A 227,255-nucleotide genomic window follows, 5' to 3' on the forward strand; every position below is an offset into this window, starting at 1 on the left:
CACCTACCACCCCGACCGACATAACGCGCTCCAACGCGTCCTGAACCAAACACCACCACAAGCCGCATGAAACACAGCGAAGGTTGACACAGGGCAACTCGTCGCACCTCAACCAGCGGGGCGGGTGGGCGCGAAGTGCTCAACCAGCAGGGCGGATACCCTGCGCGGGTGCCTGCTGCCTCTGATCCGCTGACCTGGTTGCTCTCTCTCGAGGGCGTGCCGTCGGCGTACGCCGCTGCCCGCGACGGCATCGACGTGCTGCTACGGGACCGGGGCCTGCGGCGTACCTCCCCGGAGATGACGGCCGAGTCGCTTGTCCGTGGTGCTCACGCCTCGGCGGTGTTGGAGGGGTCGACCTCCACCCTCGCGCAGGTTCGCACCGGGGAGTGCGACGAAATCGCCCAGGACTCGCTGCGGCTGTCGACCCAGATGCTCGGCCAGGCCACCGTCTTGATGAAGAGCCCGTTGCAGGCGCTGGCCCGACTGCACTCGCTGGCCGCCACCGGCTCGGTGGACGACACCCGACTGGGGCGTCCCCGCGATGCCGAGTCGGCGGCTCGCCTGCGCGACATCGCCGGGTTGCTGACCGCCCCCACGGATGCACCGGCACTGCTGGTCGCGGCGCTCGTGCACGGCGAACTCCTCACTGCCGCTCCGTTCCCCTCCCACAACGGGCTGGTCGCCCGCGCGACTGAGCGGCTGATCCTGGTCGGCCGCGGCGTGGACGAGAAGTCGTTGGTCGTTCCGGAGGCCGGGCACCTGGCGGTGAGAGCGGCGTACGAGTCGAATCTGCGGGGGTACGCCGAGGGCGGTGCGGCGGGTGTTCACGCCTGGACGCTCTACGCCCCGGAGGCCTACGTCGCTGGCGCCGAGGCGAGCCCCTTGCGTCGCGAGGCGACTGAATAGGTCCGCACATGCAGGTGGCACCCCGGTCGGCATGCGACCTGAGTGCCACCGCTGACACATGAGTCGTTGGCTACCAAGCGTGCACTATCTAATTGCTGCCCCGGGAGAATCCCGGGAGCGTAGCGCCCTCTACGAAGGGAGATCGCCGCGTGGGTACCTGGCTCATGTGTTGCTTGTGAGGTGTTGAGTTGTGGTCTTGCTGAGGTCAGTTCTACGCCGCAGTAGTCCGCGGTTCAAGGCTTGACAAGCGGCTCGAATCGCGGTGCGTCGGGCGTCATAAGGGTCGGGGTCGGAGGCAACAGGCCGTTCTGCGCGCCTTCCGAACACGATGTCCGATAGTCGGACGCAGGGGCCGGTGATGACCCGAAGAAAGATTTCGCGAGTGTTCGAACCGCCCCCGGGAACGGCTCAGACGTCGGTGTTGGAGCGGCGCGACTGGTAGATCAGCGCGCCACCGATGGCGGCCGCGCCACCCAGGGCCAGAGCGGCCAGCGTGGGCTTGGCCGGGGGCATCGGGACCCGGGGTCGCAGGGCCACCGGACGGGTGAACTCGAGCACCGGCCAGCCGCGGGCCGCCGACTCGCGGCGGAGATCGCGGTCGGGGTTCACCGCGTGCGGGTGGCCGACGACCTCCAGCATGGGAACATCAGTGACCGAGTCGCTGTAGCCGTAGCAGTTCGCGAGGTCGTATCCCTTGGCGGCGGCGAGCTCGGTGATCGCGCGGGCCTTCTCGGTGCCGTAAGCGTAGTAGTCGATCTTGCCGGTGTACTGGCCCTCCACGATCTCCAGCCGGGAGGCCACCACCAGATCGGCGCCGAGCATCTGTCCGATGGGTTCGACGACCTCGGTGCCCGAGGCCGAGACGATCACCACATCACGGCCGGCCAACTGGTGTTCGGCGATCAGGGTGACGGCCTCGGCGTACACGATGGGGTCGACGACCAGGTGCAGCGTCTCCGCCACGATCTCGCGCACGGTGGCAACGTCCCACCCGGCGATCATCTGCGACATGAACTGGCGCAACTTCTCCATCTGGTCGTGATCGGCCCCGCCGATGACGTAGAGGAACTGGGCGTACGCCGAGCGCAGTACCGCGCGACGGGTGATGAGACCGCCGGCCTGGAAGGGCTTGGAGAAGGCGAAGGTGCTCGACGTCGCGATGATCGTCTTGTCGAGGTCGAAGAAGGCTGCCGTCGGTCCGGCAGATGAGGCCGTGGGGGAGGTCATGACCCCTCTACTCTAGGTCCCTCCCCGTCATCGTGCCCACTTGTTACCCCCAATGACCGCCGTGGCCGGCTGTCTTCACAGGTGGGCGTGATCCCGCCGAACCGCCGTCGCATTTCGGACACGGTGGGACCCATGACCTCTCCCCTGCTCGTGACCCGCGACGACACCCTGCACGAGTCGATCTCGCGGCTGGCCGCGGCCAGCGGGGCGAGCCCTCAGGTCGTCGGTGACGCTGCGGCGGCGTTGCGAGCCTGGGGTGCCGCCGACCTGGTCCTGGTGGGAGTCGATCTGTTGCACGAGGTCGAATTCCTCGGACCACCGCGGCGCGAGCGGGTGCACGTCGTGTCGTCGGGTCCGCCACCGAGTGACGTCTGGCGAGGAGCCCTCGCGGTCGGGGCCGAGAACGTGGTGGACCTTCCTGCCGGGGAGACCTGGTTGACCGAGACGCTGACCGACCTCGCCGACGAGGGCTCTGCTCGGGGCCTGACCATCGCGGTGATGGGAGGTTCTGGAGGCGCCGGGGCGACCACCTTGGCCTGTGCGCTGGGTCAGCGGGCCGCCGACTCAGGATCCGCAGTGGTCATCGACTGTGATCGGCTCGGACCGGGGGTCGACCGGGTTCTGGGACTCGAGGATCGCCCCGGCTTCCGGTGGGATGCACTGACCCAGACGACGGGACGCCTGAGCTCCCGGTCGCTCCGTGGTGCCCTGCCGCGGCGGGAGGGACTCGGGGCGCTGACCTGGCGGGCGGGAGCCGAGGAGCCCCTTTCGGCCGCCGCCGTGCGCGAGGTGCTCTCCGCGGCCCGGCGAGGACACGACACTGTCGTGCTCGACCTGCCGAGGGGGTCCGATCCCGTGGTGGACGAGGTGGTCTCGCGCTGTGATCTGACTCTGCTGGTGTTGAGATCCACCGTGGTGGGCGTGGCGTCGGCGGCGCGGCTCCGGTCCCGTCTCGGCGACGGGGTCCGGGTCGGCCTGGTGGTGCGCGGACGAGGCCCCTCGCCAGGCGACGTCGCCAGGACGGTGGGCGCCCCCGTCGCCGCGGAAATGCCCGATCAACGCGGCCTGACCGAAGCCATCGACCTCGGGCTGGGGCCGCTGCGCGGTCGACGCGGACCGCTGGCCAGGGCGTGTGCCGAGTTGTTGGCCTGGCCGATCCGTTGACGATCGGCCAGGTGGGTGTGGTGGGTGCCGAGGTCCTCGACGATCTGCGGGACCGCCTGTCCCGGCGTCCCGGTGAGCTGACCCCGCAGCGGGTCGCCGAAGCCCTGCGGGAGGCGGGCCGACCGGTCGGGGACGCGATGGTGCTCGCGGTGTACGAATCCTTGCGGCGGGACGTGGTGGGTGCGGGTCCACTCGAGCCGCTGCTACGCACCCCGGGAGTGACCGACGTACTGGTCAACGGGCCCGAGCAGGTGCACCTCGACCGAGGCCAGGGACTCGAGGCGACCGGGGTCCGCTTCGCCGACGAAGCCGCCGTACGCCGCCTGGCTCAGCGACTGGCCGCCCAAGGAGGCCGGCGACTGGATGACGCGACCCCGTACGTCGACGTCCGCCTGCGCGACGGCACCCGACTGCACGCCGTGCTCGCGCCTTTGGCCCGTCCCGGGACGGTTCTTTCGCTCCGGGTGCCGCGGCGCGAGGGCTTCGACCTCGCGGCCCTGGTAAGCGGGGAAGCACTCGACCTGGTGCGAGGTGTCATGGAGGCCCGGCTGGCCTTCCTGATCAGCGGGGGCACCGGCTCGGGAAAGACCACACTGCTCTCCGCGATGTTGTCGCAGGTCGATCCGAAGGAGCGACTGGTCCTGGTCGAAGACTCCTCGGAGTTGCGCCCCGCGCACCCACACGTCGTGGGTCTGGAGGCGCGACCACCGAACATCGAGGGCGCCGGCGAGATCACCGTGCGCACCCTGGTGCGTCAGGCCCTGCGGATGCGACCGGACCGTCTCGTGGTCGGTGAGGTGCGGGGCGGGGAGGTCGTCGAACTGCTCGCCGCTCTGAACACCGGACACGAGGGAGGTTGCGGGACTCTGCACGCCAACTCGGCTGGCGACGTACCCGCTCGGGTCGAGGCGCTGGCGTTGGCCGCCGGGCTGGGACGCGAGGCGGTTCATGCCCAACTCGCCTCGGCCGTCGACGTGGTCCTTCACGTCCAGCGCACGGCGGGCGGGCGGCGGCACCTCTCCCAGGTGGCCCTGTTGGAGCGCGGCGAACGGGGGTGGGTCGTCGCGGTGCAGGCGCTGGAGATCGATCCGGAGGGCAGTGTGACCAGGGGTCCCGCGGCTGGTCGGCTGCTGCGTCGACTGGAGGCTCGACATGTCTGAGGCCTGGTCGGTGACCGCGTTGGTGGCCACGGCCCTCGCCGTCTGGTTGGCCTGGCCCCCGGTGCTGACGAGTGGCCCGAGGTTCGCACGCCGGACCAGGGGAGTCGGCGTCGCCGCTGGGATGGCCGCCTCGCTGGCTGCGGGCTTCTCTGTGGGAGGAGTCCTCTCCTGGCGGGTCACCGTGCTGGCCTCGCTCGCGGCGGCTGCCGGGGGTGTCGCCTACCGGCTGATGGCCGCCCGACGCCGTCGGCTGATGGCGGCCGGCACCCGAGGTCGAGTGCTGGAGGTCTGTGAGCAACTCGCCTCGGAGCTCGGGGCCGGGCAACCACCGGGCCAGGCCTTGGAGCGGGCAGGCCGTGACTGGACGCCGTTGGCTCCGGTGGTCGAGGCGTTTCGCGTCGGCGCCGACGTGCCGTCCGCGTTCCGCCGGCTGGCCGATCAGGACGGTGCCCTGGATCTCCGACTGCTGGCTGCTGCCTGGCAGGTGTCCCATCGGACCGGCCACGGTCTGGCGGGTGCGGTGGATCAGGTGGCCGCGGACATCCGGGCAGCCCATGCCACGCAGCGCATCGTGGATGGAGAGCTGGCCTCGGCCCGCGCGACCGCGCGCCTGGTGGCGGTCCTGCCGGTGGTGGCTCTGGGCATGGGGTCGGGTGCGGGCGGGGACCCGTGGGGCTTTCTGCTGGGTGAACCGCTCGGCCTGGCTTGTCTGGGTCTCGGTCTCGCCTTCGGTGCGGTGGGGTTGGCGTGGATCGAGGGGATCGCGGCTCGGGTTGGAGCAGCAGCGTGAGTCTGGTCGTGATGGCTGCTCTGCTGTCGGCGATGGTCGTGGGTTTCGCCGTTCCCGGCTCCGGAGATTCGCTGGGACGGGTGGAGCCACCGGACACGTCCTCGGGGGAGCGGGGCCCCGATCCGGGTCCGCTCAAACGGTTCCGGCTGCCGCTGAGTTGTCTGGCCGGTGCGTCCGGGGCGATCTTCGTCGGCGGCCAGGCGGGATGGGTGGCAGCGCTAGCCGTCGGTGCGATCACGTGGAGCATGATCGGGCGGATCGAGCCGCCGGGGGTGCGCCGCCGTCGCGACGCGGTCGCCCGGGATCTCCCTCATGTCGTGACGCTGCTGGGGGCCGCCCTGCGCAGCGGGGTCGCTCCCGGTGAAGCGGCGTACGTGGTGGCGGCGGCCCTCCCCGGGCCCGCTTCCGACCGTCTGGCCCTGGTGGGCAGCCAACTGGAGCTGGGTGTCGACCCGACCACGGCCTGGCTGGCGCTGCGCGACGAGCCAGCGATGAGTCCGCTCGGTCGGTGCCTGGCAAGGGCGCAGGAGACCGGGGCGCCCGTCACCGCTGCGGTGGACCGGCTGGCCCAGGAGCTGGCCCGCAACGCCCGAGCCGACGTGGAGGACCGGGCCCGCGCCGTGGGGGTCAAGGCGGCGGTGCCCCTCGGGTTGTGCCTCCTGCCCGCCTTCCTGCTGATCGGCATTGTGCCGCTGGTCGCGGGGTTGATGTCGACGCTGGCGTGGTGAAACGCGCAGATCGAGGCGGCTCTAGATATGCGGCAGAAGTTGGGACAGGATGCCGGTAGGAAATACGAGACCGGCGTATCCGTGCTGCGTCTCATCAACCGGGGGGATTCTCATGCGTAGAAAATCATCGATAGTCATGGCCGGAGCGCTTGCGGCCGCACTACTCGCCAGTGGTGGCGCCGCTGTGGCGGCTCATGTGGACGAAGTGGACGTGCGAAAGGACGGAGACTCGGGATGGGCCTTCAACCGTGATCCCCGAACGGCGACTCCGTACGAGTTCAACAGTGACACCGCCACTACTGGAGCAGGCAGCCTCTACGTCTTGTCCATCCAGAACGACGAGCCGAACGCGGCGGCCGCACCAGGTAGGTGGGACAAGTTCGTTGCCGAGAAGATCCTGAACGTGGATGTCGCCGACCTCAACTCGATCGATTACGACTATTACGTCGACACGGCTGACATCACCGACACCGAGGAGTTCTACCTCAACGTCTACGCCAACCTGCCGGGGTCCTCGACCTACTACGACTGTCGCTACAACTACGTACCGCAGGACGGTCCGACGGGAGTCTGGGGGACCATGTCGACCGATGAGGGCGCCAACAGCGTCGCGTCCAGTGGCGGCGGTTCGGAGGCACTGTGTGGCAGCACGCCCGCGGCTATGCCGTCGGGTAGCACCATCTCGTTCATCGCCCTCAACGTCGGCGACACCAGTACTGGTGATCAGGACGTGGCTGGCTACTTCGACAACGTCGTGATCGACCTCGATTCCGGTGCAACGGCGTACGACTTCGAGCCGTCCGCGACGACGAAGGACGACTGCAAGAAGGGCGGCTTCGCTGACTACGGATACAAGAACCAGGGTGAGTGCGTTTCCGATGTCAACAAGGCCGACAAGCCCGCCAAGGCCGAGAAAGATAAGGAAGACAAGCCCGAGAAGGACAAGCCCGAGAAGGACAAGAAGGAGAAGGGCTGATCGACCGCTGAACCAGCCGTAGATCGACCTCCGCTTACGCCCTCCTCGCACCTCGGTGCGAGGAGGCTTCGGCGTACCCGCCCGCGCAACGGCCCACGAACTCTCCCATCTCGGCGTGCCGACCTGGCACTCCACAGAGTGGCCGACGACCCGTCCGAACCGGGCTCGAAAGAGCGCAGAGTTCGGGCAGCGGGCCGCATCGGGCGGCCCACTGAGCGGAGGAGACTTCATGCACGATCTACAGCGACTGCCCACGCACCTGGCCCTGGTCGAGGACGTAACGGATGTCGTCGACGTCGATCACGTCGAGGACGAGCGGGGCATCACCACGGCGGAGTACGCCGTAGGCACAGCAGCCGGAGCAGGGCTGGCCGGACTGCTCTACAAGATGCTGACCGGGGGCTTCGGGGACAAGATGCTCAAGACGCTCTTCGATCACGTGCTCGGGCTGCTCGGCGTCGGATGAGTCAGCGTCGCCGCGGGTCGGCACCAGCACCGGCAGTGGGGCCGGCGGAGGGCGGAGCGGCGACCGCTGAGCTCGCGGTCGTGCTGCCGATCCTGATGGCGGTGACCACCGGGTTGGTCTGGTTGCTGAGCGTGGGACTCGCCCAGGTCCGCACGGTCGATGCGGCCCGGGAGGTCGCTCGGGCCGTGGCCCGCGGCGACGACGCCCGCGCGGCAGTGGCGCGCGGTGAGCAGGTGGCGCCCGAGGGGGTCAGGTTCTCGATCGGCACCGCCAACGGGATCGTGACAGTGAGCGCAGCCGGTCGGGTCTCGGGGCCGGGCGGGATCTTCGACCACCTCCCCGGCGCCCGAATCACGGCGGAGGCCACCGCCCTACTGGAGGATCCGTGAGGCGCCCCGCCGCAGCAGACTCCCGAGCGGGGACCAGCGGGGCCGGTTCGGAGCGTGGATCGGCAACCCTGATGGCCGTCAGCGTCATCGGGCTGCTGCTCACCCTGGGCGCGGGGTTGGGGGTGGCCACGGCCCTGTTCGTCGATCACCGGGTCGCCCAGTCGGCCGCCGACCTGGCGGCGCTGGCGGCCGCGGACACAGCGCGGATGGGAGGTGTCCCCTGCGCCGTGGCGGCAGCCATCGCGGAGGCCAACCGATCGCGACTGGTCGACTGCGCGGTGAGCGGTCGCGAGGTGCGGGTGACCGTCCTGGTCGAGGGTCCACGCTGGCTGGGTCAGACCGGTGACCTCACCGCGCAGGCCCGAGCAGGGCCGGTGCCATGAGGCACGACTGCCCATGAGGCGGGACGGCACCTTCGCGACCGCTCGCCAGGTTTCGAGGCTCAGGCCTTGACGGCCTTCGCACCTCAACCACCGAAGGTGGCTGGGGAACTACCGGTCGTCGTCGTCCAGATCCTTGCGGCGCTCGGCCTCAACCTCGTCCAGCTGCTCGGAGAGTTTGTTGAGCTTGCGCTTCTCCTTGCGTTCCTTGACGCTGCGTCCGAAGCCGAACTTGGTGATCGCCAGACCGAGCATGATCGCGATCCCGGCGAACAACCCGACCAGGAACAGGGCGCTGGGCGACATCCCGATGCCGAGCAGCTCCACGTTGCCGAGGTTGGCGTCCGCGGTGAAGACGGCGGAGACGATGAGCAGGGCAGCCACCACGATGAGCACCAGACCGAAGATCAACATGGGCTGAGGTTACTCATCTCAGGCCGGCGGTGACGACGACCCGGCGAGCAGCACGTCCAGCAGGTCGATGGCCCCGGCCTTGTCGAGCGGGTTGTTCTGGTTGCCGCACTTCGGTGACTGGATGCAGGAGGGGCAGCCGATGTCGCATTCGCAGGACCGGATCGTCTCGCGGGTGGCGCGCAGCCAGGACTCGGCCGTCTCGTAACCGCGCTGGGCGAAACCGGCGCCGCCGGGGTGACCGTCGTGCACGAAGACGGTGAGCTCGCCGGTGTCGGCGTGACGCGCGGTGGACACCCCGCCGATGTCCCACCGATCACAGGTGGCGAACAACGGCAGCAGCCCGATCGAGCAGTGCTCGGCGGCGTGGGCCGCCCCCGGCAGATCGATGTCGCCGAGCCCGGCGTCGAGCAGGGTCTGCTCCGGCACCGTCCACCACACCGCGGTGGTGGTCAACGTCCTCGGGGGGAGGTCGAGCGGGGTCTCGGCGCGGACCTCGCCACCGGGCACCGATCGCTCCAAGAAGGACACGACCTGAGAGGTCACCTCCACCTCACCCACGCTGAGCCGACACGACCCCCACATCCGGTGTTCGCGCTCCCCGCGGACCGTGATGTCGGTGACCTCTCGGGCGGAGGTCGAGTAGTCCACCGAGGTTTGGGTCATGGTCGCGACGTGGCCCTCGAGGTCGAGGGACTCCACCAGCCAGGTCTCCCCCCGGTGCACGTAGACCGCGCCATCATGGGCCGTTCCGTGGGCCCGGCCGCCGTCCACGGTGCCGATCACCCGACCCGTGCTGTCTTCGATCAGCTGCACCTGTTGACCGGCCCCGGACCGGATGTCGGCCAGGTCGCAGGCCCGCCGCCGGTCGGTCCAGAACCACCCGCGCGGACGCTTGCGGAGCAGCCCCGCCTCGACCAGCGCATCGACCACCTCACGCGCACCGGGACCGAACGTCGGCAGATCGGCCACCACCAGCGGGATCTCCTGAGCCGCGGCGCACAGATGCGGCCCCAACACGTGTGGGTTGCCGGGGTCGAACACCGAGGCCTCGACCGGGGCGCCGAGCAGGCTCTCCGGGTGGTGGACCAGGTAGGTGTCCAACGGGTCGTCCCGGGCGACGAAGACCCCCACCGCGTCCTGCGCCTCCCGCCCGGCGCGCCCGATCTGCTGCCAGAAGGCGGCGCGGGTGCCGGGGAAGCCGGCCATGATGACCGCGTCGAGACCGCTGATGTCGATGCCCAACTCGAGGGCGTTGGTCGCGGCCAGTCCCAGCAGGTCCCCACTGCGCAGTCGCTGCTCCAACTCACGCCGCTCCTCGGGGAGGTAGCCGCCACGGTAGGACGCCACCCGACGACTCAACCCCGGGTCGACGTCGGCGAGGAGCCCGGCCGTGGTCGAGGCGACCTGCTCGGCCCCACGGCGCGATCGCACGAAGGCCAGGGTCCGCACCCCCTCGACGATCAGGTCCGCCAACAGATCGGCGGTCTCGGAGGGGGCCGAGCGGCGTACGGGCGCGCCGTTCTCGCCGGTGATCGAGGTCAGCGGCGGCTCCCACAACCCCAGGGACAGCTCGCCACGAGGAGACGCGTCATCGGTGACCGCCAGGGTCGGTCGGCCCGTCAGCCGCTGCGCCGCCACCGCCGGGTCCGCCACGGTCGCGGAGGCCAGGACGACCGTGGGACTGGCCCCGTGGTGAGCCGCCACCCGCAGGAGACGGCGTACGACGTGGGCGACGTGGGCGCCGAAGACCCCGCGGTAGTGGTGGCACTCGTCGATGACGATGTAACTCAAGGAGCCCAGGAAGCGGGACCAGTAGTCGTGGGAGGGCAGCAGCGAACGATGCAGCATGTCGGGATTGGTCAACACGTAGTCGGCGTAGTCCCGGGTCCAGTCGCGCTCCTCGCGGCTGCTGTCACCGTCGTGGGTGGCGGCGCGTACGTCGAGCCCCAGGCCGGTGACGGCGCTGAGTTGGTCGTGGGCCAGGGCCTTGGTCGGCGCGAGGTAGAGCACCGTGGGGCCCCGGCGTTGGCGGGGACCGCGGCCCTCGAGGATCGAGGTCAACGCGGGGAGTTGGTAGGCCAACGACTTGCCCGACGCGGTCCCGGTCGCGACCACCACATCTTGTCCCGCGTGGGCAGCCTCCGCAGCCGTCACCTGGTGCCGCCAGGGACGCTCCACGCCGCGGGTTCGTTGGGCCTCGATCACCGGCTGCGACACCCAGTCCGGCCAGGCGGCGTACCGCGCCTCGCGGGCAGGCAGGTGCTCCACGTGGGTCAGCCGGCCCTCGCGGCCCGGGACGTGGGCCAGTCGGGCCAGGGTGGGGGACACAGCCACAGTGTGACAAGGGGTGCCGACAGTGCGCGTCCTGCGAGTCCCATCAGAAGGCCTCGTCGCGGGGCCTCATCCGGGGCCGGATATGGGGCCTCATCACGAGACCAGAGGTCCGTATTGGGCGCGCACCCTCGCATCACCGCGCCCAGCGTGGTTTCATGTTCCCGGCTGAGTCCCCCACCTGCCGCACGGGAGTCCCAGTTCGGTATGCATTGGCCCTTCTTCGGGAGATTTCGTGGACTTGAGTCTTGAGACGAGCGACGTCGATGGCTGCGCTGTGCTCGCGGTCGGCGGCGAGATCGACGTCTACACCGCCCCGAAGCTGCGCGACAAGATCACCGAGGTCGTCGCGAGCGGCACCTACCGGATCGTCATCGACCTGCAGGCGGTCGAGTTCCTCGACTCCACGGGCCTCGGGGTCCTGGTCGGCGGACTCAAGAAGGTGCGCGCTCACGACGGCAGCCTGAAGTTGGTCTGCAGCCAGGAGCGACTGCTGAAGATCTTCCGGATCACCGGACTGTCGAAGGTCTTCGAGATCCACGACACCACCGCCGCAGCGCTGGCCTGAACCGGCCCGAACGAACTCCGGTTCGACCTACAGCGTGCGCAGCACCGCCACGGCGGCGATCTCCTTCGCCAGGGTGCCGCTGATGGCTTTGACGGTCACCTGAGCACCCTTTCGGGGCGTCACCGTCACCGTCACGCTCTCCCCCGAGGCCAGCGACACCGCCGCAGGGGAGACCTGCCCGGCGCTGCTGGGCGTGATCCGAAGGAAGTAGTCGTCCTGGCCCAACCCGGTGTTGGTGAGCACCAGCGAGCCGTCGACGTAGGTGAGGGTGGCGGCGTACGGCTCCGTCGGCACGAACGGGGCGGCCGAGGACGTGCCGGGTCCGGCGACGGAGCGGCGTTCGCCGGGATCGATTGCCGTGAGGGGGCCGTCACTGGCACACCCGACCAACCCGCCCGTGAGCAGGAGCAGGCCCGACAGCGCGGCGAGTCCCAGGCGCGTCGTACGTCGCACGGCGCTCTCCCTCCCCTGGACCCAGCGTCGACGGCAAGACTAGTGGTGCTGCTACCCCGTCGGGCTGTCGCGAGGGGCCACTACAGTCGGCGGCATGGATGACCTGCCTGCCCGACTACGCCGTGCCCTGGTTTCCGCCGACTTCACCTATGACCGGGTGGCCGAGATCCTCGGACCCGAGGCGCACGCCGCCCTGGGACGCAACGAGACGACCCCGGGGCTGTCCCGGACCGCCGGGGGCACCGCCGCGGACACGCTGACCCGGCTCTTTCTGCTCCAGACCCCGGTACCGCTGCCGAAGGCGGAGGCGGCCCTGCCGGGCCTCATCGACGCGATGGCCGCCCAGGGCCTGCTCGAGCAGAGTGTCGGCCAGGTGGCCGCCAGACTCGACGTACGCCCCTACGGCACCGATGAGTCCACCCACCCGCTCTGGGTCGTCAGTGACCTGACTCCCGGCCTCGATGGAGGCCCTCAACGGGTGGGCGGGGAACACGTCCTCGGGATCAGCTCGGCCTCCACCTCCCTGGCCCAGCTGACGCTGCGTCATGACGTCGACTCCGCCCTGGACCTCGGCACCGGTTGCGGCGTGCAGGCCCTGCACCTGTCCCGGCACGCGACGAGGGTCGTGGCCACCGACGTGAACCGCCGAGCCCTGAATGCAGCGCGCTTCACCGCCGCCCTCAACGAGGTCGACGACTGCGTCGAGGTGCGTGACGGCTCCTACTTCGAGCCGGTTGCCGGGGAGACCTTCGACCTGATCGCCACCAACCCGCCCTTCGTGATCTCACCGGGCACCGGTGAACGCCTCGTCTACCGCGACTCCGGGCTCCCCGGGGACCGCGTCGTCGAGGACATCGTCCGGGCCGCGCCGAGCCACCTCAACGAGGGCGGCTGGTGTCAGGTCCTGGCCAACTGGGTCATCCAGCGCGACGTCCCCTGGGAGGAACGGCTCGGCTCCTGGTTCGAGGGGGACTGTGATGCGCTGGTCGTCCAACGCGAACGCATCGACCCCGCGTCGTACGTCGAGTTGTGGCTCAAGGACGCCGGGTTGCACGGGGCGACCGACTACCTCGACCGCTACGACACGTGGCTCGCCTGGTTCGAGGACCAAGGCATCGAGGGGATCGGGTTCGGTTGGATCAATCTGCGCAAGCGCCCGGCCGACGCAGACCCGGCCGAGAGCACCGTGCGCTTCCTGGACTGGCGCTACGACGTCGAGCAGCCCATCGCCCCGGCCATCGCGGCCTGGGGTGTGGCGGTGGACGCCTTGCGCGAAGGCGTGGACGAGACCTCGCGCCTGGTCTGCCCCGCCGAGGTGATTCAGGAGACCTTCGGCCCGGTCGGAGCCGAGGACCCCGAGAGCATCGTGCTGCGCCAACAACGCGGCTTCCGTCGGGCCCGACAGGTCGACACCGTGACCGCCGGACTCGTGGGCGCCTGCGACGGCGATCTCACCGTGGGTCAGATCCTCGAGGCGCTGGCGGACCTTCTGGACGAGTCGTCCGAGGTGCTGCACAAGAGCCACCTGCCCATCGTGCGGGAACTGGTCGAGGAAGGCTTCCTCGTCCCGGCTGACGGCACAGAGTCGTGACCGCCTACCCGGACGGTGGCCAGGCCCTCGATCCCATGGAGCAACCACCCGTGGCCCTGCTCCACTGGATCGAGGGACGGCTGCCGGCGATGGCCCGCTCGGCCACCGACCGGATCTGGGTCGAGGTGCCCAACTACCAACGCTCCGAGTTGCATTCCGACGTGGCCCATCACGTCGCACGCATCTACGGGGTCTTCCTCACCACGGTCCGCGAGGGACGCGCCCCGTTGGTCGACGACTTCCCCTGGACCGCGGAGCACGCCCAGAAACGGGTCGACCATGCGATCCCGCTGGTGGACTTCCTCAAGGCGTTCCGGATCGCCCAACTGGAGTTGTGGGACCACCTGCTCGAGTGGGCGTTGGCCGGCCCCGAGGCCGAGCAGACCGTGCTCGCTCTGGTTTCCCACGTGATGCGCACCATCGAGGCGGGCAGCTCGGCTGCGGCCACGACGTACCTCGAGGCGCAGCAGTACGACCTGGCCGACCAGGAGAACGTGCAACGCGACGTGGTCGAGGACCTGCTCGCCAAACGTCGCCCCTCCCACGCCCGCCAGCTGCAGGTGCTGCGCGAGGCAGGCCTCGGGGAGGACCGGTACGTCGTGATCTCGGCCGAGCTCGGCGACGCCGACGTCACCCAGGGCCAACACATGCTGACCATGTCGGCGCGGACCCACCTCTCTCGGATCGCGGGGGGTGTCTTCGCCGTGCGCCAGTCCGAGCTGGTCGCCCTGTTGCCTCTGCGGGCGAAGGACGAGCGCTCGCTGAACCAGCGGTTGTCCCGCATGGTCGAGGAGCTGTCCGGCCGTGGGATTCGGTTGCGTGTGGGCATGAGCGCGGTGCACGCGGATCTCGACGACGTCCCTGACGGGCACGCCGAGGCGCGCCTGGCCCTCGGCAGTATCCAGGGCCCGCACGGCGTGGTGGGTCTGGCGGAGTTGTCCACCCTCGACTACCTGGTCCGCCGACCCGACGACACGGTCCGCCGGCTGATCCGGCCCCGGGTTCGAGCGTTCCTGGCTGAGGACCTGGCCGGTGACGGCATCTACGCCGCCTCGCTCGAGGCCTTCATCGACCACGACCTCAATGCGCGAGAAGCAGCGCGCGCCCTGCACGTGCACGTGAACACGATGTACTACCGCCTCGAGCGGATCAGCGAGCGCACCGGCTGCGACCTGCGGCGGGTCGACCAGATGATCGAACTGCTGCTCGCTGTGCGCGTCCTCGCCGCCGAATAACCGCGAGTCGGCGCAACTTGACGCCCGCAGAGGTCCGAGTCGGCGCTAAGTGTGTCAACACGCGCCGACTCGCCGATCACCCCGAACACGCAACCTCGGGGAACGCATCAGCGCCCGCCCCGCGAAGCGGGACGGGCGCTGACGTTGACCCGCCGAAGCGGGTCGATCAGGTGCTACTGCTCAGCCGGAGCGACGTACTCTTCGGCGTCGGTGGAGGTGAAGAGGTCACCGATCTGGTTCGCACCGCCGGGGGCGTCCTGCGACGCCTGGGCGATGTAGACCTCACGCGTGGCCGGGCTACCGGGCTGGGTGAGGTCGAGGTCGGCGACCAGGCTGTCGGTGGTGATTTCCGAGCTGTCGGCCAGCGCGGCCTGAATGCCGTCGCGGGTCATGTCGCCGTTGTCGCAAGCGGTCTGGAGCAGCTGGCCCCAGATCTCACCGATCGCGTAACCGTAGGGGATACCACCGTTGGGGACGTCGTCCTTGCCGAGGGCCTCGTACGCCGTGGCGACGGACTTGGCCGCCTCGATGTCGGCGTTGTACGGCGCGGAGGAGGCCACGAAGAAGTAGTTCTCCAGGGCCGGCGCGGTCTCCGGGGTGACGATCGCCGGAGCGAAGGTCGGGTTGTTACCGACCAGCGGCACGTTCAGCTTCAGCTGCGCCGAGACGGTCGCGACGGAGAGCGTCTGGGCGGGGGTGGTGGTCAGGCCGATGCCCTTGACGCCAGCACCCTTCAGGCCGGTGACGACGTTGCGCAGGTCGGTGTCGGTCGGGAGGACCTTGACCTTCTCGAGCTTCAGGTTGTGCTTCTCCGCGAAGTACTCCGCTCCGAGAAGGCCGTTCTCGCCGTACTCACCTTCGAGGTAGATGTAGCCGAGCGTGTCGCCCTCGGCGATCTGACCCTCGTCGAGCAGGTAGGACAGGCCGTTGATCATCTCGACGTCGTAGGTCGTGCCCGGGATGACGATGTAGGGGTTCTTCAGGATGAACGACGACCAGGACAGGGCCACACCGGTGGCCTTGGTGTCCATGAGCGGCTGGTCGAGGGCCGCGTTGATCGGGGAGCCCAGGATCTGCATGAAACCGAGCACGTTGGGCTCGATCTCCTGGAACTGCACGACGCCGGTGTCGGCCTTGTAGCCGTGGTCGCGTACGACGAGCTCGATCTGACGGTCGCAGATGCCGCCGTCGGCGTTGACCTCGTCGACCCAGATCTGGTGGCCGTCGACCACGCCGGTGCCGAGCTGCACGAACGGGCCGCTCATGTCGGTGAGGACACCGAGGCTGATCGTGTCGCCGGTGACGCCCTTGTCGGTGGCGAGATCACCGTCTCCGCCGCCTCCACCGCCTGAGGTGGACTTGTCGGAGCAGGCGGTCAGGGAGATGGCTCCGGCGACCGCGAGGGTGACGAGTGAACGGCGTACGTTCATGAGTGTTCCTACTTTCATTTTCGGGATGATCAGTGAGATGAACGGGTCGACATGCGAGCGGTGAGGTTGCCGCGCACGCGTCGGGTGATGGCGGCCAGGCCGCCTGGTTCGAAGATGACGACCAGGACGACGAGTCCGCCGTAGACGAAGGCGGTCAGGACCACGGGGGTGAAGCCCCCCGATCCACGGGAGAGTTCTGCGAGGAAGTCCACGCTGGGGACCAGCAGTTGGAGGGCCAGCGGCAGACCGAAGATCAGGCCGCTGCCGAAGACGGCGCCCCACACCGAGCCGAGTCCACCGATGAGGATCATGGCGAGCAGGCCGATGGCGACGGTGATCGACCAGGAACCGGTGAACTCGTTCTCGTCGGGCTTGAGGATGCCGAACCACATGATGGTCATGACTCCGGCGAGACCGGCGTACGCCGAGGAGACGGTGAAGGCGCCCGCCCGGGCCCAAGCGACGTTGACGCCCATAGCGGCTGCGGAGGCCGGGTTGTCCCGTACGGCGCGCCAGGCACGACCCGGACGCGAGTTGATGGCACCGACGGCCAGCACGATGGAGATCGCGGTGAAGACCAGGAAGAGGTACCACGTGCGCTCGGCGGCGAACAGGGGAACGCCGAGGAGCGAGAAGTCCGGGTCCTGACCGGTGAAGGAGAACCCGAACACCGTGAACTTCGGGGCGGGTCGTCCGGTGGCCGCGCCGCCGGTGTACTCGCCGAACCGCTGACCGAGGTAGAGACCGACGTAGACCAGGGCGAGGGTGGCCACCGACAGGTAGATGCCTCCGACCCTGCCCGAGACAGGTGCGAAGGCCAGCCCCGCGAGCCCGGCGATGACGACCGCGCCGACGAGGGCCACGAACGGCGGGAGCCCGAGGGCCACCAGATCGGAGCCGGGCGCCGACTCCGCAGCCAAGGTGGCGTAGGCGGTGCCGCCGATGAGCATGAAGAACGGCGTGCCGAGGGAGAGCTGGCCGCAGTGACCGGTCAGCAACGTCAGGCCGATGGCCGCGACGGCGCCGACCATGACGTACTCGCCGACCCGCAACCAGGCAGGCGTGGCGGTCAGTGGCATGTAGAGCAACACCAGTACGGCGGCGATAGCCAGGAGGATCTTGATGACCTTGGCGACCGTGAACCTGGGCTCATCGGCCGGGACGGGTGTGGGTGAGGGCGAGGCCGAGGGCTCGTCGATGACCTGAGTGTCAGACACGATTGACCTCCTTGCTCCCGAAGAGGCCGGACGGCCGGTAGATGAGCACGATCAGCATCACGATGAACACCGCACTCTTGGAGAAGTCCAAGGCGATGTATTGGGAGGCGTAGGCCTCGGTGAGCCCGACGATGAAGCCGCCGAGCACCGCGCCCCCGACTGAGTCGAGACCTCCGATGATCGCTGCCGGGAAGGCGACGAGCGCCAGGGCGTGGGTGCCGCGCGAGACACCGGATCCGGAGAAGTCGGAGGTGGCGATGAACAGCACGGCGATGCCGGCCAGGAGTCCGGCCACCACCCAGGCGGCTGCGGTGACTTGGCTGTTGCGTACGCCCATCAGGGCGGCCGCCTCACGGTTCTCGGCCTGAGCGCGCATGGCCAGACCCCAGGAGGTGTATCGGAAGAGCAGCAACAGTCCGGTGATGAGGACGGCGCCGACGATCAGGGCGACCAGTTGGCCGCGCAGGATGAAGACCCCGCCGATGTCCATCGGGCTGCCGACCCAGGGAGCCTTGAGGAACGGTACGTCGGTGCCAAGGCGTCGGGCGACCTCCTCGGTGACCACGACGTCGACCCCGATGGTCAACAGGACCAGGGCGATCGGGTCGGCGTTGCGGCTGCGGGCGATCAGGACCCGCTCGACGAACAGGGCCAGCGCGCCGGCGGACAGGATCCCGATGATCGCGGCCGGGATGAACCCGACGTTGTCCGACATGGCGAAGGTGACGTAGCCACCGACGAAGACCAGGGACCCGTGGGCGAAGTTCACCACGCCGGTGGCGCGGAAGATGATCACGAAGCCCAGCGCGAGCAGGGCGTAGACGGCGCCCTTGCCGCCGCCGTTCATCGTGAGTTGAAGGAAGGTATCCACTAGATGTTCTCCTTCTTGTCCAGGGATGGGCTCGTGGTGGGGGACTCGGAGTCCTCGTCGTCGTCCGAGCCGCCGAGGTAGGCGCGAATGACCTCAGGGTCGTTGCGCACCTCCGCGGGGGTCCCGTCGGCGATCCGCTTGCCGAAGTCCAGGACGGTGATGTGATCGGCGATCCCCATGACCAGGGACATGTCGTGCTCGACGAGCAGGACCGAGATCCCCAGGGCGTCGCGGATGTCGGTGATGGTCTGAGCCATCACCGAGGTCTCCGCGTCGTTCATCCCCGCGGCGGGTTCATCGAGCATCAACAGGTTCGGCTCGGTGGCCAGGGCACGGGCGACGTCGACCCGCTTCTGGACGCCGTAGGACAACATCGAGACCGGCTTGCCCAAGTGCTCGTCGAGGTTGAGGAAGTGGCAGATATCCCGCACACGGGTGGTGTGCTTGGCCTGCTCCTTGCGCATGTTGGGTAGCCGGAGGCCGGCGCTGAGGAAACCGCCCTTGGTCAGGCTGTGTCGTCCGAGCATGACGTTGTCCAGGACGGTGACGTGGCCGGAAAGGGCGACGTTCTGGAAGGCCCGTCCGATGCCGTGCTTGGCCAGTTGGTGCGACGGCATGCCGGTCAGGTCGTTGTCGCCGAACATCACTCGGCCCGAGGTGGCGGTGTAAAGACCGGACACGACGTTGAAGCACGTCGACTTGCCGGCGCCGTTGGGTCCGATCACGGCGTGGATGGTGCCGGGGGCGACCTCGAAGGAGACATCGTCCAGGGCGGTCACGCCGCCGAAGCGCATGGTGACGTTCTCGACGCGCAGGGTGGGGATCATCCTTCCCACCTCGCCAGGGTCGGCCGGGCGGCTTTGATCGTCTCGGCGGACTCGTCGTGGTGCCCGGCGTGTCCGCCGAGGTAGAGCGCCTGGATGTCCTCGGAGTTCGCGAGGTTCTCGGCGGTGTCGGCCATGGCGACCCGGCCCACCTCGAGGACGATGGCGTCGTGCGCCACTCGTAAGGCCATGGCGGCGTTCTGCTCGACCAGGATCACCGGGGTGCCCTGGGAGTTGATCGCCTCGACGATGTCGCCGATCTGCTCGATCAGCTTGGGCGCGAGGCCCAAGGACGGTTCGTCGAGGAGCAGGACGGCCGGTTCGGCCATCATCGCTCGACCGATGGCCAGCATCTGCTGCTCACCGCCGGAGAGGAGACCCGCACGTTGTTCGCTGCGCTCGCGAAGCACTGGGAACAGGTCCAGGACCCGGTCCCGGGCCGCCGTACGACGGTTGCGGGCGGTGGTGAGGGCGCCGACGCGCAGATTCTCCTCCACCGTCATCCGGCTGAAGACCTGTCGGCCCTCGGGGGACTGGACGATCCCGGCGCGGGTGACCGCGGCGGGACTCAACTTGTGGATGGCGACCCCGTCGAGCTCGATGGTGCCGCCGTAAACGGCGCCACCGTGCATCGGAAGGGTTCCGGAGATCGCCCGGAGCAGGGTGGACTTGCCGGCCCCGTTGCTGCCGAGGACCGCCACGATCCGTCCGTCGGGCACGGGTAGGTCCACCGAGTCGAGAACGGACTTGTTGGCTCCGTATCCCGTGGTCAGGCCTGCGACGTTCAGCATGGGGTCTCGCGACCCGTAACGACCGAACTCCGCGTGCTGGTGTGACGCATGCGACTCCTGATCTTCGTACGTGAAGTGGGTGTGGCGTGCGGTCGGTGACCCCGCTCACACATCAACCTATCGAGAATGAGTGACGCGCAACACATGGGGATAGTGAGTGACTCACAAACTCGCTTGGGTTTTTCGCCGAATTGGGGTCTGGGTCTTGTCAGATGTCTCCGTGCAGGCGGTGCGCAACGCCCACCCTCTCGGCCGTAGCGCTGTGCTCTCTGCACAACGTTATGTCACGGAACGGTTACGGCGTGGTGAGGCGTGGGGGGTGGACCTCCCTCCGTAGGGCGTCGCACCCGCGAGTCGCTCTCCTCCCGTGACGGAATCCGTACGTCGAGGCGAGAGCCGAGCAGGGCAGCGAGGAGCAGGCCACACCCAAGCCACTCAGCCCGACACGCTCCTCGAGGTCGACCAGGATGAGGAGCATGCCGATGCACGCCACGATCACCATCTGGGTCATGACGTCCTCGGATAGAAGCCGGGCGGCTCGACCTCCGGGTTCCCGCCGAGGAGCACGGCGATTCTGGACTCGTCCTCGCTGAGAACACGCTGCCCCATCGTCGATGGCCGCGGGGGGTTCTTGTCCGGAGGTCCTTCGAAGACCCGGTCCACCGATTTGTCGGCCGCCACCGCGACGACCAAGCCGGTCACTCCACCCACGACGGCGCCCACGACGGGCACGGGAAACAGCGAGCCCACTCCTGCTCCGGTGGCCAGGCCGGTGAACCACCCGGTCCCCTGGGAAACAACGGCCTGGGTGGCGGATTCGCCGTCCTGCATGTCGAGGGCGACGGCGTAGGCGCCGGTGATCAGACCCAGGGCCCCGCCGATCCTGCCGATCCCCCGGGGGGCTTCGTGGGTAGCCGTCGCGGAGTCCTGGGCCAGCGTCTGGGCGGTGTGGATGCGGTCCATGAGTTCGTCGTACTCGCCGAGGTCGATCCTCACCCGGCCGTCCCGGTAGCGGTCGATCTGAGCCGCGACCTGGGCGCGCAGCCGGAGGGCCTCGTCCCCGAAGTGCTCGGCGTGTCGGCGCAGAATGCTCGAGTTCAGTCCCACGAGATAGGTCGTGTAGGCGACCGACATCAGGTTGGCGGTGGCCAGGGTGAGGGTCTCGGCGTTGCGTCGCACCTCCACGGCGGTGAGTTCCAGGGCCTGATCCCAGGTGGACACCACCAGGTCGTGGCGTCGTTGCAGGGCGGCAAAGGTGGAGTCCGGACCGAAGGCCATGCCGACCGGAGCCTCGTTGAGCGGCGCTCGCACCACGGTCCCGGTGACCAAGAGGTGGGACTCGAGGGCTTCCCGGCGGATGGCGAGGAGAGCGGCCTGAGCGATTCGCAACCCGGTGGCCAGGGATTCCAGGGCGCGGGCGGTGCGTTCCGCGGCCGCGCCGAGATCGTCCCCGCAGGTCGAGAGGAGTCGGGCGCGATCACCGAAGGCGGTCCCGGCCTCGCCCTCCCAGCCGGAGGTGAGTTGATTGCGTTGCCGGGCGCTGCTGTCGGCCAGGCCCGTGGCGCCGCCGGCCACGACGACGCGGAGGAAGGTGGCGGCTTCCTCGATCTGTGCCGGGTCGCCCTCGATGGCGGTGTCGATCACGAGGCCAGCGCCGTCGAGGAGTCATCGACGGAGAAGAGGTCGAGGGCGGTCTGGGCGTCGACGACCTCCACGTCGGTGCGAGCGGCCTCGACGGCGAGACCCAGCACCCGCGCGTCGGACACCACTAGGGCTGCGGCCTCGAGGTGGGCCCCCAGGGCGAGCGCCACCAACGGGGCGGCGGGACCGGTGCCGGCGGGTGGCACGGAAGCGGCAGCGGCGTCGTACTGGGCCCCGGCCTGTTGTAGGTCTGCGGCGGCGCGTCGCAGCGCGTCGGGCTCGAGGTGGAGGCGGCTGGTCCGAGACATCTGAGGTCCTCTCCGAGAAGGGTGGGACCATCAAAAACCGAAGGCGCCGGGGCCGCAACCACCCGATTCGTAGCCTGTGGATAACCGGCCCGAGGGGGACGGCGCACGGACTGTCGGTGATCCGCGGTCGACAACACGCGCTACCGTGATCGGCCGTGAGCCCCTTCCGGTGGTTCGCCCCCTCGCACAGCAAAAGGATTGAGAACTACACGTGGCACACAAGTTGGTGATCGTCGAGTCCCCGGCGAAGGCGCGCACGATCGGTGGCTATCTCGGTAAGGGATACGTCGTCGAGTCGTCCATCGGGCACATCCGCGACCTTCCGAACAACGCGGCGGACACCCCGGCCAAGATCAAGGACAAGCCGTGGGGACGCCTCGCTGTTGACGTCGAGGACGGGTTCACTCCTTATTACGTGGTGCCGCGTGACAAGAAGGCCCACATCACCAAGTTGAAGAAACTGCTCAAGGACGCTGACGAACTCTTCCTCGCCACCGATGAGGACCGGGAGGGCGAGGCCATCGCCTGGCACCTCTTGGACGAGCTGAAGCCCAAGGGCATCCCGGTCAAGCGGATGGTCTTCCACGAGATCACCAAGGCTGCGATCCTCGATGCCGCCGACCATCCGCGCGAGATCGACATGGACCTCGTCGAGGCTCAGGAGGCACGACGCATCCTGGACCGGCTGTACGGCTACGAGGTCTCGCCGGTGCTGTGGCGCAAGGTCATGTCCGGGCTGTCCGCCGGCCGCGTCCAGTCGGTCGCCACCCGCCTGGTCGTCGACCGCGAGCGGGACCGGATCGCCTTCCGGATGGCGTCCTACTGGGACCTCGAGGGCACCTTCGATGCCGGCTCCAAGCACGAGCAGCGCATGTTCCCCGCCAAGTTGCACTCGCTGGACGCCGAGCGGGTGGCCCGAGGCTCCGACTTCGGTCAGGACGGCCAACTCAAGTCGTCGGCCGCCGGCAAGGTCGTCCACCTCGACCGCACGCGAGCCGAGTCCTTGGTCAGCGCACTGGCCGACACGGCGTACGACGTCCGCTCGGTCGAGTCCAAGCCCTACAAGCGTTCGCCGTACGCCCCGTTCCGGACCACCACCATGCAGCAGGAAGCCAGCCGCAAGCTTGGGATGAGCGCGTCGGTGGCCATGTCGGTGGCCCAGCGGCTGTACGAGAACGGCTTCATCACCTACATGCGAACCGACTCCACCACCCTGTCCGGTGGCGCGGTGAACGCGGCCCGCGACCAGGTGCGGGAGTTGTACGGCGCGGAGTACCTCCCCGACTCGCCTCGCACCTACGCCTCCAAGGTCAAGAACGCCCAGGAGGCGCACGAGGCGATCCGCCCCGCGGGGGAGTCCTTCCGGACCCCGGCGCAGACCGGCCTGACCGGTGAGCAGTTCCGTCTCTACGAGCTGATCTGGATGCGGACCGTCGCCTCGCAGATGAAGGACGCTGTCGGTCAGAGCGTGTCGGTGCGCATCGGCGGGGCTGCGAGCACCGGCGAGGACGTGGTGTTCTCCGCCTCCGGTCGCGTGATCACCTTCCACGGGTTCCTCAAGGCCTACGTCGAGGACACCGATGACGGGGGTGCGAAGGACGATGCCCAGACCCGCCTGCCGAACTTGACCGAGGGTGAGGCGGTCTTTGCCGCCGCACTGGAGGCGAGCGGTCACGAGACCAAGCCACCCTCGCGCTACACCGAGGCCACGCTGATCAAGGAACTCGAGGACCGCGAGATCGGCCGTCCCTCGACGTACGCCTCGATCATCAGCACGATCATCAACCGCGGTTACGTCTACAAGAAGGGCACCGCGCTGGTGCCGGCGTGGTTGGCCTTCTCGGTGACCCGGTTGCTGGAGGAGCACTTCCCCCGCCACGTGTCTTATGAGTTCACCGCCGGGATGGAACGGATCCTCGACGACATCGCAGGGGGTCGCAAGGACCGCGCCCAGGAACTCGGCGAGTTCTACTACGGCGTCGAAGGCATGCCCGGTCTGCATACCCTGGTCACCGGGCTCGGCGACATCGATGCGAAGGACAACGCCACGTTCCCGATCGGCGACCCCGAGCTGGGGATCAACCTGCGGGTGGGCCGTTACGGCCCCTACCTCGAGGGACCCGACGACGAGGGCAATCCGGCAGGGGTGCGCGCCAACGTCCCCGACGACCTGCCGCCCGACGAGCTCACGATGGAAAAGGTCAAGGAGCTCTTCGCGAACCCGGCCGGTGAGGAGATCGATCTCGGCGCTCACCCGGACACGGGCCTGCCGATCGTGGCCAAGACCGGTCGCTTCGGTCCCTACGTGACCGAGATGTTGCCCGAGGACGCACCGAAGAAGGACAAGCCGCGGACCGGCTCGCTGTTCAAGTCGATGTCGCTGGACACGATCACGCTGGCCGACGCGGTCAAGTTGTTATCGCTGCCTCGCGTGGTCGGTGAGGTGCCGGTGGAGGGCAGTGAGACCGGTGAGTTGGTCGAGATCACCGCGCAGAACGGCCGCTACGGCCCGTACCTCAAGAAGGGCACCGATTCCCGCTCGCTGACCACCGAGGACGAGCTGTTCACGATCACCGTCGAGCAGGCGCTGGCGATCTACGCCCAGCCCAAGCAGCGGGGTCGTGCCGCGGCCGCGCCGCCGTTGAAGGAGCTCGGTCCCGACCCCGTCTCGGGTCAGCCGGTTGTGGTGAAGTCCGGCCGCTTCGGCGAGTACGTCACCGACGGCGAATACAACGCCACCTTGCGTAAGGACGACAGCGTCGAGGCGATCACGATCGAGCGGGCCGCGGAGTTGTTGGCGGACCGACGCGAGCGTGGCCCGGCGAAGAAGGCGGCCAAGAAGGGCGCGAAGAAGGCTCCTGCCAAGAAGGCGGCGGCCAAGAAGACCACCAAGAAGGCTCCTGCCAAGAAGACCGCGGCCAAGAAGGCTGCAGCGAAGAAGGCCCCGGCTAAAAAGGCGGCCGCGAAGAAGAGCTGACCCGCGCATCCGACCTACTAGGTCGGATCCGCGGGCCAGCGCTGGCGACCGGTGCGGCTGATCTCGTGCGCCGGTCTCACCGCCAGGGAGGGCGACGATGAGCGACCACTATCGTCGGGGCGTGCCCCTCGACTCCAGTTCACCCGTGTACGCCGACCAGGGCGTCTTCGTCTGCTTCGAGGGTGGCGAGGGGTCCGGCAAGTCGACCCAGTCGCGTCTTCTGGCTCAGTGGTTGACCCAGGCGGGTCATGTCGTGGTGTCGACCTTCGAGCCGGGGGACACCCCGGTGGGCGCCGAGTTGCGGAGGATCGTGCTCAGCCCGGAGACCGGCGAGTTGTCCGACCGCACCGAGGTGTTGTTGTACGCCGCGGACAAGGCCGAGCACGTCGACACCCTGGTCCGTCCGGCGCTGGCGCGTGGCGAGGTGGTGATCACCGACCGGTACGTCGACTCGACGCTCGCCTATCAGGGGGCCGGTCGGGCCCTGGAAGTCACCGAGGTGGAGGCCGTGGCCCGATGGGCCACCGGGAACCTGCGCCCGCATCTGACGGTCGTGTTGGATCTGGCGCCAACCGCAGGGCTGGGGCGCTTCGAGGAGCGGGACCGGATGGAGGGCCAGTCGCTGGACTTCCACGAGCGGGTGCGGACTGCGTTCGTCGAGATGGCCGCGGCCGACCCGGAGCACTACCTCGTGCTCGACGCCCGCATGGAGGTCGCCCAGATCGCGGAGGCCGTCCGCCGCCGCGTCGAGTCGCTGCTCGACACCTCCGCCAGCTGAGGCCGCCTGTGACCGGACCTCCAGCAGTGTGGGTGGGCCACCCTAGGGTGATGCCATGACGGTCTGGGACTCGCTGGTGGGGCAGCGGCACGCGGTGACGACGCTGCAGCGCGCCGCGGGAGGCAAGGGGATGACCCACGCCTGGCTGTTCACCGGTCCGCCCGGATCGGGTCGATCCAACGCCGCGATCGCCTTTGCCGCCGCGCTGCAGTGTGAGCAGGGTGGGTGCGGGCAGTGCCACGCGTGCCACACCGCCGTCACCGGTTCGCACGCCGATGTGTCGGTGGTGCGCACGGAGAAGCTGTCGATCGGGGTGGATGAGGTCCGCGACCTGGTGCGCCGCGCCGCGCTCAGCCCGGCGGGCAAGCGCTGGCAGGTCCTGATCATCGAGGACGCCGACCGATTGACCGACCAGGCCTGCAACGCCCTGCTCAAGGCCATCGAGGAACCCACCCCGCGGATGGTGTGGATGCTCTGCGCCCCCACCGAGGAGGACGTGCTGACCACGATTCGGTCGCGGTGCCGCCTGGTGACACTGGCGACCCCGGCGGCCGCGGACGTGGCGCAGTTCCTGGTCCGGACCGAGAAGGTGAGCGAGGCGCTGGCGGCGTACTCCGCTCGGGCCAGCCAGGGACACATCGGGCGCGCCCGCGCTCTGGCGCGCGACGAGGAGACCCGCAACCGACGCCGCGAGGTCGTCTCGTGGCCGGCCCGGCTGACCTCCCTCGGAGCCTGCATGAATGCTGCGACCAACCTCGTGGAGGTCACCGCCGCCGAGGCGGAGGTGATCACCGGAGACCTGGACGCGCGAGAGAAGACCGACCTGGCGACCACCTTCGGGGTGGTCGAGAAGGGGCGGCGCCCGCGTGAGTACGGCCCGGCCCTGGCTGCGCTCGAAAAGGACCAGAAGAAGCGCGCCAAACGCAGACACCTCGATGTGGTCGACCGTGGGTTGATGGATCTGGTGTCGGTCTACCGTGACGCGATGGCGGTGGCGGTGGGGGCGCCGGGAGCCTTGGTGAACGAGGAGATCCGGGGTGACATCGAGAAGCTCTCACGCACCTCGTCGCCGGAGTTGAACCTGCGTCGCATCGGGTGGATCTTCGACGCCCGGGAGCAGATGCTCGACTTCAACGTGCCGATCGCGTTGGCGCTGGAATCCATGATGGTGGCACTGAAGGTGCCCGAGGGGAGCAACAGGTGAAGAAGGCCGTCGTAGCGTTGATCGTGCTGGCCATGGTTCTGGCCGCGGGCGGGACGGCGATCGGACTCCTGTTCGGCGGCGGCGGCACGGGCGACCCCCGGGTCGACTCGACGCCGACCTCCGAACCGAGTGACCAACCGCCGCCCGCCGACCCGGACGCGATCAAGCCCCCGTCCCCGGAGCTGGAGCCGTTCTACGCCCAGACCCTGCAGTGGGAGGCGTGCGACACCCACGAGTGCGCGACCCTCGAGGTGCCGATCGACTACGGCAAGGCCGACGGCGAGACCATCGAGATCGCGCTGCTGAAGGTGCCCGCCAGTGGCGAAAAGATCGGGTCGATGGTGGTGAACCCGGGTGGCCCCGGATCACCCGGCACGCAGTACGCCGCCCGGGCCGAGCAGGTCTTCGGCGACCCGCTGCGCGACAACTTCGACATCGTGGGCTTCGACCCCCGTGGCACCGGCGACTCCGACCCGATCGACTGCCTGAGCGACGAGCAGTTGGGTGAGTACCTTTCGGCGGACCCCGAACCGGACAGCGACGCGGAGGCGCAGGCCGTCGAGCAGGCGCAGGAGGACTTCTTCGCGGGATGCGTGGTCAACTCCGATTCGCTGATCGGGCACGTCACGACCGCGGAGACGGCACGCGACATGGATGTGTTGCGGGCTGCCCTGGGCGAGACCGAGCTGACCTACTTCGGGGCGTCCTACGGCACGAAGCTGGGGGCGACGTACGCCGAGCTGTTCCCCAAGCGGGTCGGGCGGCTCGTGCTCGACGGGGCGGTGGACGTTTCGCTGCCCGCGCGTGAGTTAAGCCTGGGCCAGGCCGCGGGATTCGAGACCGCGTTGACGGCCTACGTGCAGAACTGCGTCGACACCGCCGACAACTGCTTCCTCGGTGAGGATGCCGAGGAAGGGCTCGGCACGATCAAGTCGCTGCTGGCCGAGATCGACGAGAAGCCCTTGCCGACCAACCAGGACCGCGACCTGACCGTCGGCAACGCGTTCTACGGGGTGATTACGCCGTTGTACAACAAGGACTTCTGGTACATCCTCGATCAGGCGTTGGGCCAGGCCCTCGACGGCGAGGGATCGACCCTCCTGCTGTTGTCCGACCTCAACGCCTCGCGGGATGGAGACACCTACGCCGACAACTCGGCCGAGGCGATCCTGGCCATTAACTGTCTCGACGACCCGTACGCCATCGGGCCGGAGGAGGTGCCAGCGGAGTTCGCCGCTTTCGAGGCGGCATCGCCCACTTTCGGTCGTGTCTTCGCCTGGGGACTGATGGGGTGCCGCGGCATTCAGGTCGAGTCCAGCGAACCGGAACTCGACATCACCGGCGAGGGCGCCAAACCCATCGTGGTGGTCGGCACGACTCGTGACCCGGCGACGCCGTACGAATGGGCGGTGGGGCTGTCCGAGGAACTCGAATCAGGGGTGCTGGTCAGCCGAGACGGTGACGGTCACACGGCTTACAACTCCGGCAACAAGTGCATCGTCGAGGCGTTGGAGTCCTACCTCGTCGCGGGCACGGTTCCCGAAGACGGGCTTGAGTGCTGAATCGCCTGGACTGCGTTGCGGGCGTGCTCGTGATTTTGTGAATGTTCTGTTGGACCTAGTCAGGATGGTGTGAAGAAGGGTCTTGGGCACTATCCGTGCCCCGGTCGCTAGGTCACTCTCGAAGCATGAGCCCCTTCTCCGCCATCAGCACTTCGTGCAAGACAACGGTCGTCGACATGTCCGTTGGTGAGGGGAACTACTCGGCCTGGTGCATCACCTCCCAGTGTCGATGCGGATGGGCCGGGCCACGTCGGGCCCGCCAGTGGGAAGCCGAGCTCGACGGTCAGACGCACCTGAACTTCAGCAACCTGTAAGGGCCTCAGACCGGCTCCGCAACCGCCTGGATCCGTTTGGTGGCCAACTCGATCATCAGTTGCGAGGCTGGCGAGAGCGTCGCGCCCTGCCGGTGCACGATGGCCAACATGTCGTAGATCTTGGGTCGCAGTGAGACGAACCCCGTGTGGGGCGCGAGGCGCGGGATGAGTTGCTCGGCCGCACCACGAGGCAGCACTGAGTCGGCCAGACCCATGCCGACCAGCTCAACGGCGATCTCAGGGTCCTCGACCTCGATACGGGTCTGCGGGTTGAGGCCCGTCTCGTGCAGCATGTTGCGCAGCAGCACGCGCACCGAGTCGTTCGCGGCGAAGGTCGCGTCAGGAAGGACCAGCGAGGCACGTGCGAGTTGCCGGGCCGTGACGGGGGTGGTCAGCTTGTGGCGATCGGCGCTGACGAAGACCAGTTCGTCACGCGCGACCGGGATGACCTCCATGCCGGAGCTGGAGATCTGTGGAATGGCGATCATCGCGGCTTCGAGTCGACCGCGGCGAAGGTCCTCCTGCACGTCGGCCGAGTTCTGACCCACGAGCTCGACCCGGACGCCCGGGTGGCGTTCGAGGACGTCGGCGACCAGCCCGGCGCCGGCGTAGAGGCGGGCGATGCCGAACATGCCGAACCGGATGGTTCCGGTTTCGAAGCGTCGGACACTCTGGGCGGCGAGCCGGGTGTCCTCGGCGGCCGCGATGGTGCGCTCCGCGTGAGGGCGCAGGGTGTCGGCAACGGTGGTGGGTACGACGCCCCGCCCGACGCGTCGGAAGAGCTGCACGCCGAGGGACTTCTCGAGAGAGCGGATCTGCTCGGAGACCGAGGGTTGGGCGTAGCCGAGCTCCTCGGCGGCCTTGGTGAGCGAGCCATGCTCATAGGTGGCGAGGAAGCAGGTCAGCTGATGCAGGGAGAGCATGAATGAAGCATAGGCTAAGCCTATGGCAGCCACTGGAAAGAGAGGCTACCCCTATTGCTTGAGTTGCTCCAGAATAGGGAAGTCAGCATGTTTCAGCCCCTCTTCACAGGAAGGTCTTCCAGATGTTCACTCACACCTGCACCACCTGCTCCCGCCGTCAGTTGATCTTCCCGAGCCAGATCAACGGCATGGCCAACACCGACCGCGGCATCATCCTCGCCTTCACCTGCTGGTGCGGCGACGAGCAGACCGCTCTGACCGGCAAGCACGCCGAGGCCGACGCCCGCGACTGGGTTGCCGCATGAAGCACCGCCCCGTCAAGCCCCAGAGCACAGGCGCCCAGATGCTCGGCGCCGTCGTACGCGTTTGACCCCCAGCCCGAGAGGCCGATCCCACGGATCGTGACGCGAACCCTCTCGGGCACCAGGCGCCGGTTTCGCATGAGGTGTCTGGTCTCCGTATAGTGGCGCCGTTGCCCGGGCTTGGCTTCCATTCAAGTCCGGGTGACGTACGCCGCCTTAGCTCAGTCGGTAGAGCATCTCACTCGTAATGAGAAGGTCGTCGGTTCGATTCCGACAGGCGGCTCCGTTGTGGTCCTAGACCTGCGGTCGTCCCGTCCAGGCTTTGCGTCACCGCCTCAGGTGGGATGGGAGCACACATGAGGCCGAGCCGCTGGCAAGTCAGTTTGTATGTCGTCAGCGGCCTACCGGCTTCAGCGAAGGTTGCAGAACTTCTCGACCAGCTTGGTGGGGCCCGAGACGATGAAGTGGTCATGCCGGTGGACCATCGTTTCAGGGCGGCCGTAGGTGAAGTCCTCGCCGGTTCGCTTCACACCCACGATGGTGACGCCGTGCTTGCTGCGTGGTGCGGACTCGGCCAGCGTGTGGTCCCAGGTGAAGGACGGAGCCAGGGTGCGTGCGATCGAGAATGCGTCGTCGAATTCGATGTAGTCGATCATGCTGCCGGTGAGCATGTGTGCCACTCGCTCACCCATGGAGTGCTCCGGATAGACGACGTGATGGGCGCCGACCCGTTCGAGGATGGCCCCGTGTTTGCGGGTGATGGCCTTGGCCCAGATGTCAGGCACCCCTGCCTCGGCGAGCGCGAGGACCGTTAGGACGCTGGCCTCGATGTCGGTGCCGATGGCCACCACCGCGCGATCGAACTCGGCCACGCCGAGTTGCCGCAGCGCCTCATCATCCGTGGTGTCGGCCTGCGCCACATGGGTCAGCTCGTCGGCCCATCGGTCGACCAGATCCTGGTTCTCGTCGACCGCCAGCACCTGCTGGCCCAGACGGACCAACGACTCTGCCACGGCCGTACCGAAGCGACCCAGACCGATCACCATCACGGACTGGGGTCCGGCCTTCTTGAACTTAGCCAATGACGGGTCTCTCCTCGGGCAGATGGAAGTGGCGGTGACGGGAGCGCAGGGCGAGCGACGACGCAACGGTGATGGTTCCCACGCGGCCGACGTACATGAGGATCATGAGGGTGATCTCGGCGGCCGGAGGTAGGTCGGGGGTGATGCCGGTGGAGAGGCCGACGGTCGCGAAGGCGGAGATGGTCTCGAACAGGACCACGTCCAGGGTGTAGTCGGTGACCAGCAGGATCGCCATGGTGCCGGTGGCGATCGCAGCCAACGCCAACAGGACCACCGTCAGCGCCTGGCGCAAGGTCTGACTGCCGATCCTACGGTGGGCGATGTTGGTGTCGCGTTCACCGCGTACCTCGGACCAGATGACGAATGCGAGAAGAAAGAAGGTCGTCACCTTGATGCCCCCGGCGGTCCCCGCGGCTCCGCCGCCGATGAACATCAAGAAGAAGTTGACCGCCATCGTCTCCGGAGTGATCTCGGCGTAGTCGACGGAGTTGAATCCAGCCGTGCGGGGGACCACCCCACCCGTGATTCCACCGACGACCTTCCCCCAAGGCGTCAGTCCGCCCAGGGTTCCGCTGTTGGTCCACTCCAAGGCCAGGAACGCGCCCGTCCCGGCCACGAGGAGAAGCAGTGACCCGTACACGGTCAGCCGGGTGTGCACCGTCCAGGCCCGTGGTGTGCGCCACCGACGACGCAGCTCGAACAAGACGGGGAATCCGATGCCTCCTGCGATGACGGCAACGCAGATCGGGAACATGATCCAAGCGTCGTCCACGAACCCGATGAGGTTGTCGGAGTAGAGGGCGAAGCCAGCGTTGTTGAATGCCGAGATCGAATGAAAGATCCCGTGCCAGGCCGCGTCGCCCCACGTGTCGTCGTACCGGGACCGGAACCTTAAGGTCAGTATTGCCGCGAAAGCGACTTCGAAGACCAGCATGGTGATGGCTACGCGGCGGATCACGTGTCGTACGTCGCCGATGTTGAGCGCATGGGTTTCCGCTTGGGCGATGAGCGACGACTTCAGGCGCAGTTTCCCCACCACCAGCAGGCCGAGCATGGTCGCCAGAGTCATGATTCCGAACCCGCCCACCTGGATGAGTCCCAGAATGACGACCTGGCCGAAGGGCGACCAATAGGTCGCCGTGTCCACGGTCGTGAGCCCGGTGACGCAGACCGCCGACACGCTCGTGAACGCAGCAGTCAAAACCGGCGGACGGGTGGGGCCCGGAGTAGAGCTCGGCAACGAGAGGAGCACCGACCCGACCACGACCGCTGCGAGAAACGCCAACGGCACGATCCGCGCGGGATGCGAGATCCCGTCCCACCTACCGCGCACGCGCTCCCTCTCCCGGTCAGTGATCGGTCAGATCATGGCACGGCGGTTCGACTCTGGGGCCAAACGCCGGCGGGTCAGGCCCACAGATCGGTCCGGGAGTGCGTGCTCCTGCTCACAGTCTCCTGCCCCACGTCGCTGGTCGCGAGGAGAACCAGGGCGGTGAAGAAGCCGGCCAGCACCCCGAGAGCCAACCCGATCCATGCTGCGCCCGGATTCGTGGCCAGTCCACGGTCCACTCGGTTGATTCCGATCCAACCCGCTGCAATCGCCACCACAGCCGCTGGAGCGGAAACGAACTCGCCGACGATGGGGACCACAGAACAAGCGAGGGCGACGATGCCCGCGATCAGGGCGAATTCGCCGGCGCCGTTTCCAGCCGGTGCCATGGGCATGGCGTCACGGTACAGGCGCGGTCAACCGCACGGCATGGGCTCCATCCGGGTCGCGTGTGTCACAGAGTGCGCTGGAGCGCACGCGGAGACGCACGAGGCAGGCGGGTCAAACGGGCCCCTCGCGATTAAACGGCCGTTCGTGGAATGCAGCCGGAAAAAGAAAGCGAGGATGTAAGTATTCGCCTATGTCGCGAATCGTCCGTGGGGAATTCGTGAACGTTGTCGATGATCTGACGCCTCTCAATGGACCTCGGATCGACGTAAGCGTTCGGATCGGATGGGTGCTGCGCGCCGCGAGAATGACGTCGGAGTCGGCCCCAGGCCTGGAAGAGATGGCGCGACTGGTGACGTCTAACACCACTCGCCTGCATCGCCTCGAGACCGGGGTGGTTCGCGCCGGCGACCTCGTCGATGCCTACGAGGTGGCCCTCGGACTGGCTGGCGGTTCCCTCCGTGGGCCGATCGATGCCACCTGTCGCACCTTCCCGGAGGCCCCCGTCGACAGGGCGGGGGCTTCGTGCATCCGCACGGTGCGTGGCCTCTCGGACCTCACCGATCGGCTTGCCTCCGCAGAACCCGTCGCCGCGGACGTGTGGCTCACCTGGGCGCGAGCCCTTGCTCAACCAGGTGCGATCGGCCTGCAGGAATCCGTCGCCCTGGGCCTGATACTTCGACTGATCGATGAACTCGGTCGATCGGTGGGCCAGGCCTATCCAGCGCGATACGAGGCACTCGCCCTCCTGCGGTGCAGTAGCTATGGCCATCTCGTGCTGGAGGCTGCGCAGCATATGGTCGCCGACCCCCACATCCAGGTGCTGAACGACTTGATGAGCGCGGTCGGCGAGTTTCACAGTCCCGGCGCCGTTGATTGGTGCCTCGAGCTGCTCGTCGATCGCCGCGAGCAAGTGGTGGGCGGGGCGGCGATAGCGATAGAGAATCTCGGCCAGATCAGTTCGGGAACCCATTTCTGGGAGGGAATCGTCGACCGGCTGATCGAGGCGCACAACGCCTGTGGCAGCGACTCCCCGGGTTGGGAGTGGCGCAGTCATCTGCTTAGGCTCGTGCCCGACGAGGTGATCCGAACCCGCCATCGCACGGTGACCAGACCGCTGGCGCCAGCCGCCGTGATCGATGACTGGTCGAGGGAGGCCTCGAACGCGAACTGGCTCATGTGCCGCGAGGCGGCCTCGAGGATCGCCAACGCCCTCGGGATGGGGAGACAGCCGATTCTGGCCCGTTTGATGTTCGACATCGCCATCAGCCCCTACGAGTGCCGCGCCGTCACGTCCTACATGCTGCTCGGGGGCATCCCCGCCCTAGCGCCGGCCGTCACTGAATGTCTGGTGTCACTGACCGACGCTCACCTCGACCCGGTGGTGCGATCGAGGATTCTGCGGCGGCTCCCCGGCATGGCACACGGCCATTTCCCGGCGGCCGCAGAACACTGGTTGCACGAGACGGACCAACCTCGGTTCGAGGTCGCGCTCATGTTGGCCGGCGCCTCAGGACGAGCCATGTCCCGGGACGACCTCGCGGGCTACCTGAAACAAGGCGGTGCGGTGGCCCACCGAGCGTTGTACGCCGCCGCCATGTCGAACCCTGACGCGCTGTCCGTGGCCGCCGTCCCCGGGACGGCCCTGGAGGTCCAGTGCGCGGCCCGGTGGTGGCAGCAACACTGCGGTCGCATCACTCAGTAGGTCGGCTGGCCCTGCGGTCGATCTCAGCAGCCACGCGACGGGCCACCCGGCTGCGCGGATTCAACTCGAGGGCACGATCCAGGTCGGCCCGGGCTCCCGTCACGTCGCGCATCCCGAAACGAGCGATCGCCCGCTGGATGTAGGCGCCTGGCCGCATCGGGCAGTTGGTCACCGCATCGTCAAGGTGACGCCGAGCGTCCTCCACCCGATCCAACGACAGGGAACTGACCCCGGCCGCCACCAGCGCTGAACAACTGTCGGGAGTGCGGGACAGGCTCGACTCGGCGAGGCGTAACGCCTCCTCGGCGGCGTCCTGGTCACCGTTGCTCGCGGCGATAGCGATGGCCTGGGCGCCGATCATTTCGATGTCCGAGTCGTAGGGGCGCCATTTGCCTGCGGATGCGATCGCGGAAGTCGCCTCCGCGGTGTCGCCCTGCCTGGCGGCCTCGACACCGCGTTGCAGTTCGAGTTCAGCGACGCTGGCGGTCCCGGTGAACAGGAGAGCCAGGATGCTGACCCCACTCACCAATGGTCGATAGGCCACGCGGTCGGAGCCGGACCTCGCCTCGGAGGATGTCTCGGGCGCCGCCAGCAGGGCACCCGCCAGGACCGCCGCCAGACAGGCCGGTCCTGCGGCGGTGAAGTTGATCAGGAGCGACACCCCGTAGGCGAGGACTGCGACGTACACCCCCAGAAGCGATGGGGCGGCGCGGAGGCGCTGGAAGCCGACCACGACGACGTACGCCGCCATCGCCACGGCCAACAGCAGGAGGGGCAGCCCACCAGCCACGGCCGCCTGCAGCAGCCAACTGTGGGGTGAGTCGGGTACCTGACCGGCGCCAGCCCACGCTAACCACTGCGCGCTCTCGTAGCGGCCGAAGGCGTCCTCGTAGCCGCTGGGCCCCACCCCCGATACGAGATGGTCCCGGACCAACTGGCCGGTCAACTTCCATTGGATCAGCCGCCCCTCCAGGGTGCGTGTGCCCAGCACCCGTTCCCGGGTGCCCGGCAACGCAACCGCCAAGAGGATCAGCGCAGCCGCGGCGACAGCGATGATCTGGGCCGCACGGCGCCGAGCCGAAGTGAGCAACGGAATCACGATGACCACGATCAGGCTCAGGGCGATCCCGGTCCGGCTCCCCGACATCGCGACGGTCGCCAAGCCTCCGACCACACCCGCGAGGAGCCATCGGCGGTCGGCCTCTCCCACCGACGGGCGTAGCAACGCGCTCAACAGCACCGCAGCCAGCATCAGGCCGACCGCACCCTGATCGGTGGCGTTGCCCAAGAACGAACCGGGGCGGTCGATGCTCGACTCACCCAGTGGTGAGACGCCCAGTTGTTCCAGTGCTGATCCAGCGGCCAGGGCTACGCTCGCGATGGCCGCCCAGAGGTTGAGTACGCCGAGGTGTCGACCAGCCGCACCGACGCTGCGAGCGCCGAGCCAGGCGGCACCCACGTAGATCGCCAGCACCGGGAGCCCCTCGTAGCGGGGCCACCTCCCGACCAACGATGCCATGGGCGTCGGTCCGAAGACTGCGGCCAGCGCCAGGACCACGAACCCGGCCCCGGTCAGCGCGATCAGGGCGGGAGGGAGTCGGCCGCCCCGGCTCAGCCGCGCTGCGATGAGACCAGCGAGAGCGACGCACAGCAATTTCGGGAAGGTGAATCGGGTGAAGCCGCCAGGAATCCAGGCCAGGGGCGCCAGCATGAGGAGGGCGAGCACGACCGAACGTCGGACCCGATCAGGATCGACGACCGACTCGATCCGGGCCTTGGCGGTGACGGGCACGCCGTGATGATGGCACGCCCGTCCCTGCATTCCGGAACCAGAAGTTTTTGAAAACAGTTCCGTCCGGAACTAGGGGGGTGCCAGATTGACCTCACTCTGTGCTGTCCCGTGCTCTCATTTCCGAAGGACCACCCCCATGTCCGATCAGTACTACTTCCTGGGTGCCCGCCGCTTTGCGGTGCGTGCAGCACTTGTCGCCGTCGCCGCGCTCGTCCTCGGCCTCCTCGCTGCCAATCCGGCCTCAGCCGCTCGAGGGCTGGCGACGATTTCTGGAGAGGTCACGCTTCCCGAGGGTGCCTCGAGGTACCAGGACGGGCAGATCCGGCTGCGGGACACCCAGACCGGGGAGGTGGTGGCGAAGGCCTCGTTGCGCAGGGGCTCGAACTACACCTTCCGTGGTGTGCAGGCTGGCAGCTACCGGGTGACGTTCAACCGGATCAGCGGGCAGGCCTACGCGGCGGCTCAGTACTTCGACGGAGTAGCGGAGCACGAAGGCAGCGATGCAGCGACCCCTGTGGTGGTTCGCCCGGGTGAGGATCGCCTCGACGTCAACGCTGCATTGGTGGTCGGGGGCTCAGTGGTCGGCCGTCTCGTGGACTCCGACGGCCTGCCGATGGCCGGATGTCTGGCTCAGGCCCTGAGCCCGGACCGGACGCTCATCACCCGTTCAGACCGCACGAACAAGGAGGGCTACTTCTCGATCGGGGGTCTTTCCACCGGCGCCTACACCGTGCGCATCGCAGGAGGGACCGGCGGCTGCCGGTTCGGCACCCAGCACCTCGTCGCAGACGGAACGCCCCTGTCCCTCGAGCGCGACGACGCGGTGCCGGTCGACGTCACCATCGGGGAGGCGACCACCTTGACCTCCGACGTCGTCTACGCCACAGGTTCGGCCATCCGCGGCATGGTGTCGGTCCCCGAGGGGCACGGCGACTCGCGCGCCGGCGCCGTGGTGGTGCGTGACTTCGAGACTGGTGAGTTGGCCAGGCGCGTCCGGGTCAAGCGTTCAGGTGAGTACGCCGTGCGCGGACTCACTGAGGGCAGCTACCGGGTGACGTTCAACCGGATCAGCGGGTTCTCCTCGCTGGCTGCTCAGTTCTACCGGGACTCCGTCGAGAGCAACGGTCGCGGCGGGGCTACCCCGGTGACGGTCGGGGACCGCAGTGTCACCGGCATCGACGCCAGCCTTGCTACGGGTGGATCGATCTCGGGACGGCTCGTCGACGCGCAGGGCGGCAAAGTCCGTTACTGCCAGGTCCAGGCGCTGGACCCGCGGACGGTGCGTCGTACTCGTCCCGGCGCCAGCGGGCGGCAGCACCTCGTCACGCGTAGCGAATACGTTCAGCGCGACGGCACCTTCACCGTCGGCGGTCTGTCGACCGGTGCATACGTGCTCAAGGTCTCCGGCCGGCGCGGCGCCTGCCGTGAAGCTCGGTTCCTCGCCGACGACGGCACCCTCAAGACCGGGCCCGTCAGCGCTAGTCACATCGACGTCGTGCTGGGTGAGGACACCGAGGTCGGCGACGTGGAGTCGCCCGTCCAGTCCTCCGGGATCACCGGAACGCTCCCCACTCGGCTGTCCTACGACGAACGTGTGGTGGTCATCCGCGACGCGGCCACGGGGGCGCGCGTTCGCACCGCTCGCGCCAACTATCGCAGCGGTTACTACTCGGCCCGTGGTCTGGCGGCCGGTACCTACCGGGTCACGTTCAACCGACTCAGCGGGTACTCCCGCTACGCAGCCGAGTTCTTCGATGGCGTACCCGAGTCCGGTGGCCGGGGCGAGGCGAATCTGATCGAACTCGGTGAGCTGGAGGTGCGCAGCGGCGTCGACGCCACGCTGGCCCCGGGTGGTTCTGTCTCCGGGCGGCTCGTGAGCCCGGGCGGAAGCCCGTTGAGTCGCTGCTTCGTCCAAGCCGTCGACCCCCGCACCGTCGGCATCCGCAACCCAGGACACTCGGGCACACAGCATCTCGTCACGAGGATGGGGCGAACCAACTCTCGAGGCGAGTTCAGCATCGACGGACTCTCGACTGGCAACTACTTGGTGCGACTCACCCCCGGAGGGGGCTGTCGCAACGGCATTCAGTACTTCGCGGGAAGCGACCAGGTTGCGGTCGCCCCTGGGGCGGCGGGAGCAAGCCCGGTGGCGGTGCGACTGGGTGAGGAGACAGCCATCGGTGACATGTTGGCCAAGGCCGGCTCGACGCTGGCCGGGCGGATCCACAACTCACGGTCGAGCACGCGAGTGGTGGTGCGCGATGCCGCGACCGGTCAGGTCGTCCGGTCCAAGGCGGTGCGTCCACGCCGGGTCGCCAGCTACTCGTTCGGTGCTCTGCTTCCCGGGTCCTACCGGGTGACGTTCAACCGGGTCAGCGGGCAGTCCCGCAGCGCAGCCCAGTTCTACGACCGGGTCGCCGAGCAGGACGGTCGTGGCGCCGCGGACCTGGTGACGATCGGAGAGGATGAGCCCACGGTGGGCATCGACGCCTTCCTGGTCACCGGTGGAGTGCTCCGCGGGCGATTGGTCGATGAGTCCGGTGAGGGAATTCGATGCACGGTGCAGGCGGTCGATCCTCGGACCGCGGCCGCCGCTCACCCCGGCAACACCGGGCGGCAGCACCTCGTGACCCGCACCGGGACGAGCCGGGCGCATGGTGGCTTCACGATCAGGGGACTCAGCGAGGGGACCTACGCGGTCCGCGTCGTGCCGAGTCGCCAGTGCCGCAACGGCATCGGGTACGCGACCGGCGACGGACAATCCACCGACAAGGACCCCGCGCAGGCCGTTCCCTCTCAGGCGGTGCTCGGCTCCACGGTGAAGGTCGGCACGCTGGTTTATCCACGTGGTGGCGGCATCGCCGGCCAGATCGACCTGCCCGCTGGCGGGATCGGCAGTGACCTGCGGGTCATCGTTCGCGATGCCGAGGGCCGCTTCGTCGGCGCCGAACAGGCGGCCAACGACGGAAGCTACTCCGTTCGCGGACTGGGTGCTGGCTCTTATCGGGTGACCTTCAACCGCGTCAGCGGTGTGGCGTACTCGGCTCCTCAGATCTACGACGGAACCGGTGAGGGTGCCGGCGCCGACGGCGCGACCCGAGTCGTCATCGACGCCGACGGAGACCTCGTGCGCGACATTGACGCCACGCTCGTCGAAGGTGGCCGGATCACCGGGAAGCTCGTCTATCAGAGCGGTCGGTTGGCCAAGCGATGCGAGGTGCAGGCGTTCACCCGCAGCGACCGACTGGTCACCCGAACCGATCGGGTCAACCAGACGGGTCGTTTCTTCATCCGGGGCCTCTCCACCGGCAACTACCGTCTGCGCGTCATCGACTGCGCGGCCGGAGCCCAGTTCTACACCGGTGAAGAGGACGGCAGCCTCTCGAAGGTGCCCTCTGATCAGGCCCTCATCCCGGTCGTGGTCGGTCAACCGACCAGTGTGGAGACCCTGACCTACGACGAAGTGGGCATCGACTCGATCTCCAACGTCACCCGCCCATCGATCACCGGGCGCGCACAGGTCGGGTCGACCATGACCACCGACGGTGGTGGCTGGAACCCCCAGGACGTGGATCTCGCCTTCCAATGGCGTCGCGACGGCAGCCCTATCGCCGGGGCGACCAACGCGTCGTACGACGTCCTGGCCGCCGACCGCGGAACGAAGCTGTCCGTGAGGGTCGTCGCATCGGCCCCGGGTTTCCGGGACGGGGCCGAGACCTCGGCGGAATCTGCCGTGATCGGCAGTCCCGCGATCGCCAACGTGGTTGCCCCGACGGTGTCGGGCGCCCCGGAGGTGGGCCAGGTGCTCACCGCAACCAATGGCACCTGGGACCCGGCCGACGTGACGTTGACGTTCCAATGGCTTGCGGGTGGAGCGCCAGTGGTTGAGGCCACCTCGGCGACGTACACGCTGGTGCGCTCCGATCTGGGTAAGCGGATGTCGGTGCGAGTCACCGCTGCGAAGGATGGCTTCGACCCGGCTGCGAAGACCTCTGCGGAGACGGAAGCCGTCGCGGACACCACCGCACCAGATACGGCGATCACGTCCGGTCCGGACCAGGGTTCTGTTGTCCGGGAGAGTTCGGTGGTCTTCGCGTTCACCGGTTCACCGAGCGGAGACAGCGATCGATTCGAGTGTCGGGTCGATGCCGCGGCGTTCAGTGCGTGCACCAGTCCGACGAGGTTGACCGGATTGAGCGACGGTCTGCATGCCTTCGAGGTCCGCGCAGTCGACGCGGTGGGCAACGCCGACACCACGCCGGCAGCCCGGTCGTTCACGGTGGACACTCGGCCCGTCGTCCAGCCGCCGTCAGCCGCATGCACCCAAGCCGAGGCCGATTCGGCTGCCGCCCTGGGTCAGGTGTCGTCGGTCTCGAAGAAGCTGAAGGCTGCGAAGAAGCAGCAGTCGAAGGCAAAGAAGGCGGTGAAGAAGGCCAAGAAGTCCGAAGCCAGCTCGGCGAAGAAGGCCAAACAGGTCAAGAAGGCCAAGGCGAAGGTCAAGAAGGCGAAGGCCAAGGTCAAGAAGGTGATCAAGTCGCTGAAGTCTGCCGTCGCCTCCTTCAAGGACGCGCAGAACCGGGTCGACCAGAACTGCTGACCCGTTAGTCCTCTGAGTCGAGCGTCGACGAGCAACTAGCGTCGGCGCTCGGCTTCCGTGGTCGGGCCCGATCCCTACAGCAGGTCACGAAGCCGGTCGGCGAGCGAGTCTTTGACCGCCTGAGTGATGGCGGCCTCGATCTGTCGGTTGAGGTCGCCCTGATCATCGAGGTTGGCCAACACGCTCCGCAGATCCAGATCGTCGATGGCGCGGATCAGGACGTCGTCGGTCTTCAAAGCCGCGTCGATGAACGAGTCCGGCAGCGCACGGATCGCGGCCTCGAGGAACCGGTTGAGATCGGCGTTGTCGAGCGACTCCTCCACCAGTTCCGAGGCCGGAGGCAGTGAGCCGTCGGCCTCCATCTCCCGCACGGCGTCGGCCAACCCCTGACGTAGCGCGTCGATCTCATCGTCGGTTCGATCGGTGGATCGGGCGAGGTCCAGGGTGAGTGCTTCGCGGTTGACCCCCAGCAGGCAGGCAGCGTTGTCGATGCCCAGGAGCACGAGTCGCTCGGTGAGCCCATCAATGCCCTGGGAGCGCGAGACCACGACACGCTCCGCGCAGGGGTCTGCCGGGCGGAGTGGCTCGAAGGTCCCGCCACCGTTGGCGAGCTGCAGCGTCAGGACTCCGCCGACCAGGACCAGCGCGAGCGCGGGCAAACCCGCGGCACGAGAGCGGCTGCTCACGACGTCTCCCTGCGGCGGCGTGGGATGACAGTCATCAGGGCGAGCAGTGCCAGCCCAGCACCGATGAGGAAGGAGTCGCGGAAAGCGAAGGTGGCTGCTCGCTCGAACTGCTCGTCGAGGTCGCGCTCGAGTTCGGCCGCTACGGAACGCTCGTTCGGGGCGAGGTCCAACGTAGCGAACGCCCGGGACAGATCCGGGATCTGACCCTGCTGGGCTGACAGTTCCCGGCCGAGCGCCTCGGCAACGGCGATCTTGTCCTGGGCCTCCAGGGGTGCGTCGAGGACCAAAGCGGTGATCGCCTCCTCGGCGGGCCGCTGGGCGTCCTGCAGGTCGGCGGTGAACACGGGAGTCAGGAGGGCCAGGCCCACCACGACGCCCACGTGACGGGCGCTGATGGTCCACGCCGCGTGCTCGGATCGGGGTAGGCGCATCCGCATGGCCTGCGACGCGAGCCGGTCGACCGTGAGGCCCAGGCCGAACCCCACCAGCGCCTGCGGGCCGATGGTCCAGGCGAGGTGAGCGGACGGGAGGATCGCCAGACCGACCAGCCCGCCAGCGATCAGGAAGCAGCCCACCGCGACCTCGAGGTCGGCCGGGGCCCGCAGGAGGCGGGCCAGCGGGCGGGAGGCGAGCGCCGCGAGCGGTACGACGGACACCGTCACGGCGGCGGCTGCGGGCGACCGGCTCCAGCCCTGGACCAACAGGAGGACCAGCAAGAACAGGGCTGCGGTCAGCGCAGCCGACAGCAGGGCGAGGGTCAGGTTGGCCCGGAACGCCGGGCGATGACGATCACGCGCGAGGCCGGTCGCGTGCACGGCGCCCAGGGTCAGCGCCGCCGGCACCGCCAGCGCGGCGAACGGCACCTGCACCACGAAGATGGCCTGCCACGAGATTGCTTGGGTGAGCAGGCCTCCGGCGACCGGGCCGACCGCCGTACCGACCACCCCAGCGGCGACCCAGGCCCCGACACCGCGGCGCTCGCCCCACTGATCGACCATCAGCTCCAACGAACCGACCAGAGCCAGGGCGCCCCCGAGGGCCTGGATGCACCGGGCCGCGATCAGCACGTCGATCGATCCGGCCACGGCACACCATGCGGAGGCTGCGGCGAACACAGCGATTCCGATCGCGCTCACGACCCGTGGCTGAACCCGAGCGAGCCCGATGGCTGCGGGTACGACGACGACCCCCAGCACGAGGTTGTAGGAGATGAGCACCCACGCGACCTGAGCGACGGAGGCGTCGAGCTCGACCAGGATGTCGGGCAACGCGAGCGTCACCACCGCCGAATCGGCCAGGACCAGCGCCACCGTCACAGCGAGTAGGGGGGCCACGAGACGACGCACCCGTTCATTCTCACAGCAGGATGCACGGCGTACGCGCCAGACTGTCCCCATGCCCGACGACGACTCACAGCACGGCAAGGCCCACAACGAGGTCGAGGTGCTGCGGTACGCCGCGTTCACCGACCACGGCGGCGGGAATCCGGCGGGGGTCGTGCTCGACGCCACCGGACTCGACGACGCCCAGCGCCTCGCGATCGCGGCGGGGGTGGGCTACTCAGAGACGTCGTTCGTGGACGAGGAAGGCCCCGAGGGGCACTTCCGGTTGCGCTTCTTCAGCCCGCTTGGCGAGGTGTCCTTCTGCGGCCACGCCACGGTGGCGACCTCGGTCGCGTTGGCCGAACGGCGCGGTCCCGGACGGTTGTCCTTCGACACGCGCTCGGGGCAGATCGAGGTCGAGACCCGCTCCGAGGACGGTGGGTACGCCGCCACGTTGACCAGTGTGCCGACCAGCACCAGGGCGGCCTCGCCCGACGAACTCGCCGCCACGCTCGCCGCCTTGGGATGGGTGCCGGAGGACCTCGATCCTCGCTACCCGCCGCATGTGGCCTACGCCGGCAACGAGCACCTCATCCTCGCGGTGCGGTCCCGCTCACGGTTGTCGCGACTGGACTACGACTACGACCAACTGGCCGCCCTGATGGCCGAGCGCGGGTGGACGACGCTGCAACTGGTCCACGCCGAGACGCCTCTGTCCTTCTCCTCGCGCAACCCGTTTCCGCCCGGCGGGGTCGTCGAGGACCCCGCGACGGGTGCCGCGGCCGCCGCTTTGGGTGGCTACCTCCGAGCGCTACAACTCGTGGATCTACCCGCCCGGATCACGATCCTGCAGGGGCAGGACATGGGGAGCCCCAGTCGGTTGGTCGTCGACCTGACCGGCGATGATGACCGGGTGAGGGTCAGCGGCGCGGCGAGCGAGATCGGGTGAGCAAGCCAGCGCCGACCAACGTGTCGCTCCTCGAGCGCAGGCGACCTTCGTGACCGAGTCCGAAGTGAAACCATCTCGTGCTTGAGGCGTTGTTGCTGGGCCTCGCCGTCTTCGTACTGGCGGGTGCCGCCCAAGCCGTGGTTGGCTTCGGGTCGGCCATGGTGGCGGTGCCCCTCCTGGCCCTGACGCTGGATCCGGCTTCGGCAGTCGTATCGGCCGGGTTGGTCGCGATCGGGCTGACGGGTTGGGCGGCACTGCGTGAGCGGGAGTTCGTACGCCGAGATGCGGTCCGCACCATGACGGTCTCCGCGATGCTCGGACTTCCTCTCGGCCTCGTCGCGCTGGTGGGCCTGTCCGACCGAGGGTTGAGCCTCGTGCTGGCTGCCGTCCTGGCTGCGGCCCTGATCCTGATCGGGGCGCGGGTGTCCCTGCCCGAGGGCAGATCGAGCAGCCGAGCCGCTGGCTTCGTCAGCGGCGTCTGCCTTTCCTCGACCGGCATCAACGGTCCTGCGCTCGTGGTGGGTCTCCAGGCGCTTCGGCTGACGCCGAGGGAGTTTCGCGGCACGCTGCAGGCCGCCTTCTTCTTCCAGGCCGTTGTCGGTTCCCTCGCGTTCGTCGCGTTGGGGCAGGTCACGACGGTGGCTCTCACCGTTGCCGCGAGCGGCGTCCTGGGGTCCGTGGCGGGCTGGCGGATCGGGGATCTCATCTTTCATCGGCTGAACGCGGACACGTTTCGCCAGGTCCTTCTCCTCGGGTTGTCCGTGATCACCGGGGTCGTTCTCCTACGAGCTGCGACGGGGTGATCCCGGAGAGAGCCAGACCTCACCCCTGGGGGCGTGGCGCCTAGTTCGTTGATGGTAGAGATTGTTCGTACGAAACTTAAACACTCTGTTTAGTTTGACCGTACGAAAGGCCCCACCATGACCGCTGTCCTGTTCGGATCCATCAGCACCCTCGCCGACACCTCCGAGGTGCAGCGCACCGCCTTCAACGAGGCGTTCGCCGAGCACGGCCTGGACTGGCATTGGGATCGCGAGGAGTACGCCGCCCTGCTGGAGACCTCCGGTGGCAAGAACCGCCTGGCGGAGTACGCGAAGTCCCGCGGCGAGGACGTCGACGTCGAGGCCATCCACACCACCAAGTCGCAGCGCTTTCAGACCCTGCTCGCCGAGGGCGTCGACCCCCGCCCCGGTGTCATCGACACACTGAACGCCGCAAAGGCCGCCGGACTCCAGATCGGCTTCGTCACCACGACGTCGACCGACAACGTGGAGGCGCTCCTCTCGGCCCTGCGCGCCGGGCACGACCTGCCTGCCTTCGATGTCGTCCTGGACTCCGGTCAGGTCGACCAGCCCAAGCCGGACCCCACGTCGTACGAGAAGGCGCTGGCCGAACTCGGACTCGAAGCCTCCGACTGCGTGGCCATCGAGGACAACGTGGACGGGCTCCGTGCGGCCATCGCGGCGGGGATCCGCTGCGTGTCCTTCCCGAACTCCAACACCGCCGACCACATCTTCGAAGGCGCCGCTGCCCAGATGGAATCGCTGGACCTGGACGTGCTTCGCGCCGTTCTCGCCTGACCCCAACATCCCCATCACCATCCCCAGACGCAATCCCGAGTGAGGAATCCGAGCATGTCCAGCGTGAGTGCCCAACTGACCGCCACCGACGCAGCATTTCGCGTCGAGGGCCACGAGAAGATCGACTTCGAACTGGTCTACGCCCAAGGCATCTTCGGAACGGAGAACCCCCAACTCGCTGACGCCTACCGCCCCTACGGCCGGTGTCTGATGGTGGTCGACGAGATGGTCCACGACCTCTACGGCCAGCAGATCGAGGCCTACTTCACCCACCACGACCTGGACCTGACCGTGCACCGCGTCCGCATCGGGGAGAAGGCCAAGACCCTGACCAGCGTCGAGAGCATCGTGGACGCGTTCGCGGACTTCGGCCTCCTGCGCAAGGAGCCGGTGCTCGTCGTGGGTGGTGGACTCACCACCGACGTCGCCGGGTTCGCCTGCGCGTCCTACCGCCGCAGCACGCCCTACTACCGCATCCCCACGACCCTGATCGGCCTCATCGACGCCAGCGTCTCGATCAAGGTCGGGGTCAACCACGGCCGCTACAAGAACCGTCTCGGCGCCTACCACGCCTCCACGAAGGTGTTCCTCGACTTCTCCCTGCTCGCGACGCTGCCCATCGACCAGGTGCGCAACGGGATGGCCGAGCTCATCAAGATCGCCGTCGTCGCGAACGACGACATCTTCAACGACCTCGAGAAGTACGGTGAAGAACTGTTGCGCACCCGCTTCGGTCACCGGTCCGACGGTGACGAAGACGGCTCAGGCGGCGCCGACGACCAGTTGGTCGAGGTCGCCGATCGGATCACCTACAACGCGATCAAGACCATGCTCACCCTCGAGGTGCCCAACCTCCACGAGCTCGACCTCGATCGGGTCATCGCTTACGGCCACACCTGGAGCCCCACCCTGGAGCTGGCTCCGGACGTCCCCTACTTCCACGGGCACGCCATCAACGTGGACATGGCGTTCTCCGCGACCGTCGCCGAACGGCGCGGCCTGATCACGGCGGTTGAGCGCGACCGGATCCTCGGCCTGATGAGCAGCATCGGTCTGACTCTGGACAGCCCCTTCCTCACCCCCGAACTGGTCCGCAGCGCGACCGAGTCGATCAAGCAGACCCGCGACGGGCTGCTCCGCGCGGCACTGCCGAGCCCGATCGGCACCTGCGTTTTCGTCAGCGACCTGTCAGCCGACGAACTCGATGAACTCCTGGTCACACACCGGGAGCTCGTCCGGGCCTATCCCCGCGGCGGTGACGGCGTCGACATGTTCACGCCGAGCATGTCGCTGGCCCAAGCTGGATGAGGGGCTGGATGAGGGGCTGGATGAGGGGGGCTGGATGACAGAGGAGATGAGCGCGGGGGTGGCTCTGCGACCGGTCACGCCCCTGGGGATCCTGACTCAGCAATTGGAGCGTCTGCGCTCACGCCTTCACTTCGAGCGGGTGGATGCGGAGGTGCTCGTCGAACTCGACGAAGCGCTCGCACTGGCCCAGGGCCTCGATCCGTACGTCGCCCGCAGCACCACTGCGGAGTCCGCCGAGTTGGAGGCACTAGCTCGGCGTACCGCAGAGGCGACGTGGGGGAGCGGGGGTCTGGAGGCGGAGATGCTTTCGGGGCATGTGGAGGGACAACTCCTCAAGATGCTCGTCCACGCCACCAGGGCCAGTCAGGTTCTCGAGATCGGCATGTTCACCGGGTACGCCGCCCTGGCCATGGCCGAGGCCCTTCCCGGGGACGGCACGGTGGTCACGTGTGAGATCGACGCCGAGGTCGCTCGGAACGCTCAGGAATCCTTCGCCACGAGCCCGGTCGGAGGGCGCATCGACGTGCGTGTAGGTCCAGCCATCGACACCCTGGTCACCCTGGCCGCCGAGGGGCGGACCTTCGACTTCGTGTTCATCGACGCCGACAAGGCCGGCTACGTCGACTACCTCCATGTCCTACTGGCCCGCGGGCTGTTGAGCCCGAACGCCCTGATCGCGGTGGACAACACCCTCATGCAGGGGGAGGCCTACCTGTCCGGCGAGCGCTCAGCGAACGGGGCCGCGATCGCGCACTTCAACGAAGTGGTTGCCGGAGACCCACGCGTGGAACAGGTGATCGTGCCGCTGCGTGACGGAGTGACGCTCATCAGGCAGGTCCACCGGTGAGCCTCGCCGGACGGGGCCGGACCCTGGGTGCCCTGAGCCTGCTGGCCGCTGCTCTTCCGGTGAACCTAGCTGTCACCGGCGCGGTCGCCGTGCGCGGAGCGGTCCTGCGCTGCCGCCGAACCGAACCGCTGCCCGGGCCGCGGCGTACGGTCTTGGTCACCGGCGGCAAGATGACCAAGGCCCTCATCCTCTGTCGCGCGTTCCATGCCGCCGGTCACCGCGTGGTTCTCGTCGAGTCCGACCGCTACCGACTGACCGGCCACCGGTTCTCGCGGGCGGTCGACGTGTTTCGCACCATTCCCCAGGCCAGCATGGGCGTCGAGGAGGAGTACACGGAGGCCCTGCGCCGCATCGTCATCGACGAGGGCGTCGACGTCTTCGTACCGGTCTGCAGCCCGGCCTCCAGCGTCCCGGACGCACGGGCCAAGAAGACCCTCGAGCAGTACTGCCAGGTGCTGCACCCCGACGCCGACCAGGTCGAGCGGGTCGACGACAAGTACGCCTTCGCACGTTCCGCTGAGGCCGTGGGGTTGTCGGTGCCGGATACACATCTCATCACCGACCCCGGCCAGGTTCACGCCTTCGACTTCACCACCCCCGAGCGACGAGGTCGCACCTATGTCCTGAAGAGCATCGCCTACGACCCGGTGCATCGGCTCGATCTCACTCGCCTACCGATGGACGACCCGGACGACCTCGGTGCCTGGCTGAGCGGGAAACCGATCAGCGCCGACAACCCCTGGATCCTGCAGGAGTACGTCACGGGTCGGGAGTTCTGCACCCACGGCACCGCGCGTGACGGGCGCCTATCGGTCTACCTGTGCTGTGACTCCTCGGCCTTCCAGGTCAACTACGACATGGTCGACAAGCCAGAGATCCACGAGTGGGTCCAGCGGTACGTTGCGGCGTACGGGCTGACCGGGCAACTCTCCTTCGACTTCATCGAACGATCCGACGGGTCGGTTCTGGCCATCGAGTGCAACCCCCGAACGCACTCCGCCATCACCCTGCTCGACGGTCACCCCGACCTCGCCGACGCCTACCTGGGCGATGCATCGATCGATCGGCCCGCCCCTCGCACCCGGGCGACGTACTGGATCTACCACGAGGTCTGGCGGATGCTTTCGGACCCGCGACGGATCTGGGAGATCAGGCGAGGTCTGCACGCCGGACGCGACGCGATCCTCAGCCCGGGCGACCCCCTGCCCTTCCTGCTCGTCCATCACCTTCAGATCCCAGCCCTGCTCCTGCGCAGTCTGCGACACGACGAGGACTGGCTGCGGATCGATTTCAACATCGGCAAACTCGTCACCGCAGGAGGGGACTGACATGCCCACCCACCCGGCCAACGGCAAACCAAGACTGTTGCATCTCGTGGGATCGGCGGTCAGCGAGTTCTACGCCGATCTGTCCCGGCTCTACGCCGCCGACTGCCTGCGCTCGGCCGCCGACCCGGACCGCTATGACTCGGTCATCGCCCATGTCTCGCCCGACGGGACCTGGTCGTTCCCGGCGTCACTGGCCCCCGATGACCTGGCTGCGGCGGTCCGGTTGTCGCTTCCGGAGGCCGTTGCGTTCATCAGTGAGATCGCCATCGACGTGGTGATCCCCCAGATGTTCTGCCTGCCCGGGATGACCACCTATCGCAGCCTCTTCGACGCCTTGGGCATCGCCTACGTCGGCAACCCCCCGGAGGTGATGGCGCTCTCGGCCCACAAGGCCCGCGCCAAGGCGGTGGTCGCCGGGGCCGGAGTGCGGGTGCCGAACGGTCGCGTGATCGGACCCGGGCCGCTTCCCGCGGGGCCCACCACGCTCCCGGTCGTGGTCAAGCCGGTGGATGCCGACAACTCCGCCGGGATCACCCTGGTTCGTCTGGCCTCCGAGTGGGAGACAGCGATCGAGCAGGCCCGTGCCCACGCCGCGGACGTGTTGGAGGAGCGCTACGTCGAGTTGGGCCGGGAAGTCCGCTGCGGGATCGTCGACTTGAACGGGGCACTGATCTGCCTGCCCCTCGAGGAGTACGCCGTCGATCCGGTCAGCAAACCGGTCCGGTCCGCGGACGACAAACTGTCACGGGACTCCGGCGCCTTGCGACTGGTGGCCAAGACGGTGGAGCACGCCTGGATCGTGCCCGAGGACGACCCCGTCACCGAGGCGGTGTGGGAAGCGGCTCGGCGGTGCTACCGGGCCATGGGGTGCCGCGACTACGGACTGTTCGACTTCCGCATCGACCCCTCGGGTCGTGCCTGGTTCCTCGAAGCCGGTCCCTACTGCTCCTACGCCGAGCAGAGCGTGATCGCGGTGATGGCGAGGGCGGCCGGGATCACGCTCCCCGACCTCTTCGCAGCAGGGGTCTCCCGGGCGTTACCCCGTTCGGTCTAGGCGCTGGTGGCGTCGACGACGCTGGGCGTGATCGGCTGGTGCTCGTCGGCCTGAGCCCGAGGGAGGGTGAAGGAGAAGGTAGAACCGACCACCGGGTTGTTCTCGGCCCAGATGCGCCCACCATGGGCCCGGACGATGTGTTTCGTGATGGTGAGTCCCAGGCCCGCTCCGGAGTGAGTGCGGTCGTCGTCGTCGAGCACCTGGTGAAAGCGTTCGAAGATGGCATGAAGCTCGTTCGGCGGAATGCCGCGGCCTTCATCGGTCACGGCGATGGTGACCAGATCGTCGGTATGACCAGCAGGAACGGTCGCGTAGACCGTGACCCGACCACCTGATGGCGTGAATTTGAGGGCGTTGCCGACGAGATTCATCAGCGCCTGGACGATGCGATCGGCATCGCAGTGGGCCGACTGAGTGGTCGGTTCGAGGACGAGCGTGATCCCCCGGCTCTGGGCGATGGAGGTAAGTGGGCCGACGGCATCGGCGAGCAGCGGGGCAAGCTGCTCGGGTTGGGGATGGAAGCTGAACGTGCCGTGGTCCAGCCGCTCCAGATCGATGATGTCGTCGACCAGGCGGGCCAGGCGCTGGGTTCCGCGATGGGCCACCTCCACGACGCCCTGCGCGGGACCCGGAAGGGGTCCGGCGTCGCCGTCGGCGAGCATCTCGAGGGCGGCGTGGATCGCGGTCAGCGGTGTACGCAGCTCGTGGCTGACCCCGGACACGAACTCGGACTTCATCGCGTCGAGTCGGACCTGAGCCTCGGTGAGCTCCCGGAGTTCCTCGGTACGCACCGCGATGCGCTCCTCGAGATCGTTGCGCACCCGCTGACGATCGACCGTCAACGCCAGTTGCCGGCCACCGGTCAGCGCGAGAGCCGTCGCAGCCAGGACCCAGGAGGCGGAGGTGTTGTCGTGCTCGAGCGTGACGAAGAATCCGAGGGCGGCGATGGTGCTCAGGTCCGGGAACAGCGGGGCTACGATCCCGGTGAGGTGGCGTTGCAGGGTCCGAGCTTCCCGAGGTCGGGTTCCGGCACGGACCGCGGCCCACCCCAGAAGCAGCGGCGCGAGGATGTATCCGAGGTCCACGACGGTGCCGAGGGAGTCCTGACCCCGCACGGTGAGCAACGCGTAGCCGTTGTCGGCTACGGCGTAGGTCGCGAAGCACAGGCCGATGAGGATCAGGTCGGGACGGGGCTGGCCGACGCTGCGAATCAGAACCAGCAGCACCAGACACACGAGCGCCACATCGGTGACCGGGTAGACCAGGAGCAGAAACACGTCGCTCCTGCTCTCACTGAGACGGAGGACCTCGTCGAACACGAGCACGTAGCTGATCAGGAGCGCGGCGGCTCCCAGGACAGCGGCATCGAAGACGAGAGGCCGCAGGGTGCCCCTCCAGCCCCGCGCCGCCGGATAGAGCACCAAGGCGATGACGGCAGGGACGAGCGCGAGCAGATACAGCGCATCCGCCACCGACAGGATGGGCGGCATGCCTTCGGCTCCGCCGTAGACCAACCACAACGTGTCGGCCCCGGCGTACAACAACAACACGAGAGTGAAGAGAACCCAGGAGACTCGGGCGACGCGGGGACCACGGAGCCCGACGTACATACAGCAGCTCGCGCCGATGAGGTTGGTGTACACGGTGAGGTGGGCCCCGGCGGTCGTGGCCAACAGCTGTGACCCGAAGGCAATAACGATGTAACTCAGCGTCATCAGGGCGATGCCCCACACGGCATGCCGGAGACGGAGGCCACCGCGGAGCGCCGTGCGTAGGTCGTACCTCGTCAACGTCAGGCTCTCTTCAGTGCGGAACCAAAGACCAGATGGCCCGTGACCCCCCACGTGGCGCGGCGTACGCCGTGAGCAGCGTGACACGTCCAGAGACACTTCGGGGCGGAATGCGTCCGAATCGACACCGTGAGATGTCCGCCACCCCTGAGGGTGTTCTGCGGCCAACGAGTCTGTGACCTCCCTTGACGTGCGAGATGATCAAAAGTCGGACCTAAACGGTCACCCACCCACCCCCAGGAGATCCCCCATGACGGCAACGCCGACTCTGCGAGTGTTGGTGACGGGGGCGACCGGCTACGTGGGGTCCAGACTCGTTCCGGAGTTGCTCACCGCCGGGCACACGGTGCTGGCGGCGACACGGGACCCCCAGACCCTGGAGGACTATCCCTGGGCCGGCGAGGTGGAGTCGCGCGAGTTCGACATCGAGGACGACAGCCTGATCCGAGAGGCGGTCACCGGCTGCGATGCGGTCGTGTATCTGGTGCACTCCATGGAGTCCGAGGACTTCGTCGAGAAGGATCGAGCCGCCGCTGAGCGGATGGCGTCGGCCTGTGAGCAGGCGGGGGTCGGCCGGATCGTCTACCTCTCCGGCCTGGTGCCGGACGGTGAGTTGTCCGACCATCTGCAATCGCGCCTGGAGGTCGAGCAGATCTTCCTCGACTCCCAGGTGCCGACGGTCGTACTGCGGGCAGCCATGATCATCGGCGCCGGCTCGACGTCCTTCGAACTCCTGCGTCGCATCAGCGATCGGGTGCCCAGGGTGACCCCGGTGCCGCGCTGGATGAACCGGCGCCTCCAACCGGTGGCGGTCGACGACGTGGTCCACCTCCTGCGCCGCGCCCTCGAGGGTCCGGACCGCAACCGGCACTACGACGTAGGGGCTGACGACATCGTCACCTACCCGGAGCTCCTCGCGGCCTACGCCACGGCCGCAGGTCTGCAACGACGACAGATCCTGGTCCGCGGTCTGTCCGTCGCGGTGGTGGGCCGCGGTTGCGCACGGATCACGGGGATGCCGGTGAGCACCGTGGCCTCTCTGGTCGAGAGCCTGGAGCACGACATGGTCTGTAGCGAGGACGCGGTACGCCGCGACCTGCTCGAGCCCGGTTACCGGTTCACCCCCCTGGCCGAGGCCCTGACCCGAGCCCTCCAGCCTGAGACCAGGCCGGGCACAGCGGCCGATGTCGACGCTCTTACGGGTGCTCCCACAGACCCCTGAGGGACACTCCGGATGCGACCCGACCCAGGTCGGATCGGGGATATCACCCGTGCGGGTGGAGACCTATGCGGCTTCGCGTCACAAAATGGAGACATGCGCTCCCTCTCCCGAATCTTTCCCTTGGCCGTGGCCGCCCTGGCGGTCGGCTCCTATCTGCGCGCTCGGCGTACGCCGATCAGTGCGGCACCGGGCAGCGCCGCTCCCGACCTCAACGCAGGTCCGGGCTGAGACCGCTGGCGGTGGCAACAGTCCGGCGAGAGATGAGTGAGGAGGGGCCGCGGTAGCGGCCGAGCCTGATGGAACCGATTCCTGCGTCTCGCAAGGTCGACGACGAGTACGGCCCGTTCAGTTACGACGACAACGATCTGCTGCAGAGCCTGATCGAGAAGAGCGCCCGGATCCAGCAAGTCGTCCCCGAATGTGTGGGCCTGAGTCTCTCGCTTGTCGCCGAGGGCGTGACCTTCACCCTGGTGGCATCAAGTGTTCAAACGGCGTTGTTGGACGCCGCCCAGTACGTCGAGACCGGGCCAGGTCCCCAATCGATCCAGAAGTCCAGGCCGCTGGCCATCGTGGATCTGGAGGACGCCTCCCAGTGGCCGGTGTTCGGATCCGTGGCCTCAGCTGCGGGAATCAGGAGCACCCTGTCACTTCCGCTGGTGCGAGAGGCGCAGTCGCTGGGTGGGTTCAATCTCTACGCAACTGCCTCCGGGGCCTTCCGCGGCCATGACGACAGGATCGCCGAGATCCTCGACGTGCAGGGGGATGGGGCGACCGAGGACGACGACCTCGGATTCACCACCCACACCCTGGCCCTGAGAGCACCACAGATCATGCGCGACGAGACGAACCTCGCCGTCGCGGTGGCCATGCTGTCGAGGTGGCGGGGCCTGGAGGTGGATCGCGCCGAGGAGAGGTTGCGCGGAGCCGCCCTTCGGGCGGGCGTGGCCCTGGAGGACATGGTGACCGCATTGCTCGACGTACTCACCGACTACACATCCGACGGCAAGGGCGGGCCCGGCACGGCCTGACTCTCGGGGCCGGTTACTGGTTTCAGGCGTGGGGGCTCAGTGCGTGGTGAGCGCGTCGACCCGCCGGTTGTAGCGCTGACCGACCTTGCCGCCGAGCAGTGCGGCCAGGAGCGTGAACAGGAGGACGGCGACCGCCGTGATGACGGCGCCGATCCCCAACTCGTCGTTGCCGAGCGGGATGTTGGGCAGGTCGACCCGGTCCAGGACGTTGTACTCGTTGCCGAACCCGGCGCCGAGCCCGATGGCGATCAGCGAGACCAGCAGGCCGATGACCCAGGCGCCGACACCCTGTCGGCCGCCGTCGAAACGTGACATCCGGCTCGCGACGTACCCACCGGCGTAGTAGCCGGTGGCCAACACCAGAACCAACACCGAGGCGGCGACGATGCCGATCGTTCCGGCCTGTTGCTCGGCCTCGGACTGGGTGACCTCCATCGAGGAGGAGACCGCGGTCGCGACCGCGCCGATGACGCTCGTCAGGAGGACGGCGACGGCGATGGCGACCAGCCATCCGAAGAACGAGGCGCCCCAGTTGAGCCCGCCGAAGCGGTCGTGTGCCCGGGTTCGATCGGAGGGTGTGGCGGCGAAGGTCGCGGTGTCCTCGGTCGAGTCGACGTGCGGGTGGTGGTCGTGATCGCTCATGGTGTGCCCCCTGGGATGTGGTGCGGTTGTCGGCCGGCAGTTGTCGACCGGTACCCACTCGGAGGGGGAGGCACCGCACGGGACTGAAGCGTTGCCACGTCCCGTAGGTTCACTGCGTGCCCGCCAACCCCCGCAACGACACCCTTGCCCAGCAACTCCTCGACGCCCAGGTCGCTTTCCATCTGGCCCGCCTCGACGGGGACGATCTCGCCACGACCGTGGCCGGGCTGGCCGAGGAGGTTTTCGCGGCGGCCGGTTCGCACACCCTCAGCGAGGTCATGGATCGCGAGACCATCCAGGAGATCGTGGCGCGCTCCCTGATCACGGTGCCCGCGAGTGCCGCGGTCAATGACCTGCGTGATCTCGTCGCCGAGGTGGTGTACGCCGGTCCCGCCGAGTCCTACCCGCTGGGCGATCTGGTGGACCGGGCCCAGGTGGAACGGGTCATCGACGAGTTGCTGGAGTTGAACCCGATCCTCGAACGCGGCATGGAGCAACTGACCGCCAGTCCTCTGGTCGGCACCATGGCGTCTCGGTTCATGGGTCGGATCGTCGGTGAGGTCGTCGCGACCAACAACGCCATGGCCAACAAGGTCGTGCCCGGGCTCGGGTCGCTGATGTCGTTCGGTACCAGCACCGCGGCCAAGGCGATGGGGGCCGCCGACAAGCAGCTCGAGGGTCTGCTGGGCGACACCGTCGGAAAGGGCGGCGTCTTCGCCGTACGCCGGATGAATCGCATCCTCCTGGAGACCCTGCGGGACCCGATGACCCGCGAGGCAGTCCTTCAGGTGTGGGACCTCGTCGCCGAGCGACCGGTCGCCGGCTTGGAGGGAGAGGTGGATCGCACGGAGCTCGCCGGCCTGGGCGACGCCATCCATGACCTGACCGTGACCACCCTGGCGCACGAGCACGTCGCCGCGCTGGCCCACGCGGTCGTCGATGCGTTCTTCGAGCGCTTCGGGGACTTCACGCCCCCCCAACTCCTCGACCACCTGGCCATCGACCGGTCGGACATCGTCGCCGATCTCGTGCGCCTCGCACCGGGCGTCCTGGACGCCATGCGAGAGTCCGGCGACCTCGAACGCATCATCCGCTCGCAGCTGGAGCCGTTCTACGCCTCGCCGGAGGTAGCCGCCCTGCTGGGGTGATCCCGCCGGGCTCGATCAACAGGCTCGGTCTGTGGGTCGTTCGGTCAGTGGGTGGCCGACCAGGAGCGCAACCAGACGGTCTGCGGAGAGGCAGCGATCGCCGCGAGGGCGTCCTGCGAGAGCGGTGCGGCGACGTCGGTCACGACGTACCCCTGCTCGCCTGCGGTCGCGAGGTACTGCGCGATCACGTTGACACCCTGCTCGGCCAGGTGGGCGTTGACCTCGGCCAGGACCCCGGGGACGTTGACGTGGAGGTAGCCGATCCGCGAGCCGGCCAGTTCAGGCGCCTGAACCGCCGGGAGGTTCACCGACAGCTCGGTCCGACCCTCCAACGAGAAGGCGGCGAGTTTGCCGGCGACGAACCAGCCGATCTCCTCCTGCGCCTCCTGGGTGGAGCCGCCGACGTGCGGAGTGAGGATGACGTTGTCGAGGCCGCGCAGCACCGAGGCGAACTCCTCGCCCTGCTTCTTCGGCTCGACCGGGAAGACGTCCAGTGCCGCACCGGCGATGTGGCCGGAGAGGATGTGCTCGCGCAGGGAGACGTCGTCGACGACCATGCCGCGGGCCGCGTTGATGAACAGCGAACGGGGCTTCATCTTGGCGAACTGCTCGGGCCCGAAGAACCCGGCGTTCCCGGGCCGGCCGTCGACGTGGAGGCTCACCACGTCGGCCCGCTCGAGAAGCTCGTCCAAGGAGCGCATCCGCTGGGCGTTGCCGTGGGCGAGGCGGTCGGCCTTGTCGAAGAAGATCACCCGCATCCCGATGGCCTCGGCCAGGTTGGACAGCTGGGTGCCGATGTTGCCGTAGCCGACGATGCCCAGGGTGCGACCGCGCACCTCGTGGCTCCCGGCGGCGGACTTGTCCCACACGCCGTCGTGCATGCGCACGGTCTTCTCCGGAAGGCGACGGGCCAGGGCGATGATCTCGCCGATGACCAGTTCGACCACGCTGCGGGTGTTGGAGTACGGCGCGTTGAAGACCGCCACTCCGCGGGCGGCGGCAGCGGTCAGGTCGACCTGATTCGTGCCGATGCAGAAGCAGCCGACGGCGAGCAGATCGGGGGCGGCCCCGAGCGCGCGCTCGGTGAGGTTGGTGTTGGACCGCAGGCCCAGCAGGGAGACGCCGGGCAGGGCCGCGACCAACTCGTCCTCGGACATGGCCGACGTGCGCAGGTCGACCTCGAATCCGCGACGCTGCAGCGTCTCGACGGCGACCGGGTGGATGTTCTCCAGGAGAAGTGCCTTCACGGACACATCGTGGCGCTGGGTGGCACCTGCGTCCAACTTCTCGGCGGTGACCCTGCTCTCACCCGGGCGCTCAGGTGTGGCTCACCGACGGCCCCACCGCAGGCGGTCGTGGAGTACGGCGGCCCGGGCCGCGTTGGCGCCGGCGGCTCCGTGCACACCTCCACCGGGGTGGGCGGATGCGGAGGCGAGGTAGAGCCCGCCGATCCCCGTCTCGGGGCGGCCGCGCATCGCCGGCACCGGGCGGAACATCAGCTCCTGGTGGATCTGGGAGGTCCCGCCGTTGATGGCGCCCCCGATCAGGTTGGCGTCGCGGGCCTCCAACTCGTGGGGGCCCAACACCCGGCGAACGATGATCCGGGAGCCGAAGCCCGGCGCGAGATCCTCGATCCTGGCCTGCATCCGGTCGGCGAAGCGTTCGCAGTCGGCAGCATCCCAGGAGCCCCGGATCGAGCCGTCACCGCCGTCGCGCACCGAGGGGCCGGGTTGCGGTACGTGGGTGTAGGCCCACATCGACTCGGTGCCCGTCGGCGATCGCGTCGGGTCGCTGGTCGTCATCTGTCCGGCCAGTAGGAACGGCTTCTCCGGGATGGTCCGCGAGGCGACCTGGCCGAGCGCACGGGTCATCTCCTCCACCGAGGTGCCGACGTGGACCGTTCCCGCGGCGAACGGCGGGGGAACGGTCCACGGCACCGGGCCGGACAGGGCCCAGTCGACCTTCACCGTGCCGGGGTCGAGCTCGAAGCGATCCATGCCCTTGTCGAGTCGGGTGGGGAGGTGGTCGGTAGCGACGAGTCCGTTGAAGAGGCGCAGGGCCGAGACGTCGGCCAGGACCGCACGTTGTGCGCGGTGGTGGGTGCCGTCGGTGGTCACCACGGCCTTCGCCCGCCCGTTCTCGACCTCGATCACCGTGACCTCCGCGGCCGTCACGATCACCCCTCCGCGTGAGGTGAATCGTCGCGCCATGGCGGCGGTGAGTTCGCCGGCTCCCCCGACGGGGACCGGGAAGCCGACCGTCTGGCCGAGCATGCTCATCAGGATTCCGAACGCACCGGACCCGGGGGAGTCGAGGGGGAGATCGGCGTGAGCGGCGTTGCCCGCGATGAGCAGTCCGGGGCCGACCCCGCCGAAGACCTCGGAGGCGATGGAGGCGGCGGGCGTGGCCAGCAGGCGGGCCAGATCCAGTCCACCGGCGCGGCGTACGCCGTTGGCGACCCGCAACCCCGCCCGCACCGGGGGATAGGGGCCGGTGAGCGCCTCGATCAAAGGCTCGCCCACGACGTCCCAGGCCGCACACAGCTCCAACCAACGGTCGCCGTCGCCGGCGTGGAGGTCGTCGAGGGTCGCTGCGGTGATGGCGCGGTCCCGGTGCAGGGTGGCCCACCGGCCGTCCGGGAGCGCATGCCCCAACACCGCCGGTGCGTGGGACCAGCGCAGCCCGTGATCCTCGAGCTTCAAGGACGTGATGGCGCGCGACACGGCGGCCAACGGATAGAAGGCGCTGAAGGTGTCGCTCACGAAGTCCGGGTGCAGCTCGCGGTCACTGCGTACGGCGCCCCCGACGTCCGGTTGCGCCTCGAGGACCAGGACGGACCAGCCATGGTCGATCAGGTGGTTGGCGGCGACCAGACCGTTCGGGCCGGCGCCCACGACGATCGCGTCGTACCCCTGTCTCACGGGCGCCGCTCGGCGACGTAGGCCAACCGACGGAGGGTCTCGACATTGCGCCAAGCCAGCTGCACGTCCCGCGCCGGCTTGGGGATCAAGCGGCCGGGCCCGGACTCCACGTCCTCCTCGATGGTGACCCGGGTGTGGTTCGGCTCGGTCGGGTCGGTTTCGAGCGTCAGCACCACCCGGGCCGCACCCGAGGGCCACGCGTGGGCCCGTAGCACCAGTTGGCGGTGGGGATCGCACTCCAGGACCTCGGTCTTGTCGTTGATCAGCATCGGCCATGCCCCCACCGAGTGGTGCAGCTTCGCGCCTATTGCTGGCCAGGTCCTGTCCACCTCCCGCATCCGAGAGGCCCCGACGACGAAGAGGGGGTAGAGCCACCCGTCGGCGAGGACGTCCCACACCTCGCTGGGGCTGGCCTTGATCGTGCGCTGGTTCGTGCTCATGTTTCTCCTGGGGGTCTGTGCCGCTCAGCGAGCGGTGAGGGTGTCGTGCAGGAAGCGAGAAGTCTGTCGCTGGAAGGTGCGGCCGTGACGCAACATGGCGTGCTTGGCCCCGGGCACGGTGACGAACTCGACCTTCGCGCGCTGTGCCATTCGTTCTGCGATCCGTTGGGCGACCGCCGCTGATCGTTGCGGAGAGGCGATGCGGTCGCGATCCCCGTGCAGGACCAGTACGTCTCGTCCCTCGAGGTCGGGGTCGTCGTGGAGGTAGACCCAGGGGTTCAGCGCCACCACCGCCCGCACCGTGTGGTGGGCGCCGGCGAAGAGGGCGGCTCGACCCCCTAGCGAATGACCGACCAAAGCGGCCGGGCGATCGCCGACCCGTTGGCGGGCCTGGTCCAGAGCCCAGGTCGCGTCGGCCACCGGGGTGAGCTCGGCGTCCCAGCCTCTCCGGGAGTTGAGGAGGCGGAAGACCGCGGTCCTGCGCCCGGACCATGCGAGGTGCCAGCCGATCGGGATCATCCGCAGCACGGAGAGTTGGGTGGCGCTGACCGGCGCAGCGGACCCACGCGCAGCGCCACCGTGCAACACCACCGCTACCGACTCACATCTGCGCGGCACACGCACGGCGACGAGCCGGGCACCGCTGGGGGAGGTCACAGATCGCATGCCACGAGTCTGCAGATACGGGGGTCACCGCCACCAGACCCGAGCGGGTGAGGGGTGGTGGAACGGCCCCTGTTGACGGCGCCAAAAAAAGTGCTCAGCCCGATGGTGCTTGTTGAGGTTTCTGTGTCATAGTCACAGATATGAACTCGAAACTTCCACACATTGTCGAAGCGCCGCTCCGGGTGGCGCTGGTCGACGACTGCGAACTGGTCAGCGCGGGTCTCACCGCACTGTTGGCATCGCATGGGGAGAGCATCGTGGTGATGTCGCCGACGAGCTTCGGAGGAGACATCGACGTCGTGCTGTTCGACCCGTTGACCCCTCCTCGTGCGGGACGCGCGGACCTACGGCACTGGACATCGCGCGGCGCCCGGGTGGTCGTGTATTCCTGGGACGTGCGGGCCGCCGTACGCCAGTTGGGAGAGGTGCAGCCCAGCGGCTACCTGTCCAAGCGGGCGTCCGCCGATCAGATCGTCAACTGCCTACGAGCGGCAGCGCGGGGCGAGCGCTCAGTTGCCCCGGACGCGAAGCGTCTTCAACTGGTGTCCGAGACGCCGGGGCGAGCGGCCCTCACGGTGCGGGAGTCCGAGGTGTTGAGCATGATCGTTCAGGGCCTCAGCAACGAGGAGATCTGTCGACGGGACTACGTCACCAACAACACGCTCAAGAGCCACATCCGTAACCTCTACCGGAAGATCGGGGTCACGCGACGCTCGCAGGCGGTGCTGTGGGGTGCCCAGAACGGCTACCTGCCGCCGCTGAACGCCGCTGCGCGCGACGGGTTGTCCGTGGCGCAGTGAACCCTCGGGCGCATTGACCCGTTGGGTTTCAGCCACGTGACCTCCACCCTTTGGGGGGTCGCGAAACGAGACCGACTAGATCAGGCTCGGATCATGAGTGCCCGAAATGACCTGTTCCCCCATAGCCCCCACGCGTCGTCATCGGCCCCCTTCGGCACCCTGGTCATCGACTACGACACCCGGGTGCTGGAGCCGCGACCCTGGACCATTGTCCAGTCGTTATGGGCGGTGCAGCTATCGGCGGAGAGCGGTCCCGGTCGCCTCCTCGAGTTGTGTGCGGGTGCTGGTCAGATCGGGTTGCTGGCCGCCAAGGAGTCGGGGCGAGGCCTCGTCGCCGTGGACCTGAATCCGGTGGCCTGCCAGTACGCCCGCCACAACGCAGCGGCCGCCGGTCTGGCTGACCGGGTCGAGGTGCGGGAGGGCGACTTCGCCGACGTTCTCCAGGATGACGAGAGGTTCATCGGGGTCATCGCCGATCCGCCCTGGGTGACCTCGGGCCAGATCGAGGCGTTCCCAGAGGACCCGACGTTGGCCATCGACGGGGGAGAGGACGGCCTCTCGGTAGCGAGGGCTTGCCTGATCACCGCGGCGCACCACCTGGTCGCCGACGGGTTCCTGCTTCTTCAGTTGGGAGATGACGCCCAGTGCGACCGGCTGGTGTCCGAACTGAGTGAAGGTGCGGCGGACAGCGGGGCGGCCCGGTGGGAGGAGCGCGGCCGACGTGCCGGAGAGCGCGGCGTGATTCTGGGCCTGGGCCTGGGGCTCGCGGCCGAGTGAGGCTGCCCGGCGGATGAATCTGATGGCGCGGGTCAGGGGCGCTGTTTGGCGGGCAGGAGCTTGTGGGTGCCGTCGCACCATGGCGCACGAGCGGTCTTGCCGCACCGACAGATCGCCGACACGGGCCGGGTCGTGGCGTGGTTGACCCCCGCCGCGTCCTGCACGATCTGCGCGCCGCGCACCAGGATGGGACCCCCGGGACACAACACGACGTCGGGGGTCGGTGCGGGTGGTTCGAGTGGGCCGGGTTCGGAACTCACGCGGCCTCCCAGGTGCCCAGGAGCCGGCTCGCCGTCCGCGACTCCAGATCCAGGCAGGACCACGCGCCGTACAGCACGTCCTCGGCGAGGGCGGGCTCGTCCTCGACCAGGGCGCCGCAGATATCGCGCAGGGCCAGTTGCTCGTGCACCGCGTCGGCCTCGATGTGCTCGTCGTAGTAGTGCACCATCTCCTCGGTGAAACCCAGCCGACGCAGGCCTTGGCCCAACTGCCGCGACGGCAGGGAGCTGGTGGACTCGAAGGCCGCGAGGTGACCCAGGGCGGCGCCCCGTAGCCGTCGTTGGAGGCCGAACATGCTCAAGGCGTTGTTCTGCTCCAGGATCTCGAGAACCGCCTCGTCGATGTAGGCGCCGTATCGGTGATCCAGGCCGGACGTCGCCAGGCCCTGGGCGAAGAGATGGTGGTGTACGCGGGAAGGGTCGCCGTTGCCGTACTCGTCGAACTGCACCTCCATGAGGGCGGCCTTGCTGCGACCCTGGAGTCGGGGGAGAACCCAACTGGTGGGATCCGCCTCTTTGAGGTGGTAGATCGATCGTTGCCGAAGCAGGTGCTCGGCCTGGTCGCGCGTCGCGTGGTGTTGCACGTGTCGGGCCAAGGAAGGTCCGGAGTGATCCTCGATCAACGAGATCAGCTGATCGACGAAGTTCTCCGCGGGCCGGCGATCAACATCGCTCTCGTTCCAGCGCTCCCGCAGCCGCATTTCCAGGCCGCGTTCGAGGGAGTGGCGCAGCCGCAACAGGTCGGGCTGCCACTCCCAGCGCTCGTCCACCGAATCGAATCCGCGATAACTCAACTCGTGGAGGATCCACAGGCTGAGCGCGGCGTCCTCGGGGTCAGCAGGGTCGCCGGGAAGCAACTCCACCTGATCCCGGATCGAACCGGTCAACACGGACGTCAGCCACTGGCTGATGGCGCCCCGCGACTGGGGGAGGTTCATCGCTGGCTCGCTTCAGCAGACATGGGTCGAGTCTGTCGGGTGCGACACGCGGGGCAGAACCCCCTCAGGGGTGACACGATCGCGCGTCACCCCCGAGTGGGGCCGATGTTGATTCGGGGCTGCGATTCAGGCCTTCTCCTGCATGTCCGAGCGGGCCGAGTTCCCCTGCTCGCCGGCCTTCGGGTCCGTCTCGTCCTTCTTGTCGCGCACGCCCTGCTCTACGCGGGCGCCGAGGTCGGCATCCACGTTGCGCCAGTACTCAAAGGCCCGCTCGAGGATGGGTTCGGTGACCCCGTTGAGCAGGTGTCCCACGATGTTGTCGACCAGGCGGGCGCGAGCCGCGTCGTCCATGACCTCGTTGACCAGCGTGCGGGCCTGACCCCAGTCGTCGTCCTCAGCGTGATCGACGTAGGCGGCACGGGTGATGGCCCCGTCGGCGGTCCAGCTGGGCGGCTGACCGTAACGCTCGGTGTCCGCGGCCGGGCCGCCCTTGGAGTTCGGGGCGTAGACCGGGTCCGAGGTCTTGCGGTAGGCCATCTGGCCATCCTTGGAGTAGGTGTTCACCTCCGTGATCGGGGCGTTCACCGGGAGTTGCTGGTAGTTGGCACCGACACGGTGGCGGTGGCTGTCGGCGTACGCGAAGAGCCGGGCCAACAGCATCCGGTCCGGGCTGGGTCCGATGCCGGGGACCAGGTTGTTCGGTTGGAAGGCCGCCTGCTCGATCTCGGCGTGGTTGTCGGTGGGGTTCCGGTCCAGCGTCATGGTGCCGACCTTGATCAGCGGATAGTCGGCGTGCGGCCACACCTTCGTCAGGTCGAAGGGGTTGAACCGGTAGCCCTCCGCCTCGTCGTACGGCATCACCTGCACGTGCAGGGTCCAACTCGGGAAGTCGCCCTGTGCGATGTGCTCGAAGAGATCCCGCGTGTGGTAATCGGTGTCAGCGGAGACCATCTGGTCGGCCTCGTCCTGGGTGAAGAACTCCTGACCCTGATCGGTCTTGAAGTGGTACTTCACCCAGAAGCGTTCCCCCTCGGCGTTGATCCACATGTAGGTGTGCGAGGTGTAGCCGTTCATGTGACGCCACGTGCGCGGGATCCCGCGGTCGCCCATCAGCCACGCCACCTGGTGCGCCGACTCGGGGGACAGGGTCCAGAAGTCCCACTGCATGTCGTGGTCGCGCAGGTTGTTGTCGGCCCGACGCTTCTGGGAGCGGATGAAGTGCTGGAACTTCATCGGGTCCTTGATGAAGAAGACCGGGGTGTTGTTCCCGACCATGTCGTAGTTGCCCTCGGAGGTGTAGAACTTCAGCGCGAAACCGCGGGGGTCGCGCCACGTGTCCGGTGAGCCGCGCTCGCCCGCGACGGTCGAGAAGCGAGAGACCAGTTCGGTCTCCGTGCCGGGTTGGAACAAAGCGGCCTTGGTGTACTGGCTGACGTCCTCGGTCACCACGAAGCGGCCGAACGCGCCGCTGCCCTTGGCGTGGGGCTGGCGCTCGGGGACGCGTTCGCGGTTGAACTGCGCCATCTGCTCGATGAGGTAGGCGTCCTGCAGCAGGATCGGGCCGCCCGGGCCGACGGTCAGAGAGTGCTCGTCACTCTCGACCGGGATGCCTGCATCGGTGGTGGTCGGCTTGATCTCGCTCATTGGATGACTCCCTGGTCGGTGTTCGGGGATGGCGGGGGCGACGTGATGTGAGGGGCTGCGGTTCCATGCCTAGCACGTGACACACGCCGTCTGCTGTCCTGAGAGGCCACGGCAACGGATCTGGCCAAAAATCACCCCTCAGGGTGGGCGATGCTCCTGCCTCTCGCTCGTGACGGCACGCCCCGTAGGGTCACGGAGTCCGTGAGTCACAGGAGGCCCGCCCATGTCTGATGCCGTATCCCGCGAAATGATCCTGCCCGCGATCCGACTGGATGTGCCGCCCCGACCGACCGGGCAGCAGATCCAGGCCTTTGCCGAACGCAGTGCCGACCTGTGGGCGGTCAGCCCACGTGACCTGGTCACCCAGCACGTCACCCGACTCGCGGTGGCCGCAGTGCTCGAGGCGCGCATGGAGCAGGCGCTCGCGATGCCCTTGGAGGGGCACCCGCTTCCGAGCGAAGCCGGCCAGCCGACCCTGGCGCAGTTCGTGGCGTACTTCCGTCCCCACGTCGACCTTGCTGCCCAAGCGTTCCGACTAGGGGTCGTGGAAGCCGTCAACGCCCGGGTGCCTGCTGTGGTCGACCCGTTGCGTGACGGTCTGCGGCGGGTCGGAGTGACGGGTCGTGACCCCCTCAAGATGGTGGCGCTGGGCCTCGAGAAGGTCCCCGAACGCGCTCGAGCCGACTTCTGGCGCAGCGTGAAGAGCTCACCGGCTCTCACTGCGTTGGTCGACGGGTTGTCGGGCCCGGGCTCGCGCGACGTCAGCGGCCTGGACCGAAGTCACCTGGCGCGCGCCGACGTGGCCATCCTCGGCGGCGGCCGCGCGACCGCGGCGTACGTCGGGACCCGACCCCGAGCCGGCGAGAAGTCGTGGCTGTCGGTGCCCCTGGGACTGACGCAACGTGCTGCGCACGCGGGGCACTCCGGGGAGAGCCAACGTAGGGGACGCGGTGACGAGCCGGTCGAGGTGAGCCTGCGGGCATCGAGTTGGCTCGAGGTCTTCGAGACCGCGCTGGACGCGGTGGGCAGCGCCATGGCGCAGATCGACGCGGGAACCAAGGGTCGCTCCGGTGGATCGAATCACCTCGCGACGACCGTGGCCCACCGCTTGGCCGCCGCCAAGGACCGACCTGTGGCCGACGTGATCGCCTCGTTGCGCGCGATCGATCCCTTGGCCCTGGAGATGTTCGATCATCAGGTCACCACGACCAGCGTGCGGATTGCCGTACCGGTCATCGACGACGAGATCCTGACCCAGCTCTGGATGCCGACCTCTGCGCTGGCCGGCCCCCTCTTCACCGGCAGCGCCGATCTCTTCATGGGCGAGGGCGCCGAGGTCCGGTCTCCCTCCGCCACCAAGGGGTCTGCGGCCAAGCGGCCCCAGAAGTCCGGACAGTCCGGTCAACGATCGGGTCAGAGGTCGGGGCAACAATCGGGTCAGCAGTCGGGTCAGCAGCCGGGTCAGCAGCCGGGTCAACAGTCGGGTGAGCAAGACGTGCCGAAGCCGAGCCGTTCCTCTCGGCGCGGCAGGGGCCGAGGGAACCGTCCGGCCCCGGTGGTCCCGTCCACCGAGACTGCGCCGACCGCGCCGACCGCGCCAACCGCGCCGACCGCGCCGACCGCGCCAACCGCGCCGTCGGAGCCGTCGGTGCCTGCGGCTCCCACCGAGGCCGCGCCGCAGCCCCCCGTATCTGCTCCCCCGGAGACTCCATCGGCGCCAGTGGAGAACCGAACTACTGACTGAACGGCCCGATCTGTGCTCTGAGAAGGCGATTTCGGCATGTTTCGGCTTGTTCTGTCAGTAGTTCGGCGAGCATCACCACTGGACAGCCCGGGCCGAGCGCACGAGACTCCGACCCATGCCCGCCGCTGACGCTTCCGAGCAGGACACCGCACGACGGGCGGCCCAGACCATGTGGGCTCAGGACGCGGCGAGCCGCGCGCTCGGCATGCGCCTGATCGAGGTCGGGCCGGGCCGGGCCGTGGTGTCGATGACGGTGCGCGAGGACATGATCAACGGCTGGGACTCAGCGCACGGCGGCATCATCTCCGCGTTGGCGGACAGCGCCTTCGCGGTGGCCTGCAACTCCTACGGCACCGTCACCGTGGCCAGTGGGTTCGAGGTGACCTTCCTCGAGGCCGGTCGGCTGGGGGACGACCTGACGGCCACGGCGGTGGAGCGGGCGCTGAGGGGTCGCTCGGGTCTGTACGACGTCACCGTCACCCGCGATGACGGGGTGGTGATCGCGGAGTTCCGCGGGCGAAGTCGATCCCTGGGCCGCCCGATCGGAACGGTCGACTGACGACGTCTCACACGGCCACTAGTCTCGCGGGGTGAACCGAGGTGCGCGCGTCCTGAATGCTGGTGTGTTGGCTGCGTGGCGCTGGGTCGAGAGAGTCGGCGAGGTGGTGCCTGGGACCCGCACCGGCGACCGGTTCGGCCACCTCGGGACCGGGAGTGCCATCGGATTTCCCGCCGCCACCCTGATGAATGTGGAATCCATCCGCATCGGAGCCGACACCCTGATCGGCCGCCAGGTCACCCTGTCCGCGGGGTACGGCCCCGGAGACCCCAACATCTCCGACCGGGCCCTGATCATTGGTGACCGCTGTGTCATCGGTGCGCGCAGCAGTCTGACCGCCCACTCCTCGATCATCCTCGGCGACGACGTGTGGTGCGGGCAGGACGTCTTCGTCTCCGACGCCGGTCACGGCTACCAGGAAATCCACACGCCCATCGGCCAGCAACTCGGCCTGCACCACCCCGTCACGATCGGCGACGGGGCGTGGATCGGCCACGGAGCAGTCATCCTGCCGGGCACGGTCATCGGCGCCCACGCCATCGTCGCCGCCGGAGCGGTGGTGCGAGGTGTCGTCGAGGACCGGGCCATCGTCGGTGGGTCGCCGGCCCGGGTGCTGCGCACGTTCGAACCCGAGATCGGTTGGGTCACCGCCTCCGGCGACGTGCGACCGATCTTGCCGCCCCTCGCTGAGCTGTGACGGGTGAGGCCGTGCTGAGCGACGTCTGGGGGTACGCCGGATTCGCCGCCGGTCTCCTCACGATGACCGGGCTGACAGTCGGCCTGGGTCGGTGGGCCCGGATCGGCCTGGGCTGGTTCCCGCTCTGGGCGATCCTGCGCGCGGTCGTCCAACTCAGCGTGATCGCCCTCCTCCTCCGGGGGATCCTGTCGGTCCCCTGGACGGTCGCGGCCTTCATCCTGCTCATGCTGACCACCGCATCCTTCACCGCCGTCGGGCGTCTCAAGGAGCTTCACCGCGGACGTCGTACGGCGGTCGTCAGCGTCCTGGCCGGGGCGGCTACCACGCTGGCCGCCATCTTCGCGCTCCAGTTGGTCGACTTCCAGGTCCGCTATCTGATCGCCGTCGCCGGAATAATCATCGGCAACTCGATGACCGCAGCCACCCTCTCAGGACGTAACTTCCTGCGCGGGGCGCGAGCGCGCAGCAGCGAGGTCGAGGCCTGGCTCTCCCTGGGGGCAACGCCGTCGGTGGCCCACGAGGACATCGGCCGCGAGGCCGTACGCGAGGCACTCCTGCCGACCCTGGACCAGACCAAGTCGACCGGCTTGGTCACCCTCCCCGGGGCCTTCGTCGGAGCGCTCTTCGGTGGGGCGAGTCCCGCCGAGGCTGCGGCGTTCCAACTCGTCGTCCTGGCCGGCATCGCGCTGACCATGACCGTCACCGGCATCGTGGTGACCCGGTTGTCGGGGCGGACGCCGTACGTGTCCGCGGGCAGCTAGCTGCCCGGGACGTCAGCCCTTCTCGTCCTTCTCCTTCTCTGTTTCCTTCTCGGCCTTCTCGCGTTCTTTCTCGGCCTCCTTGTCCGCTTTCTCCTGCTCCTTCTCGGCCTTCTCGCGTTCTTTCTCGGCCTCCTCGTCTGCCTTCTCTTGCTCCTTCTCGTCTTCCTCGGGGTCCTCGGCCCCGGAGGGTGGACTCTGGGTGGACTCGGACGGGCTCGGCTCAGGAGTCGGTTCGGGGGCGGGCGTGTTCGCGCCCTCCTGGGCGGCATCGATCTGCTTCAGCAGCGCGGTGCCGGCGGAGGTGATCGCGTCCTCGTCGCTCGGCTCGAGATCGGCCTGCGCGGCCTCCTCCAACAGCCCGGTCACCTCGTCGCGGGCCAGCTCGTAGTCCTCGTCGACGATGGCCTGGTCGACGGCGCCGAGGCGTTGGTCGAGGTCGGTCGACGGCGAGCCGCAGGCACTCAGCGAGACCGTCAACGCGACCACGACCAGAGTTCGAACCGTGGAACGGAGTCGCCCGGTCACGACGCGTCACCGACCGCGTCGTGCAGATCCTGGAGGGGCGCCACGAACTCGGTGGGTACGCCGCTGGGCACCGGCCGCTGCGGCTGCGCCTCGTCCTGACCTCCGGAAGCGACCAGGGCCGCCAGCAGGATGATCAGGACCGCGACGGCGATCAGGCCGCTGATCATCCAGGGGTGTAGCCCCCTGCCACGCGCCGGTGACGGCAACGACACGGGAGCCACCGGGGACGTGGCTAGGTCGGTCAGGTGGGTCATCACCGCGGTGCTCGCTGGCGTCGGACCGGACGGTTCGAGCGGTGTGGGTGCGGTGGCGGGTGGTCCGGCGAGGATCGCGGCGACCTCGGCTGCGCTCGGCCGATCCATCACCTCGGCGCTGGTCATCGAGGCGAGCAGTTGGCGCCACATGGGGGGGAGATCGGCCGAGATCACCGGGGGCCGGGACAGCCGCGCAAGGGCCGCTTCGGTGGCGGGCCCCGGGAACGCACGCTCGCCGGTCAGGGCCTCGAGGAGGACCAGGGCCAGGGAATAGACGTCAGCGGCAGAGGTGAGTTCCTCTCCGCGCACCTGCTCCGGGGCCAGGTAGGCGGCGGTGCCGATCGCCTGGCCGGTCTGGGTGTGACGTGTGGTGTCACCGATCAGGCGCGCGATCCCGAAGTCGGCCAACTTCACCCGTCCGGTGGCGGTGATCAGGACGTTCCCGGGCTTCAGATCACGGTGGATGATGTGGTGGCGGTGGGCGAAAGCAACCGCCTGAGCCAGCTGGACGCCGATGTCGGTGACGGTCTTCGAGGGGAGGCCGCCGGCAGCGCACTGCTGGGCCAGGGTCTCGCCGCGCACCAGCTCCATCACCAGGAACGGGTGGGTGGTGGTGATCCCGGCGTCCAGCACGGTGACCAGACCCGGGTGGGTCAGGCCGGCGAGGGTGCGGGCCTCACTGGCGAAGCGAGCGCGGTCGGTCTCGGTGTCGGTCGATTCGCGCAGCAACTTCACCGCTACCTCGCGGTGCAGGATCCGGTCCTCGGCGCGATACACCTCCGCCATCCCCCCGGAGCCGATGATCTCGCCGAGGAGGTAGCGCTCGGCGAGCAGGTCACCGGTGGTCAGGGGCACGACGTTCTCCTGCAATCAGGTCTGGAAGGTGGGGGGATGGGGGGCGAAGATCTGCGCCGACCCTACGGATCAGTAGCCCCGTTCCCAACCCCAGACCACGGCTTGAGAGCGCCGGGTGGCGCCGATCTTCTGGTACAGCGTGCGGATATGGCTCTTGACCGAGTTCACGCTGAGGAACAAGGTCGCGGCGATCTCCTGGTTGGTCTGACCGGCACAGATGAGGCCGAGGATCTCACCCTCGCGGGGTGTCAGACAGATCTCGGAGGTGGACTGATTCCGAGAAGGCGTCGCAACGGGTTCGGGGCGAGCCGCCTCGAGCGCTTGCACCAGGCCGTCCGCGTTGACACTCATGGCGATCCACCGACCGGGGGAGAGATAGCGCTCGACGTTCTCGTCCACGGCGACCCCGTCGGGCCTCAGTCCGACGATGCTCGGTGGTGGCTGGAGGTGCCGGATCCGACTGCCTAGTCGTCCCCGTGCTGCGATGCCGTCCACGAGGATGACGTCGCAGTCGCTGCGCAGCAGCGGAACGACCTCGATGGAGGGGACCGACTCGAGCAATCGGCGTACTCCGATGTCGATCACCTCGGAGCCGATGGCCAAGAAGACCCTGAGCCGAGCCTGGGACCCGAGCGGGGCCGGTGGTGGTGGAGCCAGCTGCGACACGGCGAGGAGCCCCCAGAGAGTAAGCACCAGGACGGGTCGCTGATGTGGCCCGATCGTAGCCACAGCATATACACAGGTTCGCTGAGGTGGAGGTCAGAGGTCCTTGCGATGCCGGACGTGGTCGGGACTGAACCCGTGCTCGACACCCCACAGCACCGCCTGCGAGCGACGGCTGACCTCGATCTTGCGATAGAGGCCCCGCACGTAGGTCTTCAGGGTGTTGTTGCTGATGAAGGTTCGCTCACAGATCTCGAGGTTGCTGTACCCCTGCGTGATGAGGGCCAATACCTCCGCTTCTCGGTTGCTCAGGCCGTACTGGTCCCCGGGCCACCGGCCGAAGTCCTCGGCCCATCCGCCGGTGATGCTGACGGACTCCCCGCGGTGGACCCGCTCGATCGCCTCAACCAACTCGACGGTGGAGACGGTCTTGGCGACGTAACCCGCGGCGCCGAGTTCGAGGGTCTGCTGGACGAGGTGATCGTCGACGTTCCAGCTGAAGATCACCAACCGGGTGTGCAGGTCCGGGGCGAGGCGCGACATGTCGATGCTCCCACCCTGGGCCTGTCCGAAGGTGTCGTACAGGACGACGTCGACGTCCTGACTGGGAGCGACCCCTGCGTCCAACTCCACGACCTCGATGCGATCGGAGTACGACGCGAGGGCCGCCGCCACACCGGCCACGACGATCTCGTAGTCGTTCGCAATGGCGACGCGTACGCGATCTCCGGTGGGCATGGCGGTCATCTTGTCAGGTGCCGCTACGCGATGAGCGCGTTCGCCGATCACGCCTCCGGTCGCCGCGACGATCGAGGCCCACTAGCCTTGCCGCATGCTGGAGACCCGACGCGACGGACCGGTTTCGGTCCTCGAACTCAACCGACCTGACCGACGCAACGCGCTGGACCTGACGCAGTGCCGGGCCATCGCGCAGGCGGCCGATGACGAGGTGGCCGCCGGCGCGAGGGTCCTGGTGATCACCGGTCGTGGGTCGTCCTTCTGCTCCGGGGCCGACCTCGGTGGGGTGTACGGCGAGGAGTTCCTCGATGCGCTCTACGGGATGTTGCACGGGTTGACGCGCCTGCCGGTGCCGATCATCGCCGCCATCAACGGCCCCGCCATCGGGGCTGGCACCCAGTTGGCGCTGGCCTGCGACCTGCGGATGGCTGAGGAGTCGGCGAAGTTCGCGGTCCCGACCGCCAGGAACGGGATGGCGGTCGACGCCTGGACGATCCGGGCGTTGGCTGCCGCGGCAGGTCGGGGGGTCGCCCGTCGACTGATGCTGGCCGCCGAGTCGATCGACCGCGACCAGGCGATGTCCTGCGGCCTGGTCGATCGGGTCGGAGGGGTCGACGAGGCGGTGGCCTGGGCGCAGGAGATCGCCGAACTGGCGCCGCTGACGCTGGCCCACAACAAGGCCGTCCTCACCGAGGCCATCGACACCACGCAGAGCCCCGAGATCGAAGCCTCCTTCGCGGCCTGCTGGGCCAGCGCGGACGTCAAGGAGGCCGCCGCGGCACGGGCCGAGAAGCGGGCGCCGAGGTTCACCGGGGCTTGACCCCCGGCTGGACCCACCGGGAAGCCCCTCCGATCAACTGCTGAGGAAGGGCACCCGGTCGACCAGCACGGCGTACCCCACGAAGGCGCCGACGTCGAGGAAGGTGTGGGCGATGATCAGGGGCATAACCCGCCCCCATCGGCCGTAGAGCCAGGCGAACAAGACCCCCATGGCCGCGTTGCCCAGGAAGCCGCCGATGCCCTGGTAGAGGTGATAACTCCCGCGCACCAGGGCGCTGATGACGATCGAGGAGCGTTCGGTGACCCCCATCTGGCGAAGCCGGGTCATCAGGAACCCCACGACGAGCACCTCCTCGACGATGGAGTTCTGCAGCGCCGACAGCACGAGCACGGGATAGCGCCACCACACGTCGGGGAGGCCCGAGGCCACGACGGTCAGATTGATCCCCATCTCCCGGGTGAGGAGATAGAACGCGATGCCGGTGCTCCCGACTCCGGCGGCCAGGGCTGCTCCGCGCAGGGCGTCTCGGACCCGGTCGCCCTGTCCGAGGATGTGCCGGCGCACGGAGTCCCCGGTGCGCCACATCAGGTAGGCGGCCAGCGCCACCGGCACCAGGGCGAAGCCGATGGACAGGAGTTGGTAGGTCAGATCCAGCCAGGGCCGCCCCGGCGCGAGGCTGCTGTTGAGGGTCGCGTTCTGCGAGCGCAACGACTCCGGTCGGGTCAGCGAGGAGATGAGCGAGACCACGGAGTACACCGAGGAACGTCCCAGGGAGAGCCCGAAGACGATGAGTACCTCGATGAGCAGGATGGCCCGCGGCAGAGAGAAGTCCGACCCCTTCTCAGGGGACGTTGCGGCGTCGGTCACGGCACAAGACTCCACCCCGCAAGCAAATCACCGCTGGGCGGGAGGGCACGGAGGCTCTCCCGCCCAGCGGCGGTGATGCAAAGGTTCGGGCCCAGGGCCCGAAGGAGGCTCAGGCCTCGGAGACGCGACGCTTCAGCGCGGTGGCGGGCTTGAAGGCCGGCGCGGTGCTGGCGGCGATCTCCATGGACTCGCCGGTCTGCGGGTTGCGGCCGGTGCGGGCCGAGCGCTCGCGGGTCTCGAAGGTGCCGAAGCCGGCGAGGGCGACCTTGTCGCGGGCGGCGAGGGCGCCACCGATGGTGTCGAAGGTTGCGGCGATGACGCGGTCGGCCTCGGCGCCGCTCAGTCCGGTTTCCTTGGCAACGGCGTCACGCAGTTCGGTGCGGTTCATGGTGGTGTGCTCCTCTGGGGGTTGGGTTACCCCGTCGTAGTCGAGTTGACGGCTTTGCTCCGCCGACGAGAGTCGGACGCTGAGTCCGACGTCACGTGGCGGTGCGCCTCGCGCTGAGTTCAACAGGTTGTTGCCCTAGCCGCAAGTCGTGGAAACCCTAGCGCTCCGGGGATTCTTTGCCCGGATGGCACTCCGGGCATGTCCCGAACAGCTCGATCGTGTGGCTCACATCGGCGTACCCGTGCTCGGTCGCCATGGCGCTGGCCCACTTCTCGACGGCCGGTCCCTTGATCTCCACGGTGCGTCCGCACTGCCGGCACACGAGGTGGTGATGGTGGGAGGAACTGCATCGGCGGTAGACCGCTTCGCCGCCGTCGGTCTTCACGACATCGACCTCACCGGCATCGGTGAGGACCTGCAGGGTCCGGTAGACCGTCGCCAATCCCACCGAGTCACCCTCGCGTCGCAGCGCCTCGTGGATCTCCTGCGCGGTACGGAAATCTGCCGAAGCGTCGAGAGCGGCTTCCACTGCCCGGCGCTGTCGGGTGGAGCGGGCCGTCGGCCCAGCGGGCGCGTGGGGCATCGCAACAGATCCTCACTGCGCGGGGACGGGTGAACCCCCACAGCGTACGCGCGACGGACCCCTGCCCAATGGCGGTGGTCAGGGAGTAGCATGGGTACCGTCCGGTCCCGGACAGGCCCGATCTTCATCGGCGCGTGGTGGGGCTGGTCGACGCGGCAGCCGGATCACACAGTCCCGCTGCCGGACCGAATGCGCCGCACCCGACCCGGCGTCATTCGCACATCCCCTCGGATGCGGTGATCACGCCGGTGCGACGGGGTCGAGGCGCCGCGGCACCGTTGCCGGGGCGTTCAAGAGGAGGATCCGTGGCCCGACGAGGGCAGCGCCAATCCGGCGCGAACCGCTCCAACAACGGCAACCAGCCCCGAGCCAAGAAGGGCAACCAGCGCGCCAAGCAACGGGTGCGCGAGTTGGACAACGAAGGCATCCTCCCGGTGCTCGCCAAGGCGGTGCGGGAGGTGGAGAACCGGGCCCAACGTGGTCCGGTCCAGCCGGAGGGTCGAACCAAGTTCCAGGTGGTGGCCCTCCTTGTGCGCGAGGAGCGTGCCCGTCTGAAGGTCGACGAAACCGTCACCGAGGCCGAGCGCACCGATCAGCTCAAACGACTCGACGGCGTCGCGACCATCTTGGCCAAGACCGCGGCACGGGACACCAGCCTGCTCCAACTGCTGGCCGAGGAGTCCGAGGTGTCGGCCTCCGCGCGGGCCCTGAAGCGCGAGATGCTCCAGGCTGGCGGCGTCGAACCCCCGCCGGAACCGGTCGCCGCACCCAGCGAGCCGGGTGGGAACCTCGAGCGCCGAGTGGTGCCGCAGTCGGTGATGGCACGGCAACTGGCCAACCCTTTCCAGGCTCCCGACTTCTCCGCCGTACCGCCGCGATCCAACGGTCCCCGCCGCCTGGCCACCTGGGAGCTGATCGGGCCGCTCCTGCGTTCTTTCGAGTACGCCGGCGGCGCCTCTGCGTGCATGGATCTCCCCGAGCCCCCGGAGAATCCCGCCCTGCACCTCCCTGGTGCTCGTGAACTGATGGGTCACCAGGCCCGCGTGGTCGCCGCTGCGGCCGCGGGCCACCGCACGTTCCTGCTGGCCGACGAGCCCGGTCTGGGCAAGACCGCTCAGGCGCTCCTCGCCGCCGAGGCCGCCCACGCCTACCCGCTGCTCGTGGTCGTGCCCAACGTCGTGAAGACCAACTGGGCCCGTGAGGTCGAGTTGTGGACCCCGCACCACACAGCCACCGTGATCCACGGCGACGGCCACGACATCGACGGGTTCGCCGACGTGGTGATCGTCAACTACGAGGTGCTCGACCGGCACGTCGGTTGGTTGGGAGACCTCGGCTTTCGGGGCATGGTCGTCGACGAGGCGCACTTCATCAAGAACAAGACCTCCCAGCGTTCGCGGCACGTGCTCGAACTCAGCGCCCGGATCCGCAAGCGCATCGGCCGACCCCTGTTGATGGCGCTGACCGGCACCCCGCTGATCAACGACATCGAGGACTTCAAGGCGATCTGGCAGTTCTTGGGCTGGATCGACGAGACGATGCCCGGTCCGCATTTGCTCGAAGCCCTCGAGGAGATCGGGCTGACCCCGGCCGACCCCGGCTTCTATCCGGCTGCGCGAGCCGCCGTGGTGGACCAGGGGATCGTCCGCCGCCGCAAGGTGGACGTGGCCTCCGACATCCCGGCCCGTCGGATCGCCGACATCCCCGTCGAACTCGACGACGACATGGGCCGTTCGATCCGTGAGGCCGAGCGCGAGTTGGCCCGTCGACTGGTCGCTCGCTACCACCAGGCGCTGGACACGCGCACCTCCGGACGGGTCGTCGAGGGCATCGACCACCAACTCGTCCGACAGGTGGCCGGCTGGGAACGGGAGGACAACCCGAACCCCACCAGCGAGGACAACGTCTTCTCCATGGTCCGCCGGATCGGACAGGCCAAGGCCGGACTCGCCTCCGACTACGCCGCCCAACTCGCGCGCAGCGTCGGCAAGGTCGTGTTCTTCGCCAAGCACATCGACGTGATGGACGTGGCCGAGGAGACCTTCGCCAAGCGCGGGCTGCGCTACTCCTCCATCCGGGGGGACCAGACCCGGGCCGCCCGCGAGCGCAACATCGACGCGTTCGTCAACGACCCCGACGTCGCGGTGATCGTGTGCTCCCTGACCGCCGCCGGAGTGGGGATCAACCTGCAGGTCGCCTCCAACGTGGTGTTGGCCGAGCTCTCGTGGACCGACGCGGAGCAGACCCAGGCGATCGACCGGATCCACCGGATCGGACAGGCCGAGCCGGTCACCGCGTGGCGGATCATCGCCGCGCAGACGATCGACACGAAGATCGCCGAACTCATCGACTCCAAGGCCGGGCTCGCCGCTCGAGCCCTGGACGGTTCGGACGAGGAGGTCGGGTCGTCGGCCGACATCCAGCTCGAGGCGCTGGTGGCGTTGCTGACCGATGCCCTCGAGGAGGACACCGCCCGGGTGTGAGGGGTGCTTGAGAGCCGCTGATGCGGGTACCTCGACGTGGGTCGGAATGTTTGCGACCCGTGCTCCCGTTGTAGGGGGACACCTACTGAGAGGACTTCTTCATGAGCGACACCGCTGAGGGAAACACCGACCAGAACTTCGACTCCAACACCGACCGGGGACTCTTCGTCACCGACAGCGGTGGCGACGGGCGCCCCGTCGTACTGATCCATGGATGGCCGCTGTCCGGTGAGTCCTGGTCCGAGCAGGTGCCGGCTCTGAAGGACGCGGGTTACCGCACCGTCACTTACGACCGTCGCGGATTCGGCAAGTCCGACCCCGGCGACTCCTACGACTACGACGCTCTGGCCGACGACCTCGACAACGTCCTGACCGACCTCGACCTGAACGACGTGACGTTGGTCGGATTCTCCATGGGTGGCGGCGAGGTCGCCCGGTACGTCTCCCGTCACGGTGAGGGCCGGTTGCACAGCGTCGTCTTCGCGGCCGCCGTACCCCCGTTCCTGCTGAAGAGTGAGGACAACCCCGACGGGCCCCTCGACGAGGACGCGGCCGCCGAGATGCGCAGCGGCCTCGAGGCTGGCCGCGAGGAGTTCTTCGACGGTTTCACCAAGCAGTTCTTCTCCGCCGGCGACGAGCTGAAGGTGACCGAGCAACAGCGGCAGGACGCCATCGCCCTGTGCCTGCAGTCCAACCAGGACGCCGCTCTCGGGTGCATGGACGCCTTCGGGGGAACCGACTTCCGCGACGACCTGACGAAGGTCACCGTCCCGACCCTGGTCCTGCACGGCGACGCCGACGGGATCGTCCCGCTCGAGGGATCGGGACAGCGAACCCACGAGGCCATCGAGGGCAGCACCCTGGTCACCCTCGACGGTGCCCCGCACGGCTGCAACCTCAGCCACGCCACGGAGTTCAACCGGGCGCTGCTGGACTTCCTGGCCTGATCCATCCACCCTCTCGTGCCCCTCAGCGTGCGCTATGCCGCACGTTGAGGGGCATGTGGTCAGCCCTTCATCTTCCCGGGCAGCACGAACACCGACTGCTTGCCGGTCCGCACGGTGATGGTGTCGGCGGTCTTGGCGTTGTAGGACGTGGAGTCGGTCGAGGCCAGCACGATGCGGACCCGGTGGCCCCGGGCGAAGCGGTGGGCGAAGCCGGTGAACGCGAAGGTGACCGGTTTGCCGACCTCGGAGGCGGGCACCCGGACCGGGGAGATCAAGCGGTGCACCAACTCGGCCCTGCCGTTGCGGTCCACGTCGTAGATCTTGGCGAAGAAGACCAGGTCGCGCCCGTTGCTGTTGGTGATGTCGAGTCGAGCGGCGGGGATGCCGATCGACGGCAGACGACGACGCAACCGGGTCGAGGTGAACGCCACATGCTGCCCGGCGATCTCGGTGGGCTGCCGGGCCAGGTTCGGTGAGGCGTCGGGTCCACTGAACTGCGAGGTCTCCGAGTACGCCGCCGGCTGACCGCCCTCCGGGTTGATGAAGCTCACCTGGCCCGCTTTCACCCGGCCGGTGCGGGGCCGCATGGTCTTGGTGCCGGTCAACGTGAAGCGGGTGATCTTGGGCAGCGGGAAAGACGTGGCCTTGGCGTACTGCTCGTCGTTCGGCCCGCGGGCGCCGTACTTCACCCAGTCGCGGTAGTAGGTGAACTCCGGTCCGCGACCGCCCTTGGTTCCACGCAGCCAGTGGTCCATCCAACCCAGGGAGCGCAGGGGGAGATAGCAGTTGCTCATCCTCGAGATGGAGCGGTCGATGCCGTCGTAGGCCTCGCACTCCCCGGGCTGCGACGTGTAGCCACCGTGCCCCCCGGAGTTCCAGATCATCCCGACGGGCACGCCGCGTCGCTTCAGGGCGGTGTACGTCGCGGCGGCATCGTTGAGGTTGAACAGGGTGTCGCTCTGCCCCTGGATCAACAGCACCGGCTTCTTGAGCTTGGCCAGGTAGTTCGAGGCCGAGGCGCGGGCGATCAGGGTCCGGCCCCCCGCGCTGGTCGTGCCGGCAACGGCCAATTCGGTGTAGACCGCGCAGAGTTCGAGATAGAAGCCGGGACAGTTCGGTGACGCCGCGATCTCCACGGGGTTCTGGGAGGCGATCTTGGCCTGCGGGCAGCCGCCATTCCCCATGACGGGCTGGGCGTTGCCCAGGGCGTAGAACAGCGAGGTCCACTCCATCTTGAACACGCCCTGGAGGTTGCGCCCGTGCTCCAGACCCGTGCGGTCGCCGGGGACGATCCGGTTGTTCGGGTTCAGGGAGAAGGCCAGGTTGTTCCACGAGCGACCCACGATGCTGGTCTTGACCCGCTTGTCCAGCGCGGCGAGGGGAAGCTGAGCGCCCCCGCCGTACGACCCCCCGATGGTGCCGACGACCACGCCGCGACGGTCGTGCAGGACGTCCCGACGGGGCTCGAGGACGGTGTCGAGGAGCTGTTTCGAACTCTTCACGTCGTAGTCGGCGGAGTGCAGGGTCACGCAACCACCGCTCTTGCCGAAGCCGGAGGCCGAGTAGGTCAGGACGACGTACCCGTGGGAGGCGAAGAAGGCGGCGGTGGTGAGGACCTCGGTGGAGTCCTTGGACCCTCCGAAGCCGTGGGACATCAAGATCGCTGGCGCCGGTCGGCGGCGGCTGGCGCTCTGGGGGACGTAGAGGCGGGTGTCGATGCCGATCTCGATGTCGTTGCTGCGCCCGGTCCGCACGGGTACGACGCGGTCACTGGTCGTGAACGTCGTGGTCGGGGTCTTCGGCTTGACGAGGTCGGCGTCCTTGCGGCGGGTGGGAGCCGCGGCAGCTGAGGCAACTGAGGCAGCTGGGACGGGCGCGGCCGCAGCGTCGATGACGGATGCGGGTGCTGCTGAGGAGGCGAGCGCGGGTCCGAAGCTCGCCACCAGCGAGACCGTCAGCGCCCCGGCGATGCCGCGAGCGAGCCGACGCCCGAAAAGACGTCCTCGGCGGGCGGGGCGTAGGGAGGTCCACATGCGCGGAACCTACGTCGCGAGGAGTGTCTCGTGCCACAGATCCACAAAACGTTCAGGAAACGTGATCCTCGGAGCGCGGGCCTGGGACGGTCAGGGCCGCGATCACCGTGGTGAGGGGGACCGCCAGGACCAATCCGATGCTGCTCACCAGTGACCGGACGATCTCCTCGGCGATCTCCTCGGTGGCGATCAGGTCCAGGAGCGGCCGGTCGAAGAGTTGGATGACCAGCAGCACGGTCAACGCAGTCCCGGCGTAGGCGAAGACGATGGTGTAGATCGTCGAGGCGATGTGGTCACGACCGATCCGCATCCCGCTGGCGAACAACGTGGCGCGCGACATCGTGGGGGCGGCGGAGCGCAACTCCCAGACCGCGGAGGATTGGGTGATCGTCACGTCGTTGAGGACGCCGAGTCCGGCGATCACCACAGCCGCGAGCAGCAGTTGGCTCAGCGCGATGTCCGGGGCCGACGAGGTCAGGACCCGGCTGCCCTCGTCGGTGACGCCGGTCAGACGGGTTGCCCCGATGGCGTAGAGCCCGACCGCCGCGGTGATCGCGAGCCCTCCGAGGGTGCCGGCCAGGGCGGCGCTGGTCCGGATGGACAGGCCGTGGGTGATGTAGAGGACGACGTACAGGATGGCGGAGGAGCCGACCAGGGCCACCAGGACCGGTGACTCCCCGGTGAGCAGCCCGGGGAGGATGAAGTAGCCCATCACTAGGCCCGCGAACCCCAGGCTGACCAGGGCCAAGAATCCACGCAGACGGGCGACGACCAGGACCACCGCCACGAACATGAGGAACAGGATGAGCAGCGGCCGGTCGCGCTCGATCCCGAAGTAGTTGATCTGCTCGGGCGTCTGATCGGTCGCAGGGGTGCGAATCAACTCGAGTCGATCTCCCACCTCCAGTCCGACGTCGCCGACCTCGGGAGGGATGTTCTGGACGACCACCTCGTCCCCGACGCGTTCGCCGTTGTCGATCACCACGCTGATGGCCCCGTCCGGCCCGATCTCGCTGATCGTCCCGGTCGGGAAGGTGGCGGTCTCGGTGGCGAACTGCTGTGACCCCAGCACTTCCCCGGATCGATCCGCATCCGGCCACAGGGTGACCAGGCCGATCGCGGTGACCAACGCGCACAGGGCCAGGAACCCCAGCAGGACCGCTCGCGGTCCGCGTTCGATGAGGAGGGCGTCGTCGCCCTGACGATGCGCTGCGTGCGAGTGCCCGGCTCCCATGCGCACAGTGTGCCGGGTGGGTTCGGGCTGAGCGGAGGTGGCGGTGAGTAGGCGGTCGTCTGAGAGGGTTATTCGACTTCTCACTCACCGGCGCCCGGGGCCACTGCTGGGGCGATAGGGAAGTATCGAGACCTGTTGCTGCGTTCCCCGATCGTGAAGGAGTTGCTGGTGCACGAGGAGACCGACAGTAAGGCGTCGTTCCGGGAGTACGTCGAGCCTGAGATCGAGGTCTTGTTGCGCGTGGCCCTGAGCATCACCGCGACGTCCGCCGACGCGGAGGACCTCGTGCAGGAGACCCTGTTGCGCGCCTACAAGGCCATCGACCGGTTCGACGGCCGCTACGTGCGTGCCTGGCTGCTCACGATCCTGCGCAACACCAACGTCAGCATGCATCGACGACAACGTCCGATCACGGTGGACGACGCCGAGTTGCTCCGGTCCTCGCGACCCGCTTTCGGCAAGGGCGCGCACATCAGCGCCAGCGCCGAGGAGACCTTCATCGACGGCGAGCTGCACCCCGCGCTGGACCGGGCGATCCGTGCTCTGGACCCACGGTTCCAGGAGGCACTGATCCTCGTGGACGTTCATGACCTGAGTTACGCCGAGGCCGCGGCGGTCATCGGTTGTCCACCCGGCACCGTCATGTCCCGGCTGAGCCGGGCCCGCGAACGGCTGCGGCGAGCCCTTGCCCCCGATCTGCTCCCTCGAGAGGAAACGTCATGAACGCCGTGAGCCAGATGATCCGTTGTCGCTGGTCGGCGCGGCGCATCCAGCGCTACCTGGACGCCGACCCATCGGCGCCCCTGACCCCGGGGGAGGTGGACACCCTCGAGGAACACCTCGCGGAGTGCGAACGTTGCTCCGCGGTGGTCGCCCAACATCGGGGTCTACGTCGAGCCTTGGTCAACCTGACCGGCCGCCCCGACGTGGACCCGGATTCGATCGAGCGCGTCCGCACCTTCCTGGACACCCTGACCGAGGAGCCTCCTGCATGAGCACCACTCACCCCACCCCCGACCATCCCGCCGCCCGGAAGTCCGGCAGTGTCGCGCCGACGTACGGGACGCCATCGAATCCCTGGGACCTCGTCGTCATCGGCGGTGGAACCGCCGGACTGGTCGGCGCCAAGAACGCTGCCCGCTTCGGGGCCAATGTGCTCCTCGTGGAGCGGGAACGCACCGGAGGCGACTGCCTCTGGACCGGATGCGTGCCGTCGAAGGCGCTCATCGCGGCGGCGCAGGCGGCAGCCACAGCGCGCAGCGCCGCACGACTGGGCGTAGGGGTGGACAACGTGACCGTCGACTTCGCGCAGGTGATGAATCACGTGCACGGCGCGATCGCCCACATCGCCCCGTTGGACTCGGTGGAGTCGATCGAGGAGACCGGCGCCACGGTGCGTTCGGGATCGGCCCGGTTCACGGGGCCCGAAACCGTCGAGATCACCGACGGGTCCGGCCGCACTGACATTCAGCACTTCACCCAGGCCCTCATCGCCACCGGAGCGTCGCCTGCGCTGCCCCCGATCCCCGGGCTGGCGCAGACCGACGCGCTGACCAGCAACACCGTGTGGGATCTGGAGGAGTTGCCCGAGGACCTGGTCGTTCTCGGCGGCGGCAACATCGGCTGCGAGCTGGGTCAGGCGTTCGCCCGGTTGGGTAGCCGCGTCACCATCGTCGAGGGTGCCGAGCGGATCATGGCCCGTGAGGACAAGACCGCGGCCGAGTTGGTCGGTCAGGCCCTGGTCGCCGACGGAGCCGTCCTGCGCACCGGTCAGGGAGTGGTGGAGGTCAAGCCCGATCAGGAGGGCGGCCCGAGCGGCACCCTGATCCTCGACGACGGCAGCGAGGTGCCGTTCGGACGCCTACTCGTCGCGGTCGGCCGCACTCCCCGCACCAAGGACCTCGGCCTGGACAAGGCCGGAGTCGACCTCGACAAGCGTGGGTTCGTCGTGACCGACGACTACCTGCGCACCACGAACATCCGGATCTGGGCGGCGGGCGACCTCACCGGGCACCCGCAGTTCACCCACACCGCCGGCAACCACGGCAGCCTGGCCTCCTCCAACGCCGTCCTCGGTGTACGCCGCAAGATCGACCTGAGCGCGATCCCTCGGGTGACCTACACCCACCCCGAGGTCGCTTCGGTCGGCGTGGGAACCGAGCGTCCGGCCGAAGGACTACAGATCCTGGAGTGGACCCACAGCCACGTCGACCGGGCGGTCGCGGAGGGCGACACGGCTGGGTACGCCCGTCTCGTGGTGGACAAGCGGGGTCACATCCTGGGCGGAACCGTCGTCGGGCCTCGCGCCGGCGAGACCCTGGGTGAGGTGGTCCTCGCCGTGGCCAAGGGAATGACCACCCGCGACCTGGCCGGGGTCGTCCACGCCTACCCGACCTACAACGACGGGCCCTGGAACGCCGCCCTGATCGACGTCCGCTCCACCCTCGACGCCCCCCGCACCGCCAAGGCGTTGGGGAAGCTGGTCAAGGCCCGACGCTGGTGGGTCAACCGGGACTGAGGTCCGAGGCGCTTTCCTCAGCGGCACCGGGTTCGGGCGTGATCAGGAGTGACCGCTCGTCGGTGCGGTGCTCCAGGACGTCGCGAACGTAGGAGTCGACCACCACGTCGAGGGCCACGTCGTGGCCCGCCCGCTCGGACAGGAACCATCCGTGCTCGAGCACCTCGTGGTAGACCTCGGCGTCCTCGAGGCGACCGCGCAGCCCTTCCGGGATCTGGTTCATCGTCGGGAACCACCGCTCCTGGAGCCACCGACCCGCCAGCACCCCGTCGGGCAGTGCGGTCGGTCCGTTCTGCACCCACGCGCCGTAGGCCCGCATCGCGGTGAGCAGGCGGCGGGCCTGGTTCTCGTGGGCCACGATGCCGGTCAGCCCGACCAGTTGGCGGCGGTGGTGGCCCTCCTCGAGAATGGTGGGTCGGAAGTGGACCCGCCCGTCGCGGGAGTCGAGCTCGACCTCGTCGGTGTCGAAGCCGAGTTCGTTCAGCCGCGCCAACCGCTGGTGGATCGAGGCGAGTTGGGCGGTGCAGACGTCCTGGGTCTGGGTCAGGTCGTCCCACAGCTCGGTGTAGCGGGTCTCCAGGCTCAACCCGGTCGCGAAGGGATCGATGCCCTCCTGCAGGTAGCCGCCGGCGTCGAGGTTCAGCAGGCCCCCGACGGTGTTCTCGACGGCGATGTCCAGGTCGTGTGCTCGCTGGCCGCGGCTGAGTTGGGGGTGGAGTTCGGCGGTTTCGGTATCCACGACGTAGGCCCGTAGGGCGCCGGCGTCGCGACGGAACAGTGCGTTGTTCAGTGAACAGTCGCCCCAGAAAATGCCGTCGAGATGCAGGCGGACCAGGAGGACCGCCAACGCGTCGACCAGGCGCTCGCCGAGAGACGGGACGTTCGGCGCGCCGAACAGGTGGGAGTAGGGCAGGGAGTAGCGCAGGTGCTTGGTGATCAGGACGGACGGCAGTTTCTCGCCGCGACGGTCGTAGCGATCGGAGGCGATTCCGATGAGCTGGACGGCGGGCAGGCCGTGTTGATGCAGGGCGGTGAGGACCTCGAACTCGCGCACGGCCAGGTGGTGGGGGAGTTCCTTCAGGGCCACGAAGTCATCGCCGGCGGGCGCGAAGCGCACGACGTGACGGTGGGTGCCGGCGGGCAGGATCACCGTCGTCTCGGCCGGCCAGTCCTCCAGCGCGAGGTCCCACGGGAGCGTGAGCAGGTCGGCTTGCGGGACGGTGGTCTTGAGTTTGAAGGAGACCATGTCCGACCTTCTAAGCGGTCCAGACGTCGGCTTCGCCGCTGAGCCCGGAGGTGGCTGTGACGAGAGCCATCATCGCCTCGAGATCGACGTCGAGGCAACATTCGTGGTCGCCGTTGACCCACCGCAACCGGAGCGTCGAGTCCGAGGACGCCTCGATCGTGGGTACTGCGCTCTCGAAGGCGGGGTGGGTCGAGCGCAGCCGCAGCAGGCGAGCCTGCCGTGCCGCCGGTTCGGAGTCGAGCATCTGCCCGACCTGCGCCACGGTGAGGTTCGTCCGGTTGACGGCCCGCCCCTCGCCGGTCTGGCCGACGGCCTGCTGGTCGTTGCGGCCGCCGAGGAGGCCGAGGTAGTAGACCTGCGGCCGACCCGGGGCGAAGAGTTGGATGGCCCGAGCGACCACCAGGGCGTCGACACTGCCGGCCGCCTCGAGGTAGGTTATGTTCATCTGGTGGGCGTCGAAGTCGATGCCCCGTTCCGCCGCGTCCAGGATCCGGTTGACGTTCGCCCCCCGACTCTCGAGGACGGCAACGAGTTCCTGCAGCTCCGCCTTGGTCAGTACGCCGCGCAGGTCGGGCTGGACGGGGATGCCGTCGTGCGTGTCCAACGTGGTCACCGTCGTCGCCGTGAGGTGCGAGAGGTGCTCGACCAGGGCGCCGCTCCGCCGCGTGTGCAACGTGTGGATGCTCAGCCCGGGGAGGGTGAAGTCGTAGGTGAGGAAGCCGCGCTCGTTCAGGGCAGTGATGGTCGCCGGCTCGGCGTGAATCTCGGGGAGGATGCTCATTCCGTGACGGCGGGCCAGTTCGGAGAAGTGGTCCAGGGCCTCCCAGATGTCGGGTTCGACCATGAAGCACGTCGTACCAGCCCGCTTGGTGAGGTAGCCGACGGCGTCGAGGCGCACCTCCGTGGCGCCGACCCCGGCCAGTCCGGAGAACCACTGGGCGAACTTGGCTGCGGCCAGAGGGGAGCGCCAGTCGAGATCGATCTGGTCGCTGCGGTCCACGGCGGACCCGAAGGTGGCCCACACCCGCTCGGTCTCTCCGGTCTCTTCGATCGGGATGTCGAGGAACGGATGCTTCGGTTTGCGCAGGAAGACCCGCTCGAGGTCGTCGGCCGGCACCTCACCGTGCGGCCAGATCTTGTCGGGGCGCATGAAGAGGTCGGCGTATTGCGAGGCCCGACCGTGTCGAGCGAAGTCGAGGAACTCCACGGACTGTCGGGAGAGGTGGTTGACCATCACGTCGAGCGTCAGGGGCCCGAGTCGACCGATCGCTTCCAGGTCCGACCATGACCCGAACCGTTCGTCGACCGTGTCGTAGCGGGTCGGTGCGAAGCCCCGGTCGGCCGAGGACGGGAAGGGCGGGAGCACGTGCACGCCGCCCGCGAACAACTCCGACATCCCCCCACCGAGGATCTCGGCCAGCGCAGCGAGCGAACCACCCAGGGAGTCCGGGTAGGTGATGAGTTGAGGGCGCTGGAGGTGGTCAGACACGTCGTCTATGAAAGCAGGGCAGTCCGAAGACACCCGCGGAGTCGCCCGGCGCGTTGCTCAGCGACCCGTCGGACTGCCTGCTGCAGGCCGTTCGGCCGCGGGGCGGGAGAGGGTCGGGCTGCCGTTCGAGATCGCGTCGAGACGCGTGAACGTGACCTCGGACAACCCCCCGGCGGCGGTCGAGAAGATCGAGGCGTTTCCTCCGATGCCGTTGCACAGAAGTTGATCGGCCCCGCTGCTGGTGTCGATGACGGCGGCGCCACTGTTGACGGAGAAGCCGCCCACACCATCCACTGAGTAGGTGAGGCCCTGATCGCGGTTCGACATGAAGCACGCCACCTGAACACCGGACGTGATGACCGTGTAGTCCACCGCATAAAGCCCGGGAGGCAGACCCGGGAAACCGATCTCGTGATCAGGCGCCGAGGCCGCAGACGGCAACTCATAGACATGGACCAGCGATTCGAGATCGGCGGCGTTCGCTCCATCGACCCGGTCGGCGTTGAGCTTGTTGACCTTGACCGAGCGATTGACCGCCAGGGGCGGCTGACCCGGCTTGGTTTTCAGGTGCAGGGCGGGGCCGGAGCCCTTGTTCTTCAGGATGCTCTTCTTGGTCTCGACGTTGAACTTGCCGAGCAGGAGTGGCTTGCCGTTGGCGGCGTACGCCGCGTAGTTGACGCCGCCGATCAACACGACGGTGGCGAGAAGTGCTGCGAGAATCCGAGTACGTGACGTGGTGCTCATGGTCGTCTCCTTGAAGTCGAATCTCTCTGCTGAGCGAGCAGGGAGCTAGTCCGGTCACGGGTCGGTGACCGCGTCCTTCGAGATTGGCCCTCATCGAGGTTCGCAAGCCAGGCCGGTCTAGCCCGGTCACCGTCCTGGACGCGGAGAATCGACGGTCTGGGCGAAATCCCCGCGGGCCTCTCGATCTGGATCCGGATCCGTCCTACCGTGAGGGGTTCCCATTCGCTGGGAACGGCAGACAGCTCTTCCGCCCATCTGCACCCGACCGGTTCGAGTGGGCCCGACTTTCGAGGATCCGCCGTGCGCTCGTTCAGATACCGCTCCTCCGCAACTCTCGCGCTCGCTCTCGTGGTGACCGTCCTCTCTCCGCTCGCCGGGACCGGGGCGGCCAGTGCCGCCGGTGCAGTCGGGGCGACCCCGGTTGGCGCGGCCGATCTGGACGACGTGTTCGCGCCGCTGGAAGCCGCGCTGCCGCGCACCCACGACGGTCTGCCGCGACTGGTCAGCCCCGCTGAATACACGGCGTACCGACTGGACCTTCCCGTCCTGCAGCGCGGACTGTCACGGGCCCCATTGGAGACCTCGTCGAGCGGTGACCCGGTACTGATCGAGATCCCGTCCCCGTCGGGAGACCTCGTCGAGTTCGCGGTCAAGGAGTCGCCGGTGCTCGAGGACGGGCTGGCCGCGGCCCGACCCGACATCAAGACCTACGCCGGACGCACCACCGCCCCGGGAAGCCCCGCCAGCATCCGACTCGACTACACCCCGCTGGGCTTCCACGCCTCGGTGCGGGGCGACGGGGCCTCGTGGTACATCGATCCGGCCTTCAACGGCCCGGACCAGGGCGCGGACGCGCCGTACCTCTCCTACCTCGGCCAGGACCTCCCCGAACCGGAGAAGGCACTCGTCGAACCCGAGGCCATCAGCCCCGGATCGCGGACCCTGACCGACGCGGAGGTCGCCGCCGCCCTCCAGCGCATCGGTGAGGGGGCCGACAACCCGGTGAAGGCCCGCACCTACCGGATCGCCTTCACCACCGACCCGACGTACTCGGCCTTCTTCGCCCCCGGCGCCACGACCCAGGCGCAGTACAACGTCCTGGTCACCGCGGCCAAGGCGACCCTGATGAACCGGGTCAACCAGGTGTACGGCGACGACATGTCGCTACGGATGGTCCTGGTCGACGACACCGACCTGACCAACTTCAACACCAACGCCGACGCCTTCAACGCCGGCGGACGCTGCGGCGAGGTCGCCTGCTTCGCGCAGACCGACGTGACCGACGGCTGCTCCGGCACGCTGCTGACCCGGAACCGCCAGGTGCTGGGTCAGGTGATCGGCGCGGAGAACTTCGAGGCCGGCCACATCGGTCTGGGCCTCAACGGTGGCGGGCTCGCCTCTCTCGGCGTGATCGGCCTGGCCAACAAGGCTCAGGGTTGCACCGGTCTCCCATCACCGGTGGGGGACTTCTATGCCGTCGACTACGTCGCCCACGAGATCGGTCACCAGTTCGCCGGCAACCACACCTTCGAAGGGCTCAACGGGTCGTGCGGTGGAGCAAACCGCAACCCGGGCACGTCCGTGGAGCCCGGCTCCGGCTCATCGGTGATGGCCTACGCCGGCATCTGTTCGGCCGACAACCTGCAGCCCCACACCGACCCCTACTTCAGCCAGCGCAGCCAGACCGAGATCGGCACCCACATCAACGCCGTACGGACGGCGATCAACGAGATCGGAACCGTCAGCCTCGTCGGCTACGAGGCGGCTGATTCCTTCACGCTGACCTTCCCGGACTACGGGACGACCGCCCCGATCGTCAACGGCGCGAACTACACCACCGCCGGCATCAAGGCGGCGGTCGAGGCCGTCACCGGGGGCACCGTCACCGTGGGCAACTACTTCGCGGGCGTCACTTTCGACACCAAGGGCTTCCAACTGACCTTCTCCGGCGCCCGTGCCGGGACAGCGATCGTGAACCCGACCCTCAACGTCGTCGCCGGGTCCTTTTCGGGCAAGGCCAACGACGTCGTCTCCGGAGGCGTTCCGACCAATGGCGGCAAGACCACCGTGACCTCCACCAACCGGGTGCCGAACGTGACCGCGCCGGCGGACAAGACGATCCCGAGCCGCACCCCGTTCACCCTGACGGGTTCGGCCACCGACCTCGACGCCGGTGACGCGGGACGCATCCTCTACCTGTGGGAGCAGAACGACCGCGGCGAGCAGGTCGGCAACGCGATCGCCAACCTCAACCGCATCTCCGGGCCGCTCTTCCGGATCTTCGGCACCTACGCCGACGTGACCCCGGCCGGCACCCTGCAGTACCAATCGCCCGGCGAGAACATCGCGACGAACAATCCGTCGCGGACCTTCCCCGACCTCGAACAGATCATCGCCGGGAACACCAACGCCCAGGACGGGACCTGTCCCGCGGGCGCGCCCGGAGCCGGGGGACTACCCAACGGGCCGGCCCTCGACTGTCAGTCCGAACTCCTGCCGACCTCGAGCTATCTCAGCCGCGACCTCGATCGCGGTGTGAACTTCCGGCTCACGGCCCGTGACCTCGGCGGCGCCGACGGTGGGTACGACGGAGGCACGTCCTTCGACGACACCGAACTGACCGTGTCGCCCCTCGCCGGGCCGTTCCTGGTCTCCTCCCAGGCCACGAATGTCACCGTCCCGGGCAACGGAACGGGCACCGTCACCTGGGACGTTGCCGGCACCGACACCGCCGCGATGGCCACTCAGGTCAAGATCAGCCTGTCCACCGACGGGGGACGCACCTACCCGCACGTGCTGCAGGCCGCCACCCCGAACGACGGCACCCACACCGTCACCTGGCCCAACGTCGACACCACGCAGGCGCGGGTCAAGGTCGATGCGGTCGGCAACTATTTCTTCGACCTCAACGACGCGAACTTCACCATCACCTCCGCAGGCGGCCTGACGCTCGGCGGCAACACGCCCGGTACGTTCACCGGTGACTACTCCGACGCCCTGGGGACGCAACCCAAGGTGACGGCCTCCTCCACCGATGCGGACGGGGCGGCCCTTACCGGGGTTCCCACCGGTCTTCCCGCCGGGTTGACGGTGACGAAGCAGAACGTCTCCGCCGACGGCGTACGCCCTGGCACCGCGGACTTCGTGGTGACCGGCAAGATCACCGGTGCCCCCGGCACCTATCCGGTGACCCTGAGCGTCGATGACGGCAACGGTCCGCAGCAGGCCGGTTTCACGGTGGTCGTCGAGGCCGAGGACGCCACCCCGTCGTACACCGGACCGGCCGAGGTGACCCCGTCGAGCGACGCCGAGTCGACCACGATCGACATGACGGCCATGCTCCAGGAGCAGACCGACGGTGCGCTGGGAGACATCACGAAGGCGACCGTGACGTTCACCGACACGGCGACCAGTGAGGTGCTGTGCGCCGACGCACCGGTCACCGCGACCGGCCCAGGAACCGGTACGACGTCCTGCGCGGTCCTCGCTGATCTCCCGGAGGACGACGGGCGCACCTACTCCGTCGCCCTGACGGTCGGGGGCCGCTACACAGGGCAATCGGCCGAGGACGCCGATGTCACGGTCAACCAGGACGACGGCACCCCGGTCGACACCACGGCCCCGCAGACGACCATCACCTCCGGGCCGAAGAACGCCCGGTTCCACCTCGACCGCTCGGTCACCTATCGCTACACCTCCGAGCCAGGGGTGACCTACACCTGCTCGTTCGGCGACCTCACCGGTGCGTGCCCCACGTCCGGGGAGATCACTTTCAACGGCCTGGTGCAGGGTGCGACCTACCGGTTCACGGTGGCCGCCACCGATGGCGCGGGCAACACCGATGCCAGCCCTGCGGTCGCCACGATGGTGACGCCGTACAACGACCGCTCGCTGAAGGTCGCGAAGAAGCGGTGGGTCAAGAAGCGCGCCTCGGCCAGCTACCGGGGGACCTACCGACTCGCCAAGCGCCAGAAGTCCACGCTCACCCTCCGGGTGCGCGACGTGACCAAGCTGTCCCTGGTGCTGACTCGGGTCCGTCGAGGCGGCAAGGTCGATGTCTTCATCGGCCGGCAGAAACTGCGCACGATCAAGCTGTCCGGTAAGTCCTCCAAGAAGCGGGTGCTCACCTCGATCGCCCGGTTCTCCGAACCACGTTCGGGCAAGGTGCGGATCGTGTCCCGCAACCGACGCCCGGTGCGGATCGAGGGCCTGGCGGTGCGCACCAGCGACGCCACACGCCCCTGACTGGAATCGCCCACAACCATCCCGAGGATGCGGTGCGAGGGCCCCGCACGCCCTAACCTAGGGGCTCCAGACTTCCGCGTCGGCCCTCATCGGGGCCGCGCCAGGCCTCGATCGTCCAGTGCCGGGCGGCTCAGGGGGCCACCCCCAATGCCCGCCGTACGCGCGCACTGATCAGTATCGGAGCACTTCCTTGAGCACCCTCACGCCTCCCGGGTCCGCACCCGGGGCCATCCCCGCCCAGCTGACCGAACTCGAACCCACGGTTCGCAACGCCCTGCGTTCGCCGAAGATGCTGCGCACCGAGGTGCTCGCCGGACTCGTCGTGGCCCTGGCCCTGATTCCCGAGGCGATCGCCTTCTCGATCATCGTGGGTGTCGACCCACGAATCGGACTGTTCGCCTCGTTCACCATGGCCGTCTCGATCGCCTTCCTCGGCGGCCGACCCGCGATGATCTCGGCCGCGACCGGAGCCATCGCCCTGGTCCTGGCGCCGCTGTTCCAGGAGTACGGCTATGACTACCTGATCGCCACGGTGCTGCTCGGCGGTGTCCTCCAGGTCGTCCTGGCCCTCGTCGGCGTCGCGAAACTGATGCGGTTCATCCCCCGGTCGGTCATGGTCGGCTTCGTCAACTCGCTGGCGATCCTGATCTTCCTCTCCCAGGTCCACTACATGATCGACGTTCCGTTCGTGGTCTACCCGATGATCGCCTTCGGCATCGCCCTGATCGTGCTGATGCCGCGTGTCACGACCGTCGTCCCCGCGCCGCTGGTCGCGATCGTGGCGCTGATGGCCTTCACCGCGGTCGCGGCCATCACCGTCCCCACGGTGGGTGACGAGGGCGAGTTGCCCGACAGCCTGCCGTCCTTGTTGTTGCCCGACGTCCCGGTCAACCTCGAGACGCTGAAGATCATCGCCCCCTACGCCCTCGCGATGGCGCTGGTCGGGCTGCTGGAGTCGTTGATGACCGCCAAGTTGGTCGACGACATCACCGACACCCACTCCGAGAAGACCCGCGAGGCCTGGGGTCAGGGTGCGTCCAACATCATCACCGGCTTCTTCGGTGGCATGGGTGGTTGCGCGATGATCGGCCAGACCATGATCAACGTGAAGGCCTCGGGTGCTCGCACCAGGATCTCGACCTTTCTGGCCGGTGTGTTCCTGCTGGTCCTCGTCGTCGGTCTGGGCGATCTGGTCGGCGAACTGCCGATGGCCGCGCTGGTGGCCGTGATGATCATGGTCGCGGTCGGCACCTTCGACTGGCACAGCATCCAGCCCTCGACGCTGCGGCGGATGCCCAAGAGCGAGACGACCGTGATGCTCTCGACGGTCGTCGTCGTGGTGGCGACCGAGAACCTCGCCATCGGCGTCGGCGTCGGGGTCCTGGTGGCCATGACGCTCTTCGCCCGCAGGGTCGCCCACCTCGCGGAGACCACCCGCACCCTCGTCGACAACCCCGACGGGACACAGAAGGCGGTCTACACCGTCACCGGTGAGTTGTTCTTCGCCTCCAGCAACGACCTCTACACGCAGTTCGACTACACCCACGACCCCGAGCAGGTGGTCATCGACCTCACCCGCTCCCACGTGTGGGACGCCTCCACGGTGGCCTCGCTCGACGCGATCACCACGAAGTACCACCGTAAGGGCAAGGAGGTCGAGGTGCGGGGACTGAACGAGGCCAGCGCCTCGATCCACGGTCGGCTGACCGGGAACCTCCCCGGCGCCTGAGCCGTACCTCACAACGCCATCACCCCAAGAGGTGTTGATTGCGTGCCACGGGTGCGGCAAGTTTTCGGGAGAGCCACGTCGAAAGCGTGGACCCCGAATGCGAAAGAGGTCTTTCCTGTGAACTCTCCCTACACCGTCCCCGGTCTCACCAACGAGCAGGGCCAGCGCGTCGCCACCCTCCTCCAGGGTCGACTCAGCGCCTACAACGACCTCCACCTCACGCTCAAGCACATCCACTGGAACGTCATCGGGCCGCACTTCATCGCGGTCCACGAGATGATCGACCCCCAGGTCGAACTCGTTCGTGGGTACGCCGACGAGGTCGCTGAGCGCATCGCCACCCTCGGGGCCGCTCCGAAGGGCACCGTCGACTCGATCATCGCGGACCGGACCTGGGACGACTACTCCCTGGGTCGCGACACGGTCCTCGCACACCTCGGCGCTCTGGACCAGGTCTACGTCGGTGTCATCACCTCTCAGCGCGAAGTCATCGGTGAGTTGGGCGACCTCGACCCGATCACCGAGGACATGATCATCAGCCACACCGCGGAGCTCGAGCAGTTCCAGTGGTTCGTCCGCGCCCACCTCGAGGACCTGGGCGGAAACCTCTCCACGGCGGGCACCTCGACCGAGGCCGACGCCGCTGACGCGAGCCGTTCCGACGCCTAAATCCCCTCCACATGTTTCTCCACAGACTGTGGAGGTTTAGGCTCACCCCATGAGCACTTCTCCTGATGACCCCGGTTCGATGTTGACCATCGGCGATCTCGCCGAGCGGACCGGGGTCACTCCCGCCACGTTGCGGATCTGGGAACAGCGACACGGCTTCCCAGAACCCCTCCGCAGAGCCAGCGGCCACCGGCGCTACGCCGAGACCGAGGTGGACACCGTCCGCAGCGTGGTCGCCCAAAGAGACTCCGGCGTACGTCTCGACGTCGCGATCTCGCGGGCGATCGATCAGGCCAAGCGCACGGCGCGGCCGGGATCGGGATCGGTGTACGCCGACATCCGACGACGGCACCCCAAGATGGCCGTTCACCGGTTGCGGAAGTCCACGCTCCTGGCGATGTCGTGGGCCATCGAGGACGAGTGCAGTGCCACGGCTCAACGGGCCCACGTGTTCGGGGCGTTCCAGTACTCCAAGCACTACGCCTCGGCCGAGGAGCGTTGGGGGGAGCTGGCTCGGATCTCCCAGTCCACCTTCGCCTTCGCCGCCTTCACCCCCGAGGAGATCGAGGGTGCCCCCGAGGCAGGACCCACCCTGGTCCCACTGGCGGAGGATGCGCCGATGCAGCGGGAATGGGCCGTCGTACTGGACGGCGACCGCTTGGCCGTGGTGCTGACCGCCTGGGAGTTGCCCGGACAGTACGACGTCCCCGACCGGGAACGGCTCTTCGAAGCGGTCTGGACGGTGGACCCCGACGTGGTCCGCGACGCGGCCCGGGTGTGCCTGCAGGTCGCCCGTGGAGCCGGGGCGACGGTGAGTGACGAGGTCATCCACGACCTCGGAGCGGATCCCCTCCCGGGCGGTGCCGACGCGATGATCGCGATGAACCTCTTCAACCGGGTGGTGGCCTACACCGACCGCATCGGTCGACCATGACCCTGCCGGGGGAGAGCGGGGTCGTCGTCCTCGGCGCGGGTCTCGCGGGCCTCCAATGTGCCCGGGAACTGGTCGCGGCGGGTCTCGACGTCGTCGTGTGTGAGGCGGAAAGCAGCGTCGGTGGACGGATTCGCACCGAGTCCATCGACGGATTCCTGGTCGACCGAGGTTTCCAGCTGCTGAACCCCGCCTATCCCGCGGTCCGTCGCCTGATCGACGTCGAGGCGTTGGGGCTGCAGTCCTTCGGCGCGGGAGCGGCGGTTCGCACCCACACCGGACTGGAGGTCCTGGCCGACCCGTTCCGGGCCACTCGGCACCTGAGGTCGAGCCTGCGGGCGGTCGGTGCCCACCCCGGAGAGTTGCTCGCCCTGGCCCGTTGGCTGAAGCCCGTGCTGTCCGGTGCCGTACGTCGCCGGCCGTTGGCCCGCCAGCTGGCGGCTCATCCCGACCCGCGCACCCTGCAGGAGTCGCTCGACCACGCCGGTCTGGAGGGGCTGTTGCGCACGGTGATGGACCGCTTCCTCTCCGGCACGCTGCTCGACGACAGTGGTGCGACCTCAGCCGACTACGCCCGCCTTCTCGTCAAGACCTTCGTCGCCGGCACCCCTGGCCTGCCTCGCGCGGGTATGCAGGCCCTTCCCGAGCAACTGGCAGCCGAGCTGGGAGATCGGATCCATCTGGAGTGCCCGGTGGCGACCATCACCGGCACCGTTGGGTCCTACACGGTGCAGTCCGCCGAGGGGGTCGTCCGGGCGCGTCACGTGGTCCTCGCCACCTCAGGGGCCCAGGCCCAGCGGCTGGCCGGGGTGACGGCTCCCACCAGCAAGGGCGTCGTCACCGAGTGGTACGCCGCCCCCGTGGGATCGGTGCCCACCGATCCGGCCATGTTGTTCCTGGACGGCCGTGCCGGCCCACCCGGTCCGCTGGTCAACGCCGCGGTGATCTCGGCGTCCGCGCCCACCTACGCGCCTGCCGGCTCCCACCTGATCTCTGCTTCCGCTCTGATGGGTGGTCACCGCACGACGCCCACGGGAAGGGAGATGCGGCGACACGCGGGGGAGTTGCTGGGGGTTCCGACCTCGGGCTGGCGGCTCGTGCGACGCCACGAGGTCCCCGACGCGCTGCCGGTCCAACCCGCTCCGCTGTCGTTGCGGCGTACCGTGCACGCCCGCGACGGGCTCGTCGTGTGTGGTGACCACCGGGACACCGGATCGATCCAGGGCGCCCTGGTCAGCGGCCAGCGCGCCGCAGCCGCGGTGGTGGCTGCCCGCTGAATCTCTTCGCGCCCATCGGGTGCGTGAAGGTCGCCTGCGTGGGTACTGGGCGGTGTCGGGGCAATGAGTGGCCCGACGGATCGGTTGGCGCAGGTCCGGCGCCCCACCGTTAGGGGTGAAATAGCCTCTCGCAGCCTCACCCGAACGGGTGAAAAGGGCTCTCAGCCATGGGCGCGAGGGCCAGAACCCGCAAGAGTTGCCTGCATGGCACCCCGGAAGGTTCTCCCTCACGAAGAGCGCAGTGCTCGCACCCGGAACTGCTTCGCGCAGGCCGCAGCGATCGGCGCGGACGACCCGGCCGCTCGGGATACGCTTCTCGACGAAGTGGTCGAACTCAACCTCCAGGTCGCTCAGGCGATCGCTCGTCGCTACCGGAACCGCGGCGTACCCGTGGAGGACCTCGAGCAGGTGGCCTCGCTGGCGTTGGTGCGCGCCGCCCGCCGGTTCGACATCGATCAGGACCGCGACTTCCTCTCCTACGCCGTGCCGACGATGACCGGTGAGGTCAAGCGCTACTTCCGCGACCTGGGCTGGACGATCCGGCCGCCACGGCGTATCCAGGAGGTCCAGTCGATGGCGTTGGCCGTGCGGGACAGCCGCCCCGAACTGGGTCGGTCCCAGAGCGTCGACGAGGTCGCCGCGGAGATCGGTGTCGCCGCCTCCGAGGTGGCCGAGGCGCTGGGCGCCGAGCAGTGCTACCAGCCCTTGTCGTTGGACAACTTCCTGGACGCCGAGCCGGGGTCCGGACAACCCACCGCGCAACCCTTCATCACCCACGACACCGCCGAGGTGGACGCGATCGAGGCCCGCCTGGTCCTGGCCCCCGGGCTGCGCAGCCTGGCGTCCTCGGATCGTGCGTTGCTGCGGATGCGCTACGTCGACGGCCTGACGCAGGGACAGATCGCCAAGCAGATGGGGATCAGCCAGATGACCGTCTCCCGGCGGCTGACCGCGGTGATCGACCGACTGCGTTCGGTGCTCGACCCAACGGGTACGCGCGAAGCTGCCGCGTAGGGCTTGACCCCCAGGGCTCGGTGACCGGGCTTGGTGACCGGGCTTGGTGACCAGGCTTGATGACCAGGGCCGGTGGCGCAGGCTCAGTCGACGACGACGACGCGGGACCGGTCGGGGGCGAAACCGTGCTCCATGCCCCACAGCACCGCCTGGGAGCGGCGTACGACGCCCATCTTCTGGTAGGCGGTGCGGATGTGGGTCTTGACCGTGTTGACGGTGACGAAGGTCTGCTCGGCGATCTCGCGGTTGCTCAGCCCGCACACGATCAGCGCCACCGTCTCGGACTCCCGCTCGCTGAGCCCCTCGGTCTGACCCGGCCAGGCGCCCTCGAAGGTGGGGACGGTCGAGCTCTCGTCGAAGTCGACCTCGGGCAGTTGTTTGCCGTGACCGACCGCTTCGATGCGAGCAACGATCTCGGCGATGGGAAGTTCCTTCTCGATGAAGCCGGCGATGCCGGGTTGCCTGGACATCTCGATCGACGCCTTGTCACCGCGCCAGGAGAACATCACCACGCGGGTCAGCCCGCCCTGGGAGAGTCCTGGAATGTCCCGCGGTCCGCCGACGTCCTTGGCGAACGCGTCATAGAGCACCACGTCGACGTCGCTGACCGGATTCAACGTGCTGTTGAGCTCCACCACCTCGATGCGGTCGGTGTGCAACTCCAGGGCGGCGGCCAGACCCAGCACCACCAGGTCGAAGTCGTTGACGATGGCCACGCGCACGCGCGGGCGAGACAGGTCGAGCATGGGATCAATGTAGTCTCTCCGACCTAGCGTCGACGCGGAACAGTCCCGGTGGTTCCGTCGAATGCGAGCCGTCGAGTCGTGGAAGTCACAGCGACTTCGAGTGGGGTTCCCGATGGGTGCCCCGGCATACTCGGACCATGGACGAGGACACCACCTTCGCTAGCCGGACGGTGCGCGCACATCTGCTGCGTGGCGCGGTCGGTCTGCCGCTGTTGGTGGCCGCTTTCGCCCTGATCCCGGCGTACGGCGCGGGCATGCTGCTGCTGGCGCCGGTCGGCGTCTTCTTCCTTCGTGGCTGCCCGACCTGTTGGGCCCTGGGCCTGACCCAGACCAAGGCGCGCGTCGCCCGCGAGAGCTCCTCGCAGCCCACCGTCCCCTCGTCGCAGACGACAGAGCCCGCCGCGGTGCCGCTGTCCCAGTGACGGCTGCGCCGCGCTTGCGCGGACCCGATCACTTCACGCCATGAATCCCCCGATGTCAGCCGCTACAGCCACCACCCCAGCCGCAACCGCGACCAGCCGGGCGCGTCTGGACTGGCCGGACATCGCCAAGGGCGCCTGCATCGTTCTGGTCGTGCTGCACCACGCGACCAAGTTGTTCGTCGTGGATCTTGTCCCGGCCGAGTTGGGCTCGGTCAGCGTCGCGTGGGCCGAGGTCACCGGCGCCCTCAAGCCCATCCGGATGCCGCTGTTCTTCCTGATCAGTGGGTTCTTCGCAGCCGGGGCAGTGACCAGGCCCTGGGCGGACGCCCGAGCGCGGATCGTCGGAGGCTACTGGCTCTACGCCGTGTGGCTGACGGTGTTCTGGGCGATCTACTCGTTGGACACGGTCATGCCGGCGAACCGCACCCAGGACCTGGGCGACTACTTCGGTGAGCTCATGTGGGCCGCCACCAGCATGTGGTTCCTCTACGCGATGGTCCTCTACTTCGTGGTGGCCAAGGTCTTGCGGGTGCTGCCCGCGCCCGTGGTGCTGGCCGCAGCCCTGGCCCTGTCGCTGGCGAAGTCGTGGTACCCCTTCGAGGAGGCGAACCGCGCCGCTGTGCTGTTCCACTTCGTGTTCTTCCTGGCCGGGGCCTACTACCCCCAGGTGGTGCGCCGCCTCGGGGCGAACCCGCTTCCGGCGGGGTTGCTGTCGTTGCTCTATGTGGCCCTCACGGTCGGTACGACGACGCTGGGGTGGCCGCGCAGTCTCCAGGTCGTCGCCCTGAGCCTGGTGGGGATACCGCTCGGCATCGCCTGGGCGGTCCGGGCGGCCCGCGTCTCGTGGTTGGCCGGACCACTCGTGTGGCTGGGTCAACGGACGCTGCGGGTCTACGTGCTGCACTTCGCCGTACTCTCGGCCGTCGGTCACCTCTCACTCGACCTGGGCGATGGACTGAGCACCACCTCGATACTGGTCAGTGGCGTCTTCCCACTGGCGCTCACCGCGGTGACGCTGATGGCGTGTCTGGCCCTGCACGAGGCGCTGCGGCTGCTGGGGTTCGGCTTCTTGTTCGCCGCTCCGGCGGCCCTGGTCGGGCGCGGGTCGGATCAGGCGCTGCGGACCGGAACCGGGCAGCCGGCCGCCGAAGGGGTCGCAGCCGGGAACGTGCCGAGTTTCCGCACGTCGTAGCCGTTGGGGTAGCTGCGGATCCGGGGACTGTCGATGACCAGGGCCGGCTTCCGACGTGACGGGGCGAAGGCCAGGGCGCGGGCGCGGGTGCGCAACGCCAGACGGGCCGCTCGACGCATCGGCTCACCCGGCTCGTCGTACCTGAAGGCGGCCAGGAGAGCGGGGTCCATCAGGGCTTGGCTGAACTTCTCCACGACGCCCGCCGCGGCCGAGGGGTAGAAGGAGACCATCAACCCCAGAGTGGAGTCGGCCACCCGTCGCGCGCCCTCGTCGTAGGCGAAGTGCTCGGCCTCGTAGTCGTCCATCAGGGACTCGAATGCGGTGTAGGTCTCGGGGATCCCGGTGATCCCCATGTGCCGGCCGAGTTCGCGGAAGTAGTTGACCGTTGCGCGCAGCTCGCCGGTGGTCAGCGCCCGCCAGCCGAAGTCGTCGAGCCACCGCTTGGGCACCACCACGAAGGTGGACAGGACGTAGCGCAAGTCGTCGTTGGAGATGTCGTACATCCGGTGCATCTGGTTGATCCGACGGATACCGGCGCGTCCGGTCTCGCTGTCGAAGCCATGGACCAACGGCGCCTCGAGGAGGAGTCCCGTGTCGTCGTACCGCTTCTGGCAGTCGGTCGTGAACTGACCGGTCTCGTCGAGGAGGCGCCCGACGCTGGGCACGGCGTAGGTGCGGAACAGGGCCAGGCTGAGGGACTGGTTGAAGTCCCAGGGGAAGTCGTAGGTCGAGAGGTTGCGATAGATCTCGACGTAGTCCGTCTCGGGGTGCAACTGTTCGTTGCGGCGCTGCCACCTCTTCTTCAGCATCCTGTCTCCATGGTGGGGAGACTAGCCATCTCGACTAGTTGTAGCCACCGTTCCAGGGGAGCAGCAGACCGCTCTTGGCCGTGAGTTCACCGTTGGGCATCAGCATCGCGGTCCCGACGGTGAAGGGCTCGGGCTTGACCTTGATCGACGCCGGCCCGCCACCCGGGCGCGTCTCCCACACCCGGTCCTTGGGCAGGCCGCTGCTGAAGGTGGCGTCGTAGTCGCGGGCGGTGATGTAGACGAAGTCGCCGTAGAAGTCGAGGAGGAGGTAGTTCGTCAGGCCGAACTGGAAGGCCCCGCCGTGGGCGATCTGGGTGATGCCGTCGGCCTCGGTGGCGGTGATGTCGTGGACCTCGCCGGTGAGGTAGAGGTCGACGCCGTACTTCTTGAAGACCTTCCAGAGCTCGGAGTTGCGACCGTTCTCGTAGTGCAGGCCGCTGGATCCGCGGACCCGGACCGGCCAGAGGATCGGGGTGTGTCCCTGGACGATGATCCACTTCACGTCGTCCCGCTTGGCCTGGGCGAGGACCTTGCGCAGCCACTTCATCTGCTGCCGGTCGACCCGGATGCGGGTGCCGTTCTTGGTCGTGTCGAAGACGTTGAGGGTGACGACCAGGGTGTCGGGCCGGGGTCGACCGGCGTACGCACTGAACTCGTGCTTGCCGCGGGGCCGTTCGGAGAACAGCGGCTTTCCAGCCGGCGTCTTGGTGAAGTACTTCGCGTAGTTCTTCTCGAAGGTCGGCGCGAGGCGGCGCTTGGGCCCCAGGAACGGGTCGTCGCCGAACTCGTGGTCACCCATCGCGGTGAAGACGTCGAGATCGCGGGAGCTGAACCGCTTGAGCCACTGGGAGTAGTAGGTCGAGGCGGCCCGGGCAAGGGCCTTGCGCTTCTGGTTGAACGTCTTCACCGGTCCGAAGACCCCGGTCTTGGCCTTGTCCAGGCCCCAGTGCCCGTTGACCATGTCGCCGGCGACGAGCACGGCGTCGGGCTTGGTCGACTGCCAGTCGTCCAGTACCCCGTTCAGGGCTCGTTCGTAGTCGGAGTTGGTGCCGTTGGGGACCGAGGCGGCCCGCCAGAAGTTGGGCCCGCGGCGTAGATCCGCGACGTCGGCGTTGAGGAAGTCCGGGCTCGAGAGCAGGCGCAGGCCCGGGACGGCGCGGGGTGCTCCGGGGGTGATCATGCGCGAGGGGAAGGTGCCGCTACCGCTGCCGGAGACGGTGACCTGGGCCCGCACCATCGCGGTGTTGGAACCGAAGACCAGGGTGCGGAAGTTGACGGTGCGGTTGTTCTTGGTCGAAGTCAGCCAACACTCCAGCCGCTGGCTGTCGGCAGAGATCCGCGAGCGGGGGTTGATCGTCGAACTCTTCAGGCACTGCTTCGGGATGGACACGAAGCGGGCGTTCTCCAACCGGATCACCATGACGGTCTTGGGGCCGGCGGTGACGCCGACCTGTCCGTCCAGCGAGGAGTAGTTCGGGACCAGGAGGCCAGCGTCGCTCCACTGGGTGCTGACCACGTCGGAGGCGGCCACGGAGGGGGTGTTGGCGCCGGACCAGTGCAGTCCGAACACGGCCATCGTCAGCGCCAGGACTCCTGCGGTACGACGCAGCCCAGTCGGGTTGAGGGCCGTCGGGTTCCGGGCTCGCGCGCGGACCCGAAGTGCGACCGACATCTGCTGAACCCTTCCTTCGCCCAACCCCCATGGCTGAGAGGCCTCGCGCAGTCTACGGGTGGGTCCCGCCAGTCGGCAGGCGAATGCCGGTCTCCGCTGAAGCCCGCAGAAACCGGGGCGCTCTGCGGCCCGAGGTTCGCGGAACGGTCGTTCCTGACCCGTGTGGTCCGCGCGGCGACATGATGAGGAGCATGGCTCCCTCCCCGCTCCCCACCACTCCCGCACCGGATGTCTTCGCTCCCGTGGAGCTGGGGCCGGTGACGCTGCGCAACCGAACGGTCAAGGCGGCGACCTTCGAGGGACGGACCCCGCACGGCCAGGTCACCGACGGGTTGATCGACTACCACCTGGCTCCCGCCCGAGGGGGGATCGGTCTGACCACCGTGGCCTACCTGGCGGTGGCCCCGGAGGGCCGTACGCACGCCGAGCAGATCGTGGTGGGGGACTCGACGTCGGACGGGTTGGCGCGACTGGCCGAAGCGGTGCACGAGACGGGCGCGGCGATCGCCGGACAGGTCGGCCACGCGGGACCGGTGGCCAACGGCCGTTCCAACGGCGTCAAGGCGATCGCGGCCAGCCGGATGCCGAGCCCGCTGAGCATGCAGTTCATCGGGTCCGCGAGCGAACGGGATCTGACCCGTGTCACCCGGGCGTACGTCGCGGCCGCGCGGACCCTGGTGGCGGCAGGCTTCGACGTACTCGAACTGCACATGGCGCACAGCTACCTGATCTCCTCCTTCCTCGCCCCTGCTCTGAACCGGAGGTCCGACCGGTGGGGTGGCGGGCTCGAGAACCGGGCTCGGTTGGCCCGGCAGGTCGCTCGAGCGGTGCGGGAGGAGATCGGCGACGCCGTTGCGGTGACCGCCAAGCTCAGCCTGGGCGACGGATTCCCCGGTGGGGTCACCACCGCGGAGGGGATCGAGATCGCCCGACTGCTCGAGGCCGACGGCCACCTCGATGCCCTGCAACTCAGCGGGGGCAGCTCGTTGATGAACCCGATGTACCTCTTCCGCGGGGGAGTGCCTCGGGAGGAATTCGCCGCTTCGATGCCGCCCCTGGTGCGCTTCGGGTTGAAGACCCCGATGGGGAGGACCTTCCTGAAGGAGTACCCCTTCGAGGAGGCGTACTTCTGGGACAAGGCGGTCGCGTTCCGCGAGGCGCTGACCATCCCGTTGATGCTGCTGGGCGGCATCAACGAGCGCGCCACGATGGACCGGGCCATGGCGGCCGGCTTCGACTTCGTCGCCATGGGTCGAGCGGTGCTGCGTGAGCCCGACCTGGTCAACCGGCTGGCCTCCGGCGCGGCCACCGAAGGCCTCTGCATCCACTGCAACCGGTGTATGCCGACGATCTACTCCGACCGCGGCACCCACTGTCCTGTGCTCCCCTGACTCACGAAATTCGCCAAATGGCCCCGCGAAGTTCGCCAGATGGGGACGCGAGGTTCGCCAAATGGCCCCGCGAAGTTCGCGAGATGGGGACGCGATCTCGAGGACCCAGCAGGATCGATGGCGCGTCGCGTGACCCGCGATGCCGGCCATCGTTGAACGAGACGTGACCCCCCATCGCATCGTGAAGAGTACGGCGCTCGCAGTTCTGGCCGCCCTGCTGGTGACACCCGTGACCTCGCCTGCTCGTCCGGCGGCGGCCGCCGAACCCGGCTGTTCGACCTGGCGACAGAGCACGGTGGCGTCAGGTCTCGGCGTACTGGAGAACCTCTCCTTCGACCGCCGCGGCGGGCTGTTGCTCTCCGCGGGGCAGCTGACGGGTCCCGGTGCGATCGTGCGTCTGCGGCCCTCGGGGCGACACCGGGTGGTGGTGCCGGATGTGACGTCGCCGGGCGGCCAGGTCGTCGTGGGCCGCAAGTTGTTCTTCACCACGGGCAACGGATTCGCCGACGGCATCGCTGGTGAGTTGGGAAGTCGGACGGGGACGTTGTCGGTCGTGAACTTGGTGACCGGGAAGGTACGGGTCAAGGCGCGGGGGCTCGCCATGCCGAACGGACTGGTGCGGCTGCCCGATCGGTCGTTCCTGGTGAGCCGCGATGTCGGGCTGCCGGGGCGCACGACGAGGATCGATCCGGCAGGGCGTCAGGCGACGTTCGCGCCGAGCGTCACGTCTACCAACGGCATGGCTGTCGACGTCCGGCGGCGGGTGGTCTACATCGTCTCCACGTTCAACGTCGCGAGTACGATCAGCGTGGTCGACCTCGACCACCCAGGTCGTAAGCCACGTGTGATCACGATGGCTGGCTTCGGGCCGGCCAATTCCGCCGATGAGATCGTGCTCGGTCGGGACGGCTACCTCTACGTCACGCTCAACGCTGCGGGCACGATCCTGCGGGTCGACCCGCGGTCCGGTGCCTCCTGCACGATCGCTAGAGGGCTGCCGTTCTCCTCCTCGTTGCGGTTCGGTGCGGGACGGGGTTGGGACCGCGAATCCCTCTATGTCACGAGTTTTCTCGGGACCGTCACCCGGCTGCATCCCTAAGGAGGTCCGGCCCGTGCGGAGGGGCCTTGGTGTGGCCTGTCCTTGCCGCAAACTAGAACGTGTTCTAGATTGCGGGGTATGACTCAAGACAAGTATCGCGTCGTCGTCTGGTCCACCGGGACGATCGGACGCCACGCCATCGCCGGGATCGACGCCCACCCCGACATGGAGCTCGTGGGGGTGTGGGTCTCCAACCCCGACAAGGACGGCAAGGACGCCGGCGTCCTGGCCGATCTGGGTCGCGACCTCGGGATCCTCGCGACCACCGACCGGGACGCGCTGATCGCGCTGAAGCCGGACGCGATCGTGCACACCGCGATGGCCGATGACCGGGTCTTCGAGTGCATCGAGGACCTGATCTCGTTCGTCGAGGCCGGCATCAACGTCACCTCCAGCGGCCCGGTGCTGCTGCAGTGGCCCGAGCAGATCCTGCCCCCGGAGTTCATCGCGCGCATCGAGGACGCCTGCGCCGCGGGCAACGCCTCCATGCACATCAACGGCATCGACCCGGGGTTCGCCAACGACGTACTCCCGCTGGCCATGACCAGCCTGAGCCAACGTATCGACGAGGTGCGGGTCTCGGAGATCGCCGACTATTCGACCTACTACCAGCCGGTGGTGATGAGTGAACTGTTCGGCTTCGGCAAGCCGATGGACTTCAAGGCCATGCTGTGGGAGCCCGGCATCCTGACCATGGCCTGGGGCAGTGTGGTGCGTCAGATCGCCGCCGGTCTCGATGTCACCCTGGATGAGCCCCTCACCGAGGAGGTCGACCGGCAGGCCGCGACCGAGGACATCGAGTCCGTCTCCGGCAACATCGAGGCCGGCACCATGGGCGCGGTCCGCTTCCAGGTGATCGGCAAGGTCGATGGGGTTCCGCGCATCGTGCTCGAGCACGTCACTCGCACCAAGCCCGACCAGATGCCCGACTGGCCCCAACCCCCGATCGGGGACGGGTGCTACCGCGTGGAGATCACCGGCGAGCCGATGATGAAGGTCGACTTCACCCACCACGGCGAGTTCGGGGACCACAACGTCTCGGGGATGATCACCACCGCCCAGCGGATCATCAACGCGCTGCCCGCCGTCGTGGCCGCCGCCCCCGGGATCGTTCGGGCCAAGGATCTGCCGTTGATCACCGGTCGGGGCCTGGTCACGGGAACCGGGGCCAGCGCGTGAATATCCTGGATCGCTTCACCCTCACCGATCAGGTCGCCGTTGTTACCGGCGCGGGCCGTGGGATCGGTGCTGCCACCGCTGTCGCGTTCGCTCAGGCCGGCGCCGACGTCTGTATCTCCTCGCGTACCGAGTCCCAACTCGACAAGGTCGCCGACGCGATCCGCGCCACCGGACGTAGGGCTCTGGTCATCCCCGCCGACCTCTCGGACACCGACGCGGTGGCCGGCCTGGCGCAAGCGGCGTACGACGAGTTCGGTCGCCTCGACACGGTCGTGAACAACGTCGGGGGGACGATCCCCAACGAGTTCATGAAGACGACCGTGGCCTACCTCGAGGAGTCCTTCCACTTCAACGTCTCCACCGCCCACGCGCTGAGCCTGGCGGCGGTCCCGTTGATGCTGGCTGGTGGCGAGGCCGACACCGCGCAGAAGTCGATCGTCAACATCTCCTCGATGATGGGGCGCGCCTCGGGTCGCGGCTATCTGGCCTACGGCACCGCGAAGGCGGCGCTCGCGCACTGGGCCCGCCTGGCGGCCACCGACCTCTCGCCCCGTATCCGGGTCAACGGCATCTTCGTCGGCTCGGTGATGACCAGCGCCCTGGAGTTCGTCGCCGGTGTCCCCGAGATGATGGATCAGATGGAGACCAAGACCCCGCTGGGTCGGGTGGGGGAGGCCGAGGACATCGCGGCCGCCGCGCTGTACCTCAGCTCGAAGGCGGGGCAGTACGTCACCGGGAAGATCCTCGAGGTCGACGGCGGCATCCAACAACCCAACCTCGATCTGAACCTGCCTGACGTGTCGATCTGACGCGCGTCTAGCCTCGGCTGATGAGCACCCACAACCGCAACAATCCCGGGGTCAGCACGGCTCGGGCGATCTCGCCCGACTCCGGCGAGCACTGGACGGCCGAGGGCGCCTGGAAGGTGGCCGAGGGGATCTACCGGATCCCGCTGCCGCTGCCTATGGACGGGCTGCGTGCGATCAACGTCTACGTCATCGAGACACCCGTTGGTCTGACCCTTGTGGATGGGGGATGGGCCATTCCCGAGGCGCGGGAACTGCTGGACCGCTGCCTGCGCCAGATCGGATCCGGGTTCGGTGACATCCGCCGGTTCCTGGTGACCCATGTGCACCGTGACCACTACACGATGGCTCGGGTGCTGGGCAGTGAACTCGGCATCGATGTGACGCTCGGCGTCGAGGAGAAAGACGCCCTCGACCTGCTGAACAATGTCGATGACCTGACCGAGAACCCTTTCGCGACCGTGTTGCGCTCGGCCGGCGCCCACGAGATCGCCGAGGCGTGGATCGCGGGCGGTAAGGACGACGAACGACCCGACCCAGCCATGTGGGCCTACCCGGGCACCTGGCTGGAGGGCGATCAGCAGATCACCGTCGGCTCCCGCACCATTGACGCGGTGCACACCCCTGGTCACACGCCCGGGCACTACGTCTTCGCCGATCAGGCCGCCTCGCTGCTCTTCGCCGGAGATCACGTGCTGCCGACGATCACTCCCTCGATCGGGTTCACCGTCCCGGAGACCGATCAGCCGTTGGGCCATTTCATGGCCTCGCTCACCAAGGTGCGGTCGCTGCCCGACCTCCAGATCCTGCCCGCGCACGGCCCGGTCTCGCCGTCCTCCCACGCCCGCGTCGACGAACTCCTGGCCTTCCACGAAACCCGGCTCGACCAGTGCCTGGCGGCCCTGGTCAGTTCTGACTCCTCTGCAGCCGGTGGGAAAACGGCGTACGACGTCGCCGGTCACCTCGGCTGGACCCGCCACGAACACGCCTTCGACACCCTGGACCTCTTCAGCGCCGGGATGGCCAGCATGGAGACCAAGGCCCACCTCGAGCTTCTCGTGGCCCGGGGTCAAGCCACCCGCAGCACTCCCTCCGATGACCCCGACAACCAACCGGGCCTCACCTACACCCTCCTCCCCTGAGAGTCTCCACGAAGTTCGCCAAATGGCCCCGCGAGGTTCGTGAAATGGGGACGTGCCCGGTGGCGTTCCCCATCTGGCGAACTTCGGCGCCCCATCTGGCGAACTTCGTGGTCAGGGGTGGCGCATGGGGAGGTGCGGGATGTCATCCTCGATGAACTCCGGGCCGTCGGGGGTGAAGCCGTGGGTGGCGTACCAGCCGGCCAGGGGTGTTTGGGCGTCGAGCACGATCGGCCGGTCGGTCAGTTCGGGGAGTACGGCGGCCATCAGGTCGTCCGCCAGCCCACGACCGCGTACGCCGCACGCGAGCGCCACCCGCCCGATCCGCCAGCAGTCGCCGTCGTCGAGGACGCGCAGGGTGCCGACGACCTCACCGTCCTGGTGCAGCACCGCGTGGAGGGTTTCGGGTTCGGTGTCCCGGCCGTCGAGGTCCGAGTAGGGGCACCCCTGCTCGACCACGAACACGTCCTGGCGCAACTGCCACACGTCGTGGGCGTCGACCGGAGAGAGCTCGGTGAACCTCCGCAGACGGACGCTCATCGCAGGAACTCCAACGTATGCCGCCAGGCGCGGCGGGCTTCGGGGATGGCGGGGAGCAGTGGGAAGACGTGGAGCAGCCCTTCTGCCTCCAGATACGTCAGCTCCCACGTCGACGCCGCGGCCCGGTCGACCAGCATCCGGCACCCGGGCACGAGCAGGTCGCGGGTGCCGCAGAACAGTTGAGTCGGCGGCAGATCGTTCAGGTCCCCGAAGACGGGGGAGACCTCCGGCCGTCCGGCGTCGTCGTCCCCGGCCCACCACCCGGCGTAGGCGTCCATCTTGCCCACGAACAACCAGGGGTCCCACTCGTCGAGCGTGTAGGTCTCCGGAGTGCTGGTGGTCAGATCCACCCAGGGGGCGAACATCAACATCTGACTGGGCTGCGGACCACCCCGGTCGCGAACCGTCTGCGCCACCGCCAGGGCGATGCCGCCGCCGGCGGAGTCTCCGGCCAGGACGACCCGGCCCTGTGCGGACCACTTGGCCACGTCTTCCGCGATCGCGTCGTGGGAGGCACGCCACGTGTGGGTCGGCGTCAGCGGGTAGTCGGGCATCACGATCCGGGCGTTCAGCGCCTTGGCCAGGCGTACGGCGTACCGCACGTGGAAGGGGTCGATCGGCGACACAAAGCCACCGCCGTGCACGTAGTAGAGCGTGCAGTCGGGGATTCCGCGCCGCGGCGTGATGACGTGGGCGACGAAGTCACCCTCGGGGCCGGTCAGGGTCTGGGCCGCCACGGTGTAGTCGCGGTCGAAACGCGGCACCAGGGTTGAGGGAACTCGGGGTTCGAGTCCGCTCTGGCAGGCCTCGAGGCGTGCGCGCTCCGGCCCGGTGTCCGCGGGATCATCGAGATCGCGGGAGCCCTTGACACGCGGTAGGGCCCAGACCAGGAACGAATGACGCAGGCTCGGCATGGTCGGAGCCTTCCATATCGGTGCGGGATCACTCCCAGGGTGGACGCATTCGCTGCCGGCGGACCTGCCAGGTGAGCCACAGGGTGATGCTGATCAGGGTCAGGAGCAGCAGCAACGAGACCTGGACCATCGACAACCCGACGGCGTCGGTCGCCCGGTCGATCAGGCTGTCGGTCGAGGAGGAGTCATCGGCTTCCGGGTCGTCGGTGGCTCCCGGCTCGGCGTCGGTCGTCTGTCCCGTCAGCGGGGCGAGATCGAGTTCGCCGGCCTGGAGGATCCGCCCCAGCGCCCGGCCCAGGGCGGGTGAGGTGGTCAGCCCCCACCGCACGACGGAGCCGACCTCAGGCTCCTCGCGGGTCGGTTCGAACCACACCACGGCCTTGATCTGTGGGCGAGCCCGGGCCGCGGACAGGACCCGCCGGAGCCAGGAACCCTTCACAGCCCGCTCGGTGGGTCCACCGGCCTCGGCGGCCTGCGCGCTGTACGCCGCACCGGTCAGCAGCAACATCGGCTTCTCCCGGTCCACGGCGTACCGCTCGTAGAAGCCGGGCCTCGACATGGCCGGATACTCGAACTCGTCCTCTAGTCGTTCCTGCAACTCGGTCGCGTTCGCGATCGTGTTCGTGGTGGTGCTTGTGTCGGTGCCGATATCGGGGGAGTCCTCGGCGCCGTACCTGAGCATCGTCAGGCCGACCCAGTCCACCGCTTCCACGCCGGGGAAGTAGGGGCCGTACGGGTCGTCCCGCACATCGAGGCGGCCGTTCCCGTTGGTGTCGAGCAGCGCCCGGTCGGTCGCGGAGAGCGCGCCGTCGAGGACCGTGCCTCGCACGGGATCGGTGATCGACCCCCCGAACGGATAGCCACCGCCGTACGCCGGCACCCAGGCCGTCGCCGCGGACAGGGCGAGGGTGTGGACGACGTCGGCGAAGACGACGAACGCATCGACGTACGCCGTGGGTTGCTGCCCGTAGGAGGTCCAACTCGCGTTCATCTCCGGGGCGAAGCGGATCAGGAACGCGGTCCCCAGGTCGCGGGTCAGATCGTTGAGCGCCTCCACCACATCCCGGGCGTCGTCGGGGGTCAACTGGTCCAGGCCCACCGATGGCTCCAGGCTCAACACCGCCACCGCGCCCTGGGTCCGCGCCTGGGCTGCGAGGTCGCTCAGGGCACTCGTCGAGGTCGCGGTGAGGGGATAGTCGACCGACCGCGCGAGAAGCGAGACGTTGGAGCCGAGCCGCTGGGTGTAGAGGTCGGCGTCGTCGTCATCCCAGTCCAGATCGGCCCCGAACCAGGACGAGCCGGGGGCGGGGGCCGGGAAGTCGTTCGCGGCGTACGTCGGGGCGATGCCGAGCCCGGCGAGCGACAACGCGAGCAGGATCGCGAGCCCGATGGGCATTCGCGTCGTCAGGGCAGGCGTGCGCGGTCGCGCAAGGCGCGATCCACGGCGGAGGTCTCGGGTGCTGGTCATCTCGGTACCCATCATCCCCATGATCTCCCCTCACCTGGCAACCCGTGGTTGATACTAAAAATCTCGGGGTAGGACCTGTCACACACCCGGCTCGGTCGGTGTCTTGATGGAGAACCCAACTGCTCGTCGCCCGATACGCGGGCGCGACAAGGTTCTGCGCTTCCTGGTCGGCATCCGCTCGGGTCTGGACAGCGGGACGTCGTGGGGGAGTTGGACACGGTGGCCACGGTGTCGATCATCGATGGTCTGGTCTGCCACCTCTGTCTGGTACTCAACCCGGACAAGCTGAGCAGGATGGCCGACCCGGTGGAGCTGTGTCGCTGAGGTGCGGCCGGGGCGGTGGTGAGAGAGCAACCTACTGGCCGGTCGATTCGGTTGCCGGCGCACCGCCGGCCCGGGGTGGCGGTGAGAGAACAACCGACTGATCGGGGGAAACGGTTGCTAGCTCACCGGGGCCCGCCGCAGCGCGGGACGCTCGCCCACCGCCAGCGTGACCGAACCGAACAGTTGCCGCCAGCGGTTCCCGAACTCCGGCGCTGGGCCGGCGTACCCCTGTTGGACCAGGGCGCGGTGGACATCGAGCGCCACCTGTTGTGGGCGGCCGACGGTTTCGTGGGTGACTTGGACGTAGGCGTAGTCCTCTCGGCGGAGTACGGCGTACCGGTCGATATCGCTGATGTACTGCCGGCGATCAACTTGGTGCTGGGAGCCTTCGTACTCAATGACCGTGCGCCACGGTCGCAGGAGAAGATCCGCGATGACGACCCGAGGATCTTCGAGAGGAACTCTCACGTTCACTTCGGGAACCGGGAGACCCGCGAACGTCACGATGGCCCGCGTATCCGACTCCGGGAAGGACCGGGACTCCCCGCTCAGGTACGGCAATATCCAGATCGCCTCGTCGGCGCCGGGTCGCCACAGGTTCGCCAACGCATAGGCCTCAATCGTGGCGGGGTCGCAGAGTCCCTTCCCCATTAGCCAGTCCCCGACCTTGATCGCGTCGATGACCCGGGCCAAGGCGCAGTACGCCAGAAAAGCGGCGAAGGGGCTGACTGACCGCTCGTCGCAGGGAGGCATGACCTTCGTCCGGTGCACGAAGATGTCGTCCAGGGCCAGGTGATGGTCACGAGCCACCACGAAGCGCATCGGAAATCTGGGCCCGAAGCTCAACCCGGCGTCCTGCAGACGAGTGATGCCGGTCAGCCGCGCATCGGCAGGGAGGGCCAACCGGGCCGCCTCGATGTGCTGACTGTGGGTGAGGGAGGCATCGGCCAGGGCCCACACACGGGGATGGATGCGTCGGAAGCGTCGGCCCTGAAGCATGCGAGATGTGACTCCGGCGGAGTGTGCCTGAGCTTTGGTAAAGGGCCCATGGACTAGCTCGGGTGGAATCGGTTGCATCCCCCGATCCGATCTCAGATGCGGCGAATCGAGTCGAGCAGAACCCAACAACTGTGCAGAACACGTCCGCCCAAACTGGCTGTGGCAACTTCACGGGTCGGTGGCCCCACTCGGCTGGGCTCGGGGGGAGCGGTGAGTACGCAACCGAGGTCGAGGCATGGAGGGTTGCTAACTCACCGCCGCCCGGGCTGCCGTGGGTCGGCGGTGAGTGGGGTACCGGATCTGGAAGCGGGATGGTTGCTAACTCACCGCCACCCCGGGCCACCCCAGCGGCCGACGGAGCCACAGGTAGACTCCGCAGCACATGACAGGGGAGCACCCATCGCGGTGCTGAGAGTGCGGATCCGCCGCAGACCCTAAGAACCTGCTCCGGTTAAGACCGGCGAAGGGAGTCGGAGATGAAGAACCCTGCCCGCAAGAAGTCGACCCTGGTGGCGCTCGCGTGCACCGCTGTACTGGCCACCTCGGCCTGCTCGGTCGTTGGTGCTGCTGACGAGGAAGAGGCCAGCGGCGAAGTCGTGCTGCTGACCCACGACTCGTTCGTACTGTCCGACGAGCTGCGCACCCGGTTCGAGGAGGAGTCGGGACTGAAGCTGGTCACCCGCTCCAACGGGGACGGCGGCGAGTTGACCAACAAGTTGGTGCTGTCGAAGGCCAACCCCCAGGGCGATGTCGCCTTCGGGGTCGACAACGCTTTCGGCAGCCGCGCGCTGACCGAGGGCGTCTTCGCGCCGTACGACGCCACCCTCCCCGACGGTGCCGAGCAGTACGTTCTGCCCGGCGACGACGCGACCATGGCCCCGGTCGACACCGGCGGGGTCTGCGTCAACGTCGACGAGACCTGGTTCGCCGAGCGCGACCTGGCCGCCCCCACGTCCCTCGACGACCTGACCGACCCGGCGTACGAGAACCTGTTCGTCACCCCCGGAGCGGCCACCAGCTCCCCGGGGCTGGCCTTCCTGCTCGCCACGATCGGTGAGTTCGGCGACGACTGGCCGACCTACTGGTCGGACCTGATGGACAACGGCGCCAAGATCACCAACGGCTGGTCGGACGCCTACCAGGTCGACTTCACCCAGGGCGGCGGCGGCGGCGACCGTCCGATCGTCCTGTCCTACGACTCCTCGCCGGCGTTCACCATCGCCGAGGACGGCACCTCGACGACCAGCGCGTTGCTCGACACCTGTTTCCGTCAGGTCGAGTACGCCGGTGTCCTGGACGGAGCCGACAACGCGGAAGGCGGTCAGAAGCTGATCGAGTTCCTGCTCAGCGACGACGTCCAGGCCGCACTGCCGGAGTCGATGTACGTCTTCCCCGTGGTCGACGGCGTCGAGCTGCCGACCGAGTGGGCCGAGTTCGCCACCCGCGCCGAGGACCCGGTCGCGGTCGACCCGGCCGAGATCGACGCGAACCGCGACGACTGGCTGCGCGAGTGGAGCGACGTCACGTCCTCCTGACGGGACCGATCACCCGATGACCGGCCGCCGGAGAATCGCATCCCTGATCGGACTGGCCCTGCTGCCGGTCGCGGTGTTGGGGGTGTTCTTCGTGCTGCCGGTCACCGGGATGGTCGGACGGGGGTTCTTCCCCGACGACCGGTTCGAGCCCGGCGCGGTGCTCGACGTCCTCACCCGCGACCGCACCGTCCGGGTGCTGTGGTTCACCCTCTGGTCGGCCTCGTTGGGTACGGCGATCGCGGTGGCGGTCGGCGTACCCGCGGCGTACACGCTCCACCGTCTGGCCTTCCCGCTGAGACGACTGGTGCGCGGTGCGCTGCTGGTGCCGTTCGTCCTCCCCACGGTCGTCGTGGGGGTCGCGTTCCGGCAACTGATCGGGGAGGCCGGTCCGCTGGGTTTCCTGGATCTCGATGGCACCCCGGTGGCCATCGTGGCCGGACTGGTCTTCTTCAACGCAGCCGTGGTGATCCGCACGGTCGGCGCGACCTGGGAGACCCTCGATCCCCGTCCTGGCCAGGCGGCGGCCTCCCTGGGCGCCACCCCCGGCCAGGTGTTCCGCACCGTCACCCTGCCCGCCCTGCGGCCCGCGATCGTGTCCTCGGCCAGCGTGGTCTTCCTCTTCTGTGCGACCGCCTTCGGCATCGTGCTGACCCTCGGCGGCACCCGTTACTCCTCGGTGGAGACCGAGATCTACTTCCTCACCACCGACCTGCTCGACCTCCCCGCCGCGGCGGCGTTGAGCATCGTGCAACTCGTCGCGGTGGTTGCCCTCCTCGCCCTGGCCGCTCGCCTGCGCCGGGTTGCCGACCCCACCGTGAGCCGAGCCCTGACCCGGCCCGTACCCGTACGCCGCCGCGATCTCCCCCAGGTCGCGCTCACTCTCACGCTGCTCGCCTTCGTCGCCGCTCCTATCGCCACCCTGGTCGCGGGATCCCTGCAGACTCCGACCGGATGGAGCCTGGCGAACTACCGCGCACTGACCACCCCGGGGGTCAACCAGGCGCTGGCCGCACCGGCCACCGAGGCACTGGTCACCTCGCTGCGGACCGCCGTCGACGCGATGTGGCTCTCGCTCCTGCTCGGTCTGCTCGTCTCGATCGTGGTGACACGGCGGTCGCGCAGCGCCGCAGAGCGACGGACCCGGGCACTCCTGGACGGGTTCTTCATGCTGCCCTTGGGCGTCTCCGCGGTCACCCTGGGCTTCGGGTTCCTCATCACCCTCGACTCCGGCGTCCTCGACCTGCGTGACTCCCGGGCCCTGGTCCCGATCGCTCAGGCGCTCGTCGCCCTCCCGTTGGTGGTCCGCACGCTCGTGCCGGTCCTGCACAGCATCGACGACCGGCAACGCCAGGCCGCCGCCTCGCTGGGTGCCGGACCCTTACGGACCCTCGCGACCGTGGACCTGCCGGTGCTGTGGAAACCGCTTCTGGCCGCCGCCGGGTTCGCGTTCGCCGTCTCATTGGGGGAGTTCGGGGCCACCTCGTTCCTCGCCCGCGACGACGCCGTCACCCTGCCGTTGGTGATCTTCCGGTTGATCGGGCACCCGGGGGCGCAGAACTACGGGATGGCGTTGGCGGCCTCGGTCGTGCTGGCCGCAGTCACCGCGACCGTCATGCTGGCCGTCGAACGGCTACGAGTGCCGACGATGGGAGGTTGGTGATGCTGCGCGTCGACGACGTCACGGTCGCCTACGACGGGACCCCTGCGGTCCAGGGCGCCCACCTGGTGACCCCGGCCGGGAGCGTCACCGCCATCCTGGGGCCGTCGGGCTGCGGCAAGTCGACCCTCCTGCGCGCAGTGGCCGGTCTAGAACCCCTCCAGCACGGCACGATCGCGTGGGACGGCGAGGACCTCGCCCCGGTCGCCACCCACAAACGTGGGTTCGCGCTGATGTTCCAGGACGGGCAACTCTTCGGACACCTCACCGTCGCGCGCAACGTGGGATACGCCCTACGAATCCGAGGGCGGCGCAGGGCCGCGGTCGCCGAGAAGGTCACCGAACTGCTCGCCCTCGTCGGGTTGGAGGGGTACGCCGACCGCCTCCCCGGCACCCTGTCCGGCGGCGAGCGGCAACGGGTCGCCCTGGCTCGCTCGCTTGCAGCCGACCCCCGACTCCTCCTGCTCGACGAACCCCTCTCCGCCCTGGACTCGGGGTTGCGGGTCCGCCTGGCCGGAGACCTCCGCGAGATCCTCCGTCGCGCCGGCACCACCACCCTGCTGGTCACCCACGACCACGAGGAGGCCTTCGCGATCGCCGACCACCTGGTCGTGATGCGCGAGGGCAGAATCGTGCAACAGGGCCCGATCGCCGACGTGTGGGCCGCCCCGGTCGATGCGGAGACCGCCCTGTTCCTCGGCTACTCCCGCGTCGTCACCGACCGTACGGCGAGCCTGCTGTTGGGCGCGCAGGTGCCGGTGGGCCCCGAGCAGCCCGACCTGGCCCTGCGGCGTTCGGCCCTCGAGGTGGACGCCCGGGGGACGCTCGCGGGCGTCGTACTCGCCGCCCGGTCCACACCCGACCAGACGCGACTGGTGGTCGCGCTGCGGGTAGCGGGTGAGCTGGAGGAGGTCGACGCGGTCGCAGCGCCGGGGACGCCGGTAGTGGTCGGCGACGAGGTGGGGTTGCGCTTCGAGCCGGCAAGATCGGCCCGGGTCGGCTCGGCGGTGCCGGCCACGGACTGACCGATAGTGGGCGAGGTCATGACCTCGCTGTGTTTCCGATATCAGGACGCGTCCCTACTATGGGGCCCATGTATCGCCGCGCCTACACCGTGCTCATCGGCACGGCTCTGATCATGGGCGCCACGGCGATCACCCTCGCGGTCTGGAAGGACAAGAGCCTCGCTGACCCCGACGGGTTCCTCGGTCCGGCGTGGGTGCGCCTGCCGATGCTCCTGGCAGGAGCCTTCCTGGTGGACCTCCTGCCGCGAACCCTGTGGCAGTCGAAGTTCAAGGTCCCGGCGATGAAGTCGGTCTTCATGGAGCGCATCCACTCCCACTGGACCCGAGACCGAGTCACCCTGGTCGTCCTGGGGATCGCCTGCTTCTACATCACCTACGTGAGCTATCGGAACATCAAGTCGTTCCTGCCGTTCATCATCCAGACGAAGTACGACCGCGAACTCCACCTGGTCGACCGCGTGCTGATGTTCGGTAACGACCCCTCCGACATCCTGCACGCCGTCCTGGGCACGGGATTCATCGCTTTCTTCCTCTCCTACATCTACCTCTGGTTCCTCCCCCTGGTGCCGCTGGCCCTGACCGCCTGGCTGGTCTGGTCCCGCAACCTGTCCTTCGGCTACTGGTTCGCCACCTCCCAATGCATCGCGTGGAGCCTGGGCACCCTGTCCTACTACATGCTGCCGACACTGGGTCCCGGATTCGAATACGTCTCCAAGTACGCCGACCTGCCCAACACCCCCACCGGCAAGTTGATGGACGGATTGGCGAACGGGCGCAACCAAGTCGTCAACGGCGGCGTCGAAGGGGTGGTGCAGTCTGTCGCGGGCTTCGCGAGCCTGCACACGGCCATCACGTTGCTGGTCGCCCTGATGGTGCACTTCACCCTGCGGAACCGCGTCCTGAAGATCGTCTTCTGGGTGAACTTCGCGATCACCATCGTCGCGACGCTCTACTTCGGTTGGCACTACATCGCCGACGACGTCGCAGGGGTCCTCATCGCCCTGCTGGCCTTCTACCTCGGGGGCATCGCCAGTGGTCAGAAGTTCGAACGGCACAGCCTGCAGTCGCACCCGACCACGACGACCTCGGCGATCCCGGTCGAGTCCCGCGAATCTGCCTGACCTCAGCGGAATAACCCTTCGGGGTGGTGCGTGCCGTTAGCCGGGACGTGGCCTCGGCCATCCCGGTAGCGTGGCCTCATGGCCACCGACACCTCCGCTCCCGAGTCCGCCGCGTCCTCCGACTCGCCCCAGTCTGATTCCATGCAGTCTGATTCCATGCAGTCTGAAACCACTCGGCCCGAACCCACCGAAGCGGCGTCGGCGTACTCGCAGCCGTCGATCGACGTCCCGGCCCTCGTCGCGACCCTGGACGGCAAGTACGCCGAGGTCCGCAACCTGGTCCGGCGCAACATGGTCGAGACGGCCGGTGTGCTGGAGGACGCCGAGACGATGACGCGCGACGAGTTCCGCGAGCGGGTCAAGGAGATCGTGGTCGAGATGGCCGCCACCGGCCAGACCGGCATGGGTTTCCCCGAGGAACTCGGTGGTGGGGGAGACATCGGCGCCTCGGTGGCCTCCTTCGAGACCCTCGCCTACGGCGACCTGTCGGTCCTGGTCAAGGTCGGGGTCCAGTTCGGGCTCTTCGGCGGTGCGATCTTGCAACTGGGCACCGAGCGCCACCACCAGGAGTACCTCCCGGCGACGATCACCGGCGAGGTCATGGGGTGCTTCGCCATGTCCGAGACCGGGCACGGCAGCAACGTCCAGGCGCTCGGCACGGTCGCGACCTACGACGTGGCGACCGAGGAGTTCGTGATCGAGACCCGCGGGGAGCTGGCCAACAAGGACTACATCGGCAACGCGGCCAAGCACGCCGAGCTGGCGGTCGTCTTCGCCCAGCTCTACGTCGCCGGCGAGAACCAGGGCGTTCACGCGTTCGTCGTCCGCGTCCGCGAGAACGGCAAGGTCTGTGACGGCGTACGCATCGAGGACGACGGCCTGAAGATGGGCCTCAACGGCGTCGACAACGGAAAGATCTGGTTCGACAACGTCCGCGTTCCCCGTAAGGACCTGCTCAACCAGTTCGCGGACGTCAGCGCCAGCGGCGTCTACACCAGCGACATCGAGAACCCGAACCGCCGTTTCTTCACCATGCTCGGGACCCTGGTCCAGGGCCGGGTCTCGGTCGGCGGCGCCGGGATCAGCGCCTCCAAGGTGGCGCTGACGATCGCCATCAAGTACGCCGAGCACCGCCGCCAGTTCGACGGCACCGGTGACAACGTCGAGGAACTGCTCCTCGACTACGGGGTGCACCAGAAGCGACTCCTGCCGCTGCTGGCCCGCACCTACGCCCTGCACTTCGCCCAGGAGGTGGTCGCCGGACAGCTGCACGACGTCTTCTCCGGGGTGACCGACGACGAGATGGCGCGACGCCAGCTCGAGTCGCGTGCCGCGGGCACCAAGGCGTTGGGCACCTGGCACGCCACCGCGACCATTCAGGAGTGCCGCGAGGCCTGCGGTGGTGCGGGCTACCTCGCCGTCAACCGGTTCGCCGCGCTCAAGGCCGACACCGACGTCTTCACCACCTTCGAGGGCGACAACCACGTCCTGCTGCAGCTGGTGGCCAAGGGGTTGCTGACCGACTACTCGAGCGACTTCGCCGACATGGACGAGTTCGCGATGGTGAAGTTCGTGGCGAGCCTGGCCGTCGAGACGGTCATCGAGAAGACCAACGTGCACAAGCTCCTCCAGCGGATCAAGGACGTGCTGCCCGGAGGCGATGACGGGTGGGACCAGGAAGCCGGTCTACTCGACTCCGAGTATCACCTCGCAATGCTGCGGTTCCGCGAGGAACACATGCTCAGCGGTGCGGCGCGCCGCCTCAAGCGCGGCGTCGACTCGGGGATGAACCCCGGCGACGTCTTCAGTCGGGTGCAGCCGCATGTGCTGGGCGCGGCCCGCGCCCACGTGGAGCGACTGGTGCTCGAGGCGTTCGTGAACAAGACCCGGGCGATGCCCGAGGGCGATCACAAGGTGGCCCTGAGCCTGCTGTGCGACCTCCACGCGCTGTCGACGGTCGAGGCCGACGCGGCGTGGTGGATGGAGCACGGGCGGCTGTCCTCCCCGCGCAGCAAGGCGATCAGTCGTGAGGTCCAGTCGCTGTGCCGCAAGGTGCGTCCGCTGGCCGAGGACCTGGTCGACGCCTTCGGTATCCCCACCGAACTGCTGCGCGCGCCCGACCTGATCGGATCCTGATGGCACGGACCCGGCTTCCCCGACTCGGGCTGGTGGGTTGGGCCGAGGACCCCCTGTGGGCGCCGATCTACGACTGGACCGTCGAGCACCCGGTGCTCGGAGGTGCTGCGTGGGCCCTGGGCATCCAGAGCAATCTGTTCCGGCTCTACCGTGCCGCCGCGGAGATCGCCCTGCAGCCGCCCGGGGCACGCGTGCTCGACGTACCGTGTGGGGGTGGGGTGGCGTTGCGTGGTCTGACCCCCGGTCAGGGTGTCGACTACGTCGCCGCCGACATCTCCCAGGCCATGCTCGAGCGTACGGCCGTGGCCGCGCGTCGGCGGGGTCTGAGCGACCAGGTCGACCCGCAGATCGCCGACGTCGAGGCGTTGCCGTACGACGACAACTCCTTCGATCTCGTGGTCTCCTTCACCGGGCTGCACTGTTTCCCCGACCCGGCTCGCGCGGTCATCGAGATGGTGCGTGTCCTCAAGCCTGGCGGCGTGATCAGCGGCAGCGCGATCCTCAACGACACGGGCCTGCGACACGAGCCGATGCGTCGGTTCGGGCGCTTGGGCAACCTGCTGGGCCCGGGATGCACCGGCCCCGAGATCACGGCCTGGCTGGCCGGTCAGGGCATCATCGAACCCACCCTCGAGCGCAGTGGGGCGATGGGTTACTTCCGCGGATCGAAGGGCTGAGGGTCGACTCGTTCAGATCAGCCCGCACATCAGTAGTGCGTCGTCGAGGTGCGACCCCAGTTCGGCGTCCTCGGGGTCGATGAGGACGTCGGCGAAGTCGATCCCGCTCGCGACAAGCGAGTCGTAGACGCACCCGCCCTGCTCCCGGGTCATGGCGACCGCCGAGACGGCCATCATCGAGGTGATGAAGCTGTTGCGGATCGACGCCGGCGGGCTGAGCTCGATGCTCTTCGCGGTGAACTTCCTCAGGGCGTCGTCATCCAGGCACGCGCGTAGCGCCGCGTTCGCCTCGGCGTAGGCCGATGGGTCGATCCCGTCGGGTGTCTCACCCCTGGCGAGAGCCCCGGTCTCCTCGGCGGTGAAACCCGCGTCCCGGAAGCCTTTGAGCAGGCAATCGGCATCCTGGTCACTCAGCACACCGAGGGCCACCGTGTCGTCGCGCAGCTGCTCATCCTCGGCGCTCAGCAAGGTCGTAGAGGACGTCTGGTCGGTGGACCCGAGGGAGTAGGCGGTCACGCCCAGGAAGAGCACGAGCCCCGCGAGGAGGAGCAGGGTGACGCGAAGGCGGGAACGGCGACTCTGAGGCATGGGCAGACCCTAGGTCGGTCCGCGGATCGGTGCGTCGAGTTATCCACAGGTGCGCTCAAGCAGGCCACTCAGGAGGCCGCTCAGGAGAGGCCGCAGAGCTCCACGGCGTCGTTCAGGGCGGTCTGCGTCGCGGGTGACAGGGTGGTGGTGGCCAGCTCCGACAACTTCACCCCGGCCTCGAGCACCGCGTCGAAGACGCACCCGGCCTGGTCCTCGGTGGTGCCCTCGGGGGCGGTGGCCATGAAGGAGGTGACGAACCCTTCCCGGGCCGCGTCGGTGTCATCCTCGGTGGCGTCGTCGATCAGTTCGTCGCGCTGGTCGTCGGGCAGGCAGTCGAGTGCGGTGACACTCGCCTCGCCGAACTCGCCGGGGTCCACGTCGTCGGGTGTGGTGCCCCGGCCGACCTCCTGCACATCCTCCAGCGAGATCCCCACGTCCTCGTACGCCGCAGCGAAGCACTCCGCGATCGAGGGCTCGACCTCGAGCTCCGCGGCGATGTCCTCGATCAACTCCTCCCGCGTGGGGTCGTTGCCACACCCGGCGACGCCCAGGCTCAAGGAGACGGCGAGGCCGACGGTGGCCAGCACGCGGGCATGAGAACGCATGTCTCGACCCTAGTGGTTCCCGTCCTCACGAAGTTCGCCGAATGGCCCCGCGAAGTTCGCCAGATGGGGCCTCGAAGTACGCCAAAAGGCCCCGCGAGGTCGGCGGGGTACGTCGGCACGGTCGGTGCCGCAACCCCGACGTACCTCGAAGGGCCAACGGGCGAACGGGATGGATCAGTGAGCGGAGGGGTTGTCCTTGGCCCGCTGGAAGGAGGCGTGGACCTCGGCCTCGGCGGCCTCACGGTCGACCCAGTCGGCGCCTTCGACGGATTTGTTGGGCTCGAGGTCCTTGTAGACCTCGAAGAAGTGCTGGATCTCCAGGCGGTCGAACTTCGACACGTCGTGAATGTCCTTCAGGTGGGCCTGACGCGGGTCCGAGGCGGGCACGCACAGGACCTTGTCGTCGCCACCGGCCTCGTCGGTCATCCGGAACATGCCGATCGCGCGGCACTTGATCAGGCAACCGGGGAAAGTCGGCTGACCGAGCAGGACCAGGGCGTCCAGCGGGTCGCCGTCCTGACCGAGGGTGTTCTCGATGTACCCGTAGTCGGAGGGGTACTGGGTCGAGGTGAAGAGCATGCGGTCCAGGCGCATACGCCCGCTCTCGTGGTCCACCTCGTACTTGTTGCGCTCGCCCTTGGGGATCTCCACGAGTACGTCGAACTCCAACACATCAGCCTCCGCGATCATCACAGTCAGACCACCCGGTCGGGGGTCACGTATGGGGAACGACCCATCACAGGCCGCACGCTAGTCTCCCGCATGCCGACTTGGCACGCGCAGCGGGAGGGAAATGTGAGAAGTTCGGTTAAATTTGCCGCCCGTCTCGTCGTCGTTCTCGCCCTCATCGTCGCCGGATTGGCGGTCTGGCGCTATGACTTGGCCGACGACCTGACCGACGACGCCCTGGAAGCGGTGTTCGGCCCCCGCGAGGTGGCGGTACCGGTCGAGCCGACCACGATCGCGCCACCTCCCGGTTTGAGCCTTCCTCCGCTGGTCCCCGCGGAGGAGGTGGCCGAGCCGATCCCCGCCCAGACGGTCGCGCTGAGCCGACGCGCCGTTCGGCGGGCGGTCGCCCCGCAGTTGGCCGACCCCGACCTGGGCGGTCACGTCCTGTCGGCGGTGGCGCCGATCGGGACCGACCCGGTCTACACCTCACGCACCGGTGCGGCAGCCGTGGCGATCCCGGCCTCCACCACCAAGGTCGTCACCAGTACGGCGGCTCTCCTGGCGCTCGGTCCCGACCACACCTTCGAGACGACCGTGGTCCCCGGCGCGGGGCGACGGATCGTCCTGGTCGGGGGAGGCGACCCGTTCCTGGCCTCCCAGCCGGCCGGCACAGACCCCGACGCTCCGTCGTACCCGATCCGCGCCGATGTGGTGACCCTGGCTCGAGAGACTGCGAAGGCTCTCCTGGCGCAGGGCCGCCGCCGGGTGGTGGTGACCTACGACGACTCGCTGTTCACCGGTCCGGAGGGCAGCCCCACGTGGGAGGAGGACTACATCCCCGACGGCGAGGTCTCCCGCATCGGATCCCTGTGGGTCGACGAGGGTCGTCCCGCGGAGGGCACCGGCCGCGTGGAGGACCCGCCGCTGACCGCGGCGACCGTCTTCAGCGGGGCGTTGAGCAATGCGGGGGTCGAGGTCGTCGGCGTACCCGAGCAGGGGTCTGCGCCCCAGGGCGAGGTGGCTGCGCTGGCGACGGTGTCCAGTCCGCCGGTGTCCCAGATCGTCGAACGGATCCTGGACGTCAGTGACAACGAGGCCGTCGAGGTACTGCTGCGCCACGTCGGGCTGGCGGTCAGCGGCGAGGGCAGCTTCGACGGTGGGCGGCAGGGCGTTCTGTCGCTGCTGGAGGAGCAGGGCGTCACGTTCGGATCGGCCGAGGTGCTGTACGACGGCAGTGGGCTCTCCCGACAGAACCGGCTCGCCCCGACGACCCTGATCGACGTACTCGCGCTCGGAACCCGTCCCGACCTCCCCCAGCTGCGGTCGGTGATCGCGGGACTCCCGGTCGCCGGGTTCACCGGATCGCTGACGGATCGTTTCTCCGAAGGCGACCCCGAGGGCCGGGGCCGGGTGCGGGCCAAGACCGGCACCCTCACCGCCGTGACGTCGCTGGCCGGAGTCGCCGCTGACCGGGACGGCAACCTGATGCTGTTCGCGTTGATGGCTGATCGGATCGCGAAGGTCGATGAGACCGATGCGCGCACCTCGTTGGACAACGCAGCAGCCGCCCTCGGGGCCTGTCGGTGTGGCTCCTGAGGTTGGTGGGGCTTGGGTGGTGCGCCAGTTTCACCGGCCGGCCGGTGAAACTCATGCTTGGACGACAAAACTTTCTCGTCCAAGGTCCAGTTTCACCGGCTAGCCGGTGAAACTCCCGCCAGCCGCCCGCCAGATAGGTTCGGGGACATGACTGCCTCACCCGACACCACTGCGTCGGACACCTCAGCCAACCCGGTCTCGATGGTCGACTGGGACCTCGCCGTACGCCTGGGCACGAAGTTGGCCGGCGACGGGCCCACGATCGGTCGGGACGAGGCCGACCAGGCGGTCGGCGAACTGCGCGACGACGCCAACCGGTCGACCGGGCTGGTGCGGGACTTCACCGGGCTGGTCGCCGCGAGCCACCAGGCGCCCGTGCTGGTCGTCGATCGGCCGGGCTGGCTGCAGGCGAACGCAGACGGCTTCAAGGTCGCGATCGCACCGATGGTCGACAAGTTGAGCGGCGAGAAGCCGCCCGGCGCAGTGGCCCAGGCCATCGGGTCCAAGGTCACCGGCGTCGAGGTCGGCGGACTGCTGGGGTTCCTGGCCGGCAAGGTGCTGGGTCAGTTCGACCCCTTCTACGAACCTGACGGCCGCTTGCTGCTCGTGGCCCCGAACATCGTCCAGGTCGAACGGGAACTCGACGTCGATCCCACCGACTTCCGGCTCTGGGTGTGCCTTCACGAGGAGACCCACCGGGTCCAGTTCACCGCGGTGCCCTGGATGCGCGATCACCTGTTCTCCGAGATCAAGGCCATCGCCGACACCGTCGAACCGACCAAGATGATGGACGACGGCCTGGCCCGACTCACCGAGGCGATCAAGGGCGGCGCCAAGGGCGGCAGTCTTGTCGACATGTTCAGCTCGCCGGAGCAGAAGGAGATCATGGACCGGGTCACCGGAATGATGTCGTTGCTCGAGGGTCACGCCGACGTGGTGATGGACGGGGTCGGGCCGACGGTCATCCCCAGCGTCGAGCAGATCCGCGGCAAGTTCAACCAGCGTCGCAAGGGGGTCGGGACCCTCGACCGGATCCTGCGTCGGCTCCTGGGACTCGAGGCAAAGATGGCGCAGTACCGCGACGGCGCAGCCTTCGTCCGCGCTGTCGTCGACAAGGTCGGCATGGAGGAGTTCAACGCCGTGTGGGCCGGTCCTGAGAACCTCCCGACCAAGTCCGAACTCGCCGACCACGACGCCTGGGTCGCCCGCGTCCTGGGATGAGCGCTCCGGGAACCGGGTTTCGAGGCTCCTCGCCTAGCGGCTCGTCACACCTCAAGCAGCGGTCTGGCTCCTCGCCTAGCGGCTCGTCACACCTCAACCAGCGGTTCGGAGTCACCACATGACTCTCGATCCTGCCGTTGCAGCGGTTCGCCTAGCCGTACGCCGCGCTCTCCCGGATCCGCCCGGACCGGTCCTCGTGGCCTGCTCGGGGGGCGCCGACTCACTGGCGCTGTTGGCCGCCACGATCTTCGAGACCCGACGCACCGGCCACATCACGATCGGGGTCGTCGTCGACCACGCTTTGCAGGACGGCAGCAGCGACCACACCCAACGTGTCGTCACTCAGATGGCCGGGCTGGGCGCTGACGAAACCGCCTCGATCCGCGTCCAGGTCGACACCGACACCCACGGGCTCGAGGCGGGGGCCCGTGAGGCGAGGTACGCCGCCCTGCGTCAGCTCGCCGACCACTTCGGGTCCACCACGGTGCTGCTCGGTCACACCCTGGACGACCAGGCCGAAACCGTTCTCCTCGGCCTGGCCCGCGGCTCGGGTGGTCGGTCGATCGCGGGGATGCGGCCGGGTTTCGACGTGTTCCTCCGGCCCCTTCTTGCCATCACCCGGGCCCAGACCGAGCAGGCCTGCCGTGCCGAGGACGTCGAGTGGTGGAACGACCCGCACAACGTCGACCCCCGCTTCCTGCGCAGCCGGGTCCGCCACACCGCACTGCCCACCCTCGAACGCGAGCTCGGACCAGGGGTCGCCGAGACCCTTGCCCGCACCGCCGAACAACTGCGCCCCGACATGGAGGCCCTCGACGACCTGGCTGCCGCCGTCTTCGTCGAGCACCACACCCCCGACGGCTTCGACGTACGCCGCTTGGCCGAGACGCCCCAGGCCCTGCGCACTCGCGTCCTGCGGTTGGCAGCGCTGGAAGCGGGCTCACCTGCTTCCGAGCTCTTCGCCGTGCACATCAACGCCCTCGAGGAACAGATCCACAACCGAACCCACCTGCCCAAACAGATCCAACTCCCGGGTCACGTGACGGCCTACCGGTCCGGACACCACCTCCGCTTCGACGGCCCCGCGCCGGCTGTGGGACGCTGACGACATGGATGCGGCCCACGTCGAAAATGACCTCGTGAACGTCCTCTTCACCGAGGCTCAGATCCAGGAGCGGATCGGGGAACTGGCCGCGGAGATCGAGAAGGACTATGAGGGGTACGACGTGATCATCGTCGGCATCCTGCGCGGCGCGGTCATGGTGATGGCCGACATGGCCCGTGCCTTCACCCGCCACATCGAGATGGACTGGATGGCGGTCTCCTCCTACGGGTCGGGCACCAAGTCCAGCGGAGTGGTGCGGATCCTCAAGGACCTCGACACCGACATCTCCAACAAGCACGTGATCATCGTCGACGAGATCATCGACACCGGGCTCACCTTGTCTTGGCTCACCGCGAACCTGACCTCGCGCAAACCGGCCAGCGTCCAGATCTGCACCCTGCTGCGCAAGCCCGAGGCCCAGCGGATGCCCGTGGACGTCAAGTACGTCGGCTGGGACATCCCCAACGAGTTCGTCGTCGGCTACGGCCTGGACTTCCGGGAGAAATACCGCAACCTGCGCGACATCGGGACGCTCGCCCCGCACGTCTACCGCTGACCGACAGGTGTTTCGCTGACCGACGGTAATTCAACAGGCATACTCGTGCTTCGCCGCGGCCCAGGCCGCATGAGGACGCGGAGTCGGGTGAGCCCCGCGCCATCTATGCCTGTCGAAGTACCGTCGCAGCCACCGCAATCGGTGTTTTCATCACCCGCCTGAGACACTGGTGGGTAGCCACATCCTCCGATAGTCCGAGAGAAGTCCGTGAAGCGCATTTTCAAGGGTCCGTGGGCCTGGATCGCCATTGCCGTCATCGGCGTCCTGCTCGCCCTGCAGTTCCTCGCGCCCGGTGGGGGCTTCGACGAGGTGCCCACCTCCAAGCTCGAGTCATACATCACCAAGGGCGAGGTCAAGGAGATCACCTTCATCGAAGGTGATGAGCAGAAGATCGAGGCGACCCTCGACGACGACGTCCGCAGTGAGGGCTCGGAGGTCACCTCCTACTACATCGACGGACAGCAGGAGCGACTCCTGGACCTCGTCGACCAGGCGGTCGCCGACGGGACCATCGAGGAGTCCAACTCCGAGAACCCGACGCCGAGCTTTCTCTCCTCGATCCTGATCACCCTGATCCCCATCGCCCTGATCATCTTGATCTTCGTCTTCTTGATGAACCAGATGCAGGGTGGCGGCGGCGGTCGTGGGGTGATGCAGTTCGGTAAGTCCAAGGCCAAGCTCATCACCAAGGACATGCCCAAGACCACGTTCGCCGACGTGGCCGGCTGCAACGAGGCCATCGAAGAGTTGGGCGAGGTCAAGGAGTTCCTCGCCGAACCGGCCAAGTTCCAGGCCGTCGGCGCCAAGATCCCCAAGGGTGTCCTTCTCTACGGGCCTCCGGGAACCGGTAAGACCCTGCTGGCCCGCGCCGTCGCCGGTGAGGCCGGCGTGCCGTTCTACTCCATCTCCGGATCCGACTTCGTCGAGATGTTCGTCGGCGTCGGCGCCAGCCGCGTGCGCGACCTGTTCGAGCAGGCCAAGGAGAACTCTCCGGCCATCATCTTCATCGACGAGATCGACGCCGTCGGTCGCCACCGCGGCGCCGGCATGGGCGGTGGCCACGACGAGCGCGAGCAGACCCTGAACCAGCTCCTCGTCGAGATGGACGGCTTCGACGTACGCGGCGGGGTCATCCTCATCGCGGCCACCAACCGACCCGACGTCCTCGACCCGGCACTGCTGCGTCCCGGTCGATTCGACCGTCAGATCGGCGTCGACGCACCCGACCTGGCCGGCCGCCACAAGGTCCTCGAGGTCCACTCCCGGGGCAAGCCGATGGCTGATGACATCGACCTGTTGTCGATCGCCCGTCGTACCCCCGGCTTCACCGGGGCCGACCTGGCCAACGTGCTCAACGAGGCCGCGCTGCTGACCGCGCGCAACAACGAGAAGTTGATCACCGACGACTCCATGGACGAGGCGATCGACCGCGTCATCGCCGGCCCGCAGCGTAGTTCGCGCCTGATGAGCGAGAAGGAGAAGCTCATCACCGCCTACCACGAGGGCGGTCACGCCCTGGTCGCTGCGGCGCTGCCCGGCACCGACCCGGTGCACAAGATCACGATCATGCCGCGCGGTCGCGCCCTGGGTTACACGATGGTGCTGCCCGACGAGGACAAGTACTCCCAGACCCGCAGCGAGATGCTCGACAAGCTCGCCTACATGCTGGGCGGACGGGCCGCGGAGGAGATGATCTTCCACGACCCCACCACCGGTGCTGGCAACGACATCGAGAAGGCCACCAGCCTGGCCCGCGCGATGGTCACGCAGTACGGCATGACCGAGCGCCTGGGCGCCATCAAACTCGGCGACTCGGGCGGCGAGCCCTTCATGGGCCGCGACATGGGACATGGTCGCGACTACTCCGAGGCGGTCGCCGCGATCGTGGACGAGGAGACGAAGAACTTCCTCACCGTCGCCCACCACGAGGCCTTCGAGATCCTCGAGGAGAACCGCGACGTCCTGGACGCCCTCGTGTTGGAACTCCTCGACAAGGAGACCCTCGACAAGGCCGAGATCAAGGAGATCTTCGAGGCCCTGCGGCTGCGGCCGAAGCGTCCGGCGTGGACCGGGTCGGACGAGCGGATCCCGTCCACCATCCCGCCGGTGGAGATCCCGCAGGAGATTCGGGACCGGGTTGCTGCGAACGGGGTCGCCCAGGAGTCCGCCGGGGAGGGTGCTGGAGCGATTCTGACGCCCCCCGGCTCGGGCGGCGACGTCCACGGCGGTACGCCGCTCAACGACTCGGCTGACAGGAACGACGGACCAGGTGACGGCACCGGCCGACACCGTTCGACCTGACCCCCAGAATCACAGGAGAGCGCCATCGCCGCCGACAAGATCTCCCTGGAGCCCACCCCAGCCAGCGGGGTGCCCGAGTTCGACTACGCGCGCGCCGAGGCGGCCGTCAGGGAACTCCTCTACGCCATCGGTGAGAACCCCGAGCGCGAAGGGCTGCTGGACACCCCGGCCCGGGTCGCCCGGGCGTACGCCGAGGTCACTTCCGGACTCCATCAGGAGCCGGCTGACGTCCTGACCACCACCTTCGACATCGGTCACGACGAGATGGTTCTGGTGCGCGACATCGAGTTGTGGTCGATGTGTGAGCACCACCTGGTGCCCTTCACCGGGGTGGCGCACGTCGGATACATCCCCGCCGAGAGCGGCAAGATCACCGGGCTGTCCAAGTTGGCCCGCCTGGTGGACGTCTACGCCAAGCGGCCCCAGGTCCAGGAGCGGTTGACGACCCAGATCGCCGACGCGCTGGTCGAGATCCTCGAGGCCCGCGGGGTCATCGTGGTCATCGAGGCCGAACACCTCTGTATGACGATGCGGGGGGTCCGCAAGGCCGGTGCCCGGACCATCACCTCCGCGGTTCGCGGCATCATGCACAGTGGCCCAACCCGGGCCGAGGCGATGTCGCTGATCAACCGCGGGCACTGATCGGATTAGAGTCGCCTCTCCAACCAGGAGAGGACGACCACGTTGCCTGAGAAGAAGCGTGAGAAACAACGCGTCCGACGACAGACGCGCCTGCGGGCGATGGACCTGACGGAGCTCGGTCGACACTTCGGCACCGACAAGGCCACCACGCACCACTACACCCAGCACTACCAGCGGCACTTCGCGCATCTGCGCGAGCACGAGTTCAACCTCCTCGAGATCGGTATCGGCGGCGCGAGGCGCGAAGGCAAGGGCGGGGCGTCTCTGCGGATGTGGTCGTGGTTCTTCGAGAAGGCCCAGATCGTCGGGCTCGACATCGAGGACAAGTCCTTCGTGGCCAAGAAGCGCATCCACATCTACCGGGGCGACCAGACCGATCCGGTGGTGCTGAACAAACTGCACGCCGAGCGGGGGCCCTTCCAGGTGATCATCGACGACGGCAGCCACCGCCCCGACCATGTGCGCGCGACGTTCGAGGTGCTCTTCCCGTTGCTGGCGCCCGACGGGATCTATGCGATCGAAGACACCCAGACGTCGTACTGGCCCGAGGCCGGCGGGAGTGAGGATCTCCACGACAGGTCCACGTCGATGAACCTCGTCAAGGACCTCCTCGACGGCCTGAACTACGAGGAGTACGTCGATGAGGACTATCAGCCGACGTACACCGATCAGCACGTCGTGGGCGTGTACGCCTACCACAACCTGGTGTTCATCCAGAAGGGTCGCAACGTCGAGGGGACCCGTCGGCGGCAGATCCTGCACCGTCGCTACGGCCCCTCGTGAGCATGCTCCCGGCATCGGTCTGGCACAGCCTGGAGACCGCGATGACCTCCGTGGAGTCACCCACCGTGCGCGTGCTCGTCCGGGGATCGGGTCGTCGGGTCGTGGGGGAACTCACCGCAGCGTTCGACGGGTCCGACGTGGCCCGGGTCGAGGTCGGTGGTGGCATCGAACGGCTGCACCGCCACCTGGTCCCCTCGGGCCCCTGCGACCTGATCGTGGACCTCGCAGGTGGGCCGCGGACCCATCGCCGCTTCGCCGAACTCCTGCTCCACCTGCGCATCGGCGGCACCCTGATCAGCCGGATACCTGACGATTCGCCCCTGATGGAGGTGGTCGCGGACCTCGTCTCCCTGAGGGACTCCGAGGACCTCGACCCGCCGATGACCCGACGCGACGACCGCAGCAACGCCGAACGGGACCGTCACGCGTTGGCCGCGAGCCTGGGTCCGGTACAGGTCGTGGACGGGTTCCTGCTCTGCACCTCCACCGTGGCCGCGGTCCCGATCGTCGCGGAAGCGGCTATGAACGACCTGCTGGAGCAGCGGCCGGAGATCGGCTCGGTCGTCGAGGTGGTTCCCGGCGGGGCCTGGGAGTCCCGGGCCACCCTGCGCCAGAGCCCCACCGGCACCCCCGCTGAGCTCCCCACGTCGTACGACGCCCCCGAACTCTCGCTGCGGGACTACCGCGACGTCCTCTGCTGGCCCCGCCAGGCGGCCGTCTCGGAAGTCGGCGTGGTCCTGCCGGAGAGCTTCCGTCACAACTTCCGACCCCGGTTGCGCAACGCCGCGTTCACCGAGTGGGCGCCTGGGTTCGTGTTGGCGCCGGAGTTCGAGACCCCACCGGTCGTGCTCGATGGCCCCTACTTCTACCTCGACAATCACGTTCGCGGCCACTTCGGGCATGCCCTGACCGAGCAGATCTCGCACCTCTGGGGATGGCGTCGGGCCAAGGCCGCGGAGCCCTCCCTGCGGGTTCTGGTGGGCGAGTGGAAGGGCCGCGAGCTCGGGGCCTGGGAGTGGGACCTCATGGCCGCGGCCGGCATCGACGAGGCCGACGTGGACGTCATCACGGTGCCCGTCCGCGTCGAGCGACTGATCGGAACCTCGCCGATGTTCGCCATGCCGGAAGTGCTGCACCCGCAGATCGAGGCGACCTACGCCGAACTCGGAGCAGCCCTCGCCGCGCAGGCTGCGGACCGGCCCTGGCCCACCAAGGTCTTCTGCTCCCGCCGCGTCGAGCGCAAACGGGCCTGCCACAACGCCGCCGAGGTCGAGGCCCTGTTCATCGAGGCGGGGTTCGAGGTGGTCTACCCCGAGGACCTGCCGCTGGCCGATCAGATCCGTCTGGTGCGTGAAGCCGAGGTGATCGGGGGGTTCGCCGGCAGCGGTATGTTCCAGATCGCCTTCGCCGGGGCACCCAAGCACGTGATCCTCATCGGCTCCGAGTCGTACGCCGCCACCAACGAGTACATGATCTCCTCCGTGGTCGGTCACCGACTCGACCTCGTGCACTGTCGCCCCGACGTGCCCGCGAAGGGGAAGTTCTCCGCCGCGGCCTACCAGTCCGACTTCACCTTCGACCATCAGCGTGAAGGCCGGTGGTTGGCCGATGTCCTCTCCGAGATCCCGAGTGCCTCATCGGACGAGCCGGGTCAGAGCCTGCCCGGTCGCGATGACCGCTAGCGTCGTCCCATGCTGGTGATGGGGGTCGTGAACGTCACGCCCGATTCGTTCTCCGACGGCGGTCGGTACGCCGACACCGCTTCGGCGGTCGAGCATGGCCGCCGGCTGTTGGCCGATGGTGCCGACATCCTGGACATCGGTGGTGAATCGACCCGTCCCGGAGCGACGCGCCCGCTGATCGGCGAGGAGACCGGCCGGGTCGTTCCCGTGATCGCGGCGTTGGCTGAGCAGGGTGCGACGGTCTCGGTGGACACGATGCGCTCCGAGGTGGCCCGGGCCGCGATCCGAGCGGGCGCCCGCATGGTCAACGACGTCTCGGGCGGACTGGCCGATCCCGCCATCCTGGACGTGGTGGCCGACTCGGAGACGACGTACGTCGCGATGCATTGGCGGGGCCACTCCGACCGGATGGCCGACCTGGCGTCGTACGACGGACCCGGCGGTGTGGTGGCCGCGGTCCGGACCGAGCTGGCCGACCGGGTGGCCGCGATCCGGGCCGCCGGCATCCCCGACGAACGCATCGTGTTGGACCCCGGGCTGGGCTTCGCCAAGAGAGGGGAGCACAACTGGGAGTTGCTCCGGGGCTTGGACGCCATCGGCGACCTCGGCTTCCCGTTGCTGGTGGGAGCTTCACGCAAGTCGTTCCTGGGCGCGCTGCTCGCCGGAGCCGACGGCACGGCACGGCCCGTCGACGAGCGGGAGGTGGCCGGGCACGCGCTGACCCTGCTGATGGCTCAACGCGGGGTCTGGGGGATCCGGGTGCACGACGTCCGTGGGACCCGTGATGTGCTTCGCCTGCTCCAGACCATGACCGCGACCATGACCCAGCCAGTGAAAACCAGCGAAAAGGACCGCCCGTGACCGACGAACTCGCCATCCGTGGCGTGGAGTGCTTCGGCCACCACGGTGTGTTCGATTTCGAGCGTCGCGAGGGTCAGATCTTCCTGATCGATCTCGTTCTGGGACTGGACACCACTACCGCGGCAGCGTCGGACGACTTGCACGACACCGTCGACTACGGGACTCTCGTGTCGTCGGTCAAGACCGCGGTGGAGACCGACCCGGTGGACCTCATCGAAACCCTCGCCCAAAGGATTGCGGATGTCTGTCTCATGGATGTTCGTGTTGAATGGGCCACGGTGACGGTGCACAAGCCGGATGCCCCCATTGACGCCACGTTCTCAGATGTGGCCCTGACGATCACCCGAAACGCGAGGCGACCGTGACTGAGACCCCCAATCCGCACATCATCGACGCAGACACCCTGACCGGTGAGATGCGCCCGATCCGGCGGGTCGTGCTGGCCCTCGGGTCGAACCTCGGTGAGCGGATGGCGAGCCTGCAGGGCGCTGTCGACGCCATCGCCGACACCCCCGATGTGTGGGTCACCGGCGTGTCCCCGGTCTACGAGACCGAACCCGTCGATTCCCCGGCTGACGCAAGGAACTACCTCAACGCGGTCGTGCTGGCCGACACCACGCTGGCCGCGAACCGCCTGATGGACCGGGCCCTGACCATCGAGGAGGCCTACGACCGCGAGCGGAGCGAGGTCGCCAACGCGCCCCGCACCCTCGACATCGACCTCATCGTCGTCGGCGACCGCCGCAGCGACACCGAGACGCTGGTCCTCCCGCATCCGCGGGCCGCCGAGCGCGCGTTCGTCCTGAAGCCCTGGTTCGACCTCGAGCCCGACGCCGAGTTCCCCGACCGTGGCCCCATCGCGGACCTGCTGGCCGACCTCGGCCTCGACGGCGTGACCCTGCGTGAGGACCTCACCCTCGAGGTCGGGTGACCCCAACTCCCCCCGACGGTGGTTCCCCTGATCGGGGTGTCGGTGGGTCCATGGGTACGACGCCCCCGACCGTGCTGCTCGCCTGGGCACTGGCCGGACTCGTGCTCGGGTGGCTGCTGCACCCGCTCAGCGACCTGCTCTTGGGTGCACCGCTGGCGGTGACCTGGCTGGCTCCGGTGGCGCTGTGGGTGATGGCCGCGGTCCTGGGGTACGCCGCCTGGGTCACCTGGCGACAGGTCCGGGACCGGGAGTTGCTCTTTCCCCACCAGGCCGTCAACCGGTTGCTGCTGGCGCGCGCGTCGGCGTTGGTCGGAGCCCTGGTGGGCGCGGGCTACCTGGGGTACGCCCTGTCCTGGGTCGGATCCTCCGCCCCGGCGGCCGCACAGTGGCAGGTCCGCAGCCTCGTCGCGGCCGCTGCAGGAGCAGCCATCGTGGTCGCGTCCCTGCTCCTGGAACGCGCCTGCCGGGTGCGGGTCGAGGATGATTCGACCGGCGCGGCGTGACTCCTGGGGCTGGTGGGACACTTACTCTCGCTCTATGACTTCCTCGGCCAGCGCCTCCGCAGCACCCACCCGACGCCGTCAGCGCTCCGCCCGAGTCGTGGTGGCGAGCGTGTTGCTCGCGGTCGCGGCCGTGCTGGTCATCATCGGCGTCGTGGTGGGCTCCTGGCCCCTACTGGTCGCGGTGGCCGTCCTCGGCGTCGTACTCGGGGTGGCCGCCACCCGCATCACCATCACCGAGTTGGCCGACTCCCGCCGGGACGCGGCTCGCGAGCGCGCCACGCTGGCGAAGGAGTACCGCGCGATCACCGACCGACAGGCCGACAGCAACGCGGTCTTCATCACCTTCACCAACGGCCGCATCGCGCGGCACGAGGCCACCATCGGCCACCTGGAGGGTCGCCTGGAGCAGGCCGCGGCCGAGGCTGTCGAAGCAGCCCGTCTGCTGGAGGTCGAGCAGGACCGGGTGCTCGCGGCCCAGGACACGCGCGACCGTCTCGAAGCACGTCTCTCCGACGCGGAGTCCCGCGCGGCCGAGGCGATCGTGCGGGTGGCTGAGCTGGAGCAGGAACTCGACGTCATGCTGGCCGAGTGGCACGCCGCCATGCCCGAGCCGCGCCGCAAGCACGCCTGACCCACTTCCCCCTGGTGAGGCGGGTTGTGTGCCCCACAACGACCCGTGGGTGGTGCACAGGCACACGACCCGGTCCCTTCGCAGTGGATACTGGTCCGCGTGATCCCCGAAGACTCGCGATTCGAAAGTGACCCTGACGACCTGGTCGACCTGCCGGCCTCGATGCCGGACCAGTGGACGGTGGACAATCCCGATCCGGGTGACCCCGACGACGTACGGCAGCTGACGCAGCTGCTGCGCGACCACGAGGCGGCCGGCCGCGGGTGGGCCGGGGCGGGCGAGGACGACGTACTCGTCGAGGTCTCTGAAGCCGGTCTGCGGACCCGCGAGAACATCGTGGTGCGTGACAAGGGTGGACGGATCCGGGCCTGGGGAAGCGTCCACGACCGCGCGGGCGGACGGATGCTCTTCGTGCACATCGTGGAGAACTTCCTCAAGGCGCCAGTCGCCCGGGCCTGCTCCGACGTGCTCTTCGAATGGGCCGTGGTCCAAGCCCAGGCCGTGGGGTCCGCGCGCGGCCTCGAAGTGCAACAGATCGACACCGGCGCCTTCGCCGATGACGACCGACAGCACCGGTGGCTCGAGTCGAGCGGTTTCGAGCGGGTCCGCACCTGGTGGCAGATGAGCCGGTCCGTACTGCCCGAGGAAGCCGACCTCGTGCCGGACCCCACCGAGTGGGACGGGCGCAACGTCACCTTCCGGCTGGTACGCCGCCAGGGCGACGGACTGCCCGACGAGGCCGACCTGCGCAGCATGCACGAGATCATCGAGGGCTCCTTCGTCGATCACTTCAACCACTGGGAGGAGACCTTCGGAGAGTTCCTCTTCCGTCTGCGGGAGGACCCCGGCCACCGATGGGACCACTGGTGGTTGGCCGAGCTCACCGACGGGCCGGAGCCGCAACCGGTCGGCGCCCTGGTCGGTACGGCGACCGAGAGTTCGACCGGGCCCGACGGGTCCTACGTGTCCTACATCGGGGTCCTGGAGTCCGCCCGAGGACGAGGGGTGGCCAAGGGCCTGCTGAACACGATCATCAGCGACGCGGCCTCACGAGGTCGCAACCGGGTGGGTCTCGAGGTCGACGCGGACTCCTCCACCGGCGCCCAGGGCCTCTACTCCGCGATGGGCTGGAAGACGAAGTACGTCACCGAGTCCTGGCACCGGGACATCCCGGTCGGCTGACGCGTCCCTACGCTGGTTGAGGTGTGAGGGCCGCCAGGCCCGGCCGCCACGTCGGTTGAGGTGTGAGGGCCGCCAGGCCCGAGCCTCGAAACCCCGTTCCCCACACGGCTGGGTTCGCGCACGGGGGCCTTGGTTTCGAGGCTCCTCGCTGGCGCTCGTCACACCTCAACCAGCGGCGCGGCTGCTCGTCGCACCTCAACCAGCGGCGCGGCTGCTCGTCGCACCTCAACCAACGGCGGGGTCAGTCGGCGAGGGACGCCCGTAGCGCCTGGTGTACGCCGTTGGGGGTGAGGACCCCCAGGAAGCGAGCGCCTTGCTTGACGCCGATCATCGCCTTGTCGTCGCGCATCATCAGGGCGAGGGCCTCCTCGAGGGAGGAGTTCACGTCGATCGCCGCGCCCAACTCACCGGCGCTCACGCCTTCCAGTGGTTCTAGGTGGGCGGGGTCGATCGGTGTGACGGCCAGGCGCCGCAACCCGCGGGTGGACCCCACGAAGTCGGCTACGAAGTCGTCGACCGGTCGGCCCAGGAGATCCGCCGGCGTCGCGAACTGCGCCAGCGAACCGCCCGGCGCGAAGACCGCCACCCGGTCGCCCATCCGCACCGCCTCGTCGATGTCGTGGGTCACCAGGACCACGGTCTTGCCCAGGTCGCGCTGCAGGCGCAGGAACTCGTCCTGCAGGCGACCGCGAACCACCGGGTCCACGGCACCGAACGGCTCATCCATCAACAACAGTGGCGGGTTCGCAGCCAGGGCCCGGGCGACGCCCACGCGTTGGCGCTGGCCGCCGGAGAGTTGGTGCGGGTAGCGCTCGCCGTACGTCGCCACGTCGAGTCCCACGGTCTCCAACAGTTCGCTGGCCCGCTCGCGGGCGGTGGCCTTCGACTCGCCCAGCAGCACCGGGACGGTCATCACGTTGGTCAGGATCGTCTGGTGGGGGAACAACCCGACCTGTTGGATGACGTAGCCGATGGAGCGGCGCAACTTGACCGGGTCGACATCGGTGACGTCGTCACCGTCGATCTCGATCGTCCCGGTGGATGGTTCGATGAGCCGGTTGATCATCTTCAACGTCGTCGACTTGCCGCATCCGGATGGCCCCACCAGGCAGACCAATTCGCCCCGTTGGACCTCGAGGTCCAGGGACTGAACCGCCTCGGTTCCGTCGTCGTAGGTCTTGCCCACACCCGTCAGCCGGATCATCGGCGAGGTAGCGTCCATGCGCGTGACCCTACAAGCGGCCGCGGACGGGCCGAGCTGTTACAGCCGCACTGTCAACGAGTGGTTCTGTTGGCAGTACGTCGCTGACCGCCGCGAGCAGATCACCGACGCGACCGTGCAGCACCTCTGGATCACCGTTGCCGCGGTAGTCCTGGGGGTGGCGCTCGCCCTGCCGTTGGCGCTGTTGGCCCGCCGTCACGCCCGCCTCGAGAGCGGTGTGCTCGGCCTGACCAGTGGGCTTTACACGATCCCGTCGCTCGCGTTGTTCCCCCTGCTGGTGCCGTTCACCGGTCTGAGTGCGACCACGGTCGTGATCGGCCTGGCGCTCTACGCGCTGACCATCCTGGTGCGAGCCATGCTGGAGGGCTTCCGTGCCGTTCCGGACGACGTGGTGGAGTCCGCGACCGGGTTGGGGTACGGGCCCCGCAAGATGTTGCTGCGGATCGAGTTGCCGTTGGCGTTGCCCGTGATGTTGGCCGGTCTGCGGGTCGCGACGGTGTCCACGGTCGCGCTGACCACGGTCGGCTCGCTGGTCGCCTTCGGGGGACTGGGCAACCTGATCGCCGACGGGGTCAACAGCAACTTCCGGGCCGAGCTCTTGACCGCGGCGGTCCTGTGCGTGGTGCTCGCCCTGCTGCTCGACGTACTCATCGTCATCGCCCAGCGCCTCCTGACCCCGTGGACACAGGGGGTCCGCTGATGACCGTCTTCCTCGACGCCTGGGCCTACCTGTCCGAGGGCACCAACTGGACGATGAGCGGCGGGATCCTCGAACTGTTGTTCCAGCAGCTCCTGCTGACCTTCACCGCCCTCGCGCTCGCCTTGGCCGTCGGCCTGCCCATCGCGCTGTACCTGGGCCACCTGGGGCGGTTCGGGTTCCTGGCCATCAACATCTCCAACGTCGGCCGGGCCATCCCCACCTTTGCGCTGCTGGCCCTGCTGGTGAAGCTCGACTGGCCGGGCACCTCGACCGTGGGCCCCTACGGACGGGCCGGGCTGGCCACCCTGATCGCGCTGACGCTCTTCGCGTTGCCGCCGATCATCACCAACGCCTACGTCGCGGTGCGTGAGGTGCCCGAGGAGGTCAAGCAGGCGGCGGACGGTATGGGGATGACCGGATGGCAGAAGTTCCGGACCGTCGAGATGCCGCTCTCCTCGCCACTGGTGATGAGCGGGATCCGGCTGGCCCTCGTCCAGTTGTGGGCGACGGCGACCATTGCCGCCCTCGTCGCCGGGCCGGGGCTGGGCCGGATCATCACCGACGCGTTCGCCCGAACGCAGTACGGCAAGGGTTTGGCGGGAGCGTTGATCATCGCCGTGTTGGCACTGGTCCTCGAGTTGTTGGCCGCGACGGCGGCGCGAATGGCCGACCCGATGCCGTCCGACCACTCTGCGAACCGCTCCCGTGGACGTGTCGGCGCGGGAGATTAGGGTACTGGGACCAGTCACCCGGACACGCGCGGCAAACACCGCGGGACACATAAGGACACCCCATGAATCGTTTCTCCGTACGCCGCAGCGCTGCCGCTGTGTTCACAGTCGGAACCCTGCTGGCGGTCAGCGCCTGTGCGGGCGACGATCTCGCCTCCGACTCGGAAACCGCCGGCGGCGGTGACGCGGACAAGGGCCAGATCAGCCTGTCGGGTCAGAGCTTCCCCGAGGCCACCTTGATGGCCGCGATGTACGACGAGCTCCTCACCGAGGCCGGCTACTCCGTCGACGTGAAGCTCGTCGACGCCCGCGACGCCTACATGGCGACCTTCCCCGGCGGCGTCGACATCGTCCCGGAGTACGTCGGCGGCATCGTCAACTTCCTCAACTCCCAGGCCAACGGCGACAACGCCGAGCCCTTCGAGAGCGGGGACGGTGAGCAACTCGCCGCCGACGGTGGCGACCTGCTGACCGAGGCCGGCATCGAGCTGCTCCAGATCTCCGAGGCGACCGACACCAACGCCTATTTCGTGACCGAGGAGTTCGCCCAGGAGAACGACGTCTCGACCCTTTCCGACCTCGAGGGGATGAGCGTCACGCTGGCCGCCAACGCCGACTGCGAGGGACGTCTCGACTGCGAGGCGGGCCTGTCGGACGCCTACGGCATCGACATCACCAAGGTGCTGCCCCTCGGCTTCGCGAGCGACCAGACCTACCAGTCGGTGCTCGACGGTGAGTCCGAGCTCGGACAGACCAGCACCACCGACGGCACCCTGGAGGGCCAGGGTCTAGTTCTTCTCGAGGACGACCAGGAGATCCAGCCCGCCCAGAACCTCGTCCCCGCGGTGTCGGCGGAGTTCCTCGCCGAGAACCTCGACGTGGGCGACATCCTCAACCCGCTCATGGAGTCCCTGACCACCGAGAAGCTCACCGAGCTCAACGGCCGGGTCTCGGTCGAGCGTGAGGAGCCGGCCGCCGTGGCCCGCGACTTCCTGGAGTCCGAGGGCCTGCTCTGATCGGATCGCTCAACCGGCGCCCTGGGGCTCGGGCCTGGCGGCCCTCACACCTCAACCGGCGCCCTGGGGCTCGGGCCTGGGCCCCCCTCAACGAGCGCCTTGGCCGCGACCAGCGTCAGATCTCGTGGTCGCGCACGCGCAGCGCCGCGGGGGCGACGGTGTGCCGGTCGATGACCGGGACGTCGATCCGTACGCCGTCGGGCTCGTGGACCCAGGCCACCGGTTCGCCGCTGCGGGCGGCGAACCAGGTCATCACCTTCTCGGCGTCCGCGCGGCGATCCTGTTCGACCAGCCAACCGGTGAGCCGGTGGATGGGCGGGAGGCCGCTGTGGGTCAGGGAGCGTTCGCCCCAGAAGGCCTGCACCCCGCTCACCAGCAGGTCCCACCACTCGTCGGGGCACCCGGGGATCTCGGTGAAGTAGCGGTGCAGATCGCCCGCGAGGACCCGGTCGTGAAAGAGGCCGGTGACCCTGGGGGCGCCGTACGCCTCGACGCTGGCCAGCGCCATCTCCTTGGTGCGCCACCGGTCCTGCAGGTCCTGCAGTGAGGAACGTTGTTGGGTGATCGATGAGCCGTCAGTTCGGATCCGCCAGACGTAGACCACGTCCGGGACGATCGAGAAGCGTCGGGCGCGCAGGTAGGCGTCGGTGGTCGTCGGCTGGTCCTCGTAGCGGATCTGTTCGGGCCAGCTCAGCCCGACCCGGTCCCAGAAGGCCCGCGAGAACAACTTGTTCCAGGCGAAGACGTCGCCCAGGATCTCGGGGAACTCGTCGATCACCAGGGCCCGGCGGCTCTTGTGCAGACGGGCCATCCAGGGCGGTTGGCTGCGGTCCTCGCCCTCCCACCGGACGATGGACCCGGTGACGAAGTCCGACCCGGTTCGAGTGAGTTGCTTGAGCATCACGGCGTAGGCGTTCGGGGGGATGAGGTCATCGGAGTCCGCGAAGGCCAGGTAGTCCCCGGTCGCGTGCCGAGCACCCTCGTTGCGAGCGGCCCCGAGCCCGTGGTTCTCGGTGTGGATCACCCGGATCCGTTCGTCCCGGGTCGCGATGTCGTCGGCGATCCGTCCCGAGTCGTCGGTCGATCCGTCGTCGACCACGATGATCTCGAGCCGCGTGTGGGTGGAGGCGCCGACGGTCTCCAGGCAGGAGGCCAGGTAGCCGGCGACGTTGTAGACCGGCACCACGACGCTGATGAGGGGCATGTTGCGCGAACGGGTGCGCCGGATGAACCTCATGGCAGCACCGTAGCGATCCCCCGAGTCGCCCCGGTGGGGCGTTAGAGTCTCGGACCGTGAGCGAATCAGCGAAGTCGGCCGATCCAGCGGGCGCGGGACACCCTGCCCCCGAAGACGAGTACCCCCGCAAGGTGCTGTTCGTAGCGGGGGCCGGGCGGAGTGGCACGAGCACGTTGGCCGGGTTGATGCAGATCCTCGGTCTGCACGTGCCCCAGCCCGAGGTCGTGGCCGACGAGACCAACCCCAAGGGGTTCGGCGAGCCGCGGTGGGTCGTCGACCATCACGACCGCCTGCTGAAGGATTCGTTCGTGCAGGTCAGCGACTCTCGCCCCGAGGCGTGGTTCCTGACCGGCCGGACCTCCATCAAGGAGCCGGAGCGGATCGCCACCGCTGAGTGGCTGGCTTCCCACTTCGAGGTGAAACCCGAACTCGTCGTCAAGGACCCCCGGTTGAGCTGGTTCCTGTCCCTGTGGCGGGTCGCCGCGATCCGCTCGGGCGCCACGCCGGTCTTCGCGACCATGCTCCGCCCACCCGCGGAGGTCGTGGGCAGCAAGCAGACCTACTACGCCAACCGGCTCGGCTCGGCCCACCTGGCCGCCAGCTGGCTCAACATGCTCCTGCACACCGAGCGGGCCACCCGCGAGTCGGTTGCGGACGGCGGGCGGGTGTTCGTCCGGTACGGCGACCTCCTCGACGACTGGACCAAGGTGATGATGAACGTGGGGGAGCGGTTGCAGCTCCAGAGCGTGACCCACGCCCGGTCCGAGCAGATCCGCGACGGGCACCGCTTCGTCGACCCGTCCCTGCGTCGGATGTCCCAGAGCCTGTCCGACCTCGATCTCCCGCCGCGGTTGCACGACCTGACCGCGAACACGTGGGAGGAGCTCAACAAACTCGCCGAGCCCGACGGGGACACCCCCGCGGCCCACGAGGCGCTCGACCAACTGCGCGAGGAGTACGTCGACCTCTACGCCGAGGCCGAAGCGATCTCGCGCTCCTCGGTGGTGGCCGCCGAGCAGCAGACCCGCCGGGCCGGCAAGGGTCCTGGGCCGGCTGCGCCCGAGACGTCAGCGGACGCCGGACGTGGTGCGGATCGGATCCCCCACGGGCTGCGCGCCATGGTGCCGCCGAAGGCCCGCCAGGCGTTGCGCCGTGCCGCGGGCCGCGAGCGATGACGGCCCACTCCGGGCCCGAAGGCATCAAGAACCTCGAGGGCCACAGCGAGTACGACGTCACCTGGCCGTGGGTGCGCGGCCCCCTGCACCCCGGCACCACCGCTGTGTTGCGGGTCAAGGACGAGGCGCCCTCACTCCCGTTCGTGCTGCCACCCCTGCTGCGGGCCTGTGACCACGTGCTCGTGGTCGACAACGGCTCCACCGACGGCACCAGCGAGGTCGCGGCCGAGACCGCCGCAAAGTTCGGGCTGAGCGACAAACTGAAGTTGGCGGCGTACCCCTTCGCGGTGGCGCGGGCCGGGGCCGAGCACCGTGCCGTCCACGAACTGTCGGTGCACTCGCTGTCGTACTTCTACAACTGGTGCTTCTCCCAGGTCACCACCCGCTACTCCTGGAAGTGGGACGGCGACATGGTCCTGACCACCGAGGGCGAGGTGTCGATCGGCGATCTGGGCTGGCAGGTCGGTGACGTCCAGTCGATCGTCCGGGTGCCGCGGCACGGGCTGTACCTGGACGGCGATTCCCACGGCTACCTCGACCTCGGACTGCGCAACGCCGAGGAGTGGGGCTTCCCGATCGGCCCGGACTTCGTCTACACCAAGGCCTTCGAGTGGGAGATCCGCACGACGCCCGAGCGGTGCCGCTCGATAGGCCTGCCGCACGGGCTGTGCGTGGAGCTGAAGTACCTCGACGGCGACGAGTTCGCCCACTGGACCGATCCGTCCTCGTTCGCGACGAGCTGGCGCAACAAACGCAAGCGGCGCGAGTGGGAGGTCTTCAACTCGCTGAAGGCGGTGCTGGACGGCGGGACGCCCGAGGCGGAGCTGCTGCCCGGCGTACACGAGATCCATGCGCCGCCCGGAGTGCACATCATCGATCACGTGACCCGTACCTGGCTTCCCCAGGCTCCCCGCCCTCTCCAGGTCGGCTGAGCCGGTCGCGCCAGTTTCACCGGCTGGCCGGTGAAACTCATGCTTGGACGATGAAACTTTCTCGTCCAAGGTCCAGTTTCACCGGCTGGCCGGTGAAACTCCCGCCGGCTGCGTCGCCACACAAGTCACACCAACAACACAGGCGTCACAAACGTGGGCCAGGTCACGCCCGCTTTCCGCAGACGTGTGGAAAAATGGTGCGTAGATTCAGGTCCTGATCGATTGAACACCGTCTGGTACCCACACCGGCCCGCACCTGCGGGTGGTCGGAGGGACTGAAACGTTAGGTTCGAAGATGACCACACCCACGTTTGGCCTGCCCGCCCCGACCGACCCGACCCGACACCGCATCGGTGTCGTGGGCGCTGGGCGTGTGGGTGCCGTGTTGGCGGCCCGACTTCGCGCGCGGGGCCACGAGGTCGTGGCGGCCGCCGGTGAATCGGATGCCTCGCGTGATCGCATCGACGCCCTGCTGCCCGGCGTGCCGGTCGCCAAGCCCAGTGCCGTGGCCCGCGACTGCGACCTGCTGCTGCTGACGGTCCCCGACGACATGCTGCCCAACGTCGTCGGCATGCTCGCCGCCAGCGGTGCTCTGCACGAGGGTCAGTACGTCGTCCACACCTCCGGTCGGCACGGCCTGGCCGTGCTCGAGCCGGCCGAGGCCATCGGCGCCCGGATCGCGGCCCTGCACCCCGCCATGACCTTCACCGGCACCGCGCTGGACCTCGATCGGCTCGACGGCTGCGTCTTCGGTCTCACCGCCGACGACGCCGAGCGGCCGTTCGTCACCGCGCTGGTCGACGACCTCGGCGGGCAGCCGATGTGGGTCCCCGAGGCCAACCGCACGCTTTACCACGCCGGGCTGGCCCATGGGGCCAACCACCTGGTCACCCTGGTCACCGAGGCCATGGAGCTCCTGGCCGCAGCCGGTTCCGAGGACCCGGCGGCGACCCTGCGCCCGCTGCTGACCGCGGCCCTCGACAACGCACTCAACTCCGGCGACGCAGCCCTGACCGGACCCATCGTCCGCGGCGACGTCAACACCGTGCGGGCCCACCTCGAGGACCTCGCCGCCCACGCTCCCCAGACCCTCGAGTCGTACGTCGCCCTCGCCCGCGCCACCCTGGGCAGGGTCGTCACCGACGGTCGTCTCCTGCCGATCCGCGCGATGAAGATCAACGAGCTCCTCACCGAGGCCCTGCAGGAGAACTCGCAGCAGCACCACGCACAGAACCTGCAGTTCATCGAGCACTCCACCTTCGAGGTCGCCGATCGGGCTGACGGAACCGGGCGCGCATGACCAGCCCTGTGCTCGCGCGCACCCGCGCGGAGGTTGCGGACGCGCTCGCAGCTCATCGCACCGCCGGACGGAAGATCGGTTTCGTGCCGACCATGGGTGCCCTGCACCCCGGCCACGCCAGCCTGGTCGACGTCGCCCGGGAGCAGGTGGACGACGGCGCTGTCGTCGTCTCGATCTTCGTCAACCCCATGCAGTTCGGTCCTGGCGAAGACCTCGACCGCTACCCCCGCACCCTGGAGGAGGACCTCGAGCTGTGCGCCGAAGCGGGCGTCGACGTGGTGTTCGCCCCCGACGTCGCCGAGGTCTACCCCGGTGGTGAACCGGTTGTGACCGTCGAGCCGGGTCCGCTGGCCGACCTGTACGAGGGACGCACCAGGCCCGGACACTTCAAGGGTGTCCTGACCGTGGTGGCCAAACTCTTCGGCCTGGTCGCCCCGGACGTCGCGGTGTTCGGTGAGAAGGACTACCAGCAACTCACTCTGATCCGCCGGATGGTCACCGACCTCTGCTTCGGGGTGGAGATCGTCGGCGCACCGACCATGCGTGAGGCCGACGGCCTGGCCCGATCCAGCCGCAACCGCTACCTCGACGAGGAGCAGCGGCGCGAGGCGGCGGTGGTGAACCGGACGCTGCGTGCGGCTCAGAACGCCGCGGCGTACGGCGTCCCCGCGGCTCTCGACGCAGCCCGCGCCGAACTGCGCGCCAGCACCGGGGTCGACCTGGACTACCTCGCGATCTGCACCCCGGACCTCGAGCGTGAGTTCTCGGAGTACGACGCCACCGAACCCGAGACCCACGCGCGGATCCTGATCGCCGCCCGGGTCGGACCCACCCGCCTGATCGACAACCTGCCGCTCGTCCTGGGCAGCACCGCCACCGCAGCGGCCCATGCCGCAACGGGTACCACCGAGGGAGACAACTGATGCTGCGCACGATGATGAAGAGCAAGATCCACCGCGCCACCGTCACCCAGGCAGACCTGCACTACGTCGGTTCGGTGACGGTCGACGAGGACCTGCTCGACGCGGCCGATCTGCTGGCCGGTGAGTTGGTCCACATCGTCGATGTCACCAACGGCGCCCGGATCGAGACCTACACGATCGCCGGCGAGCGTGGGTCGGGGATCTTGGGGATCAACGGCGCCGCGGCCCGACTCGTGCACCCCGGCGACATCGTCATCCTCATCGCCTACGGCCAGATGGACACCGCGGAGGCGAAGGGGTACCAGCCCAGCGTGGTCTTCGTCGACGCCGACAACAAGATCCTGGCCACCGGATTCGACCCCGCGGAGACCGTCGAGGGGATCGGCGGCGGCCACAACGTGACGCGCGGCGATCTCACCGCCCGCTAACCTCCACGGATGGCCACAATTCCCGGGCGCCTGAGCGCACCCGACCCCGGTTGGACCACCCGAGCCGACGTCGTGATCGTCGGTTCGGGGATCGCCGGACTCACCACTGCCTTGCGACTGCGGGCCGCCACCGACGTCCACAAGATCATGGTGGTCACCAAGGACGTCCTGGCAGCGGGCTCGACTCGCTGGGCCCAAGGGGGCATCGCCGCCGCCCTCGGACCCGGAGACAGCCCCGAAGAGCACGAGATCGACACCCTCGTCGCAGGTGCCGGGGCCTGTGACGCCGAAGCCGTGCGGGTCCTGGTCAACGAGGGCCCCGAGGCCGTGCACGAACTGATCGCACTGGGCACGAACTTCGACCTCGACGCGGACGGTGTCATCTCCCTGACCCGCGAGGGAGGACACCACCGCGACCGGATCGCCCACGCCGGTGGTGACGCCACCGGGGCGGAGATCCAACGCGCCCTGATCGCCGCCGTGGCCGCGGCCCCCGAGATCGAGGTCATCCAGCACGCCCTGGCCCTCGACCTGCTCTTGGCCGACGGCCCCGAGGCAGGCGGCGACGGCGGCGTCGCCGGCGTGACGCTGCACGTGATCGGGGAGGGCGAGCGCGACGGGGTCGGCGCCGTCCACTGCCGGGCGGTGGTCCTGGCCGCCGGCGGCCTCGGACAGGTCTTCTCCCAGACCACGAACCCAGCCGTGTCGACCGGCGACGGGATGGCCCTGGCCCTCCGCGCCGGCGCCACCCTGCGGGACCTCGAGTTCGTCCAGTTCCATCCCACGGTCATGTATCTGGGCCCCGACTCGATGGGCCAACAGCCGCTGATCTCCGAGGCGGTGCGCGGCGAGGGGGCGTTCCTGGTCGACGGTCTGCCCGAGGAGGGCGGCACCCGCTTCATGCAGGGCGTCCACGAGATGGCCGACCTCGCCCCCCGCGACGTGGTCGCCATCGCCATCATGCGGCGAATGCTCGACACCGGGAAGCCGCACATGTGGCTGGACGCCCGGCACCTCGGGCACGACGTAGATGGCGACACGAGCGCAGCGAGTCGGACGAAGTGGTGGGAGAAGCGGTTCCCCACCATCTTGGCCACGGCCAGGTCCTACGGCGTCGACCCCGTCACCGACCTCATCCCGGTCGCCCCCGCCTGCCACTACGCCTCCGGTGGTGTGGTGACCGACCTGCACGGACGCGCCGACGTACCCGGCCTCTACGCCACCGGTGAGGTCGCAAGCTCCGGGGTCCACGGAGCCAACCGGCTGGCGTCCAACTCCCTACTCGAGGGTTTGGTGTTCTCCCGCCGGATCGCCAGCGTCCTACCGGGCGAGCTCCGTCCGTGGTGCGATCCCGCGGTCGACGAACGTCTGGCCGCCCTGGTCCCCGGCTCGGTGCGCCGCGAGCTGCAAGAGGTGATGAGCTCGCGCGTCGGCGTCCTACGAAACGCGGAGGGTCTGGCCGAGGCAGCCGGGGTCCTGGACCGACTCGGCTCCACCCCCGGTGAGGAGGTCGAGATCGGTGCGTGGGAGACGACCAACCTGCTCACGATCAGCACCGCCCTCACCAAGGCCGCCGCACTGCGCGAGGAGACCCGTGGGTCCCACTGGCGTGAGGACTTCCCCGAACGCGACGACGCGTCCTTCGCCGGCCACTTCGAAGTGGCCCTCGACGACCGGACGTTGGGGCTGCACTTCGACCCCGCCCCCGCCAGTGACACGGGAGTGAGCGCATGACGCCGTACGACGCACTCCCGGCCGACCTGATCGGCGAGTTGAGCGAGGTCGGTCTCGACCCGCGCGCGCTGTACGCCGCCATCGAGCAGGCGCTGCTCGAGGACCTACCTCCGACGGCGGACGGCTCCCCCGGAGTGGACGCGACCAGCGTCGCGACGATCGATGTGGATGTGCGGGCCGAGGCTCGGTTCGACGCTCGGGAGCCGGGGGTGGTCGCCGGACTCGGGGTAGCGGCGTTGGTCTTCCACTACGTCCTGGGCGACGACGTCACGATCAGCGCCCGGGTCCCGGACGGGTCCCGGGTCGCCACCGGTGACACCGTGATGGTCGTCGAAGGCACGACCCGGGGGCTGCTCACCGCCGAACGAACCGCGCTGAATTTCGCCTCGCATCTCTCCGGGGTCGCCACCGCCACGTCTCATTGGGTCGAGGCGCTCGAAGGAACCCGCGCCCGGGTGTTGGACACCCGCAAGACCCTGCCGGGCTACCGCGCGCTGCAGAAGTACGCCGTCCGCTGCGGTGGCGGGGTCAACCACCGGTTCAGCCTCGGTGACCTGGCGATGGTCAAGGACAACCACGTGGTCGCGGCCGGAGGAGTGGTGCCGGCGTTCGAGGCTGTCCGCGCGCAGTTCCCAGAGCTGCCCGTCGAGGTGGAGGTCACCGACCTGGACCAGATGCGCGCCCTACTGGAGGCCGGCTGCACCCGGATCCTGCTCGACAACATGTCCACCGACACCATGACCGAGGCGGTGGCTATCAACGACGGCTTCAACGACGGGGCGGCCAGCCTCGAAGCCTCGGGAGGTCTCACGCTCGAGCGCGCTCGTGAGGTGGCCCGGACCGGAGTCGACTTCATCTCCGTCGGCGCGCTGACCCATTCGGTCACGGTCTTCGATCTCGGGATGGACATGGAGTGAGCTTGCTCGCCGCCGATATCGGCAATGCCCATACCGTGCTGGGACTGGTTTCCGGCGGGGAGGTGAGCGCCCACTGGCGTGTCTCCACCGACCAGCGTCGTACGTCCGATGAGTGGGCGGTGCTGCTGCGTGGCCTGGTCGAGCACGCCGAGGAGACGATCTCGGGTATCGCCGTGTGCGCAACGGTCCCCGCGGTTCTCCACGAATGGCGCGAGATGATTTCGCGGCACTTCGCAGAAGTGCCCTCCCTGATCGTCGAACCCGGCGTACGAACCGGGATGTCGGTGCTGGTCGACAATCCGCGCGAAGTGGGAACCGACCGAGTCATCAATGCCCTCTCGGCGAATCGACAGTTCGGTGGACCCGCCATCGTCGTCGACTTCGGGGGAACCGCGACCACGTTCGATGTGGTGGATTCCTCCGGGCGCTACGTGGGAGGGGCGATCTCGCCGGGAATCGAATTGTCGCTCGAAGCGTTGGGTCGCCGCGGTGCGCAATTGCGCAGCGTCGAATTGTTGCGGCCGCGACACGTCATCGGCAAGAACACCGTGGAAGCGCTGCAGTCAGGCCTGGTGTTCGGCGTTGCCTCCCAGGTCGAGGGCATTGTCGATCGAATGATCGCGGAACTCGAGGTCTCGAATAATGCGGTTTCGGTAATCGCCACCGGCCATTTGGCTGATCTGGTAATGGGCGAATGTCGTTGCTTTACCGCCCACGCTCCCTGGCTGACATTGCAGGGTCTTGAAATGGTGTTCGACCGCAACAATCGGTAATTACTCGCGGTTTTGCTTGTTTTATCAGAGACTGGCATAGTAAAGATGCCACGCGATCAATGCGTGGCAACCCACTTAATACGGACGGCTTAAGTTGTCGCTCTCCCCACGTTAGGAATCCCACGCATGGCACAGAAGGTAAGCATCGTTCTGATCGACGACCTCGATGAGTCCGAAGCGGTGGAGACCGTTTCCTTCGGTCTCGACGGCACCAACTACGAGATCGACCTCAACGAGAAGCACGCCTCTGATCTTCGCAACGCTCTGGCGCTCTACGTGTCCGAGGCTCGCAAGGTCGCTGGCTCCCGCCGCGCCGGGCGCCCCAAGTCCTCCGCCACGGGTGGCCCCGCCGCCAAGGACGTGCGTGAGTGGGCCCGCGGGGCCGGTCACGAGGTCCCCGAGCGTGGACGCATCCCCGCCGAGATCCGTGAGGCGTACGACGCCGCGCACTGAGGTCTGCTGCTACGCGAAAAGCGCCCCCGGATCGTTCCGGGAGGCGCTTTTCGCGTCACGGTGCCCAGGGGGACCCGGGAACCGTGTTCGCTGAGAGCGGATGCGATGAAGTCGCTTTCCGGGAACGCGTAGGCTGTCATCGGGGTTAGAACTCCCGTACCCCTCCCTCCACCCAGGACCGGGCGGGACCCCACGATCCGGGATACGCGTCAAGGAGCGATGAGCATGTTCGAGAGATTTACCGATCGAGCCCGCCGGGTGGTCGTGCTGGCCCAAGAAGAGGCCCGCATGCTCTCCCACAACTACATCGGGACCGAGCACATTCTGCTGGGTCTCATCCACGAAGGCGAAGGAGTCGCCGCCAAGGCCCTCGAGAGCCTCGACATCTCTCTGGAAGCCGTGCGCGCCCAGGTCGAGGAGATCATCGGTCAGGGCCAGCAGGCCCCGAGCGGCCACATCCCCTTCACCCCGCGCGCCAAGAAGGTGCTCGAGTTGTCGTTGCGCGAGGCGCTGCAACTCGGCCACTCCTACATCGGCACCGAGCACATCCTGCTCGGTCTGATCCGCGAGGGAGAGGGCGTCGCCGCCCAGGTGCTGCAGAAGCTCGGCGCAGACCTGAACCGGGTGCGCCAACAGGTCATCCAGCTCCTCTCCGGCTTCCAGGGCAAGGAGTCGACCGCCGCCGCGGCCGCCCAGGGCGCTGCGGGTGAGACCCCGTCGTCCTCGCTGGTCCTCGACCAGTTCGGCCGCAACCTGACCCAGGACGCCCGTGAAGGGAAGCTCGACCCGGTGATCGGTCGCGAGAGCGAAATCGAGCGGGTCATGCAGATCCTGTCGCGGCGTACGAAGAACAACCCGGTGCTGATCGGCGAGCCCGGCGTCGGCAAGACGACGGTCGTTGAGGGCCTCGCCGCCGACATCGTCCGCGGTGACGTCCCCGAGACGCTCAAGGACAAGCAGATCTACACCCTCGACCTCGGTGCCCTGGTCGCGGGTAGCCGCTACCGCGGTGACTTCGAGGAGCGCCTGAAGAAGGTCCTCAAGGAGATCCGCACCCGCGGTGACATCGTGCTGTTCATCGACGAGATCCACACCCTCGTCGGGGCCGGTGCCGCCGAAGGCGCCATCGACGCGGCCAGCATCCTCAAGCCGATGCTGGCGCGGGGCGAGCTGCAGACCATCGGTGCCACCACACTCGACGAGTACCGCAAGCACCTGGAGAAGGACGCGGCGCTCGAGCGTCGCTTCCAGCCCATCCAGGTCGCCGAGCCCTCGATCGCCAACACGATCCTGATGCTCAAGGGTCTGCGGGACCGCTACGAGGCGCACCACCGGGTGACGATCACCGACGAGGCGCTCGTGGCCGCCGCCACGCTGGCCGACCGCTACATCTCCGACCGCTTCCTGCCGGACAAGGCCATCGACCTGATCGACGAGGCCGGCTCGCGACTGCGGATCCGTCGGATGACGGCGCCCGCCGACCTGCGCGAGTACGACGACAAGATCGGTGAGGTCCGCAAGCGCAAGGAGGCCGCCATCGACGGTCAGGACTTCGAGGCCGCAGCCCGGCTGCGCGATGAGGAGAAGCAACTGATCCTCAAGAAGTCCGAGCGTGAGAAGGCATGGCGCGCGGGCGACATGGATGAGGTCGCCGAGGTCGATGAGGAACTCATCGCCGAGGTGCTCGCCGTGGCGACCGGCATCCCGATCGTGAAGCTCTCCGAGGAGGAGTCGACCCGACTGCTCAAGATGGAGGACGAGCTGCACAAGCGCGTCATCGGTCAGGAAGAGGCCGTTCGCGCCCTCTCCCGGGCGATCCGGCGTACCCGTGCCGGTCTGAAGGACCCCAAGCGTCCCGGTGGTTCCTTCATCTTCGCCGGCCCCTCGGGTGTCGGTAAGACCTGGCTGTCCAAGACTCTCGCCGAGTTCCTCTTCGGCGACGAGGACGCCCTGATCCAGCTCGACATGTCGGAGTTCGCCGAGAAGCACACCGTCTCGCGTCTCTTCGGTTCGCCTCCGGGCTACGTCGGCTACGAAGAGGGCGGCCAGCTCACCGAGAAGGTGCGCCGCAAGCCGTTCTCCGTTGTCCTCTTCGACGAGGTCGAGAAGGCGCACCCGGACATCTTCAACAGCCTGCTGCAGATCCTGGAAGAAGGTCGCCTGACCGACTCTCAGGGCAGGGTCGTGGACTTCAAGAACACCGTGATCATCATGACCACGAACCTCGGAACCCGCGACATCGCCAAGGGCGTCAACCTGGGCTTCCAGTCCAACGACACCATCGGCGACTACGAGAAGATGAAGACCAAGGTCAACGACGAACTCAAGCAGCACTTCCGTCCTGAGTTCCTCAACCGAGTCGACGAGACGATCGTCTTCCCGCCGCTCAACATGGAGCAGATCGTGGCCATGGTCGACAACATGATCGCCTCGGTCGAGCTGCGGATGCGCGACCGCGACATGCGCATCGAGTTGACCCAGCCGGCCAAGAACCTCTTGGCCTCGCGCGGCTTCGACCCGGTCCTGGGTGCGCGTCCGCTGCGCCGCACGATCCAACGCGAGATCGAGGACGTGCTCGCCGAGAAGATGCTCTACGGCGAAGTCGGCCCGGGGCAGATCGTGTTGGTCGGCGTTGACGGCGACGGCCCCAAGGCCTCCTTCACCTTCGAAGGTCAGAAGATGGGCGAGATGCCGGACATGCCTCCCTTGGAGGCCGCCGAGGTCGCCGCCGGAATCGAAGCGCTCGAGGACGACGGCCCGCCGGACGTCCCCAAGGCGCCCGGTACGGGCACCGAAGGTGGCTCCGAGGCCACCGCGGACTGAATCCGTCTCACACCCTGACGGCTGTCGTCTCCCCCGGGAGGCGGCAGCCGTTCGGCGTTTGGCGGCACCGGGTGGTGGTGAGTGAGGGTGTCGAATGAGGCGCCCGAACGACGCCGTACTCACCGCAACCCTGGCCCAACCCGACTCGGTACGCCGACCAGCGGCACTAGGGTGGACTCCATGATCATCAGCGCCAGCACGGTCAAGGACACCCTGCCCAACGTGCAGCGGTTCGTGGCCGGGAACCTCGCCGGCGGGATCGACCACCTCGTGGTCTTCCTCGACGCGGGGGACTCCGATTGCCCGGGCGTGCGGTCCTGGCTGGAGGAGCAGACGCACGTGACCTGCATCCGCACCGACAAGTCCTGGTGGCACGGAGAAAGGCCCGCGGAGCTGAATGTCCGGCAGCGGATCAACGCCAACGTCATCAAGGCGGTCGCCTCGACGGTCGAGTCGGTCGAGTGGGTCTTCCACCTCGACGCCGACGAGGTCGCCCAGATCGACCGAGGTGTGCTGGCCAGCGTTCCGGACGAGACCCAGGTGGTGACGCTGGCGCCGCTGGAGGCGGTCAGCCGTCAATACTGGGACGGTGATCCGACCTGGTTCAAGCGGAAGCTCTCCAAGGCCGAGCTGACCCTGCTGGAGACCCTCGGGGTCATCGATCGAGCGCACAACGGGGCGTACTTCCACGGCCACGTCGACGGCAAGTCCGGCGTACGCCCCGGCACCGACCGGTGGTTGACCCTCCATCACGGAGTAGATGCCCAGGGCGAGGAGTTGCCGACCTTCAAGGACCCGGCGCTGAGCCTGCTGCACTACGAGTCCTACTCCGGTGAGGACTTCGTGCGGAAGTGGACCTCCATCCTGTCCGCCGGCCCGATGGCGAACTTCCGACCAGGTCGGGAGCCGACCGCGGTCGCACTGCGCGCCCTGATCGGTCTGGGCCTTTCCGCGGAGGAGGCAGCGCCGTTCTTCCGGCGGATCTTCGAGCGCACCACGGAGGACGACTTCGAGACCCTGCGCGACCTCCGTCTGCTCGTCGAGGTCGACCCGCTGCAGGGTTCGCACGAGCCCGCCCCGTGGCCCGGGGATGACGAGCAGCGTTTCGCCGACGCGCTCGCGGCCATCGCCGGGGTTTCCAAGCGACCCTTCCATCCGGGCACTCCTGCGGCGGAGGTCGACAAGATCCTGGCTGAGGCCGGGACGGGGGCCGGCATCGCGAGGGTCAAGGCAGGGCGTAGCTTCCTGCGTCGGTCCTGACGACCAGCCGGTCCTCGATCAAGCTCGCCAAGCATCGCACCCGCTGACCCTCGTCGGCCCAGACTACGTCCAGCCGCACCGCGGGTACGTCGCCCGGGGAGTCGCGCAGCACCGCCAGCAACCGTCCCCGACACTGGCGATCCGTTCCCGCCCAGGTCTGCGCCTTCCGCGGGGGTCCGTCGTACGCCGGGTAGCCGGCAGCCCGCCAGGCGCACCGATCGGCGATCGGGCACTCGGAGCAGACGGGTTTGGCCGCGGTGCAACGCAGCGCACCCAGCTCCATCACCGCCACGGCCCAGGTGGCGGCCGTGGCCGCGTCGGCTGGCAACAACGAGGTGGCCAGGTCTCGCTCGGCGCGATTGACGGCCGTCGCCGGGAACTCCACGCCACCGACGGCGCGGGCGAAGACCCGTCGCACATTGGTGTCGAGCACTACGTGCCGGCGGCCGTAGGCAAAACTCGCGATGGCCGCAGCGGTGTAGTCACCCACACCCGGGAGATTGATCAGGTCGTCGTAGTCGGCGGGCACCACACCCCCGTGGTCGGCCACGATCGCGGTGGCCGCCGCGTGCAGGCGCAGCGCGCGTCGTGGGTACCCCAACCGGCCCCAGGCGCGCACCGCCTCCCCGGTCGGTTGGGCCGCCAGATCTGCCGGGGTGGGCCACGCCTCCAGCCAGGCCTCGTGCACCGGCAGCACCCGCTTGACCGGGGTCTGCTGGAGCATGAACTCCGAGACCATCACCGACCAGGCGGAGGCTGCGGTGCCCCGCCACGGCAGTTCGCGGGCGTGGTCGTCGTACCACTCCAGGATGGGTTCGAGCAGGTCGTTCATCGTCGCCGATCCTCTCGCGGTGTGGCACCACCAGAGATCACCGGGGTCTGACTACCCTTGCTCACCATGTCGACCATGACCCGGGGCCCGCTCCCTTCAGGGGTCTATTGGCGACGGCGTGGCTTCGCCGTCCTGCTCGCGATCACCCTGGTCTTCGTCATCGCCCGGGTGCTGAGCGGGGGCAGTGACGCCTCCGACGGGGTCGCCGCAGGCCAGGAGACCGCCCAACAGGTCGCCGCCGAACCCACCCCCGCGGCCACCACCTCCGGCAACCCGGGACAGGGCAAGAAGAAGAAGAAGAAAGCGGTGGCGACGCCCACGCCCCTGGCCGAACCCAGCGGACCCTGCATCGACGCCGACCTCGTGGTCACCCCGCTGGTGCCAGAAGCGATCGCCGGGTCCGGGGTGCCCATCGTGCTCCAGTTGCGCACGAACTTCGCCGAGGCCTGCACCTGGGAGGTTTCGGCGAATCACGTGACCGTCAAGATCACCTCGGGCGACGACGATGTCTGGTCGACCCTGGACTGCCCGGGCCCGGTGCCGGTCGAGGACGTGGTCGTACGCCGCGACGTGACGTCGACCGTAGGCCTGGTCTGGGGGGCCAAACGCTCGGACGACGACTGCTCCGCGTTGACGGACTGGGCCCTGCCCGGCACCTACCAGGTGGTGGCCGCAGCGTTCGGGGGCGAGCCGACCGACGCAACCTTCGAGCTGGAATCACCCAGCCCGGAGATCATCGTCACCACGCCCAAGCCCACCCCGAACAAGAACACGCAGAAGAACAAGAACAAGAAGAAGCAGAACTAGACGTAGCGCTCCAAGATCGTGGACTCCGCCAACCGGGTGAGCCCTTCGCGCACGCTGCGGGCCCGTAGCTCGCCGACGCCCTCCACGATCTGCAGGTCCTCGGCGCCCGCCGAGAGCAGCTTTTGCAGGGTGCCGAAGTGGTCGACCAGCCGCTCCACGACGCTCGTGGGCAGGCGGGGCACCTTGGCCAGCAGGCGGTAGCCGCGCGGGGAGACCGCCCCGTCGAGGTGCTCGGCGGTGCCGATGCCCAGCACCAGTGCCGAGGAGGCCGGGTCGACCAACTCGGTCGGGGTCAGCGCTTCGAGGCGGGCCAACAGTTCGGCGGGACTCTTCGCCCGAGGCCCGGCCGGGACGTAGTCGCGAATCACCAGCTCTCGCTCCCGGTCGACGCCGGTAATGAGTTCTTCGAGCTGGAGGGAGAGCAGTCGGCCGTCCGAACCGAGCTCGAGCACGTAGTCCTCGATCTCCCGGGCAATGCGGGTCACCATCTCGAGGCGTTGGGCCACGACCGCGACGTCGCGCACGGTGACGAGGTCCTCGATCTCCAATGCCGACAGGGTGCTGGAGACCTCGTCCAACCGCATCTTGTAGCGCTCCAGGGTGGCCAGGGCCTGGTTGGCGCGGGCCAGGATCTGCCCGGACCCCTCGAGGACCTTGCGGGTGTCCCCGACGTACGCCGCGATGATCTGCATCGACTGCGACACCGAGATGACCGGGAAGCCGGTCTGCTTGGCCACTCGCTCAGCGGTCCGGTGGCGGGTGCCGGTCTCCTCCGAGACGATCGTGTGATCGGGCATCAGATGGACCGCGGCCCGCAGGATCCGGACGTTGTCGCCGTCCAGGATGATCGCGCCGTCCATCTTGGCCAGTTCTCGCAGGCCGGTGGCGGTGAAGGGTACGTCGAGTTCGAACCCGCCGGTCGCGATCTGTTCCACGACCTTGTCGTGTCCGATGACGATCAGGGCTCCGGTGCGCCCGCGCAGGATCCGTTCGAGGCCGTCCCGCAGGGCGGTTCCCGGCGCGATCCGAGCGAGGGTCTCGCGAAGACGCAGCGCATCGTCGGGGCGGTCGGTGCCGGGCACGGCTCTCCTCGGGTGATGGTGGTGTCAGGGCGAGTGTAGGCCCGTCGCCGGTCCACCGGCTCGCACTACCCGGCTGGACATCACAACTAGCCGTCCTCGCCGACCTCCACGACCTCGAGGGCGTGCTTGGTGCGTTGGGTCAGGTGCAGCAGATGGAGGGCCGACCGGATGTCGTGGGCCTCGATGACGCGCATCTTGTCGACCATCCGATCGGTGCGAACCGACCGGACACCGCGCAGCCCGGGTTCTGCGGGAACGACAGCGGTGGTGAATCCCAGTCGGGCCGCCTCGCTGAGTCGCTGCGGGAGATCTCGGACCCGGCGTAGATCGCCGGCCAACCCGATCTCGCCCATCGCCACCACACCGGAGGGTGGAGCGGAGACGAACAGTGAGGAGGCCAATGCGATGGCGAGAGCCAGGTCGCTGGCCGGGTCGGTCAATCGGGCCCCTCCGACGGTGGAGGCGAACACGTCGTGGCTGTGAAGACGGATCCCGCAGTGTTGTTGGAGCACCGCGAGGACCATGGCCAGTCGGGACCCGTCCAAACCCGAGGTGGTGCGGCGGGGGCGCTCGCTGGGAGAGACGGCGACCAGCGCCTGCACCTCGGCCAGCATCGGCCGGCGGCCCTCCATCATCAGGGCGACGCAGGTGCCGGGGATCCGTTCGTGGGTGTGCTCCACGAAGAGCCCGGAGGGGTCGGCGACCGCGACGATGCCCTCCGGGCCCAGGTCGAAGCAGCCCATCTCGTCGACCGGGCCGAATCTGTTCTTCACCGCCCGCAGCATCCGGAAGCGGGAGTTGCGGTCCCCCTCGAAGTGCAGCACGACGTCGACGAGGTGTTCCAGCACCCGAGGCCCCGCGATGGAGCCGTCCTTGGTCGCGTGACCGACGAGGATCGTGGTGATGTTGCGCGTCTTGGCCACCCGGATCAAGGCAGCGGCGGCCTCCTTGACCTGGGTCACCCCACCGGGAACCCCGTCGACCCCTGCCACGCTGATGGTCTGGACGGAGTCGACGACCAGCAGGGTCGGTCGGACCTCCTCGATGTGGGTGAGTACGGCGCCCAGATCCGTTTCGGCGGCCAGGAACAACTCGTCGTGGACCCCGCCGGTCCGGTCGGCGCGCAACCGCACCTGGGAGGCGGACTCCTCGCCGGTGACGTAGAGGGTGCGCTGCTTGGCCTGCGCGGTCCGCGCCGCGACCTCGAGGAGCAGGGTGCTCTTCCCGACGCCGGGCTCGCCGGCCAGCAGCAACGCCGCGCCGGGGACGAGCCCGCCGCCCAGGACGCGGTCCAGCTCCGAGACGCCGCTGGCGCGGAAGGAGGAATCGTTGACCGAGACCTCACCGATCGGCACCGCAGCGGTGGTGACGGGTCCGGCGGCGGTGCGACTGGTGGGGGCGGCCGCCTCCGCGACCGAGCCCCACGACTGGCACTCGCCGCACCGGCCCACCCACTTGCCCGTGGTCCAGCCACATTCGGAGCAGGTGTAGGCCGGACGGCTGGCACGATTCGAGGGCTTCGACATGTCCAGCACGTTAGAGGACAGCACCGACACTGCCGCAGAATCCGTGGTGCGGGGGTGCGGTTGGAAGGGTTTCAGTGTTGAATACCTGGAACGTTCCAGCAGCACGGAGGACTGCTGGCGCGGTTGAACGACAGGGGAGTGGTGGGTGTGTCACGGATGCCTCCTGTCGCAACCACCCTCGCGGACGTGGCCGAGCGGGCCGGTGTCTCGCGCCAGACCGTGTCGAATGCGGTCAACAACCCGGACCTCCTGCGCCCCGAGACGCTCACGAGGGTCCAGGCCGCGATCGACGCGCTGCACTATCAACCGAACCGGGCTGCGCGGAACCTGCGTACCCGTTCCTCCCACCTGATCGGTCTGCGGATCAACCCGGTGCAGGAATTCACCGCCAACGCCGTGATCGACCGCTTCGTCCACGCACTGGTGGAGACCAGCAGCGAGGCCGGCTACCACGTGCTGCTCTTCGGCGGTGACAGCGCCGACGGAGCGAAGACGGGTGACCCGATGACCGGGTACGACGACCTCCTGAGCACCAACAGTGTCGATGCTTTCGTGGTCACCAACACCCACTTCGGGATACCCGAGACGTCGCTCCTGGCCCGTCGGCGAGCCCCGTTCGTGGCCTTCGGCCGGCCGTGGGAGGACCCGGGCGCGCGACACCCGTGGATCGATGTGGACGGCGCCGCCGGGATCGAGTTGGCCACGAACCACCTGCTCGACAAGGGTCACGAACGCATCGCGTGGCTCGGGTGGCGCAAGGGCGCATGGCTCGGAGAGGACCGCAGATCGGGGTGGAGCCGGGCGTTGCGGGCACGTGGCCTGCCGACCTCGGGGCTGGCCTCGCGGGTCGAGGACACGGTGCGCAGCGGTCGGGAGGCCAGCCACGCGTTGCTCGACGCGTCCCGCAGCAGATGTCCCACAGCCTTCGTCTGTGCCTCGGACACCCTGGCGATGGGGGTTCTGCAGACCCTCGCCGAACGCGGCCTGCACCCCGGCAAGGACATCGCGGTCGTCGGCTTCGACGACTCCCAGGTCGCCCAGGTAGTGCACCCCGGTCTGACCTCGGTCCGACAACCCCTCGAAGCTGTGGCGGCCGAGACGGTCAAGGCGCTGGCGGGCCTGCTGACGGCCCCCTCGGTCAACAGCGGCGGGCTGCTCCTCGCCCCGACCCTGGAGATTCGCGGCTCCAGCTGAGGGTCAGTGGCGTTTGGACCACACGTTGACGGCGTAGTCGATCTCGAGACCCACGTGTTGGGCCAGGACGCTGTGGGCCACCGCTGTGGGCAACTCGATGTGCACCACCGACTCCAGATCCGAGCGACTGGTGAACCGCCACCCCATGTCGACCGAGGTTCGGGTCCACCCACGGGTGGCCCAGAAGCGCTCGATCTCCTTCGCCGTGGGTAGGTGCGGATATCCCCGACGGAACCATCCCCCGAAGGTCGATCGGGAGGAGTCGTTGTCGATCACGACCGAGGTACCCCCCCGGCGTACGACGCGGTCCAACTCGGCCAGGCCGGGTTCGCACCCGGGGCCGAAGAAGTAGGCCCACCGCACGTGCACGGTGTCCACCGAGGCATCCTGGAGCGGAATCTCCTGGGCGGTCCCGGACATTAGCGTCACGTTGGTCAGAGCTCGCGTCCGCCGCGCGGCCAGTTGCAGGAGATCCGGGTGGGGTTCCACGCCGACGACCGAGTGGGCCCGGGCCGCGAAGCTCGGGAGGTGGAAACCGGTGCCGCAACCCAGGTCGAGGACGGTGCCCGTCCAGTCGGCCGGTGCGGGAAGATGCTCGAGCACGTGGGCCAGTTGGCCGTCCGGGTCGACGGCGTGGTTCTCGATCTCGTAGGTCTCGGGAGTGCGCCAGATGTTCGGGCTCGGGATGGCTCCGCGGGCCGGGGTGCCGCGAGTCGGACCAGGACTCAGATCCGCACCAGACCGTGGGGCGTCTGGACCGTTGCGGCCAAGACACCCGGGGTGCCGTTCGGTGCGACCCACTCGACCTTCACGTCCTCGAGCGGAGATTCCACGCTTTCGCCCAGCCATTCGCTGACGCGATGTGGATCTCCCGCAATCTCCAGCGAGCACAAGGAGAACCCGGCGTCGGCGCCCGCGGAGGGGTGCAGTTCGGGGCTGGTCTCCCACTCGATGAAGAAGGGGAGTTGGGGATCGGCCATCAGACCCTGGACGCCGATCTGCTGCCAGAGCAGTTCGGTGCCGTCGGGACGGTGCCGGTTGCCCTTCACCGCTTCGCGGCCCAGGCGTTGCTCCACGACGTCGATGTCGTCCACGGCCACGACCCAACCGAGCCAACCCCCGCCGGCCGCGGAGCGCGCCCGGACGGCCTGGCCGAACGGTGCCTTGTCCGAGGCCGGGTGGTCGAGCACCTCGACGATCTCGAGGTAGGTGTGATCGGCCAGCGGGAGGATCATGTTGCGGGTGCCGAAACGCGGGTGGACGCCGCCGTCGACGAACGAACAGCCAAGCAGAGCCCCGATGCGCTCGGCGGTGTTGGCCAGTCCATCGGGGCCGGCGGCGAACGAAAGATGATCGAGGCGCATGACTCATTGTCAGCACGAGGAGTGCGGCCCGTGACACGGGGGTCGGGGTCTCTCGATATCGAGAGACCTCGGTGGTGAACAGGGTCCGCGGGTCAGAGACCTCTTACCGAAGGGCCCCTCAACGGGGGTCGGCGGGGTGCAGGGCGAGCACCGATCGAGACCGGACGTGAGCCTCACAGTGACGCACCAGTTCGTCGTACGCGGCTCGTCCCATCAGCTCGGTCAGTTCGGCGGCGTGGGTGAGGAAGACCGGCTCCGCGGCCACGTGTGCCTCGGTGTTGCCCGAGCAGTACCAGTCGAGGTCGTGGCCGCCAGCGCCCCATCCGCGTCGGTCGTACTCGCCGATCGACACCTCGGTGTAGGTCCGGCCGTCCTGCTCCTCGACCTCGCGGAAGGTACGCCGGATCGGCAGTTGCCAACACACATCCGGTTTGGTCTCCAACGGGTTGCGACCCTGCTGGAGCGCCAACAGGTGCAGGGCGCACCCGGCGCCCTCGGCGAAGTCGGTGCGGTTGTGGAACACGCAGGCCTGCTGCCCGTCGACCTCGATCGTCAGGGTCTTGCGGTCACCCTCGTCGTCGGTCTCGATCCAGTCGCTCTTCTTGACCTTCCCGCTGGTGCGGTCGGGTTTGAACTGCCACTGGGCCGGGGTGAGTTGATCGACGAAACCCTTGACGCGGGCCTCGTCCTCGTCGTCGGCGAAGTGCGCTCCCAGGGTGCAGCACCCGGTGTCCGGCGACGTGTCGTAGATGCCCGCGCACCCCTGCCCGAAGATGCAGGTGTAGGCCGAGGTCAACCACGTCAGGTCACACCGCATCACCTCGGACTCGTCGGAGGGGTTGACGAACTCCACGTAGGCGCGGGGGAAAACCAGGTCGACTTCGGGCATGCGCGCACAGTAGTCGGCTCCGGGACGACGCCCACCCTCGCGGAGGGTCGGGGGAGCGAGAGTGCAGTGTCGGCGGCGTCGTGCAGAGTCATCGCACGACGCACCCACACCAGGAGGACCGATGTCACACACTCATCACGCCATCGACTACATCGAGATCAACGTTCCCGACGAGGCCGGGTTGGTGGGAGCGAAGGCCTTCTACGGCTCCGTCTTCGGCTGGGAGTTCACCGACTACGCGCCGGTCTACGCCGGGATCCGCGATCCCAGCGGAGCCGAGGAGGTCGGCGGGCTGAACGTCGGTGGTGAGATCTCCACCGGAAGCCCGCTGGTGCTGCTCTGGTCGGAGGATCTCGACGCCAGTGCGCAGGCGGTCCGCGACGGAGGTGGCGAGGTGACCCAGGGGCCCTACGCCTTCCCGGGCGGCCGTCGCTTCCACTTCGCCGACCCCAGCGGCAACCAACTCGGCGTCTGGTCCTCGGCCTAGTCCCTCGGACCGCCACAGGCTCACCAACGGTCTGGACCACCGGCCTCGTGACGGTCCGCCCCGAGCCGGTTGTGTCGGTCAGCGCCCCGGTCTGCCGTACCGTGGGGTCATGCGGTTGGGCGTCCTCGACATCGGGTCGAACACAGGCCACCTCTTGGTGGTCGATGCCCACAACGGCGCCGCCCCCCTTCCGGCCTCTTCGCACAAGCAACCCCTGCGCCTGGCCGAACACCTCGACGAGGCCGGTGAGGTCACTCAGGCCGGGATCGATGCCCTGACCGCCTTCACCGCCGAGGCGCTGGTGGTCGCCGAGGAGAAGGGGTGCGAGGACATGTTGTCCTTCGCCACCTCCGCGGTGCGTGACGCCGGCAACTGTGACCAGGTCCTGGGTCACGTCCGGGAAGAGACCGGGGTCGAGATCTCGGTCCTCGCCGGGGAAGACGAGGCCCGCCTGACCTTCTTGGCCGTACGCCGCTGGTTCGGCTGGTCGGCCGGTCGATTGGCGGTCTTCGACATCGGAGGTGGGTCCCTGGAGATCGCCTCCGGCAGTGACGAGGCTCCCGACGTCGCCTGGTCCCTGCCCCTGGGTGCAGGGCGGTTGGCTCGTCAACACTTCCAGCACAAGCCGGACGAAGCCGAACTGAAGACGCTGCGCAAGCACATCCGCACCGAGATCGCCCGCGATGCCGGCCACCTGCTGCGCGGCGGACGCCCCCAGGGAGCGGCCGCGACCTCGAAGACCTTCCGGTCACTGGCGCGCATCTGTGGTGCCGCGCCCTCCGCAGACGGTCCGTTGGTACGCCGTGAGCTGAGGTTGGACGACCTGCGGGACTGGATTCCGAAGTTGGCCCGGATGTCGCCCGAGGAACTCGCGGACCTGCCCGGGGTTTCGGCCGGTCGCACCCATCAGATCGTTCCGGGGTCCCTGGTCGCCGAGGCGTGCATGGACATCTTCGACCTGCCCAGCCTGGACATCTGCCCCTGGGCCCTGCGCGAAGGTGTCATCCTCGAACGCATCGACCAGCTGGGGAGCTGAGCACGTGACGGGTACCGGACCCGATCGCCCCCGGGTGGGATTGTCGACGTCGTCGGTCTACCCCGAGTCCACCGCCCATGGCTTCGCCTACGCGTCCTCGATCGGCTACGACTCGGTCGAGGTGATGGTGGGGATCGATGCCCTGTCCCAACAGATCAGCGCCGTCAAGCAGCTCTCCGAACACCACGGCGTGCCCATCAGCGCGGTCCACGCGCCGTGCCTGCTCTTCACCCAGCGGGTGTGGGGAACCGAGCCGTGGGGCAAGCTCGAACGGTCTGCCGAGATGGCGCTCGAGGTGGGCGCCGAGGTGGTCGTCGTGCACCCGCCGTTCCGTTGGCAGAAGGACTACGCCGCGGGCTTCGTCGAGGGCATCGCGGCGTTGGAGAACTCCACGGGCATCAAGTTCGCGGTGGAGAACATGTACCCCTGGCGGGCCTCGTCCAAGCGGGGGATCGAGATGTACCTCCCGGGTTGGGATCCCTCCGGGGAGCCCTACGCCAACACCACCATCGATCTGTCCCACGCCGCGATCGCCGCCTCGGACCCGATCGAGATGGCCCAACGCCTGGGCCCCCGGCTGCGGCATATCCACCTGACCGACGGGTCGGGGTCGGCCAAGGACGAACACCTGGTCCCCGGTCGGGGGATCATGGGAGCGGCTCCGTTCCTCAACCACCTGTTCGCCGCCGGCTTCGACGGCCAGATCATCTTGGAGATCAACACGCGCCGCTGCGGCAACAGGGAGGAACGCGAGGCGGACCTGCGGGAGTCGCTGGAGTTCGCACGCACGCACTTCGGCGTACCGTGAGGGTCTGACGCTCGTAGTGGTCCAACGCAGCCGGGAGGTGAGCGCGCGATGACGGTGGTGGTCTCCGCCCTGGTCGTCGATCGTGGCTCCCGTCGCGTGCTGGACGGCCTCGACCTCGAGATCGAGTCCGGGGTCACCGGTCTGTTGGGACCGTCGGGCTGCGGCAAGTCGACGCTGATGCGCTGCCTGGTCGGCGTCCAGCGGATCGTCTCCGGGTCCGTGACGGTGTTCGGTGCTCCGGCGGGGAGCGCGAGACTTCGCTCCCGCGTCGGCTACGTCACCCAGTCCTCGAGTGTGTACGACGATCTCACTGTCGAAGAGAACCTTCGGTTCTTCGCCCGGATCCTCGGCGTGAACCGGCAGTCGGTGGAGCGGACCATCGAGGCGGTGGACCTCGGATCGCACTCCGCTCAGGTGGTGGGACGACTCTCCGGAGGTCAACGCTCACGGGTCAGCCTGGCCGTCGCGCTGCTGGCCGACCCGGACCTGCTGGTGCTCGATGAGCCCACCGTCGGCCTGGACCCGGTGTTGCGCGCCGATCTCTGGTCGCTGTTCCATCGGTTGGCGGACCAGGGAAAGACGGTGCTCGTCTCCAGTCACGTCATGGACGAGGCTGAGCGGTGCGATCGGCTCCTGCTCATGCGCGAGGGCGCGATCCTGGCCGACGACACTCCGGCGTTGATCAAACAGGCAGCGGGGGCGGCCACCATCGAGTCGGCCTTCCTGTCGCTGGTGGGCGACGAGCCAAGCGGACGGGAGTCGGGGGCATGAGTCCCAGAGTCACGGTGGCCATCACGGTCCGGGTCCTGGCGCAACTGCGTCGCGACCCCCGCACCGTGATGCTCCTCCTGGCCGTGCCCACGCTGCTGATCACCCTGATGTGGTGGATGTTCGACGCCACCGAGGGGGACACCTTCAACCGCATCGGGCCGCCGCTGATGGCGGTCTTCCCCTTCACGGTGATGTTCCTGGTGACGAGCGTGACCACGCTGCGTGAACGCACCAGCGGGACGCTGGAGCGGCTCCTGACGATGCCGATGGCCAAGTTGGATCTCCTGGTGGGCTACGCCGTCGCGTTCGGTCTGGTGGCCGCGGTGCAGTCCACGATCACGGTCGCCGTGGCCGTGGGTCTGCTCGACCTCCAGATCGTCGGATCGGTCTGGCTCCTGCTGGCGGTGGCGATCGCCGACGCCGTACTCGGCACGGCCCTCGGCCTGCTGGTCAGCGCCTTCGCGGCAACCGAGTTCCAGGCGGTTCAGTTCATGCCGGCCGTGGTCATCCCCCAGATCCTGTTGTGTGGCCTGATCGTGCCCCGCGACGAGTTGCCCCGGACCCTGGGCCGGATCAGTGACGTACTCCCGTTGTCCTATGCCACCGACGCCATGAACCACGTCCGGGTGTCGACGAGCGCCAGCGAGGTCTGGCCCGAGCTCGCGGTGGTCGTGGGCTTCGCCCTGGCTGGTCTCGCTCTGGGTGCCGCGACCCTGCGGCGGCGTACTCCTTGACCCGTCGCTGACCCATCGCTGGCCCGGTTCCCTCCCCGCCCGAGGAGTCGGCGACGTCCGGTCGTGCCTCCGGGTTACGGTTTCTTCATGTCCCTGCTCCGTGCTCCGCTGCTACTCGCGTCTCGCAGTACCGCAGTGAAACGTCTCGTCGCCGCCATGCCGGTGTCCGCGGGGATCGTGCGCAGCCACGTGCCCGGGGAGACCATCGACGACGCGGTCGCCGCCACCGCCGAGCTGATCGGCCACGGACTCGAGGTGACCCTCGACCATCTGGGGGAGGACACCCTGGACCAGGCTCAGGCCGACGCAACGGTCACGGCGTACGCCGACCTGCTGCGAAGGCTGTCCGACGAGGGTCTGTCCCGGCGGGCCGAGGTGTCGCTGAAGCTCACCGCGGTCGGCCTGTCGATCGAGCCCCACGGCCACAAGATCGCCCTCGAGAACGCCCGCACGGTCTGCCGGGCCGCCCGCAACGCCGGCACCACGGTGACCCTCGACATGGAGGATCACACGACCACCGACTCGACCCTGGCGATCCTGCGGGACCTGCGCAAGGACTTCCCCGAGACCGGAGCGGTCCTGCAGGCCTACCTGCACCGCACCGAGGACGACTGCCGGGCGTTGGCCTACGAGGGGTCGCGGGTCCGGCTCTGCAAGGGCGCGTACGCCGAGCCGGAGGAGGTCGCCTATCAAGACCGGATCGAGGTCGACAAGTCCTACGTCCGGTGTCTGAAGGTGCTGCTGTCCGGTGAGGGCTACCCGATGATCGCGACCCACGACCCCCGGATGATCGAGATCGCCTCGTCCCTGGCCAGTCGTTACGGCCGGGCGATGGGGACTTACGAGTTCCAGATGCTCTACGGCATCCGTCCCGACGAGCAGACCCGACTGGTCGCCACGGGTGAAACCGTGCGGGCCTACGTCCCCTACGGCACCGAGTGGTACGGCTACCTCATGAGAAGGCTCGCGGAGCGACCGCGGAACCTGACATTCTTCCTCAGGTCACTGATCTCCAAGAAGTAGAAGGGCCTCCCTCATGTCTGGCACCCCGTTCGGTACGTCGACGAAAGCCACCGGCATCATCGGCGCCGGCGTGATGGGTGAGACCCTCCTGTCGGGCCTGGTCCGCGCCGGACGTCGCGTCGACAACCTGTTGGTGGGGGAGAAGCGCGCCGAGCGGGCCCGCGAACTCGAGGACCGGTACGGCGTCGCGGTCGTCTCGAACGTCCAGGCCGCCGCGCAGGCGGACACCCTCGCGCTGGTGGTCAAGCCCCAGGACATGGCCGATGTGTTGGCCGAGATCTCCGGGTCCCTGCGTCCCGGTCAGCTCCTGGTCTCGCTGGCGGCGGGAATCACCACCGACTTCATCGAGGCACGGGTTCCCGAAGGGGTGGCCGTCGTCCGCGTCATGCCCAACACCCCCGCCCTGGTCGACGAGGGCATGGCCGCCATCTCGCCGGGCACCCACTGCTCGGAGTCACAACTGGCCGAGGCCGAATCGCTGATGTCCTCGGTCGGCAAGGTCATCCGGATCCCCGAACGTCAGCAGGATGCCGTCACCGCGATCAGCGGCTCCGGTCCGGCGTACATCTTCTTCGTGGTGGAGTCGATGATCGAGGCCGGCGTCCACCTCGGCCTGCCGCGCACGACCGCCTCGGAGTTGGTCATCCAGACGTTGGTGGGGTCGGCCAAGATGCTCAAGGAGACCGGCACGCACCCCGCCATACTCCGCGAGCAGGTCACCTCGCCCGGTGGGACCACTGCTTCGGCGCTGCGGGAGTTGGAGATCCACAAGGTGCGGGCGGCCTTCCTGGCCGCCATGGAGGCCGCGCGGGACCGCTCGCGCGCGCTCGCCGAAGGCAACTGACGCCCCTGGGGTCGGGTGCGACACTGGCGGACATGACTTCCACCCCCTCCGAATCCCCGTCTGACACTCCGACCGACTCGCAGCCCGATGTCCGCTTCTGGTTCGACCCGGTGTGTCCGTTCGCCTGGATGACCAGCAAGTGGGTCCGGATGGTGCAGGAGCAACGCGACTACGAGGTGGAGTGGCGCTTCATCTCCCTGCGCCTGCTGAACAAGCACATCGACTACGACGCGCACTTCCCGCCGGAGTACGAAGCCGGTCACACCGGAGGCCTGCGGTTGCTGCGGGTGTGCGCGCACGTCCGCGACGAGTACGGCTCCGAGATGATCGAGAAGCTCTACCCGGCGATCAGCAAGCGGATCTTCGACGTCGACCCGGTCGAGGTCTCGCCCGAGGAGCAGCCGGCCCGGACCCGGGAGATCGTCATCGCCGCGCTCGAGGAGTGCGGGCTGCCGGTGGAGCTGGCCGAGCACCTCGACGACGAGAGCCGTGATGAGCAGATCCAGGCCGAGACCGACGAGGCCCTCGGACTGACCGGCAAGGACGTCGGCACCCCGATCCTGCACATCGCCCCACCCGAGGGCGCCGCGTTCTTCGGCCCGGTCATCAGTCGCCTGCCCAGCGAGGACGAGGCGGCCGAGTTGTGGGACCACGTGGTCGGCCTGGCCACCTTCCCCGGCTTCGCCGAACTCAAGCGCAGCCTGCGCGAGCTGCCCCAGCTGCGAGCCCTCGGCGTATCCGAGGACGAGGCCGGGGTGGCCGAGGACTGGCACGGAGGCAGCCGCCGCCAGAAGAAATAACTGAGGTAGTCCCTGACGTTTGTGCGACTCCGTCCGGCGTTTCGTCGCAGAAACGTCAGGGACTATCCCGGTGGGGGACGGGTGGCATGCTGGCGGGCATGGACATCTACCGCACCCCCGACGACCGGTTCGCCGACCTGCCCGACTTCGACTACGCACCGTCGTACGTCGAGGTCGCCGATCCCGATGGTGCCGAGGGTCAGACCCTGCGGATGGCGTACGTCGAGGCCGGTCCGGCTGACGGGCCGGTGGCTCTCCTGCTCCACGGTGAGCCCACCTGGTCGTTCCTCTACCGCCACGTCATGCGGGTGCTGGCCGACGCCGGGATCCGCTCGATCGCGCCGGACCTGATCGGCTTCGGCCGCTCGGACAAGCCCCTGGCCACCACCGACCACAGCTACGCCCGCCACCTCGAGTGGCTGCGCGAGCTGGCCTTCGACCACCTCGACCTCTCCGAGGTGACCCTGGTCGGTCAGGACTGGGGCGGCCTGCTCGGGTTGCGCCTGGTGGCCGAGAACCCGGACCGCTTCGCCCGCGTGGTGGCGGCCAACACCGGCCTGCCGACCGGCGACTTCGACATGCCCGAGATCTGGTGGATGTTCCACAACGCCGTCCAGGAGGCCGAAACCCTCGACATCGGCCGGTTCGTCGCCGCCGGATGCACCCGGGGTCTGAGCGACCCCGATCGGTTGGCCTACGACGCACCCTTCCCCGAGGAGAGTGCCAAGGCCGGTCCCCGGGTGATGCCGACCCTCGTCCCGACCTCGACGCAGGACCCGGCGACGAAGGCCAACCGGGCCGCCTGGGAGGTGCTCAGCACCTGGGAGAAGCCCTTCCTGACCCCCTTCAGCGACGGGGACCCCATCACCGGGGCGATGGCCCCGATCATGCGCAAGATGATCCCGGGGGCCGCCGCTCTGGAGCACCCGACCGTCGAGAACGCCGGGCACTTCCTCCAGGAGGATGCGGGCGACGAACTGGGCCGCATCGTGGCCGACTTCATCAGGCGCTGAGGACTCGGGTGACTCAGGGCGGGGTGACGTGGGCCCCACGGCGCCGGCCCGGTCGCCGGCGGGAGTAGGTTCGGGTGCCGTGAGCAGTACGTCGAGCGCGGACCTCGAGTCCGCCAGCACCGGTTGCACCGGCCCGAGCACGGTGATCTTCGATCCCACCCTGACCGAGTACAACTTCGGTCCCGACCATCCGATGTCACCGATCCGGGTCGACCTGACGATGCGTCTGGCTGCCGATCTCGGTGTCGTCGGCGACCGGCTGCGGCTGGTCGACGCTCCGGTGGCCAGCGAGGAACTGATCTCCACCGTCCACCGGGGGTCGCTGATCGAGGCGGTCACCCGGATGGGGCACAACCCCGGACCGGGGGAGGAGGCGCACGGACTCGGCACCGACGACAACCCGGTCTTCGCCGGCATGCACGAGGCCGCCGCCCACGTCGTGGGCGCCACGCACGAGGCGTTCCGGCAGGTGTGGACCGGGGAGAGCCTGCACAGTGCCAGCATCGCCGGCGGACTCCACCACGCGATGCCCGACCGGGCCAGCGGATTCTGCATCTACAACGACATCGCCGTCGGCATCCAGTGGCTGCTCGATCAGGGCGCCCAGCGGGTCGCCTACATCGACGTCGATGTGCACCACGGCGATGGGGTCGAGAAGATCTTCTGGGACGACCCCCGGGTCCTGACGGTGTCGTTGCACGAGTCCGGGCAGTTCCTCTTCCCCGGCACCGGGCACGCCCATGACCTGGGTGGGATCTCGGCGCAGGGCAGCGCCGTGAACGTCGCGCTGCCCCCCGGCACCAGCGACGCGGGCTGGCTGCGCGCCTACCACGCCGTGGTGCCGCCGATCGTGAAGGAGTTCGACCCGGAGATCCTGGTGACCCAGCACGGCTGCGACTCCCACGCCGATGATCCCCTCGCCCACCTGATGTTGACCGTCGACGGTCACCGGGCGACGTACCTCGCTCTGCACGACCTGGCCCACGAGGTGGCCGACGGGCGCTGGGTGGTGACCGGGGGTGGTGGCTACTCCCTGGTCTCGGTCGTCCCTCGTTCGTGGACCCACCTCCTGGCCGTGGTCGCCGGTGCGCCGCTGGATCCGCACACCGACACCCCGCCCCAGTGGCGCGAGTACGTCGCCGAGCGGCTCGGGCGGACCGCTCCGTTCCGACTCACCGACGGGCGCAACCCGAAGTACCGCCCGTGGGAGGAGGGGTTCGATCCCGACACCTGGCTGGACCGGGCCATCCAGGCCAGCCGGCTCGAGGCCTTCCCCTGCCACGGCCTGGACCCCCATCTGTGAGGACGCCGACGGCCCGAAAAGGGGCTCAGGTCAAGACGACACGCCGACCCTGTGAAGTTTCATTGAGCATTCTCTTCCCCATCTGTCCCAATTGCCCCTATCCTCACGCACAGAGTGCTCGTGCCATGACCGGCGAAGATGTCGGTGGCGAGCGCAACGGAAAGTAAATGGTGCGCGCATGGCTGGCTATGAGCACGGAGACCTCTCTGAGGCGACCTTCCTGACGATCGCTGAGGTCGCGGCGATGATGAGGGTGTCCAAGATGACCGTCTACCGACTGGTCCACAACGAGGAACTGCCTGCGCTCCGCGTGGGCCGCTCCTTCCGGGTCCGCGAGGACGACGTCAACGAATACTTGCGGAAGAGTTTCTACTCCGCCGGTTGATCGCCTCCGCTGAGCGTCGCGACCGTCGATGAGCAGCCCGTTCTCACTCGCCTCCTCGGGGTGGTGAGTGGCTCGTATGGCGGACTTCACCCAGCGCGATGCACCGACCGCTGTGGCACGCAGTTACTCTGTGGTGGTCCCGGGTATCTCCGGGCCCTGATTCGTTGGAGAGGTACACCTCGTGGGTTCTGTCATCAAGAAGCGTCGTAAGCGCATGGCGAAGAAGAAGCACCGCAAACTGCTGAAGAAGACGCGCGTGCAGCGTCGCAAGCTCGGCAAGTAGTCACCACGGGCCACCACTCCATGTCCGCTACAGCGCTCGGGAAATCGGTTCTGGTCACGGGAGTTTCACGTGACCTGGGCCGACGTTTCGCGCGCTCGCTGGCCCAACAGCCGGGGGTGGCCAAGGTCATCGGGGTCGACGTCGTCCCGCCGCGGGGTGACATCGGCGATGTCTCCTTCGTGCGCGCCGACATCCGGACCCCGGTCATCGCCAAGGTGCTGGCCAAAGAGGACATCGACACCGTCGTCCACATGAGCATCATCGCGACCCCCGGGAGCACCGGGGGGCGCAACACGATGAAGGAACTCAACGTCATCGGCACGATGCAACTGTTGGCGGCCTGTCAGAAGGCCGAGGCCGTGGAACGGCTGGTCGTGAAGTCGACGACCACCGTCTACGGCGCGAGCAACCGCGATCCCGCGATGTTCACCGAGGACATGGAGCCCCGACGTTCACCGCGCGCCGGGTACGCCAAGGACGTTGCCGAGGTCGAGGGCTACGTGCGCGGGTTCGCCCGTCGCCGTCCCGACGTCAGCGTGGCCGTGCTGCGGTGCGCCAACGTCATCGGTCGGCACGTCATCAGTCCGATGACCTCCTACCTGCGGCTCCCGGTCATCCCCACGGTCCTGGGCTTCGACGCCCGGATGCAGTTCCTGCACGAGAACGACCTCTTCGACGTCATGCACCACGCCGTGGCGACCGATGCCCACGGCACCTACAACGTGGCCGGCGACGGGATCCTGATGCTCTCCCAGGCGGTACGCCGCCTCCACAAGCCGTCGGTGCCGATGCCCGGGTTCGCCGTCGGGCGGCTCGGGTCGGTGTTGCGTTCGGCACGGCTCGCGGACTTCTCCCCGGAGCAGATCGGGTTGCTGACCTACGGCCGCGGAGTCGACACCACCCGGATGGTCGAGCAGTTGGGTTTCGTGCCGTCCTTCTCCACCGAGGGCGCGCTCGCCGCGTTCATCAGCGACCTCGGAACCACGGTCGGTCCCACCCAACGCGCCCTGGAGTCGGTGGCCGAGCGTCTCCCGTCCTACGCCACCCCCGAGCTCGCGCCCGCGCAGTCGGCAAAGCCGGCCCCGCACCAAACCGCCCCAGCCAGCTCCGCCACCCCCTCCAACTCAGCCACCTCCGGGGGTGATTCGCATGGGTGATGCCGAGATCATCCCCATCGGCACCCACGGTCGGCCCGGACGAGGGGCCGGCAAGAGCGCCTCCTCGGCGGCCCGCAACCTGGCGGGTCCGGCCAAGAAGGCCCCAGCGGGTTCGAAGGCGAAGTCGCCCGACGGGCCGGAAGCCAAGCGCGCCTCGAACGCCGCGGGCTCGAACCCGACGAAGCAGGGTGCAGCAGCCGAAGCGGAGACGACTGCGGACGACGGCCAATCCTCCAGCCAGACGACCTCCAGTCAGACGAATTCCAGCCAGCAGGCCTCCAGCCAGGACGTGGGGTCCAGGGCGCCGGCCACGACCCGGGAACGCAACCTCCTGGCCACGATCTCCAGTGGAGAGTGGCTCAACGCCTTCCAACGGGCCGCGATGGAGGTCTTCGGGGATCAGTGGGAGCCGCAGCTGGCTCGGTTCCTCGCCTTCCTCCGACGTCGGATAACCGGCGACTTCGTGGTCGACGAGTACGGCTTCGACGCCGAGATCACCCAGCGGTTCTTCATGGCCGCCCTTCGGCCCCTGGCCGACTCCTGGTTCCGGGTCGAGGTCATCGGCGCCGAGAACATCCCCGCCGAGGGCGGGGCCCTGGTGGTGTCCAACCACTCCGGGACCGTGCCGATCGACGGCCTGATGACGATGGTCTCCATCTACGACCACACCGGCCGCCACCTGCGCCCCCTGGGTGCCGACCTGGTGTTCCGCCTGCCGGTGGTCAGCAACATGGCCCGCAAGGGCGGCGCCACCCTGGCCTGCAACGCCGACGCAGAGCGGATGCTCAGCGGCGGAGAGCTCGTGGGTGTCTGGCCTGAGGGTTTCAAGGGCATCGGCAAGCCCTTCTCCGACCGCTACAAACTCCAGCGCTTCGGGCGAGGCGGATTCGTCTCCGCCGCGCTGCGCACCGGCGTACCCATCATCCCGCTCAGCGTCGTAGGAGCCGAGGAGATCTATCCGCTGGTGGGGAACATCCCGTCCCTGGCCCGCGTCCTCGGGGTCCCCTACATCCCGATCACCCCGCTGTTCCCACTACTGGGACCGCTGGGTCTGGTGCCGCTGCCGTCGAAGTGGCTGCTGGAGTTCGGCGAACCGATCCGCACCGACGAGTACGACGAGACGGCGATCGACGACCCGATGCTCGTGTTCAACGTGACCGACCAGGTCCGCGAGACCATTCAGCAGACGCTGTACTCGCTGCTGCGGAAGCGGGAGAGCGTCTTCCGCTGACCCCCGACAGGACGGTCGGCGGGTGCCGAAGGGCACAAGGGCGCCATCAGTAGAGATGGGCCGAGCAGCCTGACACCGCAGACGGTTCGGGCCGGCCGTGGGGTCGGTGGCCGCGCGAGGTCGACGCCCTCATCGGGCGCACGCTCACTCAGGGCAGCAGCGGGTCGGTGACGCCGTTGACGGCATCATCGACGCCCTCATCGACGCCCTCGACGACGTCGTCGAGGCGGGGGCCGTTGATGTTGCCCTTGCCCCCGCTCAGCAGGGAGTCGGTCAGGTCCTTCACCGGGTTGCGAGGGGGCTGCGGGTTGGGCCGCTCGCCGCCGCTGCTGGGTGCGGGCACCGTTTCGGGAGCATCGGTGGTGACCGAGACCTGCGGCTCCGTGTCGTTGCTGGAGTCAGAGGAACCCGATGGCTTCGATGGCTTCTTCTGACCCTTGGCCTTGCCGGTCTGCTTGGTGAAAACAGTCTCGGGCGTGGGAACTGTCGCCACCAGGTCGGTGATCAGGTCCTCGTAGGTCGATGCCGCCAGGAGGGGCGTCTGATCGAGGAAGGCCGCTGAACAGGTGGGGCAGGCCTCCATGGCGGTCTGGTCGATGGCCCGTAGCACCTGCGAGGCCGAGATGAGAGCGGCGCGGGACTCGCGAGGCACCAGCGGCTCGAGGTCGCGCAAGGAGGTCATGCTCTGTGCGGCGAAGACGCGGACGTCGTCGATCAACTCGGGCCGACCGGTCTCGTCGTAGGCCTCGAGCAGCAGTTCGGAGGCTTCTGAGGCCTGTTCGGAGAACGCATCCAGGGTGGAGGAGATGACCGCAGGATCCTGAGCGCTGGTGTCGCGGCTCAACTCGTCGACCTCGTCGAGGCGACCCGAGGCGCTGGCCAGGATGGTGATGCCCTTCTCGTCGACCCCGCCCTGGACGCCGGCCTGGGCGTTCTCGAGTGCGCGCTTGAGCGGATAGAGCGTTTCGCCGGGCAACGCACCCTGGGCGGCGATCGCCATGGACGCGGTGGCGCCCACCAGAGCGAATGAGCCGACCGCGGCAGCGAGTCGCCGCTCGCGACGGGGGAGCCGGGGGGTGAGGTCACGGGCGGGACTCGCGGGAGCGCGGCCACCGGCCAGGGCGGTGTCGGCCTCGGCCATCAGACGACCGCGCAGGCCGGCGACGAACTCGGGACTCGGCTCTACCGGGGAGGACTCACGCAGAGCGCCGACCAGGGCGAGAGCCTCGGCGTGGCGGGAGGAGGGGTCCGATGACCCTTCGAGGGCGGCCTGGAACTCATCGGCGCGTCGTCGTGACGGGAACACGGGGCTCATCTCTTCCCTCCTCTGCTGGTGGTCTCTACGCAAGGCTCAACGACCCCGGTCTCCCCGAGGTTACGGGCGGAGATGGAACGATCGAAGTGACGTGCATGACGTCGTGCGGCGGTGTTCGGCTGGGGGCTCATTCCCGGATCCCCTCCGGCATCAACTTCGCGAGGTTGCGCACCCCACGCAGTTGGAGTTGCTTGATGGCACCGTCGCTACGGCCCAGGACCGCGGCCGTCTCGGCGATGCTCATCCCTTGGAGGAAACGCATCACCAGGCAGTCGCGCTGTTCCTCGGGCAACTCGGCCAGGGCTTCCATCAGCAACTCGTTGGTCAGGCTGGCGAGTACGGCGGTCTCGGGGCCCTCGGTGGCGTCGTCGTGCTGGCCCATGTCGTCGGTGGTCATCTCGAGTCGAGTACGGCCCGCCTTGAAGTGATCGGTGGCCAGGTTGCGCGCGATGGTCATCAACCACGCGCCGAAGTCCTTGCCCTGCCACCGGAAGTTGTTCATGCTGCGCAGCGCGCGGAAGAAGGTCTCCGAGGCGAGGTCCTCGGCGACCTGGACCGAGCGGGTGCGGTAGTAGAGGAAGCGATAGACCGACGCCTGGTAGTGGTCGTAGAGAAGCCCGAAGGCTTCGCTGTCACCGCCACGGGCCAATTCGACCAGGGCGATCAGACGCTCACCTTCGGCGTGGTCGCCCTCGGATGAGGTGGCCTGCTCGGAGTCGTCGAACCGGGAAGGAGTGCGCAGGGGTGCCTGGTCGTTGGCCGCCTCGGCCCACAATCGGTGGGTGGCCTGACCTTGCTGCGGGGGTGCCGGCGCCCACGGTGGCCCCGCAGTGCCGGGGAATCCGGCGGTTGCGAGGGCGGGTTGCTGGGGGTTGAGGTCCTCGAGAGCGCAGAGCACCGCGGCGCGCAGAGACCTGAGTCCGCGCGCGGCATACTGGCGCTCTCGCGTCATCCCTGGCCCTCCCTGGAGTCATAGAGCGACTCCGATACGGCCCAGAGTAGACGTGACCGACGGTTGCCGCTAGCACACGCCCAGAATCGTTACGCCGACGCATAGCCGGTTCAGGGGCGCCGATGACCGCGCAGAGCCAGGGCCGCTGCGACCGATCCGCTGGTCGCCCCTGCCACCGCGCCGAGGAGCAGTCCGGCGCGAGCCGCCTTGCGTCCGGTGCGGTAGTCGCGGACCCGCCACCCCTCCTTGCGGGCGTGGGCCCGCAACTTGGCGTCCGGGTTGATGGCCACGGGTTGCCCGACCAGGCCCAACATCGGGAGGTCGTTGTAGGAGTCGGAGTACGCCGAGCAGGCGGCCAGGTCGAGCCCCTCACGTTCCGCGAGCGCCGTGACGGCGATGGCCTTGGCGGGGCCGTGGAGCATGTCGCCGACCAGTTGCCCGGTGTAGACGCCGTCGACGGTCTCCGAGACGGTGCCCATGGCACCGGTCAGTCCGAGTCGCCGCGCGATGATCGATGCGATCTCGATGGGTGCAGCCGTGACCAGCCAGACCCGTTGGCCCTGATCGAGGTGGAGCTGGGCCAGGGCGCGGGTTCCGGGCCAGATCCGGTGGGCCATCGCCTCGTCGAAGATCTCCTCACCGAGCTCCTCCAACTCCGCGACGGTATGACCGGCGATGAAGCTCAGCGCGGAGTTGCGAGCCTCCGCGACGTGTTCGGGGTCCTCGACCCCGACGACCCGGAAGTAGGCCTGCTTCCAGGCGGCGCCGAGGATGTCGCGGGTGGTGAAGAACTTGCGACGATGCAGTCCACGGGCCAGGTGGAAGATGCTCGCACCCTGCATCACGGTGTTGTCGACGTCGAAGAACGCCGCGGCCGAACCGTCAGCGGGGGCCTCCAGGGCGGTCTCCACCTCGGCCGCCGCAGCCGCCGCCTCCCCAGCCAGAGCGGAGCGCTGCTGGAGATTCAGCGGTGGGCGCCGCTCCGATCCGTGGGACATGGGGCTCACCATAGATCGCGAACGGCTGACCACCGGTGACATGGTCCGGAGCGTTTCGTGCGGGGTTCTGTGAGGGGCGGCGCGAGATCGAGCCCGGCAGTAGGATCGCCCGCATGCTTGCACCCGTCGTGGACGTCGCCTCCCTGGTCGCCGACGCGGCCCGGGAATGCCCGGAGAAACTGGCGATCGTCGAGGCGTCGGGACGAAGTCTGACCTGGGCGGAGCTGGAGACCGAGGTCGCTCGCTTCTCGACCGGACTGGGGAACCACGGCATCGTGGCCGGTCATCGGGTGCTGATCGCGGTGGGGAACCGGTTGGAGTTCGTCACGACCTACCTGGCGGTCCTGCGGGCCCAGGCGGTCGCCGTACCGATCAACCCGTTGGCCACGGCGGGGGAGATGGCCCGGATCATCGCCGACTCCGGTGCCCGGTTGGCGATCGCGGATGCCGACACCGTCGCGACGTTGCGCGAGGCCGTCGCGCTGCTGGATCGCGCCTTGGCCGGTGAGACCGACGAGCTGGACGCCGAACTGTTGGAACGGGCGATCAGCCCTCGCATCGTGGCGATCGGGACCACCTTGTTGCCCGGGGAACGGTCCTACGACCAGTTCCGCGCCGACCGCGCGCAGGACATCCCGCCGCTGCCGGATCCGGAGAAGTTGGCGGCGTTGTTGTACACCAGCGGCACCTCGGGTCGACCGCGTGCAGCGATGCTCACCCACCGCGCGCTGCTGGCCAACGTCGAGCAGGTGGCCGACCTCGATCCACCCATGATGCACGGCGACGACGTGGTGCTGGGGGTCCTGCCGCTGTTCCACGTCTACGGGCTCAACGCGGTGCTCGGTGGGGTGTTGCGACACCGGGCCAAGTTGGTGTTGGCCGAGCGGTTCGACCCGCAGGGCACGCTGGACCTGATCGAGGACGAGGCGTGCAGCGTGGTCCCGATCGCGCCGGCCGTGTTCGCCCACTGGCGGGACATCGACTCGTTGCGCGAGCGTCTGGGACCGGTGCGGTTGATGGTCTCGGGATCGGCGCCGTTGACGTCCGCCGTCATCGACGACTTCACCGAACGGGCCGGCATCGCCCTGCATCAGGGGTACGGCCTGACCGAGGCCGCGCCGGTGGTCACCAGCACCCTGCGGTCGGCCACGCTGCAGAGCGGGTCGGTCGGCGCTGCCCTGAAGGGGATCGAGATCCGGTTGATCGACGAGTCCGGTGCGCTTCCGGTGGGCGATGACCCCGGAGAGATCCAGATCCGCGGCGCCAACCTCTTCAGCGGGTACTGGCCCGACGGCGCGGACGGCCCCGATCAGGAGGGCTGGTGGTCGACCGGTGACGTCGGCTTCCTCGACGCCTCGGGCGACCTGTTCCTCGTCGACCGGGTCAAGGAACTCGTGATCGTCTCCGGCTTCAACGTCTACCCGGTCGAGGTGGAGGAGGTCATCGCGGAGGTCGAGGGCGTCGTCGACGTCGCCGTCATCGGGACCGCGGACCCCGTCACCGGAGAGGCCGTGGTGGCCTACGTCGTCGTACCCGATCTCGACCCGGCGGTCGCCGCCGAGCGCGTCCTGGCCCACTGCGCGACCCGCCTCGCGCGGTTCAAGCAACCCGCCCGCATCGAGATCGTCGAGGAACTTCCCCTCACGGTCACCGGCAAGGTCCAGAAGGGTCGCCTGCGCGGTATCGAGCGCCGCCGCGCCCTGGGTCTGCTCGAGTGACTCACGAAATCCGTGAAATGGGGCCACGAAGTTCGCGAGATGGGGACGCCAGATCGGCGTCCTCCAGTTCGCTGATGGTCGCCTCCCCATCTGACGACCCTCGGCGCCCCATTTGGCGAACTTCGCGTCCCCATCTGGCGAACTTCGTGGGGGAATGAGTGATGGGTGAGCAGCAGGCGCGGGTGACGTTGTACGGGCGGCCCGGGTGCCACCTGTGCGACGTGGCGCGCGAAGTCATCGCGCAGGTGTGTGCGGAGGTGGGGGAGTCCTTCGTGGAGGTCTCGATCGATGACGACCCCGATCTCCAGCGGCGTTTCACCAACGAGGTCCCGGTGACGTTCGTGGACGGTAGGCAGCACGATTTCTGGCGGGTGGACCCGCAGCGACTCCGCGATGCACTGGGCGCAGGCGGAGGTTGAACCGACCCCACGCGGGTGGGTCATCTCACATGTGGTAGCGATCCGCCCCGTAGGACGTCTGTCGTTTTGTTCTCCCGTTCACAAACTTCTACAGTGATCTTGCTCGACTTCGGCCCGGCCACGACTCAGACCCGTGGCGGCTGCACGGGAGTCGGGCTGGGAAGTGGAGCAGTGACCTCACGGACTACGAGCGAGAGCGCCCGGGACATTCCCGAGGCGACGATCGCCCGACTGCCGATCTATCTGCGCGCCCTGGTGACTCTGGCCGAGGGCGGGATCGGGACGTGCTCGAGCGAAGAACTCGCGAGCTCAGCGGGCGTCAACAGCGCCAAGCTCCGCAAGGACCTCTCCTACCTCGGCAGCTACGGCACCCGCGGCGTCGGGTACGACGTGGAGTACCTCCGCTACCAGATCGCCCGAGAGATCGGGGTCACCCAGGACTGGCCCGTGGTCATCGTGGGCATCGGAAATCTGGGGCACGCCCTGGCCAACTACTCCGGGTTCCGCAGCCGCGGCTTCCGGGTGGTCGCCCTGCTGGACGCCGATCCGGACCGTCACGAGGAGCAGGTCGCAGGGGTCGACGTACTCCCCTTCGACGACCTCGAGGAGATCGTCGCCCTGAACGCGGTCGCGATCGGGGTCATCGCCACCCCTGCCGTCGCCGCCCAGGACGTCGCTGACCGGATGGTCGCCTGCGGTATCACCAGCATCTTGAACTTCGCCCCCGCCGTGCTCTCGGTGCCCGCCGGGGTGGACGTCCGCAAGGTCGACCTCTCCATCGAACTGCAGATCCTGGCCTACCACGAGCAGCGGAAGGCGAACAGCGCACTGATCGGGGGGCAAGCATGAGCGTCCTGGTCGTCGGGATCTCCCACAACACCGCCCCGGTGTCACTTCTCGAGCGGGTGGCGCTGGACGACAGCGCCCTACACAAGCTGATCGCGGATGCCGCGGCCTGCGCCCACGTCACCGAGGCCACGGTGATCTCCACCTGCAACCGGGTCGAGATCTACACCGAGGTCGACCGCTTCCACGGCAGCGTCGAGGACCTTTCGCGGTTGCTCGTCGAGCGTGCCGACTCCACCACCGAGGGCCTGCTGCCCCACCTCTACGTTCACTACGACGACGGCGCCGTCTCGCACCTGTTCCACGTGGCCGCCGGACTCGACTCGATGGCCGTCGGCGAGGGCCAGATCCTCGGCCAGACCCGTGAGGCGTTGCGCCTGGGCCAAGAGCTCGGCACCGTCGGCTCCGCCCTGAACGTCCTCTTCCAGCAGGCCCTGCGCGTGGGCAAGCGGGCCCGTGCCGAAACCGGCATCGACCAGGTCGCCCCCTCGCTGGTCAGCGCCGCCCTCGAACGCTCCGAGGAAGCCATCGGTGCCGTAGCCGGCAAGCACGTCGTCGTGGTCGGTGCCGGGGCGATGGCAGGGCTCGCCACCGCGACCGTCTCCCGCCTCGGTGCGGCCGAGATCAGCGTCGTCAACCGGACCCCGGAACGGGCCGACCGGCTGGCTGCCGAGTACGCCGCCCGCCCGGTGCCGCTGAAGCGTCTGGGCGAAGAGCTCTCCGTCGCGGACATCGTGATCACCTGCACCGGTGCCGCCGGTGTCCTGATCACCCGCCAGATGCTCAGCACGGCCCGGCCCCACGAACGCCCGCTGGCCGTGATCGACGTGGCACTGCCCCACGATGTCGACCCCGAGGTCGCGACCCTGCCCGGAGTCACGCTGATCGGGCTGACCGAACTGGCCGACACCCTGCACCACAGTGAGGCCGGGCTGGAGGTCGTCGAGGTACGCCGCATCGTCGCCCAGGAGGTCAGCGCCTTCGTCACCGCTCGCCACCAGGCCAGCGTCACCCCGACGGTGATCGCGCTGCGCTCCATGGCCACCGGGGTCGTCGAGGCCGAGATGGCCCGGCTGGACGGTCGCCTGCCCGATCTCGATCCCGCGGCCCGCGCCGAGGTGCTGCACACGGTGCGTCGGGTGGCCGACAAGCTGCTCCACGAGCCCACCGTCCGGGTCAAGGAACTGGCCAACGAACAGGGCGCCGTGTCCTACGCCGCCGCCCTGGCCGAACTCTTCGCGCTCGACTCCGACGCCGTCGAGGCCGTCACCCGAGCGGAGGGACTGTCATGACCGAGACGCCGATCCGCGTTGGCACCCGTCGCTCGGCGCTGGCCACGACCCAGTCCGAGCTCGTCGCCGCCCGTATCCGTGACCTCCTGGGTCGACCCACCGAACTGGTCGAGATCACCACCGAGGGCGACAAGAGCGCCCTGGTCGGAACCCCGCTGACCGAGTCCGGCGGCGTCGGGGTCTTCGTCGCGAGCCTGCGCGAGGCGCTGCTCGACGACCGGGTCGACGTGGCCGTCCACTCGCTGAAGGACCTGCCGACGTACCCCGCCGAGGGCCTGCGTCTGGTGGCCGTCCCCGGACGCGAGGACCCCCGCGACGTCCTGGTCGCACGGGACGGTCTGACCCTCGCGGAACTTCCGTTCGGCAGCATCGTCGGCACCGGATCCCCTCGCCGTGCCTCACAGCTCCACGCCCTGGGCCTCGGTCTGGACGTGCGTGGACTGCGCGGCAACGTGGGCACCCGCATCGGGAAGGTCCACGGCGGCGAGTACGACGGCGTCGTACTCGCCCGCGCCGGGCTGGCCCGCCTCGATCGCCTCGATGAGGTCACCGAGGTCCTCGACCCCCTGCAGATGCTCCCCGCCCCGGGTCAGGGTGCGCTGGCCGTCGAGTGCCGTGAGGGTGACCCGCTCGCGGAGCAGTTGGCTGCGCTGGACGATCCCCTCGCCCGGGCGGCCGTCACCGCCGAACGCGCGCTGCTCAACGCACTGGAGGGCGGCTGCTCGGCCCCGATCGGCGCCTTGGCCGAGGTCGTCGAGGGCGAGGACGGTGACGAACTGTGGATGCGCGCGGTCGCACTGTCCACCGACGGTGGGCTCGCCGTACGCCGCTCCATCACCGGGCTTCCCGCCCGAGCCGACGAGGTGGGCCGCACGCTGGCCGCCGAGATGCTCGAGGACGGCGCCGGAAATCTGGAGGCCCCCGAATGAGGCAGACATGACGGCCAGACCTTCGCCGGATCAACCGGCCACCCCCGACTCGGCACGACCCGTTCGACCACAGCAGGACTCCCGCACGACGATCAGCAAAGGTGCAGCAGGCATGACGCGAGGCAAGACGACCGCAACCGCCCCCACTTCCGCGGCCCCCAAGAAGGCCGCTTCGAGCAGCAAACCCGCCGCGAGTACGACCCGCGGCTGGGTCTCCTTCGTCGGTAGCGGCCCCGGAGACGTCGACCTGTTGACCGTGCGCGCGGTGGACCTGATCAAACAGGCTCAGGTGATCGTCACCGAGTCCCCCGAGCACGAGCCCATGGTGCGCACCCTGCTGGGTCTGCCCGCGCTGGCCGAAGCCGGCGATGAGGCCCCCGTCGAGGTCGAGCCGGAGGGCCCCCTGTTCGTCGACGGTGGTTTCGGCGAGGACGGTCAGCCGCTGACCTACGCCGCCCGCGCCAAGGCCGTGCTCAAGCAGGCCAAGCGCGGCCAGCGCGTGGTCCGCCTGATGTCCGGTGACCCCTTCGTCTACGCCTCGGGCCCCGAAGAGGCCCAGGCGGTCGTCAAGGCCGGCCTCGGTTTCGAGATCGTCCCGGGCGTCTCGTCGGTCTCCTCGGTCCCGGCGTACGCCGGCATCCCGCTGACCACCAAGGACCACCGCGAGGTGTCCGTGGTGACCTGCGGTGACAAGGTCGACTGGAGCCACTACGCCGACGACCGGACCCTGGTCCTGCTCTCCGCCGTGGGCCAGATCGGTGACATTGCCAAGGCGTTGATGCTCGCGGGTCGCTCGGCGTCCACCCCCGTCGCGATGACGCGGGTCGGCACCACCACCGAGCAGGAGACGGTCACCTCGACGCTGGAGGACATCGGTGCCGACGCTCGCGCGGCCCGGATGGCCCCGCCGGCGATCACGGTCATCGGCAAGGTCGTCAACCTGCGCGAGACGCTGTCGTGGTTCGAGACCAAGCCGCTGTTCGGCTGGCGGATCCTGGTGCCTCGCACCAAGGACCAGGCCGCCTCGCTGTCCCTGCGCCTGCGCGGCTTCGGCGCCGTGCCCGAAGAGGTCCCCACGATCTCGGTGGAGCCGCCGCGCAACCCGCTGCAGATGGACAAGGCCATCCGTGGTCTGGTCGAGGGCCGCTACGAATGGATCGCCTTCACCTCGGTGAACGCGGTCAAGGCCGTGCGCGAGAAGTTCGAGGAGTACGGCCTGGACGCACGTGCGTTCTCCGGGCTGAAGATCGCCGCGGTGGGCGATAAGACCGCCGCCGCGATCGCCGCCTGGGGCCTCCGCGCCGATCTGACCCCCTCGGGGGAGCAGTCCGCCGCCGGGCTCCTGGCTGACTGGCCCGAGTACGACAACGTGCTGGACCCGATCAACCGGGTCTTCCTGCCCCGTGCGGACATCGCCACCGAGAACCTCGTCGCCGGTCTGATCGACCTCGGCTGGGAGTGCGACGACGTCACGGCCTACCGCACGGTGCGGGCCACGCCCCCGCCGGCGCCGACCCGCGACGCCATCAAGTCCGGGAAGTTCGACGCGGTCGTGTTCACCTCGTCCTCCACCGTGCGGAACCTGGTCGGGATCGCGGGCAAGCCGCACCCCTCCACGATCATCGCGGTCATCGGACCCGCCACGGCCAAGACGGCCGAGGAGCACGGCCTGCGCGTCGACGTCCTCTCCCCGGTCCCCGATGTCGACGAGCTCGTGGAGGCGTTGGCCGACTTCGGTGCCGCCCGCCGTTCCTCGATGCTCGAGGCGGGGGAACCGGTCACCAAGCCGTCCGCCCGCAAGCCCTCCGGCCGGAGGAAGGTCCGCGCGAAGTGAGCTCAGCGGGCAACGCCCGCTCAGCTCACTGATGCGCGGAGATTGAGGTCCAAGCGAAGTGATCGAGAGCGCGCAGAGCGCGCTGACGATCACCGATGCGCGGAGATTGAGGTGCGAGGAGCGCCAGCGACGAGCCTCGAAATCTTGGTGAGGGATCTCGGGAACCGGGCCAGCGAGAACGGCACCACCTAGCAGCAGTGTCCCGATTGTGGGAACCTTGACGAGTTCGGTTGCGTGGGTTCGAGGCTCGTCGCCAGGGCTCCTCGCACCTAAACCACCGCAGGAGTCCTCGGTTTCGAGGTCGCCAGGGCTCCTCGCACCTCAACCAGCGTGCCGCCAACAGCTTGACCACTGGAGCCCTACATGACCGACCTCGGACCCATCATCCGCCCGCGCCGCCTGCGCACCACTGCGGCGATGCGCAGGATGGTGGCGGAAACGTCGGTGGAGGCGCGCCAGTTGGTGTTGCCCCTGTTCGTCCGTGAGGGCATCAGCGAGCCGGTGCCGATCTCCTCGATGCCCGGAATCGTCCAGCACAGTTTCGACTCCCTCAAGGCAGCCGTGAGCCAGGCCGCCGAGGCGGGTCTGGGTGGGGTGATGCTCTTCGGGATCCCCGAGACCAAGGACGCAACCGGCTCAGCCGGGTTGGACCCGAACGGGGTGCTCAACCGCGCCATCGCTGAGGTGAAGTCCGAGGTCGGCGACTCGCTGAGCGTGATGAGCGACCTGTGCCTCGATGAGTTCACCGATCACGGACACTGCGGTGTCCTGGACGGTCAGGGTCGGGTGGACAACGACGCGACCCTGGCGGTGTACGCCGAGATGGGGGTCGCGCAGGCCGCGGCGGGTGCCGATCTGGTCGGCCCCAGCGGGATGATGGACGGGCAGGTCGCGGTGATCCGGAGCGCGCTCGACGCAGCCGGTCACCACGACGTGGCGATCCTGGCCTACGCCGCGAAGTACGCCTCCGCCTTCTACGGTCCCTTCCGTGAGGCGGTGGACTCCTCGTTGCAGGGGGACCGACGTACCTATCAGCAGGACGGCGCCAACGCCCGCGAAGGTGTCCGCGAGGCCCTGCTCGACATCGAGCAGGGCGCGGACATCGTGATGGTCAAGCCGGCCCTGGCCTACCTGGACGTGCTGCGTCAGGTGCGGGACGCGGTGGACGTGCCGGTCGCGGCGTACAACATCTCCGGTGAGTACTCCATGGTCGAGGCGGCGGCGGCCCGTGGGTGGATCAACCGCGAAGCGGCGATCCTGGAGACCCTCACCTCGATCCGTCGGGCCGGGGCGGACATCATCCTGACCTACTGGGCCACCGAGGCCGCGCGCCTGCTGCGCTGAGGCCGGAACGACGAACGCGCCGCCCCCGAGGGGTACGGCGCGTTCGACGGTGACGACTGGTCAGGGCTTGGAGCCACCCTTGGTGGTGTAGTCCTTGATGCACTGGTCGAAGTTGTCGTTGTTGACCAGCGGGTTGTCGAGGAAGCCGTCCAAGGTGCACTGCACGATGGCCTGGGCGACCGTGAGCAGGTTGTCGACGGGCTCGATCGAGGTCGAGGGCAGCGGCGTCACGGTCACCGACGGAACCGGGACCGGCGAGGGAGTGTTGCCACCCTTGGTGCCGCCATCGTTGTCCTTGGTGCCGCCCTTGTCGCCGCTCGTGGAGGGGCTGGCCGACGGGCTGGGGCTCGAGACCGGGGGAGCGGCCTCGACGGTCTTGTCGCCGTCGGACTTGTCGTTGTCCTTGCCCTGCCCGTTGCCCTGCGGCGTGCTGGGTGCAGGGGCGGGGACGAAGAAGCCAGCGGCCAAAGACTCGTTGGGGACCGAGGTGAAGTCACCGTCGAGGTAGGCCTCGGCGATGCTCAGGACGAGGTTCACGTAGGACTGTGAGTTGTTGTAGCGGTAGATCGCGGCACGTTGCCCGGCCTCGGTGGCCAGGTTGTCGTTGCCCGAGCACAGGTAGACCGCGGTGCCCAGGGCGGCGTCGTCGATGTCCTGGGGGTTGCGCATCCCGTCGCCGTCGGCGTCGACACCCACCACCGACCAGGTCGAGGGGATGAACTGCATCGGACCCACGGCGCGGTCGAACTTCAGGTCGTTGTCGAACTGTCCGGCGTCGGTGTCGCGGATGACCTTGGTGTTGCGTGAGCCGTCGAGCGCGATGCCGTAGATGCCCGGTGTGGCCACGCCCTCGTCGTTCAGGGTGTTGCCACCGAAGCGACCGTGGTTGGACTCCACACGGCCGATCCCGGCGATCAGCTGCCAGGAGACGTTGCACTTCTTGTCAGCGGAGTTGATGACGGTCTCGGCACGCTGGTAGGCGGCCAGGGCGGCCGACGGGATGCCGTTGGTGCTCGCGTTGGCCACGACCTGCTGGGTGTCGGCGTTGCGCACCCCGAGGCCGGCGCCTTCGGAGGCGGAGACCGATGCGGGAGCCTCGATGGCGTCGTTCGGGACGCTGGCCCCATCGGGAAGCGACACGCTCACGTCGGGCGCCAACTGGTCGGCCGAGACGACAGCGGGGCCCGTGGCTGCGGTGGTGAGGCTGGCCGTCCAGGCCGCCGAGAGCAACGCCAAGGGCAGGATGGCACCCGCCTTGTGTGCTCGACCGAAGCGCTTGGTGGACATTGAGTTTCTCCCTCGTACCGATGACATGCCAGAGGTGGTTCGACGCCACCGCGGTCTTGGATGTTGGTGGCACAACGATTCGTGTGTCGCTGAGGTTACGGGACGTTCGCGTGTGAGTCTCAACACCAGAGATTTTCCATCGAGGACGTCCACGTGCCGTCGTGGTCATGACATCACGCGGACGCGGTGGTACTCCACTCGTCGTTCATCACGTGGGATCGGTCACGCCCCCGTGTCGGTGGTCCCGTGGCGAGTGGGTGGCGGTTGGCCGGCTGGGCCACAATGGCGGGGTGAGTTCTTCCCCGGTAGACCCCGCCGATCCAGCGACCCACCAGACCGATGAGCGACCGGTCGGTCCCTCCGAGGCCGGAGCCACTTCGCTGTCGCTCTTCGCGAGGGGGCAGGCCGTCACCCCCGGTGGCGTCAACTCGCCGGTCCGGGCCTTCAACGCCGTCGGCGGCAGCCCACGGTTCATCCGTTCCGCGCAGGGCGCCTGGCTCACCGACGTCGACGGTGAGAAGTACGTCGACCTCATCTGCTCCTGGGGTCCGATGCTGCTGGGTCACGCCCACCCCGAGGTGATGGCCGCGGTGACCGAGGCGGTGAGCCGCGGCACGTCGTACGGCACCCCGACCGAGCCCGAGGTCGAGCTCGCCGAGGAGATCGTGGGGCGTACGCCGGTGGAGAAGGTCCGGTTCGTGTCCTCCGGCACCGAGGCCACCATGTCGGCCATCCGCCTGGCCCGCGGCTTCACCGGCCGGGACATGGTGGTGAAGTTCGCTGGTTGCTACCACGGTCACGTCGACCCGTTGCTGGCCGCCGCCGGGTCCGGAGTCGCCACTCTCGGCGTCCCCGGAACCCCCGGGGTCCCGGAGTCGGCCACCGCGCTGACCATCGTGCTGCCCTACAACGACCGGGCCGCGGTGACCGAAGCCTTCGCCCAGTACGGCGCCCAGATCGCCTGCCTGATCACCGAGGCGGCCGCCGGCAACATGGGGGTCGTCCCGCCCGAGCCCGGGTTCAACGAGTTCCTCGCCCGCACCTGCCGCGAGAACGGCGCCCTGTTCGTCTCCGACGAGGTGATGACCGGGTTCCGCGCCTCGCGCGACGGTTACTGGGGTCTCGACGGGAAGCACGAGGGCTGGACCCCGGATCTGATCACCTTCGGAAAGGTCATGGGTGGGGGTTTCCCCGCGGCGGCCTTCGGTGGTCGCGCCGACGTGATGTCTCACCTCTCCCCGGAGGGGCCCGTCTATCAGGCCGGCACGCTGAGCGGGAACCCGATTGCGACCACGGCCGGCTTGGCGACGCTGCGGCTGGCCGACCAGGGCGTCTACGACCACCTCACCGCGGCCGGTGAGGTCATCAAGCAGGCGGCTGGTGCGGCCCTGAAGTACGCGGGGGTCCCCCACACGATCCAGAGCGCGGGCACGATGTTCTCGGTGTTCTTCTGCGAGGGGCCGGTGCGTAACTTCGAGGAGGCGTCGGCGACCGACGCCACGGCGTACGCCGCGTTCTTCCACGAGATGCTGCGTCGGGGGGTCTATCTGCCGCCTTCGGCGTACGAGGCGTGGTTCCTGTCCGCCGCCCACGACGACCGAGCGGTCCAGACGATCGTGGACGCTCTACCGTTTGCTGCACGAGCAGCCGCCCAAGCGAGCCAGACCAGCGGCCAGACCAGCGGAGGGTCACGATGAGCACCGAGACGATCGTTCACCTGTTGCGCCACGGAGAGGTGCACAACCCCGACGGGATCCTCTACGGACGCCGCGACGGCTTCCACCTCTCCGACCTCGGTCAGAAGATGGCTCAACGCGTCGCCGACACGGTGTCCGACCGCGACATCACGCACCTGCGGTCCTCTCCACTCGAACGGGCCCAGGAGACCGCGCGCCCGATGGCGGCCGCCCTCGGACTCGACATCGTCAGCGACCCCCGGGTCATCGAGTCGGCGAACAAGTTCGAGGGTGAACGCTTCGGCGCGGGCGCCAAGACGCTGCGCAATCCCAAGCACTGGCGGCACCTGTGGAATCCGTTCACCCCGTCGTGGGGGGAGCCCTACACCGAGGTGGCGGCCCGCATGATGGCTGCCGTGTACGACGCCCGCGACGCCGCGTTGGGCCACGAGGCCGTGGTCGTCTCCCACCAACTGCCGATCTGGACGACCCGCCTGGCCGCCGAGGGGCGCCGGTTCGTCCATGACCCCCGCTCGCGACAGTGCACGTTGTGCTCGCTGACGTCGCTGCACTTCCGCGACGAGCGTCTGGTGAAGGTCTCCTACTCCGAACCGGCCGGTGACCTCATCCCCGTCGCCGACCGTTCGGCCACGTTCTCCTCCGGTGGGGCGGCCGACTGACCGTGTCGCTTGCTAGCCGTCTGGCTCCGAGAAGTGTCCTGTTGTGCACCCTGGTTCTGGCAGGGGTGCTCTCGGGGTGCACGGGCCTCCCCGACAGCGGCGAGAAGGGGTACGTCACCGGGGACGGCCTCGTGCGACAGATCGCCCCAGCCGAGCGCACCGAACCGATCGAGTTGACCGGCGAGGATCTCGACGGCGGGACGGTGGCGGTCGATCAGAACTCCGGTCAACCCCGCGTCGTGGTCGTGTGGGGGTCCTGGTGCGTCGAGTGCCGCCAGGAACAGGACGAGGTGAACGCGGCCGCCGAGGAGCTCGCCGGCGTCGCCACGTTCATCGGACTCGACACCCGGGAGACGTCGGCCGACAACGCGCGCGCCTACGAACGAGAGTTCGACGTGCAGTACCCCTCCATCGACGCCAACGACGGCAAGGCGATCCTGGCCTTCAACGGCACCCTGAGCTTCGCCTCGGTCCCCGCCTTCGTCGTCCTCGACGCCGAAGGCCGGGTGGCGGCCAGCATCGTGGGCCGGTTGCCCTCCCAACGAACCCTGGTGACCCTCGTCGAGGACGTCGCCGCGGAGACACCGGACTCGACCGATGGCTGAGTGGTTCCAGAGCCAGGCGCTGTCGGGATCGCTCGCGCTCGCCGTACCGGTCGCGATCATCGCCGGGCTCGTCTCCTTCTTCTCCCCGTGCGTGCTGCCGTTGCTGCCGGGTTACCTCTCCTACGCCACCGGCCTGTCCGGGGCCGACCTGGCCTCCGGTGAGGCCGGCGCGCACCGCGGACGGATGTTCCTCGGTTCGGTGCTCTTCGTGATCGGTTTCGGCTCTGTCTTCGTGGCCATCGGTGCGCTCTCGGGAGCCGCGGGCGGATTCCTCGTGGAGTACCGCCGGACCCTGACCGTTGTGTTCGGTGCCCTGACGATCGTGCTGGGGCTCGCCTTCGCCGGTTTCCTGCCGTTCTTCCAACGTGAGTGGCGGGTGCACAAGGTGCCGGCGGTCGGGTTGGCGGCCGCACCGTTGCTCGGCTTCCTCTTCGGCCTCGGCTGGACCCCCTGCATCGGGCCGACGCTGGCTGCGATCAGCACCCTGTCCCTCAACGAGGCGACCGCGTCCCGCGGTGCCCTGCTCTCCGCCTTCTACGCCGCCGGGCTGGGGCTGCCGTTCATCCTCGCCGGGTTGGCCTACAACAAGGCCCTGGGCGCCTTCGCGTTCGTACGCCGCCACCAGACTTTCGTGATGCGCCTCGGCGGGTTGATGCTCGTCGCGGTGGGCCTCGCCCTCGTGACGGGTGTGTGGGACAACGCGGTGGCGTGGCTGCAGGTCAACCTGATCAGTGAGACGACGGTTCCGGTTTGAGCATCCGCATGAGCACCTCAGGAAGCACGCCATGACGACCACGACGAACAGCCCGGGCCGGCTCAACCCCGGCAGCGAGCCGCCCCCGCAGCGTCGCCCCGGCGAGCTGAACGCACGCGAACTCGCCCGGTGGGGGTGGCGCCAACTCACCTCCATGCGCACCGCGCTCCTGCTGCTCCTGCTGCTCGCCCTGGCGGCCATCCCGGGTTCGGTGGTGCCGCAGGAGGGCGTCGACGCGCTGGCGGCCTCGCGCTGGCGCGACGAGCACCCCACGCTCACCCCGATCTACGAGACGCTGGGCCTGTTCTCGGTCTACAACTCGCCGTGGTTCTCGGCCATCTACATCCTGCTGATGATCTCCCTGATCGGATGCATCATTCCGCGCACGATGGTCTACGCCCGCGCGCTGCGGGCCCAGCCACCCCGGGCGCCGCGGCACCTGACCCGGTTGGCCGACCACCAGACCTACGAGACCGACGAGCACCACGACGCCGTACTCGATCGCGCGCGAACCTCGTTGAAGTCCAGGGGCTACCGGGTGCGGGCGGCCGACGAGGGTGACGACTACGTCAGCGCCGAGCGCGGCTACCTGCGCGAAGCCGGCAACCTGATCTTCCACCTGTCGGTGATCGTGGTGCTTGTCGGCTTCGCGATGGGCAGCCTGTTCGGCTACAAGGGCGGTGTGATCGTCACCCAGGGCGGAGGCTTCGCCAACGACCCCGGCCAGTACGACGACTTCGTGCCCGGCAGTCTCTTCCGCTCCGAGTCGATGGAACCGTTCTCGTTCACCGTGGACTCCTTCGACGTCGAGTGGTTGCGCGACGGCCCTGCGGTGGGAACGGCCCGGAAGTTCAACGCCGGGCTCACCTACCAGGAGTTCCCGGGAGCCGAGGAGAAGACCTACGACCTACGGGTCAACCATCCGCTGGCCATCGGCTCGACCGAGGTTTTCCTGGTCGGCCACGGCTACGCGCCCCAGATCACCGTCCGGGACGGCGAAGGGAACGTCAGCTGGTCCGGGCCGACCGTGTTCCTGCCCCAGGACCCGTCGTTCCTGTCCTTCGGTGTCGTCAAGGCCCAGGACTCCCAGCCACGCGGGATCGGCCTCGAAGGCTTCTTCTACCCGACCTTCGCGCTCATCGATGGCGACCCGATGACGCTGGTGGGGGAGGACCTCAACCCCCGGCTCTCCATGCTCGTCTACTCCGGCGACCTGTCGATGAACGCTGGCGGCTCCCAATCGGTCTACGTCTTGGACAAGGCCAACGCCGACGAGGTGATCGACCCGGAGACCGGCAAGCAGATGCGGATCGGTCTGGCCGTCGGCCAGACCGTCGAACTGCCCGACGGTCTCGGCTCGGTCACCTTCGACGGGGTCGAGCCCTGGACCCGGGTACAGCTGAGCCAGAGCCCCGGCAAACGGATCGCTCTCGTCGGCGTGGTCCTGGCGCTGCTCGGTCTGCTCGGCTCCCTGTTCATCCGGCCCCGCCGGGTCTGGGTCCGAACCCGTCGCGAGGGTGGGGTCACACTGGTGGAGATCGCCGCCCTGGACCGGACCAACGGTGGCGACGTGGCCGACGTACTCGATGACGTGGTGGGGGACCTGCGAGCCGCGGAGACGCCCGGTGAGCAGTCCGACACCACAGACCAGTCGAACCAACCGAAGGGAACAGCGTGACCGACGTAGCCTGGGAAGCCCTCAGCGACCGGACCGTAGCCGCCGCGGGAATGGTGTACTTCCTCGCCCTGCTGGCCCACCTCCTCGAGTGGGCAGCGATGCGGGAGCCGAAGGTGGCCCAGGCCGTGGCCGCCTCCGGGTCGTCCCGCGGCGCGGCGGGGTCGGTTGCCCTGGCGGGTCCCGCGACAGGCGGGAACGACGCTGCGGTGGAAGAACGCGGTCGACGCGTCGCCTTCCTGGGTCGGGTCGGACTCCTGCTCACGATCCTGGCGGTCTCGATTCACGCCGTGTCCCTGATCGGCCGTGGCATGGCCGCAGATCCCAACCGGGTTCCGTGGGGCACGATGTACGAGTTCACCCTGGCGGGCACGTTCTTCGTGGCGCTGCTCTACCTGGTGCTCTATCGGAAGTTCGCCCTGGCTTGGATGGCGCCGCTGGTGCTGACCTTCGTGCTGTCGACCCTGATGGTCGCGGTCATCTGGCTGCACAACCCGGTCTCACCGCTCACCGAGGCGCTGAACTCCTACTGGTTGGTCATCCACGTCGTGGCAGCGGTGATCGCCACCGGAGCCTTCACGTTGGGTGGTCTGCTCTCCGCGGTCTACCTGCTGAAACTACGTCGCGGTGGCGACTCCGCCAGCGCAACCGGCGCCTGGGCTCGGGTGCCGTCGCTGGCCGTACTGGACCGGGTGTCCTACCGCATCCACGCCTTCGGTTTCCCGGTCTGGACCTTCGCGGTCCTCATCACCGGTCCGATCTGGGCCCACGAGGCGTGGGCGTCGTACTGGAACTGGGACCCGAAGGAGGTCTGGGCCTTCATCACCTGGGTCGTGTACGCCGGCTACCTCCACGCCCGCGCGACCGCCGGATGGAAGGGGCGCAACGCCGCGATCCTGGCTCTGGTGGGCACCGCGACGCTGTGGTTCAACTTCATCGGGATCAACTACTTCTCGACCACCAGCCAGCACTCGTACGCCGCACCTGCGGTCAGCGTGAGCGCTCCGGCCGCCGTCGTGGAGGGCCCGCTCGCCCTCTGACGTGCTGTCAGCTATCCGAGTCGTCGGGGTTCTTGCGCTTCCGATCCAGGTCGCGCAGGAAGTCCTCGTCGTCGTCGGGAGCGATGATCCTCGGCGGGGTCCGGGGACCTCGCGGGGCCCGCCGAGGGCGAGTCCCGCCCTGGCCGCCACCGGGGGCGGCGCCGCGCTCTTGCAGGGTGCGCACCAAGAAGTACGTCGCGACGGCGAAGAGAATGACCACCAACAAGAACTTCAGCACCCCTCCAATGTAGAGGGCAGATGGTGATCGTGCCGGGGATCGCACCCGGATGGACCAATCCGGAGTTCGCGCCTGACCGTGGGCCCTCTACGCTGGGGTGGTGAAGGAGTTCGTGGTCTACACCGCCCTGCGTCTGGTTCTGCTGGTGGCCTCTGTCGGAATCGTGTTCGGCATCTGGTCGGTCTTCGCTGACGAGGTGCCCCTGTTCTGGGTCGTCGTCGTGGCGTTCGTGCTCAGCGGTATCGGTTCGTTCTTCGTCCTCAACGCACCGCGCCAGGCCTTCGCCCGCCGGGTCGAGGCGCGAGCCTCCAAGGCCACTGCCGCCTTCGAGGAGCGTCGCTCCCGCGAGGACGTCGACTAACCACGAAGTTCGCCAGATGGGGCCACGAGGTTCGCCAGATGGGGCCACGAGGTTCGCCAGATGGGGCCACGAGGTTCGCCAGATGGGGCCACGAGGTTCGCCAGATGGCCCCGCGAAGTTCGCCAGATGGGGCCACGAGATCCCGCTAGTGCTTGCGGTTGATCCTGCGGTTCACGCGCGATTCGGATTGGCCGAGCAGTTTGGCGAGCAGGGGCACTCGCAGGCGATAGGCCACGAAGAAGACAGCGATCACGGCCAGGAAGATGAAGAACGACATACGCCGAGCGTACGCCGATCCGCAGGGTTCGGCGGTCACATCACCACTGCGCCGCCTCGAGGCAGGACCCGCAGGTCTCCATCCGGCGTACTTCGGCACCCCATGTGGCGAACTTCGTGTCTCCATCCGGCGTACTTCGGCACCCCATGTGGCGAACTTCGCGTCCCCATCTCCCGAACTTCGTGGGGGATGAGTCAGCGGAGGAGGAGGGGGACCGCGACCAGGGTGGCCCAGGCCAGCTCGGACAGGCCGATCTGCTGCAGAACGGGGATGAGAGCCGGGCCGGTGGCGGGGCCGCGGACGGTACGGACCGCCGGGGCGGCGATGACCAGGAAGCCCAGACCGGCCAGGGCCCACCAGGTCGAGGAGACCGCGACAGCGACGACCGCGAAGGCTGCGGCCAGGACCAGCAGGGCGAACAGCGAGCGGGTGCGGTCCTCCCCGAGGCGTACCGCCAGGGTCCGCTTCCCGGCCACCGTGTCGGTCGGGATGTCGCGCAGGTTGTTCACGACCAGGATCGCGCAGGCCAGGGCGCCGACCCCGACCCCGGCGTACAGCGCGGTCCACTCCCAGGTCTCGGTCTGCACGAAGGTCGTGCCGATGACGGCGACCAGGCCGAAGAACACGAACACCATCACCTCGCCCAGACCGAGGTAGCCATAGGGCTTCTCCCCGCCGGTGTAGAACCAAGCCGCGGCCACGCTGACCGCCCCCACGATCAGCAGCCACCACGCGGTCGTCGCCGCCAGCACCAGGCCCGCGACCCCCGCGACGCCGAAGGCGAGGAAGGCCGCACGTTTCACCGCGGCGGCGGACGCGGCACCCGACCCCACCAGTCGCATCGGACCGACCCGGTCGTCGTCGGTCCCGCGCACTCCGTCGGAGTAGTCGTTGGCGTAGTTCACCGCCACCTGCAGCGCCAGACTCACCACGAGCGCCAGCAGCGCCTTCCACGCGACCAACCCATCGACGTACGCCGCGACGCCGGTCCCGGCGAGGACGGGCGCGACAGCCGCGGGAAGGGTCCGGGGACGAGCGCCGGCGATCCAATCTGTTCGTGTGGCCACGAGAGCCGATTCAAGCAGTAACCCCTCGCGCAGTAGGTTCTCGGGCATGCCTCCCGACGTCGACGCCGTCACCCCGACGGGTACGCCGCAGCAGGTCGTGGCCACCGTCCGAGCCTGGTTGGACGGCCCGGCCGAGCAGCGACTGGTCGTCGCGACCTCCGGATCGACCGGCACCCCGAAGCGCGTGATCCTGCGCCGCGAAGCCGTGCTCGCGTCGGTCTCCGCAACCGAGGAGCGCCTGGGGGCGACCGGCCGCTGGGTCCTGGCCGTCCCGCCGACCTACATCGCGGGGATCCAGGTGATCGTCCGGTCCCTGCTCGCCGGCCACGAACCGATCCTCGGGACCGACCGATGGCCCACGGGCGACGCCACCTGGTTCGTCTCGCTGGTGCCCACCCAACTGCGCCGGATGCTGGACGAACCCGAGGCGACGACAGCGCTGGCCGGTGCCCACACGGTCCTGCTCGGCGGCGGCCCCATCGACCCGGGCCTGCGGGAGCGCGCGGCGACGGCGGGGATCACCACCGTGGCGACCTACGGCTCGGCGGAGACCGCCGGCGGATGCGTCTACGACGGGCGGCCCCTGCCCGGCGTCCACATCGACACCGAGCCGGACGGCCGGATCGTGATCAGCGGTCCGAGCCTCTTCGAGGGGTACCTCGACGAACCGGCCCTCACCGCGGAGGCCCTGCGCGACGGATGGTTCCGCACCTCGGACCTCGGCCGCATCGAGGGCGACCGACTCAGCGTTCTCGGTCGGATCGACGACGTCGTGGTCACCGGCGGCCTCAACGTGCCCGGTCCCGCCGTGGCGGTGCGCCTGCGTGAACACGCCGCGGTCACCGACGCGGAGGTGATCGGCGTACCCGATCCCGAGTGGGGCAACCGAGTCGTCGCCGTGGTCGAGGGGTCGTTAGGCCTGGATGCTGCGCGCGACTGGGTGGCCCAGGCCCACCCCCGATCCTGGGCGCCGCGCCAGGTCGTGACGGTCGACACCCTGCCGCGGTTGGCCAACGGCAAACCCGACCGGGTCGCGATGCGAGCCCTGGCCCAGGAGACCCCATGAACCCCGTCCCCGGCACAGGCCCCAGCCCCGAGATCCGGGTCTTCGCGATCCCCCTGCGAACCCGGTTCCGCGGCATCACGGTTCGCGAGGGCGTGCTGCTGCGCACCGACCGGGGATGGGGCGAGTGGAGCCCCTTCCTGGAGTACGACGCCGCGGTGGCCGAACCATGGTTGCGCTGCGCCGAGGAGGCCGCCGCCGGGGACTGGCCGACCCCGTTGCGCGACTCGATCCCCGTCAACGTGACCGTGCCCGCGGTCGACCCCGAGACCGCCCACCGCATCGTCACGCGCGGCGGGTGCGCGACCGCGAAGGTCAAGGTCGCCGAACCCGGCCAGAGCCTCGCCGCCGACGAGGCGCGGTTGGAAGCGGTCCGCGACGCCCTCGGCCCGTCCGGAGCGATCCGGGTGGACGCCAACGGGGGCTGGGATGTGGACACGGCAGTGGCCGCGATCGTTGCGCTCGACCGCGCCGCCGGAGGACTGGAGTACGCCGAGCAACCCTGCGCCGCCGTCGAGGACCTGGCCCGGGTACGCCGCCGCGTCGACGTACCGATCGCCGCCGATGAGTCGATCCGACGAGCCGCCGACCCCTACCGGGTGCGTGACCTCGAGGCCGCCGACATCGCCGTACTCAAGGTCCAACCCCTCGGCGGGGTGCGCGCCTGCCTGCGGATCGCGGAGGACATCGGGCTCCCGGTCGTGGTCTCCTCGGCGCTGGAGACCTCGGTGGGGATCGCCGCCGGCGTCGCGCTCGCAGCCGCCCTCCCGGAACTGCCCTACGCCTGTGGATTGGCCACCGTCCAACTCCTCACCGACGACGTGGTGACCACGAGCGCGTTGCCGGTCGGCGGCGTCCTCCCCATGCGCGCACCGCAGGTGGACGAGGCCGCCCTCGACCGCCTGCAGCCCGACGCGGACCGGGTGCGGCACTGGGAGGCACGGTGGGCCGAGATCCGCGACTACCGTGGTCGCTCGTGAGCAACCCCTCCACCGACCGGGCCCGCGCGGTCGTCCTCGCTCTGGTCGAGTCCGGCGTCCGCGAGATCGTGATCTCCCCGGGGTCCCGCAACGCACCCCTGTCGTTCGCGGCGTACGACGCAGCTCGGGCAGGGCTGCTGCGGCTCCACACCCGCATCGACGAGCGCAGCGCCGGGTTCCTCGCCGTCGGCCTGTCCCGGGGCGGCTCGCGCGCGGCGGTGATGTGTACGTCGGGCACCGCGGTCGCGAACCTGCACCCGTCGGTCCTGGAGGCGGCGCACTCCGGGGTCCCGCTGGTGGTCGTGACCGCCGACCGGCCGGAGCGGTGGCGCGGGACCAACGCGAACCAGACCACCGACCAGGTGGGGATCTTCGGCCCGCTGGTGCCCACCGTGGAGGTCACCCAGTCTCAGCATCCGCCGCCGCCCCTGTCACTGACGCTGCCGGCGTACGGTCCGACCCACTGGAATGTCCGCTTCGACGACCCGCTGACCCCGACCGAACCGTGGACGCCGCCCGCGGTCGCCCCCGCCGAACGGCGCCCACGTCGCGAGCGGTCCGTCAGCGGCGCGCTCCCGATGGGTCCCCGCACCGTGGTGGTCGCCGGCGACGACGCGGGCCCGCCGGCCCGTCAGCTCGCCGAGGCGGCCGGCTGGCCGCTGTTCGCGGAACCCTCCAGCGGCGCCCGCACCGGCGCGAACGCCCTGCGCTGCTACCGACTGCTGCTCGACACGGACCTGGCGCGCTCGATCGAACGCGTCGTCGTGGTCGGGCACGCGACCCTGTCCCGACCGATCAGTCGCCTGCTGCTGCGCGATGACGTGGAGGTGCTGGTCGCACCCCCGGTGGGGGTGTGGAACGCGCCGTCGCATCCGGCGACGGTGTTGGGCGGCGTACCGGCTCACCCGGCGGAGCCCGATCCGGAGGAGTGGTGTGAGTCCTGGCGTGCGCTGGACCGCACGCTGAGCCACACGCTGGACCGACTCCTCGCCGAGGAGACGTCGCTGACCCCCCACGAGGTCGCCGGAGCGGTCAGCCGCGCCCTGCCCGCGGGCGGGCTCCTCACGGTCGGTGCCTCCAACCCGATCCGCGACCTCGACCTGATGGCTCGCCCCTATCCCGTCGGCGAGCGGCGCCTGGTCATCGCCAACCGCGGTCTGTCCGGGATCGACGGGACCATCTCCACCGCGACGGGCGCCGCGCTGGGCCGCTCGATCAGGTACCCCACCGAGCAAGGGGGTCGCAACCTGGCCCTGATGGGCGACGTGACGTTCCTCCACGACAGCAACGGGCTCATCCTGGGCCCGGACGAGCCGCGACCCGATCTGACCATCGTGGTCGTCAACGACGACGGCGGATCGATCTTCAGCGTCCTCGAGCAGGGGGGCCCGGCGTACGCCGACTCCTTCGAGCGTCTCTTCGCCACCCCCCACCGCGCCGATCTGGCTTCGCTGTGCGCCGCCAGCCGGACCCCGCACTGGCGAGCCACCTCACTGCCCGAGCTGGAGCAGGCGCTGGCCAACCCGAACGGTGGGATCGAGGTCATCGAGGCCGTCGTGGGGCGTGCCGACCGGCGTGACCTGGACGCCCGGATCCGCGCCCTCGCCGACTCCCTCTGACTCCCGCTGAGTCGGCGCTAATCGACGCTCGTAGGACGTCGAGTCGGCGCGTCTTTTCAAACTAGCGCCGACTCGGCATCCAACCAGAGTCAATTAGCGCCGACTGGATCAGCCGAGCACGTCCTCCAGGGTGCGGGGGCGCCCGGCCCAGCACGCGGCGGACGTCGTCGCTGAGGTCCGCGCACGACCCGTCGGCCAATGCGGTGTACGTCGAGACCCAGGCGTCGAGTTGGTACTCGTCGACCTTCGGGTAGCCCGAGCGACGCGAGGCGTAGGCCTGCTCCACCGTCTCGTTCTCGAAGGAGAAGGGCCGACCCAGCCTCGCCGCGCAGCGAGCGGCGACCTCGCTCATCGACAGGGCCTCCGGCCCGGTGAGGACGTACGTCGCACCCGCGTGGGCGCCCGGGTCGCGCAGCACCGCGGCGGCCACCTCGGCCACGTCCGCGCGGGCCACGGCGGCGACCCGACCCGCACCCGCAGGCCCCCGGATCACCCCGGCGTCGTCGGCGAAGTGCGGCAGGATGTCGAGGTAGAAGTTGTCGCGCAGCATCGTCCACGTCATGCCCGTGGCGCGGATGGTCTCCTCGGCGTCGTGATGGTCGCGGCCCAGGGTGAACGTGGCGTCCGGCGCGGCGCCACTGAACGAGGTGTAGACGATGTGCTCCACCCCAGCCGCGGCGGCGGCACCGATGATCGTGCGGTGCTCCTCGCGACGGTTCGGCGACTCCGAGGCCGAGACGAGGAACAGGGTGTCGACCCCGGTGAGTGCCTGCTCGGCGGCCGACCGGTCACCGTATGACGCGGCGCGGATCTCGCCACCGAGCTGGGGGGCACGGGCTGGGTCCCGGACGATCAACGTGGGGTGCAGATCGCCGAGGTGGTGGGCGACCAGGCCGCCGAGGGCGCCCGTGGCGCCGGTGATTGCCAACATGTGGGTCCAAGCGTGGGTCGGCCCCGGTGATTCCCGGGGATCGGTCGATCATCCTGCGGTGAAGCGAATCGGGAAGCGAACCGCGCCGGTGTTCCCCGACACCGGAAGCCACCGACCCGGCCCGTCGGGCACCGCGTCCGGCATCCGCCGGGCCAGCAGCGGCAGCGCGATCGCCATGTCGGTGCGGGCCACGAAGTGACCCAGACAGTGGTGCATCCCCGCGCCGAAGCCCTGGTGCGGAGGGCGGGTGGCGGTGATGTCGAAGGAGGGGTCGGGGACCGTGCGGGGGTCGGTGCCCGCGGCGTGGGAGATCGTCTGGACGATGCCGCCGGCCGGGATCTCCAGCCCGTTGAGTACGACGTCCTCCAGCGCCTCGCGGGTCACCCACGTCACCGTGGGGTTGACCCGCATGACCTCCTCGACGGCGTTGGCGCCGAGGTCGGGGCGTTCGCCGAGCAGCCGCCACTGGTCGGGGTGCGCCAGCAACGTCTGGAGCGCGAGCCCGAGTTGGTTGCGGGTGGTCTCCATGCCGGCGAAAGCGAGGAAGACCAGCGCCACCCCCAACTCGTGGGGCGAGAGCCGGTCGCCGTCCTCGTCCGAGGTCCGCACCAGGGTGCTGATCAGATCATCGGTGGGGGAGCGCCGCCGATCGGCGATGACCTCGTCGAGGTAGTGGTGGAGCCCGGTCAGGGCCGCCTCGATGCGGGGCACCTGTTGCGCGACGTCGATCGAGAAGGAGGCGCCCAGATCGTCGGCCCAGTGCGCGATCTGCGCCCAGTCCTCCTCGGGAAGGCCGAGCAGTAGGCAGATGATGCGGGCGGCGTACGGCTCGGCGAACTGGCTGATGAACTCCACCTCGCCGCGCGGGGCGAAGTCGTCGATCAGCTCGTTGGCCAGGGCCTGGAACCGGGGCGCCATCGCGGCGATGGTCTTGTTGCGGAACGCGGGCATCAGCAGCCGTCGGATCCGTGCGTGGTCGTCGCCCTCTAACGACAGCAGGGTCTGTCCCCACCAGTCGGCGAACAACCCCGAGTGGATGCCGTTCTGGGCGGGCCACCGGGCGTTGCCCTGCCGGAAGCGACGGTCGCGCAGGATGGCCGCGGCCTCGTCGTACCGCAGGATCGCCCAACCCCAGGTGGTCTCGGCGTACCAACTCTCCTCGCGGGCCTGATGCACCTCGGCGGACGTGGTGTCGAATGCGGGGTCGGAGAGATCGAGACGGGCGGGCATGCTCCATTGGACCGCGCTCGGCCAACCACGTGGGGCTGAGGTCCCGCTGGTTGACCGGTCGTCTCCTCGGGGCGTGGGCTGGCCTGCGCGGATATCGTGATGCGCATGAGGATCACCAAGTTCGGCCACGCCTGCGTCCGCATCGAGCACGACGGTTTCGCGGTCGTCATCGACCCCGGTGCGTTCACCGAGCCGGACGCCGTCGACGGGGCGACCGCGGTGCTGATCACCCACGAGCACGCCGACCACTACTCGGCCGAGCATCTCGCCCGGACCGAAGCGCCCATCTTCACCGTCGAAGCGGTCGCGGCGAAGATCCGCGAGGAGGCACCCGACCTCGCGCCGCGGATCACGGTGGTGGCCCCGGGCGACGCCTTCGACGCCGGCATCGGCGTACGCGCCGTGGGTGAGTTGCACGCGGTGATCCACGACGACTACCCGCGCATCCACAACAGCGGGTACCTCCTGGACGTCGACGGCTACCGGATCTACCATCCCGGCGACGCCCTCACCGGCCCCGGCGAACCGATCGACCTCCTGCTGGCGCCCATCTCCGCGCCGTGGCTGAAGATCGGGGAAGCGGTCGACTTCGTCCGAGAGGTTGGGGCGCCCAAGTCGCTCGGCATCCACGACAAGGTCTACTCCGACCTGGCCCTGGGGATGGTCGACATGCACATGGGCAACCTGCTGCCGGCGGGGCAGGAGTTCCTGCGACTGTCCGACGGTCAGGACCTCTGAGTTCGTGAGCCGGGTTGTGTGCCTCAGCCCGGTCCAGGACCAGGCCTCAGACACTCGACCCGAACTGACCCGAACTGATCCGAACCGGCGTACGCCGACTCAGTCAGTCAGCGCGTCCCTCACGGGCACGAACTTCGCCTGGGACTCGGCCAACTCGGCCTCGGGGTCGGAGTCCCCGACGATGCCGCAGCCGGCGTAGAGGCGGACCGAGTCGCCGGTGATCTGAGCCGAGCGCAGCGCGATGCCCCACTCGCCGTCGCCGGTGGCGTCGATCCAACCAACCGGGCCGGCGTACCGCCCACGGTCCATCCCCTCGAGTTCGGTGATCAGGTCGGTGGCGACCTTGGTGGGGGTGCCACCCACGGCGGCCGAGGGGTGCAGGGCCTCGGCGAGCAGGAGCGAGGAGACGGTCTCGGCGTCGTGGACCACCCCGGCGACGTCGGTGGCCAGGTGCATCACGTTGGGCAGATGCAGCACGAACGGGGTCTCGGGCACGTTCATCGACGAGCAGTGCGGGTCCAGGGACTCCGCAACCGATCGGACGGCGTACTCGTGCTCTTCGAGGTCCTTGGAGGAACGGGCCAGCGTCGCGGCCAACGCCAGGTCGGCGTCATCGTCACCGGTACGCCGGATGGTTCCGGCCAGCACCCGTGAGGTCACCAGGCCGCGCTCGCGACGCACCAGCATCTCCGGGGTGGCGCCGAAAAGGCCGTCGACGTGGAAGGTCCAGCACATGGGGTAGGTCTCGACCAGGCGCTGCAACGGCCACCGTGCGTCGACGGGTGCGTCGGCGGTGGCCACCAGGTCCCGGGCGAGGACGACCTTCTCGAGGTCGCCGGCGTTGATGCGACGCACCGCGTCGGAGACCGACGACATCCAGCGTTCCCCGTCGAGAGCCCCGTCGGTGAAGGTGACATTCATCGGGGCCTTCGGCGGATCCGCAGGAGCGATGCGCTGATCCAGGCGGTCCAACCCCCCGGCGGACACGGTGGTGACCCAGGCGGTGTCGCCCCGGCGTCCCACGATCACCTCCGGTACGACGAGCATCGAGTCGCCGGGGTCGTCGGCGAAACCGAAGGTGCCGAACGCAACCAGGCCGGAGCCGGGCAGTTTGACCTCGTCGCGGATGACCGCATGGGCGGTGACCTCGCTCCACCAGTCGTTCGCCGCGGCGAATCGATCGGGTCCGGAGGTCTCGAGAGTGGCGGCAACCCCCCACCCGACGAGCCCCTCGCCGCGGCGTACCCAGGCGACGGGGTGATCGGTGGGCAACAGGGTCGCGAGATCAACCTGTGGGTCCAGGGCAACGGGCACCGACCGGCAGACCAGCGTGGCGGGCATCGATTGCTCACCGGTGGTCGGGGAGGTCGTCACGAGGCCCAGAATACGCCTGTGACCCACGGCACCGCCCCCGGGCGACGGTGAGGCGACCCTCGGGCGCGAGTCGGTGCGTGGGTCAGGTGTGGGTCAGGCAATGGTCAGGCTGGGGTCACGACCGATAGACCACCACGGTGTCGCCGAGCCGGATCTGGTCGAACAGAGCCTCCACCGCGCCCCGGTCCCGGACGTTGACGCACCCATGGGAAGCGCCGTTGTAGCCGGTGGCGGCGAAGTCCGAGGAGTAGTGCACCGCTTGTCCACCGTCGAAGAACATGGCGAAGGGCATCGCCGAGTCGTAGAGGCTCGAGACGTGGTCGCGACTCTTGACGTAGACGTCGAACACGCCTTCGCGGGTCGGGGTCGCCACGGCGCCGAAGCGGACGTCGATGGTTGATCGGACGTCCCCGTCGACGACCCACCGCAGGGTCCGACTCGTCTTGTCGATGCAGATGACCCGGCCCTGGGTGCACCGGGCATCGAGCGCGCCGGGTTGGTTGTGGCCGACCTGGTTGGCCAACTCGGCGGCGCTGGGCTCGGTGGTCATGGCCAGCAGACGATTCATCGTCTCCTGGTCGACCGAGCCGGTGACCGCGATGCCGCGCTTGACCTGGAAGCCGCGCACAGCTTGCTCGGTCACCTCACCGTAGTAGCCGGTCACGTCGGTGTTGAACCAGTAGATCTGACGCAGTCGTGCCTGCAGTTCGAGCACTCCGTCCCCTTCGTCGCCGATGGCGAACAGGGCGGGGGCCGGCGGCGGGGCCACGGGCTTGACCTGTGGCTCGGGCGCCTTCACCGGCGCCTTCACCGGGATTGGCGCGGAGGTGGCCGGGGGAGTGGTGGGCTCGGGCGACATCGGCGGACCCGGCGGGGTCGACACGGTACGACGAGCGGCGGTCGCACCGGCTCCGTCGTCCTGGGCCCGCAGAGCGGCGTGAGCGGTGAGGGCACCGAGAACGAGGCCGAGAAGGACCGCGAGCACGGTCACGGAGCGGCGGAGCAAAGGCATGGGTCGCCTCCCTGCGGGACGGGGTGCCGCGGGATCGCCACGGCCTGACACAGGACAGACGCATCGAGACCCGACGAGGTTGCCATCGGACGCGAAATACGGTCGAGCCGTGACCGGTTCGTGATGGTCGCCGCCTCGTCGGGATCCGCCGAGGCTCGCCCGACGCCTGCGCCGTACCCTTTCCTGCGTGGCCCGTGCAGAGCTCGACAAGCAACCGACCGACGTCCAGCAGATGTTCGACGAGGTCGCCAAGCGCTACGACATCACCAACGACATCTTGTCCCTGGGGCAGGACCGGCGGTGGCGTCACGACGTGATCGAGGCCGTCGACCCGCAGTACGGCGACCGGGTGCTCGACCTCGCGGCCGGCACCGGGACCTCCAGCCAGCCCTTCGAGGACCGCGGCGCGTACGTCGTGCCGTGCGACTTCTCGATCGGGATGCTCCGCGTCGGCAAGCAGGCCAAGCCGCACCTCCCCTTCACCGCTGGCGACGGCACCAAGCTGCCCTTCGCCGACGACACGTTCGACGCGGTGACGATCTCCTTCGGGCTGCGCAACATCGTCGACCCGTTCGCCGGGCTGAAGGAACTGCGCCGGGTGACCCGCCCCGGTGGCCGCCTGGTCGTGTGTGAGTTCAGCGCCCCCACGTGGGCGCCGTTCCGCACCGTCTACATCGAGTACCTCATGAAGGCTCTGCCCTCGATCGCCCGCGCGGTGTCGTCCTCACCGGACGCCTACGTCTACCTCGCCGAGTCCATCCGCGCGTGGCCGGACCAGGCGGGACTGGCCGCGATGATCGGCGAGGCCGGCTGGTCCAGTCCCGAGTGGCGCAACCTCACCGGCGGCATCGTCGCGCTGCACCGCGCCACCGCCTGAGCCGACCCACACAACGTCATACGCTCCGAGCACCGGTCTGCTCCGAACCTACGACGTTGCGCCGAGTCGAGCGCACGACGGGATTTCAGACACATTCGTGTGCCCTAAATCTCTCCCGGTGAGGTCGGTCGCAGGTGGTCGGGATGGGCACTACCCACGCGTGCAGACGGGCGTGACGGGTGGCAGTATGTGTGCCGCGCCACCTAGTGATCGGGTTCACAAGCACACAAACCGGTCGCGGTCATCGGCGTATCGAGTAGGGAAAGGAACGCGCGATGGAGCTCTACACACCGGTGCTCTTCCTCGGAGGGTTGGCCACGCTGTTCGTCGTCGGCTCGCTGGTCACCAGCGTGCTGGTCGGACCGGGCCGCTACAACCGGGCGAAGTACGACTCCTACGAGTGTGGGATCGAACCCACGCCCCAACCGCTCGGCGGCGGGCACTTCCCGGTGAAGTACTACATCATCGCGATGCTCTTCATCGTCTTCGATATCGAGATCATCTTCCTCTACCCCTGGGCGGTGCACTTCGAGGAGATGGCGCTGTTCGGCCTGATCGAGATGGTCCTGTTCATCGCCACCGTCTTCATCGCCTACGCCTACGTATGGCGACGTGGCGGCCTCGAATGGGACTGAGCGCCGCCATGCACGCCGCTCCCCGCAGCAATCGCAATTCGCTCCCTGAACTGACAGGAACCATCTGATGGGTATCGAGGACAAGCTCCCCAGCGGCGTACTCCTGACCTCGGTCGAGGGTCTCGCCGGCTACATGCGCAAGGCCAGCTTCTGGCCCGCCACGTTCGGCCTCGCGTGCTGCGCGATCGAGATGATGACCTCCGGCGGACCGAAGTACGACCTGGCCCGCTTCGGCATGGAGGTCTTCCGCGCCAGCCCGCGTCAGGCCGACCTGATGATCGTCGCCGGACGGGTGAGCCAGAAGATGGCCCCGGTTCTGCGTCAGATCTACGACCAGATGGCGGAGCCGAAGTACGTCCTGGCCATGGGCGTCTGCGCCAGCAGCGGCGGCATGTTCAACAACTACGCGATCGTCCAGGGCGTCGATCACATCGTCCCCGTCGACATGTACCTCCCCGGCTGCCCGCCGCGCCCCGAGATGCTCATCGACGCGATCCTCAAGCTCCACGACCAGGTCCAGGCGACCAAGATGGGCGCCAACCGCGTCGCGGAGATCGAGCAGCTCGAGACCGCGGCGCTCAGTGCTCTGCCGACGTCGGAGATGAAGGGACTGCTTCGATGACGGATGCGAGCGACGGTACGCAGGACCCGGCCAAGGACCCCAACGTCCCGGCCAAGGCCGACCCGGAGGTCAAGCAGGTCGGCACCCGCACCGGCATGTTCGGAGCCTCGGGTTCCGGTGACACCAGCGGGTACGGCGGCCTGGTCGCCCCGATCGCCTTCCCCGCACCGGCCCGCGCCCCGTTCGGCGGCTGGTACGACGAGGTGGCCTCGGCCCTGGAGTCCATCGGCTCCCTGGGCGACGTGGTCATCCACCGCAACGAGATCACCTTCCACGTCCAGCGCGAGAAGCTGCTCGAGACCGTCCAGCGTCTGCGCGACGACCCGGCGCTGAAGTTCGAGTTCTGCGCCAGCGTCAGCGGAGTGAACTACCCCGAGGACACCGGCCGCGAACTGCACGCGGTCTACCACTTCCTCTCGATGACCTACAACCGTCGGATCCGCATCGAGGCCACGGCCCCCGACGCCGATCCGCACCTGCCGTCGATCTCACACATCTACCCGACCAGCGACTGGCACGAGCGCGAGACCTACGACATGTTCGGGATCATCTTCGACGGCCACACGGCCCTCACCCGGATCCTGATGCCCGACGACTGGCCCGGCCACCCCCAGCGCAAGGACTACCCCCTGGGCGGCATCCCGGTCGAGTACAAGGGCGGCACGATCCCACCCCCGGACCAGCGGAGGAGCTACAACTAAATGTCCACCACAGATGACCTCTACGCAGGCAGCACCGAGACCTCCGAGGGCAGGGTCTTCACCGTCTCCGGCCAGGACTGGGACCAGATCGCCGAGGGCCTCGCCGACGAGGGCGACGAACGCATCGTCGTCAACATGGGCCCCCAGCACCCCTCCACCCACGGCGTACTCCGGCTGATCCTCGAACTCGACGGTGAAACGGTCACCGAGGCCCGCTGCGGTATCGGCTACCTCCACACCGGTATCGAGAAGAACATGGAGTTCCGCACCTGGGTGCAGGGCACCACCTTCTGCACCCGGATGGACTACCTCAGCCCGTTCTACAACGAGGCGACCTACGCCCTGGGCGTGGAGCGACTGCTCGACATCGAGAAGGACATTCCCGAGAAGGCCTCGGTCATGCGGGTCCTGCTCATGGAGCTGAACCGCCTCTCCTCGCACCTGGTGGCCATCGCCACCGGTGGCATGGAGATCGGCGCGCTGACCGTGATGACCATCGGCTTCCGCGAGCGCGAGCTGGTCCTCGACCTGTTCGAACTCATCACCGGCCTGCGGATGAACCACGCATTCATCCGTCCCGGCGGTGTCGCCCAGGACCTCCCCCCGGGAGCCCTGGAGGAGATCGACGGCTTCGTCGCCCTGATGCGCAAGCGCCTGCCCGAGTACGCCGCCCTGTGCAACGCGAACCCGATCTTCAAGGCGCGTCTGGAGGGTGTGGGCCACCTCGAACTCGAGGGCTGCATGGCCCTCGGGCTCACCGGGCCGCCCCTGCGGGCCACCGGTCTGGCCTGGGACCTGCGCAAGACCGAGCCCTACTGCGGCTACGAGGACTACGACTTCGACGTCCAGACCTGGGACACCTGCGACTCCTACGGTCGCTTCCGGATCCGCCTGAACGAGATGTGGGAGTCCCTGCGCATCATCGAGCAGGCTGCCGCCCGCCTGGCCGGGCTCGAAGGTGCGCCGGTGATGGTCGCCGACAAGAAGATCGCCTGGCCCAGCCAGCTGTCCATCGGCAGCGACGGCATGGGGAACTCCGCCGACCACATCCGCCACATCATGGGTGAGTCGATGGAAGCGCTCATCCACCACTTCAAGCTCGTCACCGAGGGCTTCCGCGTGCCGGCCGGTCAGGCCTACGTGCCCGTCGAGTCGCCGCGCGGGGAGCTGGGTGCCCACCTGGTCTCCGACGGTGGCACCCGTCCGTTCCGCGCCCACTTCCGGGACCCGTCCTTCGCCAACCTCCAAGCGACCAGCGTGATGTCAGAAGGCGGCCTCGTCGCCGATGTCATCGTCGCGATCGCCTCGATCGACCCTGTGATGGGAGGAGTCGACAGATGACCTCGGCCCCCAATGCTGTGCCCGCTGAGATCGAATCGACGCTCAGCGACAAGACCGTCGCCGAACTCCACGAGATCGCGGCCCGCTACCCCCAGGCCCGCTCGGGTCTGTTGCCGATGCTCCACCTCATCCAGTCCGCTCAGGGCAAGGTGACCGCAGAAGGCATCGAGATCTGTGCGCGGATCCTCGACATCACCGCGGCCGAGGTCAGCGGGGTCGCGACCTTCTACACGATGTACAAGCGCAAGCCGGTCGGCGACTACCACGTCGGGGTCTGCACCAACACGCTGTGCGCGGTGATGGGTGGCGACCTGATCCTGGAACGCCTCAAGGACCACCTCGACGTCGGCAACGACGAGACCGCCGAGGAGCGCCCCGGCGACCAGGCCTCGGTCTCGCTCGAGCACCTCGAGTGCAACGCGGCCTGCGACTACGCCCCGGTGATGATGGTCAACTGGGAGTTCATGGACAACATGACGCCCACCTCCGCCGTCGACCTGGTCGACGACCTGCGGGCCGGCAAGGACGTCCACTCCACCCGCGGACCCAAGCTGTGCACCTTCCGCGAGGCCGAACGCGTCCTGGCCGGATTCCCTGATGGCCTGGCCAACGAGGGTCCTGCTGCGGGCGCACCGTCCCTGGTCGGCCTGGGCATCGCCCGCGACCGCGGATGGACCGCCCCCGAGAGCGCGGGCCGGACGCTGGGAAGCGGCGTGGCCGAGGGCTCGGGAGTCGCCGCGGCCGACCAGGCCGACACCTCGCGTGCTGAGTCGGAGAACGTCGAACGTTCCGATGGTGCCGACACCACCGCTCAGGACAAGGGAGAAGCCAAATGACCAGCCACGTGGTGGACATGTTGACCCCGGTGCTCACCGAGGACTGGGACGCCGAACGCAGCTGGACCCTGCAGACCTATGAGTCGCGCGGCGGCTACCAGGGTCTGAAGAAGGCCCTGGCGATGGCGCCGGACGACATCATCACTGCGGTCAAGGACTCCGGTCTGCGCGGTCGCGGTGGCGCTGGCTTCCCGACGGGCATGAAGTGGGGCTTCATTCCCCAGGACAATCCCAAGCCGAAGTACCTCGTGGTCAACGCCGACGAGTCCGAGCCGGGCACCTGCAAGGACACGCCCCTGATGATGGCCTCGCCGCACCTGCTGGTCGAGGGCGTGATCATCTCCTCCTTCGCGATCCGCGCGAACACCGCCTTCATCTACGTGCGCGGGGAGATCCTCCACGTCATCCGTCGGGTCCAGGCCGCGGTCGCCGAGGCGTACGCCGCCGGTCATCTCGGCAAGAACATCCACGGCTCGGGTTTCGACCTGGACCTGATCGTCCACGCCGGCGCCGGTGCCTACATCTGTGGCGAGGAGACCGCCCTGCTCGAGGGTCTCGAGGGACGCCGCGGACAACCACGGTTGCGTCCGCCGTTCCCGGCCGTGGCCGGCCTCTACGCCAGCCCCACCGTCATCAACAACGTCGAGTCGATTGCCTCGGTGCCCAGCATCATCGACCGCGGCGCCGACTGGTTCTCCTCCATGGGCACCGAGAAGTCCAAGGGCTACGGCATCTTCAGCCTCTCCGGGCACGTCACCAACCCCGGTCAGTACGAAGCCCCGCTCGGGATCACCCTGCGGGAACTGATCGACCTCGCCGGTGGGATCCGTGAGGGCCATCAGCTGAAGTTCTGGACCCCCGGCGGATCCAGCACCCCGCTGCTGACCGACGCCCACCTCGACGTACCCCTCGACTTCGAAGGGGTCGGCGAAGCCGGCTCGATGCTCGGCACCCGGGCGCTGCAGATCTTCGACGAGACCACCTGCGTGCTGCGTGCCGTCCTGCGCTGGACCGAGTTCTACAAGCACGAGTCCTGCGGCAAGTGCACCCCGTGCCGTGAGGGCACGTGGTGGTTGGTCCAGACCCTGGCCCGGTTGGAGCAGGGGCAGGGCAGCGAAGCGGACCTCGACCTGTTGCTCGACCAGTGCGACAACATCATGGGTCGTTCCTTCTGTGCTCTCGCCGACGGGGCGACCAGCCCGATCTCGAGTTCGATCCAGTACTTCCGCGAGGAGTACCTCGCTCACCTCACCCACGGGGGCTGCCCGTTCGACCCGATGGCCTCCACCGTCTTCACCCCTGCCGGAGCAGTGCGATGACCACCACCCCTGAGAAGGCGCCCGCCGCCGAGCCCGCGATCGAAATGGTCAACGTGACCATCGACGGCGTGCAGACCAGCGTCGCGAAGGACACCCTGGTGATCCGGGCGGCCGAACAGGTCGGCGTCCAGATCCCGCGCTTCTGTGACCACCCGTTGCTCGCACCGGTCGGCGCCTGCCGTCAGTGCCTGGTGGAGGTCCCCGACGCCGGCAACGGCCGCGGCTTCCCCAAGCCGCAGGCCTCCTGCACGCTGCCGGTCGCCGAGGGCATGGTCGTCAGCACCCAGGCCACCAGCGAGGTGGCCGAGAAGGCTCAGCAGGGAATCATGGAGTTCCTGCTCATCAACCACCCCCTCGACTGCCCCGTGTGCGACAAGGGTGGGGAGTGCCCGCTGCAGAACCAGGCCATGTCCAACGGCCGCGGCGAATCACGCTTCTCCGCCGACGGCGGCATCAAGCGGACCTTCCCCAAGCCCATCAACATCTCCGCCCAGGTGCTGTTGGACCGGGAGCGGTGCGTGCTGTGCGCCCGTTGCACCCGCTTCTCCGAGCAGATCGCCGGCGACCCGTTCATCGCCCTGATCGAGCGCGGCGCCCTCCAGCAGGTCGGTATCTACGAGAAGGAACCGCTGCAGTCCTACTTCTCGGGCAACACGATCCAGATCTGCCCGGTCGGTGCCCTCACCTCGGCGGCGTACCGCTTCCGTTCGCGGCCCTTCGACCTCATCTCGACCCCCGGGGTGGCCGAGCACGACTCCTGTGGTGCCGCGATCCGCGTCGACCACCGCCGCGGCAAGGTGATGCGTCGCCTGGCCGGCAACGACCCCGAGGTCAACGAGGAGTGGATCAGCGACAAGGACCGCTTCGCCTTCACCTACGCCCGTGAAGAGGACCGGATCACCTACCCGCAGGTCCGGGACGAGGACGGCTCTCTGCGACCCGCCTCCTGGCCCGAGGCCTTCACCGTCGCGGCCCGCGGCCTGCACGCCGCCGGGGCCTCGGCGGTCCTCACCGGTGGTCGGGTGACCGCCGAGGACGCCTTCGCCTACAGCAAGTTCGCCCGGGTCTCGCTCGGCACCAACGACATCGACTTCCGCGCCCGGCCCCTCTCCGCTGAGGAGGAGTCGTTCCTCGGAGCCCACGTGGCCCTGACCGGACCCGACATGGTGTCGTACGCCGACCTCGAGTCCGCGGCGACCGTCGTCCTGGCCGGGCTCGAACCCGAGGACGAAGCGGGCACGATCTTCCTGCGTCTGCGCAAGAGCGTCCTGGCCGGTGGCACCCGGGTGCTGGCCATCGCCCCGTTCACCACCCGCGGGTTGAGCAAGGTGCACGGCACCCTGCTCCCGACCGTCCCCGGCGAGGAGGCCGCCGCCCTCGAGGCCATGACCGACCACGCCGAGCACGGCATCGACACCACGTCGGTGATCCTGGTCGGCGAACGCCTCGCCACCTCACCCGGAGCGCTCACCGCAGCGGCCACCCTCGCCCAGCGCACCGGAGCCCGCCTCGCGTGGGTGCCCCGTCGCGCGGGCGACCGTGGCGCCGTCGACTCCGGGTGTCTGCCCACCCTGCTGCCGGGCGGTCGCCCCGTCGCCGACGCCTCGGCTCGCGTCGACGCCGCCACCGCGTGGGGTGTCCCGACCCTGCCGGAGACCGCAGGTCGTGACGCGGACGCCATCGTCGCCGCCCTGGTGGCCGGCGAACTGTCCGGACTGGTCGTCGGAGGCGTCGACCCCGACGACACCGCCGACCCCGCCGCCACGCGCGCTGCGCTCGAAGCGGCCCGGTTCGTGGTCGCCCTCGACCTGCGCGAGACCGAGGTGACACGGGCCGCCGACGTGGTCTTCCCCGTCGCCCCCGTGACCGACAAGGCCGGAACCTTCGTGACCTGGGAGGGTCGACCCAGGCCCTTCGAAGCGGTGCTCACCAACCCGAGTTCGCTGCCCGACCTGCGGATCCTCTCCGGCATCGCCGACGAACTCGTCGCCCTCGGTCAGGGGTCGCCCCTGGGCTTCCGGACCGTGGCGCAGGTGCGCGTCCAGATGTCCGAGATGGGTGCCTGGGACGGCGAGCGCGTCAGCGCGGTCGCGGCCTCTGCGGCCGACGCCGACCACCTCGGCAGCGGTCAGGTCCTCGCGACCTGGAAGCAGATGTTGGACAACGGCTCCATGCAGGACGGTGACAAGCACCTCGCCGCCACCGCCCGCCCGGTCGTGGCCCGGGTCTCACGCAGCGTCTTCGACGCGGTCGGACCCGACGTCACCATCACCGGTGACCGTGGTTCGATGACGCTGCCCGCGGAGCCGGTCGACGACCTCGTCGACGGGGTCGTGTGGGTGCCCACCAACTCCACCGGCAACGGTGTGCTCGCCGACGTGGCCTCACCCGGCAGTCGTGTCACCGTCAAGGGAGGGGCCGCATGATGATCTCGACGCTCTCAGCCAGCTCGATCAGCAGCATCGGAGTGCTGCCGATGGTCGATGACCTCAGCGCCTTCGGCAAGGACCCCTGGTGGCTGGTACTGGTCAAGACCTTCGTCATCTTCCTGGTGCTGGTGCTGCTGACTCTGTTCAACATCTGGGCCGAGCGTCGCGTCGTGGCCCGGATGCAGCACCGGATCGGCCCCAACGTCAACGGGCCCTTCGGTCTGCTCCAGTCCCTCGCGGACGGGGCGAAGCTGATGTTCAAGGAGGACTTCATCCCTAAGGCGGCCGACCGGCTCGTCTTCGTGCTGGCCCCCCTGATCGCCGCGGTGCCTGCGTTCATCACCTTCGCAGTGATCCCCTTCGGCCCGGAGGCGGGACTCCCGTTCACCGACCGCACCACCCCGCTGCAACTGACCGACATGCCTGTCGCGGTCCTGTTCGTGATGGCCGTCGCCTCGATCGGGATCTACGGCATCGTGCTGGGCGGCTGGTCCAGCGGGTCGACCTACGCCCTCCTCGGCGGGCTGCGCTCCAGCGCCCAGATGATCTCCTACGAGGTCGCAATGGGTCTGGCCCTGGTCGGGGTCTTCCTCTACGCCGGCTCCATCTCCACCTCCGAGATCGTCGCCGCCCAGGACACCTTCTGGTTCGGGTTGATCCTCGCCCCGTCGTTCGTGATCTACGTGATCTCGATGGTGGGGGAGACCAACCGGGCCCCCTTCGACATGCCCGAGGCCGAGGGTGAACTCGTCGGTGGGTTCCACACGGAGTACTCCTCGATCAAGTTCGCCATGTTCTTCCTCGCCGAATACATCAACATGGCCACCGTCTCGGCACTCGCCACCACGCTGTTCCTCGGCGGCTGGCGCGCCCCGTTCTGGATCGACCGGGTCTGGGCCGGAGCCAATGAGGGCTACGTCCCGTTGATCTGGTTCTTCGGCAAGATGTTCCTGTTCATCTTCATGTTCATCTGGCTGCGTGGCTCGCTCCCGCGTCTGCGCTACGACCAGTTCATGCGGTTCGGCTGGAAGGTGCTCATCCCGGCCTCCCTGGCCTGGATCATCATGATCGCCACCGTGAAGGTCGTCACCGAGGAGGGCTACCTCACCCGTCCGGTGCTGTTCATCGGCTTCGGCGTGATCCTGGCCGTCCTGCTGGTGTTCTTCCTCTTCGGGGCGGAGGCCGACGACAGCGACGGCCGGATCGTCCCGGTCGCACCGACCGGGGGCTTCCCCGTGCCCCCGCTGCCCGAGGGTGGCGCCGTGCGCGGTGCCGCTGCCCCGCTCACGTTCCAGGGCTCGATCACGCAGGAGTCGGCTCCGGCCGGGTCCGGCCACACCCGCTCAACCCAGGGAGACGACGCCTGATGGCCGAACCCAAGACCTTCAAGGAACAATTCATCGATCCGGTCGCCGGGTTCGGTGTCACGTTCCGGACCATGTTCAAGAAGGTGGTGACCGAGCAGTACCCCTTCGAGAAGATGCCCACGGCACCGCGCTTCCACGGACGTCACCAACTCAACCGTTGGCCCGACGGTCTGGAGAAGTGCATCGGCTGCGAGCTGTGCGCCTGGGCCTGTCCCGCCGACGCGATCTACGTCGAGGGCGCCAGCAACGACGACGCCGCGGGCCCCGACGGAGAGTCGGGTCGGTTCTCCCCCGGAGAGCGGTACGGCCGCGTCTACCAGATCAACTACCTGCGTTGCATCCTGTGCGGGCTGTGCATCGAGGCCTGCCCGACGCGTGCGTTGACCATGACCAACGAGTACGAACTGGCCGACGACAACCGGGCGGACCTGATCTATGAGAAGTCCGACCTGATCGCCCCGCTGCTTCCGGGCATGCAGGCACCGCCGCACGCCATGTTGTTGGCCGACGACGCCGAGCAGTACTACCGCGGTGAGTTCGCGGTCCCCGCGCCCGGCACTCCCGCCGGCGCCGCCATCGGCGTGGACGGGGAGGCCTCACCATGATCGCGTTCTGGATCCTCGCGCCGATCATGGTCGTCGCCGCCCTGGGGGTGTTGTTCGTCCGCAAGGCCGTGCACGCAGCGCTTCTGCTCGCGGTCGTGATGATCAGCCTCTCGATCCTCTACCTGGCCCTCGAGGCGCCCTTCCTGTTCGTGGTGCAGATCATCGTCTACACCGGCGCGATCTTGATGCTGTTCCTCTTCGTCGTGATGCTCGTCGGGGTCGACGCCTCCGACTCGGTGGTCGAGACGATCAAGGGCCAGCGCGTCATGGCCATCGGGAGCGGACTCCTGCTGGGCACGGTGCTGGTCGTCGGACTCGGCCAGATCACCCTCGGTGCGACCGTGGGACTGGAGGAGGCCAACCGCGCGGGCAACATCGAAGCGTTGGCGAACCTGCTGTTCTCCCGCTACGTGTTCGCCTTCGAGACCACCAGCGCCCTGCTGATCACCGCCGCGGTCGGGGCCATGGTCCTCGCACACCGCGAGCGGCTGACCCCGAAGCCCGGCCAGTCCGAGCTCGCCCAGCAGCGCGTCCGGGACTACGCCGACTCCGGCAAGCCCATGGGCCCCCTGCCGACCCCCGGGGTGTTCGCTCGCCACAACGCGGTCGACACCCCCGCCCTACTCCCCGACGGGACCGCGGCCGAAGCCTCGATCTCGCGGGTGCTCGCGGCCCGTGGCACGGTGCGCTCCGCACCGGCCCTGGCCGACGACATCGAGGACCTGCAACGCCAGATGGGGGTCGACCCGGCGACCATGCCGGAAACCTCCGGACGCAACGCGGCCGCGGCCCACACCGAAGAAGACGTGACGACGGATGGGGAGGGACCCCGGTCATGACCGAATACATCGTTCTCTCGGCGATCTTGTTCACCATCGGTTGCGTGGGCGTGCTGACCCGACGCAACGCCCTGGTGGTCTTCATGTGCGTGGAGTTGATGCTCAACGCCTCCAACCTGGCCCTGGTGGCCTTCGCCCGCCAACACGGGAACCTCGACGGTCAGGTCGCCGCCTTCTTCGTGATGGTGGTGGCGGCTGCCGAGGTCGTGGTCGGCCTGGCCATCATCATGACCATCTTCCGGACTCGTCGCTCGGCCTCGGTCGACGACGCGAGCCTGCTGAAGTTCTAGGAGAACTCTCCACATGTACGCACTCTCCGAGTCCATCCCCGTGGTGGACCCCGGCGCCGCCGACGGGATCTTCTCCCTGCTCTGGCTGATCGTCGCCCTCCCGCTCGCGGGCGCCGTCATCCTCCTGCTCGGAGGACGAGCCACCGACAAGTGGGGCCACCTTTTGGCCACCGCCCTGCCGGTCGGCTCCTTCGTCCTGAGCCTGGTGATGTTCCTCCAACTCCTCGGTCGTGACGAGGAGGAACGCCAGATCGGCCAACAGCTCTACGACTGGATCCAGGTCGGCGGCCTCGACGTCGGGATGGATCTGCTCTACGACCCGTTGTCGGCGCTGTTCCTGCTCCTCATCACCGGTGTCGGGTCGCTGATCCACGTCTACTCGATCGGCTACATGGAGCACGACCCCCGTCGTCGCCGCTTCTTCGCCTACCTCAACCTGTTCGTCGCCGCGATGCTGATGCTCGTGCTGGCCGAGAACTACCTCGTGCTGTTCCTCGGCTGGGAGGGCGTCGGGCTCGCGTCATACCTGTTGATCGGCTTCTGGCAGCACAAGCCCTCCGCCGCCGCGGCCGCCAAGAAGGCCTTCGTCATCAACCGGGTCGGCGACATGGGGCTGTCCCTGGCGATCATGCTGCTCTTCGTCACCTTCGGCACGACCAGCTTCAGCGGCATCTCCGAGGCCTCCTCGGGCGCCTCCGAGGGGACCCTGACCGCGATCGGCCTCCTGCTGCTGCTCGGAGCCGCCGCCAAGTCGGCCCAGGTCCCGTTGCAGGCCTGGCTCCTGGACGCCATGGAGGGCCCCACCCCGGTGTCGGCCCTGATCCACGCGGCGACCATGGTCACCGCCGGCGTCTACCTGATCGTCCGCTCCAACTTCATCTTCGAACTCGCGCCCCACGCCCAGACCGTGGTCGTCATCGTCGCGACGGTCACCCTGATCTGGGGCGCGATCATCGGTTGCGCGAAGGACGACATCAAGAAGGTCCTCGCCGGTTCCACGATGAGCCAGATCGGCTACATGATGCTCGGTGCCGGACTCGGGGTGGCCGGATACGCCTTCGCTGTCTTCCACCTCATCGTCCACGGATTCTTCAAGGCCAACATGTTCCTCGGCGCCGGTTCGGTGATGCACGGGATGAACGACGACGTCGACATGCGCCACTACGGCGGACTGCAGAAGATGATGCCGATCACCTTCATCACCTTCGCCATGGGCTACCTCGCGATCATCGGGTTCCCCGGGTTCTCCGGGTTCTTCTCGAAGGACAAGATCATCGAGGTCGCCCTGGACCAGAATCCGATCGTCGGTGTCTGCGCCCTGATCGGCGCCGGGATCACCGGCTTCTACATGACCCGGCTGATGCTGATGACCTTCTTCACCGAGAAGCGTTGGGCCAAGGATGTGCACCCGCACGAGTCGCCCAAGGTGATGACGTTCCCGCTGATCGTCCTGGCTGCCCTCTCCCTGCTCGGCGGCGTCCTGCTCGCCGGTGACTTCATCGTCGAGTTCCTCGCCCCCGTGGTCGGCGAGGAGGGTGAGCACTCACCCGCCATCCCGGCCATCGTGGTCACCCTGCTGACCGTGAGCGTCGTGGCTATCGGTGTCGCGGCCGCCTGGATCCTGGTCGGCAAACAGAAGGTGCCCGCCACTGCGCCCCAGGATGTGTCGTTCGCGACCAAGGCCGCCCGCGCCGATCTCTACGGCGATGCGATCAACGAAGGGCTCGTCGTCGAGCCCGGTCGCCGCCTCGTCGGTGGTCTGACCACCTTCGACCGGTCCGGCACCGACGGGGTCTTCACCGGCTCCGCCTCAGCCATCGGGGCCATCGGCTCCCAGCTGCGCAAGGTCCAGAACGGTTTCGTCCGCTCCTACGCCCTCTCGGTCATGGTCGGCGTGCTCATCGTCGTCCTGGCCCTCCTGGCGGTGAACCTCTGATGGAGTCCGCACTGAACGACATGCCGATCCTCACCCTGCTCCTGCTCCTGCCGCTGGTGGGTGCGCTGGTCATTCCCTTCGCCCCGGCGACGCTGACCAAGCAACTCGCCGTCGGCTTCTCCGCCGCGACCCTGCTGCTCGGCATCCTCATCGCCACGGTGTACGACGTCGGCGCCGGGATGCAGTTCACCGAGACCTACCAGTGGATCGGCGCCTTCGGCGTCAACTACGCACTGGGTGTCGACGGACTGGGTCTGCTGATGATCCTGCTCACCGTCGTCCTGGTCCCGGTCGTCCTGGTCGCCGGTTGGAACGAGGGCGATGAGAACCCCCGAGCGTTCTACGCCTGGGTCCTCGCCCTCGAGGCCCTCTCTCTGGCCGTCTTCGCGGCCACCGACGTGTTCTTCTTCTACGTCGTGTTCGAGGCCACGCTGATCCCGGCGTACTTCCTCATCGGCGGCTTCGGCCGGGCCGGTCGAGGCGCCGCGGCGATGAAGTTCCTGATGTTCCAGCTCGCGGGCGGTCTCGTCCTGCTCGCCGCGGTCATCGGCCTCTACGTCGTCTCGGCCAAGGAGGGATCGCCCTCCTACCTGCTCAGCGACCTGATGGCCCTGGACATCGGCACCAACGCCGGGCGGGTGCTGTTCGCCGGGTTCTTCGTCGCCTTCGCGATCAAGGCGCCGCTCTTCCCGGTGCACACCTGGTTGGCCGACACCACCGAGAAGGCCACCCCCGGGACCAGTGTGCTGCTGGTCTGCGTGCTCGACAAGATCGGCACCTTCGGGATGCTCCGGTTCTGCCTGGGCATCTTCCCCGAGGCCTCGGTCTGGGCCACCCCCGTGGTGGTTACGCTCGCCCTGATCTCCATCGTCTACGGCGCCCTGGTCGCGATCGGACAGGACGACGTGTTCCGCCTGATCGGTCTGACCTCGCTGAGCCACTTCGGGTTCATCGTGCTGGGCATCTTCGTCTTCTCCAGCCAGGGGCAGACCGGGTCGATCCTCTACATGGTCAACCACGGTCTGAGCACCGCCGCACTGTTCCTGCTCGCCGGCTACCTCTACCGCCGTCGCGGGACCGCCCTGATCAGCCAGATGGGCGGGATCGAGAAGGTCACCCCCGTGCTGGCCGGGTTGTTCCTGGTCGCAGGACTCGCCACGCTGGGTCTGCCGGGCACCAGCCCGTTCGTCTCGGAGTTCCTGGTCATCCTCTCCGCCTTCGACTACCGCTGGTACGTCGGCGCCATCGCCGTCACCGGCATCGTGCTCGCGGCCATCTACGTGCTGTGGATGTACCAACGAGTGATGACCGGGCCCACTCCGGTCGACCTCGAGAAGTCCGACACCCGCGACCTCGGAGTCCGCGAGATCGCCGCGATCGCGCCCCTCATGGTGGCCCTGGTGTTCTTCGGGTTCTTCCCCAAGCCGCTGCTCGACGTGGCCAACCCGTTCACCGAGAGCCTGATGGAACGAGTGGGGATCAGCGACAGTGACCCGGTCGTGCCGCCCGGCTCGGTCGAACCAGAAACCGCAGACACCTCCACGCAGGAAGAGGGCGAGTGATGGAATTCGTCAAGCCCACCATCGAGTACTTCGAGCTGTCACCGCTGATCCTGGTGTTCGCCGTGGCCTGCCTCGGCGTGGTCATCGAAGCGGCCCTGCCACGGACCCAGCGGCGTACGGCGCAGATCGGTCTGGCCTTCACCGGTATCGCCGCCGCGTTCGCGCTCGTCGTCATTGTCGGGACCGATCTGAAGGTCGCCGAAGGTGGGGCCGCACGTGGCCTCTTCGGTGCCGGCGGAACGATCACCGTGGACGGTCCGACCGTCATCCTCTGGGGCGTCCTGTTGGTCTTCGCTTTCGGTGGCGTGGCTCTGTTCGCCGAGCGTCAGATCGACTCCGGCGTCTCTGCCTTCGCGGGCCAGGCCGCCGCGCTCCCCGGGACCCAGGCCGAGCGTGAGGCCGCGAACAAGAACCTCGAGCAGACCGAGGTCTACCCGCTGATGATGTTCGCGGTCACCGGCATGCTCCTGTTCGTCTCGGCCAACGACCTCCTCACCATGTTCGTGGCCCTCGAGGTCCTCTCGTTGCCGCTCTACCTGCTGTGTGGGCTGGCTCGTCGTCGTCGACTGCTCAGCCAGGAGGCAGCGATGAAGTACTTCCTCCTCGGCGCCTTCTCCTCGGGGTTCTTCCTCTACGGCGTCGCCCTCACCTACGGGTTCGCCGGTTCGATGCAGTTCTCCGAGATCAACGAGGCCGTGCAGAACAACGCCGGGAACACCACCCTCCTGCTGATCGGGATGGGCATGCTGGCCGTCGGCCTCTTCTTCAAGGTCGGCGCTGCTCCCTTCCAGTCCTGGACGCCCGACGTCTACCAGGGCGCCCCCACCGCCGTGACCGCCTTCATGGCTGCCGCCACGAAGGTCGCTGCCTTCGGCGCGATCATGCGGCTCTTCTACGTCGCCTTCGGTGCGGACCGGTGGAGCTGGCAGCCGATGATGTGGGTGGTGGCGATCCTGACGATGCTCGTCGGCGCGATCCTCGCCATCGTCCAGACCGACATGGTGCGGATGCTCGCCTACTCCTCGGTGGCCCACACCGGCTTCCTGCTGACCGGGGTCCTCGGTGTACAGAGCGTCACGGAGCTGTCCGACGGGCAGGTCACCTCGCTGACCGCCGTCCTGTTCTACCTGGTCACCTACGGCTTCTCGACCATGGGCGCCTTCGCCATCTGCACCCTCGTGCGCGACTCCGCCGGACAGGCCGGCGGCTTCGACCGCTGGGCCGGTCTCGGTCGACGAGCCCCCCTCGTGGCCGGCGTGTTCGCCTTCTTCCTGCTCGCCATGGCCGGCATCCCACTGACCTCCGGGTTCGTGGGCAAGTGGGCGGTCTTCACCGTGGCCATGTCGGCCGGTGCCTGGCCGGTGGTGCTCGTGGCGATCGCCTCCAGCGTCATCGCGGTCTACTTCTACATCCAGGTCATCCGCCTGATGTTCTTCGGAGAGCCGGCCAACGCGCCCTCGGGAGACAGCGCGGTCGAGCGTGCTGACCTGGTCGAGAAGGGTGTTGGCGGCGGTGCCGCCGTGGCCACTCAGGTCGAGGTGGGCCAGGTGACCGCGGCCTCGCCGTTCACCACTGTCACCATCGCGGTGTGCGCCCTGGCGACCCTTGTGCTCGGCGTTGTGCCGGGCCCCCTGCTCGACCTGATTGCCAATGCGGGAGACTTCATCCGGTGATCAACCCGTGACCCTCTCCTTGGCGCTGCCGGTAGGCGACGACGCCCTTGCCGCCCGTCTCGACGCACGCATGGCCGTGGTCGAGGAAGCTCTCTTCGGCCACACGACCAGTCGTGCGCCGTACGTCACCGAGGCCGCGCGTCACCTGCTCGACGCCGGCGGCAAACGGTTCCGGCCATTGCTGGTCCTGCTGGCCGCCGAGGCCGGCGAGCGCCCGGACGCCCCCGAGGTCATCACCGCGGCCTGCGTCGTGGAGATCACCCACGTGGGTTCGCTCTACCACGACGACGTGATGGACGAGGCGGAGCTGCGCCGGGGCGAGGACTCGGCCAACGCCCGCTTCGACAACCTGGTGGCCATCCTGACCGGTGACTTCCTGTTCGCCAGGTCCTCGGCTCTGACGGCCGAGCTGGGCGCCGACGCGGTCCGCATCCAGGCCGACACGTTCACTCGGCTGGTCGAGGGACAGATCCTCGAGACCGTCGCCCCGGGTCCGGACGATGACCCGCTGGAGCACTACCTCGAGGTCGTCGCCGGCAAGACCGGATCGCTGATCGCCACCTCCGCCCGCTACGGCGCCCGCTTCGGGGGAGCCACGCCCGAGGTCGAGGCCGCCCTGACGGCGTACGGCGAGATCGTGGGTTCGGCGTTCCAGCTCTCCGACGACATCTTGGACATCGCCTCGGAGACCGAGGAGTCCGGCAAGACCCCCGGCACCGACCTGCGCGAGGGCGTGCCGACCCTGCCCGTCCTGATGGCCCAAGCATCCGGCGACCCGGCCGACGCGCGCCTCCACGAGCTGCTGGGCATGCCCTTGACCGACGACGACCTGCACGCCGAAGCGTTGGGTCTTCTGCGTGCCCACCCGGCCATGCAGCAGGCCACCGACTACGTCGTGGCCCGCGCCGCGGAGGCCAAGGCCTTGCTCACCGCCCTCCCCGAGGGCCCGGTTCGCCAGGCGCTGGAAGCCTTCGCCGACGTCGTCGCCGTCCGCTCGACCTGACCCACCGGTGAGTCGGCGCAAGTTGACGTTCGTGGGTCGGTGAGTCGGCGCAAGTTTTCGAACATGCGCCGACTCGGGCGTTTTCCGGCGTCAATACGCGCCGACTCACGGTCAGGCGCCGGTCGACGCCGCGACGGTCAGGCGCAACTGACGGCGCCGATGGTTGATGGCCTCGTAGGTGAAGATGACCAGGGCGATCCACACCAGGACGAAACCCACCCAGCGTCCGGCGGGCATGTCCTCGTCGAAGAGCAGTAGGCCGAGCGCGAACTGCAGGATCGGGGCGAGGTACTGCAACAACCCCAGGGAGACCATCGAGATCCGGGTGGCCGCCGCGCCGAAGCAGATCAGAGGGATCGCGGTCACGATCCCGGTGGTGGTGTAGAGCAGCGCGTGAGGAACCCCGTTGGCGGCCCAGGCGGCCCCGCCGGACAGGGTCAGCCAGGTCAGGTAGACGGCCGCGACCGGCGCGATCACCGTGGTCTCGAAGGCCAGGCTCTCGACCGCGCCGACGTTCGCTGTCTTCTTCGCCAGCCCGTAGGTCCCGAAGGAGAAGGCCAGGACCAGTGCGACGTACGGCGGGCGCCCGTAGTCGACGGTCAGCACGACCACCGCGATGAAGCCGATGGCCAGGGCGACCCATTGGGTTCGACGCAGGGTCTCACCCAGCAGGAGGACACCCATCAGGACGGTGACCAGTGGATTGATGAAGTAGCCCAGGGAGGTCTCCACGACCCGCCCGGAGTTCACGCCGTAGATGTAGGTCGCCCAGTTGATGCTGATGGTGACGGCGGCGAGGGTCAGGAGCAAACGGACCCGGCGATCCACCCACAGAGCCCGGAGCTGTTTGCCTTTGCGGAGCAGGAGAATGAGCAGTCCCATGGTCAGCATCGACCAGAGCACCCGGTGCCCGAGGATCTCCACCGGCCCACCGGGTTTGAGCAACGGCCAGTAGAGCGGGAACGAACCCCACATGAGGTACGCCGAGGCCCCGAGGAGCAATCCGCGTCGAGAGTCCGGCACCGCGCAATCGTAGGTCTCCAGAAGGCGTCACGACGAGTTTGCGCGCACGGTCGTCCACCGGCAGGCAGACTGGGGACCATGCCGCTCGTACGCCGCCCGATGGTTGGGTTCACCATCGCTCTGACGCTGCTCCTCGGCGCCCTCGCGGCGCCGGTCGAGGCCGCCAAGCCGCGTCGAGGCATCGTCTCCGAGATTCGCGAGATCGGACAGAGCGACCGGTTCCTCATCAAGGGACGCTTCAAGCAGCCCTATCGTCGCGGGGAGATCATCGTCCAGCAGCGATTCAACAACGGCCGGTGGACGGCGTACTCCCGAGAACGCTCCACCTCGACCAGCCGCTACCGGATCCGGGTCCAGAAGCGCGGGGTCACGGGGGACGTCGTGTGTTACCGATTGATCGTGCCGAGCGACGGCGAGTATCGGCGGGCCACCGTCCTCAAGGCCTCCCGGGGCCGGTACGCCGGCAAGCGGTTCTGCATCGAGACCACCTTCGGGTAACCCTCCGGCGTCGACCCGCGCTCGCCGGGGTTCAGAAGGCCAGGCGAGACGCGGTCCAGGTCAGCCCGACGAGCGCGGCGATGCTGCACACGATGACGCGGAGCCAATCACGACGTTCGTCGAGCACCCTGCTGGCGGCCCAGATCGTCCCGGTCACCAGCAGCACCACAGCGGTCTGGGCTACGTCGATGCCGATGTTGAAGGCCGCGAGCGCGCTCACGTTGGCGGTCGTAGCGAGGCCTAGGCCGCTCAGGCTGCTCGCAAACCCCAGTCCGTGCACCAGACCTATCGCGGCGGCGATCCAGGGACGGATGGTGTCACCGCGGCCTCGAATGGCCAGAACTGCGGCGGCGACGATGGACAGGGAGATGGCCGGTTCCACCCACTGACTCGGGATCGAGACGATGTCGAAGTAGGCCAGGACCAGGCTCGTCGCGTGACCGATGGTGAAGGCGGTGACCAGCTTGACGACCCGCCAGGTCGTGAACCGACTGACGGTGGAACCTACGACCGCGAAGGTCAGCACCACCAGGAAGAGAAGGTGATCCAAGCCGAAACTGACATGCTCGAGGCCCGTGACGAAGAACGATCGCGCAGCCGCGATCGGGTCGAGGGAGAACGTGGCCCGACCGTCGTTGCTGAGTTGGCCGGTGGCCGACTCCTCCGCGCCGGACAGCAGCACCTGGTCACTGGGTGAGGTGAAGGACCAGTCGATGGCGACCTCGGACACCGCGCCGTCGTGGGGCCCGGTGGCGAAGAGGAGATCGACGTACTGCGAGGCGGTGTCTTCGCCGCCACTGGTCGGAGCCGGGCCGGCCCCGATGATGACGACCTCCTCGCCGTCGATCTCGATCCGCACCTGGCCACGGACTGTGTTGACGAGTCCCGTCACCACCGTCGACTCCTGGGCCTGGAGTTCCTGGGCGTCGATCAGTCCGTCACCCGACGTGTCGTCGTACCCGAGTTCGGTGAAGAGGACCGGCGCCGTGCCCAGGATTCGTTGATCGGTCACCGTCAGGGTGATGGCCTCACTGGTCGTGTCGTGGGCCGAGGCCGGCGCAGCTCCGATCAGTATCGAAGCGACGGCCCCCACACCCACCAGCGTCGTGGTCAGCCAGCGCGTAGTCCGTCCGTGGGTCACCGGTCACTCACCGGTCACTCACCGGGCGGCGGGCCGCCGCCTCCGGGGCCACCACCGTCTGCTCCGTCACCCCCGGGGAGGGATGCCTCGGAGTTGTCGGGGCTGGTCAGTTTGCTCTCTGCCGTCGCGCCCGACAAACAGCCAGGAAGGTTCGGGGAGTCGTAGGTGAGGTGGTAGTGGTACGTCTCGCCGAACTCCTCCGTGGTGGACGTGTGCCCGGAGCACTCGTCGAGGTCCGCGGGGATCGCCCGGTCCTCCTCGGGGCCGTAGATGCCGTAGCCGTCGTAGGCGAAACCGATGAGGGTCTCGGCGTCCTGGTCGATCGAGCAGGTCACGCCGGTGCCGGCCTCATCGAGGTTGGTCTGGATGGACTCGGCGCCGAAGTGCCAGTGGTAGTAGCCGGACGGATCGATGTGGCCACCGCAAGAATCCAGTGCGGGCAGCCCACCTCGATCGGCGACCGAGGGCGCGTCGGCGAAGATCGTCACGCCGTCCAGCGCCAGGCCCACCTGACCCACCGTGTCCAGGTCGGAGACGGTATCGAGCTTCTCGGGGGCTGTCGGGATCAACACCTGGAGGTGATAGGACCCGTCGGCCGTGGCTTCCAGACACGAGTTCTCGGTGTCTGACGACGACGCGGACTGTGCCCCGGGATCGGTGATCGTGATGTCTCCGTTCGAGTCGACGAAGTCGTAGCCCTGGGACGTCATCAGATCCCAGAAGTCTTCGTTGAGACCGTAGAGGCCGGGTTCGTCGCCGTCCCACACCCAGATGCCGCCGGTGTCGGCTGTTGTGGCTGGGCAGTAGGGACCGTCGGTGTCGACGGTCGAGGACAGGCTGTCGACCTCGAACTGGTAGCAGGTGGTCTCGCTGCCGTTCTCCAACGTGCAGTCGACCGTCGTTGCGTCTTCGGTCAGCGCTCCGTCGGTGAAGAGCGCTGCCACGTCAGTCGTACTCTCGGTCGCCGTGGTCGGGTCGGACCCTCCGGTTGCCGTTGCGGCGGCATCAGATGAGGTGTCGGTCGCATCGGATCCGCAGGCGGTGGCGATCAACAGCATCGATGCGAGGGCGGCGACCAGACGTCGCGAGCCCAGGTTCGGGCGCGTCACCCGTCCTCACCGTTCGCATCGGCGGGCGGTCCCGCGCCGTCGGGAGGACCGGCGCCGTCGGGAGGACCGGCGCCTTCGGGTGCCCCTCCGGCGGCATCCTCGGATTCGGCGGTCTGCCCGACCATGCAGGAGATGGTCTGGTTCTCAGCGGCAGAGTTGGCGTGGTAGTGGTAGCCGTCGGCGTCCGTCGTGTGGCCGTTGCATTCGTCGAGATCCTCAGGGGCTTCGCCCTCCGCGTAGGGGCTGTGCACGGCGTAGCCATCCATCGCGTAGCCGAACATGGCGGTCTCGCCGTCGGCTGCCTCACCGACCTCTGAACAGCCGGTGGCGCCGTGCATGTGGTAGCCCTCGAACGGGTTGAAGTGGCCGCCACAGTCGTCGAACGCGGCGATCGTGTAGGCGCCGAGGATCGCGTCGACCGGGGCTGAGGCCGCGATGACCACGCCGTCGAGGGTGATGCCGAGGTTCCCCCTCGACTCCGTGGCGGAGTCGGCGGCTACGGGTGTGGTGGGGATGAGGACCGTGGACTCGATCGGCTCGCCGTTCTCGAGCCACTCCAGGCGGCCCTCGACGCAGTGATTGACCAGATCAGGGTCCACGTCGGGCCGCGCGGCGGCTTCGAACTCCTCCGCGGTCTCGGTGACCAGGACGTTCCCGTCCTCGTCGTACATCTGCCAGCCGTCGTCGTCGTAGGTCGTGGCGAGATCCTCGATGAACTGACCGTCGACGTCGTACAGGTTCTCCCCGTCCAACCAGAGGCCGCCGGCCTCGGCATCGTCGGTGATCGTCTCGGGACAGAAGGGACCTACTTCGTGATCGGTCGGGTAGCCGGAGACCGTCACCCGGTAGCAGGTCGTCTCGGTGCCACCGGACAGGGTGCAGTCCTCGGTCGTGGGCTCGTCGACCAGCGCGCCGTCGAGGAAGAGGGTCGTGTCGAAAGAGCCGGCGCTCTGGGTCGAAGAGGCGGTGTCATCGGAAGTAGCGTCGGTGTCGGTCTCGGAGACGGTCCCCGAGGAGCTGCACGACGTCAGGATGAAGGCTGCCGCGAGAGGCAACGTGAACAGGGGCGATCGGCGGCGCATCGTGACCGACGCGATGGGGTTTCGGGCTGTGGGCATGGAAGCAGCCTTCACGATCTAGCTGTGAACCCGCTGTGTAGAGGCTGGGGGTTGATCCTGGACGTGATCGGCCGGTATTCGCTCTCTGCATCGAGACCACCTTCGGGTGAGCGGCCCGGTGTGGTTGAGCGTTTGACCAGGTTTTCCACGTTTGTGGGAGGTCCCGCTGGGGAGGCTGCGGATGGTAGACATCCGCATCACCCCTACGAAAGCGAGATCCATCCATGCGTACGCAACGCATCCTGGTCAGTCTGATGACCTTCGCCCTGATCGGCCTCGTGCCGATCGGGTTCGTCGCCTCCTCTTCCGCAGCCTCCGCCTCCGTTTCGACGTCCGCGGCCTCGGCGGCGGCCAAGCCCAAGCGCGACATCAGCGCCACGAACAAGAGCCGGAACCGGAAGGTCATCATCAAGGGCAAGGTCAAGCCCGGAAGCCGCACCAAGGTCGTGATCCAGCGCCGCCCTCAGAATGCGAAGAAGTGGCGCGGGTACCGCACGATCCGCACGAACGGTCAGGGCAACTACAGCTTTGAGGCTCCCGGCGGTCCCAAGATCAACCAGACCCAGTGCTACCGGATCGTGGTCCCCGGCAACGGCAAGTTCCGCAAGAGCTACCAGACCAAGATCACCTACGGCACGGCCAAGGGTCTGCCCATCTGCATCACCAAGAGCCGGGTCTGAGCTGAGTCGAAACCCTGCCGTACGACGAAACGCCCGGTCGCCTCACCAAGAGGCGGCCGGGCGTTGTCGAGCTCGAGGACAGCTGAGTCCGAAGGTAGGTCCTAGACCACGGTCCAGGTGTCGCCACCGGTGATCAGGGAACTCAGGCGGTCGATGGGTTCGCCGGTGGCCGCGTCGGCGGCGGAGGCGACCTGGGCGCGGGCCTGATCGTCGTACGTCGCCCGCTCGACCTGTCGGAAGATCCCGACCGGTGACTGGTTCAGATAACCCGAGTCGGTGAGCCGGGAGATCGCGAAGGCCATCGAGGGGTCGGGGCTGTGGGCGTCATGGACGATCATGGCGTCCTCACCGACGTCGCTGATCTGGGCGACGCGGACCCCGCCGGTGGCCTCGTCACGCACCAGGCACTTGTCGTTGTCGGATCCCCAGCGGATCGGTTGCCCGTGCTCGAGGGGGATCAGAGCGTCCTGCTTGGTGTCGCGGTCCTTGAGGGACTCGAAGGCGCCGTCGTTGAAGATGTTGCAGTTCTGGTAGATCTCGACCAGCGACGTGCCGCGGTGGGCGGCGGCCGCGGCCAGGACCTCGGTGAGGTGCTTGCGGTCCGAGTCGATGGTGCGGGCCACGAAGGTCGCCTCGGCGCCCAGCGCCAGGGAGACCGGGTTGAACGGGTGGTCCAGTGATCCCATCGGGGTGGACTTGGTGATCTTTCCGGCCTCGGAGGTGGGGGAGTATTGACCCTTGGTGAGGCCGTAGATCCGGTTGTTGAACAACAAGATCGTCATGTTGATGTTGCGGCGCAGAGCGTGGATGAGGTGGTTGCCGCCGATGGACAAGGCGTCGCCGTCGCCGGTGACGACCCAGACGTTGAGGTCCTCTCGCGCGGTCGCGATGCCCGTGGCGATGGTGGGGGCGCGGCCGTGGATCGAGTGGAAGCCGTAGGTGTCCAGGTAGTACGGGAACCGCGAGGAGCAACCGATGCCGGAGACGAAGACCATGTTCTCCCGGCGTAGACCGAGCTCGGGCAGGAAGGACTGGACGGCCTTGAGGACGGCGTAGTCGCCGCACCCGGGGCACCAACGTACCTCCTGGTCGGAGGAGAACTCCTTGCCCGTCTGGGCCGGGGCCTCGGGGTCGACCGTGGGGACGCCCTCGGTGCCGGAGCGGAAGGCCGGGATCCCTAAGCCGACACTGCCGATGGTGGAATCGGTGGCGGTCATGGTCACAGCTCCCATTCGTTGTCGTGGTTCGTGGGGGTCAGGTCGACCTCGATGCCCTCGGCGGCGGCGACGAGTTCGCCGATCGCGTCGGCGAGCTCGGCCGCCTTGAGCGGCAGACCGCGCAC

The 227,255-nt window shown here is 68.4% G+C and carries 218 protein-coding genes, 1 tRNA gene and 1 riboswitch (1 of these 220 running past the window's edge); of the genes, 144 read left to right on the forward strand and 75 right to left on the reverse strand.

Translation table 11 applies throughout. The annotated features are described in order from the left end of the window. The first annotated feature begins 168 nt into the window (after positions 1–168). Complete coding sequence (locus ACYVLV_RS12270) at positions 169–906, forward strand: Fic family protein (protein WP_460810327.1); 738 nt, start codon at positions 169–171, stop codon at positions 904–906. Between the two features lie 408 nt (positions 907–1,314). Here ACYVLV_RS12270 and ACYVLV_RS12275 read toward each other — a convergent pair whose 3' ends face one another. Next, a complete protein-coding gene (locus tag ACYVLV_RS12275; RefSeq protein ID WP_460810328.1) occupies positions 1,315–2,133 on the reverse strand; it encodes an HAD family hydrolase in 819 nt (272 codons plus the stop codon). A gap of 132 nt (positions 2,134–2,265) precedes the next feature. Here ACYVLV_RS12275 and ssd point away from each other — a divergent pair, with 132 nt between their 5' ends. The 8 genes from ssd to ACYVLV_RS12315 all read left to right on the forward strand — a co-directional run bounded on the left by ssd (position 2,266) and on the right by ACYVLV_RS12315 (position 8,189). Then, complete coding sequence (gene ssd / locus ACYVLV_RS12280) at positions 2,266–3,297, forward strand: septum site-determining protein Ssd (RefSeq protein WP_460810330.1); 1,032 nt, start codon at positions 2,266–2,268, stop codon at positions 3,295–3,297. Between the two features lie 20 nt (positions 3,298–3,317). Next, positions 3,318–4,457, forward strand: a complete 1,140-nt coding sequence (locus ACYVLV_RS12285) for a TadA family conjugal transfer-associated ATPase (protein WP_460810331.1) — start codon at positions 3,318–3,320, stop codon at positions 4,455–4,457. After that, positions 4,450–5,247, forward strand: coding sequence for a type II secretion system F family protein (locus ACYVLV_RS12290; RefSeq protein ID WP_460810332.1), 798 nt, complete (start codon positions 4,450–4,452; stop codon positions 5,245–5,247). The genes ACYVLV_RS12285 and ACYVLV_RS12290 overlap by 8 nt, the downstream gene beginning before the upstream one ends. Further along, on the forward strand, positions 5,244–5,975 hold the full coding sequence (locus ACYVLV_RS12295) for a type II secretion system F family protein (RefSeq protein WP_460810333.1): 732 nt from the start codon (positions 5,244–5,246) through the stop codon (positions 5,973–5,975). Before ACYVLV_RS12290 ends, ACYVLV_RS12295 begins: the two co-directional genes overlap by 4 nt. Positions 5,976–6,111: 136 nt before the next feature. Beyond that, on the forward strand, positions 6,112–6,951 hold the full coding sequence (locus ACYVLV_RS12300) for a hypothetical protein (protein WP_460810334.1): 840 nt from the start codon (positions 6,112–6,114) through the stop codon (positions 6,949–6,951). Positions 6,952–7,180: 229 nt separating this feature from the next. Then, complete coding sequence (locus ACYVLV_RS12305) at positions 7,181–7,417, forward strand: DUF4244 domain-containing protein (RefSeq protein WP_460810335.1); 237 nt, start codon at positions 7,181–7,183, stop codon at positions 7,415–7,417. After that, complete coding sequence (locus ACYVLV_RS12310) at positions 7,414–7,806, forward strand: TadE family type IV pilus minor pilin (RefSeq protein ID WP_460810336.1); 393 nt, start codon at positions 7,414–7,416, stop codon at positions 7,804–7,806. The genes ACYVLV_RS12305 and ACYVLV_RS12310 overlap by 4 nt, the downstream gene beginning before the upstream one ends. Next, positions 7,803–8,189, forward strand: a complete 387-nt coding sequence (locus ACYVLV_RS12315; RefSeq protein ID WP_460810337.1) for an Rv3654c family TadE-like protein — start codon at positions 7,803–7,805, stop codon at positions 8,187–8,189. The genes ACYVLV_RS12310 and ACYVLV_RS12315 overlap by 4 nt, the downstream gene beginning before the upstream one ends. Positions 8,190–8,297: 108 nt before the next feature. On the opposite strand, the gene ACYVLV_RS12320 is transcribed toward ACYVLV_RS12315, so the two are convergent. Together ACYVLV_RS12320 and ACYVLV_RS12325 are read right to left on the reverse strand one after the other, a co-directional pair. After that, positions 8,298–8,600: a hypothetical protein gene (locus ACYVLV_RS12320; RefSeq protein ID WP_460810338.1), complete on the reverse strand. Its 303-nt coding sequence runs from the start codon at positions 8,598–8,600 to the stop codon at positions 8,298–8,300. Between the two features lie 18 nt (positions 8,601–8,618). After that, entirely contained in the window at positions 8,619–10,928 is a 2,310-nt protein-coding gene (locus ACYVLV_RS12325; protein ID WP_460810339.1) for a DEAD/DEAH box helicase, read from the reverse strand. A 238-nt stretch (positions 10,929–11,166) separates the two neighbouring features. Between ACYVLV_RS12325 and ACYVLV_RS12330 the strand changes: the two genes are divergently transcribed. Next, on the forward strand, positions 11,167–11,499 hold the full coding sequence (locus ACYVLV_RS12330) for an STAS domain-containing protein (RefSeq protein WP_460810340.1): 333 nt from the start codon (positions 11,167–11,169) through the stop codon (positions 11,497–11,499). 27 nt (positions 11,500–11,526) lie between these two features. Here ACYVLV_RS12330 and ACYVLV_RS12335 read toward each other — a convergent pair whose 3' ends face one another. Next, positions 11,527–11,952, reverse strand: coding sequence for a hypothetical protein (locus ACYVLV_RS12335; protein ID WP_460810341.1), 426 nt, complete (start codon positions 11,950–11,952; stop codon positions 11,527–11,529). Between the two features lie 94 nt (positions 11,953–12,046). On the opposite strand from ACYVLV_RS12335, the gene ACYVLV_RS12340 reads away from it, so the two are divergent. Then, positions 12,047–13,543: a DUF7059 domain-containing protein gene (locus ACYVLV_RS12340; protein ID WP_460810342.1), complete on the forward strand. Its 1,497-nt coding sequence runs from the start codon at positions 12,047–12,049 to the stop codon at positions 13,541–13,543. Further along, positions 13,540–14,778 (forward strand): PucR family transcriptional regulator, encoded by a 1,239-nt coding sequence (locus ACYVLV_RS12345; protein ID WP_460810344.1) that lies wholly within the window; start codon positions 13,540–13,542, stop codon positions 14,776–14,778. Before ACYVLV_RS12340 ends, ACYVLV_RS12345 begins: the two co-directional genes overlap by 4 nt. A gap of 173 nt (positions 14,779–14,951) precedes the next feature. Here the strand turns inward: ACYVLV_RS12345 and ACYVLV_RS12350 are convergent, their stop codons facing one another. From ACYVLV_RS12350 to ACYVLV_RS12385, 8 genes are all read right to left on the reverse strand, one after another. Further along, entirely contained in the window at positions 14,952–16,208 is a 1,257-nt protein-coding gene (locus ACYVLV_RS12350; protein WP_460810345.1) for an ABC transporter substrate-binding protein, read from the reverse strand. A 29-nt stretch (positions 16,209–16,237) separates the two neighbouring features. Continuing rightward, positions 16,238–17,425, reverse strand: coding sequence for a branched-chain amino acid ABC transporter permease (locus ACYVLV_RS12355; protein ID WP_460810346.1), 1,188 nt, complete (start codon positions 17,423–17,425; stop codon positions 16,238–16,240). Then, entirely contained in the window at positions 17,418–18,296 is an 879-nt protein-coding gene (locus ACYVLV_RS12360; protein WP_460810347.1) for a branched-chain amino acid ABC transporter permease, read from the reverse strand. The genes ACYVLV_RS12355 and ACYVLV_RS12360 overlap by 8 nt, the downstream gene beginning before the upstream one ends. Then, positions 18,296–19,123 carry an ABC transporter ATP-binding protein gene (locus ACYVLV_RS12365; RefSeq protein ID WP_460810348.1) on the reverse strand — a complete coding sequence of 276 codons (828 nt, stop codon included), beginning with the start codon at positions 19,121–19,123 and terminating at the stop codon, positions 18,296–18,298. Before ACYVLV_RS12365 ends, ACYVLV_RS12360 begins: the two co-directional genes overlap by 1 nt. Next, a complete protein-coding gene (locus tag ACYVLV_RS12370) occupies positions 19,120–19,911 on the reverse strand; it encodes an ABC transporter ATP-binding protein (RefSeq protein ID WP_460810349.1) in 792 nt (263 codons plus the stop codon). The genes ACYVLV_RS12365 and ACYVLV_RS12370 overlap by 4 nt, the downstream gene beginning before the upstream one ends. 295 nt (positions 19,912–20,206) lie before the next feature. After that, complete coding sequence (locus ACYVLV_RS12375) at positions 20,207–20,422, reverse strand: hypothetical protein (RefSeq protein WP_460810351.1); 216 nt, start codon at positions 20,420–20,422, stop codon at positions 20,207–20,209. Continuing rightward, the gene (locus ACYVLV_RS12380; RefSeq protein WP_460810352.1) at positions 20,419–21,555 is read right to left on the reverse strand and encodes a WXG100 family type VII secretion target; all 1,137 of its coding nucleotides are present in this window, start codon (positions 21,553–21,555) and stop codon (positions 20,419–20,421) included. Before ACYVLV_RS12380 ends, ACYVLV_RS12375 begins: the two co-directional genes overlap by 4 nt. After that, positions 21,552–21,860: a hypothetical protein gene (locus ACYVLV_RS12385; protein WP_460810353.1), complete on the reverse strand. Its 309-nt coding sequence runs from the start codon at positions 21,858–21,860 to the stop codon at positions 21,552–21,554. The genes ACYVLV_RS12380 and ACYVLV_RS12385 overlap by 4 nt, the downstream gene beginning before the upstream one ends. Before the next feature lie 211 nt (positions 21,861–22,071). On the opposite strand from ACYVLV_RS12385, the gene topA reads away from it, so the two are divergent. The 5 genes from topA to ACYVLV_RS12410 all read left to right on the forward strand — a co-directional run bounded on the left by topA (position 22,072) and on the right by ACYVLV_RS12410 (position 28,695). Beyond that, on the forward strand, positions 22,072–24,837 hold the full coding sequence (topA, locus tag ACYVLV_RS12390; RefSeq protein WP_460810354.1) for a type I DNA topoisomerase: 2,766 nt from the start codon (positions 22,072–22,074) through the stop codon (positions 24,835–24,837). 121 nt (positions 24,838–24,958) lie between these two features. Further along, positions 24,959–25,615, forward strand: a complete 657-nt coding sequence (tmk, locus tag ACYVLV_RS12395; RefSeq protein ID WP_460810356.1) for a dTMP kinase — start codon at positions 24,959–24,961, stop codon at positions 25,613–25,615. A gap of 55 nt (positions 25,616–25,670) precedes the next feature. Next, complete coding sequence (locus tag ACYVLV_RS12400; protein ID WP_460810357.1) at positions 25,671–26,819, forward strand: DNA polymerase III subunit delta'; 1,149 nt, start codon at positions 25,671–25,673, stop codon at positions 26,817–26,819. After that, positions 26,816–28,381, forward strand: a complete 1,566-nt coding sequence (locus ACYVLV_RS12405) for an alpha/beta hydrolase (protein WP_460810358.1) — start codon at positions 26,816–26,818, stop codon at positions 28,379–28,381. Before ACYVLV_RS12400 ends, ACYVLV_RS12405 begins: the two co-directional genes overlap by 4 nt. A 125-nt stretch (positions 28,382–28,506) precedes the next feature. Then, a complete protein-coding gene (locus ACYVLV_RS12410; protein WP_460810359.1) occupies positions 28,507–28,695 on the forward strand; it encodes a hypothetical protein in 189 nt (62 codons plus the stop codon). A 5-nt stretch (positions 28,696–28,700) separates the two neighbouring features. On the opposite strand, the gene ACYVLV_RS12415 is transcribed toward ACYVLV_RS12410, so the two are convergent. Further along, complete coding sequence (locus ACYVLV_RS12415; protein WP_460810360.1) at positions 28,701–29,618, reverse strand: LysR family transcriptional regulator; 918 nt, start codon at positions 29,616–29,618, stop codon at positions 28,701–28,703. A 122-nt stretch (positions 29,619–29,740) separates the two neighbouring features. Between ACYVLV_RS12415 and ACYVLV_RS12420 the strand changes: the two genes are divergently transcribed. Then, positions 29,741–29,923 (forward strand): hypothetical protein, encoded by a 183-nt coding sequence (locus ACYVLV_RS12420; RefSeq protein WP_460810362.1) that lies wholly within the window; start codon positions 29,741–29,743, stop codon positions 29,921–29,923. A gap of 207 nt (positions 29,924–30,130) precedes the next feature. After that, positions 30,131–30,203, forward strand: a tRNA-Thr gene (locus ACYVLV_RS12425). Between the two features lie 127 nt (positions 30,204–30,330). Here ACYVLV_RS12425 and ACYVLV_RS12430 read toward each other — a convergent pair. The 3 genes from ACYVLV_RS12430 to ACYVLV_RS12440 form a co-directional block, all read right to left on the reverse strand. Beyond that, entirely contained in the window at positions 30,331–31,002 is a 672-nt protein-coding gene (locus tag ACYVLV_RS12430; RefSeq protein ID WP_460810364.1) for a potassium channel family protein, read from the reverse strand. Beyond that, a complete protein-coding gene (locus ACYVLV_RS12435) occupies positions 30,995–32,335 on the reverse strand; it encodes a TrkH family potassium uptake protein (protein WP_460810365.1) in 1,341 nt (446 codons plus the stop codon). Before ACYVLV_RS12435 ends, ACYVLV_RS12430 begins: the two co-directional genes overlap by 8 nt. A 74-nt stretch (positions 32,336–32,409) precedes the next feature. Then, positions 32,410–32,727 (reverse strand): hypothetical protein, encoded by a 318-nt coding sequence (locus ACYVLV_RS12440; protein ID WP_460810366.1) that lies wholly within the window; start codon positions 32,725–32,727, stop codon positions 32,410–32,412. Between the two features lie 344 nt (positions 32,728–33,071). Here ACYVLV_RS12440 and ACYVLV_RS12445 point away from each other — a divergent pair, with 344 nt between their 5' ends. Then, entirely contained in the window at positions 33,072–34,424 is a 1,353-nt protein-coding gene (locus tag ACYVLV_RS12445; RefSeq protein ID WP_460810367.1) for a hypothetical protein, read from the forward strand. Here the strand turns inward: ACYVLV_RS12445 and ACYVLV_RS12450 are convergent. Beyond that, complete coding sequence (locus ACYVLV_RS12450) at positions 34,414–36,216, reverse strand: O-antigen ligase family protein (protein WP_460810368.1); 1,803 nt, start codon at positions 36,214–36,216, stop codon at positions 34,414–34,416. The genes ACYVLV_RS12445 and ACYVLV_RS12450 overlap by 11 nt on opposite strands. Before the next feature lie 136 nt (positions 36,217–36,352). Between ACYVLV_RS12450 and ACYVLV_RS12455 the strand changes: the two genes are divergently transcribed. Next, positions 36,353–40,813: a hypothetical protein gene (locus ACYVLV_RS12455; protein WP_460810369.1), complete on the forward strand. Its 4,461-nt coding sequence runs from the start codon at positions 36,353–36,355 to the stop codon at positions 40,811–40,813. Positions 40,814–40,887: 74 nt separating this feature from the next. Here ACYVLV_RS12455 and ACYVLV_RS12460 read toward each other — a convergent pair whose 3' ends face one another. Further along, positions 40,888–41,499 (reverse strand): hypothetical protein, encoded by a 612-nt coding sequence (locus ACYVLV_RS12460; RefSeq protein WP_460810370.1) that lies wholly within the window; start codon positions 41,497–41,499, stop codon positions 40,888–40,890. Next, positions 41,496–42,845, reverse strand: coding sequence for an MFS transporter (locus ACYVLV_RS12465; RefSeq protein ID WP_460810371.1), 1,350 nt, complete (start codon positions 42,843–42,845; stop codon positions 41,496–41,498). The genes ACYVLV_RS12460 and ACYVLV_RS12465 overlap by 4 nt, the downstream gene beginning before the upstream one ends. Positions 42,846–42,894: 49 nt before the next feature. Here ACYVLV_RS12465 and ACYVLV_RS12470 point away from each other — a divergent pair, with 49 nt between their 5' ends. The 7 genes from ACYVLV_RS12470 to ACYVLV_RS12500 all read left to right on the forward strand — a co-directional run bounded on the left by ACYVLV_RS12470 (position 42,895) and on the right by ACYVLV_RS12500 (position 49,887). Next, entirely contained in the window at positions 42,895–43,770 is an 876-nt protein-coding gene (locus ACYVLV_RS12470) for a PhzF family phenazine biosynthesis protein (protein WP_460810373.1), read from the forward strand. Positions 43,771–43,847: 77 nt separating this feature from the next. After that, complete coding sequence (locus ACYVLV_RS12475) at positions 43,848–44,573, forward strand: sulfite exporter TauE/SafE family protein (protein WP_460810374.1); 726 nt, start codon at positions 43,848–43,850, stop codon at positions 44,571–44,573. A gap of 117 nt (positions 44,574–44,690) precedes the next feature. Further along, complete coding sequence (locus ACYVLV_RS12480; protein ID WP_460810375.1) at positions 44,691–45,350, forward strand: HAD-IA family hydrolase; 660 nt, start codon at positions 44,691–44,693, stop codon at positions 45,348–45,350. 54 nt (positions 45,351–45,404) lie between these two features. Further along, positions 45,405–46,658, forward strand: coding sequence for a sedoheptulose 7-phosphate cyclase (locus ACYVLV_RS12485; RefSeq protein WP_460810376.1), 1,254 nt, complete (start codon positions 45,405–45,407; stop codon positions 46,656–46,658). Between the two features lie 34 nt (positions 46,659–46,692). Next, positions 46,693–47,505, forward strand: coding sequence for an O-methyltransferase (locus ACYVLV_RS12490; RefSeq protein WP_460810377.1), 813 nt, complete (start codon positions 46,693–46,695; stop codon positions 47,503–47,505). Further along, positions 47,502–48,833 carry an ATP-grasp domain-containing protein gene (locus tag ACYVLV_RS12495; protein WP_460810379.1) on the forward strand — a complete coding sequence of 444 codons (1,332 nt, stop codon included), beginning with the start codon at positions 47,502–47,504 and terminating at the stop codon, positions 48,831–48,833. The genes ACYVLV_RS12490 and ACYVLV_RS12495 overlap by 4 nt, the downstream gene beginning before the upstream one ends. Position 48,834: 1 nt before the next feature. Continuing rightward, complete coding sequence (locus tag ACYVLV_RS12500; RefSeq protein WP_460810381.1) at positions 48,835–49,887, forward strand: D-alanine--D-alanine ligase family protein; 1,053 nt, start codon at positions 48,835–48,837, stop codon at positions 49,885–49,887. Here the strand turns inward: ACYVLV_RS12500 and ACYVLV_RS12505 are convergent. Continuing rightward, positions 49,884–51,677 (reverse strand): sensor histidine kinase, encoded by a 1,794-nt coding sequence (locus tag ACYVLV_RS12505; RefSeq protein ID WP_460810382.1) that lies wholly within the window; start codon positions 51,675–51,677, stop codon positions 49,884–49,886. The genes ACYVLV_RS12500 and ACYVLV_RS12505 overlap by 4 nt on opposite strands. Positions 51,678–51,927: 250 nt before the next feature. Between ACYVLV_RS12505 and ACYVLV_RS12510 the strand changes: the two genes are divergently transcribed. The 3 genes from ACYVLV_RS12510 (at position 51,928) to ACYVLV_RS12520 (ending at position 53,927) form a co-directional block, all read left to right on the forward strand. Then, entirely contained in the window at positions 51,928–52,899 is a 972-nt protein-coding gene (locus ACYVLV_RS12510) for an NAD(P)H-binding protein (protein WP_460810383.1), read from the forward strand. A gap of 93 nt (positions 52,900–52,992) precedes the next feature. Next, a complete protein-coding gene (locus ACYVLV_RS12515) occupies positions 52,993–53,127 on the forward strand; it encodes a hypothetical protein (RefSeq protein WP_460810384.1) in 135 nt (44 codons plus the stop codon). Positions 53,128–53,195: 68 nt separating this feature from the next. Beyond that, on the forward strand, positions 53,196–53,927 hold the full coding sequence (locus ACYVLV_RS12520) for a GAF domain-containing protein (RefSeq protein WP_460810386.1): 732 nt from the start codon (positions 53,196–53,198) through the stop codon (positions 53,925–53,927). Between the two features lie 36 nt (positions 53,928–53,963). On the opposite strand, the gene ACYVLV_RS12525 is transcribed toward ACYVLV_RS12520, so the two are convergent. Beyond that, complete coding sequence (locus tag ACYVLV_RS12525) at positions 53,964–54,569, reverse strand: hypothetical protein (protein ID WP_460810387.1); 606 nt, start codon at positions 54,567–54,569, stop codon at positions 53,964–53,966. 116 nt (positions 54,570–54,685) lie between these two features. Between ACYVLV_RS12525 and ACYVLV_RS12530 the strand changes: the two genes are divergently transcribed. Next, positions 54,686–55,717, forward strand: a complete 1,032-nt coding sequence (locus ACYVLV_RS12530; RefSeq protein WP_460810389.1) for a hypothetical protein — start codon at positions 54,686–54,688, stop codon at positions 55,715–55,717. A gap of 44 nt (positions 55,718–55,761) precedes the next feature. Here the strand turns inward: ACYVLV_RS12530 and serA are convergent, their stop codons facing one another. The 4 genes from serA to ACYVLV_RS12550 form a co-directional block, all read right to left on the reverse strand. Next, positions 55,762–56,964 (reverse strand): phosphoglycerate dehydrogenase, encoded by a 1,203-nt coding sequence (gene serA / locus ACYVLV_RS12535; RefSeq protein ID WP_460810390.1) that lies wholly within the window; start codon positions 56,962–56,964, stop codon positions 55,762–55,764. An 81-nt stretch (positions 56,965–57,045) separates the two neighbouring features. Next, entirely contained in the window at positions 57,046–58,638 is a 1,593-nt protein-coding gene (locus tag ACYVLV_RS12540) for a phytoene desaturase family protein (RefSeq protein ID WP_460810391.1), read from the reverse strand. After that, positions 58,635–59,078, reverse strand: coding sequence for an SRPBCC family protein (locus ACYVLV_RS12545; RefSeq protein WP_460810392.1), 444 nt, complete (start codon positions 59,076–59,078; stop codon positions 58,635–58,637). Before ACYVLV_RS12545 ends, ACYVLV_RS12540 begins: the two co-directional genes overlap by 4 nt. Positions 59,079–59,102: 24 nt before the next feature. Then, positions 59,103–59,744: a dienelactone hydrolase family protein gene (locus tag ACYVLV_RS12550; RefSeq protein WP_460810393.1), complete on the reverse strand. Its 642-nt coding sequence runs from the start codon at positions 59,742–59,744 to the stop codon at positions 59,103–59,105. Between the two features lie 140 nt (positions 59,745–59,884). Between ACYVLV_RS12550 and ACYVLV_RS12555 the strand changes: the two genes are divergently transcribed. Further along, on the forward strand, positions 59,885–60,544 hold the full coding sequence (locus ACYVLV_RS12555) for a response regulator transcription factor (protein WP_460810394.1): 660 nt from the start codon (positions 59,885–59,887) through the stop codon (positions 60,542–60,544). A 93-nt stretch (positions 60,545–60,637) separates the two neighbouring features. Further along, positions 60,638–61,321 carry a methyltransferase gene (locus ACYVLV_RS12560; RefSeq protein ID WP_460810395.1) on the forward strand — a complete coding sequence of 228 codons (684 nt, stop codon included), beginning with the start codon at positions 60,638–60,640 and terminating at the stop codon, positions 61,319–61,321. Positions 61,322–61,353: 32 nt separating this feature from the next. On the opposite strand, the gene ACYVLV_RS12565 is transcribed toward ACYVLV_RS12560, so the two are convergent. The 3 genes from ACYVLV_RS12565 to ACYVLV_RS12575 all read right to left on the reverse strand — a co-directional run bounded on the left by ACYVLV_RS12565 (position 61,354) and on the right by ACYVLV_RS12575 (position 64,181). Further along, positions 61,354–61,581, reverse strand: a complete 228-nt coding sequence (locus ACYVLV_RS12565; RefSeq protein WP_460810397.1) for a CDGSH iron-sulfur domain-containing protein — start codon at positions 61,579–61,581, stop codon at positions 61,354–61,356. Continuing rightward, positions 61,578–62,537, reverse strand: a complete 960-nt coding sequence (locus ACYVLV_RS12570) for an iron-containing redox enzyme family protein (RefSeq protein WP_460810398.1) — start codon at positions 62,535–62,537, stop codon at positions 61,578–61,580. The genes ACYVLV_RS12565 and ACYVLV_RS12570 overlap by 4 nt, the downstream gene beginning before the upstream one ends. Positions 62,538–62,663: 126 nt before the next feature. Beyond that, on the reverse strand, positions 62,664–64,181 hold the full coding sequence (locus ACYVLV_RS12575; protein ID WP_460810400.1) for a catalase: 1,518 nt from the start codon (positions 64,179–64,181) through the stop codon (positions 62,664–62,666). Between the two features lie 223 nt (positions 64,182–64,404). Here ACYVLV_RS12575 and ACYVLV_RS12580 point away from each other — a divergent pair, with 223 nt between their 5' ends. The 4 genes from ACYVLV_RS12580 (at position 64,405) to ACYVLV_RS12595 (ending at position 67,942) form a co-directional block, all read left to right on the forward strand. Beyond that, positions 64,405–65,925 carry a hypothetical protein gene (locus tag ACYVLV_RS12580; RefSeq protein WP_460810402.1) on the forward strand — a complete coding sequence of 507 codons (1,521 nt, stop codon included), beginning with the start codon at positions 64,405–64,407 and terminating at the stop codon, positions 65,923–65,925. A 115-nt stretch (positions 65,926–66,040) separates the two neighbouring features. Next, the gene (paaI, locus tag ACYVLV_RS12585) at positions 66,041–66,484 is read left to right on the forward strand and encodes a hydroxyphenylacetyl-CoA thioesterase PaaI (protein WP_460810403.1); all 444 of its coding nucleotides are present in this window, start codon (positions 66,041–66,043) and stop codon (positions 66,482–66,484) included. A 31-nt stretch (positions 66,485–66,515) separates the two neighbouring features. After that, positions 66,516–67,181: an acyltransferase gene (locus ACYVLV_RS12590; RefSeq protein ID WP_460810404.1), complete on the forward strand. Its 666-nt coding sequence runs from the start codon at positions 66,516–66,518 to the stop codon at positions 67,179–67,181. An 11-nt stretch (positions 67,182–67,192) separates the two neighbouring features. After that, the gene (locus ACYVLV_RS12595) at positions 67,193–67,942 is read left to right on the forward strand and encodes an ABC transporter permease (protein WP_460810406.1); all 750 of its coding nucleotides are present in this window, start codon (positions 67,193–67,195) and stop codon (positions 67,940–67,942) included. A gap of 12 nt (positions 67,943–67,954) precedes the next feature. On the opposite strand, the gene ACYVLV_RS12600 is transcribed toward ACYVLV_RS12595, so the two are convergent. The 4 genes from ACYVLV_RS12600 to ACYVLV_RS12615 all read right to left on the reverse strand — a co-directional run bounded on the left by ACYVLV_RS12600 (position 67,955) and on the right by ACYVLV_RS12615 (position 70,977). Then, entirely contained in the window at positions 67,955–68,467 is a 513-nt protein-coding gene (locus ACYVLV_RS12600) for a hypothetical protein (RefSeq protein ID WP_460810408.1), read from the reverse strand. Beyond that, positions 68,464–69,576 (reverse strand): serine/threonine-protein kinase, encoded by a 1,113-nt coding sequence (locus ACYVLV_RS12605; RefSeq protein WP_460810409.1) that lies wholly within the window; start codon positions 69,574–69,576, stop codon positions 68,464–68,466. Before ACYVLV_RS12605 ends, ACYVLV_RS12600 begins: the two co-directional genes overlap by 4 nt. Before the next feature lie 69 nt (positions 69,577–69,645). Continuing rightward, positions 69,646–70,242 (reverse strand): response regulator transcription factor, encoded by a 597-nt coding sequence (locus ACYVLV_RS12610; protein WP_460810410.1) that lies wholly within the window; start codon positions 70,240–70,242, stop codon positions 69,646–69,648. A 93-nt stretch (positions 70,243–70,335) separates the two neighbouring features. After that, complete coding sequence (locus ACYVLV_RS12615; RefSeq protein WP_460810412.1) at positions 70,336–70,977, reverse strand: response regulator transcription factor; 642 nt, start codon at positions 70,975–70,977, stop codon at positions 70,336–70,338. A 94-nt stretch (positions 70,978–71,071) separates the two neighbouring features. On the opposite strand from ACYVLV_RS12615, the gene ACYVLV_RS12620 reads away from it, so the two are divergent. After that, a complete protein-coding gene (locus ACYVLV_RS12620) occupies positions 71,072–71,797 on the forward strand; it encodes an enoyl-CoA hydratase (RefSeq protein WP_460810413.1) in 726 nt (241 codons plus the stop codon). Positions 71,798–71,830: 33 nt separating this feature from the next. Here the strand turns inward: ACYVLV_RS12620 and ACYVLV_RS12625 are convergent, their stop codons facing one another. From ACYVLV_RS12625 to ACYVLV_RS12635, 3 genes are all read right to left on the reverse strand, one after another. Next, positions 71,831–72,625, reverse strand: a complete 795-nt coding sequence (locus ACYVLV_RS12625; protein WP_460810414.1) for a CPBP family intramembrane glutamic endopeptidase — start codon at positions 72,623–72,625, stop codon at positions 71,831–71,833. Between the two features lie 109 nt (positions 72,626–72,734). Beyond that, complete coding sequence (locus tag ACYVLV_RS12630; RefSeq protein WP_460810416.1) at positions 72,735–73,013, reverse strand: HU family DNA-binding protein; 279 nt, start codon at positions 73,011–73,013, stop codon at positions 72,735–72,737. 157 nt (positions 73,014–73,170) lie between these two features. Next, entirely contained in the window at positions 73,171–73,596 is a 426-nt protein-coding gene (locus ACYVLV_RS12635; protein WP_460810418.1) for a Fur family transcriptional regulator, read from the reverse strand. Positions 73,597–73,901: 305 nt separating this feature from the next. Between ACYVLV_RS12635 and ACYVLV_RS12640 the strand changes: the two genes are divergently transcribed. Then, a complete protein-coding gene (locus tag ACYVLV_RS12640; protein WP_460810420.1) occupies positions 73,902–76,079 on the forward strand; it encodes a DEAD/DEAH box helicase in 2,178 nt (725 codons plus the stop codon). A gap of 101 nt (positions 76,080–76,180) precedes the next feature. Then, positions 76,181–77,026 carry an alpha/beta fold hydrolase gene (locus ACYVLV_RS12645; protein ID WP_460810422.1) on the forward strand — a complete coding sequence of 282 codons (846 nt, stop codon included), beginning with the start codon at positions 76,181–76,183 and terminating at the stop codon, positions 77,024–77,026. Between the two features lie 59 nt (positions 77,027–77,085). On the opposite strand, the gene ACYVLV_RS12650 is transcribed toward ACYVLV_RS12645, so the two are convergent. Further along, positions 77,086–79,059: a S15 peptidase family protein gene (locus ACYVLV_RS12650; RefSeq protein WP_460810423.1), complete on the reverse strand. Its 1,974-nt coding sequence runs from the start codon at positions 79,057–79,059 to the stop codon at positions 77,086–77,088. Between the two features lie 52 nt (positions 79,060–79,111). Then, entirely contained in the window at positions 79,112–80,293 is a 1,182-nt protein-coding gene (locus ACYVLV_RS12655; protein WP_460810425.1) for a YibE/F family protein, read from the reverse strand. A gap of 135 nt (positions 80,294–80,428) precedes the next feature. Here ACYVLV_RS12655 and ACYVLV_RS12660 point away from each other — a divergent pair, with 135 nt between their 5' ends. The 3 genes from ACYVLV_RS12660 to ACYVLV_RS12670 are packed head-to-tail and all read left to right on the forward strand — an operon-like array spanning position 80,429 to position 82,811. Next, positions 80,429–81,016, forward strand: coding sequence for an RNA polymerase sigma factor (locus tag ACYVLV_RS12660; RefSeq protein ID WP_460810427.1), 588 nt, complete (start codon positions 80,429–80,431; stop codon positions 81,014–81,016). Then, on the forward strand, positions 81,013–81,288 hold the full coding sequence (locus tag ACYVLV_RS12665) for a zf-HC2 domain-containing protein (RefSeq protein WP_460810428.1): 276 nt from the start codon (positions 81,013–81,015) through the stop codon (positions 81,286–81,288). Before ACYVLV_RS12660 ends, ACYVLV_RS12665 begins: the two co-directional genes overlap by 4 nt. Beyond that, complete coding sequence (locus ACYVLV_RS12670) at positions 81,285–82,811, forward strand: dihydrolipoyl dehydrogenase family protein (RefSeq protein WP_460810429.1); 1,527 nt, start codon at positions 81,285–81,287, stop codon at positions 82,809–82,811. Before ACYVLV_RS12665 ends, ACYVLV_RS12670 begins: the two co-directional genes overlap by 4 nt. On the opposite strand, the gene ACYVLV_RS12675 is transcribed toward ACYVLV_RS12670, so the two are convergent. The 3 genes from ACYVLV_RS12675 to ACYVLV_RS12685 are packed head-to-tail and all read right to left on the reverse strand — an operon-like array spanning position 82,798 to position 86,290. Next, the gene (locus ACYVLV_RS12675; protein ID WP_460810430.1) at positions 82,798–84,057 is read right to left on the reverse strand and encodes a DUF4032 domain-containing protein; all 1,260 of its coding nucleotides are present in this window, start codon (positions 84,055–84,057) and stop codon (positions 82,798–82,800) included. The genes ACYVLV_RS12670 and ACYVLV_RS12675 overlap by 14 nt on opposite strands. Positions 84,058–84,067: 10 nt before the next feature. Next, the gene (gene gtfA / locus ACYVLV_RS12680) at positions 84,068–85,546 is read right to left on the reverse strand and encodes a sucrose phosphorylase (RefSeq protein WP_460810432.1); all 1,479 of its coding nucleotides are present in this window, start codon (positions 85,544–85,546) and stop codon (positions 84,068–84,070) included. A gap of 57 nt (positions 85,547–85,603) precedes the next feature. Continuing rightward, the gene (locus ACYVLV_RS12685) at positions 85,604–86,290 is read right to left on the reverse strand and encodes a hypothetical protein (protein WP_460810434.1); all 687 of its coding nucleotides are present in this window, start codon (positions 86,288–86,290) and stop codon (positions 85,604–85,606) included. Between the two features lie 300 nt (positions 86,291–86,590). Here ACYVLV_RS12685 and ACYVLV_RS12690 point away from each other — a divergent pair, with 300 nt between their 5' ends. The 6 genes from ACYVLV_RS12690 (at position 86,591) to ACYVLV_RS12715 (ending at position 96,155) form a co-directional block, all read left to right on the forward strand. Beyond that, positions 86,591–90,535, forward strand: a complete 3,945-nt coding sequence (locus ACYVLV_RS12690) for a M12 family metallo-peptidase (protein WP_460810435.1) — start codon at positions 86,591–86,593, stop codon at positions 90,533–90,535. Between the two features lie 190 nt (positions 90,536–90,725). Further along, complete coding sequence (locus ACYVLV_RS12695; protein ID WP_460810436.1) at positions 90,726–92,264, forward strand: SulP family inorganic anion transporter; 1,539 nt, start codon at positions 90,726–90,728, stop codon at positions 92,262–92,264. A gap of 117 nt (positions 92,265–92,381) precedes the next feature. Beyond that, a complete protein-coding gene (locus tag ACYVLV_RS12700; protein WP_460810438.1) occupies positions 92,382–92,933 on the forward strand; it encodes a Dps family protein in 552 nt (183 codons plus the stop codon). A gap of 49 nt (positions 92,934–92,982) precedes the next feature. Beyond that, positions 92,983–93,867 (forward strand): DICT sensory domain-containing protein, encoded by an 885-nt coding sequence (locus ACYVLV_RS12705; RefSeq protein ID WP_460810439.1) that lies wholly within the window; start codon positions 92,983–92,985, stop codon positions 93,865–93,867. Next, positions 93,864–95,141 (forward strand): flavin monoamine oxidase family protein, encoded by a 1,278-nt coding sequence (locus ACYVLV_RS12710; protein WP_460810441.1) that lies wholly within the window; start codon positions 93,864–93,866, stop codon positions 95,139–95,141. Before ACYVLV_RS12705 ends, ACYVLV_RS12710 begins: the two co-directional genes overlap by 4 nt. A gap of 204 nt (positions 95,142–95,345) precedes the next feature. Continuing rightward, the gene (locus tag ACYVLV_RS12715; RefSeq protein ID WP_460810442.1) at positions 95,346–96,155 is read left to right on the forward strand and encodes a sigma-70 family RNA polymerase sigma factor; all 810 of its coding nucleotides are present in this window, start codon (positions 95,346–95,348) and stop codon (positions 96,153–96,155) included. Positions 96,156–96,238: 83 nt separating this feature from the next. On the opposite strand, the gene ACYVLV_RS12720 is transcribed toward ACYVLV_RS12715, so the two are convergent. Next, on the reverse strand, positions 96,239–96,901 hold the full coding sequence (locus ACYVLV_RS12720; protein ID WP_460810443.1) for a helix-turn-helix transcriptional regulator: 663 nt from the start codon (positions 96,899–96,901) through the stop codon (positions 96,239–96,241). Positions 96,902–97,038: 137 nt separating this feature from the next. Here ACYVLV_RS12720 and ACYVLV_RS12725 point away from each other — a divergent pair, with 137 nt between their 5' ends. Both ACYVLV_RS12725 and ACYVLV_RS12730 read left to right on the forward strand, forming a co-directional pair. Continuing rightward, positions 97,039–97,323, forward strand: coding sequence for a hypothetical protein (locus tag ACYVLV_RS12725; RefSeq protein ID WP_460810444.1), 285 nt, complete (start codon positions 97,039–97,041; stop codon positions 97,321–97,323). Between the two features lie 52 nt (positions 97,324–97,375). Then, complete coding sequence (locus ACYVLV_RS12730) at positions 97,376–98,515, forward strand: acyltransferase family protein (RefSeq protein WP_460810446.1); 1,140 nt, start codon at positions 97,376–97,378, stop codon at positions 98,513–98,515. Here the strand turns inward: ACYVLV_RS12730 and ACYVLV_RS12735 are convergent. Further along, on the reverse strand, positions 98,434–99,324 hold the full coding sequence (locus tag ACYVLV_RS12735) for an oxygenase MpaB family protein (protein ID WP_460810447.1): 891 nt from the start codon (positions 99,322–99,324) through the stop codon (positions 98,434–98,436). The two genes, ACYVLV_RS12730 and ACYVLV_RS12735, sit on opposite strands and share 82 nt — an antisense overlap. A gap of 34 nt (positions 99,325–99,358) precedes the next feature. Beyond that, positions 99,359–100,996 carry a metallophosphoesterase family protein gene (locus ACYVLV_RS12740; RefSeq protein ID WP_460810449.1) on the reverse strand — a complete coding sequence of 546 codons (1,638 nt, stop codon included), beginning with the start codon at positions 100,994–100,996 and terminating at the stop codon, positions 99,359–99,361. Between the two features lie 191 nt (positions 100,997–101,187). On the opposite strand from ACYVLV_RS12740, the gene ACYVLV_RS12745 reads away from it, so the two are divergent. From ACYVLV_RS12745 to ACYVLV_RS12765, 5 genes are all read left to right on the forward strand, one after another. Then, positions 101,188–102,387, forward strand: coding sequence for an oxidoreductase (locus ACYVLV_RS12745; RefSeq protein WP_460810451.1), 1,200 nt, complete (start codon positions 101,188–101,190; stop codon positions 102,385–102,387). 181 nt (positions 102,388–102,568) lie between these two features. Next, positions 102,569–103,486 carry an SMP-30/gluconolactonase/LRE family protein gene (locus ACYVLV_RS12750; RefSeq protein ID WP_460810452.1) on the forward strand — a complete coding sequence of 306 codons (918 nt, stop codon included), beginning with the start codon at positions 102,569–102,571 and terminating at the stop codon, positions 103,484–103,486. A gap of 78 nt (positions 103,487–103,564) precedes the next feature. Continuing rightward, positions 103,565–104,665: an NAD(P)H-dependent amine dehydrogenase family protein gene (locus ACYVLV_RS12755; protein WP_460810454.1), complete on the forward strand. Its 1,101-nt coding sequence runs from the start codon at positions 103,565–103,567 to the stop codon at positions 104,663–104,665. Next, positions 104,662–105,474, forward strand: coding sequence for an SDR family oxidoreductase (locus tag ACYVLV_RS12760; protein ID WP_460810455.1), 813 nt, complete (start codon positions 104,662–104,664; stop codon positions 105,472–105,474). Before ACYVLV_RS12755 ends, ACYVLV_RS12760 begins: the two co-directional genes overlap by 4 nt. A gap of 20 nt (positions 105,475–105,494) precedes the next feature. Beyond that, on the forward strand, positions 105,495–106,613 hold the full coding sequence (locus ACYVLV_RS12765) for an MBL fold metallo-hydrolase (RefSeq protein ID WP_460810456.1): 1,119 nt from the start codon (positions 105,495–105,497) through the stop codon (positions 106,611–106,613). A gap of 111 nt (positions 106,614–106,724) precedes the next feature. On the opposite strand, the gene ACYVLV_RS12770 is transcribed toward ACYVLV_RS12765, so the two are convergent. Genes ACYVLV_RS12770 through ACYVLV_RS12780 form a run of 3 tightly spaced genes read right to left on the reverse strand, consistent with a single transcriptional unit; the run spans position 106,725 to position 109,532 of the window. Next, entirely contained in the window at positions 106,725–107,150 is a 426-nt protein-coding gene (locus ACYVLV_RS12770; RefSeq protein ID WP_460810458.1) for a GNAT family N-acetyltransferase, read from the reverse strand. Next, complete coding sequence (locus ACYVLV_RS12775) at positions 107,147–108,064, reverse strand: alpha/beta hydrolase fold domain-containing protein (RefSeq protein WP_460810460.1); 918 nt, start codon at positions 108,062–108,064, stop codon at positions 107,147–107,149. Before ACYVLV_RS12775 ends, ACYVLV_RS12770 begins: the two co-directional genes overlap by 4 nt. Before the next feature lie 28 nt (positions 108,065–108,092). Then, positions 108,093–109,532 (reverse strand): glycoside hydrolase family 26 protein, encoded by a 1,440-nt coding sequence (locus tag ACYVLV_RS12780; RefSeq protein WP_460810461.1) that lies wholly within the window; start codon positions 109,530–109,532, stop codon positions 108,093–108,095. Between the two features lie 201 nt (positions 109,533–109,733). Here ACYVLV_RS12780 and ACYVLV_RS12785 point away from each other — a divergent pair, with 201 nt between their 5' ends. Next, the gene (locus tag ACYVLV_RS12785) at positions 109,734–109,856 is read left to right on the forward strand and encodes a hypothetical protein (RefSeq protein ID WP_460810463.1); all 123 of its coding nucleotides are present in this window, start codon (positions 109,734–109,736) and stop codon (positions 109,854–109,856) included. 117 nt (positions 109,857–109,973) lie between these two features. Here ACYVLV_RS12785 and ACYVLV_RS12790 read toward each other — a convergent pair whose 3' ends face one another. Next, positions 109,974–110,855 carry a hypothetical protein gene (locus ACYVLV_RS12790; protein WP_460810464.1) on the reverse strand — a complete coding sequence of 294 codons (882 nt, stop codon included), beginning with the start codon at positions 110,853–110,855 and terminating at the stop codon, positions 109,974–109,976. Positions 110,856–111,232: 377 nt separating this feature from the next. Next, positions 111,233–111,341: riboswitch (TPP riboswitch) on the forward strand. On the opposite strand from ACYVLV_RS12790, the gene ACYVLV_RS12795 reads away from it, so the two are divergent. The 6 genes from ACYVLV_RS12795 (at position 111,332) to ACYVLV_RS12820 (ending at position 119,006) form a co-directional block, all read left to right on the forward strand. Further along, positions 111,332–112,390 (forward strand): thiamine ABC transporter substrate-binding protein, encoded by a 1,059-nt coding sequence (locus tag ACYVLV_RS12795; protein ID WP_460810465.1) that lies wholly within the window; start codon positions 111,332–111,334, stop codon positions 112,388–112,390. Its footprint overlaps the riboswitch before it by 10 nt. Positions 112,391–112,406: 16 nt before the next feature. Further along, complete coding sequence (locus ACYVLV_RS12800; protein ID WP_460810466.1) at positions 112,407–114,050, forward strand: ABC transporter permease; 1,644 nt, start codon at positions 112,407–112,409, stop codon at positions 114,048–114,050. Further along, positions 114,050–115,072 carry an ABC transporter ATP-binding protein gene (locus tag ACYVLV_RS12805; protein WP_460810467.1) on the forward strand — a complete coding sequence of 341 codons (1,023 nt, stop codon included), beginning with the start codon at positions 114,050–114,052 and terminating at the stop codon, positions 115,070–115,072. The genes ACYVLV_RS12800 and ACYVLV_RS12805 overlap by 1 nt, the downstream gene beginning before the upstream one ends. 68 nt (positions 115,073–115,140) lie before the next feature. After that, positions 115,141–116,193: a phosphatase PAP2 family protein gene (locus ACYVLV_RS12810; protein WP_460810469.1), complete on the forward strand. Its 1,053-nt coding sequence runs from the start codon at positions 115,141–115,143 to the stop codon at positions 116,191–116,193. 156 nt (positions 116,194–116,349) lie between these two features. Continuing rightward, the gene (locus ACYVLV_RS12815; protein WP_460810470.1) at positions 116,350–118,329 is read left to right on the forward strand and encodes an acyl-CoA dehydrogenase family protein; all 1,980 of its coding nucleotides are present in this window, start codon (positions 116,350–116,352) and stop codon (positions 118,327–118,329) included. After that, a complete protein-coding gene (locus tag ACYVLV_RS12820) occupies positions 118,329–119,006 on the forward strand; it encodes a class I SAM-dependent methyltransferase (protein ID WP_460810472.1) in 678 nt (225 codons plus the stop codon). The genes ACYVLV_RS12815 and ACYVLV_RS12820 overlap by 1 nt, the downstream gene beginning before the upstream one ends. Positions 119,007–119,018: 12 nt before the next feature. On the opposite strand, the gene ACYVLV_RS12825 is transcribed toward ACYVLV_RS12820, so the two are convergent. From ACYVLV_RS12825 to ACYVLV_RS12835, 3 genes are all read right to left on the reverse strand, one after another. Then, positions 119,019–119,594 carry a hypothetical protein gene (locus tag ACYVLV_RS12825; RefSeq protein WP_460810473.1) on the reverse strand — a complete coding sequence of 192 codons (576 nt, stop codon included), beginning with the start codon at positions 119,592–119,594 and terminating at the stop codon, positions 119,019–119,021. 80 nt (positions 119,595–119,674) lie between these two features. Then, the gene (locus ACYVLV_RS12830) at positions 119,675–120,199 is read right to left on the reverse strand and encodes a hypothetical protein (protein ID WP_460810475.1); all 525 of its coding nucleotides are present in this window, start codon (positions 120,197–120,199) and stop codon (positions 119,675–119,677) included. A 174-nt stretch (positions 120,200–120,373) separates the two neighbouring features. Then, the gene (locus ACYVLV_RS12835; RefSeq protein WP_460810477.1) at positions 120,374–120,889 is read right to left on the reverse strand and encodes an inorganic diphosphatase; all 516 of its coding nucleotides are present in this window, start codon (positions 120,887–120,889) and stop codon (positions 120,374–120,376) included. A 105-nt stretch (positions 120,890–120,994) separates the two neighbouring features. Here ACYVLV_RS12835 and dacB point away from each other — a divergent pair, with 105 nt between their 5' ends. The 14 genes from dacB (at position 120,995) to ACYVLV_RS12905 (ending at position 134,862) form a co-directional block, all read left to right on the forward strand. Further along, positions 120,995–122,464 carry a D-alanyl-D-alanine carboxypeptidase/D-alanyl-D-alanine endopeptidase gene (gene dacB / locus ACYVLV_RS12840; protein ID WP_460810478.1) on the forward strand — a complete coding sequence of 490 codons (1,470 nt, stop codon included), beginning with the start codon at positions 120,995–120,997 and terminating at the stop codon, positions 122,462–122,464. 147 nt (positions 122,465–122,611) lie between these two features. Beyond that, positions 122,612–123,685, forward strand: a complete 1,074-nt coding sequence (locus tag ACYVLV_RS12845; protein WP_460810479.1) for a zinc-dependent metalloprotease — start codon at positions 122,612–122,614, stop codon at positions 123,683–123,685. Positions 123,686–123,803: 118 nt separating this feature from the next. After that, entirely contained in the window at positions 123,804–124,790 is a 987-nt protein-coding gene (gene tilS, locus ACYVLV_RS12850) for a tRNA lysidine(34) synthetase TilS (protein ID WP_460810480.1), read from the forward strand. Positions 124,791–124,794: 4 nt separating this feature from the next. Beyond that, the gene (gene hpt, locus ACYVLV_RS12855) at positions 124,795–125,346 is read left to right on the forward strand and encodes a hypoxanthine phosphoribosyltransferase (RefSeq protein ID WP_460810483.1); all 552 of its coding nucleotides are present in this window, start codon (positions 124,795–124,797) and stop codon (positions 125,344–125,346) included. Positions 125,347–125,553: 207 nt separating this feature from the next. Further along, positions 125,554–127,647 (forward strand): ATP-dependent zinc metalloprotease FtsH, encoded by a 2,094-nt coding sequence (ftsH, locus tag ACYVLV_RS12860; RefSeq protein WP_460810484.1) that lies wholly within the window; start codon positions 125,554–125,556, stop codon positions 127,645–127,647. Positions 127,648–127,716: 69 nt separating this feature from the next. Continuing rightward, complete coding sequence (gene folE / locus ACYVLV_RS12865; protein ID WP_460810485.1) at positions 127,717–128,289, forward strand: GTP cyclohydrolase I FolE; 573 nt, start codon at positions 127,717–127,719, stop codon at positions 128,287–128,289. A gap of 42 nt (positions 128,290–128,331) precedes the next feature. Further along, positions 128,332–129,072: a hypothetical protein gene (locus tag ACYVLV_RS12870; RefSeq protein ID WP_460810488.1), complete on the forward strand. Its 741-nt coding sequence runs from the start codon at positions 128,332–128,334 to the stop codon at positions 129,070–129,072. Between the two features lie 2 nt (positions 129,073–129,074). After that, positions 129,075–130,754 carry a glycosyltransferase family 61 protein gene (locus ACYVLV_RS12875; protein WP_460811004.1) on the forward strand — a complete coding sequence of 560 codons (1,680 nt, stop codon included), beginning with the start codon at positions 129,075–129,077 and terminating at the stop codon, positions 130,752–130,754. Positions 130,755–130,763: 9 nt separating this feature from the next. Continuing rightward, on the forward strand, positions 130,764–131,615 hold the full coding sequence (gene folP / locus ACYVLV_RS12880) for a dihydropteroate synthase (protein ID WP_460810491.1): 852 nt from the start codon (positions 130,764–130,766) through the stop codon (positions 131,613–131,615). Further along, on the forward strand, positions 131,612–131,980 hold the full coding sequence (gene folB / locus ACYVLV_RS12885; protein WP_460810492.1) for a dihydroneopterin aldolase: 369 nt from the start codon (positions 131,612–131,614) through the stop codon (positions 131,978–131,980). Before folP ends, folB begins: the two co-directional genes overlap by 4 nt. Next, on the forward strand, positions 131,977–132,546 hold the full coding sequence (folK, locus tag ACYVLV_RS12890) for a 2-amino-4-hydroxy-6-hydroxymethyldihydropteridine diphosphokinase (RefSeq protein WP_460810493.1): 570 nt from the start codon (positions 131,977–131,979) through the stop codon (positions 132,544–132,546). Before folB ends, folK begins: the two co-directional genes overlap by 4 nt. Before the next feature lie 50 nt (positions 132,547–132,596). Continuing rightward, on the forward strand, positions 132,597–133,049 hold the full coding sequence (locus ACYVLV_RS12895; protein WP_460810494.1) for a DUF3180 domain-containing protein: 453 nt from the start codon (positions 132,597–132,599) through the stop codon (positions 133,047–133,049). Between the two features lie 34 nt (positions 133,050–133,083). Continuing rightward, on the forward strand, positions 133,084–133,680 hold the full coding sequence (locus ACYVLV_RS12900) for a hypothetical protein (RefSeq protein ID WP_460810495.1): 597 nt from the start codon (positions 133,084–133,086) through the stop codon (positions 133,678–133,680). 99 nt (positions 133,681–133,779) lie between these two features. Next, entirely contained in the window at positions 133,780–134,862 is a 1,083-nt protein-coding gene (locus ACYVLV_RS12905) for a GNAT family N-acetyltransferase (RefSeq protein ID WP_460810496.1), read from the forward strand. 241 nt (positions 134,863–135,103) lie between these two features. Here the strand turns inward: ACYVLV_RS12905 and ACYVLV_RS12910 are convergent, their stop codons facing one another. Then, positions 135,104–136,084 carry an ABC transporter ATP-binding protein gene (locus ACYVLV_RS12910; RefSeq protein ID WP_460810497.1) on the reverse strand — a complete coding sequence of 327 codons (981 nt, stop codon included), beginning with the start codon at positions 136,082–136,084 and terminating at the stop codon, positions 135,104–135,106. Here ACYVLV_RS12910 and ACYVLV_RS12915 point away from each other — a divergent pair. From ACYVLV_RS12915 to ACYVLV_RS12925, 3 genes are all read left to right on the forward strand, one after another. Beyond that, positions 136,083–136,784 (forward strand): ABC transporter permease, encoded by a 702-nt coding sequence (locus tag ACYVLV_RS12915; protein WP_460810499.1) that lies wholly within the window; start codon positions 136,083–136,085, stop codon positions 136,782–136,784. The two genes, ACYVLV_RS12910 and ACYVLV_RS12915, sit on opposite strands and share 2 nt — an antisense overlap. Continuing rightward, positions 136,784–137,515 (forward strand): ABC transporter permease, encoded by a 732-nt coding sequence (locus tag ACYVLV_RS12920; protein ID WP_460810500.1) that lies wholly within the window; start codon positions 136,784–136,786, stop codon positions 137,513–137,515. The genes ACYVLV_RS12915 and ACYVLV_RS12920 overlap by 1 nt, the downstream gene beginning before the upstream one ends. Before the next feature lie 62 nt (positions 137,516–137,577). After that, on the forward strand, positions 137,578–138,531 hold the full coding sequence (locus tag ACYVLV_RS12925) for an ABC transporter substrate-binding protein (protein WP_460810501.1): 954 nt from the start codon (positions 137,578–137,580) through the stop codon (positions 138,529–138,531). A 115-nt stretch (positions 138,532–138,646) separates the two neighbouring features. Here ACYVLV_RS12925 and ACYVLV_RS12930 read toward each other — a convergent pair whose 3' ends face one another. Continuing rightward, on the reverse strand, positions 138,647–139,768 hold the full coding sequence (locus ACYVLV_RS12930) for a glycosyltransferase family 2 protein (protein ID WP_460810502.1): 1,122 nt from the start codon (positions 139,766–139,768) through the stop codon (positions 138,647–138,649). A 56-nt stretch (positions 139,769–139,824) separates the two neighbouring features. Between ACYVLV_RS12930 and ACYVLV_RS12935 the strand changes: the two genes are divergently transcribed. From ACYVLV_RS12935 to ACYVLV_RS12985, 11 genes are all read left to right on the forward strand, one after another. Continuing rightward, the gene (locus tag ACYVLV_RS12935) at positions 139,825–140,943 is read left to right on the forward strand and encodes a sulfotransferase family protein (protein WP_460810503.1); all 1,119 of its coding nucleotides are present in this window, start codon (positions 139,825–139,827) and stop codon (positions 140,941–140,943) included. Beyond that, entirely contained in the window at positions 140,940–141,875 is a 936-nt protein-coding gene (locus ACYVLV_RS12940) for a hypothetical protein (RefSeq protein ID WP_460810504.1), read from the forward strand. Before ACYVLV_RS12935 ends, ACYVLV_RS12940 begins: the two co-directional genes overlap by 4 nt. 295 nt (positions 141,876–142,170) lie before the next feature. Beyond that, entirely contained in the window at positions 142,171–143,175 is a 1,005-nt protein-coding gene (locus ACYVLV_RS12945; RefSeq protein ID WP_460810505.1) for a Rossmann-like and DUF2520 domain-containing protein, read from the forward strand. Next, complete coding sequence (panC, locus tag ACYVLV_RS12950) at positions 143,172–144,098, forward strand: pantoate--beta-alanine ligase (RefSeq protein WP_460810506.1); 927 nt, start codon at positions 143,172–143,174, stop codon at positions 144,096–144,098. Before ACYVLV_RS12945 ends, panC begins: the two co-directional genes overlap by 4 nt. Further along, a complete protein-coding gene (gene panD / locus ACYVLV_RS12955; RefSeq protein ID WP_460810507.1) occupies positions 144,098–144,526 on the forward strand; it encodes an aspartate 1-decarboxylase in 429 nt (142 codons plus the stop codon). Before panC ends, panD begins: the two co-directional genes overlap by 1 nt. Before the next feature lie 9 nt (positions 144,527–144,535). Continuing rightward, entirely contained in the window at positions 144,536–146,260 is a 1,725-nt protein-coding gene (locus ACYVLV_RS12960) for an L-aspartate oxidase (protein WP_460810508.1), read from the forward strand. Continuing rightward, positions 146,257–147,177: a carboxylating nicotinate-nucleotide diphosphorylase gene (gene nadC, locus ACYVLV_RS12965; RefSeq protein ID WP_460810509.1), complete on the forward strand. Its 921-nt coding sequence runs from the start codon at positions 146,257–146,259 to the stop codon at positions 147,175–147,177. The genes ACYVLV_RS12960 and nadC overlap by 4 nt, the downstream gene beginning before the upstream one ends. Further along, positions 147,174–147,950: a type III pantothenate kinase gene (locus ACYVLV_RS12970; protein ID WP_460810510.1), complete on the forward strand. Its 777-nt coding sequence runs from the start codon at positions 147,174–147,176 to the stop codon at positions 147,948–147,950. The genes nadC and ACYVLV_RS12970 overlap by 4 nt, the downstream gene beginning before the upstream one ends. Before the next feature lie 126 nt (positions 147,951–148,076). Beyond that, positions 148,077–148,403 (forward strand): histone-like nucleoid-structuring protein Lsr2, encoded by a 327-nt coding sequence (locus ACYVLV_RS12975; RefSeq protein ID WP_460810512.1) that lies wholly within the window; start codon positions 148,077–148,079, stop codon positions 148,401–148,403. A 225-nt stretch (positions 148,404–148,628) separates the two neighbouring features. Next, positions 148,629–151,226: an ATP-dependent Clp protease ATP-binding subunit gene (locus ACYVLV_RS12980; protein WP_460810513.1), complete on the forward strand. Its 2,598-nt coding sequence runs from the start codon at positions 148,629–148,631 to the stop codon at positions 151,224–151,226. 180 nt (positions 151,227–151,406) lie between these two features. Continuing rightward, complete coding sequence (locus tag ACYVLV_RS12985; protein ID WP_460810514.1) at positions 151,407–152,486, forward strand: glycosyltransferase family 2 protein; 1,080 nt, start codon at positions 151,407–151,409, stop codon at positions 152,484–152,486. Here ACYVLV_RS12985 and ACYVLV_RS12990 read toward each other — a convergent pair. Then, on the reverse strand, positions 152,452–153,318 hold the full coding sequence (locus tag ACYVLV_RS12990; protein WP_460810516.1) for an HhH-GPD family protein: 867 nt from the start codon (positions 153,316–153,318) through the stop codon (positions 152,452–152,454). The genes ACYVLV_RS12985 and ACYVLV_RS12990 overlap by 35 nt on opposite strands. A 66-nt stretch (positions 153,319–153,384) precedes the next feature. On the opposite strand from ACYVLV_RS12990, the gene ACYVLV_RS12995 reads away from it, so the two are divergent. Then, a complete protein-coding gene (locus tag ACYVLV_RS12995; RefSeq protein ID WP_460810517.1) occupies positions 153,385–154,125 on the forward strand; it encodes a hypothetical protein in 741 nt (246 codons plus the stop codon). On the opposite strand, the gene disA is transcribed toward ACYVLV_RS12995, so the two are convergent. Continuing rightward, positions 154,122–155,207 (reverse strand): DNA integrity scanning diadenylate cyclase DisA, encoded by a 1,086-nt coding sequence (disA, locus tag ACYVLV_RS13000; RefSeq protein ID WP_460810519.1) that lies wholly within the window; start codon positions 155,205–155,207, stop codon positions 154,122–154,124. The genes ACYVLV_RS12995 and disA overlap by 4 nt on opposite strands. 86 nt (positions 155,208–155,293) lie before the next feature. Further along, positions 155,294–156,733: a DNA repair protein RadA gene (gene radA, locus ACYVLV_RS13005; RefSeq protein WP_460810520.1), complete on the reverse strand. Its 1,440-nt coding sequence runs from the start codon at positions 156,731–156,733 to the stop codon at positions 155,294–155,296. Positions 156,734–156,889: 156 nt separating this feature from the next. Between radA and ACYVLV_RS13010 the strand changes: the two genes are divergently transcribed. Continuing rightward, on the forward strand, positions 156,890–157,927 hold the full coding sequence (locus tag ACYVLV_RS13010; protein WP_460810521.1) for a LacI family DNA-binding transcriptional regulator: 1,038 nt from the start codon (positions 156,890–156,892) through the stop codon (positions 157,925–157,927). Between the two features lie 3 nt (positions 157,928–157,930). On the opposite strand, the gene ACYVLV_RS13015 is transcribed toward ACYVLV_RS13010, so the two are convergent. From ACYVLV_RS13015 to ACYVLV_RS13025, 3 genes are all read right to left on the reverse strand, one after another. After that, positions 157,931–158,728, reverse strand: a complete 798-nt coding sequence (locus ACYVLV_RS13015; RefSeq protein ID WP_460810523.1) for a class I SAM-dependent methyltransferase — start codon at positions 158,726–158,728, stop codon at positions 157,931–157,933. Then, positions 158,653–159,291 (reverse strand): VOC family protein, encoded by a 639-nt coding sequence (locus ACYVLV_RS13020; RefSeq protein WP_460810524.1) that lies wholly within the window; start codon positions 159,289–159,291, stop codon positions 158,653–158,655. The genes ACYVLV_RS13015 and ACYVLV_RS13020 overlap by 76 nt, the downstream gene beginning before the upstream one ends. 118 nt (positions 159,292–159,409) lie before the next feature. Then, on the reverse strand, positions 159,410–160,180 hold the full coding sequence (locus ACYVLV_RS13025; protein ID WP_460810525.1) for a hypothetical protein: 771 nt from the start codon (positions 160,178–160,180) through the stop codon (positions 159,410–159,412). 121 nt (positions 160,181–160,301) lie between these two features. On the opposite strand from ACYVLV_RS13025, the gene ACYVLV_RS13030 reads away from it, so the two are divergent. The 14 genes from ACYVLV_RS13030 (at position 160,302) to ACYVLV_RS13095 (ending at position 172,055) form a co-directional block, all read left to right on the forward strand. After that, positions 160,302–160,667, forward strand: coding sequence for a VOC family protein (locus tag ACYVLV_RS13030; protein ID WP_460810526.1), 366 nt, complete (start codon positions 160,302–160,304; stop codon positions 160,665–160,667). Between the two features lie 109 nt (positions 160,668–160,776). Then, positions 160,777–161,703, forward strand: coding sequence for a Ppx/GppA family phosphatase (locus tag ACYVLV_RS13035; protein ID WP_460810527.1), 927 nt, complete (start codon positions 160,777–160,779; stop codon positions 161,701–161,703). 4 nt (positions 161,704–161,707) lie between these two features. Further along, a complete protein-coding gene (locus ACYVLV_RS13040) occupies positions 161,708–162,511 on the forward strand; it encodes a sugar phosphate isomerase/epimerase family protein (RefSeq protein ID WP_460810528.1) in 804 nt (267 codons plus the stop codon). A 48-nt stretch (positions 162,512–162,559) separates the two neighbouring features. Next, positions 162,560–163,282, forward strand: a complete 723-nt coding sequence (locus tag ACYVLV_RS13045; protein ID WP_460810530.1) for an ABC transporter ATP-binding protein — start codon at positions 162,560–162,562, stop codon at positions 163,280–163,282. Then, positions 163,279–164,016 carry an ABC transporter permease gene (locus tag ACYVLV_RS13050; protein ID WP_460810533.1) on the forward strand — a complete coding sequence of 246 codons (738 nt, stop codon included), beginning with the start codon at positions 163,279–163,281 and terminating at the stop codon, positions 164,014–164,016. Before ACYVLV_RS13045 ends, ACYVLV_RS13050 begins: the two co-directional genes overlap by 4 nt. 87 nt (positions 164,017–164,103) lie before the next feature. After that, positions 164,104–165,039, forward strand: coding sequence for a proline dehydrogenase family protein (locus ACYVLV_RS13055; RefSeq protein ID WP_460810535.1), 936 nt, complete (start codon positions 164,104–164,106; stop codon positions 165,037–165,039). A gap of 13 nt (positions 165,040–165,052) precedes the next feature. Continuing rightward, complete coding sequence (proC, locus tag ACYVLV_RS13060; RefSeq protein WP_460810536.1) at positions 165,053–165,883, forward strand: pyrroline-5-carboxylate reductase; 831 nt, start codon at positions 165,053–165,055, stop codon at positions 165,881–165,883. Positions 165,884–165,915: 32 nt separating this feature from the next. After that, entirely contained in the window at positions 165,916–166,683 is a 768-nt protein-coding gene (locus tag ACYVLV_RS13065) for a mycothiol-dependent nitroreductase Rv2466c family protein (protein WP_460810538.1), read from the forward strand. Positions 166,684–166,781: 98 nt separating this feature from the next. Then, positions 166,782–167,696 (forward strand): haloalkane dehalogenase, encoded by a 915-nt coding sequence (locus ACYVLV_RS13070; protein WP_460810540.1) that lies wholly within the window; start codon positions 166,782–166,784, stop codon positions 167,694–167,696. A gap of 79 nt (positions 167,697–167,775) precedes the next feature. Further along, positions 167,776–168,999: an acetoin utilization protein AcuC gene (locus ACYVLV_RS13075; RefSeq protein ID WP_460810541.1), complete on the forward strand. Its 1,224-nt coding sequence runs from the start codon at positions 167,776–167,778 to the stop codon at positions 168,997–168,999. Between the two features lie 178 nt (positions 169,000–169,177). Further along, entirely contained in the window at positions 169,178–169,384 is a 207-nt protein-coding gene (locus ACYVLV_RS13080) for a helix-turn-helix domain-containing protein (RefSeq protein WP_460810543.1), read from the forward strand. Between the two features lie 181 nt (positions 169,385–169,565). Further along, the gene (locus tag ACYVLV_RS13085) at positions 169,566–169,667 is read left to right on the forward strand and encodes a 30S ribosomal protein bS22 (protein WP_008356322.1); all 102 of its coding nucleotides are present in this window, start codon (positions 169,566–169,568) and stop codon (positions 169,665–169,667) included. 20 nt (positions 169,668–169,687) lie between these two features. After that, positions 169,688–170,824 carry an NAD-dependent epimerase/dehydratase family protein gene (locus ACYVLV_RS13090; RefSeq protein WP_460810544.1) on the forward strand — a complete coding sequence of 379 codons (1,137 nt, stop codon included), beginning with the start codon at positions 169,688–169,690 and terminating at the stop codon, positions 170,822–170,824. Further along, positions 170,817–172,055, forward strand: a complete 1,239-nt coding sequence (locus ACYVLV_RS13095) for a lysophospholipid acyltransferase family protein (protein WP_460810546.1) — start codon at positions 170,817–170,819, stop codon at positions 172,053–172,055. Before ACYVLV_RS13090 ends, ACYVLV_RS13095 begins: the two co-directional genes overlap by 8 nt. A gap of 148 nt (positions 172,056–172,203) precedes the next feature. On the opposite strand, the gene ACYVLV_RS13100 is transcribed toward ACYVLV_RS13095, so the two are convergent. From ACYVLV_RS13100 to ACYVLV_RS13110, 3 genes are all read right to left on the reverse strand, one after another. Further along, positions 172,204–173,370 carry a DUF5667 domain-containing protein gene (locus ACYVLV_RS13100; protein WP_460810547.1) on the reverse strand — a complete coding sequence of 389 codons (1,167 nt, stop codon included), beginning with the start codon at positions 173,368–173,370 and terminating at the stop codon, positions 172,204–172,206. A 127-nt stretch (positions 173,371–173,497) separates the two neighbouring features. Beyond that, the gene (locus tag ACYVLV_RS13105; protein ID WP_460810549.1) at positions 173,498–174,322 is read right to left on the reverse strand and encodes a sigma-70 family RNA polymerase sigma factor; all 825 of its coding nucleotides are present in this window, start codon (positions 174,320–174,322) and stop codon (positions 173,498–173,500) included. A 110-nt stretch (positions 174,323–174,432) separates the two neighbouring features. After that, complete coding sequence (locus tag ACYVLV_RS13110; protein ID WP_460810551.1) at positions 174,433–175,320, reverse strand: HAD family hydrolase; 888 nt, start codon at positions 175,318–175,320, stop codon at positions 174,433–174,435. A gap of 113 nt (positions 175,321–175,433) precedes the next feature. Here ACYVLV_RS13110 and ACYVLV_RS13115 point away from each other — a divergent pair, with 113 nt between their 5' ends. From ACYVLV_RS13115 to hemB, 7 genes are all read left to right on the forward strand, one after another. Further along, complete coding sequence (locus tag ACYVLV_RS13115) at positions 175,434–177,038, forward strand: class I adenylate-forming enzyme family protein (RefSeq protein ID WP_460810553.1); 1,605 nt, start codon at positions 175,434–175,436, stop codon at positions 177,036–177,038. Between the two features lie 161 nt (positions 177,039–177,199). Next, positions 177,200–177,457, forward strand: coding sequence for a glutaredoxin family protein (locus ACYVLV_RS13120; protein WP_460810555.1), 258 nt, complete (start codon positions 177,200–177,202; stop codon positions 177,455–177,457). A gap of 171 nt (positions 177,458–177,628) precedes the next feature. Beyond that, positions 177,629–178,306 carry a redox-sensing transcriptional repressor Rex gene (locus tag ACYVLV_RS13125; protein WP_460811005.1) on the forward strand — a complete coding sequence of 226 codons (678 nt, stop codon included), beginning with the start codon at positions 177,629–177,631 and terminating at the stop codon, positions 178,304–178,306. After that, positions 178,303–179,595, forward strand: a complete 1,293-nt coding sequence (locus ACYVLV_RS13130; protein ID WP_460810558.1) for a glutamyl-tRNA reductase — start codon at positions 178,303–178,305, stop codon at positions 179,593–179,595. The genes ACYVLV_RS13125 and ACYVLV_RS13130 overlap by 4 nt, the downstream gene beginning before the upstream one ends. Continuing rightward, positions 179,592–180,524: a hydroxymethylbilane synthase gene (gene hemC, locus ACYVLV_RS13135; protein WP_460810560.1), complete on the forward strand. Its 933-nt coding sequence runs from the start codon at positions 179,592–179,594 to the stop codon at positions 180,522–180,524. The genes ACYVLV_RS13130 and hemC overlap by 4 nt, the downstream gene beginning before the upstream one ends. Positions 180,525–180,636: 112 nt before the next feature. After that, positions 180,637–182,358, forward strand: a complete 1,722-nt coding sequence (locus tag ACYVLV_RS13140; protein ID WP_460810561.1) for a bifunctional uroporphyrinogen-III C-methyltransferase/uroporphyrinogen-III synthase — start codon at positions 180,637–180,639, stop codon at positions 182,356–182,358. Between the two features lie 363 nt (positions 182,359–182,721). After that, positions 182,722–183,702 (forward strand): porphobilinogen synthase, encoded by a 981-nt coding sequence (gene hemB, locus ACYVLV_RS13145; protein ID WP_460810563.1) that lies wholly within the window; start codon positions 182,722–182,724, stop codon positions 183,700–183,702. Between the two features lie 60 nt (positions 183,703–183,762). Here hemB and ACYVLV_RS13150 read toward each other — a convergent pair whose 3' ends face one another. Beyond that, positions 183,763–184,989: a lytic transglycosylase domain-containing protein gene (locus tag ACYVLV_RS13150; protein WP_460810566.1), complete on the reverse strand. Its 1,227-nt coding sequence runs from the start codon at positions 184,987–184,989 to the stop codon at positions 183,763–183,765. 380 nt (positions 184,990–185,369) lie between these two features. Here ACYVLV_RS13150 and hemL point away from each other — a divergent pair, with 380 nt between their 5' ends. Genes hemL through ccsB form a run of 6 tightly spaced genes read left to right on the forward strand, consistent with a single transcriptional unit; the run spans position 185,370 to position 191,419 of the window. Next, positions 185,370–186,686 (forward strand): glutamate-1-semialdehyde 2,1-aminomutase, encoded by a 1,317-nt coding sequence (gene hemL, locus ACYVLV_RS13155; protein WP_460811006.1) that lies wholly within the window; start codon positions 185,370–185,372, stop codon positions 186,684–186,686. Further along, positions 186,683–187,345: a histidine phosphatase family protein gene (locus tag ACYVLV_RS13160; protein ID WP_460810567.1), complete on the forward strand. Its 663-nt coding sequence runs from the start codon at positions 186,683–186,685 to the stop codon at positions 187,343–187,345. Before hemL ends, ACYVLV_RS13160 begins: the two co-directional genes overlap by 4 nt. Before the next feature lie 41 nt (positions 187,346–187,386). Next, positions 187,387–187,950, forward strand: coding sequence for a TlpA family protein disulfide reductase (locus tag ACYVLV_RS13165; protein ID WP_460810569.1), 564 nt, complete (start codon positions 187,387–187,389; stop codon positions 187,948–187,950). Then, on the forward strand, positions 187,943–188,704 hold the full coding sequence (locus ACYVLV_RS13170; RefSeq protein WP_460810570.1) for a cytochrome c biogenesis CcdA family protein: 762 nt from the start codon (positions 187,943–187,945) through the stop codon (positions 188,702–188,704). The genes ACYVLV_RS13165 and ACYVLV_RS13170 overlap by 8 nt, the downstream gene beginning before the upstream one ends. A gap of 31 nt (positions 188,705–188,735) precedes the next feature. Continuing rightward, positions 188,736–190,382, forward strand: coding sequence for a cytochrome c biogenesis protein ResB (gene resB, locus ACYVLV_RS13175; RefSeq protein ID WP_460810572.1), 1,647 nt, complete (start codon positions 188,736–188,738; stop codon positions 190,380–190,382). Further along, positions 190,379–191,419 carry a c-type cytochrome biogenesis protein CcsB gene (gene ccsB / locus ACYVLV_RS13180; RefSeq protein WP_460810573.1) on the forward strand — a complete coding sequence of 347 codons (1,041 nt, stop codon included), beginning with the start codon at positions 190,379–190,381 and terminating at the stop codon, positions 191,417–191,419. The genes resB and ccsB overlap by 4 nt, the downstream gene beginning before the upstream one ends. A 7-nt stretch (positions 191,420–191,426) precedes the next feature. Here the strand turns inward: ccsB and ACYVLV_RS13185 are convergent, their stop codons facing one another. Continuing rightward, positions 191,427–191,657 (reverse strand): hypothetical protein, encoded by a 231-nt coding sequence (locus tag ACYVLV_RS13185; protein WP_460810574.1) that lies wholly within the window; start codon positions 191,655–191,657, stop codon positions 191,427–191,429. Between the two features lie 100 nt (positions 191,658–191,757). On the opposite strand from ACYVLV_RS13185, the gene ACYVLV_RS13190 reads away from it, so the two are divergent. Beyond that, positions 191,758–192,018 carry a DUF4229 domain-containing protein gene (locus ACYVLV_RS13190; protein ID WP_460810577.1) on the forward strand — a complete coding sequence of 87 codons (261 nt, stop codon included), beginning with the start codon at positions 191,758–191,760 and terminating at the stop codon, positions 192,016–192,018. 145 nt (positions 192,019–192,163) lie between these two features. Here ACYVLV_RS13190 and ACYVLV_RS13195 read toward each other — a convergent pair whose 3' ends face one another. Continuing rightward, entirely contained in the window at positions 192,164–192,295 is a 132-nt protein-coding gene (locus ACYVLV_RS13195; protein ID WP_460810580.1) for a hypothetical protein, read from the reverse strand. Between the two features lie 194 nt (positions 192,296–192,489). Next, positions 192,490–193,362, reverse strand: a complete 873-nt coding sequence (locus tag ACYVLV_RS13200; RefSeq protein WP_460810582.1) for a 1,4-dihydroxy-2-naphthoate polyprenyltransferase — start codon at positions 193,360–193,362, stop codon at positions 192,490–192,492. Positions 193,363–193,408: 46 nt separating this feature from the next. On the opposite strand from ACYVLV_RS13200, the gene ACYVLV_RS13205 reads away from it, so the two are divergent. From ACYVLV_RS13205 to menD, 3 genes are read left to right on the forward strand one after another with little or no spacing between them, the layout of a single operon-like run. After that, a complete protein-coding gene (locus ACYVLV_RS13205; RefSeq protein WP_460810583.1) occupies positions 193,409–194,428 on the forward strand; it encodes an AMP-binding protein in 1,020 nt (339 codons plus the stop codon). Beyond that, positions 194,425–195,405, forward strand: a complete 981-nt coding sequence (locus tag ACYVLV_RS13210) for an o-succinylbenzoate synthase (RefSeq protein WP_460810584.1) — start codon at positions 194,425–194,427, stop codon at positions 195,403–195,405. The genes ACYVLV_RS13205 and ACYVLV_RS13210 overlap by 4 nt, the downstream gene beginning before the upstream one ends. Further along, positions 195,402–197,024 (forward strand): 2-succinyl-5-enolpyruvyl-6-hydroxy-3-cyclohexene-1-carboxylic-acid synthase, encoded by a 1,623-nt coding sequence (gene menD, locus ACYVLV_RS13215; RefSeq protein ID WP_460810585.1) that lies wholly within the window; start codon positions 195,402–195,404, stop codon positions 197,022–197,024. The genes ACYVLV_RS13210 and menD overlap by 4 nt, the downstream gene beginning before the upstream one ends. Positions 197,025–197,085: 61 nt before the next feature. Here menD and ACYVLV_RS13220 read toward each other — a convergent pair whose 3' ends face one another. Beyond that, positions 197,086–197,955, reverse strand: a complete 870-nt coding sequence (locus ACYVLV_RS13220) for an NAD(P)H-binding protein (protein ID WP_460810587.1) — start codon at positions 197,953–197,955, stop codon at positions 197,086–197,088. Between the two features lie 48 nt (positions 197,956–198,003). Then, positions 198,004–199,185 (reverse strand): cytochrome P450, encoded by a 1,182-nt coding sequence (locus ACYVLV_RS13225; RefSeq protein WP_460810589.1) that lies wholly within the window; start codon positions 199,183–199,185, stop codon positions 198,004–198,006. A gap of 105 nt (positions 199,186–199,290) precedes the next feature. Between ACYVLV_RS13225 and ACYVLV_RS13230 the strand changes: the two genes are divergently transcribed. Next, entirely contained in the window at positions 199,291–199,923 is a 633-nt protein-coding gene (locus ACYVLV_RS13230) for an MBL fold metallo-hydrolase (protein WP_460810590.1), read from the forward strand. A gap of 99 nt (positions 199,924–200,022) precedes the next feature. On the opposite strand, the gene ACYVLV_RS13235 is transcribed toward ACYVLV_RS13230, so the two are convergent. Together ACYVLV_RS13235 and ACYVLV_RS13240 are read right to left on the reverse strand one after the other, a co-directional pair. Further along, on the reverse strand, positions 200,023–201,264 hold the full coding sequence (locus tag ACYVLV_RS13235) for an isochorismate synthase (protein ID WP_460811007.1): 1,242 nt from the start codon (positions 201,262–201,264) through the stop codon (positions 200,023–200,025). 148 nt (positions 201,265–201,412) lie between these two features. After that, a complete protein-coding gene (locus ACYVLV_RS13240) occupies positions 201,413–202,309 on the reverse strand; it encodes a L,D-transpeptidase family protein (RefSeq protein WP_460810592.1) in 897 nt (298 codons plus the stop codon). Positions 202,310–202,496: 187 nt separating this feature from the next. Between ACYVLV_RS13240 and ACYVLV_RS13245 the strand changes: the two genes are divergently transcribed. From ACYVLV_RS13245 to ACYVLV_RS13320, 16 genes are all read left to right on the forward strand, one after another. Beyond that, entirely contained in the window at positions 202,497–203,186 is a 690-nt protein-coding gene (locus ACYVLV_RS13245) for a demethylmenaquinone methyltransferase (RefSeq protein ID WP_460810593.1), read from the forward strand. Positions 203,187–203,461: 275 nt separating this feature from the next. Continuing rightward, positions 203,462–203,821 carry an NADH-quinone oxidoreductase subunit A gene (locus ACYVLV_RS13250; RefSeq protein WP_460810595.1) on the forward strand — a complete coding sequence of 120 codons (360 nt, stop codon included), beginning with the start codon at positions 203,462–203,464 and terminating at the stop codon, positions 203,819–203,821. A 67-nt stretch (positions 203,822–203,888) separates the two neighbouring features. Next, positions 203,889–204,443, forward strand: a complete 555-nt coding sequence (locus tag ACYVLV_RS13255) for a NuoB/complex I 20 kDa subunit family protein (protein ID WP_460810597.1) — start codon at positions 203,889–203,891, stop codon at positions 204,441–204,443. After that, positions 204,440–205,144, forward strand: coding sequence for an NADH-quinone oxidoreductase subunit C (locus ACYVLV_RS13260; protein ID WP_460810599.1), 705 nt, complete (start codon positions 204,440–204,442; stop codon positions 205,142–205,144). Before ACYVLV_RS13255 ends, ACYVLV_RS13260 begins: the two co-directional genes overlap by 4 nt. Next, positions 205,145–206,485, forward strand: coding sequence for an NADH-quinone oxidoreductase subunit D (locus tag ACYVLV_RS13265; protein ID WP_460810601.1), 1,341 nt, complete (start codon positions 205,145–205,147; stop codon positions 206,483–206,485). Further along, on the forward strand, positions 206,482–207,321 hold the full coding sequence (gene nuoE / locus ACYVLV_RS13270; protein WP_460810603.1) for an NADH-quinone oxidoreductase subunit NuoE: 840 nt from the start codon (positions 206,482–206,484) through the stop codon (positions 207,319–207,321). Before ACYVLV_RS13265 ends, nuoE begins: the two co-directional genes overlap by 4 nt. Before the next feature lie 8 nt (positions 207,322–207,329). Continuing rightward, positions 207,330–208,640, forward strand: coding sequence for an NADH-quinone oxidoreductase subunit NuoF (nuoF, locus tag ACYVLV_RS13275; protein ID WP_460811008.1), 1,311 nt, complete (start codon positions 207,330–207,332; stop codon positions 208,638–208,640). Further along, entirely contained in the window at positions 208,637–211,066 is a 2,430-nt protein-coding gene (locus ACYVLV_RS13280; protein WP_460810604.1) for an NADH-quinone oxidoreductase subunit G, read from the forward strand. The genes nuoF and ACYVLV_RS13280 overlap by 4 nt, the downstream gene beginning before the upstream one ends. Beyond that, positions 211,063–212,436, forward strand: coding sequence for an NADH-quinone oxidoreductase subunit NuoH (nuoH, locus tag ACYVLV_RS13285; protein ID WP_460810605.1), 1,374 nt, complete (start codon positions 211,063–211,065; stop codon positions 212,434–212,436). Before ACYVLV_RS13280 ends, nuoH begins: the two co-directional genes overlap by 4 nt. Next, positions 212,436–213,041 carry an NADH-quinone oxidoreductase subunit NuoI gene (gene nuoI / locus ACYVLV_RS13290; protein WP_460810606.1) on the forward strand — a complete coding sequence of 202 codons (606 nt, stop codon included), beginning with the start codon at positions 212,436–212,438 and terminating at the stop codon, positions 213,039–213,041. The genes nuoH and nuoI overlap by 1 nt, the downstream gene beginning before the upstream one ends. Further along, entirely contained in the window at positions 213,038–213,880 is an 843-nt protein-coding gene (locus tag ACYVLV_RS13295) for an NADH-quinone oxidoreductase subunit J (protein WP_460810608.1), read from the forward strand. Before nuoI ends, ACYVLV_RS13295 begins: the two co-directional genes overlap by 4 nt. Then, positions 213,877–214,170, forward strand: coding sequence for an NADH-quinone oxidoreductase subunit NuoK (gene nuoK, locus ACYVLV_RS13300; protein ID WP_460810609.1), 294 nt, complete (start codon positions 213,877–213,879; stop codon positions 214,168–214,170). Before ACYVLV_RS13295 ends, nuoK begins: the two co-directional genes overlap by 4 nt. 13 nt (positions 214,171–214,183) lie before the next feature. Continuing rightward, positions 214,184–216,106, forward strand: coding sequence for an NADH-quinone oxidoreductase subunit L (gene nuoL / locus ACYVLV_RS13305; RefSeq protein ID WP_460810611.1), 1,923 nt, complete (start codon positions 214,184–214,186; stop codon positions 216,104–216,106). Next, a complete protein-coding gene (locus ACYVLV_RS13310) occupies positions 216,106–217,668 on the forward strand; it encodes an NADH-quinone oxidoreductase subunit M (protein ID WP_460810613.1) in 1,563 nt (520 codons plus the stop codon). The genes nuoL and ACYVLV_RS13310 overlap by 1 nt, the downstream gene beginning before the upstream one ends. Further along, positions 217,668–219,341 (forward strand): NADH-quinone oxidoreductase subunit NuoN, encoded by a 1,674-nt coding sequence (gene nuoN, locus ACYVLV_RS13315; RefSeq protein ID WP_460810614.1) that lies wholly within the window; start codon positions 217,668–217,670, stop codon positions 219,339–219,341. Before ACYVLV_RS13310 ends, nuoN begins: the two co-directional genes overlap by 1 nt. Next, positions 219,319–220,344 carry a polyprenyl synthetase family protein gene (locus tag ACYVLV_RS13320; RefSeq protein ID WP_460810615.1) on the forward strand — a complete coding sequence of 342 codons (1,026 nt, stop codon included), beginning with the start codon at positions 219,319–219,321 and terminating at the stop codon, positions 220,342–220,344. The genes nuoN and ACYVLV_RS13320 overlap by 23 nt, the downstream gene beginning before the upstream one ends. 111 nt (positions 220,345–220,455) lie before the next feature. Here the strand turns inward: ACYVLV_RS13320 and rarD are convergent, their stop codons facing one another. Next, positions 220,456–221,367: an EamA family transporter RarD gene (gene rarD / locus ACYVLV_RS13325; RefSeq protein ID WP_460810617.1), complete on the reverse strand. Its 912-nt coding sequence runs from the start codon at positions 221,365–221,367 to the stop codon at positions 220,456–220,458. Positions 221,368–221,445: 78 nt separating this feature from the next. Between rarD and ACYVLV_RS13330 the strand changes: the two genes are divergently transcribed. Next, positions 221,446–221,865, forward strand: coding sequence for a hypothetical protein (locus tag ACYVLV_RS13330; protein WP_460810620.1), 420 nt, complete (start codon positions 221,446–221,448; stop codon positions 221,863–221,865). Between the two features lie 31 nt (positions 221,866–221,896). On the opposite strand, the gene ACYVLV_RS13335 is transcribed toward ACYVLV_RS13330, so the two are convergent. From ACYVLV_RS13335 to ACYVLV_RS13345, 3 genes are read right to left on the reverse strand one after another with little or no spacing between them, the layout of a single operon-like run. Continuing rightward, positions 221,897–223,006 (reverse strand): HupE/UreJ family protein, encoded by a 1,110-nt coding sequence (locus tag ACYVLV_RS13335; protein ID WP_460810621.1) that lies wholly within the window; start codon positions 223,004–223,006, stop codon positions 221,897–221,899. 14 nt (positions 223,007–223,020) lie between these two features. Further along, complete coding sequence (locus ACYVLV_RS13340; RefSeq protein WP_460810624.1) at positions 223,021–224,115, reverse strand: YHYH protein; 1,095 nt, start codon at positions 224,113–224,115, stop codon at positions 223,021–223,023. Beyond that, positions 224,112–225,233: a YHYH protein gene (locus tag ACYVLV_RS13345; RefSeq protein WP_460810625.1), complete on the reverse strand. Its 1,122-nt coding sequence runs from the start codon at positions 225,231–225,233 to the stop codon at positions 224,112–224,114. The genes ACYVLV_RS13340 and ACYVLV_RS13345 overlap by 4 nt, the downstream gene beginning before the upstream one ends. A gap of 224 nt (positions 225,234–225,457) precedes the next feature. On the opposite strand from ACYVLV_RS13345, the gene ACYVLV_RS13350 reads away from it, so the two are divergent. Continuing rightward, positions 225,458–225,913: a hypothetical protein gene (locus ACYVLV_RS13350; protein ID WP_460810627.1), complete on the forward strand. Its 456-nt coding sequence runs from the start codon at positions 225,458–225,460 to the stop codon at positions 225,911–225,913. 101 nt (positions 225,914–226,014) lie between these two features. Here ACYVLV_RS13350 and ACYVLV_RS13355 read toward each other — a convergent pair whose 3' ends face one another. Both ACYVLV_RS13355 and ACYVLV_RS13360 read right to left on the reverse strand, forming a co-directional pair. Then, entirely contained in the window at positions 226,015–227,130 is a 1,116-nt protein-coding gene (locus ACYVLV_RS13355) for a 2-oxoacid:ferredoxin oxidoreductase subunit beta (protein ID WP_460810628.1), read from the reverse strand. A gap of 2 nt (positions 227,131–227,132) precedes the next feature. Next, positions 227,133–227,255: the final stretch of a 2-oxoacid:acceptor oxidoreductase subunit alpha gene (locus ACYVLV_RS13360; protein WP_460810630.1), read on the reverse strand. Its footprint extends 1,839 nt past the window's final position; 123 of the gene's 1,962 nt are visible here — the last part of the coding sequence; the start codon falls outside the window, past its right edge — the gene reads right to left on this strand; its stop codon occupies positions 227,133–227,135.

Source organism: Nocardioides salsibiostraticola (genome assembly GCF_054783655.1).

Excerpts from the sequence above, each read along its gene's own strand:
- ACYVLV_RS12755 (WP_460810454.1), top strand. The coding sequence starts at position 103,565 with ATGACTCAAGACAAGTATCGCGTCGTCGTCTGGTCCACCGGGACGATC.
- ACYVLV_RS13150 (WP_460810566.1), bottom strand. The coding sequence starts at position 184,989 with ATGTCCACCAAGCGCTTCGGTCGAGCACACAAGGCGGGTGCCATCCTG.
- ACYVLV_RS12995 (WP_460810517.1), top strand. The coding sequence starts at position 153,385 with ATGTCGACCATGACCCGGGGCCCGCTCCCTTCAGGGGTCTATTGGCGA.
- nuoH (WP_460810605.1), top strand. The coding sequence starts at position 211,063 with ATGATGATCTCGACGCTCTCAGCCAGCTCGATCAGCAGCATCGGAGTG.
- ACYVLV_RS12830 (WP_460810475.1), bottom strand. The coding sequence starts at position 120,199 with ATGCGTTCTCATGCCCGCGTGCTGGCCACCGTCGGCCTCGCCGTCTCC.
- ACYVLV_RS12845 (WP_460810479.1), top strand. The coding sequence starts at position 122,612 with ATGACTGCCTCACCCGACACCACTGCGTCGGACACCTCAGCCAACCCG.
- nuoK (WP_460810609.1), top strand. The coding sequence starts at position 213,877 with ATGACCGAATACATCGTTCTCTCGGCGATCTTGTTCACCATCGGTTGC.
- ACYVLV_RS12895 (WP_460810494.1), top strand. The coding sequence starts at position 132,597 with ATGGGTACGACGCCCCCGACCGTGCTGCTCGCCTGGGCACTGGCCGGA.
- ACYVLV_RS13225 (WP_460810589.1), bottom strand. The coding sequence starts at position 199,185 with ATGCCCGCCCGTCTCGATCTCTCCGACCCCGCATTCGACACCACGTCC.
- ACYVLV_RS12275 (WP_460810328.1), bottom strand. The coding sequence starts at position 2,133 with ATGACCTCCCCCACGGCCTCATCTGCCGGACCGACGGCAGCCTTCTTC.
- proC (WP_460810536.1), top strand. The coding sequence starts at position 165,053 with ATGTCTGGCACCCCGTTCGGTACGTCGACGAAAGCCACCGGCATCATC.
- ACYVLV_RS13095 (WP_460810546.1), top strand. The coding sequence starts at position 170,817 with ATGGGTGATGCCGAGATCATCCCCATCGGCACCCACGGTCGGCCCGGA.
- ACYVLV_RS13205 (WP_460810583.1), top strand. The coding sequence starts at position 193,409 with ATGCCTCCCGACGTCGACGCCGTCACCCCGACGGGTACGCCGCAGCAG.
- ACYVLV_RS12410 (WP_460810359.1), top strand. The coding sequence starts at position 28,507 with ATGAGCCCCTTCTCCGCCATCAGCACTTCGTGCAAGACAACGGTCGTC.
- ssd (WP_460810330.1), top strand. The coding sequence starts at position 2,266 with ATGACCTCTCCCCTGCTCGTGACCCGCGACGACACCCTGCACGAGTCG.
- hemC (WP_460810560.1), top strand. The coding sequence starts at position 179,592 with ATGACCGAGACGCCGATCCGCGTTGGCACCCGTCGCTCGGCGCTGGCC.
- ACYVLV_RS13265 (WP_460810601.1), top strand. The coding sequence starts at position 205,145 with ATGTCCACCACAGATGACCTCTACGCAGGCAGCACCGAGACCTCCGAG.
- ACYVLV_RS12520 (WP_460810386.1), top strand. The coding sequence starts at position 53,196 with ATGGAACCGATTCCTGCGTCTCGCAAGGTCGACGACGAGTACGGCCCG.
- ACYVLV_RS13100 (WP_460810547.1), bottom strand. The coding sequence starts at position 173,370 with ATGAGCCCCGTGTTCCCGTCACGACGACGCGCCGATGAGTTCCAGGCC.
- ACYVLV_RS13110 (WP_460810551.1), bottom strand. The coding sequence starts at position 175,320 with ATGTCCCACGGATCGGAGCGGCGCCCACCGCTGAATCTCCAGCAGCGC.
- ACYVLV_RS12980 (WP_460810513.1), top strand. The coding sequence starts at position 148,629 with ATGTTCGAGAGATTTACCGATCGAGCCCGCCGGGTGGTCGTGCTGGCC.
- nadC (WP_460810509.1), top strand. The coding sequence starts at position 146,257 with ATGACGCCGTACGACGCACTCCCGGCCGACCTGATCGGCGAGTTGAGC.
- ACYVLV_RS12545 (WP_460810392.1), bottom strand. The coding sequence starts at position 59,078 with ATGAGCACGAACCAGCGCACGATCAAGGCCAGCCCCAGCGAGGTGTGG.
- ACYVLV_RS13220 (WP_460810587.1), bottom strand. The coding sequence starts at position 197,955 with ATGTTGGCAATCACCGGCGCCACGGGCGCCCTCGGCGGCCTGGTCGCC.
- ACYVLV_RS12720 (WP_460810443.1), bottom strand. The coding sequence starts at position 96,901 with ATGCTCGACCTGTCTCGCCCGCGCGTGCGCGTGGCCATCGTCAACGAC.
- ACYVLV_RS13280 (WP_460810604.1), top strand. The coding sequence starts at position 208,637 with ATGACCACCACCCCTGAGAAGGCGCCCGCCGCCGAGCCCGCGATCGAA.
- ACYVLV_RS13105 (WP_460810549.1), bottom strand. The coding sequence starts at position 174,322 with ATGACGCGAGAGCGCCAGTATGCCGCGCGCGGACTCAGGTCTCTGCGC.
- ACYVLV_RS12960 (WP_460810508.1), top strand. The coding sequence starts at position 144,536 with ATGGCCACAATTCCCGGGCGCCTGAGCGCACCCGACCCCGGTTGGACC.
- ACYVLV_RS13250 (WP_460810595.1), top strand. The coding sequence starts at position 203,462 with ATGGAGCTCTACACACCGGTGCTCTTCCTCGGAGGGTTGGCCACGCTG.
- ACYVLV_RS12940 (WP_460810504.1), top strand. The coding sequence starts at position 140,940 with ATGACGGCCCACTCCGGGCCCGAAGGCATCAAGAACCTCGAGGGCCAC.
- ACYVLV_RS12630 (WP_460810416.1), bottom strand. The coding sequence starts at position 73,013 with ATGAACCGCACCGAACTGCGTGACGCCGTTGCCAAGGAAACCGGACTG.
- panC (WP_460810506.1), top strand. The coding sequence starts at position 143,172 with ATGACCAGCCCTGTGCTCGCGCGCACCCGCGCGGAGGTTGCGGACGCG.
- ACYVLV_RS12910 (WP_460810497.1), bottom strand. The coding sequence starts at position 136,084 with ATGGACGCTACCTCGCCGATGATCCGGCTGACGGGTGTGGGCAAGACC.
- ACYVLV_RS13235 (WP_460811007.1), bottom strand. The coding sequence starts at position 201,264 with ATGCCCGCCACGCTGGTCTGCCGGTCGGTGCCCGTTGCCCTGGACCCA.
- ACYVLV_RS13345 (WP_460810625.1), bottom strand. The coding sequence starts at position 225,233 with ATGCCCACAGCCCGAAACCCCATCGCGTCGGTCACGATGCGCCGCCGA.
- ACYVLV_RS13320 (WP_460810615.1), top strand. The coding sequence starts at position 219,319 with ATGCGGGAGACTTCATCCGGTGATCAACCCGTGACCCTCTCCTTGGCG.
- ACYVLV_RS12555 (WP_460810394.1), top strand. The coding sequence starts at position 59,885 with ATGAACTCGAAACTTCCACACATTGTCGAAGCGCCGCTCCGGGTGGCG.
- ACYVLV_RS12900 (WP_460810495.1), top strand. The coding sequence starts at position 133,084 with ATGACTTCCTCGGCCAGCGCCTCCGCAGCACCCACCCGACGCCGTCAG.
- panD (WP_460810507.1), top strand. The coding sequence starts at position 144,098 with ATGCTGCGCACGATGATGAAGAGCAAGATCCACCGCGCCACCGTCACC.
- ACYVLV_RS12945 (WP_460810505.1), top strand. The coding sequence starts at position 142,171 with ATGACCACACCCACGTTTGGCCTGCCCGCCCCGACCGACCCGACCCGA.
- ACYVLV_RS13310 (WP_460810613.1), top strand. The coding sequence starts at position 216,106 with ATGGAGTCCGCACTGAACGACATGCCGATCCTCACCCTGCTCCTGCTC.
- ACYVLV_RS13065 (WP_460810538.1), top strand. The coding sequence starts at position 165,916 with ATGACTTCCACCCCCTCCGAATCCCCGTCTGACACTCCGACCGACTCG.
- ACYVLV_RS13350 (WP_460810627.1), top strand. The coding sequence starts at position 225,458 with ATGCGTACGCAACGCATCCTGGTCAGTCTGATGACCTTCGCCCTGATC.
- ACYVLV_RS12715 (WP_460810442.1), top strand. The coding sequence starts at position 95,346 with ATGGCACCCCGGAAGGTTCTCCCTCACGAAGAGCGCAGTGCTCGCACC.
- ACYVLV_RS12795 (WP_460810465.1), top strand. The coding sequence starts at position 111,332 with ATGAAGAACCCTGCCCGCAAGAAGTCGACCCTGGTGGCGCTCGCGTGC.
- ACYVLV_RS12305 (WP_460810335.1), top strand. The coding sequence starts at position 7,181 with ATGCACGATCTACAGCGACTGCCCACGCACCTGGCCCTGGTCGAGGAC.
- ACYVLV_RS13170 (WP_460810570.1), top strand. The coding sequence starts at position 187,943 with ATGGCTGAGTGGTTCCAGAGCCAGGCGCTGTCGGGATCGCTCGCGCTC.
- ACYVLV_RS12835 (WP_460810477.1), bottom strand. The coding sequence starts at position 120,889 with ATGATCGCGGAGGCTGATGTGTTGGAGTTCGACGTACTCGTGGAGATC.
- ACYVLV_RS13130 (WP_460810558.1), top strand. The coding sequence starts at position 178,303 with ATGAGCGTCCTGGTCGTCGGGATCTCCCACAACACCGCCCCGGTGTCA.
- ACYVLV_RS12710 (WP_460810441.1), top strand. The coding sequence starts at position 93,864 with ATGACCCTGCCGGGGGAGAGCGGGGTCGTCGTCCTCGGCGCGGGTCTC.
- ACYVLV_RS13330 (WP_460810620.1), top strand. The coding sequence starts at position 221,446 with ATGCCGCTCGTACGCCGCCCGATGGTTGGGTTCACCATCGCTCTGACG.
- ACYVLV_RS13090 (WP_460810544.1), top strand. The coding sequence starts at position 169,688 with ATGTCCGCTACAGCGCTCGGGAAATCGGTTCTGGTCACGGGAGTTTCA.
- ACYVLV_RS12420 (WP_460810362.1), top strand. The coding sequence starts at position 29,741 with ATGTTCACTCACACCTGCACCACCTGCTCCCGCCGTCAGTTGATCTTC.
- ACYVLV_RS13070 (WP_460810540.1), top strand. The coding sequence starts at position 166,782 with ATGGACATCTACCGCACCCCCGACGACCGGTTCGCCGACCTGCCCGAC.
- ACYVLV_RS12790 (WP_460810464.1), bottom strand. The coding sequence starts at position 110,855 with ATGCTTCAGGGCCGACGCTTCCGACGCATCCATCCCCGTGTGTGGGCC.
- ACYVLV_RS12770 (WP_460810458.1), bottom strand. The coding sequence starts at position 107,150 with ATGAGCGTCCGTCTGCGGAGGTTCACCGAGCTCTCTCCGGTCGACGCC.
- ACYVLV_RS12920 (WP_460810500.1), top strand. The coding sequence starts at position 136,784 with ATGACCGTCTTCCTCGACGCCTGGGCCTACCTGTCCGAGGGCACCAAC.
- ACYVLV_RS12825 (WP_460810473.1), bottom strand. The coding sequence starts at position 119,594 with ATGCCTCAGAGTCGCCGTTCCCGCCTTCGCGTCACCCTGCTCCTCCTC.
- ACYVLV_RS12990 (WP_460810516.1), bottom strand. The coding sequence starts at position 153,318 with ATGAACGACCTGCTCGAACCCATCCTGGAGTGGTACGACGACCACGCC.
- nuoL (WP_460810611.1), top strand. The coding sequence starts at position 214,184 with ATGTACGCACTCTCCGAGTCCATCCCCGTGGTGGACCCCGGCGCCGCC.
- ACYVLV_RS12725 (WP_460810444.1), top strand. The coding sequence starts at position 97,039 with ATGGACGAGGACACCACCTTCGCTAGCCGGACGGTGCGCGCACATCTG.
- ACYVLV_RS12635 (WP_460810418.1), bottom strand. The coding sequence starts at position 73,596 with ATGCCCCACGCGCCCGCTGGGCCGACGGCCCGCTCCACCCGACAGCGC.
- ACYVLV_RS12810 (WP_460810469.1), top strand. The coding sequence starts at position 115,141 with ATGTATCGCCGCGCCTACACCGTGCTCATCGGCACGGCTCTGATCATG.
- ACYVLV_RS12620 (WP_460810413.1), top strand. The coding sequence starts at position 71,072 with ATGCTGGAGACCCGACGCGACGGACCGGTTTCGGTCCTCGAACTCAAC.
- ACYVLV_RS12805 (WP_460810467.1), top strand. The coding sequence starts at position 114,050 with ATGCTGCGCGTCGACGACGTCACGGTCGCCTACGACGGGACCCCTGCG.
- ACYVLV_RS12740 (WP_460810449.1), bottom strand. The coding sequence starts at position 100,996 with ATGTCGGTCGCACTTCGGGTCCGCGCGCGAGCCCGGAACCCGACGGCC.
- ACYVLV_RS13210 (WP_460810584.1), top strand. The coding sequence starts at position 194,425 with ATGAACCCCGTCCCCGGCACAGGCCCCAGCCCCGAGATCCGGGTCTTC.
- ACYVLV_RS12930 (WP_460810502.1), bottom strand. The coding sequence starts at position 139,768 with ATGAGGTTCATCCGGCGCACCCGTTCGCGCAACATGCCCCTCATCAGC.
- ACYVLV_RS12975 (WP_460810512.1), top strand. The coding sequence starts at position 148,077 with ATGGCACAGAAGGTAAGCATCGTTCTGATCGACGACCTCGATGAGTCC.
- ACYVLV_RS12400 (WP_460810357.1), top strand. The coding sequence starts at position 25,671 with ATGACGGTCTGGGACTCGCTGGTGGGGCAGCGGCACGCGGTGACGACG.
- ACYVLV_RS12655 (WP_460810425.1), bottom strand. The coding sequence starts at position 80,293 with ATGGGAGCCGGGCACTCGCACGCAGCGCATCGTCAGGGCGACGACGCC.
- ACYVLV_RS12925 (WP_460810501.1), top strand. The coding sequence starts at position 137,578 with ATGAATCGTTTCTCCGTACGCCGCAGCGCTGCCGCTGTGTTCACAGTC.
- paaI (WP_460810403.1), top strand. The coding sequence starts at position 66,041 with ATGCCCGCCGCTGACGCTTCCGAGCAGGACACCGCACGACGGGCGGCC.
- ACYVLV_RS13055 (WP_460810535.1), top strand. The coding sequence starts at position 164,104 with ATGTCCCTGCTCCGTGCTCCGCTGCTACTCGCGTCTCGCAGTACCGCA.
- ACYVLV_RS12480 (WP_460810375.1), top strand. The coding sequence starts at position 44,691 with ATGACCGCTGTCCTGTTCGGATCCATCAGCACCCTCGCCGACACCTCC.
- ACYVLV_RS13160 (WP_460810567.1), top strand. The coding sequence starts at position 186,683 with ATGAGCACCGAGACGATCGTTCACCTGTTGCGCCACGGAGAGGTGCAC.
- ACYVLV_RS13035 (WP_460810527.1), top strand. The coding sequence starts at position 160,777 with ATGCGGTTGGGCGTCCTCGACATCGGGTCGAACACAGGCCACCTCTTG.
- ACYVLV_RS13045 (WP_460810530.1), top strand. The coding sequence starts at position 162,560 with ATGACGGTGGTGGTCTCCGCCCTGGTCGTCGATCGTGGCTCCCGTCGC.
- ACYVLV_RS12490 (WP_460810377.1), top strand. The coding sequence starts at position 46,693 with ATGACAGAGGAGATGAGCGCGGGGGTGGCTCTGCGACCGGTCACGCCC.
- ACYVLV_RS12575 (WP_460810400.1), bottom strand. The coding sequence starts at position 64,181 with ATGAGCGAGATCAAGCCGACCACCACCGATGCAGGCATCCCGGTCGAG.
- resB (WP_460810572.1), top strand. The coding sequence starts at position 188,736 with ATGACGACCACGACGAACAGCCCGGGCCGGCTCAACCCCGGCAGCGAG.
- nuoE (WP_460810603.1), top strand. The coding sequence starts at position 206,482 with ATGACCTCGGCCCCCAATGCTGTGCCCGCTGAGATCGAATCGACGCTC.
- ACYVLV_RS12455 (WP_460810369.1), top strand. The coding sequence starts at position 36,353 with ATGTCCGATCAGTACTACTTCCTGGGTGCCCGCCGCTTTGCGGTGCGT.
- ACYVLV_RS12500 (WP_460810381.1), top strand. The coding sequence starts at position 48,835 with ATGCCCACCCACCCGGCCAACGGCAAACCAAGACTGTTGCATCTCGTG.
- ACYVLV_RS12670 (WP_460810429.1), top strand. The coding sequence starts at position 81,285 with ATGAGCACCACTCACCCCACCCCCGACCATCCCGCCGCCCGGAAGTCC.
- ACYVLV_RS13295 (WP_460810608.1), top strand. The coding sequence starts at position 213,038 with ATGATCGCGTTCTGGATCCTCGCGCCGATCATGGTCGTCGCCGCCCTG.
- ACYVLV_RS13355 (WP_460810628.1), bottom strand. The coding sequence starts at position 227,130 with ATGACCGCCACCGATTCCACCATCGGCAGTGTCGGCTTAGGGATCCCG.
- ACYVLV_RS12525 (WP_460810387.1), bottom strand. The coding sequence starts at position 54,569 with ATGAGCGATCACGACCACCACCCGCACGTCGACTCGACCGAGGACACC.
- ACYVLV_RS13115 (WP_460810553.1), top strand. The coding sequence starts at position 175,434 with ATGCTTGCACCCGTCGTGGACGTCGCCTCCCTGGTCGCCGACGCGGCC.
- ACYVLV_RS12645 (WP_460810422.1), top strand. The coding sequence starts at position 76,181 with ATGAGCGACACCGCTGAGGGAAACACCGACCAGAACTTCGACTCCAAC.
- ACYVLV_RS12470 (WP_460810373.1), top strand. The coding sequence starts at position 42,895 with ATGCCCGACGACGACTCACAGCACGGCAAGGCCCACAACGAGGTCGAG.
- ACYVLV_RS12915 (WP_460810499.1), top strand. The coding sequence starts at position 136,083 with ATGCGCGTGACCCTACAAGCGGCCGCGGACGGGCCGAGCTGTTACAGC.
- folP (WP_460810491.1), top strand. The coding sequence starts at position 130,764 with ATGCTGGTGATGGGGGTCGTGAACGTCACGCCCGATTCGTTCTCCGAC.
- ACYVLV_RS12775 (WP_460810460.1), bottom strand. The coding sequence starts at position 108,064 with ATGCCGAGCCTGCGTCATTCGTTCCTGGTCTGGGCCCTACCGCGTGTC.
- ACYVLV_RS13140 (WP_460810561.1), top strand. The coding sequence starts at position 180,637 with ATGACGCGAGGCAAGACGACCGCAACCGCCCCCACTTCCGCGGCCCCC.
- ACYVLV_RS12440 (WP_460810366.1), bottom strand. The coding sequence starts at position 32,727 with ATGCCCATGGCACCGGCTGGAAACGGCGCCGGCGAATTCGCCCTGATC.
- ACYVLV_RS12415 (WP_460810360.1), bottom strand. The coding sequence starts at position 29,618 with ATGCTCTCCCTGCATCAGCTGACCTGCTTCCTCGCCACCTATGAGCAT.
- ACYVLV_RS12570 (WP_460810398.1), bottom strand. The coding sequence starts at position 62,537 with ATGAACCTCCCCCAGTCGCGGGGCGCCATCAGCCAGTGGCTGACGTCC.
- ACYVLV_RS12310 (WP_460810336.1), top strand. The coding sequence starts at position 7,414 with ATGAGTCAGCGTCGCCGCGGGTCGGCACCAGCACCGGCAGTGGGGCCG.
- ACYVLV_RS13030 (WP_460810526.1), top strand. The coding sequence starts at position 160,302 with ATGTCACACACTCATCACGCCATCGACTACATCGAGATCAACGTTCCC.
- hemB (WP_460810563.1), top strand. The coding sequence starts at position 182,722 with ATGACCGACCTCGGACCCATCATCCGCCCGCGCCGCCTGCGCACCACT.
- ACYVLV_RS12560 (WP_460810395.1), top strand. The coding sequence starts at position 60,638 with ATGAGTGCCCGAAATGACCTGTTCCCCCATAGCCCCCACGCGTCGTCA.
- ACYVLV_RS12730 (WP_460810446.1), top strand. The coding sequence starts at position 97,376 with ATGTCAGCCGCTACAGCCACCACCCCAGCCGCAACCGCGACCAGCCGG.
- ACYVLV_RS13120 (WP_460810555.1), top strand. The coding sequence starts at position 177,200 with ATGGGTGAGCAGCAGGCGCGGGTGACGTTGTACGGGCGGCCCGGGTGC.
- ACYVLV_RS13025 (WP_460810525.1), bottom strand. The coding sequence starts at position 160,180 with ATGCCCGAAGTCGACCTGGTTTTCCCCCGCGCCTACGTGGAGTTCGTC.
- ACYVLV_RS12800 (WP_460810466.1), top strand. The coding sequence starts at position 112,407 with ATGACCGGCCGCCGGAGAATCGCATCCCTGATCGGACTGGCCCTGCTG.
- ACYVLV_RS13230 (WP_460810590.1), top strand. The coding sequence starts at position 199,291 with ATGAGGATCACCAAGTTCGGCCACGCCTGCGTCCGCATCGAGCACGAC.
- ACYVLV_RS13010 (WP_460810521.1), top strand. The coding sequence starts at position 156,890 with ATGCCTCCTGTCGCAACCACCCTCGCGGACGTGGCCGAGCGGGCCGGT.
- ACYVLV_RS12340 (WP_460810342.1), top strand. The coding sequence starts at position 12,047 with ATGGATGACCTGCCTGCCCGACTACGCCGTGCCCTGGTTTCCGCCGAC.
- ACYVLV_RS12615 (WP_460810412.1), bottom strand. The coding sequence starts at position 70,977 with ATGCCCACCGGAGATCGCGTACGCGTCGCCATTGCGAACGACTACGAG.
- ACYVLV_RS12370 (WP_460810349.1), bottom strand. The coding sequence starts at position 19,911 with ATGCTGAACGTCGCAGGCCTGACCACGGGATACGGAGCCAACAAGTCC.
- nuoI (WP_460810606.1), top strand. The coding sequence starts at position 212,436 with ATGGCCGAACCCAAGACCTTCAAGGAACAATTCATCGATCCGGTCGCC.
- ACYVLV_RS12375 (WP_460810351.1), bottom strand. The coding sequence starts at position 20,422 with ATGACCCAGATGGTGATCGTGGCGTGCATCGGCATGCTCCTCATCCTG.
- ACYVLV_RS12365 (WP_460810348.1), bottom strand. The coding sequence starts at position 19,123 with ATGATCCCCACCCTGCGCGTCGAGAACGTCACCATGCGCTTCGGCGGC.
- ACYVLV_RS12550 (WP_460810393.1), bottom strand. The coding sequence starts at position 59,744 with ATGCGATCTGTGACCTCCCCCAGCGGTGCCCGGCTCGTCGCCGTGCGT.
- ACYVLV_RS13240 (WP_460810592.1), bottom strand. The coding sequence starts at position 202,309 with ATGCCTTTGCTCCGCCGCTCCGTGACCGTGCTCGCGGTCCTTCTCGGC.
- ACYVLV_RS12675 (WP_460810430.1), bottom strand. The coding sequence starts at position 84,057 with ATGGTCTCCTTCAAACTCAAGACCACCGTCCCGCAAGCCGACCTGCTC.
- ACYVLV_RS12350 (WP_460810345.1), bottom strand. The coding sequence starts at position 16,208 with ATGAACGTACGCCGTTCACTCGTCACCCTCGCGGTCGCCGGAGCCATC.
- nuoN (WP_460810614.1), top strand. The coding sequence starts at position 217,668 with ATGGAATTCGTCAAGCCCACCATCGAGTACTTCGAGCTGTCACCGCTG.
- ACYVLV_RS12320 (WP_460810338.1), bottom strand. The coding sequence starts at position 8,600 with ATGTTGATCTTCGGTCTGGTGCTCATCGTGGTGGCTGCCCTGCTCATC.
- ACYVLV_RS12985 (WP_460810514.1), top strand. The coding sequence starts at position 151,407 with ATGATCATCAGCGCCAGCACGGTCAAGGACACCCTGCCCAACGTGCAG.
- ACYVLV_RS12685 (WP_460810434.1), bottom strand. The coding sequence starts at position 86,290 with ATGAGCACCACGTCACGTACTCGGATTCTCGCAGCACTTCTCGCCACC.
- ACYVLV_RS12385 (WP_460810353.1), bottom strand. The coding sequence starts at position 21,860 with ATGTCTCGGACCAGCCGCCTCCACCTCGAGCCCGACGCGCTGCGACGC.
- ACYVLV_RS13080 (WP_460810543.1), top strand. The coding sequence starts at position 169,178 with ATGGCTGGCTATGAGCACGGAGACCTCTCTGAGGCGACCTTCCTGACG.
- ACYVLV_RS12820 (WP_460810472.1), top strand. The coding sequence starts at position 118,329 with ATGGCACGGACCCGGCTTCCCCGACTCGGGCTGGTGGGTTGGGCCGAG.
- ACYVLV_RS12705 (WP_460810439.1), top strand. The coding sequence starts at position 92,983 with ATGAGCACTTCTCCTGATGACCCCGGTTCGATGTTGACCATCGGCGAT.
- ACYVLV_RS12300 (WP_460810334.1), top strand. The coding sequence starts at position 6,112 with ATGGCCGGAGCGCTTGCGGCCGCACTACTCGCCAGTGGTGGCGCCGCT.
- ACYVLV_RS13255 (WP_460810597.1), top strand. The coding sequence starts at position 203,889 with ATGGGTATCGAGGACAAGCTCCCCAGCGGCGTACTCCTGACCTCGGTC.
- ACYVLV_RS12665 (WP_460810428.1), top strand. The coding sequence starts at position 81,013 with ATGAACGCCGTGAGCCAGATGATCCGTTGTCGCTGGTCGGCGCGGCGC.
- ACYVLV_RS13260 (WP_460810599.1), top strand. The coding sequence starts at position 204,440 with ATGACGGATGCGAGCGACGGTACGCAGGACCCGGCCAAGGACCCCAAC.
- ACYVLV_RS12875 (WP_460811004.1), top strand. The coding sequence starts at position 129,075 with ATGCTCCCGGCATCGGTCTGGCACAGCCTGGAGACCGCGATGACCTCC.
- ACYVLV_RS12290 (WP_460810332.1), top strand. The coding sequence starts at position 4,450 with ATGTCTGAGGCCTGGTCGGTGACCGCGTTGGTGGCCACGGCCCTCGCC.
- ACYVLV_RS13020 (WP_460810524.1), bottom strand. The coding sequence starts at position 159,291 with ATGCGCCTCGATCATCTTTCGTTCGCCGCCGGCCCCGATGGACTGGCC.
- hpt (WP_460810483.1), top strand. The coding sequence starts at position 124,795 with ATGGATGCGGCCCACGTCGAAAATGACCTCGTGAACGTCCTCTTCACC.
- ACYVLV_RS12745 (WP_460810451.1), top strand. The coding sequence starts at position 101,188 with ATGGCTCCCTCCCCGCTCCCCACCACTCCCGCACCGGATGTCTTCGCT.
- ACYVLV_RS13195 (WP_460810580.1), bottom strand. The coding sequence starts at position 192,295 with ATGTCGTTCTTCATCTTCCTGGCCGTGATCGCTGTCTTCTTCGTGGCC.
- ACYVLV_RS12780 (WP_460810461.1), bottom strand. The coding sequence starts at position 109,532 with ATGACCAGCACCCGAGACCTCCGCCGTGGATCGCGCCTTGCGCGACCG.
- ACYVLV_RS12580 (WP_460810402.1), top strand. The coding sequence starts at position 64,405 with ATGTCTGATGCCGTATCCCGCGAAATGATCCTGCCCGCGATCCGACTG.
- radA (WP_460810520.1), bottom strand. The coding sequence starts at position 156,733 with ATGTCGAAGCCCTCGAATCGTGCCAGCCGTCCGGCCTACACCTGCTCC.
- ACYVLV_RS12735 (WP_460810447.1), bottom strand. The coding sequence starts at position 99,324 with ATGCTGAAGAAGAGGTGGCAGCGCCGCAACGAACAGTTGCACCCCGAG.
- ACYVLV_RS12815 (WP_460810470.1), top strand. The coding sequence starts at position 116,350 with ATGCAGTCTGAAACCACTCGGCCCGAACCCACCGAAGCGGCGTCGGCG.
- ACYVLV_RS12510 (WP_460810383.1), top strand. The coding sequence starts at position 51,928 with ATGACGGCAACGCCGACTCTGCGAGTGTTGGTGACGGGGGCGACCGGC.
- ACYVLV_RS12765 (WP_460810456.1), top strand. The coding sequence starts at position 105,495 with ATGAGCACCCACAACCGCAACAATCCCGGGGTCAGCACGGCTCGGGCG.
- ACYVLV_RS13050 (WP_460810533.1), top strand. The coding sequence starts at position 163,279 with ATGAGTCCCAGAGTCACGGTGGCCATCACGGTCCGGGTCCTGGCGCAA.
- tilS (WP_460810480.1), top strand. The coding sequence starts at position 123,804 with ATGACTCTCGATCCTGCCGTTGCAGCGGTTCGCCTAGCCGTACGCCGC.
- ACYVLV_RS12650 (WP_460810423.1), bottom strand. The coding sequence starts at position 79,059 with ATGTGGACCTCCCTACGCCCCGCCCGCCGAGGACGTCTTTTCGGGCGT.
- ACYVLV_RS12515 (WP_460810384.1), top strand. The coding sequence starts at position 52,993 with ATGCGCTCCCTCTCCCGAATCTTTCCCTTGGCCGTGGCCGCCCTGGCG.
- ACYVLV_RS12485 (WP_460810376.1), top strand. The coding sequence starts at position 45,405 with ATGTCCAGCGTGAGTGCCCAACTGACCGCCACCGACGCAGCATTTCGC.